Source organism: Enterobacter cloacae complex sp. HYC003_NIDB (genome assembly GCF_056673375.1).
In genome coordinates this window covers 921634-1150948 of the sequence record NZ_CP114220.1, presented here as the reverse complement: position 1 = coordinate 1150948, position 229315 = coordinate 921634, and the positions used below count along the sequence as shown (strand labels likewise).

Annotated in this window: 212 protein-coding genes, 9 tRNA genes and 4 pseudogenes (2 of these 225 running past the window's edge); 87 read left to right on the top strand and 138 right to left on the bottom strand. The window is 56.5% G+C overall.

Translation table 11 applies throughout. The annotated features are described in order from the left end of the window. The 4 genes from O1722_RS05515 to O1722_RS05500 all read left to right on the top strand — a co-directional run. Positions 1–1788: the 3' portion of a type I secretion system permease/ATPase gene (locus O1722_RS05515; RefSeq protein ID WP_017692801.1), read on the top strand. Its footprint begins 405 nt before the window's first position; the window shows 1788 of its 2193 coding nt (coding positions 406–2193); its start codon lies beyond the left edge, outside the window; its stop codon occupies positions 1786–1788. Continuing rightward, entirely contained in the window at positions 1769–2968 is a 1200-nt protein-coding gene (locus O1722_RS05510) for a beta-barrel domain-containing protein (protein ID WP_017382757.1), read from the top strand. Before O1722_RS05515 ends, O1722_RS05510 begins: the two co-directional genes overlap by 20 nt. Positions 2969–3218: 250 nt before the next feature. Further along, entirely contained in the window at positions 3219–3518 is a 300-nt protein-coding gene (locus tag O1722_RS05505; RefSeq protein WP_015571638.1) for a type II toxin-antitoxin system RelE/ParE family toxin, read from the top strand. Positions 3519–3528: 10 nt separating this feature from the next. After that, positions 3529–3894 (top strand): HigA family addiction module antitoxin, encoded by a 366-nt coding sequence (locus O1722_RS05500; protein ID WP_015571639.1) that lies wholly within the window; start codon positions 3529–3531, stop codon positions 3892–3894. Positions 3895–3920: 26 nt separating this feature from the next. Here O1722_RS05500 and O1722_RS05495 read toward each other — a convergent pair whose 3' ends face one another. Both O1722_RS05495 and O1722_RS05490 read right to left on the bottom strand, forming a co-directional pair. After that, positions 3921–5102 carry an aminotransferase-like domain-containing protein gene (locus O1722_RS05495; protein ID WP_017382758.1) on the bottom strand — a complete coding sequence of 394 codons (1182 nt, stop codon included), beginning with the start codon at positions 5100–5102 and terminating at the stop codon, positions 3921–3923. A 20-nt stretch (positions 5103–5122) separates the two neighbouring features. Then, on the bottom strand, positions 5123–6010 hold the full coding sequence (locus tag O1722_RS05490) for a LysR family transcriptional regulator (RefSeq protein WP_033487545.1): 888 nt from the start codon (positions 6008–6010) through the stop codon (positions 5123–5125). Between the two features lie 97 nt (positions 6011–6107). Here O1722_RS05490 and O1722_RS05485 point away from each other — a divergent pair, with 97 nt between their 5' ends. Further along, a complete protein-coding gene (locus O1722_RS05485; protein ID WP_033487546.1) occupies positions 6108–6710 on the top strand; it encodes a short chain dehydrogenase in 603 nt (200 codons plus the stop codon). On the opposite strand, the gene O1722_RS05480 is transcribed toward O1722_RS05485, so the two are convergent. The 7 genes from O1722_RS05480 to O1722_RS05450 all read right to left on the bottom strand — a co-directional run bounded on the left by O1722_RS05480 (position 6707) and on the right by O1722_RS05450 (position 15130). Then, positions 6707–7438, bottom strand: coding sequence for a class I SAM-dependent methyltransferase (locus tag O1722_RS05480; RefSeq protein ID WP_017382760.1), 732 nt, complete (start codon positions 7436–7438; stop codon positions 6707–6709). The genes O1722_RS05485 and O1722_RS05480 overlap by 4 nt on opposite strands. A 125-nt stretch (positions 7439–7563) precedes the next feature. Further along, positions 7564–8943, bottom strand: coding sequence for an amidohydrolase family protein (locus O1722_RS05475; protein ID WP_033487547.1), 1380 nt, complete (start codon positions 8941–8943; stop codon positions 7564–7566). 1 nt (position 8944) lies between these two features. Beyond that, positions 8945–9901 carry a carbamate kinase family protein gene (locus O1722_RS05470; RefSeq protein ID WP_017382762.1) on the bottom strand — a complete coding sequence of 319 codons (957 nt, stop codon included), beginning with the start codon at positions 9899–9901 and terminating at the stop codon, positions 8945–8947. Beyond that, the gene (locus O1722_RS05465; RefSeq protein ID WP_033487548.1) at positions 9898–11448 is read right to left on the bottom strand and encodes a hypothetical protein; all 1551 of its coding nucleotides are present in this window, start codon (positions 11446–11448) and stop codon (positions 9898–9900) included. The genes O1722_RS05470 and O1722_RS05465 overlap by 4 nt, the downstream gene beginning before the upstream one ends. Positions 11449–11459: 11 nt before the next feature. Further along, positions 11460–12875: a YlbE family protein gene (locus O1722_RS05460; RefSeq protein WP_032671911.1), complete on the bottom strand. Its 1416-nt coding sequence runs from the start codon at positions 12873–12875 to the stop codon at positions 11460–11462. Then, positions 12875–14416, bottom strand: a complete 1542-nt coding sequence (gene fdrA / locus O1722_RS05455) for an acyl-CoA synthetase FdrA (RefSeq protein WP_045344509.1) — start codon at positions 14414–14416, stop codon at positions 12875–12877. The genes O1722_RS05460 and fdrA overlap by 1 nt, the downstream gene beginning before the upstream one ends. 108 nt (positions 14417–14524) lie before the next feature. Continuing rightward, entirely contained in the window at positions 14525–15130 is a 606-nt protein-coding gene (locus O1722_RS05450) for an ankyrin repeat domain-containing protein (protein ID WP_015571649.1), read from the bottom strand. Positions 15131–15450: 320 nt separating this feature from the next. On the opposite strand from O1722_RS05450, the gene O1722_RS05445 reads away from it, so the two are divergent. Continuing rightward, positions 15451–16380: a LysR substrate-binding domain-containing protein gene (locus O1722_RS05445; protein ID WP_023295311.1), complete on the top strand. Its 930-nt coding sequence runs from the start codon at positions 15451–15453 to the stop codon at positions 16378–16380. On the opposite strand, the gene O1722_RS05440 is transcribed toward O1722_RS05445, so the two are convergent. Then, positions 16377–16535: a YqaE/Pmp3 family membrane protein gene (locus tag O1722_RS05440; RefSeq protein ID WP_003862203.1), complete on the bottom strand. Its 159-nt coding sequence runs from the start codon at positions 16533–16535 to the stop codon at positions 16377–16379. The genes O1722_RS05445 and O1722_RS05440 overlap by 4 nt on opposite strands. A gap of 342 nt (positions 16536–16877) precedes the next feature. Here O1722_RS05440 and O1722_RS05435 point away from each other — a divergent pair, with 342 nt between their 5' ends. Beyond that, entirely contained in the window at positions 16878–17057 is a 180-nt protein-coding gene (locus O1722_RS05435; protein WP_015571651.1) for a YodC family protein, read from the top strand. Positions 17058–17094: 37 nt separating this feature from the next. Here the strand turns inward: O1722_RS05435 and stpA are convergent, their stop codons facing one another. Beyond that, entirely contained in the window at positions 17095–17499 is a 405-nt protein-coding gene (gene stpA, locus O1722_RS05430) for a DNA-binding protein StpA (protein ID WP_022651717.1), read from the bottom strand. A 496-nt stretch (positions 17500–17995) separates the two neighbouring features. Between stpA and alaE the strand changes: the two genes are divergently transcribed. After that, positions 17996–18445: an L-alanine exporter AlaE gene (alaE, locus tag O1722_RS05425; protein ID WP_015571653.1), complete on the top strand. Its 450-nt coding sequence runs from the start codon at positions 17996–17998 to the stop codon at positions 18443–18445. A 32-nt stretch (positions 18446–18477) separates the two neighbouring features. Here alaE and O1722_RS05420 read toward each other — a convergent pair whose 3' ends face one another. Next, entirely contained in the window at positions 18478–18822 is a 345-nt protein-coding gene (locus O1722_RS05420) for a DUF2002 family protein (protein ID WP_006811693.1), read from the bottom strand. Positions 18823–18980: 158 nt separating this feature from the next. On the opposite strand from O1722_RS05420, the gene O1722_RS05415 reads away from it, so the two are divergent. The 13 genes and pseudogenes from O1722_RS05415 to leuA all read left to right on the top strand — a co-directional run bounded on the left by O1722_RS05415 (position 18981) and on the right by leuA (position 33824). Beyond that, on the top strand, positions 18981–19307 hold the full coding sequence (locus O1722_RS05415) for an ElaB/YgaM/YqjD family protein (protein WP_017382769.1): 327 nt from the start codon (positions 18981–18983) through the stop codon (positions 19305–19307). A 243-nt stretch (positions 19308–19550) separates the two neighbouring features. Further along, positions 19551–19790, top strand: a complete 240-nt coding sequence (nrdH, locus tag O1722_RS05410) for a glutaredoxin-like protein NrdH (protein WP_017382770.1) — start codon at positions 19551–19553, stop codon at positions 19788–19790. Next, positions 19787–20197 carry a class Ib ribonucleoside-diphosphate reductase assembly flavoprotein NrdI gene (gene nrdI / locus O1722_RS05405; protein ID WP_033487552.1) on the top strand — a complete coding sequence of 137 codons (411 nt, stop codon included), beginning with the start codon at positions 19787–19789 and terminating at the stop codon, positions 20195–20197. The genes nrdH and nrdI overlap by 4 nt, the downstream gene beginning before the upstream one ends. Further along, a complete protein-coding gene (nrdE, locus tag O1722_RS05400) occupies positions 20170–22314 on the top strand; it encodes a class 1b ribonucleoside-diphosphate reductase subunit alpha (protein ID WP_032669334.1) in 2145 nt (714 codons plus the stop codon). Before nrdI ends, nrdE begins: the two co-directional genes overlap by 28 nt. A gap of 9 nt (positions 22315–22323) precedes the next feature. Further along, on the top strand, positions 22324–23283 hold the full coding sequence (nrdF, locus tag O1722_RS05395; protein WP_017382773.1) for a class 1b ribonucleoside-diphosphate reductase subunit beta: 960 nt from the start codon (positions 22324–22326) through the stop codon (positions 23281–23283). A 333-nt stretch (positions 23284–23616) separates the two neighbouring features. Further along, complete coding sequence (proV, locus tag O1722_RS05390) at positions 23617–24819, top strand: glycine betaine/L-proline ABC transporter ATP-binding protein ProV (protein ID WP_015571658.1); 1203 nt, start codon at positions 23617–23619, stop codon at positions 24817–24819. Beyond that, positions 24812–25877 (top strand): annotated as a pseudogene (proW, locus tag O1722_RS05385) (glycine betaine/L-proline ABC transporter permease ProW). Before proV ends, proW begins: the two are co-directional and overlap by 8 nt. A 9-nt stretch (positions 25878–25886) precedes the next feature. After that, positions 25887–26882 (top strand): glycine betaine/L-proline ABC transporter substrate-binding protein ProX, encoded by a 996-nt coding sequence (gene proX / locus O1722_RS05380; RefSeq protein ID WP_017382774.1) that lies wholly within the window; start codon positions 25887–25889, stop codon positions 26880–26882. Between the two features lie 204 nt (positions 26883–27086). Further along, a complete protein-coding gene (locus O1722_RS05375; protein ID WP_033487554.1) occupies positions 27087–28271 on the top strand; it encodes an MFS transporter in 1185 nt (394 codons plus the stop codon). A gap of 314 nt (positions 28272–28585) precedes the next feature. Then, on the top strand, positions 28586–29116 hold the full coding sequence (gene emrR, locus O1722_RS05370) for a multidrug efflux transporter EmrAB transcriptional repressor EmrR (RefSeq protein WP_017694792.1): 531 nt from the start codon (positions 28586–28588) through the stop codon (positions 29114–29116). A 130-nt stretch (positions 29117–29246) separates the two neighbouring features. Continuing rightward, complete coding sequence (gene emrA / locus O1722_RS05365; RefSeq protein WP_017382776.1) at positions 29247–30419, top strand: multidrug efflux MFS transporter periplasmic adaptor subunit EmrA; 1173 nt, start codon at positions 29247–29249, stop codon at positions 30417–30419. Between the two features lie 16 nt (positions 30420–30435). Then, positions 30436–31983: a multidrug efflux MFS transporter permease subunit EmrB gene (gene emrB, locus O1722_RS05360; protein WP_006811709.1), complete on the top strand. Its 1548-nt coding sequence runs from the start codon at positions 30436–30438 to the stop codon at positions 31981–31983. A gap of 185 nt (positions 31984–32168) precedes the next feature. After that, positions 32169–33824, top strand: coding sequence for a 2-isopropylmalate synthase (gene leuA, locus O1722_RS05355; protein ID WP_032654746.1), 1656 nt, complete (start codon positions 32169–32171; stop codon positions 33822–33824). Here the strand turns inward: leuA and O1722_RS05350 are convergent. The 19 genes and pseudogenes from O1722_RS05350 to mltB all read right to left on the bottom strand — a co-directional run bounded on the left by O1722_RS05350 (position 33811) and on the right by mltB (position 48176). Then, entirely contained in the window at positions 33811–34575 is a 765-nt protein-coding gene (locus O1722_RS05350) for an AraC family transcriptional regulator (protein WP_003862181.1), read from the bottom strand. The genes leuA and O1722_RS05350 overlap by 14 nt on opposite strands. A gap of 53 nt (positions 34576–34628) precedes the next feature. Beyond that, the gene (gene luxS / locus O1722_RS05345) at positions 34629–35144 is read right to left on the bottom strand and encodes an S-ribosylhomocysteine lyase (protein ID WP_017382778.1); all 516 of its coding nucleotides are present in this window, start codon (positions 35142–35144) and stop codon (positions 34629–34631) included. A gap of 152 nt (positions 35145–35296) precedes the next feature. Continuing rightward, complete coding sequence (gene gshA, locus O1722_RS05340) at positions 35297–36841, bottom strand: glutamate--cysteine ligase (RefSeq protein WP_033487556.1); 1545 nt, start codon at positions 36839–36841, stop codon at positions 35297–35299. An 83-nt stretch (positions 36842–36924) separates the two neighbouring features. Continuing rightward, positions 36925–37353 (bottom strand): YqaA family protein, encoded by a 429-nt coding sequence (locus O1722_RS05335; RefSeq protein ID WP_017692791.1) that lies wholly within the window; start codon positions 37351–37353, stop codon positions 36925–36927. Continuing rightward, positions 37350–37916, bottom strand: a complete 567-nt coding sequence (gene yqaB / locus O1722_RS05330) for a fructose-1-phosphate/6-phosphogluconate phosphatase (RefSeq protein ID WP_015571665.1) — start codon at positions 37914–37916, stop codon at positions 37350–37352. The genes O1722_RS05335 and yqaB overlap by 4 nt, the downstream gene beginning before the upstream one ends. Before the next feature lie 117 nt (positions 37917–38033). After that, a tRNA-Arg gene (locus O1722_RS05325) sits at positions 38034–38110 on the bottom strand. 29 nt (positions 38111–38139) lie between these two features. Further along, positions 38140–38216, bottom strand: a tRNA-Arg gene (locus O1722_RS05320). A 29-nt stretch (positions 38217–38245) separates the two neighbouring features. After that, positions 38246–38322, bottom strand: a tRNA-Arg gene (locus O1722_RS05315). Positions 38323–38386: 64 nt separating this feature from the next. Next, positions 38387–38463, bottom strand: a tRNA-Arg gene (locus O1722_RS05310). Between the two features lie 4 nt (positions 38464–38467). Next, positions 38468–38560 (bottom strand) — tRNA-Ser (locus O1722_RS05305). Positions 38561–38902: 342 nt separating this feature from the next. Continuing rightward, on the bottom strand, positions 38903–39088 hold the full coding sequence (gene csrA / locus O1722_RS05300; RefSeq protein ID WP_000906486.1) for a carbon storage regulator CsrA: 186 nt from the start codon (positions 39086–39088) through the stop codon (positions 38903–38905). 241 nt (positions 39089–39329) lie between these two features. Further along, a pseudogene (gene alaS, locus O1722_RS05295) lies at positions 39330–41883 on the bottom strand (alanine--tRNA ligase). 131 nt (positions 41884–42014) lie between these two features. Then, positions 42015–42515, bottom strand: a complete 501-nt coding sequence (gene recX / locus O1722_RS05290) for a recombination regulator RecX (protein WP_017382782.1) — start codon at positions 42513–42515, stop codon at positions 42015–42017. 68 nt (positions 42516–42583) lie between these two features. Then, positions 42584–43642 carry a recombinase RecA gene (gene recA / locus O1722_RS05285; protein ID WP_015571667.1) on the bottom strand — a complete coding sequence of 353 codons (1059 nt, stop codon included), beginning with the start codon at positions 43640–43642 and terminating at the stop codon, positions 42584–42586. Positions 43643–43731: 89 nt separating this feature from the next. Further along, positions 43732–44229: a nicotinamide-nucleotide amidase gene (gene pncC, locus O1722_RS05280; RefSeq protein ID WP_003862172.1), complete on the bottom strand. Its 498-nt coding sequence runs from the start codon at positions 44227–44229 to the stop codon at positions 43732–43734. Positions 44230–44359: 130 nt separating this feature from the next. Next, a complete protein-coding gene (locus O1722_RS05275; protein ID WP_022649141.1) occupies positions 44360–45238 on the bottom strand; it encodes a metal ABC transporter substrate-binding protein in 879 nt (292 codons plus the stop codon). Between the two features lie 14 nt (positions 45239–45252). Continuing rightward, complete coding sequence (locus tag O1722_RS05270; RefSeq protein WP_015571669.1) at positions 45253–46113, bottom strand: metal ABC transporter permease; 861 nt, start codon at positions 46111–46113, stop codon at positions 45253–45255. Continuing rightward, positions 46110–46763 carry a metal ABC transporter ATP-binding protein gene (locus O1722_RS05265; RefSeq protein WP_033487571.1) on the bottom strand — a complete coding sequence of 218 codons (654 nt, stop codon included), beginning with the start codon at positions 46761–46763 and terminating at the stop codon, positions 46110–46112. Before O1722_RS05265 ends, O1722_RS05270 begins: the two co-directional genes overlap by 4 nt. A gap of 312 nt (positions 46764–47075) precedes the next feature. Continuing rightward, the gene (gene mltB, locus O1722_RS05260) at positions 47076–48176 is read right to left on the bottom strand and encodes a lytic murein transglycosylase B (protein WP_015571672.1); all 1101 of its coding nucleotides are present in this window, start codon (positions 48174–48176) and stop codon (positions 47076–47078) included. A 251-nt stretch (positions 48177–48427) separates the two neighbouring features. Here mltB and srlA point away from each other — a divergent pair, with 251 nt between their 5' ends. The 7 genes from srlA (at position 48428) to gutQ (ending at position 53362) form a co-directional block, all read left to right on the top strand. Beyond that, complete coding sequence (srlA, locus tag O1722_RS05255) at positions 48428–48991, top strand: PTS glucitol/sorbitol transporter subunit IIC (RefSeq protein WP_003862164.1); 564 nt, start codon at positions 48428–48430, stop codon at positions 48989–48991. Continuing rightward, entirely contained in the window at positions 48988–49947 is a 960-nt protein-coding gene (srlE, locus tag O1722_RS05250) for a PTS glucitol/sorbitol transporter subunit IIB (RefSeq protein ID WP_033487573.1), read from the top strand. The genes srlA and srlE overlap by 4 nt, the downstream gene beginning before the upstream one ends. A 12-nt stretch (positions 49948–49959) precedes the next feature. Next, the gene (gene srlB / locus O1722_RS05245; protein WP_017692786.1) at positions 49960–50322 is read left to right on the top strand and encodes a PTS glucitol/sorbitol transporter subunit IIA; all 363 of its coding nucleotides are present in this window, start codon (positions 49960–49962) and stop codon (positions 50320–50322) included. Between the two features lie 14 nt (positions 50323–50336). Beyond that, on the top strand, positions 50337–51116 hold the full coding sequence (gene srlD, locus O1722_RS05240; RefSeq protein ID WP_017382786.1) for a sorbitol-6-phosphate dehydrogenase: 780 nt from the start codon (positions 50337–50339) through the stop codon (positions 51114–51116). 91 nt (positions 51117–51207) lie between these two features. Continuing rightward, entirely contained in the window at positions 51208–51567 is a 360-nt protein-coding gene (gutM, locus tag O1722_RS05235; RefSeq protein WP_017692785.1) for a transcriptional regulator GutM, read from the top strand. Positions 51568–51630: 63 nt separating this feature from the next. Then, positions 51631–52404: a glucitol operon DNA-binding transcriptional repressor SrlR gene (srlR, locus tag O1722_RS05230; RefSeq protein WP_479954453.1), complete on the top strand. Its 774-nt coding sequence runs from the start codon at positions 51631–51633 to the stop codon at positions 52402–52404. Beyond that, positions 52397–53362, top strand: coding sequence for an arabinose-5-phosphate isomerase GutQ (gene gutQ, locus O1722_RS05225; protein ID WP_015571677.1), 966 nt, complete (start codon positions 52397–52399; stop codon positions 53360–53362). The genes srlR and gutQ overlap by 8 nt, the downstream gene beginning before the upstream one ends. Here the strand turns inward: gutQ and norR are convergent. Then, entirely contained in the window at positions 53359–54873 is a 1515-nt protein-coding gene (gene norR, locus O1722_RS05220; protein ID WP_017382788.1) for a nitric oxide reductase transcriptional regulator NorR, read from the bottom strand. The genes gutQ and norR overlap by 4 nt on opposite strands. Before the next feature lie 187 nt (positions 54874–55060). Between norR and norV the strand changes: the two genes are divergently transcribed. Next, positions 55061–56509 carry an anaerobic nitric oxide reductase flavorubredoxin gene (gene norV / locus O1722_RS05215; protein WP_017692783.1) on the top strand — a complete coding sequence of 483 codons (1449 nt, stop codon included), beginning with the start codon at positions 55061–55063 and terminating at the stop codon, positions 56507–56509. Beyond that, positions 56506–57639 (top strand): NADH:flavorubredoxin reductase NorW, encoded by a 1134-nt coding sequence (norW, locus tag O1722_RS05210; protein ID WP_015571680.1) that lies wholly within the window; start codon positions 56506–56508, stop codon positions 57637–57639. Before norV ends, norW begins: the two co-directional genes overlap by 4 nt. A 126-nt stretch (positions 57640–57765) precedes the next feature. On the opposite strand, the gene O1722_RS05205 is transcribed toward norW, so the two are convergent. The 4 genes from O1722_RS05205 to O1722_RS05190 all read right to left on the bottom strand — a co-directional run bounded on the left by O1722_RS05205 (position 57766) and on the right by O1722_RS05190 (position 62729). Beyond that, on the bottom strand, positions 57766–58788 hold the full coding sequence (locus tag O1722_RS05205) for a HoxN/HupN/NixA family nickel/cobalt transporter (RefSeq protein ID WP_033487574.1): 1023 nt from the start codon (positions 58786–58788) through the stop codon (positions 57766–57768). A gap of 1 nt (position 58789) precedes the next feature. Continuing rightward, on the bottom strand, positions 58790–61006 hold the full coding sequence (gene hypF, locus O1722_RS05200) for a carbamoyltransferase HypF (protein WP_033487576.1): 2217 nt from the start codon (positions 61004–61006) through the stop codon (positions 58790–58792). A 6-nt stretch (positions 61007–61012) separates the two neighbouring features. Further along, entirely contained in the window at positions 61013–61558 is a 546-nt protein-coding gene (gene hydN / locus O1722_RS05195; protein WP_017382793.1) for an electron transport protein HydN, read from the bottom strand. 133 nt (positions 61559–61691) lie between these two features. Next, positions 61692–62729 (bottom strand): LacI family DNA-binding transcriptional regulator, encoded by a 1038-nt coding sequence (locus O1722_RS05190; RefSeq protein WP_324253303.1) that lies wholly within the window; start codon positions 62727–62729, stop codon positions 61692–61694. 189 nt (positions 62730–62918) lie between these two features. Between O1722_RS05190 and ascF the strand changes: the two genes are divergently transcribed. Continuing rightward, a complete protein-coding gene (ascF, locus tag O1722_RS05185; RefSeq protein ID WP_017382795.1) occupies positions 62919–64370 on the top strand; it encodes a PTS cellobiose/arbutin/salicin transporter subunit IIBC in 1452 nt (483 codons plus the stop codon). A gap of 18 nt (positions 64371–64388) precedes the next feature. Then, complete coding sequence (locus O1722_RS05180) at positions 64389–65813, top strand: 6-phospho-beta-glucosidase (protein WP_017382796.1); 1425 nt, start codon at positions 64389–64391, stop codon at positions 65811–65813. Positions 65814–65901: 88 nt separating this feature from the next. Here the strand turns inward: O1722_RS05180 and hycI are convergent, their stop codons facing one another. The 9 genes from hycI to hycA form a co-directional block, all read right to left on the bottom strand. Beyond that, positions 65902–66357, bottom strand: coding sequence for a hydrogenase maturation peptidase HycI (gene hycI / locus O1722_RS05175; RefSeq protein WP_033487578.1), 456 nt, complete (start codon positions 66355–66357; stop codon positions 65902–65904). Beyond that, the gene (locus tag O1722_RS05170) at positions 66350–66760 is read right to left on the bottom strand and encodes a formate hydrogenlyase maturation HycH family protein (RefSeq protein ID WP_017382798.1); all 411 of its coding nucleotides are present in this window, start codon (positions 66758–66760) and stop codon (positions 66350–66352) included. Before O1722_RS05170 ends, hycI begins: the two co-directional genes overlap by 8 nt. Next, positions 66757–67524, bottom strand: a complete 768-nt coding sequence (locus tag O1722_RS05165) for an NADH-quinone oxidoreductase subunit B family protein (RefSeq protein WP_032669323.1) — start codon at positions 67522–67524, stop codon at positions 66757–66759. Before O1722_RS05165 ends, O1722_RS05170 begins: the two co-directional genes overlap by 4 nt. Then, the gene (locus O1722_RS05160) at positions 67524–68066 is read right to left on the bottom strand and encodes a formate hydrogenlyase complex iron-sulfur subunit (protein ID WP_033487580.1); all 543 of its coding nucleotides are present in this window, start codon (positions 68064–68066) and stop codon (positions 67524–67526) included. The genes O1722_RS05165 and O1722_RS05160 overlap by 1 nt, the downstream gene beginning before the upstream one ends. 9 nt (positions 68067–68075) lie before the next feature. Continuing rightward, the gene (gene hycE / locus O1722_RS05155; RefSeq protein WP_033487581.1) at positions 68076–69785 is read right to left on the bottom strand and encodes a formate hydrogenlyase subunit HycE; all 1710 of its coding nucleotides are present in this window, start codon (positions 69783–69785) and stop codon (positions 68076–68078) included. A gap of 15 nt (positions 69786–69800) precedes the next feature. Continuing rightward, positions 69801–70724, bottom strand: a complete 924-nt coding sequence (locus O1722_RS05150) for a respiratory chain complex I subunit 1 family protein (protein ID WP_017382801.1) — start codon at positions 70722–70724, stop codon at positions 69801–69803. 1 nt (position 70725) lies between these two features. Beyond that, positions 70726–72540, bottom strand: a complete 1815-nt coding sequence (hycC, locus tag O1722_RS05145; protein WP_032671924.1) for a formate hydrogenlyase subunit 3 — start codon at positions 72538–72540, stop codon at positions 70726–70728. After that, entirely contained in the window at positions 72537–73145 is a 609-nt protein-coding gene (locus O1722_RS05140; RefSeq protein ID WP_017692772.1) for a 4Fe-4S dicluster domain-containing protein, read from the bottom strand. Before O1722_RS05140 ends, hycC begins: the two co-directional genes overlap by 4 nt. Positions 73146–73217: 72 nt before the next feature. Beyond that, positions 73218–73682: a formate hydrogenlyase regulator HycA gene (hycA, locus tag O1722_RS05135; RefSeq protein WP_479954450.1), complete on the bottom strand. Its 465-nt coding sequence runs from the start codon at positions 73680–73682 to the stop codon at positions 73218–73220. Between the two features lie 210 nt (positions 73683–73892). Here hycA and hypA point away from each other — a divergent pair, with 210 nt between their 5' ends. The 6 genes from hypA (at position 73893) to flhA (ending at position 79640) form a co-directional block, all read left to right on the top strand. Next, positions 73893–74243: a hydrogenase maturation nickel metallochaperone HypA gene (gene hypA, locus O1722_RS05130; RefSeq protein ID WP_033487583.1), complete on the top strand. Its 351-nt coding sequence runs from the start codon at positions 73893–73895 to the stop codon at positions 74241–74243. Between the two features lie 3 nt (positions 74244–74246). Further along, entirely contained in the window at positions 74247–75110 is an 864-nt protein-coding gene (gene hypB, locus O1722_RS05125) for a hydrogenase nickel incorporation protein HypB (RefSeq protein WP_015571695.1), read from the top strand. Further along, the gene (locus O1722_RS05120; protein ID WP_015571696.1) at positions 75101–75373 is read left to right on the top strand and encodes a HypC/HybG/HupF family hydrogenase formation chaperone; all 273 of its coding nucleotides are present in this window, start codon (positions 75101–75103) and stop codon (positions 75371–75373) included. Before hypB ends, O1722_RS05120 begins: the two co-directional genes overlap by 10 nt. Positions 75374–75376: 3 nt before the next feature. Then, the gene (hypD, locus tag O1722_RS05115) at positions 75377–76498 is read left to right on the top strand and encodes a hydrogenase formation protein HypD (RefSeq protein ID WP_032671927.1); all 1122 of its coding nucleotides are present in this window, start codon (positions 75377–75379) and stop codon (positions 76496–76498) included. Continuing rightward, positions 76495–77505 carry a hydrogenase expression/formation protein HypE gene (gene hypE / locus O1722_RS05110; RefSeq protein ID WP_033487584.1) on the top strand — a complete coding sequence of 337 codons (1011 nt, stop codon included), beginning with the start codon at positions 76495–76497 and terminating at the stop codon, positions 77503–77505. The genes hypD and hypE overlap by 4 nt, the downstream gene beginning before the upstream one ends. A gap of 62 nt (positions 77506–77567) precedes the next feature. Further along, positions 77568–79640: a formate hydrogenlyase transcriptional activator FlhA gene (gene flhA / locus O1722_RS05105; RefSeq protein WP_032669319.1), complete on the top strand. Its 2073-nt coding sequence runs from the start codon at positions 77568–77570 to the stop codon at positions 79638–79640. Positions 79641–79701: 61 nt separating this feature from the next. Here the strand turns inward: flhA and O1722_RS05100 are convergent, their stop codons facing one another. Beyond that, positions 79702–80046 carry a nitrous oxide-stimulated promoter family protein gene (locus O1722_RS05100; protein WP_022649174.1) on the bottom strand — a complete coding sequence of 115 codons (345 nt, stop codon included), beginning with the start codon at positions 80044–80046 and terminating at the stop codon, positions 79702–79704. Positions 80047–80221: 175 nt separating this feature from the next. Here O1722_RS05100 and O1722_RS05095 point away from each other — a divergent pair, with 175 nt between their 5' ends. Beyond that, positions 80222–80452 carry a SymE family type I addiction module toxin gene (locus tag O1722_RS05095; protein WP_017692767.1) on the top strand — a complete coding sequence of 77 codons (231 nt, stop codon included), beginning with the start codon at positions 80222–80224 and terminating at the stop codon, positions 80450–80452. 113 nt (positions 80453–80565) lie between these two features. Beyond that, positions 80566–83127, top strand: coding sequence for a DNA mismatch repair protein MutS (mutS, locus tag O1722_RS05090; protein ID WP_033487585.1), 2562 nt, complete (start codon positions 80566–80568; stop codon positions 83125–83127). A gap of 140 nt (positions 83128–83267) precedes the next feature. Here mutS and O1722_RS05085 read toward each other — a convergent pair whose 3' ends face one another. The 3 genes from O1722_RS05085 to O1722_RS05075 are packed head-to-tail and all read right to left on the bottom strand — an operon-like array spanning position 83268 to position 85519. Then, on the bottom strand, positions 83268–83489 hold the full coding sequence (locus O1722_RS05085; RefSeq protein ID WP_003862116.1) for a non-oxidative hydroxyarylic acid decarboxylases subunit D: 222 nt from the start codon (positions 83487–83489) through the stop codon (positions 83268–83270). Positions 83490–83499: 10 nt separating this feature from the next. Further along, positions 83500–84927, bottom strand: coding sequence for a non-oxidative hydroxyarylic acid decarboxylases subunit C (locus O1722_RS05080; RefSeq protein ID WP_015571702.1), 1428 nt, complete (start codon positions 84925–84927; stop codon positions 83500–83502). Next, positions 84917–85519 carry a non-oxidative hydroxyarylic acid decarboxylases subunit B gene (locus O1722_RS05075; RefSeq protein WP_003862111.1) on the bottom strand — a complete coding sequence of 201 codons (603 nt, stop codon included), beginning with the start codon at positions 85517–85519 and terminating at the stop codon, positions 84917–84919. The genes O1722_RS05080 and O1722_RS05075 overlap by 11 nt, the downstream gene beginning before the upstream one ends. 173 nt (positions 85520–85692) lie before the next feature. Between O1722_RS05075 and O1722_RS05070 the strand changes: the two genes are divergently transcribed. Beyond that, positions 85693–86100 carry a MarR family winged helix-turn-helix transcriptional regulator gene (locus O1722_RS05070; RefSeq protein WP_015571704.1) on the top strand — a complete coding sequence of 136 codons (408 nt, stop codon included), beginning with the start codon at positions 85693–85695 and terminating at the stop codon, positions 86098–86100. Here O1722_RS05070 and O1722_RS05065 read toward each other — a convergent pair. After that, positions 86097–86983: pseudogene (locus O1722_RS05065) on the bottom strand (LysR family transcriptional regulator). The gene O1722_RS05070 and the pseudogene O1722_RS05065 sit on opposite strands and share 4 nt — an antisense overlap. A gap of 109 nt (positions 86984–87092) precedes the next feature. Here O1722_RS05065 and O1722_RS05060 point away from each other — a divergent pair. Together O1722_RS05060 and O1722_RS05055 are read left to right on the top strand one after the other, a co-directional pair. Further along, a pseudogene (locus O1722_RS05060) lies at positions 87093–87458 on the top strand (MFS transporter); the annotation flags it as partial. Positions 87459–87589: 131 nt separating this feature from the next. Further along, the gene (locus O1722_RS05055) at positions 87590–87967 is read left to right on the top strand and encodes a DUF4440 domain-containing protein (protein ID WP_015571707.1); all 378 of its coding nucleotides are present in this window, start codon (positions 87590–87592) and stop codon (positions 87965–87967) included. A gap of 50 nt (positions 87968–88017) precedes the next feature. On the opposite strand, the gene rpoS is transcribed toward O1722_RS05055, so the two are convergent. Next, the gene (rpoS, locus tag O1722_RS05050) at positions 88018–89010 is read right to left on the bottom strand and encodes an RNA polymerase sigma factor RpoS (protein WP_013098493.1); all 993 of its coding nucleotides are present in this window, start codon (positions 89008–89010) and stop codon (positions 88018–88020) included. A gap of 59 nt (positions 89011–89069) precedes the next feature. Beyond that, positions 89070–90143: a murein hydrolase activator NlpD gene (gene nlpD / locus O1722_RS05045; RefSeq protein ID WP_223230139.1), complete on the bottom strand. Its 1074-nt coding sequence runs from the start codon at positions 90141–90143 to the stop codon at positions 89070–89072. Here nlpD and O1722_RS05040 point away from each other — a divergent pair. Further along, the gene (locus O1722_RS05040) at positions 90076–90216 is read left to right on the top strand and encodes a peptidase (protein WP_223230135.1); all 141 of its coding nucleotides are present in this window, start codon (positions 90076–90078) and stop codon (positions 90214–90216) included. The genes nlpD and O1722_RS05040 overlap by 68 nt on opposite strands. A 94-nt stretch (positions 90217–90310) precedes the next feature. Here the strand turns inward: O1722_RS05040 and O1722_RS05035 are convergent, their stop codons facing one another. The 11 genes from O1722_RS05035 to cysG form a co-directional block, all read right to left on the bottom strand. Continuing rightward, a complete protein-coding gene (locus O1722_RS05035; RefSeq protein ID WP_015571709.1) occupies positions 90311–90937 on the bottom strand; it encodes a protein-L-isoaspartate(D-aspartate) O-methyltransferase in 627 nt (208 codons plus the stop codon). After that, positions 90931–91692 (bottom strand): 5'/3'-nucleotidase SurE, encoded by a 762-nt coding sequence (surE, locus tag O1722_RS05030; RefSeq protein ID WP_033487588.1) that lies wholly within the window; start codon positions 91690–91692, stop codon positions 90931–90933. The genes O1722_RS05035 and surE overlap by 7 nt, the downstream gene beginning before the upstream one ends. Continuing rightward, complete coding sequence (gene truD, locus O1722_RS05025; protein ID WP_033487589.1) at positions 91673–92722, bottom strand: tRNA pseudouridine(13) synthase TruD; 1050 nt, start codon at positions 92720–92722, stop codon at positions 91673–91675. Before truD ends, surE begins: the two co-directional genes overlap by 20 nt. Then, the gene (gene ispF / locus O1722_RS05020) at positions 92719–93198 is read right to left on the bottom strand and encodes a 2-C-methyl-D-erythritol 2,4-cyclodiphosphate synthase (protein ID WP_015571711.1); all 480 of its coding nucleotides are present in this window, start codon (positions 93196–93198) and stop codon (positions 92719–92721) included. Before ispF ends, truD begins: the two co-directional genes overlap by 4 nt. Further along, positions 93198–93908: a 2-C-methyl-D-erythritol 4-phosphate cytidylyltransferase gene (ispD, locus tag O1722_RS05015; RefSeq protein WP_017692759.1), complete on the bottom strand. Its 711-nt coding sequence runs from the start codon at positions 93906–93908 to the stop codon at positions 93198–93200. Before ispD ends, ispF begins: the two co-directional genes overlap by 1 nt. 19 nt (positions 93909–93927) lie before the next feature. Then, entirely contained in the window at positions 93928–94239 is a 312-nt protein-coding gene (ftsB, locus tag O1722_RS05010; protein ID WP_003862095.1) for a cell division protein FtsB, read from the bottom strand. A 79-nt stretch (positions 94240–94318) separates the two neighbouring features. Next, on the bottom strand, positions 94319–94645 hold the full coding sequence (locus O1722_RS05005; RefSeq protein ID WP_033487591.1) for a DUF3561 family protein: 327 nt from the start codon (positions 94643–94645) through the stop codon (positions 94319–94321). A 58-nt stretch (positions 94646–94703) separates the two neighbouring features. Further along, on the bottom strand, positions 94704–95309 hold the full coding sequence (cysC, locus tag O1722_RS05000) for an adenylyl-sulfate kinase (RefSeq protein WP_015571713.1): 606 nt from the start codon (positions 95307–95309) through the stop codon (positions 94704–94706). Continuing rightward, the gene (gene cysN, locus O1722_RS04995) at positions 95309–96733 is read right to left on the bottom strand and encodes a sulfate adenylyltransferase subunit CysN (RefSeq protein WP_015571714.1); all 1425 of its coding nucleotides are present in this window, start codon (positions 96731–96733) and stop codon (positions 95309–95311) included. The genes cysC and cysN overlap by 1 nt, the downstream gene beginning before the upstream one ends. 9 nt (positions 96734–96742) lie before the next feature. Further along, positions 96743–97651: a sulfate adenylyltransferase subunit CysD gene (gene cysD / locus O1722_RS04990; RefSeq protein ID WP_006811770.1), complete on the bottom strand. Its 909-nt coding sequence runs from the start codon at positions 97649–97651 to the stop codon at positions 96743–96745. A 9-nt stretch (positions 97652–97660) separates the two neighbouring features. Then, positions 97661–99019, bottom strand: coding sequence for a siroheme synthase CysG (gene cysG, locus O1722_RS04985; protein ID WP_023304331.1), 1359 nt, complete (start codon positions 99017–99019; stop codon positions 97661–97663). A 237-nt stretch (positions 99020–99256) separates the two neighbouring features. Here cysG and O1722_RS04980 point away from each other — a divergent pair, with 237 nt between their 5' ends. Then, positions 99257–100300 (top strand): aminopeptidase, encoded by a 1044-nt coding sequence (locus O1722_RS04980; RefSeq protein WP_015571715.1) that lies wholly within the window; start codon positions 99257–99259, stop codon positions 100298–100300. Positions 100301–100393: 93 nt separating this feature from the next. On the opposite strand, the gene cysH is transcribed toward O1722_RS04980, so the two are convergent. The 3 genes from cysH to cysJ form a co-directional block, all read right to left on the bottom strand. Continuing rightward, a complete protein-coding gene (cysH, locus tag O1722_RS04975) occupies positions 100394–101128 on the bottom strand; it encodes a phosphoadenosine phosphosulfate reductase (protein WP_017382820.1) in 735 nt (244 codons plus the stop codon). A 99-nt stretch (positions 101129–101227) separates the two neighbouring features. Further along, the gene (gene cysI, locus O1722_RS04970; RefSeq protein WP_015571717.1) at positions 101228–102940 is read right to left on the bottom strand and encodes an assimilatory sulfite reductase (NADPH) hemoprotein subunit; all 1713 of its coding nucleotides are present in this window, start codon (positions 102938–102940) and stop codon (positions 101228–101230) included. Beyond that, positions 102940–104745 carry an NADPH-dependent assimilatory sulfite reductase flavoprotein subunit gene (gene cysJ / locus O1722_RS04965; RefSeq protein ID WP_032669310.1) on the bottom strand — a complete coding sequence of 602 codons (1806 nt, stop codon included), beginning with the start codon at positions 104743–104745 and terminating at the stop codon, positions 102940–102942. Before cysJ ends, cysI begins: the two co-directional genes overlap by 1 nt. A gap of 303 nt (positions 104746–105048) precedes the next feature. On the opposite strand from cysJ, the gene queD reads away from it, so the two are divergent. Then, positions 105049–105414: a 6-carboxytetrahydropterin synthase QueD gene (queD, locus tag O1722_RS04960; protein WP_006811776.1), complete on the top strand. Its 366-nt coding sequence runs from the start codon at positions 105049–105051 to the stop codon at positions 105412–105414. Here queD and O1722_RS04955 read toward each other — a convergent pair. Continuing rightward, positions 105399–107753: a helix-turn-helix domain-containing protein gene (locus O1722_RS04955; RefSeq protein ID WP_017382822.1), complete on the bottom strand. Its 2355-nt coding sequence runs from the start codon at positions 107751–107753 to the stop codon at positions 105399–105401. The genes queD and O1722_RS04955 overlap by 16 nt on opposite strands. A 171-nt stretch (positions 107754–107924) precedes the next feature. Between O1722_RS04955 and O1722_RS04950 the strand changes: the two genes are divergently transcribed. Both O1722_RS04950 and O1722_RS04945 read left to right on the top strand, forming a co-directional pair. Continuing rightward, positions 107925–109094 (top strand): M20 aminoacylase family protein, encoded by a 1170-nt coding sequence (locus O1722_RS04950; RefSeq protein ID WP_015571720.1) that lies wholly within the window; start codon positions 107925–107927, stop codon positions 109092–109094. A gap of 27 nt (positions 109095–109121) precedes the next feature. Then, positions 109122–110519 carry an MFS transporter gene (locus tag O1722_RS04945; RefSeq protein WP_033487592.1) on the top strand — a complete coding sequence of 466 codons (1398 nt, stop codon included), beginning with the start codon at positions 109122–109124 and terminating at the stop codon, positions 110517–110519. Positions 110520–110536: 17 nt separating this feature from the next. On the opposite strand, the gene queE is transcribed toward O1722_RS04945, so the two are convergent. From queE to O1722_RS04930, 3 genes are read right to left on the bottom strand one after another with little or no spacing between them, the layout of a single operon-like run. Continuing rightward, positions 110537–111208: a 7-carboxy-7-deazaguanine synthase QueE gene (queE, locus tag O1722_RS04940; protein ID WP_006811780.1), complete on the bottom strand. Its 672-nt coding sequence runs from the start codon at positions 111206–111208 to the stop codon at positions 110537–110539. A 54-nt stretch (positions 111209–111262) separates the two neighbouring features. Beyond that, on the bottom strand, positions 111263–111970 hold the full coding sequence (locus O1722_RS04935) for an N-acetylmannosamine-6-phosphate 2-epimerase (protein ID WP_033487593.1): 708 nt from the start codon (positions 111968–111970) through the stop codon (positions 111263–111265). Continuing rightward, positions 111970–113529 carry a maltose/glucose-specific PTS transporter subunit IIC gene (locus O1722_RS04930; protein ID WP_023304337.1) on the bottom strand — a complete coding sequence of 520 codons (1560 nt, stop codon included), beginning with the start codon at positions 113527–113529 and terminating at the stop codon, positions 111970–111972. Before O1722_RS04930 ends, O1722_RS04935 begins: the two co-directional genes overlap by 1 nt. 166 nt (positions 113530–113695) lie before the next feature. Between O1722_RS04930 and O1722_RS04925 the strand changes: the two genes are divergently transcribed. Next, the gene (locus tag O1722_RS04925; RefSeq protein WP_015571725.1) at positions 113696–114520 is read left to right on the top strand and encodes a MurR/RpiR family transcriptional regulator; all 825 of its coding nucleotides are present in this window, start codon (positions 113696–113698) and stop codon (positions 114518–114520) included. A 52-nt stretch (positions 114521–114572) separates the two neighbouring features. Here O1722_RS04925 and eno read toward each other — a convergent pair whose 3' ends face one another. From eno to rlmD, 5 genes are all read right to left on the bottom strand, one after another. After that, positions 114573–115871, bottom strand: coding sequence for a phosphopyruvate hydratase (eno, locus tag O1722_RS04920; RefSeq protein WP_006811784.1), 1299 nt, complete (start codon positions 115869–115871; stop codon positions 114573–114575). A gap of 82 nt (positions 115872–115953) precedes the next feature. After that, positions 115954–117591, bottom strand: a complete 1638-nt coding sequence (gene pyrG, locus O1722_RS04915; protein ID WP_003862718.1) for a glutamine hydrolyzing CTP synthase — start codon at positions 117589–117591, stop codon at positions 115954–115956. Between the two features lie 223 nt (positions 117592–117814). Then, positions 117815–118606 carry a nucleoside triphosphate pyrophosphohydrolase gene (mazG, locus tag O1722_RS04910; protein ID WP_017382826.1) on the bottom strand — a complete coding sequence of 264 codons (792 nt, stop codon included), beginning with the start codon at positions 118604–118606 and terminating at the stop codon, positions 117815–117817. 67 nt (positions 118607–118673) lie between these two features. After that, on the bottom strand, positions 118674–120905 hold the full coding sequence (gene relA, locus O1722_RS04905) for a GTP diphosphokinase (RefSeq protein ID WP_003862722.1): 2232 nt from the start codon (positions 120903–120905) through the stop codon (positions 118674–118676). 51 nt (positions 120906–120956) lie between these two features. Next, positions 120957–122255 (bottom strand): 23S rRNA (uracil(1939)-C(5))-methyltransferase RlmD, encoded by a 1299-nt coding sequence (gene rlmD, locus O1722_RS04900; RefSeq protein ID WP_033487594.1) that lies wholly within the window; start codon positions 122253–122255, stop codon positions 120957–120959. 57 nt (positions 122256–122312) lie between these two features. Here rlmD and barA point away from each other — a divergent pair, with 57 nt between their 5' ends. Further along, complete coding sequence (gene barA / locus O1722_RS04895) at positions 122313–125072, top strand: two-component sensor histidine kinase BarA (protein WP_003862726.1); 2760 nt, start codon at positions 122313–122315, stop codon at positions 125070–125072. Positions 125073–125122: 50 nt separating this feature from the next. Here the strand turns inward: barA and O1722_RS04890 are convergent, their stop codons facing one another. The 8 genes from O1722_RS04890 to syd all read right to left on the bottom strand — a co-directional run bounded on the left by O1722_RS04890 (position 125123) and on the right by syd (position 133457). Then, entirely contained in the window at positions 125123–126268 is a 1146-nt protein-coding gene (locus O1722_RS04890) for a glycerate kinase (RefSeq protein ID WP_017382830.1), read from the bottom strand. A gap of 77 nt (positions 126269–126345) precedes the next feature. After that, positions 126346–127683 (bottom strand): glucarate dehydratase, encoded by a 1338-nt coding sequence (gene gudD, locus O1722_RS04885; RefSeq protein WP_032619132.1) that lies wholly within the window; start codon positions 127681–127683, stop codon positions 126346–126348. Positions 127684–127698: 15 nt separating this feature from the next. Further along, positions 127699–129039 (bottom strand): enolase C-terminal domain-like protein, encoded by a 1341-nt coding sequence (locus tag O1722_RS04880; RefSeq protein WP_033487667.1) that lies wholly within the window; start codon positions 129037–129039, stop codon positions 127699–127701. Continuing rightward, positions 129039–130394: a galactarate/glucarate/glycerate transporter GudP gene (gene gudP / locus O1722_RS04875; RefSeq protein ID WP_003862734.1), complete on the bottom strand. Its 1356-nt coding sequence runs from the start codon at positions 130392–130394 to the stop codon at positions 129039–129041. The genes O1722_RS04880 and gudP overlap by 1 nt, the downstream gene beginning before the upstream one ends. A gap of 308 nt (positions 130395–130702) precedes the next feature. After that, a complete protein-coding gene (locus O1722_RS04870) occupies positions 130703–131152 on the bottom strand; it encodes a flavodoxin (RefSeq protein WP_015571732.1) in 450 nt (149 codons plus the stop codon). A gap of 15 nt (positions 131153–131167) precedes the next feature. Then, complete coding sequence (truC, locus tag O1722_RS04865; protein WP_015571733.1) at positions 131168–131953, bottom strand: tRNA pseudouridine(65) synthase TruC; 786 nt, start codon at positions 131951–131953, stop codon at positions 131168–131170. Further along, positions 131950–132279, bottom strand: a complete 330-nt coding sequence (locus tag O1722_RS04860) for a YqcC family protein (RefSeq protein ID WP_017382834.1) — start codon at positions 132277–132279, stop codon at positions 131950–131952. Before O1722_RS04860 ends, truC begins: the two co-directional genes overlap by 4 nt. A 632-nt stretch (positions 132280–132911) precedes the next feature. Then, positions 132912–133457, bottom strand: coding sequence for a SecY-interacting protein (syd, locus tag O1722_RS04855; RefSeq protein WP_032669304.1), 546 nt, complete (start codon positions 133455–133457; stop codon positions 132912–132914). 69 nt (positions 133458–133526) lie between these two features. On the opposite strand from syd, the gene queF reads away from it, so the two are divergent. The 5 genes from queF (at position 133527) to xni (ending at position 139942) form a co-directional block, all read left to right on the top strand. Further along, on the top strand, positions 133527–134369 hold the full coding sequence (gene queF / locus O1722_RS04850) for an NADPH-dependent 7-cyano-7-deazaguanine reductase QueF (protein ID WP_032669303.1): 843 nt from the start codon (positions 133527–133529) through the stop codon (positions 134367–134369). A 116-nt stretch (positions 134370–134485) separates the two neighbouring features. Continuing rightward, positions 134486–135850, top strand: coding sequence for a nucleotide 5'-monophosphate nucleosidase PpnN (gene ppnN, locus O1722_RS04845; protein WP_003862748.1), 1365 nt, complete (start codon positions 134486–134488; stop codon positions 135848–135850). Positions 135851–136354: 504 nt separating this feature from the next. Beyond that, positions 136355–137644, top strand: a complete 1290-nt coding sequence (locus O1722_RS04840) for an HAAAP family serine/threonine permease (RefSeq protein WP_003862749.1) — start codon at positions 136355–136357, stop codon at positions 137642–137644. A gap of 62 nt (positions 137645–137706) precedes the next feature. After that, positions 137707–139074 (top strand): L-serine ammonia-lyase, encoded by a 1368-nt coding sequence (locus O1722_RS04835; RefSeq protein ID WP_015571736.1) that lies wholly within the window; start codon positions 137707–137709, stop codon positions 139072–139074. A gap of 112 nt (positions 139075–139186) precedes the next feature. After that, positions 139187–139942 carry a flap endonuclease Xni gene (gene xni / locus O1722_RS04830; RefSeq protein WP_023295348.1) on the top strand — a complete coding sequence of 252 codons (756 nt, stop codon included), beginning with the start codon at positions 139187–139189 and terminating at the stop codon, positions 139940–139942. Between the two features lie 57 nt (positions 139943–139999). Here the strand turns inward: xni and rlmM are convergent, their stop codons facing one another. From rlmM to O1722_RS04810, 4 genes are all read right to left on the bottom strand, one after another. Then, on the bottom strand, positions 140000–141100 hold the full coding sequence (rlmM, locus tag O1722_RS04825) for a 23S rRNA (cytidine(2498)-2'-O)-methyltransferase RlmM (RefSeq protein WP_003862754.1): 1101 nt from the start codon (positions 141098–141100) through the stop codon (positions 140000–140002). Continuing rightward, positions 141093–141488 (bottom strand): DUF423 domain-containing protein, encoded by a 396-nt coding sequence (locus tag O1722_RS04820; RefSeq protein ID WP_003862756.1) that lies wholly within the window; start codon positions 141486–141488, stop codon positions 141093–141095. Before O1722_RS04820 ends, rlmM begins: the two co-directional genes overlap by 8 nt. A 39-nt stretch (positions 141489–141527) precedes the next feature. Beyond that, on the bottom strand, positions 141528–142445 hold the full coding sequence (gene gcvA, locus O1722_RS04815; RefSeq protein ID WP_003862758.1) for a glycine cleavage system transcriptional regulator GcvA: 918 nt from the start codon (positions 142443–142445) through the stop codon (positions 141528–141530). A 350-nt stretch (positions 142446–142795) separates the two neighbouring features. Then, complete coding sequence (locus tag O1722_RS04810; RefSeq protein WP_015571738.1) at positions 142796–143023, bottom strand: YgdI/YgdR family lipoprotein; 228 nt, start codon at positions 143021–143023, stop codon at positions 142796–142798. A gap of 191 nt (positions 143024–143214) precedes the next feature. Between O1722_RS04810 and csdA the strand changes: the two genes are divergently transcribed. Next, positions 143215–144420 (top strand): cysteine desulfurase CsdA, encoded by a 1206-nt coding sequence (csdA, locus tag O1722_RS04805; protein ID WP_023295350.1) that lies wholly within the window; start codon positions 143215–143217, stop codon positions 144418–144420. Next, positions 144420–144866, top strand: coding sequence for a cysteine desulfurase sulfur acceptor subunit CsdE (csdE, locus tag O1722_RS04800; RefSeq protein WP_015571740.1), 447 nt, complete (start codon positions 144420–144422; stop codon positions 144864–144866). The genes csdA and csdE overlap by 1 nt, the downstream gene beginning before the upstream one ends. Here the strand turns inward: csdE and tcdA are convergent. Both tcdA and mltA read right to left on the bottom strand, forming a co-directional pair. After that, positions 144857–145663 (bottom strand): tRNA cyclic N6-threonylcarbamoyladenosine(37) synthase TcdA, encoded by an 807-nt coding sequence (gene tcdA / locus O1722_RS04795; protein ID WP_015571741.1) that lies wholly within the window; start codon positions 145661–145663, stop codon positions 144857–144859. The genes csdE and tcdA overlap by 10 nt on opposite strands. 75 nt (positions 145664–145738) lie before the next feature. Next, positions 145739–146836, bottom strand: coding sequence for a murein transglycosylase A (gene mltA, locus O1722_RS04790; RefSeq protein ID WP_015571742.1), 1098 nt, complete (start codon positions 146834–146836; stop codon positions 145739–145741). Positions 146837–147044: 208 nt separating this feature from the next. Here mltA and O1722_RS04785 point away from each other — a divergent pair. The 3 genes from O1722_RS04785 to O1722_RS04775 all read left to right on the top strand — a co-directional run bounded on the left by O1722_RS04785 (position 147045) and on the right by O1722_RS04775 (position 147363). Next, positions 147045–147121, top strand: a tRNA-Met gene (locus O1722_RS04785). A gap of 44 nt (positions 147122–147165) precedes the next feature. Further along, positions 147166–147242, top strand: a tRNA-Met gene (locus O1722_RS04780). A gap of 44 nt (positions 147243–147286) precedes the next feature. Continuing rightward, positions 147287–147363, top strand: a tRNA-Met gene (locus O1722_RS04775). An 89-nt stretch (positions 147364–147452) separates the two neighbouring features. On the opposite strand, the gene amiC is transcribed toward O1722_RS04775, so the two are convergent. Next, positions 147453–148706, bottom strand: coding sequence for an N-acetylmuramoyl-L-alanine amidase AmiC (gene amiC, locus O1722_RS04770; protein WP_017382840.1), 1254 nt, complete (start codon positions 148704–148706; stop codon positions 147453–147455). A 227-nt stretch (positions 148707–148933) separates the two neighbouring features. On the opposite strand from amiC, the gene argA reads away from it, so the two are divergent. Beyond that, positions 148934–150265 (top strand): amino-acid N-acetyltransferase, encoded by a 1332-nt coding sequence (argA, locus tag O1722_RS04765; protein WP_015571744.1) that lies wholly within the window; start codon positions 148934–148936, stop codon positions 150263–150265. Positions 150266–150298: 33 nt separating this feature from the next. Here argA and recD read toward each other — a convergent pair whose 3' ends face one another. From recD to rppH, 12 genes are all read right to left on the bottom strand, one after another. Next, entirely contained in the window at positions 150299–152119 is a 1821-nt protein-coding gene (gene recD, locus O1722_RS04760) for an exodeoxyribonuclease V subunit alpha (protein WP_033487595.1), read from the bottom strand. Next, complete coding sequence (recB, locus tag O1722_RS04755) at positions 152116–155658, bottom strand: exodeoxyribonuclease V subunit beta (RefSeq protein WP_033487596.1); 3543 nt, start codon at positions 155656–155658, stop codon at positions 152116–152118. Before recB ends, recD begins: the two co-directional genes overlap by 4 nt. After that, on the bottom strand, positions 155655–158537 hold the full coding sequence (gene ptrA / locus O1722_RS04750) for a pitrilysin (protein ID WP_033487597.1): 2883 nt from the start codon (positions 158535–158537) through the stop codon (positions 155655–155657). Before ptrA ends, recB begins: the two co-directional genes overlap by 4 nt. Positions 158538–158676: 139 nt before the next feature. Further along, on the bottom strand, positions 158677–162051 hold the full coding sequence (recC, locus tag O1722_RS04745) for an exodeoxyribonuclease V subunit gamma (RefSeq protein WP_033487599.1): 3375 nt from the start codon (positions 162049–162051) through the stop codon (positions 158677–158679). A 12-nt stretch (positions 162052–162063) separates the two neighbouring features. Further along, positions 162064–162387 carry a prepilin-type N-terminal cleavage/methylation domain-containing protein gene (locus O1722_RS04740; protein WP_023295356.1) on the bottom strand — a complete coding sequence of 108 codons (324 nt, stop codon included), beginning with the start codon at positions 162385–162387 and terminating at the stop codon, positions 162064–162066. Next, positions 162372–162770 carry a DUF2509 family protein gene (locus tag O1722_RS04735; protein WP_033487600.1) on the bottom strand — a complete coding sequence of 133 codons (399 nt, stop codon included), beginning with the start codon at positions 162768–162770 and terminating at the stop codon, positions 162372–162374. Before O1722_RS04735 ends, O1722_RS04740 begins: the two co-directional genes overlap by 16 nt. Then, a complete protein-coding gene (locus O1722_RS04730; RefSeq protein ID WP_032619109.1) occupies positions 162767–163327 on the bottom strand; it encodes a prepilin peptidase-dependent protein in 561 nt (186 codons plus the stop codon). Before O1722_RS04730 ends, O1722_RS04735 begins: the two co-directional genes overlap by 4 nt. Further along, positions 163318–163782: a prepilin peptidase-dependent protein gene (locus O1722_RS04725; RefSeq protein ID WP_033487601.1), complete on the bottom strand. Its 465-nt coding sequence runs from the start codon at positions 163780–163782 to the stop codon at positions 163318–163320. Before O1722_RS04725 ends, O1722_RS04730 begins: the two co-directional genes overlap by 10 nt. A 184-nt stretch (positions 163783–163966) precedes the next feature. Then, positions 163967–164761, bottom strand: coding sequence for a thymidylate synthase (gene thyA, locus O1722_RS04720; RefSeq protein ID WP_015571751.1), 795 nt, complete (start codon positions 164759–164761; stop codon positions 163967–163969). Positions 164762–164767: 6 nt separating this feature from the next. Next, the gene (lgt, locus tag O1722_RS04715) at positions 164768–165643 is read right to left on the bottom strand and encodes a prolipoprotein diacylglyceryl transferase (protein ID WP_003862787.1); all 876 of its coding nucleotides are present in this window, start codon (positions 165641–165643) and stop codon (positions 164768–164770) included. A 228-nt stretch (positions 165644–165871) separates the two neighbouring features. Then, positions 165872–168118 carry a phosphoenolpyruvate--protein phosphotransferase gene (ptsP, locus tag O1722_RS04710; protein WP_015571752.1) on the bottom strand — a complete coding sequence of 749 codons (2247 nt, stop codon included), beginning with the start codon at positions 168116–168118 and terminating at the stop codon, positions 165872–165874. Positions 168119–168130: 12 nt separating this feature from the next. Further along, positions 168131–168661, bottom strand: a complete 531-nt coding sequence (gene rppH, locus O1722_RS04705) for an RNA pyrophosphohydrolase (RefSeq protein ID WP_003862791.1) — start codon at positions 168659–168661, stop codon at positions 168131–168133. A 683-nt stretch (positions 168662–169344) separates the two neighbouring features. Here rppH and mutH point away from each other — a divergent pair. The 3 genes from mutH to O1722_RS04690 all read left to right on the top strand — a co-directional run bounded on the left by mutH (position 169345) and on the right by O1722_RS04690 (position 171557). Next, positions 169345–170037, top strand: a complete 693-nt coding sequence (gene mutH, locus O1722_RS04700) for a DNA mismatch repair endonuclease MutH (RefSeq protein WP_033487604.1) — start codon at positions 169345–169347, stop codon at positions 170035–170037. A 128-nt stretch (positions 170038–170165) separates the two neighbouring features. Next, positions 170166–170384, top strand: a complete 219-nt coding sequence (locus tag O1722_RS04695; RefSeq protein ID WP_003862794.1) for a YgdI/YgdR family lipoprotein — start codon at positions 170166–170168, stop codon at positions 170382–170384. A 132-nt stretch (positions 170385–170516) separates the two neighbouring features. Next, positions 170517–171557 carry an NADP(H)-dependent aldo-keto reductase gene (locus O1722_RS04690; protein ID WP_015571754.1) on the top strand — a complete coding sequence of 347 codons (1041 nt, stop codon included), beginning with the start codon at positions 170517–170519 and terminating at the stop codon, positions 171555–171557. A 105-nt stretch (positions 171558–171662) separates the two neighbouring features. Here O1722_RS04690 and lplT read toward each other — a convergent pair whose 3' ends face one another. Together lplT and aas are read right to left on the bottom strand one after the other, a co-directional pair. Next, entirely contained in the window at positions 171663–172856 is a 1194-nt protein-coding gene (gene lplT, locus O1722_RS04685; RefSeq protein ID WP_003862801.1) for a lysophospholipid transporter LplT, read from the bottom strand. Continuing rightward, positions 172849–175008: a bifunctional acyl-ACP--phospholipid O-acyltransferase/long-chain-fatty-acid--ACP ligase gene (gene aas, locus O1722_RS04680; protein WP_033487605.1), complete on the bottom strand. Its 2160-nt coding sequence runs from the start codon at positions 175006–175008 to the stop codon at positions 172849–172851. Before aas ends, lplT begins: the two co-directional genes overlap by 8 nt. A gap of 617 nt (positions 175009–175625) precedes the next feature. Between aas and galR the strand changes: the two genes are divergently transcribed. Further along, a complete protein-coding gene (galR, locus tag O1722_RS04675; protein WP_003862806.1) occupies positions 175626–176648 on the top strand; it encodes an HTH-type transcriptional regulator GalR in 1023 nt (340 codons plus the stop codon). Here galR and O1722_RS04670 read toward each other — a convergent pair. From O1722_RS04670 to O1722_RS04655, 4 genes are all read right to left on the bottom strand, one after another. Further along, entirely contained in the window at positions 176603–177079 is a 477-nt protein-coding gene (locus O1722_RS04670; RefSeq protein WP_058686561.1) for a GNAT family N-acetyltransferase, read from the bottom strand. The genes galR and O1722_RS04670 overlap by 46 nt on opposite strands. Continuing rightward, complete coding sequence (locus O1722_RS04665; protein WP_033487607.1) at positions 177076–177849, bottom strand: GntR family transcriptional regulator; 774 nt, start codon at positions 177847–177849, stop codon at positions 177076–177078. Before O1722_RS04665 ends, O1722_RS04670 begins: the two co-directional genes overlap by 4 nt. Positions 177850–177927: 78 nt before the next feature. Further along, entirely contained in the window at positions 177928–179355 is a 1428-nt protein-coding gene (locus O1722_RS04660) for a glycoside hydrolase family 1 protein (RefSeq protein WP_032654866.1), read from the bottom strand. A 7-nt stretch (positions 179356–179362) separates the two neighbouring features. Further along, positions 179363–180688: a PTS sugar transporter subunit IIC gene (locus O1722_RS04655; RefSeq protein WP_015571758.1), complete on the bottom strand. Its 1326-nt coding sequence runs from the start codon at positions 180686–180688 to the stop codon at positions 179363–179365. A 299-nt stretch (positions 180689–180987) separates the two neighbouring features. Between O1722_RS04655 and O1722_RS04650 the strand changes: the two genes are divergently transcribed. Beyond that, positions 180988–182025, top strand: a complete 1038-nt coding sequence (locus tag O1722_RS04650; RefSeq protein WP_003862814.1) for a LacI family DNA-binding transcriptional regulator — start codon at positions 180988–180990, stop codon at positions 182023–182025. On the opposite strand, the gene lysA is transcribed toward O1722_RS04650, so the two are convergent. Then, a complete protein-coding gene (gene lysA / locus O1722_RS04645) occupies positions 181995–183257 on the bottom strand; it encodes a diaminopimelate decarboxylase (protein ID WP_033487609.1) in 1263 nt (420 codons plus the stop codon). The genes O1722_RS04650 and lysA overlap by 31 nt on opposite strands. Before the next feature lie 120 nt (positions 183258–183377). Between lysA and O1722_RS04640 the strand changes: the two genes are divergently transcribed. Further along, the gene (locus O1722_RS04640) at positions 183378–184304 is read left to right on the top strand and encodes a LysR family transcriptional regulator (RefSeq protein ID WP_058686560.1); all 927 of its coding nucleotides are present in this window, start codon (positions 183378–183380) and stop codon (positions 184302–184304) included. Here the strand turns inward: O1722_RS04640 and O1722_RS04635 are convergent. Next, positions 184299–184991, bottom strand: coding sequence for an aspartate/glutamate racemase (locus tag O1722_RS04635; RefSeq protein WP_015571762.1), 693 nt, complete (start codon positions 184989–184991; stop codon positions 184299–184301). The genes O1722_RS04640 and O1722_RS04635 overlap by 6 nt on opposite strands. A 135-nt stretch (positions 184992–185126) precedes the next feature. Here O1722_RS04635 and O1722_RS04630 point away from each other — a divergent pair, with 135 nt between their 5' ends. Next, positions 185127–185450 carry a cupin domain-containing protein gene (locus tag O1722_RS04630; protein WP_015571763.1) on the top strand — a complete coding sequence of 108 codons (324 nt, stop codon included), beginning with the start codon at positions 185127–185129 and terminating at the stop codon, positions 185448–185450. A 33-nt stretch (positions 185451–185483) separates the two neighbouring features. On the opposite strand, the gene wzz(fepE) is transcribed toward O1722_RS04630, so the two are convergent. Then, positions 185484–186620 (bottom strand): LPS O-antigen length regulator Wzz(fepE), encoded by a 1137-nt coding sequence (gene wzz(fepE), locus O1722_RS04625; RefSeq protein WP_032669284.1) that lies wholly within the window; start codon positions 186618–186620, stop codon positions 185484–185486. Positions 186621–187164: 544 nt separating this feature from the next. Between wzz(fepE) and O1722_RS04620 the strand changes: the two genes are divergently transcribed. Genes O1722_RS04620 through O1722_RS04605 form a run of 4 tightly spaced genes read left to right on the top strand, consistent with a single transcriptional unit; the run spans position 187165 to position 191390 of the window. Further along, positions 187165–188055, top strand: coding sequence for a carbohydrate ABC transporter permease (locus tag O1722_RS04620; protein WP_006811834.1), 891 nt, complete (start codon positions 187165–187167; stop codon positions 188053–188055). Continuing rightward, positions 188048–188950 (top strand): carbohydrate ABC transporter permease, encoded by a 903-nt coding sequence (locus O1722_RS04615; protein WP_100151312.1) that lies wholly within the window; start codon positions 188048–188050, stop codon positions 188948–188950. The genes O1722_RS04620 and O1722_RS04615 overlap by 8 nt, the downstream gene beginning before the upstream one ends. A gap of 12 nt (positions 188951–188962) precedes the next feature. Next, the gene (locus O1722_RS04610) at positions 188963–190090 is read left to right on the top strand and encodes an ABC transporter ATP-binding protein (protein WP_023295369.1); all 1128 of its coding nucleotides are present in this window, start codon (positions 188963–188965) and stop codon (positions 190088–190090) included. Positions 190091–190103: 13 nt separating this feature from the next. Continuing rightward, the gene (locus O1722_RS04605; RefSeq protein WP_017382862.1) at positions 190104–191390 is read left to right on the top strand and encodes an ABC transporter substrate-binding protein; all 1287 of its coding nucleotides are present in this window, start codon (positions 190104–190106) and stop codon (positions 191388–191390) included. A gap of 82 nt (positions 191391–191472) precedes the next feature. Here O1722_RS04605 and araE read toward each other — a convergent pair whose 3' ends face one another. From araE to kduI, 3 genes are all read right to left on the bottom strand, one after another. Beyond that, a complete protein-coding gene (gene araE / locus O1722_RS04600; protein ID WP_023304357.1) occupies positions 191473–192888 on the bottom strand; it encodes an arabinose-proton symporter AraE in 1416 nt (471 codons plus the stop codon). 312 nt (positions 192889–193200) lie between these two features. Further along, positions 193201–193962, bottom strand: coding sequence for a 2-dehydro-3-deoxy-D-gluconate 5-dehydrogenase KduD (gene kduD, locus O1722_RS04595; RefSeq protein WP_003862835.1), 762 nt, complete (start codon positions 193960–193962; stop codon positions 193201–193203). Positions 193963–194025: 63 nt separating this feature from the next. Beyond that, positions 194026–194862 carry a 5-dehydro-4-deoxy-D-glucuronate isomerase gene (kduI, locus tag O1722_RS04590; protein WP_017382863.1) on the bottom strand — a complete coding sequence of 279 codons (837 nt, stop codon included), beginning with the start codon at positions 194860–194862 and terminating at the stop codon, positions 194026–194028. A gap of 300 nt (positions 194863–195162) precedes the next feature. On the opposite strand from kduI, the gene O1722_RS04585 reads away from it, so the two are divergent. Next, a complete protein-coding gene (locus O1722_RS04585; protein ID WP_033487612.1) occupies positions 195163–196338 on the top strand; it encodes an oligogalacturonate lyase family protein in 1176 nt (391 codons plus the stop codon). A gap of 153 nt (positions 196339–196491) precedes the next feature. On the opposite strand, the gene O1722_RS04580 is transcribed toward O1722_RS04585, so the two are convergent. From O1722_RS04580 to O1722_RS04570, 3 genes are all read right to left on the bottom strand, one after another. Further along, positions 196492–197175: an oligogalacturonate-specific porin KdgM family protein gene (locus O1722_RS04580; RefSeq protein WP_033487613.1), complete on the bottom strand. Its 684-nt coding sequence runs from the start codon at positions 197173–197175 to the stop codon at positions 196492–196494. A gap of 315 nt (positions 197176–197490) precedes the next feature. After that, positions 197491–198669 (bottom strand): acetyl-CoA C-acetyltransferase, encoded by a 1179-nt coding sequence (locus O1722_RS04575; RefSeq protein WP_032669281.1) that lies wholly within the window; start codon positions 198667–198669, stop codon positions 197491–197493. A gap of 92 nt (positions 198670–198761) precedes the next feature. Then, positions 198762–199628 carry a LysR family transcriptional regulator gene (locus O1722_RS04570; RefSeq protein WP_033487614.1) on the bottom strand — a complete coding sequence of 289 codons (867 nt, stop codon included), beginning with the start codon at positions 199626–199628 and terminating at the stop codon, positions 198762–198764. A 101-nt stretch (positions 199629–199729) separates the two neighbouring features. Here O1722_RS04570 and O1722_RS04565 point away from each other — a divergent pair, with 101 nt between their 5' ends. Beyond that, positions 199730–200194, top strand: coding sequence for a multidrug/biocide efflux PACE transporter (locus tag O1722_RS04565; RefSeq protein ID WP_032669280.1), 465 nt, complete (start codon positions 199730–199732; stop codon positions 200192–200194). Positions 200195–200310: 116 nt separating this feature from the next. Beyond that, positions 200311–201540, top strand: a complete 1230-nt coding sequence (locus O1722_RS04560; RefSeq protein ID WP_003862847.1) for an amino acid permease — start codon at positions 200311–200313, stop codon at positions 201538–201540. Between the two features lie 595 nt (positions 201541–202135). On the opposite strand, the gene O1722_RS04555 is transcribed toward O1722_RS04560, so the two are convergent. Both O1722_RS04555 and yjdI read right to left on the bottom strand, forming a co-directional pair. Continuing rightward, the gene (locus O1722_RS04555; protein ID WP_003862848.1) at positions 202136–202408 is read right to left on the bottom strand and encodes a GNAT family N-acetyltransferase; all 273 of its coding nucleotides are present in this window, start codon (positions 202406–202408) and stop codon (positions 202136–202138) included. A gap of 10 nt (positions 202409–202418) precedes the next feature. After that, on the bottom strand, positions 202419–202649 hold the full coding sequence (gene yjdI, locus O1722_RS04550) for a 4Fe-4S mono-cluster protein YjdI (protein WP_033487615.1): 231 nt from the start codon (positions 202647–202649) through the stop codon (positions 202419–202421). Between the two features lie 453 nt (positions 202650–203102). On the opposite strand from yjdI, the gene O1722_RS04545 reads away from it, so the two are divergent. The 7 genes from O1722_RS04545 to O1722_RS04515 all read left to right on the top strand — a co-directional run bounded on the left by O1722_RS04545 (position 203103) and on the right by O1722_RS04515 (position 209455). Continuing rightward, complete coding sequence (locus O1722_RS04545) at positions 203103–203291, top strand: con-10 family general stress protein (RefSeq protein WP_015571775.1); 189 nt, start codon at positions 203103–203105, stop codon at positions 203289–203291. A gap of 90 nt (positions 203292–203381) precedes the next feature. Beyond that, entirely contained in the window at positions 203382–203879 is a 498-nt protein-coding gene (locus O1722_RS04540) for a YciE/YciF ferroxidase family protein (protein ID WP_003862851.1), read from the top strand. 61 nt (positions 203880–203940) lie between these two features. Continuing rightward, on the top strand, positions 203941–204447 hold the full coding sequence (locus O1722_RS04535) for a ferritin-like domain-containing protein (protein ID WP_017382870.1): 507 nt from the start codon (positions 203941–203943) through the stop codon (positions 204445–204447). Between the two features lie 17 nt (positions 204448–204464). Next, on the top strand, positions 204465–205337 hold the full coding sequence (locus O1722_RS04530; RefSeq protein ID WP_033487616.1) for a manganese catalase family protein: 873 nt from the start codon (positions 204465–204467) through the stop codon (positions 205335–205337). 70 nt (positions 205338–205407) lie between these two features. Next, positions 205408–206811, top strand: a complete 1404-nt coding sequence (locus tag O1722_RS04525; protein ID WP_017382872.1) for a cytochrome ubiquinol oxidase subunit I — start codon at positions 205408–205410, stop codon at positions 206809–206811. Further along, positions 206811–207821 carry a cytochrome d ubiquinol oxidase subunit II gene (gene cydB, locus O1722_RS04520; RefSeq protein WP_015571779.1) on the top strand — a complete coding sequence of 337 codons (1011 nt, stop codon included), beginning with the start codon at positions 206811–206813 and terminating at the stop codon, positions 207819–207821. Before O1722_RS04525 ends, cydB begins: the two co-directional genes overlap by 1 nt. Positions 207822–207829: 8 nt before the next feature. After that, positions 207830–209455, top strand: coding sequence for an alpha-amylase family protein (locus tag O1722_RS04515; RefSeq protein WP_033487617.1), 1626 nt, complete (start codon positions 207830–207832; stop codon positions 209453–209455). Here O1722_RS04515 and O1722_RS04510 read toward each other — a convergent pair whose 3' ends face one another. The 4 genes from O1722_RS04510 to O1722_RS04495 are packed head-to-tail and all read right to left on the bottom strand — an operon-like array spanning position 209456 to position 211948. After that, positions 209456–210442, bottom strand: a complete 987-nt coding sequence (locus tag O1722_RS04510) for an SDR family oxidoreductase (RefSeq protein ID WP_033487618.1) — start codon at positions 210440–210442, stop codon at positions 209456–209458. It abuts the gene before it with no gap. Between the two features lie 16 nt (positions 210443–210458). Further along, a complete protein-coding gene (locus tag O1722_RS04505) occupies positions 210459–210977 on the bottom strand; it encodes a 2-oxo-tetronate isomerase (protein WP_003862863.1) in 519 nt (172 codons plus the stop codon). An 11-nt stretch (positions 210978–210988) separates the two neighbouring features. Next, a complete protein-coding gene (locus O1722_RS04500; protein ID WP_006811854.1) occupies positions 210989–211435 on the bottom strand; it encodes a DUF421 domain-containing protein in 447 nt (148 codons plus the stop codon). A 9-nt stretch (positions 211436–211444) separates the two neighbouring features. Continuing rightward, the gene (locus O1722_RS04495) at positions 211445–211948 is read right to left on the bottom strand and encodes a hypothetical protein (protein ID WP_015571782.1); all 504 of its coding nucleotides are present in this window, start codon (positions 211946–211948) and stop codon (positions 211445–211447) included. Positions 211949–212087: 139 nt separating this feature from the next. Here O1722_RS04495 and O1722_RS04490 point away from each other — a divergent pair, with 139 nt between their 5' ends. Continuing rightward, complete coding sequence (locus O1722_RS04490; RefSeq protein ID WP_032649404.1) at positions 212088–212477, top strand: YdeI family stress tolerance OB fold protein; 390 nt, start codon at positions 212088–212090, stop codon at positions 212475–212477. Between the two features lie 61 nt (positions 212478–212538). After that, on the top strand, positions 212539–213423 hold the full coding sequence (locus tag O1722_RS04485) for an SDR family oxidoreductase (protein WP_032649406.1): 885 nt from the start codon (positions 212539–212541) through the stop codon (positions 213421–213423). Between the two features lie 102 nt (positions 213424–213525). On the opposite strand, the gene O1722_RS04480 is transcribed toward O1722_RS04485, so the two are convergent. After that, positions 213526–215508, bottom strand: a complete 1983-nt coding sequence (locus O1722_RS04480) for an alkyl/aryl-sulfatase (RefSeq protein WP_033487621.1) — start codon at positions 215506–215508, stop codon at positions 213526–213528. A gap of 171 nt (positions 215509–215679) precedes the next feature. Between O1722_RS04480 and O1722_RS04475 the strand changes: the two genes are divergently transcribed. Then, on the top strand, positions 215680–216078 hold the full coding sequence (locus O1722_RS04475) for a hypothetical protein (protein WP_023295374.1): 399 nt from the start codon (positions 215680–215682) through the stop codon (positions 216076–216078). 60 nt (positions 216079–216138) lie between these two features. Here O1722_RS04475 and O1722_RS04470 read toward each other — a convergent pair whose 3' ends face one another. The 5 genes from O1722_RS04470 to O1722_RS04450 all read right to left on the bottom strand — a co-directional run bounded on the left by O1722_RS04470 (position 216139) and on the right by O1722_RS04450 (position 220013). After that, positions 216139–216750: an outer membrane beta-barrel protein gene (locus tag O1722_RS04470; RefSeq protein ID WP_023295375.1), complete on the bottom strand. Its 612-nt coding sequence runs from the start codon at positions 216748–216750 to the stop codon at positions 216139–216141. A 100-nt stretch (positions 216751–216850) separates the two neighbouring features. Then, positions 216851–217480, bottom strand: a complete 630-nt coding sequence (locus O1722_RS04465; RefSeq protein WP_015571785.1) for a winged helix-turn-helix transcriptional regulator — start codon at positions 217478–217480, stop codon at positions 216851–216853. Positions 217481–217543: 63 nt separating this feature from the next. Continuing rightward, positions 217544–218719: an OmpP1/FadL family transporter gene (locus O1722_RS04460; protein WP_033487622.1), complete on the bottom strand. Its 1176-nt coding sequence runs from the start codon at positions 218717–218719 to the stop codon at positions 217544–217546. Between the two features lie 222 nt (positions 218720–218941). Continuing rightward, positions 218942–219610, bottom strand: a complete 669-nt coding sequence (locus tag O1722_RS04455; protein ID WP_033487623.1) for an isochorismatase family protein — start codon at positions 219608–219610, stop codon at positions 218942–218944. 259 nt (positions 219611–219869) lie between these two features. Next, positions 219870–220013, bottom strand: a complete 144-nt coding sequence (locus tag O1722_RS04450; protein ID WP_032654893.1) for a hypothetical protein — start codon at positions 220011–220013, stop codon at positions 219870–219872. A 185-nt stretch (positions 220014–220198) separates the two neighbouring features. Here O1722_RS04450 and O1722_RS04445 point away from each other — a divergent pair, with 185 nt between their 5' ends. Continuing rightward, on the top strand, positions 220199–220843 hold the full coding sequence (locus O1722_RS04445) for a LysE family translocator (protein ID WP_033487624.1): 645 nt from the start codon (positions 220199–220201) through the stop codon (positions 220841–220843). 21 nt (positions 220844–220864) lie between these two features. Here O1722_RS04445 and O1722_RS04440 read toward each other — a convergent pair whose 3' ends face one another. The 4 genes from O1722_RS04440 to actS all read right to left on the bottom strand — a co-directional run bounded on the left by O1722_RS04440 (position 220865) and on the right by actS (position 223198). Further along, the gene (locus O1722_RS04440) at positions 220865–221221 is read right to left on the bottom strand and encodes a putative T6SS immunity periplasmic lipoprotein (RefSeq protein WP_033487625.1); all 357 of its coding nucleotides are present in this window, start codon (positions 221219–221221) and stop codon (positions 220865–220867) included. 2 nt (positions 221222–221223) lie between these two features. Continuing rightward, on the bottom strand, positions 221224–221766 hold the full coding sequence (locus tag O1722_RS04435) for a type IV secretion protein Rhs (protein ID WP_033487626.1): 543 nt from the start codon (positions 221764–221766) through the stop codon (positions 221224–221226). Positions 221767–222303: 537 nt separating this feature from the next. Then, positions 222304–222377 (bottom strand) — tRNA-Gly (locus O1722_RS04430). 80 nt (positions 222378–222457) lie between these two features. Beyond that, complete coding sequence (gene actS, locus O1722_RS04425; RefSeq protein WP_022651807.1) at positions 222458–223198, bottom strand: amidase activator ActS; 741 nt, start codon at positions 223196–223198, stop codon at positions 222458–222460. A gap of 163 nt (positions 223199–223361) precedes the next feature. Here actS and idi point away from each other — a divergent pair, with 163 nt between their 5' ends. After that, positions 223362–223904 (top strand): isopentenyl-diphosphate Delta-isomerase, encoded by a 543-nt coding sequence (gene idi, locus O1722_RS04420; protein ID WP_003863454.1) that lies wholly within the window; start codon positions 223362–223364, stop codon positions 223902–223904. A 48-nt stretch (positions 223905–223952) separates the two neighbouring features. Here the strand turns inward: idi and lysS are convergent, their stop codons facing one another. The 5 genes from lysS to xerD all read right to left on the bottom strand — a co-directional run. Beyond that, positions 223953–225470, bottom strand: a complete 1518-nt coding sequence (gene lysS / locus O1722_RS04415) for a lysine--tRNA ligase (protein WP_003863452.1) — start codon at positions 225468–225470, stop codon at positions 223953–223955. 9 nt (positions 225471–225479) lie between these two features. Beyond that, positions 225480–226578, bottom strand: a protein-coding gene (prfB, locus tag O1722_RS04410) for a peptide chain release factor 2 (protein ID WP_096147815.1) whose coding sequence is annotated in 2 segments (ribosomal slippage) — positions 225480–226502 and positions 226504–226578 — 1098 coding nt in all. Because the reading frame shifts where the segments join, the coding sequence is not laid out codon by codon here. A 90-nt stretch (positions 226579–226668) separates the two neighbouring features. After that, the gene (gene recJ / locus O1722_RS04405; protein WP_017382886.1) at positions 226669–228402 is read right to left on the bottom strand and encodes a single-stranded-DNA-specific exonuclease RecJ; all 1734 of its coding nucleotides are present in this window, start codon (positions 228400–228402) and stop codon (positions 226669–226671) included. A 5-nt stretch (positions 228403–228407) separates the two neighbouring features. Further along, a complete protein-coding gene (gene dsbC / locus O1722_RS04400; protein WP_033487627.1) occupies positions 228408–229121 on the bottom strand; it encodes a bifunctional protein-disulfide isomerase/oxidoreductase DsbC in 714 nt (237 codons plus the stop codon). 28 nt (positions 229122–229149) lie between these two features. Beyond that, a protein-coding gene (xerD, locus tag O1722_RS04395) for a site-specific tyrosine recombinase XerD (RefSeq protein ID WP_003863442.1) crosses the window boundary here: on the bottom strand, positions 229150–229315 show its 3' portion. The gene runs 731 nt beyond the window's last position; the window shows 166 of its 897 coding nt (coding positions 732–897); its start codon lies off the right edge, out of view; the stop codon is at positions 229150–229152.

The window sequence follows — 229315 nt, the reverse complement described above, 5'->3', positions numbered from 1 at the left end:
CCGCTGGCGGCGCTGAAGGACAGCCGCGTGGATGCCTATATCTCAAAATACCGCCCGGACTGGCTCTACCGGCTGGTGATGCGCGACCTTCGCCCTTACAGCTGGGTGATGCTGGCGGCACTGTTCATTAACGTGCTCTCCCTCTCGGGCATCGTCTTTTCCATGCAGGTGTATGACCGGGTGATCCCCGCCCAGTCCTATCCGACGCTCTATGTGCTGACCATCGGGGTGCTGATCGCCACGCTGTTTGGCTTTGTGCTGCGCGTGGCGCGCGGACACATTATGGATCTGCTGGGTAAACGCTCGGATCTGCGCGTCTCGGATCGGGTGTTCGGCCACGCGCTGCGGCTGCGCCACAGCGCCATTCCGCGATCCACCGGCAGCTTTATCTCCCAGCTGCGCGAGCTGGAGCAGATCCGCGAGATGGTCACCTCCTCCACCATCTCCACCATCGTCGATCTGCCGTTTTTTATCCTGTTTGTGATTGTGCTGGCGATCATCGCTCCGCAGCTGGCGTGGATCGCCCCGGTGGCGGCGGTGATCATGGTCCTGCCTGGCCTGCTGCTGCAAAAGAAGCTGGCGGAGCTGGCGAAGCAGTCGGCGCATGAATCAACCCTGCGCAACGCGGTGCTGGTGGAGAGCGTGCAGGGGCTGGAGGACATCAAGCTGATGCAGGCGGAGAACCGCTTTTTACAGCAGTGGAACAGCTATATCCAGATCACCGCTGAATCCGGCCTGCGCACCCGCGAGCTGACCCAGAACCTGATCAGCTGGGGGATGACCATTCAGAGCCTGGTGTATGCCGGGGTGATCGTGGTGGGCGCGCCGATGGTGATCGACGGCACCTTAACCACCGGTTCAGTGGTGGCCGCCTCAATGCTCGCCTCACGGATGATCGCCCCGATGGCGACGCTGTGCGGCGTGCTGGCCCGCTGGCAGCAGGTGAAGGCGGCCAAAGAGGGGCTGGACAGCATCATGCAGCTGCCCACCGAGAACCAGCGCGAAGAGACGCCGATTCGCCAGGACGTGCTGCGCGGGCATTACCTGTTCGAGCAGGCGCAGTTCCGCTATCACCCGGAAGATCCGCGTATGGCGCTGCGTATTAACCGTCTGGAGATCAAAGCGGGCGAGAAAGTGGCGATCCTCGGGCGCAACGGCGCGGGCAAATCAACCCTGTTGCAGGCGATGGCGGGCGGGATGGATCTGGCGGGCGGTGAACTGCGGCTCGACAACCTTAGCCTGCCGCATCTGGACGTGGCTGACGTGCGGCGAAACGTCGGCTTTATGACCCAGAACGCCCGGCTGTTTTACGGCACCCTGCGCGAGAACATCACGCTCGGCATGCCGCGCGCCACCGATAAAGAGATCTTCGAGGTGCTGGAGATGTGCGGCGCGGCCAGCTTTGTGCAGAAGCTGCCGAAGGGGCTGGATTACCCGATTATGGAGAACGGTGTCGGGCTGTCCGGCGGGCAGCGGCAGTCCATCCTGCTGGCACGGATGCTACTGCGCGATCCGAATATCGTGCTGATGGATGAACCGACCGCTTCCCTTGATGAGCATACCGAGCGGGAATTTATTCAGCGCCTCGGAGCGTGGCTTGGCAACCGCACGCTGATTGTCGCGACCCACCGCGTGCCGGTGCTGGAGCTGGTGGAGCGCGTGGTGGTACTCAAAGATGGCATGCTGGTGATGGACGCGCCAAAAGCCCAGGCGCTGAACAACAGCCGAATGCAGCAACAGCAGCAGGCAACCGGACGGGAGTGGAAAAATGAAAATCAGTCAGCGTGACGTTGCCGCAGTAGAAGATCTGGATAACGCGCTCGACTCAGAAAGCGGTTATACCGGTGCCCGGCGCATTGTTTTCTTCTCCCTGCTGATGTTTGTGGTGCTTGGCGTCTGGGCGTGGTTCGGGGTGCTGGACGAAGTCTCAACCGGCACCGGGAAAGTGATCCCCAGCTCACGCGAGCAGGTATTGCAGTCGCTGGATGGGGGGATCCTCACCGAGCTGAACGTGCACGAAGGGGATCAGGTGCAGGCCGGACAGGTGCTGGCGCGACTGGATCCTACCCGCTCGGAATCCAACGTCGGCGAAAGCGCGGCGCGTTACCGCGCGTCGCTGGCCTCCAGCGCGCGTCTGTATGCCGAGGTGAACGATCTGCCGCTCAAATTTCCGCCGTCCCTGGCGAAATGGACCGACCTGACCGCCGCTGAAACGCGGCTCTACAACTCGCGCCGCGCCCAGCTTGAGGATACCCAGCGGGAGTTGCGCGCCGCGTTAGATCTCGCGAACAAAGAGCTGGCGATCACCCAGCGGCTGGTGAAAACCGGGGCCGCCAGCCACGTGGAAGTGCTGCGCCTGCAACGGCAGAAAAGCGACCTGGAGCTGAAGCTCACCGACGTGCGTTCCCAGTATTACGTGCAGGCCCGTGAAGCGCTGTCGAAGGCCAACGCCGAGGTGGATATGGTGTCAGCGATCCTGAAAGGCCGCGAGGATTCCGTTACCCGTCTGACGGTGAAGTCTCCGGTGCGCGGGATCGTGAAAAACATCAAAGTGACAACGATTGGCGGTGTGATCCCGCCCAACGGTGAGCTGATGGAAATTGTGCCGGTGGACGATCACCTGCTGATTGAAACCCGCCTCTCGCCGCGGGATATCGCCTTTATCCACCCTAATCAGGAGGCGCTGGTGAAAATCACCGCCTACGATTACGCGATTTACGGTGGGCTACACGGGGTGGTGGAGACCATTTCGCCGGACACTATTCAGGACGAAGCGAAGCCGGAGGTGTTCTATTACCGGGTGTTTATCCGTACCAGCCAGGATTATCTGGTGAATAAGGCGGGCAGACACTTCTCGATCGTGCCAGGGATGATAGCGACGGTGGATATCAAGACCGGTGAGAAAACGGTGCTGGATTATATGATCAAACCGTTTAACCGGGCGAAGGAGGCGCTGAGGGAGCGGTAGTCAAACGCCGGGTGGCGGCTGCGCCTTACCCGGCCTACATTCTCGCAGGCCCGCGCAAGCGCAGCGCCGCCGGGCATTAATCCGCACGCAAGACGTGGAATCCGCCTCGAAGAATTAACCTTTAGTCATGCATCACACTTCCCTTCAGCCATGACCAGGGTAATATTACTCGCAGACAAAACGCACTTGCGCACAGTGCAGGAGTGCATTACTATCCACTCAGCTTCAAGGACTGGAGCTTACCAGCATTATGATTAATCATTTTCGGGATCAATGGCTTGAGGATTTTTTTCTCTACGGGAGATCGAGCAATGTTATTCCTTTGAATCTGGAAACAGCGCTTGCAAGAAAGCTCGACATCATCAATGCGGCCATGTCGCACCTGGATTTACGATCGCCACCGGGCAATATGTATGAAGCATTGAGTCCTCCGTTGAAGGGATATTCCTCTATCCGGGTAAACAGACAATACAGGCTTGTATTTCGCTGGTCAGAGGGAAAAGCAGACGATCTCTATCTCTCTCCACACAAGTACACGCAACACAAGTGAGGCATCACCTATGACACTTCAACAGGCACTCCGCAAACCCACCACGCCGGGCGAGGTGTTGCAGTATGAGTATCTTGAACCGCTCAATCTGAAAATCAACGATCTGGCAGAGATGCTAAATGTACACCGCAATACCGTAAGCGCATTGGTCAATAACAATCGCAAACTTACTGCCGATATGGCGATCAAACTGGCAAAAGCCTTTAATACCACTATTGAATTTTGGCTGAACTTACAGCTAAACGTTGATATCTGGGAAGCGCAATCTAACTCCCGCACGCAGGAGGAGTTAAGCCGGATAAAAACCGTTGCGGAAGTCATGGCGAAGCGAAAATCCGGCAAGCCAGACGTTACCCTGCACGGGAACAGCGCATAACGGCATCTGCCATTATGCGCATCCTGTTACAGGGAAATTTTGAGGCGTCGAACCGCTTCTTTAAGCTGCTCATCCGTTGGGGTAACGAAAGACATGCGCAGCGTGGTATGGTCCGGCTCGTTGCAGTAGAAGAACTCACCCGGCACAAACACGACGCCGTTGCTCAACGTTTTTTCCAGCCATTTCGTCGTATTGATGCCGTTGTTCATTTTCGCCCACAGGAACATGCCGCCCTTTGGCTTGTGGAACGACATCACATCGCCCAGCTCCGCTTCCAGTTCCGTTGCAAAGGTCTGGTATTTCTGGCGATAGGCTTCGCGGATCATTTTAATCTGATTCGCCAGACGACCGGTTTTCAGATACTCGTACGTCATCAGCTGCGACAGCGTGCTGGTGTGCAGATCGGTGGTTTGCTTGAGGTTCACCACCGCGCGCTTCAGCCACTCCGGCACCAGCACCCAGCCCACGCGGGTGCCCGGCGCGAGGATTTTAGAGAAGGTGGAGGTGTACACCACGTTATCCTCATTGCCGATATCTTTGGCATGAGCAATTAGCGGGCGGAACGCTTCGTCGGTGTAGTTGATCTCGCTGTACGGGTCGTCTTCGATAATCACGAAGTCATAGCGCTTCGATAATTCCACCAGCTGTTTACGACGCGCTTCGGAGAGCGTCACGCCGCCCGGGTTACCAAAGGTTGGCACGATATAAACCGCTTTGATGGTTTTGGTGGCTACCAGCGCTTCAAGTTCATCCACTTTCATGCCGTCGCCGTCGGTGCCAACGGATTCAAAATTCGCCTGCGCCAGGCCAAAGACCTGCAACGCGGCGAGGTAGGTAGGCCGCTCCACGACGACCGTATCGCCCGGGTTAATTAACGCCCGCGCCAGCACGTCAAGCGATTGTTGCGAGCCGGAAGTAATGACCACGTCATCGGCTTTACAGGCGATGCCGCGACCTTCACAGATGCGTTGGATCTCTTCGCGCAGCCCCGGGACGCCTTCCGTCAGGCCATACTGGAACGCTTCGCCAAAATGCTGAGACAGCACGGCATCAGCAGCGATTTTTAAACCCTCATGATCGAACAGGTCCGGATTTGGAATACCGCCACCCAGCGAAATCACGCCTGCCATTTTGCTATGTTTTAATAATTCACGGATGGCAGAGGATTGCAGGCCCTGCGCGCTGCTGGCGAGTTTGTTTGCAGACATTCTTTACTTACCTTCTTTTTTTATATTGTGCCCAATCTTAGCAGAATATGGGCAATAAATTCCGTTAGCTTAGGCAGCGGCCGCAAATCCTGACGCCACAGTAAATGCACCGGCCTCGGCGCGGGCGTAAACGATTCCAGAACCCGAACCAGCCTGCCGCTCGCCAGCTCTTCCGCCACCAGCACTTCCGGTTGCAGCAGGAGTCCCGCCCCGGCTCGCGCCGCCATGCGTAAGCCGTAGCCGTCATTGCATCGTAAGACGGCATCACGCTTCCAGCGCACTTCGCCTTCCACTCCCGGCAGCCGCCACTCGTTACGCGCCGTCCAGACCGTGTGCGACAGGCACAGGTGATCCACCAGATCGGCTGGAGTTTGCGGCGTACCGTGACGCGCCAGATAATCCGGCGCGGCGCAGATCACCATGTTGTAGGGACACAGGTATTTCGCCACCAGATCCTCATTACGGATCTCACCGATACGAATGGCCAGATCGACCCCTTCCTCTACCAGATCCACCATTCGGTTGGTGAGATCCAGTTCGATGCGCACTTCCGGGTAACGCTGCAAAAACGTGGCCGTCAGAGGCGCGATAACGCAGCCGCCAAACGAGGTAGGCGCCGTCACGCGCAGGGTGCCGGCGGGCGTGGCTCGCAGGCGCTCAACTGCGTTTTCAGCAATCGAGACCTGCTCCAGCACGCGCCTGGCCTCTTCGAAATAAACGCGTCCGGCATCCGTCAGGCTCTGGCGACGGGTGTTGCGCTCCAGCAGCCGCGTACCGAGCTGCGATTCCAGCTGCGCAATATACTTCCCGACCATTACCGCCGACATCTCCAGCCGGGCCGCCGCGCCGGTAAAGCTGCCGCTTTCCACCACCGCGATGAACGTCTCCATGCCGCGAAGCTTATCCATATTACGAACCTCTGGTTAGTAATCTTCTAACATCAGCCCAGTTTATCTGAATTTTTATTTATTTAAGAATGAAGGCTCACAACATAAGGAGTCTGCTATGAAAATCGTCATTATTGGTGCCAGCGGTACGGTCGGTCATGCTGTGACAGAAGAGCTAAGCCGTCGCCACGAGGTGATCCGCGTGGGTCGCACGCAGGGCGATCATCAGGTGGATATCACCTCGCAGGCGAGCGTGCAGGCGCTGTTCAAAAAGATCGGTCCGGTGGATGCGATTGTCTCCGCCAGCGGAGGGTTGCACTTCGGCCCGCTCTCAACCATGACCGACGGCGAGTTCAACCAGGGTTTGCAGGATAAGCTGCTGGGGCAGGTTCGTCTGGCGCTGACCGGCCAGCACTTCCTGAACGAAGGTGGCTCGATTACGCTGATAAGCGGGATTGTGGCGCACGAGCCGATTGCCCAGGGCGTGAATGCCACCACGGTTAACGCCGCGCTGGAAGGGTTTGTGCGCGCCGCGGCCTGTGAACTGCCGCGCGGTATTCGCATTAATCTGATCAGCCCGACGGTGCTGACCGAATCCGCCGAAGCGTACGACGGCTTCTTCCCGGGCTTTGAAAGCGTTCCCGCCGCGACCGTTGCGCAGGCTTACCGCCGCAGCGTCGAAGGGGTGCAGAGCGGGCGGGTGTATAAAGTCGGTTATTAAGCCTTACGGGCGGCGATCAGCACCAGCATCGGGCGCTCTGCCTCTTCTGCCAGCGCGGGCCAGGCGTCAATTTGCGCCTGCGTTGGTCCCCACTCATTGACTTCGCTTATTGTTAATCCGGCCTTGATCAGCGCGTTGAGCGTGGTGCCCAGCGTACGGTGGTATTTAATCACCCCGTCTGCCAGCCAGTTGCTGACGCGCTGGCTTTCGTCCTGATAATGGTTCACGCCCCAGAACCGCTCGCCGCTGTTGTCCGTCAGCCAGCCCTGACGGGAGGCGCAGGTGTAAATCGGGTGCTCCATAGAGAAGACCAGGCAACCGCCGGGTTTAAGCGCGCGCTGAACGTGGGCAAATAATGTGTTCAGTTCCGGCAGATAGTGCAGCGCCAGCGAGCTGTAGACCAGATCGAGGCTGTTCTCGTTGAGCTTGAGAGACTCCAGATCGCTACGCTGATAGTGAATCTGTGGATCGGCGGTGAGCTCCACTGCGCGAGCGAGCATCTTTTCGGAGATATCCACGCCCGTGACGTCAGACGCGCCCAGCTCACGCGCCGCGCGGCAGAACCAACCATAGCCGCAGCCGAGATCGATAACCGATTTGCCGGTTAAATCCGGCAGCATCGCCCTGAGCGCAGGCCACTCCGGCGCGCCGTCCAGCCCCTGCACCGAGCGCGGAAGCTGAGCGTAGCCTTCGAAAAACGCCGGATTGTCGTAGATGTTTTGTGCCATGGCTGATCCCTCTTTAAGAATGTGCATAGCAGTATACTGCATTGTCGGGTGGCGGTTTCGCCTTACCCGACCTACAAAATCTCCGAACCGTAGGCCGGGTAAGCGCAGCGCCACCCGGCACCACATTAACCCACAGAGCCCCAGACCAGACTCCCCTTATGGAACGTCGCGGTACGCGGAGAGATGCGTGCCACGGCCTCGGCGGAACAGGAGGCATCCACCAGCACAAAGCTGGCGTCATCCTGCGCTTTCGGCCACACGCGCTCACCTTTATCGTTTAGCGGCAGCACGTCGCCGGTGGCGATGCCCAGCGCGCGCGAAAGCGTCTGCTCATTCGGGCGAATATAGAGCTGCGCATAGAGGTTGGCTTTCTCCAGCATGTCCCCCAGACCGTACGGCGACCAGTGGTCGATCACGCTGTCGGTACCGGTCATGACAAACACGCCTTTATCACGCAGCTGCTTCAGCGGCATGTGCAGAGTGCCAATCGGCACGGTGGAGGCGATGGTCACCTGTTGTGCCGCCATGCGGGTGGCGATCTCATCCACCTCTTGCTCGTTAAGCGTCGCCAGGGCGAAGGCGTGGCTGATGGTCAGCTTCCCCTTCAGCGCCGGCGTTTTCTCCACGGTTTGTACCATGTAGTTCACCGCCGCCACGCCCGCCGGGCTGGTTTCATGCAGATGGATATCCACCCCTTTGTCATAATCCAGCGCAATCTGGAACATGGTGTCGAGGGATTTCTCCATCGCGCCGTCGACGTTGGTCGGGTCCAGCCCGCCCACGTAATGCGCCCCCGCCTGCATCGCCTCGCGCATCAGCTTTTCAGAATGAGACAGCAGCAGGCCGTGCTGCGGGAAGGCAACGATTTCGCAGTCAAAACCTGGGCTTCGGCGCGCCAGTACCGCCTGCAAATTTTCCAGGTTTTTCAGGCCGGAAACCGGCTCTATGTTGCAGTGGCTGCGGGCGATGGTGGACCCTTTGGACTGGAGCAGGTCGATCAGCTTTTCGGCGCGTTCTTGCGTGTAGGGCTGTAACTCCGGCAGCAGCTTCTGCTCCAGGCGGATCATGTCCTGAATGGTGGTGCCCGCCGGACGGTTCAGGGAGCGCCACGGGCCGCCGTAGAAGGTTTTATCCAGGTGAATGTGCTTGTCGCGCATCGCCGGAAGCATCAGCTTTTTGCCCGCGTCGAAGTGCGGCAGGGTCGCGTCCGCGTGGCTGTTGTTGTCGCGCAGGGCGACGATTTTCCCGTCTTTGATTTCCAGCGTTTTCAGCTCGGTGCGGGTACTTGTCGCCACGCTGGAGTCGAAGTTAAACCCGGCTTCCAGCAGCACGTTGTCGAGATAGTAATGTTTTGCGGTGATGTTCATCGGTTTACCCGTCTCGCAGGTTGCCTTTGCTGAATCGGCAGCATACGCGACGGAACCCGTGGCGCCAAACAGCGCGCAGGCGGTAACCATTTTGCCGCTCTGGCTGATAAACTCGCGGCGGCTTTTATTCTCACTCATCTTATCTTCCTTCATTAATAATGTGGGTACCCGTTTCACCGCGCAGCGCCGCGGGCAGGCAGTCCGGCGAGGTAATGATTACCCTCCTGCCGCCATGGCGTAAAAATTCCAGCGAGGCGACGATTTTCGGCAACATGCTGCCAGCCGGAAAATGCCCTTCTTCCATGTAGCGCGTCATCTGCGCCACGTTCACCGTGCTCAGCGCCTGCTGGTTTGGCTTGCCGAAGTGGATGCACACTTTCTCCACGCCGGTGGTGATCACCAGCACGTCGGCGCGGATCTCGCGCGCCAGCAGCGCGGTGGAGAGATCTTTATCTATCACCGCGTCCACGCTCTGGTAATCGCCCTGTTCACTGCGCACCACAGGAATGCCTCCGCCCCCCGCGCCGATCACCACAAATCCTTTCTGCGTCAGCGCCTTGATGGCATCCGACTCAACGATGCGCCGCGGCTGCGGTGAAGCCACCACGCGGCGATAGCCCCGGCCTGAATCCTCAACAAAATGCCAGTCCGGGTGCGCAAGTTGCAGTTCGTCGCGCTGCGCCTCGCTGAAGAACGCGCCGATGGGTTTCGTCGGGTGCGTAAAGCCAGGATCGTTTTTATCCACCTCCACCTGGGTGACGACCGTGACCGCTTTTTGTTCCCCGCGCGCCGCCAGGCGGTTGTTGAGCGCTTGCTGGATCAGGTAGCCGATCCCGCCCTGGGTATCCGCCACGCAGTTTGCCAGCGGGGTCAGCGGCAGCCCTTCCCGCTCGTGGGCGATTTCGGCGCGGCGCAGATCCAGCCCCACCTGCGGGCCATTGCCGTGGGTGAGCACGATGTCATAGTCCGAGGCCAGCATTTCGAGCACCGACTCAGCCACCGCTTTGACCGCCTGCGCCTGATGCTCAATCGACTGGCTGGCGTTGTCTTTGATAATGCTGTTGCCGCCGATGGCGACGACCATTAGCTCTTTCATACGTTTTCCTTCGCAACAGTAACTTCAGCGCTCGCAACTTCGCGGCTGTCGAGGAAATGCTTCACCACAAACATGCCGCACATCATCAGGTAGGCCGTGACGAACATCAGGGAACTGCCCTCGGCAAAGCCCACCACTGGCGCGTGGATCACGCCAAACAGCGCCAGCAGCGCTCCACCGGCCGCCGCGACGGCCCCGCGCAGCGGTTTGTTGATAATGGCGAAGATGGCGATACAGCCCCAGAGCATGCTGGCGAGCGGCGCGCCGTTGCCGAGATGCATCAGGCCTTCGTAGTAGATCCCCTTGCTGTGCAGCACGTCGGTGCCGATTTTCGCCGCGCTGGTCCCCGCCGCGCTCATCACGCTGTTCATCATGGTCAGCGCCCAGTTGGCGATCCACGGGAACAGGCAGATGAAGATGACGGGCACCTCCACTTTCGGGGTCTCCCTCACCACCTGGTTGGCGGTGACGACGCCGATAAACACCAGAATCGGCACGATGGCGGTCATCGGTATGATGGCGAGCATAAACGCCCCCAGCCCGAACAGCGGCACGATGAACATGGTCACGCCGGACGCCAGGGTGTAGCCGATGCTGGCGCCCATCGCTTTCCAGCCCGGATGGCCGACGTAGACCGTGACCGGGAACGGATTGCCCATCAGGCAGCCGAGCATCGAGGCCAGACCGTTCGCCAGCATTACCTTGCGGGTCGGGTATTCATCCCCTGCCGCGTGGGCGCTTTCGATGTTCTCCAGGTCAAAGATGTAGTTCGCCAGCCCCAGCGGTACGGCGGACGCCAGATACGGCAGCGCGTGCGGCAGCCCCTGCATAAAGCTGTCCACGTGCACCTCCGGCGGGTTAAAGCCGAAGGATGACATGGACGCTTTAATGGCATCCGGGCTTTGCAGGCCAGAGATCCACGCAAGCAGAGTACCGGCAATTAACAGCAGCAGGCCGGTCGGGATACGGGCGAAAATCGGCTTTTTACCGAACCAGTTAATGAAGATCAGCAGCAGGACGATAAACGACACGGTCGGCGCTTCGAACGCCTGCAACATCGGGTTCATCGCCAGCAGCAGCAGGCCAAGACCGGACAGGCACGACAGCAGCACGGTACGCGGGATCATCTTGCGGATGGTTTCCCCCAGGAAGGAACCGCCCGCGAGGATCATCGCTTCCACAAAGCACCACACCAGGCCAATCTGAATCGCGAAATCCGCATCGCCGGTTTGCTGGTAAACCGGCATTAAGACCAGGAAGGTCACGGTAAAAATCGACGGCGCGCTCGGGCCGGACGGCAGCGCGGTGACGTCCGTTCGTCCGGTGGCGCGCGCCATTTGCAGGCCAAACCACGTATAGCAAAGACTCGCCACCAGCACCGCCAGCCCGAAGGCTGGCGCGATGCGTCCATAAACAATCTCCTTCGGGATGCCGACGACAAAAATGAGCAGCCCCATCATGGTCAGCAAATTGGTCAGGTTGTTGGTCATCAACCCGAAATAAGCTGCCCAGTCACCTCTTTTCCACTCCAGTTTCATGTTTTTCATGGATGCATACCTTATAGAACGTAGCGATCGCGGAAGGTTAACAGCGCCTTTTCAAAACAGCTAAACGGCGGGTGAACGATGCCCGCCCCAATCATGCCGATCCCGGCGTCCTTGTGGGCAATGGCGGTATTAATGACCGGCAGAATGCCGCTGCCCGCGACCTTCATGATGTCGATGGCGGTCGGGATGCCCATAAACGACAGCAGCGGAATGGTGACGTTCGGGTTTTCGCCGAGGGTGATTTCGCGCATCTGGCGAGAAAAATCGATGGCTTCCTCCACCGTGCCGCCCACCAGCGCAACGATGGCCGGGGCCGTCGCCATTGCAAAGCCGCCGATGCCGTAGGTTTCGGTAATCGCGCTGTCGCCGATATCCAGCCCGGAGTCTTCCGGCTTATAGCCCGCGAACATCGGGCCGATCACCTGCTGCGCCGGGCCGGTGAACCACTGCCCCGGCAGGCCGGAAACGCGCAGGCCGAACTCGTAGCCGTTGCGCGCCATGGTGGTGACGACGGTGCTGTACTCAATGCCGTGAGCGGCATCCAGCGCGGCCTTACACATCGCCATCCACGTCGGACCGGAGAAGTAGTCGCTGCTGGCGACAAACTCGAACACTTCACGCTGCTGCGCCACCGGATAGCCCGCCTGGATCAGCCCCGGCGTCAGCGCCTGAATAAGCAGCGTGGTGCCCGCGTTGTTGCGGTTGTGGCACTCGTCGCCCATGTGCAGCGCCTGGGCCAGCATCAGGCGCAGGTCGATTTCGCCGATAATCTTCATCGCGTCGCGCAGCATCGGGCCGAGCACGTCGCGCATCCAGTTCAGGCGCTCGATCACGCTCTGGTCGTTAGCCCCCATGCGCAGGATCTTCGCCATCTGCTCGCTGAGGTTGGTGAAGGCGCGGTTGCCGTAGGTTTTGTTCTCAACGATGTGCATAAACATCGACGCGGAGGTGACGCCCGCCATCGAGCCCACGCAGTCATGCTCGTGGCAAGGCGAGAACGTAATATCTCCGGAGGCGGCGATCCTTGCCGCATCGTCCAGATCTTTCGCCAGCCCTTCAAACACCAGCGCCCCGGTGACCGCACCCTTCATTGCCCCGCACATGTTCTCCCAGGTAACAGGCGGACCGGCGTGCAGAATGGTCGTGCGGGTCATGCCCGGCACCACGTTGATGGCCTGGTCATAGCCCACCAGCACCGGATGGGACTGAATAATCCGCTCAAGGGCAATTTTGTTCGCGGCGGCAATTTTCTCCGCCAGCGGTTTTTCCGCCAGCCGATCCAGCGCGTCCACCACCTGCATATTGCCCTGCCCCGGCGGCGTCCAGTCGAGCTGGGTCACGGGAACGTGCTGTTTTTTGAGGTCGTCGCTGAACATCGCAATCCCGACGTTAATCACGTTCAGCGGCTGGTTGAATAAGGTCGTCATTATGCTCTCTCCCCTTTGCAGACAAATTCGCGTGCCAGTAATCCGGTATTGGTGCTGCTGCTGGCCCAGATGACGCCTGCGTCAGTCAGCAGCTGGCACTGCTGCGCCAACGACTGCGGATCCTGATCGGTGCCGAGCACGTAGCCGAGAATTTCCAGCGGACGGTTGTCGGCTTTCGCGATCGCCTGTGCCTCTTTGATCGCCTCGATCATCACCCCAACCGGATCGTCATGCGCGCCAAAGCCAAGCACGAAATCCATCACGATCACCCCCACCTGCGGATCGCGCGCCTCCTGTAGCAGGCGGCTGATGCGGTTGGTCGGGTCGATCATCGGGTGTGGCTTGCCGTTGGTGAAGTCGTCGTCACCGAAATCAAGGAAGGTGTGGGCCTGGCTGACGCTGATGTCTTTCAGACGCCTGGCCGGATCCGGCTGGATGTTGCTGTAAACATCGTCAAATTTCTCCAGCGCGGCAAACATCGCTTCGTCGCACAGGGTGCCGCCGCAGAACAGGCCGCGAATGTACTTCTGCTGCGGCGTCAGCCGGGCGCGTACTTCTTCGATCAGCGGCCAGTTGAGCGGATGTAAATCCAGGTCGTCTTTTTTAATGCCGGTAAGCAGCACCGCTTTCAGGGCCGCCTCTTTGGTGCCACGAGCAAACTGCAAACCGTCTTCATCGGCTGGCGGTTCGTTGCGGCCCAGGAAGCACACAACCACAGGCTTGCGGCAGGCGCGTGCCCGGGCCAGTACTTTCACAGCCACCGCGGGTGCAGGCGGTTTGGAGATGAGCGCTATCACCCGGGTCGCGTCGTCCGCCTCCAGCATGTCGATGGCATCGAGCATCATCAGGCCGCCGATCTTCTCGCTGAGATCGCGTCCGCCGGTGCCAATCAGCTGCGACACGCCGCCGCCGAACTCGTGAATGCGCACGCTCAGCTCCTGGCTGCCGGTGCCGGAGGCGCCAACGATGCCAATCTGCCCGCGACGCACCGCGTTGGCGAAGCACAGCCCCGCGCCGTTGATAATGGCGGTGCCGCAGTCTGGCCCCATCATCAGCAGACCCTTTTCATGCGCCAGCTGCTTCAGCGCCAGCTCGTCGTCGAGCGATACGTTATCGGAGAACAGCATCACGTTAAGATCGTTTTCCAGCGCCTGGCGCGCTTCCCGCGCGGCGAAGGTGCCGTTGACGGAAATCACCGCAAGGTTGCTGTCCGGACGATGGGTTTTGGCGCTGGCAATCGTCGCGTAGCGTGCATCATGGGAGCCAGTGCGCTCTTTACGCGTGAACAGCGCTTCAATGGCGGCCAGGGTTTCCTCATTCGCCGCGTCGCCTTTAATAACGATCATCAGGTCGCCGTTTTTCGCGTCCGCTAATTCCGGCGTTAATAGCCCGAGGTTTTTTAATACCCCTTTGTTCATTTCCGTCGCCATCGCCACAAACGCCTGCTCGACGCCCGGCAATTTATTGGCTTTGGTGGAAACCGACATTAAGGAAACCGAATCGAAATACGTATTCTTTTTTATGACGATTTTGGTTGGCATTATTTTCACCTGTTTAAGATAAAAGGGGGCCGCCGTCGTGCTAAATGCACGTCGGTAACAATGCGTTTATTGATTAACGGCCAGCCAGGGGAAGGCTGACCGAATGCACTATGCGCCTGCCGCCAGCAGCAGGTCTGCGATCGCGTTGAAGCCTTTTTCCCGCGCCAGCTCGAGCGGGGTTTTGCCGTATTTATCGGTCATGTGCGGGTTCGCGCCGTGATCGAGCAGCAGCTTCACAATTTCCTGCTGCTTTGCGCCGCCGTCGTTTAATACGATGGCCTCCAGCAGCGGCGTCCAGCCGACAAAATTGGTGTGGTTGACGTTGATGTCGGTTTTTTCCAGCAGCTCACGCACGATTTCAACGTGCCCTTTTTCACTGGCAGGGGTAATGCCCACGCCGCCAAAGCGCGTCAGACGATCGAGATCCGGATTTGCCGGAAGGACAATGCGCAGCAGGGTTAAATCATTGGTCAGGCAGCCGATCAGGAAGGGGTTAAAACAGGTCTGGTCCTGTTTATCAATATCCGCCCCGGCGGCAATTAAAAACTCCACACAGGCGTAATGCTTTTTCAGGCTGGCAATAATAATGGCGGTTCTTTTCTGGCGGTTGGTCGCGTTAATATCCACGCCTTTCTCCAGGCAGGCTTTTAGCGCGTCGATATTGCCCTCTTCTGCCGCCAGCAGAAATTCTGTAACCAGTGCAGTTGCAGACATATTCAGACTCCCTATGTTTCACTTCTGATGACCTGAGAATAGCAACAGCCTGGTCATAAAAGAATCCGCTTAAAAATGATTCATCGACACGCAATTCATTGTTGAGTTAAATTCAACGGTCCGGGAGAAATGTGCGTCTGTGCAACCTTTTTCTTATGTTTTACCGCTTTTACGCGCTTCAGGCTGCATTATCCTTATGGCTGAAAAAGCCTTACACAGCGCGGTTCTACGTAAAAATCCAGAACTGTGATCGACATCAACTATGATGTAACGCCGCTGTTAAAATATGTTCAAAACTGATGGTCACCAGGAGCCATAATATGAATTCCATCTTTACCGAAGAGAATTTGCTGGCCTTCACCACCGCGGCACGTTTTGGCAGTTTTAGCAAAGCGGCTGCCGAGCTGGGCGTGACCACCTCCGCCATCAGTTACACCATCAAACGCATGGAGACCGGACTGGACGTGGTGCTGTTTGTACGTAACACGCGCAGCATTGAGCTGACCGAATCCGGTTTTTATTTTTATCGTAAAGCGACCGACCTGCTGAATGACTTTCATGCCATCAAGCGCGGGATTGATACCATTTCTCAGGGCATTGAGACGCGGGTGCGCATCTGCATAAACCAGCTTTTGTATACGCCACGCCATACCGCGCGTTTGCTCCAGGTGCTGAAAAAACAGTTTCCCACCTGCCAGATCACGGTGACGACCGAGGTGTATAACGGCGTCTGGGATTCCATCATTAATAATCAGGCCAACATCGCCATTGGCGCGCCGGATACGCTGCTGGACGGCGGCGGCATTGATTACACCGAGATAGGGGCGATCCGCTGGGTATTTGCCATCGCGCCCACGCATCCGCTGGCGTTCGCCCCGGAGCCCATTTCCGAAAGTCAGCTGCGTCTGTATCCCAATATCATGGTCGAGGACACCGCGCATACCATCAACAAGAAGGTGGGCTGGCTGCTTCACGGTCAGGAGGCGATTCTGGTGCCGGACTTCAACACGAAATGCCAGTGTCAGATCCTGGGGGAAGGTATTGGCTTTTTACCGGAATATATGACGCGTGAGGCGGTGGAGGAAGGGCTGCTGGTAACGCGGCGGATCAATAATCCACGTCAGGATTCGCGCATGCTGCTCGCCACGCAGCATGCGGCGACCGGTCAGGTCACGCGCTGGATCAAACAGCAGTTTGGCCCGGAAGGCGTGCTGACCCGGATCTACAGTGACTTACTGTGGCGTACCTAGCTCTTCGTCTGAACCCAAAACGCGTGGATAAGACCGGGGAAGTAGCCCAGGATGGTCAGAAGGATATTCAAAATAAACGCCCAGCCCAGCCCCTTGCCAAGCAGCACGCCCAGCGGCGGGAGAATAATCGTAAAAACAACGCGCCAAAAACCCATAAAAAACTCCGTGCAAGCTAACCAATTGAAAATTATAAAAGACACTTCTCTAAGCGTAGCCAGTTTACGGTTAACTGCCATGCGTCTCTCGCGCTTTTACCTGCCTTTACCCTCTTTACACTGGCTTAAACCCCCGCCTTAAATGCTCTACTGTTCTGAAATTGACCGTAAGGAAACGCAATGTCTCTTCCTCTTATTTCGCCGCAGCAGGCAAACGCGCTGATTGCTGAAAGTGATGCCGTGGAACCGACGTACCTGATAAGGAGTATCTGAAAGATTAGACTGTACCCCGCCCCCGAACGTGGGCTATGGTGAAGATCATGACAATGATGAGGAGGTGCTATGTTTTCTGTCGGTGATTATGTACAACCGCGTCAGGGCGGTCCGAAACTGAAAGTGCTCGAAGTGAATGGTGAAAACATTGTGGCTGTGCAGGCCAGCAATGAGCAGGGCGAGAAATATCACCTGAAAGCGGCGGACGTGGTTCTGTACTCCGAAGACGGTGACTTTGGCGTCTGCTAAGTCAATAATCGGGCGGAATACACCGCCCGAATAATCATCAGATCAGGAAATCGTCCAGCGATTTACCGTTTGCCAGTGCGGTTGCAATTGGCTTTGGCGTACGCCCCTGGCCGGTCCAGGTTTTTTCTTCACCGTTCGCGTCAATAAAACGATATTTCGCCGCACGCGCTTTACGTTTTTTCGTCGGCTGACCCGCCTGCGCCAGATCACTGCCTAACAGATCGCTCGGAGAAATACCGTCAGCTTTCATCAGTTCCAGCAGAGCATTAATTTTATCCTGCTGTTCAGCGCGTTGACGCTCTAATTCAGCCTGCTCGCTGCGTTTTTCTTCAGTGACAATCCGGAATTTTTCCAGCACTTCTTCCAGAACATCCATGGATAATTCACGTGCCAGCGCCCGGAGGGTACGAATATTATTAAGATTCTGTAACGTTAAAGCCATAATAATGAAAAACCTTTCTTCGTGTGTATAACATAAATCAGGCAACAGAATAATTGATTTTTGTTCTGATATCTACCCACCCTGACGTTTTGACATTATTGTAAATGTTTTAGAATATCCCGTTAATATAACCCCGAAATATATGTCTGTTTTAATGCGTAATATACCGCCCTTCCCCAGGCCAAAAACCCCTTTTTAAAACAGTTCAAAAAACCGCCTCCACTCTCCCACACAACAGAGGTTTTACACGCGCACTGATAAACTAATCCATTGATTTATTTTAATAAAATATGGACAAGGAGAGAAAATAACGAAGCGCGCAAAAAACGCACAACTTTAGAGAATTTTATGGCTAAAGCGCCAGTAAATAAAAATTAATCACTACTTGTTAGTTAAAAGCCAGAGAGATACGCTATACACTCATAACAAACCAACCTAAAGCACTAAAGGCCGTAGGTAAAACGCCACTTTTTTGTCCTGTTCGAGGAGTTCAGACATGTTCTCACCGCAGTCTCGCCTGCGCCATGCGGTAGCGGATACGTTCGCGATGGTCGTTTACTGTTCCGTCGTGAATATGCTGATTGAAATTTTCCTGTCGGGAATGTCCTTTGAGCAATCCCTCTCGTCGCGCCTGGTGGCCATTCCGGTGAATATCATGATTGCCTGGCCGTACGGCCTGTATCGCGATGCAGTGATGCGTTTAGCCCGGCGTATTAGCCCGGCGGGTTGGGTAAAAAACCTGGCGGACGTGCTGGCTTACGTAACGTTCCAGTCCCCGGTGTATGTGGTTATTTTGCTGACGGTGGGCGCAGACTGGCATCAAATCGCCGCTGCGGTAAGTTCAAATATCGTGGTATCCATGCTGATGGGTGCGGTGTACGGTTACTTTCTTGACTACTGCCGCCGCCTGTTTAAAGTCAGCCCTTATAGCCAGGCAAAAGCGTAAGGTAAGGCGACTGGCTCAGGCCAGTCGCAGAGTTATTGTACGTCGCCAAACAGCCCTTTCAGGAACCGCTCCAGCGCCATACGCGAGCTGAAACCGTGCGGAATACCATAATGTTCATGCGTCTCGCCGCCTAAATAGAGCGGAAATTGCTGATAATGATCGCAGGTTTTAATATCCGAGGCGGGCTCAGCAAATGACAGGCTTCTGTCTTTGAGTGTCGGGTGAATAATGAGAGCAGTACGCCCCATTCTTGCTTCACGGTTGACGTAAACATAATTCTCACCACGGCGATATCCGTACGCTTTTGATGTTACCTCATCCATGGTGAACCCTTCTTTTTCAAGAACGCGCGCCACCTCATCGGGTCGTAAATACATATCTTTTCCTCATTATCATTCCTGCCCGGCAACCTTACAGTATTCAGCATTAGCAGGGCTTTCAGAATATTCCATAAACTGCCCGATAAGCCGTGACTCGCTTCAGATATTACATTTCTGGACTAAACTAAACGGGAACACAAATTATGGAGGATCGTATGTTTAACAGACCGAACCGAAACGATATTAATGACGACACACAGGATATTCGTAACGATGTCAGCCAATTAGCGGACACGCTGGAAGCCGTATTGAAATCCTGGGGCTCTGACGCGAAGGACGAAGCAGATGCCGCGAAACGTAAGGCTCAGTCTCTGCTGCGTGAAACGCGGGCAAGGATGAATGGTCGCTCACGTACCACTCAGGCGGCCTGCGACATGGCCAGCTGCGCCACCACCTTCGTACGTGAAAAACCACTTTGTACGCTGGGAACGGTCGCGGCGGTCGGAATTTTTGTCGGCGCCCTGCTTAGCCTGCGTAAGTAAGCGCGCGTTCTCAGCCCCGGTCGCCTCAGGCGCCGGGGCTTTTCTTTGCCTGACAGCCTGAAAAACCCGCACAGCCCGCCCTGCCCCGCCAGGCTCATCGTTGGGGCCTTATTAATCTGTATTTCCCATATCTTGTGTGGTTGAAACTTATCGCAACTACATCTAGTATTCCCTTTAGCAAGACACACACAACATGACGCGTTTACTCGCGCCGTTCTCTCATTCTAAATGGAAATACGAATCATGAGCATTATTATTTACACTCGTAACGATTGTGTTCAGTGCCACGCCACGAAACGGGCGATGGAGAGCCGCGGCGTGGCATTTGAGATGGTCAATATTGATCAGGTGCCCGACGCGGCAGACACCCTGCGGGCGCAGGGGTTTCGTCAGCTTCCGGTTGTCGTTGCCGGCGACACCAGCTGGTCTGGCTTCCGTCCGGACATGATCAACCGCCTTGCCGCTCAGGGCGTCAGTGCATGAGCACGCTGGTCTACTTTTCCAGCAGCTCGGAAAACACGCTTCGGTTTATGGAGCGTCTCGGGCTGCCCGCGATACGCATTCCGCTGAACGAGCGGGAGCGTATTCAGGTAGACGAACCCTACATTCTGGTGGTGCCCAGCTATGGAGGTGGCGGCACCGCAGGGGCTGTGCCTCGTCAGGTGATCCGCTTTCTGAACGATCCCCATAACCGGCAGCTGATTCGCGGCGTGATCGCCGCAGGCAATCGCAACTTCGGCGAGGCCTTTGCCCGCGCCGGGAATGTCATCTCTCAAAAATGCGGCGTGCCGTATCTCTATCGTTTTGAACTGATGGGGACACAGCAGGACGTAGAGAACGTGCGTAAAGGAGTGAACGAATTTTGGCAACGACAACCGCAGAACGCGTGATTCAGGCGACGCCGGATTACCACGCATTAAACGCCATGCTAAACCTCTATGACCGCGAGGGGCGCATTCAGTTTGGCAAAGATCATGAGGCGGTGGACGCCTTTTTTGCCGCTCATGTACGCCCGAACAGCGTCGTCTTTGGCAGCCAGCAGGAACGTCTCGACTGGCTGGTAAAAGAGGGTTATTACGAAGAGCGTGTCCTCACCCGCTACGACCGCGCCTTCGTGGTGGCATTGTTCGAACGGGCGCACGCCAGCGGTTTTCGCTTCCAGACGTTTCTCGGCGCGTGGAAGTATTACACCAGCTACACCCTGAAAACCTTTGACGGCAAACGCTATTTAGAAAGCTTTGAAGATCGGGTGGTGATGGTGGCGCTGACGCTGGCGCAGGGCGATGAAGCGCTGGCCGAAAGACTCACGGAGGAGATCCTCTCCGGTCGCTTCCAGCCCGCCACGCCAACGTTCCTTAACTGTGGGAAAGCCCAGCGCGGCGAACTGGTCTCCTGCTTCCTGCTGCGTATTGAAGACAATATGGAGTCGATTGGCCGTGCGGTGAATTCGGCGCTACAGCTTTCGAAACGCGGCGGCGGCGTGGCGTTTCTGCTTTCGAACCTGCGGGAAGCGGGCGCGCCGATTAAGCGCATCGAAAACCAGTCTTCCGGCGTCATCCCGGTGATGAAGATGCTGGAAGATGCCTTCTCATACGCCAACCAGCTTGGCGCACGTCAGGGCGCGGGTGCGGTTTATCTGCACGCGCACCACCCGGACATTCTGCGTTTTCTGGATACCAAACGTGAAAACGCCGACGAAAAGATCCGCATCAAAACCCTGTCGCTTGGCGTGGTGATCCCGGATATCACGTTTAAGCTGGCTAAAGAGAATGCCGACATGGCGCTCTTCTCACCGTATGACGTTGAGCGGATTTACGGCAAAGCCTTTGGCGACGTGGCGATAAGCGAGCTGTACGACGAGCTGGTGGCCGACGATCGCATTCGCAAAAAAACCATCAACGCCCGCGATTTCTTCCAGACGCTGGCTGAAATTCAGTTTGAGTCCGGCTATCCGTACATCATGTACGAGGACACGGTGAACCGCGCTAACCCGATTGCCGGGCGCATCAACATGAGCAATCTGTGCTCGGAGATTTTGCAGGTCAACAGCGCGTCCAGCTACGACGAGAACCTCGACTACGCGGACGTGGGCAAGGATATCTCCTGTAACCTCGGGTCGCTAAATATTGCCCATACCATGGATTCACCCGATTTTGGCCGCACGGTAGAGACCGCCATTCGCGGGCTGACGGCGGTATCGGACATGAGCCACATCCGCAGCGTACCGTCCATTGAGGCGGGCAACGCCGCGTCGCATGCCATCGGCCTTGGGCAGATGAACCTGCACGGCTATCTGGCGCGGGAGGGCATCGCCTACGGTAGCCCGGAAGGGCTGGATTTCACCAACCTTTATTTCTACACCATCACCTGGCATGCGCTGCATACCTCGATGATGCTGGCGCGCGAACGCCACCAGCGGTTCGCAGGCTTTGAGCAGTCCCGCTATGCCAGCGGAGAGTATTTCAGCCAGTATCTGGAAGGCGACTGGCAGCCGAAAACCGAAAAAGTACGCGCGCTGTTTGCCCGCGCTGGCATCACCCTGCCGACGCGTGAGATGTGGCAACAGCTGCGTGAAGAGGTGATGCGCTACGGCATTTATAACCAGAACCTTCAGGCGGTGCCGCCAACCGGCTCCATTTCCTATATCAATCACGCCACGTCGAGCATCCACCCCATCGTGTCGAAGATTGAAATCCGTAAGGAAGGCAAAACCGGGCGTGTCTACTACCCTGCCCCGTTTATGACCAACGAGAATCTGGCGCTGTACCAGGACGCCTATGAGATTGGCCCGGAAAAGATCATTGATACCTACGCCGAGGCGACTAAACATGTGGATCAGGGGCTGTCGCTGACGCTCTTCTTCCCGGACACCGCCACCACGCGGGATATCAACAAAGCGCAGATCTACGCGTGGAAGAAAGGCATCAAAACGCTGTACTACATTCGCCTGCGCCAGCTCGCGCTGGAAGGCACCGAAATTGAAGGCTGCGTGTCCTGCGCGCTGTAAGGAGAAAGGATGAAACTGTCACGCGTAAGTGCCGTTAACTGGAACAAAATTCAGGATGATAAAGACCTGGAGGTCTGGAACCGCCTGACCAGCAACTTCTGGCTGCCGGAAAAGGTCCCGCTCTCCAACGATATTCCGGCCTGGCAAACCCTGAGCCATGCCGAGCAGCAGCTGACAATCCGCGTCTTTACCGGCCTGACGCTGCTGGACACCATTCAGAATACCGTGGGTGCGCCCGCGCTGATGAGCGACGCGCTGACCCCGCACGAAGAGGCGGTAATGTCGAACATCAGCTTTATGGAGGCGGTCCATGCCCGCTCCTACAGCTCGATTTTCTCCACCCTGTGCCAGACCAGAGACGTGGACGCGGCCTACGCCTGGAGTGAAGAGAGCGCGTCATTGCAGCGCAAGGCAGATCTGGTGCTGGAATATTACCGGGCCGACGAGCCGCTGAAGAAGAAGATCGCCAGCGTGTTCCTGGAATCTTTCCTCTTCTATTCCGGCTTCTGGCTGCCTATGTACTGGTCGAGCCGGGGCAAGCTCACCAACACCGCCGATTTGATTCGCCTCATCATCCGCGATGAAGCGGTACACGGGTATTACATCGGCTATAAGTATCAGAAAGGGCTGGAGAAAGTCAGCGCGGAAAAACGCGAGGAACTCAAAGGTTTTGCCCTCGATTTACTGATGGATCTGTATGACAACGAGCTGAGCTATACCGAAGAGCTGTACGCCGGAACGGGCTGGGAAGAGGACGTAAAAGCCTTCCTCTGCTATAACGCCAACAAGGCGCTGATGAACCTGGGCTACGAAGCGTTATTCCCACCAGAAATGGCGGAGGTGAACCCGGCGATCCTCGCAGCGCTGTCGCCCAACGCCGATGAAAACCACGACTTCTTTTCCGGGTCCGGCTCGTCGTACGTGATGGGTAAAGCGGTGGAGACGCAAGACGAGGACTGGGATTTTTAATGAATGAATTAACGTTCATTAATTAACTCTGCATTTCATTATTTCCAGCCGAATATTCCACTACGTACTACACTGTAATTTCCCCGTCATATTCGCCTGAATCACACCAATTCAGGCGAAATTCTCCCATGCAGCAGCAAAAAATTGAGAAAAATTCAAACCGCCCTCAGCCCTTTATTCATGGGAAATTCAGCCGTTTCGCTTGCGGCAAAATTCCGCCCTCAGGCCGGTCCAGGGTTGTCTCAGATTCTGAGTATGTTAGGGTAATGCCAGTTAACTATTTACCATGGTAATCATATCGACATAAACAAATAACAGGACACTCTCTATTGCATGGCAATTAAATTAGAAGTGAAAAATCTTTATAAAGTATTTGGCGAGCACCCGCAGCGCGCATTCAAATATATTGAGAAAGGCCTTACGAAAGAGCAAATTCTGGAAAAAACCGGGCTATCGCTTGGCGTTAAAGACGCCAGTCTGGCCATTGAAGAAGGCGAGATTTTTGTCATCATGGGATTATCCGGTTCGGGTAAATCCACTATGGTTCGCCTTCTCAATCGCCTGATTGAACCCACCCGCGGACAGGTGCTGATAGACGGCGTGGATATCGCCAGAATATCAGACGCAGATCTCCGTGAGGTGCGCAGAAAGAAAATTGCGATGGTGTTTCAGTCATTTGCACTGATGCCGCACATGACGGTACTCGATAATACCGCCTTTGGCATGGAGTTAGCCGGCACGCCCGCTCAGGAACGTCAGGAAAAAGCCCTTGATGCACTGCGTCAGGTCGGGCTGGAAAATTATGCTCATGCGTATCCGGATGAACTCTCCGGCGGTATGCGTCAGCGTGTGGGATTAGCGCGCGCATTAGCGATTAATCCGGACATCTTATTAATGGACGAAGCCTTCTCAGCGCTCGATCCCTTAATTCGCACCGAGATGCAGGATGAGCTGGTAAAATTACAGGCCAAACATCAGCGCACCATTGTTTTTATTTCTCACGATCTGGATGAAGCCATGCGTATTGGCGACCGTATCGCCATTATGCAAAATGGTGAAGTGGTGCAGGTCGGCACACCGGATGAAATTCTCAATAATCCGGCGAATGATTATGTGCGCACCTTCTTCCGCGGCGTGGATATTAGCCACGTATTCAGTGCGAAAGATATTGCCCGTCGAACACCAAACGGCATTATTCGTAAAACGCCAGGTTTTGGCCCGCGCTCCGCGCTGAAGCTGTTGCAGGACGAAGACCGTGAATACGGTTATCTGGTTGAACGCGGCAATAAATTTGTCGGCGTGGTCTCCATCGACTCTCTGAAAACCGCCCTGAGCGAAAACCAGGGAATCGATGCGGCGTTGATTGACGCTCCGCTTGCCGTGGACGCCGAAACGCCGCTCAGCGAGTTGCTCTCTCACGTGGGTCAGGCGCCGTGCGCCGTGCCGGTCGTCGGTGAAGAACAACAGTACGTTGGCATCATCTCAAAACGGATGCTGCTACAGGCTTTAGATCGCGAGGGGACAAACAATGGCTGATCAATCAAACCCATGGGGCACCACTGAAGCAGCGGACAGCGCGGCGCAATCTGCCGATGCGTGGGGGTCGACGCCTGCGCCTGCCGATGGCGGCGGCGCGGCAGACTGGCTCAACAGCGCACCAGCGTCTGCCCCAGAGCATTTCAATATTATGGATCCGTTCCACAAGACGCTGATCCCGCTGGATAGCTGGGTAACGGAGGGGATCGACTGGGTCGTTACCCACTTCCGTCCGGTGTTCCAGGGGATCCGCATCCCGGTGGATTACATCCTGAACGGCTTCCAGCAGCTGATGCTGGGCATGCCCGCGCCGGTGGCGATTATCCTGTTCTCGCTGATCGCATGGCAGTTCGGCAGCGCGGGTATGGGGATCGCCACGCTGATCTCCCTGATTGCCATCGGCGCGATTGGCGCGTGGTCTCAGGCGATGATCACCCTGGCGCTGGTGCTGACCGCCCTGCTGTTCTGCGTGGTGATCGGCCTGCCGATGGGGATCTGGCTGGCGCGCAGCCCCCGGGCCGCGAAGATTATCCGCCCGCTGCTGGATGCGATGCAGACCACGCCAGCGTTCGTTTACCTGGTGCCTATCGTGATGCTGTTCGGCATCGGTAACGTACCGGGGGTGGTCGTGACCATTATCTTCGCCCTGCCACAGATTATTCGCCTGACCATTCTGGGCATTAACCAGGTGCCTGCGGATCTGATAGAGGCATCGCGCTCGTTCGGCGCCAGCCCGCGTCAGATGCTGTTTAAGGTTCAGCTTCCGCTGGCGATGCCGACCATTCATGGCAGGTGTTAACCAGACGCTGATGCTGGCGCTGTCGATGGTGGTGATCGCCTCGATGATTGCCGTTGGCGGGTTAGGTCAGATGGTACTGCGCGGCATTGGCCGTCTCGATATGGGGCTGGCGACCGTCGGCGGCGTCGGGATTGTGATCCTCGCCATCATTCTTGACCGCCTGACCCAGGCTGTCGGTCGTGATTCACGTAGTCGCGGCAACCGTCGCTGGTACACCACCGGCCCTGTCGGGTTACTCACCCGCCCATTTACAAAATAAGGAACAACGATGCGACATAACGTACTTTTTGCCACAGCGTTTGCGACCCTTGTCTCCACCAGCGCAGTTGCCGCTGACCTGCCGGGCAAAGGCATTACCGTGCAGCCGGTGCAGAGCACCATTTCGGAAGAGTCCTTCCAGACCCAGATTGTCAGCCGTGCGCTGGAGAAACTGGGCTATACGGTGAATACCGCCAGCGAAGTGGATTACAACGTGGGCTATACCTCCATTGCCTCCGGTGATGCCACCTTTACCGCCGTGAACTGGCAGCCGCTGCACGACGACATGTATGCCGCCGCAGGCGGTGACAAGAAATTCTACCGCGAAGGCACCTTTGTGACCGGCGCTGCGCAGGGATATCTGATCGACAAGAAAACCGCCGATAAATATCACATCACCAATATTGAACAGCTGAAAGATCCGAAGATCGCAAAACTGTTTGATACCAACGGTGACGGTAAAGCCGACATGATGGGCTGTTCGCCGGGCTGGGGCTGTGAAGCGGTGATTAACCACCAGAACAAAGCCTTCGATCTGGCGAAGACCGTCGACGTGAGCCACGGCAATTACTCTGCGATGATGGCCGACACCATCGCCCGCTTTAAAGAAGGCAAGCCGGTGATCTACTACACCTGGACGCCGTACTGGGTGAGCGACGTGCTGAAGCCGGGCAAAGACGTGGTGTGGTTGCAGGTGCCCTTCTCCTCCCTGCCGGGCGAGCAGAAAGATATCGACACCAAACTGCCAAACGGCATGAACTATGGCTTCCCGGTGAACACCATGCATATCGTGGCGAACAAAGCCTGGGCCGAGAAAAACCCGGCGGCGGCGAAGCTGTTCTCGGTGATGAAACTGCCGCTGGCAGACATTAACGCCCAGAACGCGATGATGCACGCGGGTAAATCATCCGAAGCTGATATCAAAGGCCACGTGGATGGCTGGATCAAAGCCCACCAGCAGCAGTTCGATGGCTGGGTGAAAGAGGCGCTTGAGGCGCAGAAGTAAAACATTTTCCCTCACCCTAACCTCTCCCAGGGGAAGAGGGAACGATGACCACCCTCTCCCCCTGGGAGAGGGTCGGGGTGAGGGGATCAAACCGCACCCAACCTTAACCGCACAATCCACCACGTAACAATTCCCCAACATTCACCATCATTGGTTATTATGTTTCCGGAAAAATAATCACTTAACTCACGATTCCTGAAACTAATGACAAAAACAACTCAAGGGCTTAGCCCCGCACTCATCCTTTTAATGTCCGTGGCAACGGGTCTGGCCGTCGCCAGCAACTATTACGCACAACCACTGCTCGACACCATCGCACGCGCCTTCGATCTTTCAGCCAGCTCCGCCGGGTTTATTGTCACCGCCGCACAGCTCGGCTATGCGGCCGGGCTGCTGTTCCTGGTGCCATTAGGCGATATGTTTGAGCGCCGGATGCTTATCGTCTCCATGACACTGCTGGCGGCGGGCGGGATGTTGATCACCGCCAGCAGCCAGTCGTTAACGATGATGATTATCGGCACCGCGCTGACGGGGCTGTTCTCGGTGGTGGCGCAAATTCTGGTTCCCCTCGCCGCGACGCTGGCTTCCCCGGAAAAACGCGGCAAAGTGGTCGGCACTATCATGAGCGGCCTGCTGCTGGGCATCCTGCTGGCGCGAACCGTTGCCGGGCTGCTGGCGAGCCTCGGCGGCTGGCGCACCGTTTACTGGGTGGCGAGCGTGCTGATGGTTATCATGGCGCTGGCTCTGTGGCGCGGCCTGCCAAGGGTGAAGCAGGAAAATCACCTGAACTATCCGCAACTCCTCGCCTCCGTTTTCAGCCTCTTCACCCGGGATAAACTCCTGCGCACGCGCGCCGTTCTGGGGTGTCTCACCTTCGCTAACTTCAGCATCTTATGGACGTCGATGGCGTTTCTGCTCGCCGCGCCGCCGTTTAACTACTCAGAAGGCGTGATTGGCCTGTTCGGGCTGGCAGGCGCGGCTGGCGCACTGGGCGCGCGCCCGGCGGGTGGGCTGGCCGACAAAGGCAAATCTCATATGACCACCTCCGCAGGGCTGGTTTTACTCCTGCTCTCCTGGGCGGCCATCTGGTACGGACACGTCTCCGTGCTGGCGCTGATTGTCGGTATTCTGGTGCTCGACCTCACCGTGCAGGGTGTACATATCACCAACCAGACCGTGATTTACCGCGTGAAGCCGGATGCCCGTAACCGTCTGACGGCCGGGTACATGACCAGCTACTTTATCGGCGGCGCGGCGGGCTCGCTCATCTCAGCCTCCGCCTGGCAGCACGCGGGCTGGACGGGCGTATGCGCCATCGGCGCCATCGTCGCGGCGATAAATCTGCTGGTATGGTGGCGCGGCTATCACCGTCAGGAAGCAATTCACTAAGTTTTACATTGCTTTGGGCCCCCTGGGGTGTAAAGGGGGCCTGCATCTGTTAAGGTAACGGTAATCATTTATCCCAGAAATTTTACTGTGGGTGACATATTTACTACCGGCATGAATAGTTCAGACCCCTGTCCTCACATCCCCTCTTTCGCGGGTACACACCCCACGCTCTCTGTGCTCACCGGGTCACGGATTTACCCGGCGCTTTCTGATGGTGACATACGTTTGGCGGATATAACCGCACAAATAATTCATTTACATTATTTGTCACTGTCGTTACTATATCGGCTGTAATTAATGAGGTTATGCCCAAAATGGATAGTTCGTTTACGCCCATTGAACAAATGCTTAAGTTCCGCGCCAGTCGTCATGAGGACTTCCCGTATCAGGAAATCCTGCTGACCCGCCTGTGCATGCACATGCAGGGTAAGCTGCTGGAAAATCGTAACAAGATGCTGAAAGCGCAGGGGATTAACGAGACGTTGTTTATGGCGTTGATTACGCTGGAGTCTCAGGAAAATCACAGCATTCAGCCGTCGGAACTGAGCTGTGCGCTGGGGTCATCCCGTACCAATGCGACGCGTATCGCGGATGAACTGGAAAAGCGCGGCTGGATTGAACGCCGTGAAAGCGATAACGATCGCCGCTGCCTGCATCTGCAACTGACCGAGAAAGGTCACGAATTCTTGCGCGAAGTGCTGCCACCGCAGCACAACTGCCTGCACCAGCTCTGGTCTGCCCTCAGCACCGCCGAGCGCGACCAGCTTGAGCACATTACTCGCAAGCTGCTCACCCGTCTGGACCAGATGGATGAAGACGGCGTCATCCTTGAGGCGCTGCGCTAACGCGACGATCCGCTCAACATTCCAGATTGCTAAAAAGAAAAACTGACAGGCCAGCACGTGAAACTGCTGGCCTTTCTGACAACAGGTCGGCTCAGCCGATGTGAAAATAAAAAGATCGTGGAGAACAACAATGAGCGCAAATGCGGAGAACACCCTCCCGCAGCAACCGGCCAACAAAAAGGGCAAACGTAAGAGCGCCCTTATTCTGCTGACCTTGCTCTTTATTATTATTGCCGTGGCATATGGGATCTATTGGTTTTTAGTCTTGCGTCATGTTGAAGAGACAGACGATGCATACGTGGCAGGGAATCAGGTTCAAATCATGGCCCAGGTGTCAGGCAGCGTGACGAAAGTCTGGGCTGATAACACCGACTTTGTGAAAAAAGGCGATGTGCTGGTCACGCTCGACCCGACCGACGCCCAACAGGCGTTTGAAAAAGCACAGACGGCGCTGGCCTCCAGCGTTCGCCAGACCCGCCAGCTGATGATCAACAGCAAGCAGCTTCAGGCCAATATCGACGTGCAGAAAACGGCCCTGGCTCAGGCGCAGAGCGACCTCAATCGTCGTGTTCCTCTCGGCACCGCCAACCTGATTGGCCGTGAAGAGTTGCAGCACGCCCGCGATGCGGTGGCCAGCGCACAGGCGCAGCTGGACGTGGCGATCCAACAGTACAACGCCAACCAGGCGATGGTGTTGGGCACCTCTCTGGAAAACCAGCCAGCGGTGAAACAGGCGGCGACCGAAGTGCGTAACGCATGGCTTGCCCTGCAACGTACCAAAATCGTCAGCCCGATGACCGGCTACGTTTCCCGTCGTTCCGTACAGCCTGGGGCGCAGATTAGCACCACCACGCCGCTGATGGCGGTCGTTCCGGCGAACAATCTGTGGGTCGATGCGAACTTCAAAGAGACCCAGCTGGCGCATATGCGTATCGGCCAGACCGCGACCGTGGTCAGCGATATTTACGGCGATGACGTCAAGTACACCGGAAAAGTGGTCGGTCTGGACATGGGGACCGGCAGCGCGTTCAGCCTGCTGCCTGCACAGAACGCCACCGGCAACTGGATCAAAGTGGTACAGCGCTTGCCTGTGCGTATCGAGCTGGATCCTAAGCAGCTGGCAGACCATCCGCTGCGAATTGGCCTTTCCACGCTGGTGACGGTCGATACCGCTAACCGCGACGGTCAGATCCTCGCAAGCCAGGTGCGCAGTACGCCAGCTTATGAAAGTAACGCCCGTGAAATTAGCCTCGATCCGGTCAATAAGCTGATCGATGACATCGTGAAGGCAAACGCCGGTTAAGCCGAAGGTGAGCGTTATGCAACAGCAAAAGCCGCAAAAACCGCTGGAGGGGGCGCAGCTGGTCATTATGACCATTGCGCTGTCGCTGGCGACATTCATGCAGGTGCTGGACTCCACCATCGCAAACGTGGCGATCCCTACGATCGCCGGGAACCTTGGCTCATCGCTGAGCCAGGGGACCTGGGTCATTACCTCGTTCGGGGTGGCGAACGCCATCTCCATTCCCATCACCGGCTGGCTGGCGAAGCGCGTCGGTGAAGTGAAGCTGTTCCTCTGGTCGACGATCCTGTTCGTGCTGGCCTCCTGGGCCTGCGGCATGTCCAGCAGCCTGACGATGCTGATTTTCTTCCGCGTCATCCAGGGGATTGTCGCCGGGCCGTTGATTCCGCTGTCGCAGAGTTTGCTGCTGAACAACTATCCGCCCGCCAAGCGCTCCATCGCGCTCGCGCTGTGGTCGATGACGGTGATCGTCGCCCCAATTTGCGGGCCAATCCTCGGCGGCTATATCAGCGATAACTATCACTGGGGCTGGATCTTCTTCATCAACGTGCCCATCGGTGCGCTGGTGGTGCTGATGACGCTACAGTCTCTGCGTGGTCGCGAAACGCGGACCGAACAGCGGCGGATCGACGGCATCGGGCTGGCTCTGCTGGTTGTCGGCATCGGCAGCCTGCAAATCATGCTCGACCGCGGCAAAGAGCTGGACTGGTTTGCCTCTACGGAAATCATTGTGCTGACGGTGGTCGCCGTGGTGGCCATCAGCTTCCTGATTGTCTGGGAGCTGACGGACGATAATCCGATAGTCGACCTCTCGCTGTTTAAATCGCGAAACTTCACCATCGGCTGCCTCTGTATCAGCCTCGCCTATATGCTCTACTTCGGCGCGATTGTTCTGCTGCCGCAGCTGTTGCAGGAGGTGTACGGCTATACCGCAACCTGGGCGGGGCTGGCCTCCGCGCCGGTGGGGTTAATTCCGGTTCTGCTGTCGCCGATTATTGGCCGTTTCGCCCATAAGCTCGACATGCGCAGGCTGGTGACGTTCAGCTTCATCATGTACGCCGTGTGCTTCTACTGGCGCGCGTATACGTTTGAACCGGGAATGGACTTTGGCGCCTCCGCGTGGCCGCAGTTTATTCAGGGCTTCGCCGTAGCGTGCTTCTTTATGCCGCTGACCACCATTACGCTTTCCGGCTTACCGCCTGAGCGGATGGCGGCGGCATCGAGCCTGTCGAACTTCACCCGTACGCTGGCGGGCTCCATCGGGACTTCGATCACCACCACGCTGTGGACCAACCGGGAATCGATGCACCATGCTCAACTCACCGAAGCGGTGAACCCGTTCAACCCTAACGCTCAGCAGATGTATAGCCAGCTTGAGGGGATGGGGATGACGGAGCAGCAGGCGTCCGGCTGGCTTGCCCAGCAGATCACCAACCAGGGGCTGATTATCTCGGCAAACGAGATTTTCTGGATATCGGCGGGGATCTTCATCGTCCTGCTGGGGCTGGTGTGGTTTGCCAAACCACCGTTTGGGGCCGGTAGCGGGGGCGGTGGGGCGCACTAGCCCTGTGCACGGGTTGCCGGGTGGCGGCTACGCCTTACCCGGCCTACGATCGTAGGCCCGGTAAGCGCAGCGCCACCGGGCAACAATCGCCCCCCTTGTCCAAAACGCGACAGCGATTGTCAGTTCCGATAAAGCAGCGCGCCTGAAATCGATTCACGATAGTGAAAAGACAACAGGAGCGCACCATGCTGAACACACCCGCCGACAAATACCAGCCTTACCCCACCCTTTCGTTGCCCGACCGCCGCTGGCCGGAGCAGATTATTACCCGCGCCCCGCGCTGGCTCTCGACCGACTTACGCGACGGTAACCAGGCGCTGGCCGAGCCGATGGACAGCGCGCGCAAGCTGCAATTCTGGGATCTGCTGCTGAGCTGCGGGTTTAAAGAAATCGAAGTCGCCTTCCCGTCCGCCTCGCAGACGGACTTCAATTTTGTGCGTCAGTTGATTGAGGAGAACCGCATCCCGGATGACGTCACCATTCAGGTGTTAACGCAGGCGCGGGACGATCTTATCCGTCGCACTTTCGACTCCCTGCGCGGCGCGAAGCAGGCCACCGTTCACCTGTATAACGCCACCGCCCCGCTGTTCCGCCGTCTGGTATTCGGCATGGAGAAAGCGCAAATCGTCGAGCTGGCGACGCGCGCGACGCGCCTGATTCGTCAGCTGTGTGAAGAGAACCCTGACACCTGCTGGCAGTACGAGTACTCCCCGGAAACCTTCTGCTTTACCGAACCGGAGTTTGCGCTGGAGATTTGTGAAGCCGTGGCGGAGATCTGGCAGCCGTGCGCGGCGCGTCCGATGATCGTCAACCTGCCCGCTACCGTCGAGGTGAGCACGCCGAACGTCTATGCCGACCAGATCGAGTATTTCTGCCGCCACTTCAGCCGCCGCAGTGACGTCTGTATCAGCGTGCACCCGCATAACGATCGCGGTACCGGCGTCGCCAGCGCAGAGCTGGCCGTCATGGCCGGGGCTGACCGCGTGGAGGGCTGCCTGTTTGGTAACGGTGAGCGCACGGGCAACGTCTGCCTGGTGACGCTGGCGATGAACCTCTACAGCCAGGGCATTAGCCCGAATCTGGATTTCAGTGATATGAATCGGGTGGTTGAAACGGTAGAAACCTGCAACCAGCTGCCCGTCCATCCGCGCCATCCGTGGGCGGGTCGTCTGGCTTACACCGCCTTCTCCGGCTCGCACCAGGATGCCATCAAGAAAGGTTTCGATGCCCGTAAGCCTGGCGAACGCTGGGAGATGCCCTATCTGCCCGTCGACCCGCAGGATATTGGCTGTACCTATGAAGCGGTGATCCGCGTGAACAGCCAGTCAGGAAAAAGCGGAAGCGCCTGGCTTATTGAGCAAAACCACGGCCTGAAATTGCCTCGCGCCCTGCAACAGGATTTTAGCCAGCACGTGCAGCAGGAAACGGATAACCATGGAAAAGAGATGACGCAGAATGCGCTCTGGCAGCTGTTCCGCGCCCGCTACGGCCTGGTGGCGAGCCCGCCATTAGCGCTGCAATCGTACCGCAGCGACAGCCAGCAGGACGGCCAGCTGCGGCTGACGGCAAGCGTCGCCACGCAAGGGGGCACCCGCCAGCTGGAAGGCCAGGGAAACGGTTTGCTCTCCGCCGCCGCTCACGGCTTAAGCCGCTGGATCAACGCACCGTTTGTGATCAAGGATTATCACGAACATACGTTAGGCGAACGCAGCGACAGCCGCTCGGTGGCCTATATCCGCTGCCTGTTCCAGGATGGGACCAGCCGCTGGGGCGTGGGCATCGACAGCGACGTGGCACGCGCGTCGATTCAGGCGCTTTTTAACGCAGTCAGTCGTTCCTGAAGTAATCGCTGGGTGAGAGACCCATTACCCGGCGAAACATTGCCGTAAAGGCGCTGTGGCTGCCATACCCCAAATCCAGCGCCACGCGTAATACCGGCTGGCCCTGCGCCAGCCGCACTAAGGCTTCCAGCAGTCGCGCCCTTCTCACCCACTCGCCGTAGCTCAGGCCTGTCTGCTGCTGAAAATGGCGGTTCAGCGTGCGTTCGCTCATCCCCACAATACCTGCGGCCTGGGCGCTGCTCCAGCTTTCTCCCGGGGCCATTCGAATCTGCTGGCAGAGGTGGCGCAGCGCTTCGCTTTCCGGCTCGGGCAGGTGAAACGGCAGTACCGGCATGAGGCGAATTTCATCGAGGATCAGCTCATAAACACGTTCATCGCGGCTTCCGGGTGCGTAAGATTCAGGAAGCGTAAGGGAGGTCAGGATCAGCTCGCGCAGCAGGGGCGAGATCTGCACGATCTGGCAGGTCGCCGGAAGATCGGCGCGCGCCAGCGGGTCGATAAACAGCGTGCGGGCAGCAACGTTGCCGGTGATGCGCAAGGCGTGCTGCGTACCCGCAGGTAGCCAGACGCCGCGACCGGGCGGCACCACCCAGCAGCCGGATGCGGTATCGACCCGCACGACGCCGGTGAGGCTGTGCAGGAGCTGCGCGCAGTCGTGCTGATGCCACGGTTCGCTGTCGCCATGAGCATAATCATGCGAAAACGGCACAAGCGGGCGATGGGTAAAGGAGAAGGTGGTGGTTGTCGTCATCAGGATTGTAGGCCCGGTCAGCGAAGCGCCACCGGGCATCCACAGGCACGATACTAAATGTGCAGTTCCTGAAGTTTTTCTTTTGGCAGGGCCAGCTCGTCATTGCTGTTTACACGAACATCACGTTCGATGATATGACGGGCAATCTCCTGAGCTTCTTCCAGAGAGTGCATCTGGTAAGTGCCGCACTGGTAAACGTTCAGCTCAGGGATCTGGTTCTGCTCTTTCACCTTCAGCACGTCTTCCATCGCCGCTTTCCACGCATCCGCGACGCGTTTCTCATCAGGCTGACCAATCAGGCTCATGTAGAAACCTGTGCGGCAGCCCATCGGAGAGATATCGATGATCTCCACGCCGTTGCCGTTCAGGTGGTCGCGCATGAATCCGGCGAACAGGTGTTCCAGCGTGTGAATGCCTTTCTCTGGCATCACTTCTTTATTGGGCACGCAGAAGCGCAGGTCGAAAACGGTGATCGTGTCGCCGTGCGGCGTGTTCATGGTCTTCGCCACGCGGACTGCTGGTGCTTCCATACGGGTATGGTCGACAGTAAAGCTATCTAATAACGGCATACGTCACCTCCGATAGTGATTTTTTTAAAATAAACTGAACTCTTCTACAGAATGCGCGTCTGAGTATATGAAAGACGCGCATTTGTTATCATCATCCCTGAATTCAGAGATGTATATTTTGGCCACAGCGATGTGGCCTTTTTCTTTTTGGTTCAGGCCTGCTTCGCCAGAAACGCCTCAAACGACTCCGTATCCGCCGCTTCGACCTCTTTCTGACGCACAACGGACGCATCACGCTCTGCCACAAAATCCGCTTCGCTCAGGATCTCTAACGGCTCCTGCATCAGCATCTCACGGTACGCCGCTGAGAGTGAACGCCCTGTGCCACCAATTCCCTGCTCAATCATAGAACGCAGAATACGTGCTGAGAATGTCAGTTCCGGGTTATCAAAGCTTTCAACCAGTTCGTCGCAGACCTTCTGGTAAGCTTCGCCGCCGTACACGCTGTCCAGCGTCTGGGCTACGCGCTTCAGGTCATGGAACAGATCCTTCCCTACCTTAGACAGTGGGAACTGAGCCGTTTCACAGCCAATACCTAACGTCAGACCCGGCTTGCGCCCTTCCAGAATCACGCGATTCCAGTTGGCACGGGTACACAGCAGTTCGTCGGAACTCATTTCCGGCGCATCCGCCAGTACGCACCAGACCATAAACAGGTCAAGGAAGCGAACCTGCTGTTCGTCAACGCCAATCGGTGAGAACGGGTTGATATCCAGCGAGCGCACTTCAATGTATTCGATCCCGCCGCGCTGTAGCGCATCCGACGGCGTTTCACCGCTGCGCGTTACGCGCTTCGGACGAATAGGCGCATACAGCTCGTTTTCAATCTGCAATACGTTGGTGTTAATTTGCAGGCGCTTACCGTCTTTTTCGAGGCCGATTTTTTCGTACTCTTCCGACGGGGTTTTTATCGCCCGCTTCAAGCCTGCCACATATTCGTGCAGATCGTTAAACGTAATTCCGAGATTACTTTGCGATTTATTGGTATAGCCAAGGTCGCTCAGGCGCAGGGAGGTCGCATACGGCAGGTAATACATGCCACATTCGGTCTTCTCGAACGGCAGCGTGGTCGGTTTCCCTTGCAGGAACGAAGAACAGACGGCCGGTGACGCGCCGAACAGATACGGAATAACCCAGCCAAAGCGGTAGTAGTTGCGGATCAGGCGGAAATAGCCCGCGGAGATCGCTTCTTTATCCGTTTCACCGCACTTCGCCTGCCAGAACGCCATCGGCAGAGAGAAATTGTAGTGCACGCCAGAGATCGTCTGCATCAGTGCGCCGTAGCGATTTTTCAGTCCTTCGCGATACAGTGTTTTCAGCCGACCAATATTCGAGGTGCCGTACTGCGCCAGCTCGATATCCTGCCCCTGCTCGATATAGCACGGCATGCTGAGCGGCCACATACGCTCGTCGCCGAGGTTGCGGGCGGTGAAGCGATGCACGTCGCGCATGATCGTCAGCATATGATCAATATCACCGTCTACTGGCGTGATGAACTCCAGCAGCGCTTCGGCGAAATCGGTTGTGATCCATTTATGTGTCAGCGCCGAGCCTAACGCCTTCGGGTGTCCCGTAGTCGCTAAGCTACCATCCGCATTTACGCGCAGCGTTTCGCGCTCAAGCCCACGCTGAATACCCTTCAGTGCCTGAGGGTGATTTTCCAGCCAGGCCAGCGCCTGTGATACGTCCGGGATCAATTTGACCTCCCGCCTGTCAAAAAATTGTCACTCAGCATAATTGTAATGGTTGACGATTGAAGGTCGCGAATTCATTCCACCAATTAGTGCCACCACGTCATACCCTGTAGTGTTACCCATGCCAGTAAAACATAGCGTAACGCCTTGCCAAGGCACAAAAAAAAGAGCACCGGTCCCCAGGAAATGCGCATCCATCCCGCCAGCAGACACAGTAAATCGCCTATTACAGGCATCCAGCTTAATAACAGCGTGGCAGCGCCATAGCGTTTTAGCCAGCCGACTGCCTTTTCCTGCCAGCGAGATTTTTCGCGTAGCGGAAAGAAACGTCCAAGAATAACGTTAGTCAGCCCTCCAAGGCTATTACCCATTGTTGCTATTAAGACCAGCAACCAGGGCTGACTTACGCCGGACAACAGCATCGCCACCAGCACCACTTCCGAATTCCCCGGTAAGAGGGTGGAGCTTAAAAAACTGCTGGCGAATAATGAAGCGAGTGACAGCGCGTCACTCACAGTAAGCGAACATCCACCGCCGCCATTCCGGCATCACGCGCGGCCTGAATGCCAAAATCAGCATCTTCAAACACCACGCATTTTGCAGGTGGAACACCCATTAATTCTGCACAGAGCAGGAAGGTATCCGGTGCGGGTTTGTGATGTTTAACATGATCGGCGGCAACGACGGCAGAAAAATAGTGGCGCAGGCCAAGGTGGTTGAGTAGCGCTTCAGCAATCGCGCTCTCGCTGCCCGTGCCGACAGACATAGGACGACGCCCGTGCCACTCCTTGACGACGTCAATGAGTGGTAAAGGCTGCACGGTGTCTAACAGTATGGCTTTTACCGCGTCGGTTTTTTCACGCGCGAGCTGATGCGGGTCGAGATCGGCCTGATTCAGCTCAATCACGGCCTGTGCGATACGCCAGGTGGGCGATCCATTGAGGGCAATCATCGCCTGTAAATCGAAACGCATACCGTAACGGCCCAGGACTTCGGTCCAGGCCTGACGATGCGTGGGTTCGGTATCCAGGAGGGTGCCGTCCATGTCGAAGATCAAACCGTCATACTGTGCGTACATCGTGCTCTCGCTAAACGATTAACAAAGCATTACTTTATCGTAAAAGGGGATTTTTGTCGCTGACAGAGAGAGTGATTGCTGACGAAACGTCGAAGGAATAAACAAAGGGGGAGAATATGGTGCATCCGGGAGGATTCGAACCTCCGACCGCTCGGTTCGTAGCCGAGTACTCTATCCAGCTGAGCTACGGATGCATCGGGGAAATGCTTTTAGAAACAGTAAATGGTGCATCCGGGAGGATTCGAACCTCCGACCGCTCGGTTCGTAGCCGAGTACTCTATCCAGCTGAGCTACGGATGCATCAGGGAACTGCTTTCAGAAATAGTAAATGGTGCATCCGGGAGGATTCGAACCTCCGACCGCTCGGTTCGTAGCCGAGTACTCTATCCAGCTGAGCTACGGATGCATCGGGATTTACTACTGTACTGCTCGATATTCATATCACTTCGAAAGCAATATGAAGTAATAGATGGTGCATCCGGGAGGATTCGAACCTCCGACCGCTCGGTTCGTAGCCGAGTACTCTATCCAGCTGAGCTACGGATGCAAAATGGCGGTGAGGCGGGGATTCGAACCCCGGATGCAGCTTTTGACCGCATACTCCCTTAGCAGGGGAGCGCCTTCAGCCTCTCGGCCACCTCACCACACAACGCCTCTTTCAAGTGCTTCGAGCAACTCGTTAAGAGCTTCTCGTCGCTGCGTGGCGCATATATTACTTTCTGGGACTTATAAGTCAAACAATTTTCCACATGCTTTTTTCGTTTGCACAATTCGCACCCAATTCGCATGTAAAAGCCGCAAAGAGAGTGTTTTATAAGCGGATTTTGCAGGCATCTTCACAGAATTGTGTTGAGAGAAGCGCGTCTTTTGGATGAGATAAGATTATGAGAGTGGTCAAAAACGAAGCGTTTGAAATAGAACGGTAACTTTATGCAGGAAAAATAGCAGGAGGGTTGCGTCTCGCCCGACAGCGAGACGCGACAATATCAGTAACTGGACTGCTGGGATTTTTCAGCCTGGATACGCTGGTAGATCTCTTCACGGTGGACAGATACTTCTTTAGGAGCGTTAACACCAATACGTACCTGGTTACCCTTTACCCCTAAAACTGTCACGGTGACCTCATCCCCAATCATGAGGGTCTCACCAACTCGACGAGTCAGAATCAGCATTCTTTGCTCCTTGAAAGATTAAAAGAGTCGGGTCTCTTGTATCCCGGCATTATCCATCATATAACGCCAAAAAGTAAGCGATGACAAACACGTAAAGTGTAAGCAGTCACGGCATCACATTCTGTTAAACGTAAGTTTAGCCGATATACACAAACTCAACCTGACTTTATCGTTATCGATAGCGCAGTGAGCAAGACGCCATAACGTTACCGCTATGGCGTCTGCTTGTGCTTTGTAGTTATTACAGTTTCGCGCTTACCCAGCTTTCAACGCTGGCTAATGCCGCGGGAAGTGCCGCCGCATCCGTACCACCGGCTTGCGCCATGTCCGGACGACCGCCACCTTTGCCACCCACCTGCTGGGCGACCATGCCAATCAGTTCCCCTGCTTTAACACGATCCGTCACATCCTTAGAGACGCCCGCAATCAGAGAAACCTTACCCTCTGCGACCGTTGCCAGCACAACCTTACCCTCTGCGACCGTTGCCAGCACGATAACCGTCGAACCAAGCTGGTTCTTCAGATCGTCGACCATGGTACGCAGCATCTTAGGCTCAACGCCCGCCAGATCGCTGACCAGCAGTTTGACGCCCTTAATGTCTACCGCTTTGCTGGAGAGGTTTGCGCTCTCCTGCGCCGCAGCCTGTTCTTTCAGCTGCTGGAGTTCTTTTTCCAGCTGACGGGTACGATCCAGCGCGACACGCACTTTTTCGCCCAGGTTCTGACTATCGCCTTTCAGCAGCTGCGCGATCTCGTGCAGCTGGTCGCTCTGCGCATGCAGGCTGGCAATCGCGCCTTCCCCGGTCACCGCCTCAATACGACGCACGCCTGCCGCCGTCCCCGACTCGGAAACGATGCGGAACAAGCCGATGTCACCGGTGCGGGATGCGTGAGTACCGCCACACAGTTCGGTAGAGAAGTCGCCCATGCTCAGCACGCGAACGCGGTCGTCATATTTCTCGCCAAACAGCGCCATCGCACCTTTCTTCTTCGCTGCCTCGAGATCCATGATGTGGGTTTCGATTGGCAGGTTACGGCGGATCTGGGCATTCACCAGGTCTTCCACCGCACGAATTTCAGACGGCTTCATCGCTTCAAAATGCGAGAAGTCGAAACGCAGCACTTTGTCATTAACCAGAGAACCTTTCTGTGCAACGTGCGTACCCAGCACTTCGCGCAGGGCTGCGTGCATCAGGTGGGTTGCCGAGTGGTTCAGACGAATGCGCGCGCGGCGAGCCTCGTCAACGTTGGCCTGAACGCCCTCGCCCACTTTCAGAGAGCCGGAAACCAGTTTGCCCTGGTGACCAATTGCCTGACCGTATTTCTGGGTATCGCTTACGCTGAAGCTGAAGCCATTGCCTTTCAGTTCGCCTTTATCGCCAACCTGGCCGCCCGATTCCGCATAGAACGGCGTTTTATCCAGGATAACAACCGCTTCCTGGCCCGCGCTAATGCTGTCTACGGCTTTACCGTCAACAAACAGCGCGGTCACGTTGCTGGTCAGGGCCAGCTCTTCGTAGCCTTTAAATTCAGACGCGCTATCAACGCGGATCATCGCGTTGTAGTCCGCGCCAAAACCGCTGGATTCACGCGCACGACGACGCTGTTCTTCCATTGCGGCTTCAAAGCCTGCTTCGTCAACTTTGATGTTGCGCTCGCGGCAAACGTCCGCGGTCAGGTCAACCGGGAAGCCGTAGGTGTCGTACAGGCGGAAAGCGGTTTCGCCATCCAGCGTGTCGCCCTTGAGTTTCGCCAGCTCGTCGTCCAGCAGCGCCAGACCGCGTTCCAGCGTACGGGCAAACTGCTCTTCTTCGGTTTTCAGAACCTGTTCAACCTGCGCCTGCTGGCGTTTCAGCTCGTCACCGGCAGAGCCCATCACGCCAATCAGTGGCCCAACGAGTTTATAGAAGAAGGTGTCCTTCGCGCCCAGCATGTTGCCATGGCGGATCGCACGACGAATGATACGACGCAGCACATAGCCACGGTTTTCATTCGACGGGATAACGCCGTCAGCAATCAGGAACGCACAGGAACGAATATGGTCTGCGATAACGCGCAGTGATTTGTTGCTCAGATCGGTTGCGCCCGTTACCTCAGCAACGGCTTTGATCAGGGTGCTGAACAGGTCAATCTCATAGTTGGAGTTAACGTGTTGCAGAACGGCCGCGATACGCTCAAGGCCCATACCGGTATCTACGGACGGTTTTGGCAGCGGCTCCATGGTGCCGTCGGCCTGACGGTTGAACTGCATGAAGACGATGTTCCAGATCTCAATGTAGCGATCGCCATCTTCTTCCGCGCTTCCCGGAGGGCCGCCCCAGATGTGGTCGCCATGATCGTAGAAGATCTCGGTGCACGGACCGCAAGGGCCGGTGTCGCCCTTCGTCATCGGTCTCATACACGGTCACCCACAGACGCTCTTTCGGCAGATTGAACCAGTTTTCACCGGTCAGCAGTTCCCACGCGTATTGAATGGCGTCGTGTTTGAAATAGTCGCCGAAGCTGAAGTTACCCAGCATTTCGAAGAAGGTGTGGTGGCGCGCGGTGTAACCGACGTTTTCCAGATCGTTGTGTTTACCGCCCGCACGCACGCAACGCTGTGAGGTTGTGGCGCGGGAATAATTACGCTTGTCGAGACCAAGGAACACATCCTTGAACTGGTTCATCCCGGCGTTGGTAAACAGCAGAGTCGGGTCATTGTTCGGTACCAGGGAGCTGCTGGCAACAACCTGGTGTCCCTTACTATGGAAAAAATCGAGAAACGCCTGACGGATCTCAGCGGTGCTCTTGCTCATAATTATCCTGAAATCAAGCTAACGAAATGTCGCAGCAGATCTGTATCTGTAAACAGTTGGACGGACCAGCTACTGGAAAAAGTGGGAATAAGATAAGTTTTCTTTAGTGGGAAGTAAAATCCCGCATGCGTTCAATCGGTAAAATTACGCCAGATATCCTGAATATCTTCCATCAGGAAGCCGCGGTAGAGCAAAAAGCGCTGGATTTTAACTTTTTCTGAAAATTCACGCGGCAGCGGCTCACCGTACTTTCGTACCGCCTGCTCACGCGCCAGTTCGCACCAGTCAATTTCACTTTCGCGCATGGCTTTTTCAATCGATTCACGGGCTACCCCTTTCTGGTTCAGCTCCTGGCGGATACGCGCTGGCCCATAGCCTTTACGACCACGGCTGGCAAGAAAGCGAGCGGCAAAACGGCCGTCATCCAGATAGTGATGCTCGTAGCACCAGGCAACCACGCGGTCATAATCTTCCGCGGTGGCATCAATGTCTTCCGGACCGTTTTTGCTCATGACGGGCGCTGACAGTTTCCGCCGCAGCTCCTGTTCGCTATGGTCACGCACGGCAAGAATACGCACGGCCCGATCCAGCAAGCGTGAGTAGGCTGGTCGGCGTGATGTCGGTTCACTCATAAAAAACCTGTCGATTCAGAAATGCAAAAAGGGCCGCATCAGCAGCCCTTCATTTTTATCCGAGAGGATTAAAAGTCTTCGTTGGTTTCTTCAGCATCCGCGCCGTCGACCACGAAATCAGGTTTAGAGTCCTGGTTGTTCAGCAGGAGTTCACGCACCTTCTTCTCAATCTCTTTCGCCGCCGCCGGGTTCTCTTTCAGCCATGAGATAGCATTCGCTTTACCCTGACCAATCTTGTCACCGTTGTAGCTGTACCATGCGCCCGCTTTTTCAATCAGCTTCTCTTTCACGCCCAGGTCAACCAGCTCGCCGAGGAAGTTGATACCTTCGCCGTAGAGGATCTGGAACTCAGCCTGTTTGAACGGTGCTGCGATTTTGTTCTTCACAACCTTCACGCGGGTTTCGCTACCGACTACGTTATCCCCCTCTTTCACCGCGCCGATACGGCGGATATCCAGACGGACAGAAGCGTAGAATTTCAGAGCGTTACCGCCGGTGGTAGTTTCCGGGTTACCGAACATTACACCAATTTTCATACGGATCTGGTTGATGAAGATCAGCAGCGTATTGGACTGCTTCAGGTTACCCGCCAGCTTACGCATCGCCTGGCTCATCATACGTGCCGCGAGGCCCATGTGAGAGTCACCGATTTCACCTTCAATTTCCGCTTTTGGCGTCAGCGCCGCAACGGAGTCGACGATGATCACGTCAACCGCGCCTGAGCGCGCCAGCGCGTCACAAATTTCCAGTGCCTGCTCGCCGGTGTCCGGCTGGGAGCACAGCAGGTTGTCGATATCAACGCCCAGTTTACGGGCATAGACCGGGTCCAGCGCGTGCTCGGCATCGATAAACGCACAGGTTTTACCTTCGCGCTGTGCCGCCGCAACAACCTGCAACGTCAGGGTAGTTTTACCCGAGGATTCCGGACCGTAGATTTCTACGATACGGCCCATCGGCAAACCGCCAGCGCCCAGTGCGATATCAAGAGAAAGCGAACCAGTGGAGATAGTTTCCACATCCATGGAACGGTCTTCACCCAGGCGCATGATGGAGCCTTTACCGAATTGCTTTTCGATCTGGCCCAGTGCTGCCGCCAACGCTTTCTGTTTGTTTTCGTCGATAGCCATTATTACTCCTGTCATGCCGGGAGAAGCAACTGCGCTTCACCATGGACTTCTGTTCTGTTGAGGCAATTATACTGTATAGTCATACAGTATCAAGTATTTTGTAGAAATTGTTGCCAGAGCGTTTTTAACGCGTATTCCGTTGCCTGACGACGCACGCTTTCGCGGTCGCCGCTGAAGCATTCCCGGCGGGTGATCCCTTCACCTTTTGAGGTGGCAAAGCCAAACCAGACGGTGCCGACAGGCTTCACGTCGCTGCCGCCGTCCGGCCCCGCGATACCGCTGATGGAGATAGCGTAATCTGCGCGCGCCTCTTTCAGCGCGCCAATCGCCATCTCGATCACCACCGGCTCGCTGACCGCGCCATGCTGCTCAAGCGTGGCTTCACGCACGCCGATCATCTGCGCTTTCGCCTCGTTACTGTAGGTCACAAAGCCGCGTTCAAACCAGGCGGAACTGCCAGCAATATCGGTAATTGCTTTCGCCACCCAGCCGCCGGTGCAGGATTCTGCGGTCGTGAGAGTCGCGCCGCGCTGTTTCAGCGCCAGCCCCACCACTTCGCTTAGCTGCATCAATTCATGGTCAGTCATTCTCGCTCCAGGCCTTAGAAAAACATGCAGCACAAGATAGCACTTTCTCATCAAATATGGGGATGCGCGTCGGGTTTTACGAGGGGGCTTCAGAAAAAAGCCGATGCGGACGCATCGGCCAGAGAGACGCTTATTTCATGCTGTTAGCGAGGGTGTCCACATTGTGGCGAAACGCCTTGACGTAGGTGTCCGCCACGCCGCCCTTCGCGGACAGCGCTTCCGGGTAAAGTTCACCACCCGGCTGGGCGCCCGTGGCGGTCGCAATCTGCTTCACCAGGCGTGGGTCAAGCTGGTTTTCCATAAACCAGGTTTTCACGCCGTCAGCTTTAATCTGATTGATGATCTCCGCTACCTGCGCCGCGCTGGCTTCACTCTCAGACGACAGCCCCTGCGGCGCCATAAACGTCACGCCGTAGGCGCGGCTGAAATAGCCGAAGGCGTCGTGGCTGGTCAGCACTTTGCGCTTCGCCTGTGGGATGTCGCTGAAACGCTTTTTAGCCCAACCGTCCAGCTGAGAGAGCTGCGCAATATAGGGTTTACCGGTAGCTTCAAGCGCCGCCGTATCTTCAGGATCGGCCTTCACCAGCCCTGAGAGAATATTTTGCGCATACAGCGCGCCGTTCGCCGCGCTGTTCCACGCGTGCGGATCGGTCACGGTTTTACCGTCCTCTTCCAGCGTGTGCGTTTTCACGCCGTCCGAAGCAACCACCAGCTGGCCTTTGAATCCGGAGGCTTTCACCAGACGGTCGAGCCAGCCCTCCAGCCCCAGCCCATTGACCACCACCACGTCAGCTTTACTCAGCGCCGCGCTGTCTTTGGGCGAGGGTTCGAAAGTATGGGGATCACCGTCCGGCCCCACCAGCGTCGTCACCTTCACACGATCGCCGCCAACCTGCTGCGTGATGTCTCCCAGGATGGAAAAGCTGGTCACCACATTAAGCGTTTTCGCCATTACGCCGTGCGTCATCATGCCGAGCGCGAGCGCCACGGCTAATCCTGTACGTTTCATCGTTTCCCCTTGCGTTAAAAAAGCGCCCGCAGGCTATCCGCCAGCCTGCTGCGCGTGCCAAATAAAACTGAAATAAAGAACAATGCGCTGGCGGTCAGCACAATGGAGGGCCCGGCGGGCAGACTCACTGCCCAGGAAAGGCTTAAGCCCAGCCACGCGCAAAAAATACCGCTGATACCCGCCATCAAAAGTAACCCTGGCAATGTGCGCACCCAGCAGCGTGCCGCCACGGCGGGTAACATCATCAGCCCGACGGCCATCAGCGTGCCGAGCACCTGAAAACCGGCTACCAGGTTGAGCACCAGCAGCGCCAGAAACAGACCGTGTAACATCCCGGGCAGCCAGCGCGCGTTCACCTGCAACCACGCGGTATCAAACGCTTCGCTGACCAGCCCCCGATAAAAAATCGCCAGCGTGAGGAGCGTGAACATGCAAACGCCCGTCACGAACAGGGCTGACGCGCTATCCACGGCGAGAATGGAGCCAAACAGAAGATGAAGCAGATCGACATTTGAACCGCGCAGCGACACCAGCGTGACGCCCAGCGCCAGCGAGCCCAGGTAAAACCCCGCGAAGCTGGCATCCTCTTTAAGCGGCGTGCGGCGGCTGACCAGCCCGGCCACCAGCGCAACGGCGATCCCGGCAATAAACCCGCCGACAGTCATTGCCAGCAGCGACATCCCGCTGAGCAGATAGCCCACCGCGACACCCGGCAAAATGGCGTGAGAAAGGGCGTCCCCCATCAGGCTCATCCGACGCAGTTGAAGAAATACGCCCAGCGCAGTGGTGCTGACGGAGAGCGCCAGGCAAACCACCAGCGCGCGCCGCATAAAGCCGTACTCAATAAACGGCTGGAAGAAGAGATGCCAGATCATGCCACCCTCACCCGCTCGGTTTTCCAGTGCGGCGTATCAGCATCCAGCCGCAGCGTTTGTGGGAAGTGGCGCGAGACGCGTTCGCTGTCGTGCAGTACCGCCAGCAGGGTCTGCCCCTGCATATACATCTCCAGCATCAGATCCATCAGCACGTTGCAGGTCGCTTCATCGACGCCGGTGAAAGGCTCATCCAGCATCACCAGCGGCGCCTGCTGCACCAAAACGCGGGCAAACAGCATGCGCTGAAACTGGCCGCCGGAAAGTTCATCAATGGTGGAGAGCGCCATGGACTCCAGCCCCACGCGCTCCAGCGCGCCAGCAATGCGCATGCGGGTATCCCGACGAAAACCGGCAAACAGAGAAATTGCTGGCCAGCAGCCCATACTCACCACGTCCTGCACGGTCAGAGGAAATTGCGCCTCCAGCGCGTGACGCTGCGCCAGCCAGCCCACCACCGGACGTCTCCCCTGCCAGCGAAACGTACCGCTGACGGGCGGAATAAAGCCGGCGAGCGTTTTCAGCAGCGTGGATTTGCCGCAGCCGTTGGCCCCGACGATAGCGGTCATGCTCCCGCGTTCAATCACGCCGGACAGCGCGCGCGTAACGGGCTGACGTTCGTAACCCGCCACCAGGTCGTTCATCACGATCATGGCAACGCCACCGCCCAGCGCACGGCCAGGCCGAGAAACAGAATGAGCACCAGCGCCAGCAGCAGCCGAACCGGGGATGAGAGCGAAAACAGGGACATGGATATCTCAATTCAAAAATAATGTTATAACATAACAATAATGAAAGTCGATTAAGATGTAAACGGTGGGAGTGAAATGGGAGTGTGGCGAAATGTTTCTGCAAAATTCCCCTCTCCCGTGGGAGAGGGTCAGGGTGAGGGCATCAGGCCGCACCGTGCATGCAGCCATGCCGGGTGGCGGCGTTGCCTTACCCGGCCTACCCGTCAGGGTAACTTACTGGCTAAACGGTGACGCTGCCGGCACACGCGCCTGAGACACCGCCAGCCCCAGCTGCCACACCGCCATCGCATAGTGCGTGCTGTGGTTGTAGCGGGTAATGGTGTAGAAGTTAGGCAGCCCGAACCAGTACTGATAACCGGTTCCGACATCCAGGCGCAGCAGGCTCACCTGGTCAACATTGCCCAGCGGCTGCGACGGCGTTAAGCCTGCCGCTGCCAGCTGCGCCACGCTGTATTTGGTTTTAAATCCGTTTTCCAGACCAAACGCCTCGCCGTTCGCCTGCACCGCCACCTGGCCGCCCGGCGTCCAGCCATGCGCTTTGAAGTAGTTGGCCACGCTGCCAATGGCGTCTTCGGGATCCCACAGGTTGATGTGACCATCCCCGTTAAAATCTACCGCGTACTGCTTATAGGAGGACGGCATAAACTGGCCGTAGCCCATTGCCCCGGCGAACGACCCTTTCAGATCGAGCGGATCGTCCTGTTCGTCTCGCGCCATCAGCAGGAAGGTTTCCAGCTCGGAAGAGAAATACTCGGCGCGGCGCGGGTAGTTGAAGGAGAGCGTCGCCAGCGCATCAAGGATGCGGGTTTTACCCATAATGCGTCCCCAGCGGGTCTCGACCCCAATAATACCGACGATGATCTCCGGCGGCACGCCATAGACCTGCCACGCACGGTTCAGGGCGTCTTCATACTGATTCCAGAACACCACGCCATTCTGCACGTTGTCCGGGGTAATAAACTGTTTGCGATAGCGCAGCCACGCGCCGTTTGGCCCGGTCGGCACCTGGGCTGTCGGCGCCTGCCTGTCCATCAGGCGCAGCACGTAGTCCAGACGCTTCGCCTGAGACAAAATGGCATGCAGCTGCTGGCGGTCAAAACCGTGCTTGCTCACCATTTTATCGATGAACTGTTCGGCCGCAGGGTTATTCGCGAAGTCGCCGCCCATCTGCATCATATTGTGCTGCGGCTCCAGCAGGAATCCTCCGGAAGGCGCGCCCGCCGTTGGCTGAGCGGCTTCGGTCTTGGGTTTGCTACTACAGGCGGACAGGAGAATAAGCGCAGGCAACAGCGCTGCATAACGACGCTTGAACATGTGGCATCCATTTAACGAGTTCGGTAAGAACCCAGTATGGTAAAGCATCCCCAACTCCTCAAGGAAGCGGTACGCACCTCCCCGACGCAAATCCGCGCTTTTTTCCACCAAAAATTATTCACCTCACCAATAAACTTTCAAAATAATACATTTTTCTTTCATTGTGAGATTTGATTAACACTTTAAAACCTTTCAAAGTGATTATTATTAGCCGCAGATAGACAAAAACAAACGCCCTACAGGAGAGAAGAATGATAGAAACCATCACCCACGGCGCCGAGTGGTTCATCGGGCTGTTTCAGAAAGGCGGCGAGGTATTCACCGGCATGGTGACCGGGATCCTGCCCCTGCTGATCAGCCTGCTGGTGATCATGAACGCCCTGATTAACTTTATCGGCCAGCAGCGTATTGAACGCTTCGCCCAGCGCTGTGCCGGCAATCCGCTGTCCCGCTACCTGATTCTGCCCTTCATCGGCACCTTTGTGTTCTGCAACCCGATGACCTTAAGCCTCGGCCGCTTTATGCCAGAGAAGTACAAGCCGAGTTATTACGCCGCCGCCTCCTACAGCTGCCATTCAATGAACGGCCTGTTCCCGCACATTAACCCCGGCGAGCTGTTTGTCTATCTCGGGATCGCCAGCGGTCTTACCACCCTTGGCCTGCCGCTCGGCCCGCTGGCGGTGAGCTATCTGCTGGTCGGCCTGGTGACCAACTTCTTCCGCGGCTGGGTGACGGACCTCACCACCGCCATTTTTGAGAAAAAAATGGGCATCCAGCTTGAACAGAAAGTCCATCTTTCAGGAGCCACAGCATGAACCGGATCCGCATTGAGAAAGGCACGGGCGGCTGGGGCGGCCCGCTGGAGTTCGACGCCACCGAAGGCAAAAAGATCGTCTACATCACCGCGGGCGCGCGCCCGGCGATCGTCGACACGCTGCGCGAGCTGACCGGCTGGGAAGCAGTCGACGGTTTCAAAGAGGGTGAGCCGCCGGAAGCGGAAATCGGCGTGGCGGTAATCGACTGCGGCGGCACCCTGCGCTGCGGCATCTACCCGAAGCGCCGCATTCCGACGGTGAATATTCACTCCACGGGCAAATCAGGCCCGCTGGCGCAGTACATCCTTGAGGACATTTATGTCTCGGGCGTGAAGGAGGACAACATCACGCTGGTAAATGGCACATCCGCACCGCAAAAAGCGGCCCCGCGCGAGTACGACACCAGCAAAAAAATCACCGAGCAGAGCGACGGCCTGCTGGCGAAGGTCGGGATGGGGATGGGGTCCGCCGTGGCGGTGCTGTTCCAGTCCGGGCGCGACACCATCGACACGGTGCTGAAAACCATTCTGCCGTTTATGGCGTTCGTCTCGGCGCTGATCGGCATCATCATGGCCTCCGGCCTCGGCGACTGGATTGCCCACGGCCTCGCCCCGCTCGCCAGCCACCCGCTCGGCCTGGTGACGCTGGCGCTGATCTGCTCCTTCCCGCTGCTGTCGCCGTTTCTTGGCCCGGGCGCGGTGATTGCCCAGGTCATCGGCGTGCTGATTGGCGTGCAGATTGGTCTGGGGAATATTCCCCCGCACCTCGCCCTGCCCGCCCTGTTTGCCATTAACGCTCAGGCGGCGTGCGACTTCATCCCCGTCGGGCTGTCGCTGGCGGAAGCGCGCCAGGAGACCGTGCGCGTGGGCGTCCCCTCCGTGCTGGTGAGCCGCTTCCTGACGGGCGCGCCAACGGTGCTAATTGCCTGGTTTGTCTCCGGCTTTATTTATCAATAAGAGGTTCCTGCCATGACCGTGATTTACCAGACCACCATTACCCGCATCGGCCAGAGCGCGGCCGATGCGCTGAGCGACCAGATGCTGATCACCTTCCGCGAAGGCGCCCCGGCAGATATCGAAGAGTTTTGCTTTATCCACTGCCACGGCGAGTTAAACGGCGAGCTGAAGGCCGGTGGCCAGCTGGAGCTGGGCAAGGCGCGCTATGCCGTAACCGCCGTCGGTGACGTCGCCGAGCAAAACCTGCGCGAGCTGGGGCACATCACCTTGCGTTTCGACGGCCAGCCGCGGGCGGAGTATCCCGGCACGGTTCACGTTGAGGGGCCGGTTCCGCAGGCTGTCACCCCAGGCTGCACGTTAAAATTTATTTCGTAATAAAGGAGAGACACATGAGTCAGGTTGCCGTTGTCATTGGTGGGGGACAAACCTTAGGCGAGTTCCTCTGCCATGGGCTTGCCGCAGAGGGCTACCGCGTGGCGGTCGTGGATATTCAGAGTGAGAAAGCCGCCCGCGTAGCGGACGCCATCAACACCGAATTTGGCGAAGGGATGGCGTATGGATTTGGCGCCGACGCCACCAGCGAGCAGAGCGTGATGGCGCTGGCCCGCGGCGTGGATGAGATTTTTGGTCGCACCGATCTGCTGGTCTACAGCGCGGGGATTGCGAAAGCGGCCTTTATCAGCGATTTCGAACTGGGGGATTTTGATCGCTCGTTGCAGGTGAATCTGGTGGGCTATTTCCTCTGCGCCCGCGAATTTTCCCGTCTGATGATCCGCGACGGTATTCAGGGTCGCATCATTCAGATCAACTCAAAATCGGGGAAAGTGGGCAGCAAGCACAACTCCGGCTACAGCGCGGCGAAGTTTGGCGGCGTCGGGCTGACGCAGTCTCTGGCGCTGGATCTGGCCGAATACGGCATAACCGTGCACGCGCTGATGCTGGGTAACCTGCTGAAATCCCCGATGTTCCAGTCCCTGCTGCCGCAGTATGCCGCCAAACTTGGCATCAAAGCAGAGGACGTCGAACAGTACTACATCGACAAAGTGCCGCTGAAGCGCGGGTGCGATTATCAGGACGTGCTGAACATGCTGCTGTTTTACGCCAGCCCGAAAGCCTCGTACTGCACCGGGCAGTCGATTAACGTCACCGGTGGGCAGGTGATGTTCTGAGTTCATTCCCCGGTGGCGCTGCGCTTACCTGGGCTACAATCCCCGTAGGCCGGGTAAGGCGCAGCCGCCACCCGGCAGTTAAGGAGCCGATATGGTCACCGCACTCATCACCGTCGCCGCCCTCGCCTGGCTTTGCCAGATGGCGTTTGGCGGCTGGCAAATCCATCAGTTTAACCGCGCCTTTGATGCCCTGTGCCAGAAAGGCCGCGTGGGCGTCGGGCGTTCCGGCGGCCGCTTTAAACCGCGGGTTGTCGTCGCTGTTGCGCTGGATGAAAACAATATGGTTTGCGATTCCCTCATCATGCGCGGCGTAACGGTGTTTGCCCGTCCGACCAAAATCCAGGCGATCGACGGCATTTCGCTGCATGAATTACAACCTGATGTGATCTTCCCCCATGATTCACTCTGTCAGAATGCACTATCATTAGCGCTTAATCTGAAACATGGATAATTTCGTTGTGAAAGTTATAAACTTGCGGAATTATCATTTCGCAACGTAAGGAACGAAGCGCCTATGAAACCACGTCAGCGGCAGGCGGCCATACTTGAGCATCTGCAAAAGCAGGGAAAGTGCTCGGTAGAGGATCTGGCCCACTACTTTGACACCACCGGCACGACAATACGCAAGGACCTGGTGTTGCTCGAAAACTCCGGCGCCGTCATTCGTACCTACGGCGGCGTGGTGCTCAATAAAGACGAAGCCGACCCGCCTATCGACCACAAAACGCTGATCAATACTCACCAGAAAGCGCTGATTGCCGAAGCCGCCGTCAAATTTATCCAGGACGGCGATTCCATTATCCTCGACGCAGGCAGTACCGTCCTACAGATGATCCCGCTGCTCAGCCGCTTTAATAACATCACCGTGATGACCAACAGCCTGCACATCGTCAATGCCCTGTCAGAGTTCGATAGCGAGCAGACCATCCTGATGCCCGGTGGCACCTTCCGTAAAAAATCCGCGTCGTTTCACGGGCAGCTGGCGGAGAATGCCTTCGACCACTTCAGCTTCGATAAGCTGTTTATGGGCACGGACGGCATCGACCTCAACGCGGGCGTGACCACCTTCAACGAGGTGTTCAGCGTCAGCAAAGCGATGTGCAACGCCGCGCGGGAAGTGATTTTGATGGCGGACTCGTCGAAATTTGGCCGTAAAAGCCCCAACATTGTCTGTAGCCTTGAAAGCGTCGATAAGCTGATTACCGACGCAGGTATCGATCCGGCATTTAAAAAAGCGCTGGAAGCGAAGGGCATCGACGTGATCGTAACCGTAGAGAAAAATGAGTGATTTTCTGTTAAACGCAGGCCGTCAGACCCTGCTGCTGGAGCTACAGGAAGCCAGCCGCCTGCCGGAACGTCTGGGTGAGGATTTTGTTCGTGCAGCCAACACCATTATCCACTGCGAGGGCAAAGTGATCGTGGCGGGTATCGGTAAATCCGGTCATATCGGCAAGAAGATTGCCGCGACGCTTGCCAGCACCGGCACCCCGGCGTTCTTCGTGCATCCTGCCGAAGCGCTGCACGGCGATCTGGGGATGATCGAAAGCCGCGACGTGATGCTGTTTATCTCCTACTCCGGTTCAGCCAAAGAGCTGGATCTCATCATCCCTCGCCTGCAAGAAAAATCGGTGGCCCTGTTAGCGATGACCGGCAAATCCCGTTCGCCGCTGGCGCTGGCCGCGAAAGCAACGCTGGATATTTCCGTTGAGCGCGAAGCCTGTCCGATGCACCTGGCACCGACCTCCAGCACCGTCAACACGCTGATGATGGGCGACGCCCTGGCGATGGCGGTGATGCAGGCGCGCGGTTTTAATGAGGAAGATTTCGCCCGCTCCCATCCTGCGGGCGCGCTTGGGGCTCGTCTGCTCAACAAAGTTCACCACCTGATGCGCACGGACGATGCCATTCCTCAGGTCAAACTCGACACCAGCGTGATGGACGCCATGCTGGAGCTGAGCCGCACCGGGCTGGGGCTGGTTGCGGTATGCGACAATGACCGCCAGGTGAAGGGCGTCTTCACCGACGGCGACCTGCGCCGCTGGCTGGTGGGCGGCGGCAAGCTGGAGGCGCGGGTATCCGAAGCAATGACCCAGGGCGGGCTGACGCTGAATGCCGACAGCCGCGCGATTGAAGCCAAAGAGGTGCTGATGAAGCGCAAAATCACCGCCGCGCCGGTGGTGGACGAGCACGGCAGGCTGTGCGGCGCGATCAACCTGCAAGACTTCTACCAGGCGGGGATTATTTAACCCTTCAGCCCCAGACGTTTCGCCAGCCTGTGAAGGTTGGCGACGTCCATCTCCAGCGCCCGCGCGCACGCCGCCCAGCTGCGGTTATTCTGCTCCAGCGCGCGGGCGATCATCTGACGCTGGAACGCATCCGTCGCCTCGCGCAGGTTTTCGTTCACGCTCTCAGGTATCACCGGCTTCACGGGCGGCATCGTTTCCTCATGCAGCGCGAAATGGCGCGCATGAATAACCACTTCATCCCCCGAACGCGTTGCCCGCGCCAGCACCACCGCGCGGTGGATCGCATGTTCCAGCTCACGCACGTTACCCGGCCAGCCGTAGCTCAGCAGGTGCGTCCTCGCGCCGGGACTTAGCACCACGCGGGAAAGCCCCATTTTGAGCCGACACTGTTCGCAGAAAAAGCCCGCCAGCAGAACCACATCCTCGCCCCGCTCGCGCAGCGGCGGCACCGTGAGCGGGAACACGCTCAGACGGTGGAACAGATCGGCGCGGAAATTCCCCGCCAGCACCTCTTCGCGCAGATCGCGGTTCGTCGCCGCCAGCACGCGCACATCCACGCGTAAGCTGCGATCGTCTCCCACGCGTTGAATATCGCCATACTGCAACACCCGCAGCAGTTTGGCCTGGAGCGAAAGGGAGAGTTCGCCAATTTCATCGAGGAACAGCGTGCCGTTATCAGCCATTTCGAACTTGCCGCTGCGGTTGCTGATCGCCCCGGTAAAGGCCCCTTTGACGTGTCCGAACAGCTCGCTTTCCGCCACGCTTTCCGGCAACGCCGCGCAGTTGAGATAGACCAGCGGATTCACCGCACGGGGCGAGGCTTCGTGGATCGCTTTTGCCACCAGCTCTTTACCGGTGCCGGTCTCCCCGAAGATCAGCACGTTCAAATCAGACGCGGCGACAATCTCAATCTCTTTTTTGAGCTGCGCCATGCCCGGCGAAAGGCCGATCATTTCGGTGTGCGCCACCTGCTCAAACGCCGTCGGGCTACCCGGAAGAATATTCTGGCTCTCCAGCTGTTCTATCAGCAGGGCGTTGTTCAGCGCCCCGGCCGCCAGCGCGGCAATCAGCCGTAGCTCTTCGTCGCTGAAGGTATCGAACTGATCAGGCGACATGCCGTCGAGGGTTAACGCGCCAATCAGGTTCTGCCCCGCAAACAGCGGCAGGCCGATACAGGCGTGCACCTTCAGGCTCTCCTGTCCGGGGATCAGGCCGTCGTAAGGATCGGGCAGATCGCTGTCTGCCGGGAAACGCACCACGTCACCCGCGCGGGCGATGGTTTCCAGACGCGGGTGGCCCTCCAGGGTAAAGCGCCGCCCGAGTACGTCCTTCGCCAGACCGTCGATAGCCAGCGGAATAAACTGCCGCCCTTCGTAACGCAGCAGCGCCGACGCATCGCAATCCAGCACGTGGCGCAACGTGGAGATCAGCCGCTGAAAGCGGTCCTGATGACCAATACCGGTTTGCAGTTCTATGGCGATCTTCGCCAGCACATCTACGGAAAAGCTCATCTCTGCCTCACTGTCATTTTGACAATACATAGTGTCATATTGACAACTTTTAAGATAGTCAAAATGACTACCCACTAAAGAGCATCGAAACGAAAACACATTATTTTCAATAAGTTAAAAAGTTGGCACGCAACTTGATATATGACAGTCATCTTATTTGAAAACGCCGTATTAAGTTGAGGTTGCTATGTCTATTCTGGTTAAAAATAACATTCATTGGGTGGGTCAACGTGACTGGGAAGTACGTGATTTTCACGGGACGGAATACAAAACGCTGCGCGGCAGCAGCTACAACAGCTATCTCATTCGTGAAGGTAAAAACGTCCTGATCGATACCGTCGATCACAAATTCAGCCGCGAGTTCGTGCAGAATCTGCGCAGCGAAATCGATCTGAATGAGATCGACTACATTATCATCAACCACGCGGAAGAGGATCATGCCGGGGCGCTGACCGAGCTGATGTCCCACATTCCGGATACCCCGATCTACTGCACCACCAACGCCATTGACTCCATCAACGGCCACCACCACCATCCGGAGTGGAACTTCCACACCGTGAAAACCGGCGACACGCTGGATATCGGCAATGGCAAACAGCTGATCTTCGTGGAAACCCCAATGCTGCACTGGCCGGACAGCATGATGACCTACATGACCGGTGACGCGGTGCTGTTCAGTAACGACGCCTTCGGCCAGCACTACTGTGACGAACGTCTGTTCAACGACGAAGTGGATCAGACCGAGCTGTTCGAACAGTGCCAGCGCTACTACGCCAACATCCTGACCCCGTTCAGCCGTCTGGTCACGCCAAAAATCACCGAGATCCTCGGCTTCAACCTGCCGGTGGATATGATTGCCACCTCCCACGGCGTGGTATGGCGTGAAAATCCAACCCAGATTGTCGAACTGTACCTGAAGTGGGCGGCGGACTATCAGGAAGATCGCATCACCATCTTCTACGACACCATGTCCAACAACACCCGCATGATGGCGGACGCCATTGCCCAGGGCATCAACGAAGTTGACCCGAACGTGGCGGTGAAAATCTTCAACGTGGCGCGCAGCGATAAGAATGAGGTATTGACCAACGTCTTCCGCTCCAAAGGCGTGCTGGTGGGTACCTCCACCATGAATAACGTGATGATGCCGAAAATTGCCGGACTGGTAGAAGAGATGACCGGCCTGCGCTTTCGTAACAAACGCGCCAGCGCCTTTGGTTCACACGGCTGGAGCGGCGGCGCGGTAGACCGTCTCTCCACCCGTTTACAGGATGCCGGTTTTGAGATGTCCCTGAGCCTGAAGGCGAAATGGCGTCCGGATCTCGACGCGCTGGAAATCTGTCGTCAGCACGGTCGCGACATTGCCCGCCAGTGGGCGCTTGCGCCGCTGCCGGAAACCGCACCCGCCGCGGCAGTTACGCCGAAAGCTGTAGCAGAAGCCGCTCCTGCCGCTGCCGACCTCGGCCCTTGCATGCAGTGCAGCGTCTGCCAGTGGATTTACGATCCTGAGCTGGGCGAGCCGTTGCAGGATGTCGCGCCGGGTACGCCGTGGAGCGAGGTGCCGGACAACTTCCTCTGCCCGGAATGTTCCCTCGGGAAAGACGTCTTTGATGAACTGGCAACGGAGGCAAAATGAGCCACGGCATCGTCATTATCGGCTCGGGCTTTGCCGCCCGCCAGCTGGTGAAAAATATCCGCAAACAGGATGCTAACGTGCCGTTGACGGTGATCGCCGCCGACAGCATGGATGAGTACAACAAGCCTGATTTAAGCCACGTCATTAGCCAGAATCAGCGCGCCGACGATCTCACCCGCCAGACGGCGGGGGAGTTCGCAGAACAGTTTAACCTGCGTCTGTTTCCGTACACCTGGGTCACCGATATCGACGCCGACGCCCACGTGGTGAACGCGAAAGATAAAACCTGGCAGTACGACAAACTGGTGCTGGCGACGGGGGCATCGGCGTTTGTGCCGCCGGTTGAGGGCCGCGAGCTGATGGTCACGCTCAACAGCCAGCAGGAGTATCAGGCCAGCGAGACCCTGTTACGCGACGCCACGCGGGTGATGATTGTCGGCGGCGGACTGATTGGCACCGAGCTGGCGATGGACTTCTGCCGGGCGGGAAAATCCGTCACCCTGGTTGACCACGCGGCCAGCATTCTGTCAGCGCTGATGCCAGCAGAAGTAAGCAGTCGCTTACAGCATCGTCTGACCGACATGGGCGTGCATCTGCTGCTGAAATCGCAGTTACAGAGCCTAAGCAAAACCGAAACCGGCATTTGTGCGACGCTCGACCGCAACCGCAGCGTGGAAGTGGATGTGGTTATTGCGGCGACGGGGTTGCGCCCGGAAACCGCGCTGGCGCACCGCGCGGGCGCAGAGATCAATCGCGGCGTGAAGGTGGACAGCTACCTGCAAACCACCCAGCCGGACATTTATGCCCTGGGCGACTGCGCGGAAATTAACGGCCAGGTGCTGCCGTTCCTGCAACCGATTCAGTTAAGCGCCATGTTCCTGGCGAAAAACCTGCTCGGCGGCAACGCCCCGGTGAAATTACCCGCCATGCTGGTGAAGGTAAAAACGCCGGAACTACCGCTGCATCTCGCAGGTGAAACGCAGCGTCAGGATCTGGACTGGGAGATTGTCCTTTCGCCTCAGGGCATGGTGGCGCGCGGCACCGATACCGACGGTCAGATGCGCGCCTTTGTCGTCAGCGAAGACAGAATGAAGGAGGCCTTCGCGCTGCTGAAATCGCTACCAGCTTAACCCTCGTCATGCCGGGTGGCGCTCCGCTTACCCGGCCTACAGTACTGCCACGCTTACTTAACCTTTGGATTTTGTTGTCCACCGCCCCGATGTCCCGGGGCTTTTTTTATCGCTACACTTTCAGCGTCAGGAGCGCACCACCAGCGCGTCATAACCGCGCCAGCGATAGTTCGCCATCGAGATCAGCCAGCAGGCGACAAACAGCCCGACCACCACAAATCCGGCATCGCCCAGGTTATCGTTCACCGCGCCAATCAGATCCCACACGCCGCCGCTGAGGGCGAACTTGTCCATCAGCAGACCCAGCGCTTCCAGGCCGCCGATAAACAGCGCCACCACCACCGAAGTGCCGGTGATGGTCATGTTGTAGTAGAGCTTGCGCTGCGGCTTGTTAAACGCCCAGCCGTAGGCACCCACCATCAGCAGGTTATCGAGCGTATCCACCAGCGCCATGCCGCTGGCGAAGAGCGCCGGGAAGATCATGATCGACCACACCGACATCCCGCTGGAGGCGCTGGCGGCGGAGATCCCCAACACGCCGATTTCGGTGGCGGTGTCGAACCCCAGGCCGAACAGGAAACCGACCAGGTACATCTGCCAGCTTTTATTGACGAGGCGGAAGGTTTTGCCGAACAGCCAGTTCATGACGCCGCCCTGTGCAGGCAGCGTGATGTCGCCCTGCACGGGATTGCCGTGTTTCAGCGCCTGAAAACTGCGCCAGACGCCGCGCAGGATCACCATATTCACCAGCGCCATCGCCAGCAGGAAGGTGGCGGAGACGGCGGTGCCAATCAGGCTGCCGGTTTCGTGGAACCATGCCATGTTTTTCTGAAACGCCGTGGCGGTCGCGGCGATAGCAATGGAGGCCAGCACCACGATGGTGGAGTGTCCGAGGGAAAACCATGCGCCCACGCCGGACGGGCGCTTGCCCTGCTGCATCATTTTACGCGTCACGGTATCAATCGCGGCGATATGGTCGGCATCCACCGCATGACGCAGTCCATAGCACCACGCCAGCAGGCTGGCGGCCATCAGCGCCGTACTGCCGCTAAAGGTGTGCCACGCCAGCCCCCAGGCCAGCAGGTTAGCCATCCCGAGAGCCAGCAGCAGGCACGCTGCACGAGGTTCATTGCGTAAAAGTCGTAACATTTTAAGTCCCTTGTGAACATGATCGGGCGGCAGCAACCACCGCCTGCCCGAAGGAGATCGCTCCGTCGCCTGCGGGCAGGCGCGAAGGAAAAAGAAGCGTGAAATCAGAAAGGTAATGACGAAGGCGCGCGCGCAGCAGGCGGTTGTGAAGGACGCCGCCGCTGAAGCACACCGTAGAGAGCGACCGTCGGCGGGCATGCGTTGCCGCCAGTTCGCTCAGCCCTTTTGCCAGCGCATCGTGAAAAGCCCAGGCACGCTCGCCGGGTTCCGCCCGCCAGGTAAGCCACTGTTGCCAGAACAGCGCAAGGTTATCCGTCTGGAGCGTCACCGGATGATCAACCCCTGCGCAGCGTTCGGCCAGCGCCTCCAGCCGGCACGCGGCTTCGCCCTCATAGCGTTGCGTTTCAATGCCCAGCGCACAGGCCACGGCGTCGAACAGACGACCACAGGAGGAGGCCCGCGGCGCATTGATACCGCGCGACACAGCCGTTGCCAGCAGCAGCCAGTTTTGACGCTGTACCACCTCAGTTTCCGGGTACTGCTGCCAGTCAGGTACGAACGCCAGACAGTGGGCGAGCAAATTGCGCCACGGCTGTTTTGCCGCCAGATCGCCCCCCGGCAGCGCAACGGCTGGCAGACCGCCCAGCCGTTCGCAGTCGCGATAGTTCACCCGCAGGCACTCGCCGCCCCACAGCGCGCCGTTCTCGCCTATGCCGATCCCGTCCAGGGTCAGGGCAATAACATTCCCGCCGTCGAGCGGCCAGCCATTCTCCGCCAGACACGCTGCCGCATGCGCATGATGATGCAGCACGGTCTCAACGGGCAGCGCCTGCGCCCGGGCCCACTGTCGGGCGTGATATCCCGGATGGGCATCGCACACCACGCGCTCAGGCTGAAAGGCGTAGATGTCCTGCATCGTCGAGAGCGCACTGCGCCACTGCGCCTCTACCCCCTCGTCGCTCAGATCGCCAAAATGCTGGCTCAGCACCGCCTGGTTGCCACGCACCAGGCTGAAGGTGTTTTTCATCTCCGCGCCGGTGCATAACATGGGCGGGATGTCGCGGAATCCGGCGGGCAATGTGATGGCATCCGGCACAAAACCGCGTGCGCGACGCAGCATCGTGCCCTCCTGGTCCATCACTGAATCATCCATCCGTTGCAGGATGTCGCGGTTGTGCAGCAGGAAGCCGTCAGCGATGTCACTGAGTTCTTCCAGCGCCTGCTGGTTGCTTATGGCGGGTGGATGGCCGCTGAGGTTGCCGGAGGTCATCACCAGCGGGCGCTGGCAGTCCAGCATCAGCAAATGCTGGAGCGGGTTCGCAGGCAGCATCACGCCGACCGTATCCAGCCCCGGCGCAATCTCCTCAGGAAACGCAGGAAGGCAGGCTTTTGGCGTCAGCACAATCGGCGCAACGGGTGAACGTAACAGCGTCTGGATGCCCTCCGGCAGATCGTCCGCATGCGGGATCATCACCGCCAGCGGCCTGGTCGGGCGCTGCTTGCGTGCCCGTAATTTCCGAACCGCCTGCGGGTTAAGCGCGTCGCAGACCAGGTGAAAACCGCCCAGCCCTTTGACCGCCACAATCCCGCCGACTTTCAGCATCGCCACCGCCGCGCTTAACGCCGATTCGCGGGTGGCAGCAGCCTCCCCGGCTCGCCACTCCAGCTGCGGTCCGCAATCCGGGCAGGCCACCGGCTGGGCGTGAAAACGCCGGTCAGCCGGGTTGCGGTACTCCGTTTCACAGGGCACACAGAGCGGGAATGGCGCCATTGACGTGGCCGGGCGGTCATAGGGCATGGCGCGGATAATGGTAAACCGCGGCCCGCAGTGGGTGCAGTTGATAAACGGGTAGCGGTAGCGACGTTCGCGGGGATCGCGCATCTCCGCCAGGCATGCGGGACAGGTGGCGGCATCCGGGACGATTTGCGTGTCCATCGCCCCGCTCTCGCTGTGGCGGATGACAAACTCGTCCGGCAGCGTCGTCCAGCTGAACGGCTGCGTTTCAATGCGATCGATGCGCGCCAGCGGTGGGCAGTCCTGGCGCAGTCTCGCGGTAAAGTCACCCCCACTGCCCGCGAGACGCACCAGGACACCCTCTCCGTCGTTGCAGACGTCGCCTGCCAGCCCCAGCTGGTGCGCAAGCTGCCAGACGAAGGGACGAAATCCTACCCCCTGCACCTTGCCGCGCACCCGAAGCTGTACGCCATTAACGCGCATTGCAGCTTAAAACAGCAGCGATGACGAGGTGTCGAACGCCGCGCGGCGGCGTTTTTCGGCACTCATCTGTTCGAGCTTGTCGCGATCGACGCAGACCAGCGCATGCGTCGGACAGGCTTCCATACACGCCGGACCGGCGTCGCGGTGGTAGCAGAGGTCACATTTATTGGCTTCGGCTTTCTCCGCGCGTACGCTCAGCCCGATACCGCTGTTGCGCACCACCGGGCGAACCACCACCTCCATCGCGCCATACGGACACGCCACCACACAGGTTTTGCACCCGATGCAGCGCTCCTGCATCACATGCACGAAGCCTTTCTCGCGCTTAATCGCCCCGTTCGGACAGACGTTGGCGCACGGCGCGTCTTCGCACTGGCGACAGATAGCGGCGGTAGAAATATTCACGCCTTTAATGACGTGGATGCGCGGCAGGAAGGTATCAGGGGTGAGAGAGGCGCAATCCTGCTCTGCCTGATGGGACACCACGCACGCCACTTCACAGGTACGGCAACCAATGCATTTGCTGGCATCGGCCATAATAAAACGGTTCATCTGCTTCTCCGGCATTACTGTTATGCGCGAAGCTATTCATAAACCGTGCCAATATTTAATGCATTGATTTTATAGGGAAATTTAAAAGAGAGGGATCTGTCATCGTCATTAGTGACGATGACAGATGTCGACGTCAGCGATGCGGGCCGTCAATGACGGAGTCGCGCAGGATAAGCTCGCCGGAGAAGGTTTGCTGAGGCTTAAACTCACCGCCGTCGAGCATGAAAATCATACGGCTGATGGTCTCCTGAATCATCTCCGTTACTGGAATACGCACGCTGGAGAGGGACGGCACGATATAGGGCGCGATTGCCACATCGTCAAAGCCGATGACGGACACTGCGCCCGGCGTGGCGACGCCGTTCTCGTGCAGCTGCCTGATGGCGCCAATCGCCATGTCGTCGTTACTCGCCACCAGCGCGGTAAACGTTTCGCCGCGGGTGAGCAACTGAGAGACCGCCGCCGCGCCGCTGGCCGGGTTCCACTTCCCTTCGGCGATCAGCGCGTCGCGAACTGCAATCCCGTGCTGCGCCAGCGCGTCCTTGTAGCCGGAAAGACGCTCCACCCCGGTGGGGGAATCCAGCGAACCGGTGATAAACGCAATCTCCCGGTGGCCTTTCTCAATCAGCTGCGATACCGCGTCCTGACACGACGCTTTATGATCGGACCAGACGCTGTGACTGCTGTTTTTCCGCAAACGGCGGTTGAGCACCATGATCGGCTGCTCGCATTTCTCAATGATCTCGTCCAGCGCTTCCACGCTCAGAAAACGCGGATAGATGATTACCGCGTCGCAGCGCATGTCGAGCAGGTACTGGATCGCCTCGCGCTCCTCTTCGGCGCTGTGCTTGCCGTCCGCCAGGATCAGCTGACGCCCCTTCTCTTCCGTCATCCGCGCGGCGTTAAACAGCAGCTCGCTAAAGTAGACCCCATGGTACAGGGTGTTCGTCACCACCAGCCCCAGAGTCTGGGTGCGTTTGGTCGCCAGGTTTCGCGCCAGCAGATTGGGGCGATACCCGCTCTCTTCGATGGCCTGAAACACGCGGTCTTTCGTCTCCTGGCTGACGTAACCGTTCCCCGACAGTACCCGGGAGACCGTCGCTTTTGATACGCCTGCCCGCTTCGCCACTTCCAGCATCGTGGTCATATTATTATTCCGTCTGAACCTGATGGGCGCAGTGTACTGCACCGCAGAAAAATTGTCGCAGCGGCGTTATCACGCTTTTTACGGCCACGAGTGATCGTCATCACGAAACGAAAAAATGCATAAAAAGTGGTCTTGCTTCATTAAAAGAAACTCATGATGATTGTGTGAAACCGGTTTCCTACACTTCTCACAACGATAACAGGATCACATCCGATGGCAAAAAATTACGCTGCGCTGGCGACCGACGTTGTCAGCGCGCTGGGCGGTAAAGAGAACATCGTCGCCGTCACCCACTGTATGACGCGACTGCGCTTCGTCCTGAAAGACGAAAGTCTCACCGACGCCGCACGCCTGAAAAGCATCAGCGGCGTGCTCGGCGTGGTGCGCAACGACAACCAGTGTCAGGTGATCATCGGCAACACCGTGTCCCAGGCATACCGTGAAGTGGTGAGCCTGCTGCCCGCTAACCTGCAACCTGCCGTAGCGGAAGGTCCACAGAAGCTCACGCTGCGCCGCATTGGTGCCGGGATCCTCGATGCGCTGATCGGCACCATGTCTCCGCTGATCCCGGCGATCATCGGCGGGTCAATGGTCAAGCTGCTGGCGATGATCCTTGAGATGACCGGCGTGCTGGGCAAAGGCGACCCGACGCTGACGATCCTGACCGTTATCGGCGATGGCGCGTTCTTCTTCCTGCCGCTGATGGTGGCGGCGTCCGCGGCGGTGAAGTTCAAAACCAACATGTCGCTGGCAATCGCCATCGCGGGCGTGTTGGTTCACCCGAGCTTTATCGAGCTGATGGCCAAGGCCGCGCAGGGCGAGCACGTTGAGTTCGCCTTCATTCCGGTGACGGCGGTGAAATACACCTACACGGTGATCCCCGCCCTGGTGATGACCTGGTGCCTGTCATACATCGAACGCTGGGTGGATCGCATTACCCCGGCGGTGACCAAAAACTTCCTCAAGCCGATGCTGATCGTGCTGATTGCCGCCCCGCTCGCCATCGTGCTGATTGGCCCGCTCGGGATCTGGATCGGCAGCGCCATCTCCGCGCTGGTCTACACCATTCACGGCTATCTGGGCTGGCTCTCCGTTGCCATTATGGGCGCGCTGTGGCCGCTGCTGGTGATGACCGGGATGCACCGCGTGTTTACGCCGACCATCATCCAGACCATTGCCGAAACGGGCAAAGAAGGGATGGTGATGCCGTCGGAGATCGGCGCCAACCTGTCGCTCGGCGGCTCGTCGCTGGCGGTGGCGTGGAAAACCAAAAACCCGGAGCTGCGCCAGACGGCGCTGGCCGCGGCGGCCTCCGCCATCATGGCGGGGATCTCTGAACCGGCCCTGTACGGCGTAGCGGTACGCCTGAAGCGTCCGCTGATTGCGAGCCTGATCAGCGGCTTTATCTGCGGCGCGGTGGCAGGCATGGCAGGCCTTGCCAGCCATTCGATGGCGGCGCCGGGGCTGTTTACCAGCGTGCAGTTCTTCGACCCGGCCAACCCGATGACCATCGTCTGGGTGTTTGGCGTGATGGGTCTGGCGGTAGTGCTGTCGTTTGTGCTAACCCTGCTGTTAGGGTTTGAGGATATCCCGGTAGAAGACGAAGCCGAAAAAGCACGCGCCCTGCAAACCGCACCGGTACAGAACAAAGCAGCAGAAGCATAAACTGAAAGCGAGGTAAGAATGTCTGTTTTTCCACAAGGATTTTTATGGGGCGGCGCGCTTGCCGCCAACCAGAGTGAAGGGGCTTACCGTGAAGGCGGCAAAGGACTGACGACGGTCGACATGATCCCCCACGGCGCAAACCGTCTGGCGGTAAAAGTCGGCAAGGAAAAACGGTTTTCGTTGCGGGACGACGAATTCTACCCGAGCCACGAGGCGATTGATTTTTACCATCGCTACAAAGAAGACATCGCCCTGATGGCGGAGATGGGCTTTACGGTGTTCCGCACCTCGATTGCCTGGAGCCGCCTCTACCCGAACGGCGACGAACCGCTGCCGAATCAGGAAGGCATTGCCTTCTACCGCGCGGTGTTCGAGGAGTGTAAAAAGTACAACATCGAGCCGCTGGTGACGCTCTGCCACTTCGACGTGCCGATGCACCTGGTGACGGAGTACGGCTCCTGGCGCAACCGTAAGATGGTGGATTTCTTCGCCCGCTACGCCCGCACCTGCTTTGAAGCGTTTAACGGGCTGGTGAAATACTGGCTGACCTTCAACGAAATCAACATCATGCTGCACAGTCCGTTCTCCGGCGCGGGGCTGGTGTTTGAGGAAGGTGAAAACGAAGACCAGGTGAAATACCAGGCCGCGCACCACGAGCTGGTGGCGAGCGCGCTGGCGACCAAAATCGCCCACGAGGTGAACCCGGAAAACCAGGTTGGCTGCATGCTGGCGGGCGGCAATTTCTACCCGTACTCCTGCAAGCCGGAAGACGTGTGGATGGCGCTGGAGAAAGACCGCGAGAACCTGTTCTTTATCGACGTGCAGGCGCGCGGCAGCTATCCGGCCTACTCCGCCCGCGTGTTCCGCGAGAAAGGCGTGGTGATTGTCAAAGACCCCGGCGACGATGAACTGCTGAAAAACACCGTCGACTTTGTCTCGTTCAGCTATTACGCCTCGCGCTGCGCGTCGGCGGACATGAACGCGGGCAACACCAGCGCGGCGAACATCGTGAAGTCCCTGCGTAACCCACACATTCAGGTGAGCGAGTGGGGCTGGGGCATCGACCCGCTCGGCCTGCGCATCACCATGAACATGATGTACGACCGCTACCAGAAGCCGCTGTTCCTGGTGGAAAACGGCCTTGGAGCGAAGGACGTCATTGATGAAAACGGCGAGATCAACGACGACTACCGAATCAGCTACCTGCGCGAGCATATTCGCGCGATGGCTGATGCGATTGAGGACGGCGTCCCGCTGCTGGGCTACACCACCTGGGGCTGTATTGACCTGGTATCGGCCTCAACGGGGGAAATGAGCAAGCGCTACGGGTTTGTGTACGTCGACCGGGACGACGCCGGCAACGGCACGCTGGACCGCAAGCGCAAGAAATCATTCTGGTGGTATAAGAAGGTGATTGCGAGTAACGGGGGGGATCTGGAGTAGCCTGTTGCCCTCACCCCAGCCCTCTCCCACAGGGAGAGGGGGATGGGTTTGGTAGGCCGGGTAAGGCGAAGCCGCCACCCGGCACTGCTCAGAGCAGAGAAAAACCTCCATCCCCAACCCACTCCGCTAGCCGTGAATACACCACGTCCACCGCCTCTTTCACCGGCGGCGTCATCGGGTAATAGAACCCGACAATGTCCGGCTGAATCCCCAAAAACAGCACCTCGCCCACGTCGTCTTTAATCTGATCGACCAGGTAGTTCAGCGGCATATTGTGCGTCGTCATCATAAACATTTCGGCGATGTCGTCCGGGTCAATCAGGCGGATCTCACCGGGGTTGAGCCCCATATCGGTGGCATCAACGATTAACAGCCTGTCCGGGCGCAGCTCGCGAATGGCCACCACGTCGTTTTCCGGCGCGCTGCCGCCGTCAATCACCACCCAACTGCCCGGCGGGTTTGCGGCGCACAGTTCCGCCAGCAGCGGACCCGCGCCGTCGTCGCCCATCATGCTGTTGCCGACACACAGTAAAACGTCAGTCACGTAATCTCCTCACCATCAGGTAGATGGCGCTCTCCTGATGAATATCGTGCAGCATGCTAAGCAGCGTTTTGCTCCACGCCTGCTGCTCGGGGGTTTGCCTGCTCAGCGCCTCGTCAAAGGCGTTGGCGAGCATCGCAATGTGGTTGGCATCGATGACGATCTCGCCGTATTTCGGCACGCCCTCCATCTTGCGCCGCGCCGTGCTGCCCTCCTCCAGCGTGGCGATCCACGCCAGGTAATCGGCCCACGGGCAGCTCAGCGCCGCCTCCAGGCAGTCGATCACCCCGAGGTGATGCCCAATCGCCAGGCTGTAATAGACCACCTGCTGCGCCGCAGCCGGCGTGGCATCGTTCTCATCAATAAACTTACGGCTCAGCTGGCTGAACACCACCGTTTCACTCATCGGATACGCGCCTCATCCACGATGCTGTTCAGGTTCGCCACGATCTCATTGAGTCGCGGATCGTTTTCCGCCTCCAGCCAGCGCGCCACCTGATGGTCGCCCTGGCTCAGCAGGCGCAGATAATCGTCGGCAATCTGGCGTCCGTAGCGGTAGCCCGCCAGCCTGCGCGCCGTGCGGTCGATCTTCACCCGCAGCGGCTGCACCATATCCGGGTGCAGGATAGTGGCTGGCTGGTTGTCCAGCTCGCCCGGCTCGCGGGCGTGGATTTTCTGCTCCAGCAGGCCGAGCGCCATGGCAAAACCGTACAGCGTCGCGGCGGGCGTCGGCGGGCAGCCCGGAATGTAGACGTCCACCGGCACGATTTTGTCGGTGCCGCCCCAGACGCAGTACAGGTCGTGGAAGATGCCGCCGCTGTTGCCGCAGGCACCGTACGAGATGCAGATTTTCGGGTCCGGCGCGGACTGCCAGGCGCGCAGCGCGGGGGATCGCATGGCGCGGGTGACGGCCCCGGTAAACAGCAGAATGTCCGCATGGCGCGGAGACGGCACCACTTTGATGCCGAAGCGCTCGGCGTCAAACAGCGGTGACAGCGTGGCGAAGATCTCAATCTCGCAGCCGTTGCAGCCGCCGCAGTCCACGCGGTAGACGTAGGCCGAGCGTTTGATTTTTTTCAGCAGCGACGCCTTCATGCTGGCGATGGATTCGTCCACCGTCATCGGCACCGGAATGCCGTTAGCGTCGCGCGGGCCGAGTAAGTTTTCCATCAGCTGGCCTCTCTCATATGGCGGGTTAAATCGATGCGGTCGGACGGCAGCAGGCATTTCTGACGCTTGCACTCCGGGCAGGTTTCGAAGTTTTCGCGGTGATGCTCCGCGCGGACGTCGCCGTTGTGCTTCAGCAGCGCGATGGCGTAGTCGATCTCTTTTTGCACGGCGAACGGACGCTTGCAGACGCGGCAGTTGCACAGCGCAAAGCGCGACTGCTGGAGGAAGTCCTCTTTTTTCCACACCGCCAGCTCGTACTCCTGAGACAGGCGAATGGCCACCGTCGGGCAGACCTCCTCGCAGCGGCCGCAGAAGATGCAGCGCCCGAGGTTAAACTGCCAGGCCAGCTCGCCGGTTTTCAGGTCCGTTTCCACCGTTAAGGCATTCGACGGGCAGGCGTTGACGCAGGCCGCGCAGCCGATGCACTGCTGCGGGTTGTGCTCCGGCTTGCCGCGAAAGTTTTTATCCACCGGGATCGGCTCCAGCGGATAACTGCTGGTCTGCGCGCCGGTTTTGATCACTTTTTTGATGAAGGTAAACATGGCGAATCCTTATTTCAGCGGCGAGTTCTTACGCTCGATGCTGTAGCGCTCAAGCTCTTTGTACGGCACCACCTGGCTTTTCTTCTTGCGCACGTCCACGACGGTCATGCGGTCGGTGCAGGAGTAGCACGGGTCGAGGCTGCCGATGATCAGCGGCGCGTCAGAGACCGTATTGCCGCGCAGCATGTAGCGCAGGGTGGGCCAGTTGGCGTAGGTCGCCGCACGGCAGCGCCAGCGGTAGAGCTTCTGGTTGTCGCCGGTCATGCTCCAGTGGATGTCGTCCCCGCGCGGCGCTTCGGCAAAGCCGAGGGCAAAGCGGTTTGGAATGTAGGTGAAGCCTTCCACCATCAGCGGGCCGCCCGGCAGATTATCGAGGCCGTAGTCGATCATGTTCAGCGCGGTGAATACCTCGTTGATGCGCACCTTCAGACGGGAGATGACGTCGCAGCCCTGCTCGCTGTGCACGCTCATCGGCAGCAGGCCGTAGCCGACGAACGGGTGATCGGCGCGGGTATCGCGGGCGTGGCCACTGGCGCGCACCATCGGACCAACGTTACTGAAGTCGCGGGCGATTTCCGGGTCAAGACGACCAATCCCGACGGTGCGCTGCTCAATGTTTGGCGTGCTGAGCAGCATGTCCACCAGCTCCTGCACGTCCCGCCGCATCTGCTGCGCCAGCTGGCGGGTCTGGATCATGTCGTCTTTCAGCAGGTCGCGGCGGATCCCGCCGATCAGGTTCAGGCCGTAGGTTTTACGCGCCCCGGTAAGGATCTCCGCCATCTTCATCGACGCCTCGCGCACGCGGAAGAACTGCATAAACCCGGAGTCAAAGCCGACGAAGTGGCAGGCCAGGCCGAGGTTGAGCAGGTGCGAGTGCAGGCGCTCCACCTCCAGCAGAATGGCGCGGATCATCTGCGCGCGTTCCGGCACCACGATCCCCATGCCGTTTTCCACAGAGGTGGTGTAGGCGGTGCTGTGGGCAAAGCCGCAGATGCCGCACACGCGGTCAGAGAGGAACGTGACTTCGTTGTAGCCCATGCGGGTCTCCGCCAGCTTCTCCATGCCGCGGTGGACGTAGAACAGGCGGTAGTCGGCGTCGATAATGTTCTCGCCGTCGACGAACAGGCGGAAGTGGCCCGGTTCGTCGGAGGTAACGTGCAGCGGGCCAATCGGCACCACGTTATTCTTCTTGCTGCCCAGCTCGTTGATGAACTCGTAGGTTTCGCTGTCGGTGGTCGGGGCCGGGCGCTGGCGGTAGTCCATGCTGTCCTTGCGCAGCGGATAGAGTTCATCCGGCCAGTCGTCCGGCAGCACCAGGCGGCGCTCGTCAGGCAGGCCAACCGGCACCAGACCATACATGTCGCGCACTTCGCGCTCGCCCCAGACGGCGGCAGGCACGCGCGGCGTGACGGAGGGGTATTCCGGTTTAGCCGGATCGACCTCTACGCGCACGGTGAGCCAGCACTTCTCCCCCTGCTCCATCGACATCACGTAGTACACCGCATAGTTGCCACACAGCTGACGCTCGTCGTTGCCGAACAGCACTGACAGCCAGCCGCCCTGCTGGTAATAGAGAAACTCCACCACTTCCGGCAGATAGTTCACCTTAATGGTGACGGTTACCTGGTCTTTGGTTTGCCAGGACTCCTCCAGCACCACGCCCGGGAAAGCCTGATGCAACGCGGCGAGATACTGCTGACCTTTCTTTTCTTCAGACATAAACACTCTCTTTAATCACGCCACCAGCAAGGAGACGAACGCTAAAAATGCAAAACCAAAACCGGCCCAGGTGATGCGTGACGTTTCGACAAAACGCAGGCGCGCCATGCTGTTTTCAAACAGGGCAATCACCAGCACGCCGATAAGCAGCTTGAGCACAGCCACCACCACGGCCAGCAGCAGGCCGCCCGCAGAGAAGTGCGTCATCTGCCCCCACGGGAAGAAAACGCCGACGAACATCTGCAACACCACCAGCTGCTTGAGGCTGATGCCCCACTTCAGCACCGCAAAGCCGTAGCCGCTGTATTCGGTGAGCGGCCCCTCCTGTAATTCCTGCTCCGCTTCCGCGAGATCGAACGGCAGCTTGCCCATCTCGATAAAGGTGGCGAACGCGCAGGCGCAGAGCGCCAGCACCAGCGGGAGAGAACGTGAAACCGGCCAGTGGTAAACGGTGTCGGTGATAAAACTGATATGGGTCGAGCCTGCAACCTGCGCGGCGACCCACAGCCCCAGCAGCAGAATTGGCTCAACCAGCACGCCGAGCATCGCTTCGCGGCTGGCGCCGATACCCGTAAACGGGCTGCCGGTATCCAGACCCGCAATCGCAAAGAAGAAACGCGCGATGGCGAAGAGGTAGATCAGCGTAATCAGATCGCCCAGCACCGGCAGCGGCGAGCCCACCGTCACCACCGGCAGCGCGGTGGCGATGGTCAGCATCACGCCCACCATCACAAACGGCGTCAGGCGGAACACCCAGCCTGCGGCGTCCGGCGCGACGCTCTGACGGGAAAGCAGTTTGAAGAGATCGCGGTACTCCTGGAGCACGCCAGGTCCGCGACGGTTGTGCAGCCGGGCGCGCGCCACGCGCGTGATGCCCGACAGCAGCGGCGCGGCGGCGAACAGCACCAGCGCCTGAAGAATTGCCAGTAACAGACTCATGTCAGGCTCCTCGTGAAATGACAATCACCACCAGCACCGCCAGTTCGATCAGCGCCAGGCGGCGGAACAGCACGGGCACGGCGGCACCCTGCCAGCCCGGCACCCAGCCCACCGGGTTCAGCCAGTGGCGCAGCTTCAGCACGGCGGCGAAGTTCTCCTTCACCGGCATAGCGAAACCGTGGGCGGTGATGACCATCGACTGCTCATGTTCGTAGCCGCAGGCCCACGCCGCGCCGCGCGAGCGGGAGGCGAGACGGTCGCGTCTGAAGAACAGCATCAGCACGAACGGCAGGAGCGGCGCGGCAATCAGCAGCAGCGCCATCATCGGCTGGGAAACGACGGTATGCGCCGTGACCAGCGGCAGCGGAATGGCGTGGCCCAGCTGCGGCAGCAACCACGGCGCGGCAACCCCGCCCGCGATGCAGCACAGCGCCAGTGCGACCACGCTTACGCCCATCAGTAGCGGTGCGCAGCAGGCGTTCTCAGCCTCACGCGTACGCGGTGCGCCCAGGAAGGTGACGCCGTAAACCTTCGCCATACACATCACCGCCAGCGCGCCGGTGATCGCCAGGCCCACCGCCAGCAGCGGGCCGAGTAAACGCCCGATAAACGCCTCGCTCTGGCCGAGGGCGAAGAAGGACTGATAGATAACCCACTCGCCGGCAAAGCCGTTCAGCGGCGGCAGCGCAGCCATCGCCATCAGCCCGACCAGCATCGCCAGCGAAATGACGGGCATTTTTTTGCCAATCCCGCCGAGCTTTTCAATATCGCGGTGCCCGGTGCGGAACCAGACGCTGCCCGCACCGAGGAACAGGGTGCTTTTAAACAGACTGTGGTTGATAAGGTGATACAGACCACCAATAAACCCGGCGGCAATCAGCGCCGGCTGGTTGAGCGCCAGCCCGGTGACGCCCGCGCCCATGCCGAGCAGGATAATCCCGATGTTCTCCAGGGTGTGGTACGCCAGCAGACGCTGGATGTTGTGCTCCATCAGCGCGTACAGCCCGCCGACGAACGCGGTGATCATCCCCGCAATCAGCAGCGCCACGCCCCACCACAGCGGCGGCTGACCGCCCGTCAGGGTTATCATCAGGATGCCGAACAGACCGACCTTCATCACCACGGTGGAGAACAGCGCAGCGGCCGGGGCTGAGGCATTGGCATGTGCCTGCGGCACCCAGCCGTGCAGCGGGATAATCCCGGCCAGCAGGCCAAAACCGACTACGCCCAACAGCCAGACGTCGTTGCCCAGCGGCTGACCGTTAAGCGCGGCAAAATCCAGCGTGCCGAAACGCTGCCACACCAGCCAGCAGGCCAGCGCCAGCAGCAGCGTACCGAGACGTCCGAGCGCAAACCACAGCTTGCCGGAGGCGCTGCATCCGGTCAGGAACACGCCGCACAGGGCCATGATTTCTGCCATCACCACCAGCGCGCCGAGGTTGCTGGCGATAACGGTACAGACCGCGGCGGCCATCAACAGGTTAACCAGCAGGCCGTTGGCTTTGGTGTGCTGATGTCGGTGCCAGTCGATATTAAACAGGCTGATAAACAGTCCGCACAGGCCAAAGGTTATCAGCCAGATGGCGTTCAGCGGCGTAAGCTCAACGGCGTGGTGAATCAGCGGGATGAGGGTGTCGACGGACTGGCCGTCGATCAGGACAACCCCGCCCGCCGCCAGCGTCATCAGGCTGCCGACCGCCCCGCCGATACCGGCGATCACGCCGCTCAGCGTTTTATGGAAGGAGAGGAGCAGCGCCAGGACAGCGGCGGCGGCAAACCAGGCCACACCGCTGGTCATCATAACTATCGCGTTCATTTCGCCCCCTCGTTAAGCGCCCGCAGCAGCGAAAGATCGCCGACGTCGGTATTGATGGTCAGCTCGCGCTTGCGTTTGCTGGTGCGAGCGATGTCGCGGATGTTGACCAGGACCAGCGCCCGGGTCGGGCAGGTCCGCACGCAGGCCGGACCCTGCTCATCGAAGCTGCACAGATCGCACTTCACCGCAACGGCGCGAATGCCCGGCACCCAGTCCAGCAGCGTACTCACGCGTGCCGGAGCTGGTGGCGCAGGCGGCGCTTTTGGGGTATTGGCATTCGCCGGAATATGCAGCGGACGGCTGCCGGAAAACTCAATAGCGCCGAACGGACAGGCGATGCCGCACAGCTTGCAGCTCACGCACAGGCTTTCGTTCAGCTGTACCGCGCCGTCAACGCGGGTGATGGCATTGACAGGACAGACGCCCGCGCACGGGGCGTCTTCACAGTGGTGACAGAGCTGCGGGGCAGACTCTTTCTCATTACGCATGACGCGCAGGCGCGGCATGGACTGTAGCCCGTGCAGGCGGTGCGTTTCTGAGCACGCCGCCTCACAGGTCCGACAGCCAATACAGACCGTCGAGTCAGCAATTACAAAACGGTTCACCGGGTCATCCTCTGGTGATGGTCATTTTTGACGAAAAAAACTGTCTTATCGACACTTCTCGACACTCGCTTTTCAGGCCACGTTCGCGGAGGATTTTCCGTCGATCAGCTGTTTCAGGTTGACTGGCCTGTCATGCTCAACGGCGGCGTAGAGGCCGTTATAAACCGGCGCGATTTTCTCCAGATAGTGCTCCAGCACCTGCTGGCGATCGCGGTTGCTGACGTGACCGTCCACCATGCCGTCCGCCATCAGCTGCGCCCGGGCGATGCAGTGTCTGTCGCCCTCTTTCGTCTCGACGTAGTACTCAATCGTGTGGCTGTTGAAGGTCTCCGCCAGGGTGACGTAAATCGTAAAGTGGCCGAACAGGACAAAACGCATATCCCCCTGCGCCGCACAGCTCATGGCGTGATGCAGATGGGCCTTCGACAGCGTGATCCCCTGGATCAGTGAATTGCAGTACAGGTGCCATTGCTCCTGGGGCTGCTGATGACGTTGCGCGATGTAATCCGCTTTTTCGCTAATTTCCCAAATAGTCATAAAAGGTATCCGGTTAATGGAGTTAGCGGCTATTAAGCATATTTCGTGCCAGTTTTTAATTTGTTGATTTAAATGGGTTTTAAAGAGATGCGCACTGTCACCGCCGCGGTGTCGACGTGTCATTTCGACAGCGTTGACATCGTCACGCCGTAACGCAAATCAAGCTGGCACCGTTATTGCATTGAAGGGGCAATTCATTAAGGAGGCGTCATGCACGAAATCACCCTCTGCCAGCGGGCACTGGAACTTATCGAACAGCAGGCATTGCAAAACCACGCGAAACGCGTCACCGGCGTCTGGCTGAAGGTCGGGGCGTTTTCCTGCGTCGAGACCAGCGCCCTCACCTTCTGTTTTGAGCTGGTGTGCCGCGGCACGCTGGCGGAAGGGTGCGAGCTGCATATCGACGAGCAGCAGGCGGAGTGCTGGTGCGAGCAGTGTCAGCAGTACGTCACGCTGCTGTCATCGAAGGTACAGCGCTGTCCGCAGTGCCAGAGCAGCGGGCTGCGCATCGTGGCGGATGACGGTATGCAGATCCAACGCCTCGAAATCGAGAAGGAGTAATGTATGTGTAGTACCTGCGGTTGCGCTGAAGGCAACCTGTATATAGAAGGGGATGAACACCGTCCCCACTCCGCGTTTCGCTCCGCGCCCTTTTCTCCTGCCCCGCGTCCCGCGGCGGCCCTGACCGGCATCACCTTTGCCCCGCAGCGTTCCGACGCGGGCGACCTCCATTACGGCCACGGCGAAGCGGGTACGCACGCGCCGGGCATCAGCCAGCGCCAGATGCTGGAGGTGGAGATCAACGTGCTGGACAAGAATAACCAGCTCGCCGCCCGCAATCGCGCCCGCTTTGCCGCGCGCGAACAGCTGGTGCTGAACCTGGTCTCCAGCCCCGGCTCCGGTAAAACCACGCTGCTGACCGAAACCCTCAAACGGCTGAATAAACGCGTCTCCTGCGCCGTGATCGAAGGTGACCAGCAAACGGTAAACGACGCGGCGCGCATCCGCGAAACCGGTACGCCTGCGATTCAGGTCAACACCGGGAAAGGGTGCCACCTGGACGCGCAGATGATTGCCGACGCCGCCCCGCGCCTGCCGCTGGCGGATAACGGTATCCTGTTTATTGAAAACGTCGGCAACCTGGTCTGCCCGGCAAGCTTCGACCTCGGCGAGCGGCATAAAGTGGCGGTGCTCTCCGTGACCGAAGGGGAAGACAAGCCGCTGAAATATCCGCATATGTTTGCCGCCGCCTCCCTCATGCTGCTGAACAAGGTCGACCTGCTGCCGTACCTGAATTTCGACGTGGATAAGTGCCTGGCTTACGCCCGGGAAGTGAACCCGGACATTGAGATCCTGCTGGTTTCCGCCACGCGCGGCGACGGGATGGACGCCTGGCTGAACTGGCTGGAGAACGAACGATGTGCATAGGCGTCCCCGGACAAATTCATTCCCTCGACGGCAATCAGGCCAAAGTGGAGGTCTGCGGCATCCTGCGCGATGTCGACCTGACGCTGGTAGGCAGCCACGATGAGACCGGCGCAACGCGTCTCGGCCAGTGGGTGCTGGTCCACGTGGGTTTTGCCATGAGCGTGATTAATGAGGAAGAAGCCCGCGACACGCTGGATGCGCTACAGAATATGTTTGACGTCGAGCCGGACGTGGGCGCCCTGCTGTATGGCGAGGAGCGATAACACATGCGTTACGTTGATGAATATCGCGCGCCGGAGCAGGTGTTGCAGCTTATCGATCGCCTGAAAACCCGCGCCTCGCTGCTGGACTACACGAAAGAAAAACCGCTGCGGATCATGGAGGTGTGCGGCGGACACACCCACGCCATCTTTAAATTTGGCCTCGACCAGCTGCTGCCGGAGAACATCGAGTTTATCCACGGCCCCGGCTGCCCGGTGTGCGTGCTGCCGATGGGGCGCATCGACAGCTGTATCGACATCGCCAGCCGCCCCGGTGTGATTTTTTGCACCTTTGGCGACGCCATGCGTGTACCGGGAAAAAATGGCTCGCTGCTCCAGGCGAAGGCGCGCGGCGCAGACGTGCGGATCGTCTACTCACCGATGGATGCCCTGACGCTGGCGATGGCTAATCCTGAGCGTAAGGTCGTCTTTTTCGGGCTGGGTTTTGAAACCACCATGCCCGCCACCGCCATTACCCTCCAGCAGGCGAAAGCCCGCAACGTCACTAACTTTTACTTTTTCTGCCAGCACATCACGCTTATTCCCACGCTGCGCAGCCTGCTTGAAGCGCCGGATAACGGTATCGACGCGTTTCTGGCGCCGGGCCACGTCAGCATGGTGATCGGCACAGAAGCCTACGGTTTTATCGCTGAACAGTACAATCGTCCGTTAGTGGTGGCTGGTTTCGAGCCACTTGATCTACTGCAAGGCGTGACCATGCTGGTTGAGCAGAAAATAGCGGCCCTGAGTGCGGTGGAAAATCAGTATCGTCGCGTGGTGCCCGATGCAGGTAACAGACGGGCACAGCAGGCCATAGCCGACGTGTTTAGCGTCGAAGGCGACAGCGAGTGGCGCGGACTGGGGTTGATTGCCGAATCCGGCGTGCACCTGACGCCCACGTATCGCGCCTTCGACGCCGAAGCGCATTTCCGCCCGCAGCCGCAGCAGGTGTGCGACGATCCCCGCGCCCGCTGTGGCGACGTACTCACCGGCAAATGCAAACCTCATCACTGCCCGTTATTTGGCAACGCCTGTAACCCGCAAACCGCGTTTGGCGCGCTGATGGTCTCTTCCGAAGGGGCATGCGCCGCGTGGTATCACTATCGCAACCAGGAGTGTGAAGCATGAACACGGTGGAAATGGCGCACGGAAGCGGTGGACAGGCGATGCAGCAGTTGATTAACCGGCTGTTTATGGAAGCCTTTAATAACCCCTGGCTCGCCGAGCAGGAAGATCAGGCGCGTATTGACCTCGCGGCCCTGACCGCCCACGGTGACAGGCTGGCGTTCTCTACCGACAGCTACGTGATTGACCCGCTGTTCTTCCCGGGCGGCGATATCGGCAAGCTCGCCGTCTGCGGCACGGCAAACGACGTCGCCGTCAGCGGCGCGATCCCCCGCTACCTCTCCTGCGGGTTTATCCTCGAAGAAGGGTTACCAATGGAGACGCTCACGGCGGTGGTCAACAGCATGGCGCACACCGCCCGCGAGGCGGGGATCGCCATCGTCACCGGGGATACCAAGGTGGTACAGCGCGGCGCGGCGGATAAGCTCTTCATCAACACCGCCGGGATGGGGGCGATCCCTGCCGACATTCACTGGAGCGCGCAGCAGCTTTGCGCAGGCGACGTGCTGATTGTCAGCGGCACGCTGGGCTGCCACGGGGCAACCATCCTGAACCTGCGCGAAGGCCTGGGGCTGGATGGCGAGCTGCGCAGTGACTGCGCGGTACTCACGCCGCTGATCCAGACGCTGCGCGACATGTCGGGCGTAAAAGCCCTGCGCGACGCCACGCGGGGCGGCGTGAATGCCGTCGTGCACGAGTTCGCGGCAAGCTGCGGCTGCGGGATTGAGCTGACCGAGCGCGGCCTGCCCGTTAAGCCCGCCGTGCGCGGGCTGTGCGAGCTATTAGGGCTAGACCCGCTTAACTTTGCCAATGAGGGCAAGCTGGTGATCGGCGTGGAACGCGCGGCGGCGGAAGCCGTACTTGCACAGCTGCGCGCACATCCTTTAGGGAAAGACGCGGCCATCATCGGCGACGTGGTTGAGCGCAAAGGGGTGCGCCTGACCGGGCTTTACGGCGTGAAGCGCACGCTGGATCTGCCGCACGCTGAACCGTTACCCCGAATTTGCTAGACCGCGCCAAAAGCGGTCAGCGCTGAATTTCTCTTTTTGCCAGTTTCTATTGGAAAGCAACAATGCCGTATACACCGATGAGCGATCTTGGACAGCAGGGCCTGTTTGACATCACGCGCACACTTTTACAACAGCCCGATCTCGGCGCGCTGAGCGATGCCCTGACGCGGCTGGTCAGGCAATCAGCGCTGGCGGACAGCGCCGCCATTGTGCTCTGGCATAGCGCAACCCACCGCGCGAGCTATTTCTCAACGCGTGATAACGGCAAAATCTTCGAATATGAAGATGAAACGTTTCTGGCCCACGGTCCGGTGCGGCGTATTCTCTCCCGCCCGGAAGCGCTGCACTGCAATTTTGACCAGTTTCGCCAGGCCTGGCCGAAGCTGGCAGAGAGCAATCTTTACCACCCGTTCGGCCACTACAGCATGCTGCCGCTGGCGGTGGAAGGGCAAATTTTTGGCGGCTGCGAGTTTATCCGCGATACCGACCAGCCCTGGAGCGAGGCGGAGTACGAACGCCTGCACACCTTTACCCAGATTGTGGCCGTTGTCGCGGAGCAGATCCAAAGCCGCGTCACCAATAACGTGGATTACGACCTGCTGAGCCGCGAGCGCGATAACTTCCGCATTCTGGTTGCCATCACCAACGCCGTGCTCTCCCGCCTGGACATGGATGAGTTGGTCAGCGAAGTGTCAAAAGAGATCCATCACTATTTTAAAATCGATGCCATCAGCATTGCGCTACGCGGCAACCGGAAAGGCAAGCTGAACATCTACTCCACCCACTACCTTGATGAAGCCAACCCGGCGCACGAGCAGAGCGAAGTGGACGAAGCGGGAACGCTGTCCGAGCGGGTATTTAAAAGCAAAGAGATCCTGCTGCTCAATCTCAATGAACAGGATCCGGTAGCCCCCTACGAGCGGATGTTGTTCAACACCTGGGGCAACAAGATCCAGACCCTGTGCCTGCTGCCGCTGATGTCCGGCAACACCATGCTCGGCGTGCTTAAACTGGCGCAGTGCGATGAGGCCGTATTTACCACCGCCAACCTGAAGCTGCTGCGCCAGATCGCCGAGCGTATCTCCATTGCGCTGGATAACGCCCTCGCCTATCAGGAGATCCACCGCCTGAAGGAGAGGCTGGTGGACGAAAACCTGGCGCTGACCGAGCAGCTCAACAACGTGGACAGCGAGTTTGGCGAAATCATCGGACGCAGCGATGCCATGTACAGCGTCCTTAAGCAGGTGGAAATGGTGGCGCAGAGCGACAGCACGGTGCTGATCCTCGGTGAAACCGGTACCGGGAAAGAGCTGATTGCCCGGGCGATCCACAACCTGAGCAACCGCAATAGCCGCCGGATGGTGAAGATGAACTGCGCGGCGATGCCTGCGGGCTTACTGGAAAGCGACCTGTTCGGCCACGAGCGTGGCGCCTTTACCGGCGCCAGCAGCCAGCGGCTGGGCCGTTTTGAACTGGCGGATAAAAGCTCGTTGTTCCTCGACGAAGTGGGCGATATGCCGCTGGAGCTTCAGCCCAAGCTGCTGCGCGTTTTGCAGGAGCAGGAGTTCGAGCGCCTCGGCAGCAACAAGCTGATCCAGACCGACGTGCGTCTGATTGCCGCCACCAATCGCGATCTGAAAAAAATGGTCGCCGACCGCGAGTTTCGCAGCGATCTTTACTATCGCCTGAACGTCTTCCCGATCTGCCTGCCGCCGCTGCGCGAGCGCCCGGAAGATATTCCGCTGCTGGTAAAAGCCTTTACCGCGAAGATTGCCCGCCGGATGGGGCGAAATATCGACAGTATTCCTGCCGAAACGCTACGCACACTCTCGGCGATGGAGTGGCCGGGGAACGTGCGCGAGCTGGAAAACGTCATTGAGCGCGCGGTCCTGCTGACCCGCGGGAACGTGCTCCAGCTCTCCCTGCCAGAGGTTACTCTCTCTGAAACGACCGTGACCGCAACCGAGCTTGCGAAAGAGGGAGAAGATGAATATCAGCTCATTATGCGAGTGCTGAAGGAGACCAACGGCGTGGTAGCCGGACCGAAAGGTGCGGCGCAACGGCTGGGGCTGAAGCGTACCACCCTGCTCTCGCGCATGAAGCGTCTGGGAATCGATAAAGAGAGCCTGAATTAACCCGTCATTCCGGCGACGTCGCCCTGCGCGTAATTTGTCGCCCACTGCGGCGCGGAGCCGGTTATTTTTTGGGCCGATACTTTTCGGGTAATTCCGGAACCGGACGGCGATCGTCGATCAGATGACGGATGGTCAGAATCGGATGGCGCCATAACATACGTGGCCCTGCCCAGCGCATCACCTGCTTCATCTCTTCCCGTCGGGCGGGCTGATAACAGTGCACAGGGCACTGTTTGCAGGCAGGTTTTTCCTCACCAAACACGCATTTATCCAGCCGCTTATCGGCATAAGCCTTGAGCGCCGAATAGTGCCCCTCTTCTTTTATGGCGTGCGGACACCTGTTTTCGTACAGGGCGATCATTCTGGCGATCGTCTTTTTTTCTCGTGAAATACGTTTACCGGACATAACGTCGTCCTCAACAATAAAGTGCATTTATAATACCCTTTTATCCGCACATTTTCAGTCATTGCATTCCATTTTCTGAAGCGCCCTTCCAGAATTACCCCGCCCCCCGCTGCGTTTTACTGGTATTTTATACAGGCATAAATAACCACCTTTGACCGCATTCACCGGAGAGCTTATGCAAGAGATCGCGATCGCCAAACCCTATCGTCACTTGAAAGTGGGTTACTTCAGAAAACGTCATGAAGACCGTAAAACGAAAATTCCAAAACGCTACAGCGTACACGCAGCGCTGAGCCTGAAAGGCGACTGGCTTGAGCAAGCGGGATTTACCACCAACTCGCAGGTTCGGGTGGGCGTCGAGCACGGGAAAATCATCATTGAATTAATGGTGGAAGATGCCTCGTAAAGTCGTGACTTTTTTCTGCGCCGCACCTTTTTTTCATGCGACAATAGAAGGAACAATCGGCCATTGAGCCGCTCAAAGCGTAATATTTTCAAAGAAATGGATATCATAACTCCATGAGCACAATCGACAATTTCGACGCGCATACGCCAATGATGCAGCAGTACCTGAAGCTGAAGGCACAGCATCCGGAAATTTTGCTGTTTTACCGTATGGGCGATTTTTACGAGCTTTTTTATGACGATGCGAAACGTGCGTCTCAGCTGCTCGACATTTCCCTGACGAAACGTGGCGCGTCGGCAGGCGAGCCCATCCCGATGGCAGGTATCCCGCATCACGCGGTTGAAAACTATCTGGCGAAGCTGGTGAACCAGGGTGAGTCTGTCGCTATCTGCGAACAAATTGGCGACCCGGCCACGTCGAAAGGCCCCGTTGAGCGCAAGGTCGTACGCATCGTGACGCCGGGAACCATCAGCGATGAGGCCCTGCTTCAGGAGCGCCAGGATAACCTGCTGGCGGCGATCTGGCAGGACGGTAAAGGGTTTGGCTACGCCACGCTGGATATCAGCTCCGGTCGTTTTCGCCTGAGTGAACCGGCTGACCGTGAAACCATGGCGGCTGAACTACAGCGCACCAATCCGGCAGAACTGCTTTATGCAGAGGATTTCGCCGAGACGGCGCTGATTGAAGGTCGCCGCGGCCTGCGTCGTCGTCCACTGTGGGAGTTCGAAATTGATACCGCGCGCCAGCAGCTGAACCTGCAATTTGGCACGCGAGATTTGATTGGCTTTGGCGTAGAAAACGCCCCGCGCGGGCTGTGTGCCGCAGGCTGCCTGTTGCAGTACGTTAAGGATACGCAGCGTACCGCCCTGCCCCATATCCGTTCCATTACCATGGAGCGTCAGCAGGACAGCATCATCATGGATGCCGCCACGCGCCGCAACCTGGAGATCACTCAGAACCTCGCTGGCGGCATGGAAAATACGCTGGCGTCGGTTCTCGACAGCACGGTTACCCCCATGGGCAGCCGTATGCTCAAACGCTGGCTGCATATGCCGATCCGCAATACCGACACGCTGATCGGTCGCCAGCAAACCATTGCCGCATTGCAGGATCGTTACACCGACTTGCAGCCGGTGCTGCGTCAGGTGGGTGATCTTGAGCGTATCCTGGCGCGCCTGGCACTGCGCACCGCGCGTCCACGCGATCTTGCCCGTATGCGTCACGCGTTCCAGCAGTTGCCGGAACTGCGTGCTCAGCTGGGAGAGATCGACAGCGCGCCAGTGCAGAAGCTGCGCGAAACCATGGGCGAATTTACCGAGCTTCGCGAACTGCTGGAACGCGCCATCATTGATGCGCCGCCTGTTCTGGTGCGGGATGGCGGGGTTATTGCTCCAGGTTATAACGAAGAGCTGGACGAATGGCGTGCGCTGGCCGATGGCGCGACGGATTATCTGGATAAGCTGGAAATCCGCGAGCGTGAACGTCTGGGGCTCGACACCCTGAAAGTCGGCTACAACGCGGTACACGGTTACTATATCCAGATCAGCCGTGGGCAGAGCCACCTGGCACCTATTCACTACGTTCGCCGCCAGACGCTGAAAAATGCCGAGCGCTACATTATTCCCGAGCTGAAAGAGTACGAAGACAAAGTGCTCACGTCGAAAGGTAAAGCGCTGGCGCTGGAGAAACAGCTGTATGACGAGCTGTTCGACATCCTGATGCCGCACCTGGCTGACCTGCAACTGAGCGCCGCTGCGCTGGCCGAGCTGGATGTCCTGGTAAACCTGGCCGAGCGCGCCGATACGCTGAATTACACCTGTCCGACCTTTACTGACAAACCCGGCATTCGCATTACCGAAGGCCGCCACCCGGTGGTTGAGCAGGTGCTGAACGAACCGTTTATTGCCAACCCGTTGAACCTGTCACCGCAGCGAAGAATGCTGATCATTACCGGCCCCAACATGGGCGGTAAAAGCACCTATATGCGCCAGACAGCCCTTATCGCGCTGCTCGCCTACATCGGCAGCTACGTTCCGGCGCAGAAGGTTGAGATTGGCCCTATCGACCGTATCTTCACCCGTGTGGGTGCGGCGGACGATCTGGCGAGCGGTCGCTCTACCTTTATGGTCGAGATGACCGAAACCGCCAACATTCTGCATAACGCGACAGAGAACAGTCTGGTGTTGATGGACGAAGTAGGACGCGGTACCTCCACCTATGACGGCCTGTCCCTGGCCTGGGCGTGCGCGGAAAGTCTGGCAAATAAAATCAAGGCGCTGACGCTGTTCGCAACGCACTATTTCGAACTGACACAGCTGCCAGAGAAAATGGAAGGCGTGTCTAACGTCCACCTTGATGCGCTTGAGCACGGCGACACCATCGCCTTTATGCACACGGTGCAGGACGGCGCGGCAAGCAAGAGTTATGGCCTGGCCGTCGCGGCGCTGGCGGGCGTGCCAAAAGAGGTGATCAAGCGCGCGCGTCAGAAACTGCGTGAGCTGGAAAGTTTGTCACCGAATGCGGCGGCGACGCAGATAGATGGTACGCAGATGTCACTGCTGGCGGTCCCGGAAGAGACCTCTCCGGCCGTGGAAGCGCTGGAAAATCTCGACCCGGATTCCCTGACGCCGCGACAGGCGCTGGAGTGGATTTATCAGTTGAAGAGTCTGGTTTAGTTCTCTGCGGTCTTTTTTGCCGGGTGGCGGCTTCGCCTTACCCGGCCTACAAAACCCGTAGGCCCGGTAAGCGTAGCGCCACCGGGCAAAGGACCGCACAATATTATCGCCCGGTAAGCGCAGCCGCCACCGGGCTTTTTTTACAGCAGCGGCGGGATCGTCGGCACCTGCGGCGCCTCATCAATATCCTTCTGCGTCATGCGGAACGCTTCCGGGTAATGCTCGCGGCTGGTACGGCGCAGCGGTTCGGTATCGCGCCAGGTATACAGACAGTGCTGACACTGGTATACCGTCCAGACACCTTTCACCGGTGATGTTGCCATCACTTCAATATGTTCATCGGCACAACGTGGACAAATCATTTTTTCCTCCTTATTGACGTGCCGCCAGCATCGCGGTCAGTTTTTCGGCCCAGGCTTTGGTTTCAGGGAGATCCTGTACCGGCTGGCTGTAGTGACCACGGTTGTCCGGGGCAACAGGGGTGGTGGCATCAATGATCAGCTTGTCAGTGATCCCCGCCGGGCTGGAGCCGGGGTCAAGCTCAAGCACAGACATATTCGGTAGCTGTACCAGATCGCCTGCCGGATTGACCTTCGATGACAGCGCCCACATCACCTGCGGCAGGTTAAACGGATCGACATCTTCATCCACCATAATCACCATCTTCACGTAACCCAGACCGTGTGGCGTAGTCATGGCGCGGAGCCCGACCGCACGGGCAAAACCGCCGTAACGCTTTTTAGTGGAGATAATCGCCAGCAGACCGTGGGTGTACATGGCGTTTACCGCCTGCACTTCCGGGAATTCCGCCTTCAGCTGCTGATAGAGCGGTACGCAGGTGGCGGGCCCCATCAGATAATCAATCTCGGTCCACGGCATGCCCAGGTAGAGAGATTCGAAAATCGGTTTAGTGCGGTAAGAAACTTTGTCGATACGCACAACCGTCATGTTGCGCCCGCCGGAGTAGTGACCGGTAAACTCACCGAAGGGCCCTTCAATTTCACGTTTCCGGCCTTCAATCACCCCTTCCAGGATCACTTCCGACCCCCACGGCACATCGAAACCGGTCAGCGGAGCCGTCGCAATCGGATACGGGCTTTCACGTAGCGCACCGGCCATCTCATACTCGGATTGATCGTATTTCAGCGGCGTGGCGCCCATCAGGGTGATGATCGGATCGTTACCCAGCGTAATGGCAATTGGCAGGTCTTCGCCGCGCTCTTCTGCCTTATGCAGATGCAACGCAATATCGTGCATCGGCACCGGTTGCAGGCCGAGCTTACGCTTGCCCTTCACTTCCATACGATAGATCCCGACGTTCTGCTTGCCGAAGTGATCGGGGTCGAGCGGATCGCGGGAGACAACGCATGCTTTATCGAGATAAAAGCCCCCGTCACCGTCGTTCAGGCGGAACAGCGGCAGAATGTCGAACAGGTTAATGTCTTCCCCGTCCACCGTGTTCTGCGCCCAGGCCGGGTTTGCACGACGCTCTGGCGCGACGGGAAATTTGTCCCAGCGACGAATAAACTCGTCGATCTGTTTTTTCACCGGTGTATTCGCCGGCAGCCCCATCGAAATAGCGTGGTTTTGCCACGAGCCGATAGTGTTCATCACCACACGAGCATCGGTGAAACCGCGAATATTATCGAACCACAGCGCAGGCGCGCCATCGCCAATGCGCCCGGTAGCGTTGGCGGCCGCCGCTAAATCCGGCTCAGCGTTTACCTCTTCCTCAATTTTCAGCAGCTGCCCTTGCTCATCGAGCGCCTGCAAGAAGCTTCTCAAATCATCAAATGCCATCTTTATTCTCCTGTGAAAAATGTTTCGCTGCCTGCAAACCTTCCCAGCGCCGGGCTTTTTTATGCTCCAGACCAAACTGGTCGAGAACGCGGGTCACGATATGCTGGGTAATGTCATCGGCGGTTTGCGGGTGGTTGTAGTACGCAGGCATAGGCGGCACCATCGCCACGCCCATGCGGGAAAGGGCAAGCATGTTCTCGAGATGGATGGTGCTGAGCGGCGTCTCACGGGGAACCAGCACCAGCTTGCGTCCCTCTTTCAGCACCACGTCTGCCGCACGCCCTACCAGCCCTTCGGCGTAGCCCGCGCGGATACCCGCCAGCGTTTTCATGCTGCACGGGATGACGATCATGCCGTCGGTGCGAAACGAGCCGGAGGAGATGGTGGCAGCCTGATCGGCCGGGCTATGGACGACATCCGCCAGGGCAGCAACGTCATGCGCAGTGAAGGGCGTTTCCAGCTCAATCGTGGTTTTTGCCCACTTCGACATCACCAGATGCGTTTCCACCTCCGGCATTTCCCGCAGCGCCTGCAACAACGCCACGCCTAATGGCGCACCCGTTGCGCCCGTCATTCCCACAATCAATCTCATTCAGCACCTCAATTAGTTTGTTCGTATACGAACATATTAATTAAACTACGCCTTGATCCTGCTGCTGACAAGATTGTTCGCATACGATCACACTAATCGCTAAAAAACTCTCGCGTTAAAATTCAGCCCGAGAGCGGCTATCATAGAGGGAGTATTTTTCCGTCGGAGTGTCCATGGAGTTAAGACAAGAAGCTTTCCACCTGCTACGTCAGCTTTTTCAACAGCATACCGCCCAGTGGCAGCACGCATTGCCCGAACTGACAAAGCCACAGTATGCGGTGATGCGGTCAATTGCTGAAAATCCTGGCATTGAGCAGGTTGCCCTGACTGAAGTCGCGGTGAGCACCAAAGCGACGCTGGCAGAAATGCTGAGCCGCATGGAAGCACGCGGCCTGGTCAGGCGCGAGCACGATCCGGCGGACAAGCGCCGTCGGTTTGTCTTTCTGACGGCCGAAGGTGAGGCCCTGCTTGAGAGCAGTAAACCGATTGGAAATGAGGTGGATGAGGCGTTTTTAGGGCGCCTTAACGGCGCGGAACGAGAGCAATTTTCAGCGCTCATTAAAAAGATGATGCAGGATTAAGTAACCCTGACGCGCATAAAATCAATAAATGTTCGCACTTTCGCGGGCACATGCCGGGCATCAGGATAAACGGCATAGATGCCCTGCTGAGCGAACGTGTACGCCGGTAACAGCGAGACCAGTTCCCCTGCATCCAGTGCGTTTCGCACCAGCCACTCCGGCAGCAGCGCCACTCCACATCCCGCGAGGACAAAAGCCATCAGCGCCTGGGCGCTGTCTGCATACAGGCGCGGCGCTTTCTTGATCTCAAAGGAAACCGGATGCCGATCAACGCCTCTCACCTGCCAGCGCAGCGGCGAGGTTAAACGCTCGTGAATGATCCAGTCCGCTTCCGCCAGCTGCTCCAGCGAGTTAACCGGATGGTTTGCCAGCCAGCCTGGCGTTGCCACGGGCAGGATGGTGAAGGAGGTCATCAACGCGGCGTGGTAGCGCGAATCTGCAAGCGTGCCGAGCCGGATAGCGACATCGAAGCGCTCGGCGATAAGATCGGCATGCAAAGAGGACGAGACATGCCGCACGCGAAGGTCCGGGTGCAGCTGGCTAAATTCAGCCAGCAAAGGCACCACCACCTGCGAGCCATATTCGGGCGTGGTGGTGATCCGCAGTTCTCCCGTCAGCCCGGCGTGGTTGGCGCGAACATCATCCTGCAATCGCTCTGCATCCCGTAACAGCATCACGCTTCGTTGATGAAAGAGCTTCCCCGCCTCGGTCAGCGTCAGGCGTCGGGTGGTTCGCAGCAACAGGGTGACGCCAGCTCCTCTTCAAGCTGACGAATATGAAAGCTGACCACCGCTTTTGTCAGCCCCATCGCCTCCGCTGCGGCGGTGAAACTGCCGGTGTCCGCTACGGCGATAAACATCGCCGTACGCTGTAAATTAAGCATCGCTTGCCTGGTTAACTGTCAAAATAATGTTGACAGTATATCGTGCTTTGTCGCGTTTATCCGTAACGCGCGGGCCGATACGATACGCCACCTCACCGGAGGAACTTCCATGACGTATCGCAGCAAAATCGCCGTCGTCTTTCTGCTCGGCTTTTTCCTTGATTTGATAAACATGTTTATTGCCAGTATCGCCTTTCCGGCGATGGCTCGTGCTTTCAATACCACACCTTCCGCGCTTGCCTGGGTAAGTAACGGATACATTGCCGGGCTGACGCTAGTCATCCCTTTCAGCAGTATCCTGACGCGCCGCGTCGGGCCGAAGCGCGTTATCCTGCTCTCACTGCTTCTCTTTAGCGCGGCCTCCGTTGCGGCGGGTCTCTCATCTTCGCTGGAAAGTCTGATTGCCTGGCGAGTCGTACAGGGCGCCGGAGGGGGGTTACTGATCCCGGTTGGTCAGGCGCTGAGCTTCATGCAGGATTATGTCGCGCCGCTGGCCGCCTGGCACGGGATGTTTGTTTTTGCCGCAGTCATCACCCTACTGCCCGTACTGTACGTCTACCGTCTTAACAACACGCAGTTACTTGCGCAACTGCAACAGGAGCAACCATGACCCATTTCGAACAAGAGATCCTCGACATTCACGTCGCCCTTGAAAACTGGTTAGGTGCAGGCGAAGGCGATCGGGACGCCCTGCTCGCCCGTTTCCGTCCGGATTTTCTGATGGTTCCACCGAGTGGCAACCCTTTAGATCATCACGCGCTTGCCCAATTTTTATATGCGCAGCGGGGAACCCGACCGGGGCTCAGGATCGACATTGATGCGTTAACAACGCTTCAGACATGGGACAACGGCGCAGTGCTCCATTACCGGGAGACGCAAACCCGGCCAGGCCAGCCCGTCAACGTGCGCTGGTCAACCGCAGTGCTTAATCAGGAAGGGGATAACATCACCTGGCGTTTGCTGCACGAAACGGCGCAGCCGTAAGGCATAAAAAAGGCCCGTCTCACGACGGGCCTTTTCTGACGAATGGTTGCTTACTCGCGGAACAGCGCTTCGATATTCAGACCTTGCCCTTGCAGGATTTCACGCAGGCGACGTAGTCCTTCAACCTGAATCTGACGAACACGTTCACGGGTCAGGCCAATCTCACGACCGACGTCTTCCAGTGTCGCAGCTTCATACCCCAGTAAACCGAAACGACGTGCCAGCACTTCACGCTGTTTGGCGTTCAGTTCGAACAGCCATTTGACGATGCTCTGTTTCATGTCATCGTCCTGCGTGGTGTCTTCCGGGCCGTTGTCTTTTTCATCGGCCAGGATGTCCAGCAGCGCTTTTTCGGAGTCGCCACCCAGCGGGGTGTCAACCGAGGTAATGCGCTCGTTGAGACGCAGCATACGGCTTACGTCATCAACCGGTTTGTCAAGTTGCTCTGCAATCTCTTCCGCACTTGGCTCGTGGTCCAGTTTATGGGACAACTCGCGCGCGGTACGCAGATAAACATTCAACTCTTTGACGATGTGGATCGGCAGTCGAATCGTACGGGTCTGGTTCATAATAGCCCGTTCGATGGTCTGACGAATCCACCAGGTCGCGTAGGTTGAGAAACGGAACCCGCGTTCCGGGTCAAACTTCTCAACTGCGCGGATGAGACCTAAGTTGCCCTCTTCAATCAGATCCAGCAGAGCCAGACCACGATTGCCGTAACGGCGGGCAATTTTCACGACCAGTCGCAGGTTACTTTCGATCATGCGACGACGCGAGGCAACATCACCACGCAAAGCACGACGTGCGAAATAGACTTCTTCTTCGGCCGTTAGCAGTGGGGAGTAACCAATCTCCCCAAGGTAAAGCTGAGTCGCGTCCAGCACACGCTGTGTGGCACCCTGCGATAACAGCTCTTCTTCAGCCAAATCGTTATCACTGGGTTCCTCTTCTACTAAGGCTTTTTCGTCAAAAGCCTCTGCTCCGTTCTCATCAAATTCCGCGTCTTCATTTAAATCATGAACTTTCAGCGTATTCTGACTCATAAGGTGGCTCCTACCCGTGATCCCTGGACGAGACACCCTGGCTGGCATGTCCCATCAATTTATCGCTGCGGTAAATATTGCAGCGGGTTTACGGATTTCCCCTTGTAACGAATTTCAAAATGCAAGCGTGTAGAACTGGTTCCGGTGCTACCCATGGTAGCGATTTTTTGCCCCGCCTTAACTTCTTGTTGTTCCCGGACCAGCATAGTGTCGTTATGGGCGTAGGCACTCAGGTAATCATCATTATGTTTGATGATAATAAGATTACCGTAACCGCGCAGTGCGTTACCGGCATAGACAACGCGCCCGTCTGCGGTCGCGATGATTGCCTGTCCTTTACTGCCTGCGATATCGATCCCTTTGTTGCCCCCCTCAGAGGTAGCGAAGTTCTCGATAATCTTGCCGTCAGTTGGCCAGCGCCAGGTGGTGATTGACGAGCTGGCATTCTGACTGCTTGCAGTCGGTACAGTAGAGCTAACCACAGGTGCCGTAGTCGGTGCTGTGACAACAGTCGCAGTACCTTTATTATTCGGCAACATTTTGTTAGCACTCTGATCACCTGAATCCTCAGAATACGTAATTACAGGTTGTGAAGCAACCACCGTGGTGGATTTTTGTGCAGGCTTAACGCTGTTATTTTGAGCCGTCACATCGGCCGCTGAAACCGTGTTGCCAGGCGTCAGTGGGGTACCCGTTGCATTGCCTACCTGGAGCGTTTGCCCGACTTCCAGACCATACGGGGCCTGGACGTTGTTTCGCTGTGCCAGATCGCGGAAATCGTTCCCGGTGATCCAGGCAATATAGAACAGCGTATCGCCGCGCTTCACGGTATAGGTGCTGCCGCCGGTATAGCTACCTTTCGGAATGTTCCCATACTTACGGTTATACACTATGCGGCCATTTTCGGTCTGAACAGGCTGATCTACTGGCTGAATCTGCGAAGGCTGCGTAACTGGACGCTGAACCGGCTGGATCTGCGGAGTTTGCTGCGCCGTGGACGTGCCCATTTTAGGCGGAGGGGTAATCAACATTCCGCTGGACGTGTTACCCGAGCCGCTGGTTCCATTGACGGAACTGACGGGCGCAGGTGCATTGTCAGAACTTGTACAGCCTGCCAGCCAGAGCGAAACCAGTGATAATGCCGCAACACGGCTGATGGTGAATTTTGGGCTTCCCGCGCTCATTTATCCCCCAGGAATGTGTTAACTACCAGTGACTTAAAAATAACCGTGATGGCACGAACCTATCGCGCCACACCATACGCTGAATTTGCCTCAATAACCCTGGAAAAATCCGAGTCTCAGGCCAGCTCGCCCTTAACCAGGGGCACAAAGCGCACGGCTTCCACGGTATCGATAATAAACTCGCCGCCGCGTCGACGAACGCGCTTTAAAAGCTGCTGCTCATCGCCGACGGGCAAAACTAGAATGCCGCCCTCGTCCAGCTGCGAGAGAAGTGCAGCGGGAATTTCAGGTGGCGCGGCCGTGACTATTATGGCGTCAAACGGGGCGCGAGCCTGCCAACCCTGCCATCCATCGCCGTGGCGTGTCGATACATTATGTAAATCAAGCTGTTTCAGGCGACGGCGCGCCTGCCACTGCAAGCCTTTAATCCGTTCCACGGAACAGACATGGTGCACAAGGTGGGCCAGGATCGCGGTCTGATACCCTGAACCGGTGCCAATTTCCAGCACCCGAGAGTCTGGCGTTAACTCCAGAAGCTCCGTCATACGCGCCACCATGTAAGGCTGCGAAATCGTCTGGCCTTGCCCGATGGGCAGCGCCACGTTTTCCCACGCTTTGTGTTCAAACGCCTCATCTACAAACTTCTCACGGGGAACCTGGGCAAGCGCATCCAGCACCTGCTCGTTGGCAATCCCCTGTGCGCGTAATTGTTCCAGAAGAGTTTGTACACGTTTACTTACCATTGCGCGTTCACTCCGACCCGATCTAACCAGTCCGACACCACATCATGCGCGCTATAAGCGGTTAAATCTACGTGCAACGGCGTAACGGAAACGTAACCCTCATCCACCGCAGCGAAGTCGGTGTCTGGCCCGGCATCGCATTTATCTCCCGGCGGGCCGATCCAGTACAGGGTATTGCCGCGCGGATCCTGCTGGGGAATAACCTGATCGGCCGGATGGCGACTGCCGCAGCGCGTCACGCGGATCCCTTTGATCTCGTCCAGCGGGAGATCCGGCACGTTAATATTGAGGATACGTCCGGTACGCAGCGGCTCGCGGCCAAGCGCACGGAGAATAGAGCAGGTTACCGTGGCGGCAGTGTCATAGTGGGTGTGGCCGTTTAACGAGACCGCCAGCGCCGGGAACCCCAGGTGACGCCCCTCCATCGCCGCGGCCACGGTGCCGGAGTAAATCACATCATCGCCAAGATTCGGCCCGGCATTGATGCCGGAGACCACAACATCCGGCCGCGGGCGCATCAGCGCATTTACGCCCAGAAACACGCAGTCGGTCGGCGTCCCCATCTGGACGGCAATATCGCCATTCTCAAAGGTAAAGGTGCGAAGTGAAGACTCCAGCGTCAATGAGTTAGACGCGCCACTGCGGTTACGATCGGGAGCCACGACCTGCACATCCGCAAATTCGCGGAGGTGTTTCGCCAGCGTCTGAATACCTGGCGCATGGATCCCGTCATCGTTACTCAGCAATATTCGCATAATCACCCGACGTGTTGATAAGTTCCCTGACAACACTGGTGGCAAAGCTACCTGCCGGCAGCCAGAAGCGTAACTCGACGGTTACGTCATCCCACCAGTTCCAGCTCAGCTGTTGCGGGTAGAGGAGCATCGCACGGCGCGCCGCCTCGACTTTTTCCCGCACCAGCAATGATTGTAATTCTGGCGCATCCGCCACCGCTGACTGCTCAGCGGCCAGCGCCTCGCCCTGAGTTCCCCAGTCGCCTGAGCCCGGCAAGGCGGCGGTAATCATCAGCGCTTTAGCGTCCACGCGCGACTGGGCATCGGCCATCTCATCGGCCGTTGCCATAAACCAGCTTCCGCGTCCCGCTAATTGTAGCGCATCGCCGACAACAACTTGATTCGCGTCCGGTTTTTTCAGCCGTTCGCTCACAATCTGATTAAACAACGCACTGCGGGCTGCCGACAACCAAAAACTGCGTTTATTCCTGTCGCGCACCGGCGCGCTGCTTTGCGCCCAGCGCAGCGCGCCAAGCAGGTTGCTGCCACCAATGCCAAAGCGCTGTGCGCCAAAATAGTTTGGCACGCCGCGTTCGGTAATGGCCTTCAGGCGTTTTTCAACGTCATCGCGGTCGGTCACTTCACGCAGCACCAGCGTGAAATCGTTGCCTTTCAACGCTCCCGGACGCAATTTGCGTTTGTGGCGGGCATACTCCAGTACCTTACAGCCCTCAAGCTCAAATTTGCTTAAATCGGGCATGGCATTGCCGGGCACGCGGGCGCAAAGCCACTGTTCGGTCACGGCATGCTTATCTTTTTGACCGGCAAAGCTCACCTCGCGGGCGTGAATGTTGAGGTATTTTGCCAGCGCGTCCGCCACGAAGCGGGTGTTGCAGCCGTTTTTCAGAATGCGCACCAGGATGTGCTCGCCTTCGCCATCCGGCTCAAAACCCAGATCTTCCACTACCACGAAATCTTCAGGGTTGGCTTTCAGCAGACCCTTGCCCTGCGGTTTACCGTGCAGATACGTCAGGTTGTCGAAATCCGTCATTTGACCGCCTTCACCAGCAGCGCCACGGCTTCACAGGCAATGCCTTCGCCACGACCGGTAAAGCCCAGCTTCTCCGTGGTGGTCGCTTTGACGTTGACGTCGTCCATATGGCAGCCCAGATCTTCAGCGATAAACACGCGCATCTGAGGGATGTGCGGCAGCATCTTCGGTGCCTGAGCAATAATCGTCACATCAACGTTGCCGAGGGTGTAGCCTTTGGCCTGAATACGACGCCAGGCTTCGCGCAGCAGTTCGCGGCTGTCTGCGCCTTTAAAAGCAGGATCGGTGTCCGGGAACAGTTTGCCAATGTCGCCCAACGCGGCGGCACCCAGCAGCGCGTCGGTCAGCGCATGCAGCGCCACGTCGCCATCAGAATGCGCCAGCAAACCTTTTTCGTATGGAATACGCACGCCGCCAATGATAATTGGGCCAACGCCGCCAAAGGCGTGTACATCAAAACCGTGTCCAATACGCATTATGCCTTCTCCTGAGGGGTCGTACGGGTAAGATAAAATTCCGCGAGCTGTAAGTCTTCCGGGCGCGTCACTTTTATATTATCAGCGCGCCCTTCAACAAGCGTTGGGTGAAAACCGCAATACTCCAGCGCCGAGGCTTCGTCCGTAATGGTCGCACCTTCTTTAAGCGCACGCGTTAAGCAGTCGTGGAGTAATTCGCGGGGAAAAAATTGTGGCGTCAGCGCGTGCCAGAGATCGACGCGCTCGACGGTGTGGGCAATCGCCGGTTTACCCGGTTCGGCACGCTTCATGGTGTCACGCACCGGGGCGGCCAGAATGCCGCCCACGTTACTGGTTTCACTCAGGGCCAGCAGACGTGACAGATCGTCGTGATGCAGACAGGGACGCGCGGCATCGTGCACCAGCACCCACTGCGCGTTCCCGGCAGCCTGAATGCCCGCCAGAACAGAGTCGGCCCGCTCGGCGCCGCCGTCAACAACGGTAATCTGAGGATGATTTGCCAGCGGGAGCTGTGCAAAACGCGCATCGCCGGGGCTGATGGCAATAACCACGCGTTTCACCCGGGCATGCGCCAGCAGCGCTGCCACGGCGTGCTCGAGGATCGTTTTATCGCCAATTGAGAGGTACTGCTTAGGACATTCTGTCTGCATGCGCCGGCCAAAACCTGCGGCCGGCACCACGGCACAGACGTCCGAAAAAGTTGCTGCCATGTCGTAATCCTGGGCCTGATTATCGATTGTTTTGTGCGGAGCCCTGATTGCGTTTAGACGCATCCGGAACCAGGCGATAAAACGTTTCGCCCGGCTTAGTCATACTGAGTTCATTGCGTGCGCGTTCCTCAATCGCCTCCTGGCCGCCATTGAGGTCATCAATTTCAGCAAAAAGTTGATCGTTACGCGCTTTAAGTTTGGCGTTTGTCGCCTGCTGTGCCGCGACGTCATCGCTCACCCGGCTGTAGTCGTGCAGTCCGTTTTTGCCGAACCACAGCGAATATTGCAGCCAGACCAGCAAAGCCAGCAACAGCAGCGTTAGTTTACCCATCCTGCCCCCTGAAAAAACGGCATCATCATCCCATAACTTTCCGCTGGACTCTACTGCGGGGTTTTAATTATGCCGTAAGTTAGCCCATCAGCCATAAAAACAGCAGGCCAAAGATGACCACAACGGTGGCGATAGTGATGAACGTACTATACAGGAGCTTGCCGTTGAAAAGGGAGTGCAGCGCCACGCCCACAACCACCGCAACGGGCAACAGCGCCAGAAAGAAAGGCCAGGTATAGAGGAAAAAAAAGAGGGTGTTACCACCGTAGATCAAAAACGGGATACCCAGCGCCAGTAGCCACGACACGAAGCCGACTATCGCCCCAGGGAAGGACCAGGTCGTCTCGTCGTCGGTCGTTAACGGTTCCGACCCGGTGGTAATCATGTAGTTTTCACTGTTGCGCATAGCTAATCCTGTGACCGTGACTCATCGCTCGGGAAGACAGCTCCCGAACGATACCGTCTCAGGATCTGATAATATCGTCCCGTCTGAGCAGGTCTAATAATTGGCTTACTAAATTTGTTACCAATTGTTGGCCTTCCAGATGAATCTCAGGGGATTCAGGCGCTTCGTAAACCGAGTCAATGCCGGTGAAGTTTCGCAGCTCTCCCGCGCGGGCTTTTTTGTACAGCCCTTTTGGATCGCGCGCTTCGCAGATTGCCAGCGGGGTATCCACAAACACTTCAATAAAGCGATTCTGCCCAACGCGCTCACGCACCATCTGACGTTCGGCGCGGTGCGGTGAGATAAACGCCGTTAGCACCACCAGCCCGGCATCCGCCATCAGGCTGGCGACTTCCCCTACCCGACGAATGTTCTCTTTACGGTCTTCATCGCTGAACCCTAAATCGCTGCACAGGCCGTGACGCACGTTGTCGCCGTCCAGCAGGTAGGTGCTCACCCCCTGCTGATGCAGCGCCTCTTCCAGTGCGCCTGCCACCGTGGATTTACCGGAGCCAGACAGCCCGGTAAACCACAGCACAACCCCACGGTGACCGTGGAGCTGTTCGCGCTGGGCGACGGTGACCGGATGAGGATGCCAGACGACGTTCTCATCATGGGCGGCCATCACTTGCCTCCCAGCAGATCGCGTGCGCCCCAGTGCGGGAAGTGCTTACGCACCAGCGCGTTCAGTTCCAGCTCGAAGGCGCTGAACTCAGACGTCACGCTCGCCTGTGCGTCAGGCTCGCGGACCATGCCGGCACCGACGGTGACGTTGGTCAGGCGGTCAATGAAGATCAGCCCGCCCGTCACCGGATTCTGCTGATACGGATCCAGCACCAGCGGCTCGTCGAAGGTCATATCCACCAGACCGATGCCGTTCAGCGGCAGCTCGCTCACGTCACGGTGGGTCAGGTTGTTGATGTCCACCTGGAACTGAATGCCGTCCACGCGGGCGCGGGTTTTCTTGCCGGCGATTTTAATGTCATAGCTCTGGCCTGCGGTCAGCGGCTGTTCGGCCATCCACACTACATCCACGGATGCGCCCTGCACCGCCGCCAGCGTTTCCTGCGCGTCGACCAGCAGGTCGCCGCGGCTGATATCAATTTCGTCTTTCAGTACCAGGGTTACCGCTTCACCTGCCCCGGCTTCGTCCAGATCGCCATCAAAGGTGACGATACGGGCGATGGTCGATTCCACGCCGGATGGCAGCACCTTGACGCGCTGACCCACCTTCACGGAGCCTGAAGCGAGAGTACCGGAGAAGCCGCGGAAATCGAGGTTCGGACGGTTCACGTACTGCACCGGGAAGCGCATCGGCTGGGTATCGACCACGCGCTGAATTTCAACGGTTTCCAGCACTTCCAGCAGCGTCGGGCCGCTGTACCACGGCATGTTCGCGCTCTGAGAGGCGACGTTATCCCCTTCCAGCGCCGACAGCGGCACAAAGCGAATATCGAGGTTGCCCGGCAGCTGTTCAGCAAAGGTCAGGTAGCTCTGGCGGATCTCGTCGAAACGCGCTTCGCTGTAGTCCACCAGATCCATTTTGTTCACTGCCACCACCAGGTGTTTGATCCCCAGCAGCGTAGAGATAAAGCTGTGACGACGTGTCTGATCCAGCACGCCTTTACGGGCGTCGATCAGCAGGATCGCCAGGTCACAGGTGGACGCGCCGGTCGCCATGTTACGGGTGTACTGCTCGTGCCCCGGGGTGTCGGCGATAATAAATTTGCGCTTTTCGGTAGAGAAGTAGCGATAGGCGACGTCAATGGTAATGCCCTGCTCGCGCTCCGCCTGCAAGCCGTCCACCAGCAGCGCCAGATCGAGTTTTTCGCCCTGGGTGCCGTGGCGTTTGCTGTCGTTGTGCAGGGAAGAGAGCTGATCTTCGTAGATCTGGCGCGTGTCGTGCAGCAGACGACCAATCAGGGTACTTTTCCCGTCATCCACGCTGCCGCAGGTCAGGAAACGCAGCAGGCTTTTGTACTGTTGGGCGTGCAGATAAGCTTCTACGCCGCCTTCATCGGCAATTTGTTGGGCAATAGTCGTATTCATGGCGGCTCCTTAGAAATAACCCTGACGTTTCTTCAGCTCCATGGAGCCTGCCTGGTCGCGGTCAATCACGCGGCCCTGTCGCTCACTGGTGGTCGACACCAGCATCTCCTCTATGATCTCGGGCAGCGTCTGCGCACTGGATTCCACCGCGCCGGTCAACGGCCAGCAGCCGAGAGTACGGAAACGGACCATCTGTTTTTTGATCACTTCGCCCGGCTGTAAATCAATGCGATCGTCGTCGATCATCATCAGCATGCCGTCGCGCTCCAGCACCGGGCGCTCGGCCGCCAGATACAGCGGAACGATCTCAATATTTTCCAGATAGATGTACTGCCAGATATCCAGCTCGGTCCAGTTGGAGAGCGGGAAGACGCGAATGCTTTCGCCCTTGTTGATCTGGCCGTTGTAGTTGTGCCACAGCTCCGGACGCTGGTTTTTCGGGTCCCAGCGGTGGAAGCGGTCGCGGAAAGAGTAGATACGCTCTTTGGCGCGGGATTTCTCTTCGTCACGTCGCGCGCCGCCGAAGGCCGCATCAAAACCGTATTTATTCAGCGCCTGCTTCAGCCCTTCGGTTTTCATGATGTCGGTATGCTTGGCGCTGCCGTGCACGAACGGGTTGATGCCCATCGCCACCCCTTCCGGGTTTTTGTGCACCAGCAGCTCGCAGCCGTAGGCTTTGGCGGTACGGTCACGAAACTCGTACATCTCGCGGAATTTCCAGCCGGTATCCACGTGTAACAGCGGGAACGGCAGCGTACCCGGATAAAACGCTTTACGCGCCAGGTGCAGCATGACGCTGGAATCTTTACCGATGGAGTACATCATCACCGGGTTAGAAAACTCGGCGGCCACTTCGCGGATAATGTGGATACTTTCCGCTTCGAGCTGCCGCAGGTGAGTAAGTCGTTTTTGGTCCATAACCGTTCCTTAAGCCAAATTTATAACAGAAGCGCCAAAGCCTTCTGTGTCGGTTGTGTGTTGGAACCAGGCGAGCGTGCTGTGCAGCTGCACCACTTCTCCCACCACGATCAGGGCGGGCATTGGGGCGTCTTTCGCCAGGGTTGCAAGGTCTTGTAAGGTGCCGATGGCGACATGCTGATCGACGCGTGTCCCGCGGGAGATCACCGCTACCGGCGTCGTCGCATCGCGACCGTGCTGAATAAGCTGTTCGCTGATGTCAGCCGCTTTCATCGTGCCCATATAAATCGCCAGCGTTTGTCGGCTCTGGGCGAGATGCGACCAGTCAAACGGCGTGCTGTCGGCTTTATAGTGCCCGGTCACAAAGGTCACGCTCTGGGCGTAATCGCGATGGGTCAGCGGAATACCGGCGTAGGCCGTGACGGCAGACGCCGCCGTAATGCCGGGAACCACCTGGAACGGGACGCCCGCTTCGGCTGCCGCCTGCAACTCCTCGCCACCACGACCGAAGATAAACGGGTCGCCCCCTTTCAGGCGCACCACGGTCTTGCCCGCTTTCGCGGCGGCAATCAGCATCTGGTTGGTGTCGTGCTGGGGCACGGAGTGCTCGCCGGCACGTTTGCCGACGCAAATTTGCTCCGCGTCACGGCGGATCAGCTCGCGAATACCGTCGGTGACCAGGTGGTCATAGAACACGACATCCGCATCCTGAAGAACCTGGAGGCCGCGCAGCGTGAGCAGCCCGGCATCGCCCGGCCCGGCGCCCACCAGAATGATCTCTCCGCCCGTACTGCCGGGGTTATCCAGTTCGTCTTCGAGAATTTGTTGCGCTGCCGTCTCGTTACCGGCCTGCATCAGGCTGGCAAAGCGGCCGCGAAACACACGCTCCCAGAAGCGACGGCGTTCCGTCACGCTGGTCAGACGCGTTTTCAAATGGTTGCGCCAGTAGCTGGCCTTCTCCGCCATGCGTCCGAGGCTGGTCGGCAGCAGCGCTTCGATTTTTTCTCTCAGCACGCGCGCCAGCACCGGGGCGGTGCCGCCGGAGGAGATCGCTACCAGCAGCGGCGAGCGGTCGACAATCGACGGGAAGATAAATGAACATAACGGCTGGTCGTCTACCACGTTCACCAGACGGTGACGGGCCTGAGCTGCGTCGGAAATGCGGCGGTTGAGCGCCCGATCTTCGGTTGCCGCAATCACCAGCACCACGCTGTCGATCTGAGACTCTTCAAAATCCGCCTCTGCAACGATCTGCACCTGCGCCCCGGCGCGTTGCAGGAAGGCGATTTTGCGATCGGCAATTTCACCCGTCCCGACAACCAGTACCGGTCGGTCTTTTAAGGCAGCAAAAAGGGGGAGATAGTCCACAGACAACAACTCACTAACAACCACGAATAAAGGGACTATAGGGGGCGGCTTAGATCGAATGAAATTACGAATTGGAATGAGTAGTTACTCAATGGAATAACGCCGTGGAAAAGCAAATATCAAAAAGTGCTTAACACGCGAAATTTCGGGCATTTAGGAGCAATTCAAATTGTGTCTACCCGATCACAGTTTCATACTATGCGGGTTAAAATTTTGCTCTGTTTTTAAGGACTCACTATGTTTTCCGCAATGCGCCACCGATTCGTTGCCCTGGCGCTCGGCGTTTGCTTTATCCTTCCGGCTCAGGCAAAAAATCAATCTTACGGTGAAATAGCCAGTATGCAGGCGCGGCATATTGCGACGGTCTTTCCGGGCCGTATGACCGGAACCCCAGCCGAGATGCTCTCGGCAGACTATATCCGTCAGCAATTTGCGGATATGGGCTATGAGAGCGACATTCGCGCTTTCCATAGCCGCTACATCTATACCACACGCAATAAAACGCAGAACTGGCATAACGTAACCGGCAGCACGGTCATTGCGGCGCACGAAGGAAAGGCGGCTGAACAGATTATTATTATGGCGCACCTTGATACCTACACGCCGTTGAGCGACGCCGATGTCGATAATAACCTCGGCGGGCTGACGCTTCAGGGACTGGATGACAATGCGGCGGGTCTGGGCGTGATGCTTGAGCTGGCCGAACGCCTGAAGAATATTCCGACGAAATACAGCATTCGCTTTGTTGCGACCAGCGGCGAAGAAGAAGGAAAACTCGGCGCTGAGAATCTCCTTAAGCGCATGAGCGCTGAGGAGAAGAAAAATACGTTGCTGGTGATTAACCTCGATAATCTGATCGTGGGGGATAAGCTCTATTTTAATAGCGGACAGAGCACGCCGAGCAGCGTACGTAAACTCACCCGCGACCGCGCGCTGGCGCTTGCCCGCACGCATGGCGTCTATGCCGCGACAAATCCGGGCGGTAACCCGCAGTATCCTAAAGGCACAGGCTGCTGTAATGACGGTGAAGTGTTTGATAAGGCGGGCATTCCGGTGCTTTACGTCGAGGCGACGAACTGGGCGCTGGGCAAAAAAGATGGCTATCAGCAGCGCAGCAAATCGAAAGCCTTTCCGGACGGGACCAGCTGGCATGATGTGCGGCTGGATAATCAGCAGCACATTGATAAAGCGCTGCCGCAGCGGATTGAGCACCGCAGCCGGGATGTCGTGAAAGTGATGCTGCCGCTGGTGAAGGAGCTGGCGAAAGCGGGGAAAGCCTGATGTCGTTAAGCCCGGTGGCGGCTACGCCTTACCGGGCCTACGTTTCGTGCCGTTGTAGGCCCGGTAAGCGCAGCGCCACCGGGCGAAAAAACATTACCCTTCGTGCAGCCCGCACTCGCGCTTCAGCCCAAAGAATCGCGTCTCTTCTTCCGCCATTCCCGGTTCCCATTTACGCGTGGTATGGGTGTCGCCTACCGACAGGTAGCCTTGATCCCACAGCGGATGGTACTTCAGCCCGTGCTTTTGCAGATACTGGTACACCGTGCGGTTATCCCAGTCGATGATCGGCAGCACTTTGAACACGCCGCGCTGCACCGCCAGCACCGGCAGCGTTGCCCGGCTCCCGGACTGCTCGCGGCGCAGGCCCGCGAACCAGGTCTGAGCGTTCAGCTCTTTCAGCGCCCGGTTCATCGGCTCGACCTTGTTGATCTCATTGTATTTCTCAATGCCCTCAACGCCCTGTTCCCACAGCTTGCCGTAGCGCGCCTCCTGCCAGGCCGCGCTTTCCGTCGCGCGGTAAACTTTGAGGTTCAGCTTGAGCTTGTCCGTCAGCTCGTCAATAAACTGGTAGGTCTCCGGGAACAGATAGCCGGTATCGGTGAGGATCACCGGAATGTCCGGGCGGATCCGATTCACCAGGTGCAGGCTGACCGCCGCCTGGATGCCAAAGCTTGACGACAGCACATAGTCACCCGGCAGGTTTTCCAGCGCCCACGCCACGCGCCCTTCGGCGTCGAGTTTTTCCAGCTGGGCGTTGGTTTCTGCCAGGGCCAGAATGCGTTCGACTTTTGGCAGGTCATTAAGGGCGTTTAGATCGAGTACGGACATAAGAACCTCGTTTGCCTGTTTTGCCGGGCGGCACTGCGTTTGCCCGGCCTACAAAACCCGTAGGCCCGGTAAGCGAAGCGCCACCGGGCAAAGGATGCGTTACTCCCAGAAATCCCTTGCGGGATCGAGCACCGGGCGAATGATGCCCGCACGCACCGTAAAGTCGCCGAAGCCTTCACCCGCTTCACGCTCTTTCGCCCAGCGCCCGACAAGCTCGTCGATGGAATCAAGAATTTCCGGTTCCGTAATATTTTCACGGTACATACGCGGAATGCGCGTCCCCATACGGTTGCCGCCAAGGTGCACGTTGTAACGACCCGGCGCTTTGCCCACCAGACCCAGCTCGGCCAGCATCGCGCGACCGCAGCCGTTCGGGCAGCCGGTGACGCGCATAACAATATGCTCGTCCGGAATACCGTGCTTTTCCAGAATCGCTTCCACTTTATCAGTGAAGGACGGCAGGAAACGTTCCGCTTCGGCCATCGCCAGCGGGCAGGTCGGGAACGACACGCAGGCCATCGAGTTTTCACGCTGCGGTTTAACCGCATTCATCAACCCATGATCGCGCGCCAGCTTCTCGATCTTCGCCTTCTGGCTTTCCGGCACGCCGGCAATAATCAGGTTCTGGTTGGCGGTAATGCGGAACTCGCCTTTATGGATCTTAGCAATTTCCAGCAGACCGGTTTTCAGCGGGCGGCCCGGATAATCCAGAATACGACCGTTTTCAATAAACAGCGTCAGGTGCCATTTATTATCGATACCTTTCACCCAGCCAATGCGATCGCCGCGACCGGTGAATTCGTAAGGGCGGATCGGCTCAAACTTGATCCCCGCGCGACGCTCCACTTCTTCTTTGAACGTCTCGACGCCCACGCGCTCCAGGGTGTATTTGGTTTTCGCGTTTTTACGGTCGGTACGGTTGCCCCAGTCGCGCTGGGTAGTAACCACCGCCTCAGCCACGGCCAGCGTGTGCTCCAGCGGCAGGAAGCCGAACTCGCTCGCGGTGCGGGCATAGGTTTTCTTGTTCCCATGCTCGATGGACAAACCGCCGCCCACCAGCAGGTTAAAGCCGACCAGCTTGCCATTTTCGGCAATCGCCACGAAGTTCATGTCGTTGGCGTGCAGGTCGATATCGTTCTGCGGCGGGATAACCACCGTGGTCTTGAATTTGCGCGGCAGGTAGGTCTGACCGAGGATCGGCTCTTCGTCCGTGGTCGCGACTTTCTCCTGATCGAGCCAGATCTCCGCATAGGCACGCGTGCGTGGCAGCAGGTGCTCGGAGATCTTCTTCGCCCACTCGTACGCTTCGGCGTGCAGCTCGGACTCATACGGGTTCGAGGTGCAAAGCACGTTACGGTTCATGTCGTTGGCGGTCGCCAGCGCGTCCAGCCCCACGGAGTGCAGCATCTGGTGCACCGGCTTGACGTTCTTCTTCAGAATGCCGTGGAACTGGAAGGTCTGACGGTTAGTCAGACGGATGCTGCCGTAAATCGTGTTTTCACCGGCAAACTTGTCGATCGCCTGCCACTGTTTGGTGGTGATGATGCCACCCGGCAGGCGGCAGCGCAGCAGCATCGCATGACGCGGCTCCAGCTTCTGTTCGGCACGTTCGGCGCGGATATCGCGGTCGTCCTGCTGGTACATACCGTGGAAGCGGATCAGCAGGAAGTTGTCGCCTTTGAAACCGCCGGTCAGGCCGTCATTTAAATCTTCGGCAATGGTACCGCGCAGGTAGTTGCTCTCTACCTTCATGCGCTCGGCATCAGACAGTTTGCCTTCGACCACCAGTGGGCCAGGATGTTTTTCGCTCATTAGTAGACATCTCGCTGATAACGGCGCTCTACGCGCAGCTCACTTAAAAATTCATCCGCCGTTTCGGCATCCATACCGCCGAATTCGGCAATCACTTCCAGCAGTGCCTGCTCAACGTCTTTCGCCATGCGATTGGCGTCGCCGCAGACATAAATGTGGGCGCCGTCATTGATCCAGCGCCACAGCTCTGCGCCCTGTTCGCGCAGTTTGTCTTGTACGTATACTTTTTCTTTCTGATCGCGGGACCAGGCCAGATCGATGCGGGTCAGCACGCCCTCTTTGACGTAGCGCTGCCATTCAACCTGGTAGAGGAAATCTTCAGTAAAATGCGGGTTGCCGAAGAACAGCCAGTTTTTACCCGGCGCCTCGTCCGCTGCACGCTGCTGCATAAAGGCGCGGAACGGTGCGATGCCGGTGCCCGGGCCAATCATGATCACCGGCGTTTCCGGGTTTGCCGGCAGGCGGAAGTTGTCGTTGTGTTCGATAAAGACGCGCACCTCGCCCTCTTCTTCCACGCGGTCGGCCAGGAAGCCCGACGCCCCGCCCGCCCGCGCGCGGCCTTCGATGTCGTAACGCACCACGCCAACGGTGATGTGGACTTCGTTTTCCACTTCCGCCTGTGAAGAGGCGATGGAGTAAAGACGCGGCGTCAGCGGACGCAGCAGGCCGATCAGCGCGTCGGCATCCAGCTGTGCCGGGGAGAAACGCACCATGTCGACAATCGGCGTCGTCGCGGCGTAATGCTGTAACTTCACTTTGTCCCCCACCAGCGGCAGAAGGGACTCGCTGCGCGTTAAGGTGGCGTAGTTTTCAACGATATTGGCGGTGTTCACCGTCAGCTCGAAATGCCACTGAAGCGCCTCAGAGAGCGGTAAGGTTTTACCTTCCACCTGGACCGGCTCCGTGCCTTTCAGCCACAGCAGCTCGACCAGCTCTTTCACCAGCGCCGGATCGTTCTGATACCAGACGCCCAGCGCATCGCCAGGCTGATAACGCAGGCCGGAGTCACCGAGGTCGATTTCGATATGGCGCACGTCTTTTTCCGAATCACGGCCCGTGATTTTCTGGTTTACCGACAGGCTCGCCGTCAGCGGCGCCTCTTTCGTGTAAGGGCTGGTGTGGATTTCGTTGACGGTGCCCGCTGCGGTAACGGCGGCCTGCGCTGGCGTCTCTTTCGGGACGCGGGCCTTCAGCACCTCAACGATGCGCGTCCGCCATTCGGCGGCGGCGGCCTGGTATTCGACATCAGCGTCTACGCGATCCAGCAGGCGCTCTGCACCCAGCTCCGCCAGCTTGCTGTCGAAGTCTTTACCGGACTGGCAGAAAAATTCATAGGACGTATCACCGAGGCCGAAGACGGCAAAGGCGGTGCCGTCCAGCTTCGGCGCTTTTTTCGAGAACAGGAACTTATGCAGCGCGACGGCTTCTTCCGCAGGCTCACCTTCCCCCTGCGTTGACGCCACCACCACCAGCAGTTTTTCTGACGCGATCTGTTTGAATTTATAATCCCCGGCGTTGACCAGGTTGACGTTCAGCTTCGCGGCGAGCAGGTCATCACGCAGCGCTTCGGCCACACGACGGGCATTACCCGTTTGCGAAGCGGAGATAAGCGTGATGGCAGGAATTTCAACGGCTGTTGGCGGGACGCCAGCCACAGCACCCGGCTGCTGATTGAGCATTCCCCAGAAATAGCCGGAGACCCAGGCGAGCTGGGTGGGTGAAAAATCGGAAGTCGCGGCCTGGAGGCGCGCCAGTTGCTCCGGGTTAAGGGGAAGCAAATTTGAAGGTGGGGCCTGTGTTGTCATGCGTCGTTATGTTCCAGTAGCAAAGCGGACTTTAAGCGAATAAATCCAAACTGAAGATAAGGTTAACGGCGGGGATAATAACAATTAAAGAAGGGATGGAAATAATAAATAACCAAATGGACTAACCTGTTTTAGTTATCGTTCTTAACGATAAAAGCGATTAAATAACTATCTGAAATAAAACAATAAAGGCCGATAAACACCATGAATACGAGGCGGTGACCGTTCAGAGCCGTTTTAGTTAATGATAAAAATTGTGCTTTCCGGTACTATGCGGCGGTTTTTTCCGCATTCCTGAGAGCTATGATGTCCACCACACTGTTTAAAGATTTCACCTTCGAAGCCGCACACCACCTTCCACACGTTCCTGCCGGGCACAAATGTGGCCGCCTGCATGGACACTCGTTTATGGTGCGTCTTGAAATCACCGGTGAAGTCGATCCCCATACGGGCTGGATCATGGACTTTGCCGAACTGAAGGCTGCGTTTAAGCCGACCTACGATCGTCTCGATCACTACTATCTGAATGATATTCCGGGCCTTGAAAACCCGACCAGCGAAGTGCTGGCGAAATGGATTTGGGATCAGATGAAACCGCTGGTCCCGCTGCTGAGCGCAGTGATGATCAAAGAGACCTGCACGGCAGGCTGCGTCTACCGCGGGGAGTGAATCTCCTCCGTTGCGGCCTCACGAGGCACGAGCGGCGTAAACTCGTAGAGCACCAGCGCATTACTCTCCAGTGATTCACTCAGTTGCCAGCCGTCATAAAGGCGTTCATCGCGTACGGAAAGCGTTGGACGCGCTTTATGCGCTATCCAGCGCCACATCTCTTCATCAGGGCCGCTTTCGCTGCCAACCCCTTCAAGTAACGGATAGAGCGCGCCGTTGTGCTGATCAAACAGATGACATTTAATTCGCCATTTACCGCGCATTCCCTTCAGGTGTAAATGATACTGCTGGCGAAAACGCTGGATGAATGCTTCTTCACTGGAAAGGAGCGGATTAAAAACCACCACATTACGCAGCAACAGCTGATAACCATTGCGATGGCGCGTAAGCAGGACACGCTTATCATTGACCAGCACCTCGCCCCGCAGACGTTGCCAGAGCCAGAGTACCCAATAAACCGGACGCGGCAGACCATGGTTATACTGTAGCGCCAGGCTTGATGTATCGATGGTGTTGTTCGCACGAGCTTCTCCCTGAAGGCCTGAATTGAGCCAGAATCCCGCCAGCCAGACCTGCTCCGAAAGCCCGAGCAGGTTCTGCATCAGCAGCGCCCCACGAAAAAACCAGCCGTTTGTCGCCCGCGTGTTGCCGGTGAGGGTATTCCAGGAGAGAAGCCAGACGGGAAGCGAACTTTTTCGCAGGCGAAGGGCGGCGAGGATCTGGCGGACCTTCAGTATCGGATAATTTTCCGTTGAGGAGAGAGGGGTTGCCTCCAGCTGCGCGGGATCGAGAAGCTCATTGGCATCGGCCGAACAGGCAAGAAAATCGGCCTGCATCAGGATGGCTGAACTGAACAGGGTATCCTCACTTACGCCCGCGCTGACGGGGGCAAATCGGTGCCATAAACCAAACTTTGCCTGCGGAAGATAAGTTCGTATTGCCTTTTGCTGGGCCAGCCAGACCTGCTCCCGGGTCTCCTCACTTGCCTGTGTTGACCAGTGCATGACGAAGTGCCAGCCCGCGGTGATCTCTGGCGAAAAATGATTAACCGACTGTTGTAAAAAACGGGTAAGAAGATCGCGACGGGTCGTTACGCCGGTGTGCAGTAGCACCGTCCACTGCTTTTTTGCCAGCCAGGTGAAGAGCTGATGCAGATTGTACCAGCAGGCGTAGCCCGCCATCTGGGGGTCATCCCACCCGGTGGCAAACAGACGACTGCTGAGAAAAGGTTCGGCGATATCAATTCCCTCAATGGGAATGGCCTCATTTATCGCCTCCAGATTTTGTCGGACGTCCTCACGCAGCAAATCGTCGAGCTCACGCAGGGTAATGACCACCCGCATACGGCGCAGCGAGGCAGAAAGAGGATTGAGCTGCTCAAGATCCAGGCTCTGCTCCTGCTGCGGATGAACGATGAGCGGCGAGGCTCCCCAACCGCGCGCCACCGGTTCATTGAGCAGGCTAAACAGCTTGTCCACGGCGACCGGATAGCGCTGCTCACGCCTGTCCGTCCGAATACGTGCCGCCTCCGGGTGCTGGCGCCGGGCCTTACGAAACTCACCCGGAGACATATTGTGAACACGCCTGAACCGATCGCTCATCATACGCGTGCTGGCGAAACCCTGCTCAAGCGCAATCTGATGCAGCGGTCGGTTCGTCAGCCGGAGAGCGTCGGCCGCCTTTTCCAGCCGCAGGTGGGTGATGTACTGCATGAAACTGATCCCCACCTCCTTGCGAAAGAGACGAGAGAGCCAGGCTTCAGAGACATATTCACTCGCGGCGATTTCCGCAAGCGTAATACGGCGGGAATAACTGGCATTGATCCGCTCTATCACCCGGGCGATGCGTTTGCTGTGCGCTGAGGAAAGTTCCCGGGACAGCATACGGGCGGGCTGTTGAAAGCGGCTGGTCAGCAACAGCAATATCTCGCTCAGCCAGCGGTACGCCTCCAGCCGGTAGCGGTGCGGGTCGTTGATGAGGGTGACCACAAGAAGCTGGCGCAGCAGATCGCGAAGCGCATCGCATTGGGGCCAGACGCCTCCGGCTTCTGCCGGTACAGCATAATCATGGGCAAAAAAATCATTGCAGAGCTGGACGACCCAGCGCCCGGAAAGGGTTACGCGCAGGGTGACATTTGCCGTTTCGCTCGTGAACTGCCAGCGCCGATGACGGTTGATGATAGCAAGGGTATTGGCCTCCAGGATGTCACGTCCCACATCGGTGTTCAGCTCTGCCCGCCCTTCCAGCACCCAGAGCAACGTTAGCGTATCGCCTTCATCCTCCACGCAGTGGCGAATGTCCTGAATCTCTATCCAAAACTCATCTCCCCGTTGCGCCATCTTACCCCTCACCAAAGACAAAAAATGACCTGATCTTTTTTGTCATAACTGAATTGTATGAAAAACAATCAAAATAAAGCCGTCGCTTTACAACAAAAAAATGCATTTTCAGGCGGGACGATCGTCATAGACTCGAAATTATCATCGTTTGGCAGAAAAAGGATAACAAAAATGACACATCCAATTATCGAAGCTCTGCGTGGCAACGAAGCCCGGTTCACTGAATTACGTCACTATTTTCATCAGCATCCTGAAATTGGTTTTGAGGAGCACAACACGAGCGATCGCGTTGCAGCTCTGCTTCAGGAATGGGGATATGAGGTTCATCGCGGCCTGGCGAAAACCGGTGTGGTCGGCACACTGAAGGTGGGTAACGGGCATAAGCGCCTGGGCCTGCGCGCCGATATGGATGCGCTGCCAATGCAGGAAAACAACGGCAAGGCGTGGAGCAGTACCGTTGAGGGTAAATTCCACGGCTGCGGTCATGACGGCCACACCACAACGCTCCTGTATGCAGCGGAGTACCTGGCACGCACCCGTAATTTTAACGGCACGCTGCACCTTATTTTTCAGCCCGCGGAAGAACTTCTGTATGGCGGACGCGTTATGGTAGAGGACGGTTTGTTTGACCTGTTCCCCTGCGACCACATCTTTGGTCTACACAATATGCCGTCACAGCCCCTCGGAAAAATTGGTCTGCGCGATGGCGCCATGATGGCCTCTTCCGACACCCTTCATATTGAGGTTAACGGCGTGGGTGGTCACGGCGCGGTGCCAGAACATACCGTTGACGCCACCCTGGTTGCCTGTCATATCACTATCGCGTTGCAGTCGATTGTTTCGCGCAACATTACCCCCTTCCAGCCAGCCGTCGTTACCGTAGGCAGCATTCAGGCCGGGCACGCCCCTAACATTATCAACGACAAAGTGTTGATGAAACTTACCGTACGCACGCTGGATGAACGCGTGCGGCAAACCGTGCTACAGCGTATCCATGATATCGCCGTTGCACAGGCGGAAAGTTTCAATGCGACGGCCACCATTCGACACATTAACGGCAGCCCGGTGCTGAAAAACAATCCGCAAGCCAACGAGATGGTGCGCAGCGTCGCCACCGATCTGTTCGGTCAGGATGCCGTCGCGGAGGTCAATGCGTTTATGGGCAGCGAGGACTTTGCTTTCATGCTCGAGAAAAATCCCAATGGATGCTATTTCACGCTTGGCGCCGGGGATGAGCCTGACCGCTGCATGGTACATAACCCGGGCTACGACTTTAACGACAACATTCTCCTCACCGGCGCGGCGCTGTGGGCCGCACTGACCGAACACTATCTGCGCTGATTCGCACCTTCCCGGGAGGGCTGCACTATGAGTACCGTTTCCCTGACAGACGCATCCGCCTACGCCGGTAACGATCGGCTGCTGGCGGGTATCGTCATGAGCGTTCTGACATTCTGGCTGTTTGCCCAGTCGGTTATCAACGTGGTTCCGGCCATGCAGAATAGCCTCGATATTGCCCTCGAAACCCTTACGCTGGCCGTCAGCCTGAGCGCGTTGTTCAGCGGCTGTTTTGTCGTCGCCTGCGGTGGGTTTGCCGATAAGTATGGGCGCATGCGCCTGACCATGATTGGCCTGATCCTGAGCATGATCGGGAGTGGTCTGCTGTTCATTTCATGGGAGCCCGTCCTGTTTTTGTTGGGAAGAGCGATACAGGGGCTATCAGCGGCCTGCATCATGCCCGCCACGCTGGCGCTGATTAAAACCTGGTATGAAGGTAAAGCACGCCAGCGCGCAATCAGTTTCTGGGTTATCGGTTCATGGGGCGGGAGTGGCCTGAGCTCGTTTGTGGGAGGCGCCATCGCCACCACGCTGGGCTGGCGCTGGATTTTTATTCTGTCGATGGTGGTGGCTCTGGTCGCGCTATTGCTTATCCGCGCCACGCCGGAAAGCCGCAGCCCTGATGCGTGTCGACACAAACTGGATATCAGCGGCCTGGTGAGTTTTGTCCTTATGCTGGTGCTGTTCAATCTGTTTATCAGCAAAGGACACAGCTGGGGCTGGAGCAGCAGTTTATCGCTTCTTGTATTGTGTGGAGCCGTGATTGCACTGATGTGCTTTATCGTTACCGGGCGGCGGAAAGGCGATGCGGCGCTGATCGATTTCGCCCTGTTTAAAAACCGGGCCTATAGCGCCTCGGTATTCTCAAATTTCCTGCTCAACGGCTGCATTGGCACCATGATGATCGCCAGCATCTGGTTGCAGCAGGGCCATCATCTGTCACCGCTACAGACCGGCATGATGACGCTGGGGTATCTGGTTACCGTACTGGCGATGATCCGGGTGGGTGAAAAACTGCTTCAGCGCTATGGCGCCAGGCTGCCGATGATGACCGGCCCGCTGCTGACCGCAACAGGTATTTCGCTGATTTCATGCACCTTCTTAAGCAAAGAGGTCTACATTGTTACCGTTTTTCTGAGCAATATTTTATTCGGGCTGGGGCTCGGATGTTACGCTACGCCCTCAACGGACACGGCGGTAATGAATGCCCCTGAAAACAAAGTGGGGGTGGCTTCTGGGATCTATAAGATGGGCAGTTCCCTGGGCGGCGCAATGGGTATCGCGGTCACCGCATCGCTGTACGCGCTATGGCTGCCGATGGGAACGGCCAGTGCCGCGCAGTATGCCTTGCTTTTCAACAGTGCGATTTGCCTTGGGTCGGCAGTCGTGACCTGGGCTTTACTGCCAACAACAAAAGCCCCGCGTTAAGCGGGGCCACAAAAGTATCAGGCAATGTTCAGATATTTGTGCGTCTGCATCGACAGCCGCCAGTTGCGGGCGATACAGGTTTCAATGCACAGACGGGTCGCATCGTCTTTCTGGCTGATAGGCTGTAGCGCGATCACGCGCTGCTTTTCGTCCGTCAGCGTCGCCAGCAGTTCATCCAGCGCTTCGATGTCACGCACGCGCCCCACCGGATGTTTGATCTCATCAGCACGCTCAAGCGCCTGCGACAGTACGTCATACCCGCCGCGCATATTCACTTTCGGTGAAACCGTGACCCACGTTGAATGGGAGCAGCGCACTTCATGGGTGCCGCTGGTTTCGATCTGACAGCTATAGCCGTTCTTCTCGAGCAGTTCGGTGAGCGGCATCAGATCGTGAATGCAGGGTTCCCCGCCGGTGATCACCACATGCCGCGCCGTCCAGCCCTGACGACCAATAATGGCAAGCAGATCTTCCGCGCTGCCCGCGCCCCATTTATCGCTCTCTTTGGTTTTCGCCAGAATGCTGAACAGCGACACTTCCCGATCTGCGAGCTTATCCCACGTATGTTTGGTATCACACCAGGCGCAGCCAACCGGGCATCCCTGTAAACGAATAAAGATAGCGGGAACGCCGGTAAAGTAACCCTCGCCTTGCAGGGTCTGGAACATCTCGTTAATCGGGTACTGCATAGTCAACTCTGTTAAGGGGATAAACGATAAGTATCGCAGATCCCCGTCAGATGATCATGCTCCATCGGTGCTTTGCGCGCCAATTGCCGCCATAAACCGTTCCGTAATTTGCTGTGGTCGGGTGATCGCCCCGCCGACGACAACCGTGTGCGCCCCCAGCGCCAGACACCTGGCCGCGCGTTCAGGCGTATCCACGTTACCTTCAGCAATCACGGGGATCGTGACGGCAGACAGCACCTCTTTCAAAAACGCGCAGTCATTTTCCGGTAGCGAATGGCCCGCAGTCTCCGCCGTATAACCGTAAAGGGTGGTTCCGACGCAATCAAACCCCAGCACCTGCGCGGCCACGGCCTCCTGCACGGTGGCAATATCCGCCATCAGCAGCAGCGAAGGGTAACGGGTGCGGATCTGCGCGATCAGCATGTCCAGCGATCCGCCACCGGGCCGTTTCCGGGCGGTCGCATCCAGCGCAACGATCTCCGGGCCGACCGCCATCAACTCATCCACTTCTTTGAGCGTTGCGGTGATGAACACCTCGCTGTCCGGATAGTCTCGTTTGATGATGCCGATTACCGGCAGTGAGACCAGCCCTTTGATAGCCTCAATATCCACCACGCTATTGGCGCGGATCGCAGCGGCACCGCCCTGGGCCGCCGCCAGCGCCATTCGCGACATAATAAACGGGCTGTGCAGCGGTTCGTTTTCCAGCGCCTGGCAGGAGACGACCAGTTTTCCTTTCAGGTTATCCAGTACAGTTTTCATTACGATAAGATCTCTTCTACTTCGTTTTTGATAATGGTGACGTGCGGTCCATAGATGACCTGGACACCGTTGCCGCGGACGATTACGCCGCGGGCGCCGGTCGCTTTCAGTGCAGATTCATTGACTTTGCTACCGTCTTTCACCGTGACGCGAAGGCGCGTGGCGCAGCAGTCAACGTCATCCAGATTGTCTTTTCCTCCCAGCCCGGCGATCACCGCCGCGGCGCGCTCGCTTTGCGGCAGGGTAGCCTCGTCAGCCAACGCCTCCTTTTCACGGCCCGGCGTGGCAAAATCAAAACGTTTGATCAGATAGCGGAAGGTACAGTAGTAAAGGAAGAACCACGGTACGCCCACCAGCGGGACGAACATCCAGTTAGTTTTCGCTTCCCCCTGCAAAATGCCGAACAGCACGAAATCAATAAACCCGCCGGAGAATGTTTGTCCGATGGTGATGTGCAGCATGTGCGCGAGCATAAACGCCAGCCCGTCAAACAGCGCATGAATGACGTACAGCACCGGGGCAATAAACAGGAATGAGAACTCTATGGGCTCGGTAATTCCCGTCAGGAATGAGGTTAACGCCGCAGAGAGCAGCAGCCCGGCAACCCGCTTTTTGTTCTCCGGCCTGGCCGTGTGGTACATCGCAAGGCAGGCGCCGAGCAGACCAAACATCATGGTAATAAAGCGCCCGGACATGAAGCGCGACGTGCCCTCATAGAAATGCTGCGTGTTCGGGTCGGCGAGCTGGGCGAAGAAGATCCGCTGCGTGCCCTCAACCAGGTGACCGTTAACAATTTCACTGCCGCCAAGCGCGGTGGTCCAGAACGGAAGATAGAAGATGTGGTGCAAACCAAACGGGCCAAGCATGCGCAGGATGAAGCCGTACAGCAAAGTCCCCAGATAGCCGGTGGCATCCACCAGCCCGCCGAGGCCAAAGATCAGCTTCTGAAAATGCGGCCAGACCACGGTCATCAGCGCGCCGACGAGTATCGCCGCCAGTGAGCTGATAATGGGAACGAAGCGTGAGCCGCCAAAAAAGCCCAGGAATTGCGGAAGCGCGATTTTATTAAACCGATGATGCAGTGCGCAGGTCACCAGCCCAATAACTACCCCACCAAACACGCCCGTTTCAAGCGTCTGAATACCCAGCGTCATGCCCTGCCCTACGGCGCCCGGGTTGTCATGCGCCAGTTTTCCGGTCAGGATCAGCAGCGCATTGATAGTGGCATTCATCACCAGATAAGCGAGCAACGCCGCCAGCCCTGCCGTGCCTTTATCATTTTTCGCCAGCCCAACGGCGACCCCAACAGCAAACAGTACCGACAGGTTTGCAAACACAATCGAGCCTGCGCTGCTCATGATGGTAAAGATGGCCTGTAGCCAGCCAACGTCTAAAAATGGATACGCAGTAAGCGTATTTGGATTCGATAGCGCCCCGCCGATCCCCAGCAACAGACCTGCTGCGGGCAGTATGGCGATGGGTAACATAAAGGATTTGCCGAAGCGCTGCGCTTTTTCAAACCATCCGCCGGAAGACGCTCCGCTGAACATTTGCATCATTTTTTTATCCCCCTGGTTATTGATGAAAATTTTTACCATATATATTTTTAATTGTGAAAATTACCACCAAAAACCAGGACACCGATCATACTTTTTCGAAATGACTGGCATCTCTCCCCCGCTTTCCGCCACACTAGTTGGCAGAGAAACGCATTAAGGATCTAGCATGTCGGACCATGAAAACCTGCTGCTGAAGCTACGCCAGGAGGCTTCCGGGTACAGCCCAACGCAACAAAAACTGGGGGAGTTTGTCCTCAACGATCCTGCCAGGGTGCTCTACCTGACGATCACCGAGCTGGCGCGTGAAAGCGGCACCAGCGAGGCCAGCGTCACACGCCTTTGCCGCACGCTGGGCTGTAAGGGATATAACGAATTTAAAATGGCGCTTGCGCTGGATATTCAGCAGGGTTTGCCGGAGCGTCAGGCAGGAGATGCAATAGATAACGTGGTGGATGAGTCTGTCCAGGCGCTGCAAGATACCGCAAAACTCCTCGACCGGGCCCAGCTTGAACAGGCGACACTGGCCCTGCATCAGGCGCAGTCAGTGCAAATTTACGGGGTGGCGGCCAGCGCAATTCTGGGGGAGTATTTGCATTACAAGCTGCTGCGACTCGGCAAACCTGCACAGCTGTTTAGCGATATGCATCGCGCCGCCATGAATGCGACGACGCTCTCGAAAGAGACGCTGGTGGTGGCCATCTCAAGTTCCGGCTCTACACGGGATCTGCTTCACGTGGTGAAACTCGCCCGCAAGCGCGGCGTTAAGGTACTGGCGCTCAGCAATACGCCCCGCAGCCCGCTGGCCTCCCTGAGCGATTTACAGCTGGTTGCAGCCAAGCCAGAGGGACCGCTGAGCGCGGGTGCGCTCAACGCCAAGGTTGGCGTGATGCTGCTGGTTGAACTGCTAACCACTTCCCTTATTGCAGTAGACAGCCATTACGGTGACGTTAGCCAGCAAACGGCAAGCGCCACGTTGCCGCTTCTGCTATAGAAAACAAAAAACCCGCCGAAGCGGGTTTTTTCATAAGAACGAAGGTTCAGGCTTATGCCTGGCCTTTGATCTCTTTACGACCGTTGTAAGGTGCTTTTTCGCCCAGCGCTTCTTCGATACGAATCAGCTGGTTGTATTTAGCAACACGGTCAGAACGGCTCATAGAACCGGTTTTGATCTGGCCAGCAGCGGTACCAACAGCCAGGTCAGCGATGGTAGCATCTTCAGTTTCGCCAGAACGGTGAGAGATAACCGCGGTGTAGCCAGCGTCTTTCGCCATTTTGATCGCAGCCAGCGTTTCGGTCAGAGAACCGATCTGGTTGAATTTGATCAGGATGGAGTTAACGATGCCTTTCTCGATACCTTCTTTCAGGATCTTGGTGTTGGTTACGAACAGATCGTCACCAACCAGCTGGATTTTGTCGCCCAGTACTTTGGTCTGGTATGCGAAACCATCCCAGTCAGACTCGTCCAGACCGTCTTCGATAGAAACGATTGGGTACTGTTTGGTCAGGTCTTCCAGGAAGTGGGTGAACTCTTCAGAGGTGAACGCTTTGTTGCCTTCGCCGGCCAGAACGTATTTACCGTCTTTGTAGAATTCAGATGCTGCGCAGTCCATCGCCAGGGTGATGTCTTTGCCCAGCTCGTAGCCTGCTGCTTTAACTGCTTCAGCGATAACAGCCAGTGCTTCTGCGTTAGAACCCAGGTTTGGCGCGTAGCCGCCTTCATCACCAACAGCCGTGTTCATGCCTTTAGCTTTCAGAACTTTAGCCAGGTTGTGGAACACTTCAGAACCCATACGTACCGCTTCTTTCAGGGTTTTCGCGCCAACTGGCTGAATCATGAATTCCTGAATATCAACGTTGTTGTCTGCGTGCTCACCACCGTTGATGATGTTCATCATTGGTACAGGCATGGAGTATTTGCCTGGGGTGCCGTTCAGTTCAGCGATGTGCTCGAACAATGGCATGCCTTTAGCTGCCGCTGCCGCTTTGGCGTTCGCCAGGGAAACGGCCAGGATTGCGTTCGCACCGAAGTTAGATTTGTTTTCAGTACCGTCCAGATCGATCATGATCTTGTCGATGCCAGCCTGATCTTTAGCATCTTTGCCAACGATAGCCTGAGCAATAGGACCGTTAACAGCGCCAACCGCTTTCAGTACGCCTTTGCCCATGAAACGGGATTTGTCGCCATCACGCAGTTCCAGCGCTTCGCGGGAACCTGTAGAAGCACCTGATGGAGCCGCTGCCATACCGACGAAACCACCTTCCAGATGAACTTCAGCTTCAACGGTCGGGTTACCACGGGAGTCGATGATTTCACGACCGATGACTTTAACGATTTTGGACATTAGATTTTCCTCAGTACAAGTTAAACTAAAACTCCAGACAAACAACGCGTACCAAAGGTACGCGTTGCCGTTCTAACTTTTTTTACTTCGCCTGACGCTTCTGGTACTCGCTGGCGGCTTTCACGAAGCCTGCAAACAGCGGATGCCCGTCACGCGGCGTTGAAGTAAATTCCGGGTGGAATTGGCAGGCCACGAACCACGGATGGTTAGGCACTTCGATGATCTCGACTAACTGATCATCCCCGGAACGGCCCGCAACACGCAGACCCGCAGCTTCAATTTGTTTCAACAACATGTTGTTGACTTCATAGCGGTGACGATGGCGCTCGGTGATGACCGGCTCGCCGTACAGCTTGCGTACCACGCTATCGTCGGACAGCTGGCAGGCCTGTGCGCCAAGACGCATGGTGCCACCCAGATCGCTCTTCTCGGTACGGACTTCGACGTTACCGTCTTCGTCGCGCCATTCCGTAATCAGCGCCACAACAGGGTACTTACAGTCTGGCACAAATTCCGTAGAGTTCGCGTTTTCCATTCCCGCTACGTTGCGCGCAAATTCAATCAGCGCAACCTGCATACCCAGGCAGATACCGAGGTATGGAATATTGTTTTCACGCGCATAGCGTGCAGTGGCGATCTTGCCTTCAACACCACGGTAGCCGAAGCCGCCAGGGATGAGGATAGCATCCAGATCTTTAAGAATTTCAACGCCGCGCGTCTCCACATCCTGTGAATCAATCAGCTTGATGTTCACAGAGACGCGATTCTTCAGACCACCGTGTTTCAGCGCTTCGATAACTGACTTATAGGCATCCGGCAGTTCGATGTACTTGCCGACCATACCGATAGTCACTTCGCCGCCCGGATTGGCTTCTTCGTAAATCACCTGCTCCCATTCAGACAGGTTAGCTTCCGGACAGTTCAAGCTGAATCGTTTACAAATATAATCGTCCAGACCCTGTGATTTCAACAGGCCCGGGATTTTATAAATGGAATCGACATCTTTCATTGAAATAACGGCTTTTTCAGGCACGTTACAGAACAATGCAATTTTCGCGCGTTCGTTCGCCGGAATCGCGCGATCGGAACGGCAAACCAGGATGTCAGGCTGAATACCGATGGAGAGCAGCTCTTTAACAGAGTGCTGAGTCGGTTTGGTTTTCACTTCACCTGCTGCTGCCATGTAAGGCACCAGCGTCAGGTGCATGAACAGCGCGTGCTCACGACCAATATCTACCGCCAGCTGACGAATCGCTTCGAGGAACGGCAGGGATTCGATATCCCCTACGGTACCGCCGATTTCAACCAGCACAACGTCATGCCCTTCGCCACCGGCAAGGACACGTTCTTTGATGGCGTTAGTGATGTGTGGGATGACCTGCACGGTCGCGCCCAGGTAGTCACCACGGCGCTCTTTACGCAGAACGTCAGAGTAGATACGGCCAGTCGTAAAGTTGTTACGACGGGTCATTTTGGTACGGATGAAACGCTCGTAGTGGCCAAGATCCAGATCGGTTTCAGCGCCGTCTTCAGTAACGAACACTTCCCCGTGTTGGGTTGGGCTCATGGTGCCAGGATCGACGTTGATGTACGGATCCAGTTTCATCATGGTCACATTGAGGCCACGGGCTTCAAGAATGGCTGCGAGGGAGGCTGCGGCAATGCCTTTACCCAGAGAGGATACGACCCCGCCGGTCACAAAAATATAGTTCGTTGTCATGCTGAACCTGAGAAGTTAGGGTGAAACGATGGAATAACCAGGACGGGAAAGTAGTATACCCGAACACGACGAGCGCCACAAACTTTCATTCTCCGTCTCCACTCCAGGCCATGACAAACATAAGGAGTGAGAAAATAGCCCCTTTTGGGTAAATGTTTTTGACGCAAATCAAGCGCTTGTCATTTAAAAAATCACACAAATTGCGCTTGATCGCAAAATCTCGTTAGAGATCATGTTCCTGGCGTTTTACTTCCTGCCAGACTTCTTCCATCGCGTCGAGGTCAATCCCGCTCATTTCCAGGCCGCGCGAGGCCACAATCCGCTCAACTTCGCGAAAGCGTCGCTCGAATTTAATGTTCGCTTTTTGCAGGGCGGTTTCCGCTTTTACACCGAGGTGGCGCGAAAGGTTGACGGTCGCAAACAGCAGATCGCCCATCTCCTCTTCCAGCTTTGCTTCATCCACAACGGCCTGCTGCGCTTCATGCATCACTTCGTCGATCTCTTCGTGCACTTTTTCCAGCACCGGGCCGAGAGAGTTCCAGTCAAACCCTACCGCCGAGCAGCGCTTTTGAATTTTGTGCGCGCGCATCAGCGCGGGAAGGTTCAGGGGAATGTCGTCCAGCGCCGAGTGCTGGGATTTTTCAGCGCGTTCGGCGCTTTTTATCTGCTCCCAGCGCGCCAGCACTTCCGCACTGTTGCCTGCGGAGGCATCGCCAAAAATATGCGGATGACGACGCTCCAGCTTGTCGCTGATAGCGGCGCAGATATCGTCAAAGTTAAAGCGCCCCTCTTCCTGCGCCATCTGCGCGTAGAACACAACCTGGAACAGCAGGTCGCCCAGCTCACCGCGCAGGTCGTCGAAATCTTCGCGCGAAATCGCGTCCAGCACTTCGTAGGTCTCTTCCAGCGTGTAAGGCGCAATGGTGGCGAAAGTCTGCTCTTTATCCCACGGGCAGCCGTTTTCCGGGTCGCGCAGGCGTTTCATGATGCCAAGCAGGCGGTCGATTTGAGTCATAACAGATTCCATTAAATGCCTGAGCCGGGTGGCGGCGTTGCCTTACCCGGCCTACAGAAGAGGATGTTTAGCCGCCGTGCAGACGACGCGCGTCAATCACATCCGGCACCTGATTCAGTTTGCCGAGTACGCGGCCCAGCACCTGAAGGTTATAGATTTCGATAGTCATATCGATGGTGGCAAGCTGCTCGCGGGTATCGCTGCGGCTGGCAACGCCCAGCACGTTGACCTTCTCGTTGGCGAGAATGGTGGTGATGTCGCGCAGCAGGCCGCTGCGGTCGTTGGCAGTGACGCGCACCACCAGCGAGTAACCCGCCGAGTAGCTCTCCCCCCAGACGGCTTCCACGATACGTTCCGGCGCATGCGATTGCAGCTCTGCAAGCTGATCGCAGTCGGAGCGGTGAATCGAGATCCCACGCCCCTGGGTGATAAAGCCGACAATATCGTCTCCCGGGATCGGCTGGCAGCAGCGGGCAATATGGTGCATGAGGTTACCCACCCCTTCAACCACCACGCGGCCATTGTCCTTGCTGCGCTGCTGCGGAGCGTAGGTTTTCTGCTGGAGTTGTTTCAGCGCTGCCGCATCCTGCTCCGCTGCGCTTGGCTTGTTGAACTGCGCTTGCAGGAAGTTCACCATCTGGTTCAGGCGGATATCGCCGCCACCAATCGCCGCTAACAGTTCGTCGAGCTCGTTGAAGTTGTAGCGCGGCAGCAGGAACTTCTCCGCCTCTTTCAGGCTTATCCCGATATGTTCCAGCTCGTCGTCCAGGATCTGACGACCGGCAAGGATGTTCTTGTCACGATCCTGCTTGCGGAACCAGGCGTGGATTTTAGAGCGCCCACGGCTGGTGGTAACGTAACCGAGGTTCGGATTCAGCCAGTCGCGGCTTGGGTTTGGCTGCTTCTGGGTGATGATTTCAATCTGATCGCCCATCTGGAGCTGGTAGGTAAACGGTACGATACGTCCGCCGATCTTCGCCCCGATGCAACGGTGCCCCACATCGCTGTGGATGTGGTAGGCGAAATCGAGCGGCGTGGAGCCTGCCGGCAAATCAACAACATCCCCTTTCGGGGTAAAGACGTAGACGCGATCGTCGAAGACCTGACTGCGCACTTCGTCGAGCATTTCGCCGGAGTCGGCCATCTCTTCCTGCCACGCAATCAGCTTACGCAGCCAGGCGATACGGTCCTCGTGACCGGAGCGACCGCCGCCGGAGGTACCCTCTTTGTATTTCCAGTGCGCCGCCACGCCCAGCTCGGCGTCTTCGTGCATCTGTTTGGTACGGATCTGAATTTCCACCGTTTTGCCGCCAGGGCCGAGCACCACGGTATGAATAGACTGATAGCCGTTTGGTTTGGGGTTGGCGACGTAGTCATCGAACTCATCCGGCAGATGGCGGAAGTGAGTATGCACTATCCCCAGCGCGGCATAGCAGTCCTGGAGACGCTCCGCCACGATACGTACGGCGCGCACGTCAAACAGCTCGTCAAAGGCGAGATGTTTCTTCTGCATTTTGCGCCAGATGCTGTAGATGTGCTTCGGACGCCCGTAGACCTCGGCGCGCACATTCTCCTCTTTCATCGACTGGCGCAGCCCGCTGACAAATTCCTCGATATAGTGCTCGCGGTCAATGCGGCGTTCGTGCAGCAATTTTGCAATGCGTTTGTATTCCGCCGGATGCAGATAGCGGAAGCAGTAATCTTCCAGCTCCCACTTCAGTTGCCCGATACCGAGACGGTTCGCCAGCGGCGCATAGATATTCGTACACTCTTTAGCGGCCAGGACGCGCTCGTCTTCCGGCGCATCCTTCACTTCACGCAGATGGGCAACCCGTTCGGCCAGCTTGATCACCACGCAGCGGAAATCATCTACCATCGCCAGCAGCATGCGACGGACGTTATCCACCTGCTCGGAAGAGACAGAGTCCGTTTGCGCGGCTTTAAGCTGACGAATGGCTGCCATGTCACGCACGCCGTGGATAAGCGCCACGACGGACTGGCCGACGCTTTCACGCAGGACGTCTTCCGTCACCACGTCGGCGTCCGCCAGGGGGAACAGCAGTGCGGCCTGTAGCGTTTCGATATCCATGTTCAGCATGGAGAGAATTTCAACCATCTCCACGCCGCGCCACAACAGCAGTTCAGCGTCCGGATGCCCCTGCGTTGTGCGTAAACAATAGGCCCAGGTTTCGGTTAAGCGTTCACACGACTGCTGGCTGGAAATCCCCAGACTTGCGATCCATTTTTGAGGGTCAAACTCACCAGCTTTATTTAAATGTGCACTTCTTACCGCAACCATCGTCCTCTCCTTTAGGGACAAGGGCCTGTCGAAGTCGACAAGCCAAACTCATTAGATGTGCTCGAACAACACCATCGATTCCAGATGACCAGTGTGCGGGAACATGTCCAGCATTGCCAGACGTCGAATCTGGTAACCCCCGCTCAATAATGCTTCGCTGTCACGGGCAAGCGTCGCCGGGTTACAGGAAACATAGACCACGCGTTCAGGCGCGAGTTTAATTATATGCTGCATCACGCCCGGCGCACCTGCGCGCGCCGGGTCGAGCAGGATCTTATCAAAGCCCTGCTTAGCCCACGGTTGCTGAGTAACATCATCCTCAAGATTTTGATGAAAGAATGTCACATTTTGCAAGCCGTTCTGTTGGGCGTTTTCCTGGCCTTTCACCACCAGCGCCTCAACGCCTTCCACCCCGACCACGCTTGCTGCTTTGCGGGCCAGCGGCAGGGTAAAGTTCCCCATACCGCAGAACAGATCGAGCACCCGATCGGTGGGCTGTACGTCCAGCCACGCCAGCGCGTTCGCTACCATCTGCTGGTTCACGCCGTCGTTGACCTGGATAAAATCCCGCGGGCTGAACGTTAAGCGTAGCCCGTCTGACGCATACCAGGGCGCTTCTCCGCTGACCTGCTCAAGTATCTCGCTTTGCGGCGCGAGGAAAAGCGCAAGCTCATGAGAATGCGAAAAGCGTTCCAGTTTTTCGCGATCTGCCTTTGACAGCGGCGCGGTGTGGCGCAGTACCATCAGCGGGCCACTGTTGACCAGCACCAGTTCGACATGGCCCAGCGAACGCACGCCATCCAGCGATGCAAGACAGTGGTGCACGTCCGGGAGCAACGCCTCAAGATGGGGCACCAAAACAGGGCACTGCGTGACAGAGACGATATCGCTGGAGCCGGCTTTGCGAAAACCCATCTCCAGCCGCTCGGTTTTGGACTGGTAGCTGAGGCTCAGGCGAGCGCGGCGACGGTAGCCCCAGGGCCGATCGGCAATGATGTCATTCACGTCGTGTCCGACCAGGCGGGCCAGCGCGCTGCTTTTACTTTTTTGCTGTAATTCTGTGCTGGCATGCTGTTGTTGGCAGCCACCGCAGACGCCAAAATGGGGGCAGCGAGGCATCACGCGCTCCGGGCTATCATTAAGACGGCGCTTGACCTGACCGCGCGCATACTGACGTTTTTCTTCCGTCAGCGTAATATCTGCGCGTTCTCCTGGCAGCAAACCTGTGATAAACAGTGTCTTACCCTTATGACGCGCCACCCCCTGTCCAAAAGGATCGAGGTCCGTGGCTTCAACAGTTATGATCTGACGCGTCGTCACGCGTCGTTTTGCAGAGTAGAATTGCGCCATCGCCGAGATTGTTCTCAAATAAACATAATTAGCCTGATTGTCCCATAACGAAACTCCATGACCAACTACAGCCTGCGCGCGCGCATGATGATTTTGATCCTCGCTCCTACCGTTCTCATCGGTTTGCTGCTGAGCATTTTCTTTGTGGTGCATCGCTATAACGATTTGCAGAGACAGCTTGAAGATGCCGGGGCCAGCATTATCGAACCGCTGGCCGTCTCCAGCGAGTACGGTATGAACCTGCAAAACCGTGAATCCATTGGTCAGTTAATCAGCGTGCTGCACCGCCGTCATTCAGAGATTGTGCGCGCTATTTCCGTTTACGATGAGCATAACCGTCTGTTCGTCACCTCGAATTTCCATCTGGATCCCACGTCGCTGAAAATCCCGGATGGTACCCCCTTCCCGCGTCATCTTACGGTGTTGCGGCGCGGCGATATCATGATCCTGCGCACGCCGATTATCTCCGAAAGTTATTCACCCGACGAATCCGCCCAGTCCGATGCGAAGTCCAGCAATAATATGCTGGGATATGTGGCGCTGGAGCTGGATCTCAAGTCGGTGCGGCTCCAGCAGTACAAAGAAATTTTCATCTCCGGCGTGATGATGCTGTTCTGCATCGGCATCGCGCTGATCTTCGGCTGGCGACTGATGCGCGACGTCACGGGGCCTATCCGCAACATGGTGAATACCGTTGACCGGATCCGCCGGGGTCAGCTCGACAGCCGCGTGGAAGGCTTTATGCTCGGCGAGCTGGATATGCTGAAAAATGGCATCAACTCAATGGCGATGTCGCTGGCGGCTTATCACGAAGAAATGCAGCACAACGTTGACCAGGCCACCTCTGACCTGCGCGAAACGCTGGAGCAGATGGAGATCCAGAACGTGGAGCTGGATCTGGCGAAAAAACGTGCGCAGGAGGCGGCACGAATTAAGTCTGAGTTCCTGGCGAACATGTCGCACGAGCTGCGCACGCCGCTGAACGGGGTGATTGGCTTCACCCGTCTGACGCTCAAAAGCGAGTTGAACCCGACCCAGCGTGACCATCTGCATACCATTGAACGCTCAGCCAACAACCTGCTGACCATTATTAACGACGTACTGGACTTCTCGAAGCTGGAAGCGGGCAAGCTGATTCTGGAGAGTATTCCCTTCCCGCTGCGCAGCACGCTGGATGACGTGGTCACGCTTCTTGCCCACTCATCGCATGATAAGGGTCTGGAACTGACGCTCAATATTAAAAATGATGTGCCGGATAACGTCATTGGCGACCCGCTGCGCCTGCAACAGGTCATTACCAATCTGGTGGGCAACGCGATTAAGTTCACCGAGAGCGGCAACATCGATATTCTGGTCGAAAAAAGGGCGCTCAGTAATAACAAAGTCCAGATTGAAGTGCAGATCCGGGATACCGGCATTGGTATTCCGGAGCGCGATCAGACGCGTCTGTTCCAGGCTTTCCGCCAGGCCGATGCGAGCATTTCCCGTCGTCACGGCGGAACGGGCCTGGGGCTGGTGATCACCCAAAAGCTGGTGAAAGAGATGGGAGGCGATATCTCCTTCCACAGCCAGCCTAACCGGGGCTCAACCTTCTGGTTCCATATCAACCTTGATCTTAACCCGAACGTGCAGACCGACGGCCCGGTCACCGGCTGCCTGAAAGGGATGCGTCTGGCCTATGTGGAACCGAACGCCGCGGCGGCGCAGTGTACGCTGGATGTATTAAGCAGCACGCCGCTGGAGGTCATCTACAGCCCGACCTTCTCCGCGCTGGCTAACGATCATTACGATATCCTGTTGTTGGGGATTCCGGTGACGTTTACCGGAGAACTGACCATGCAGCAGGAACGCCTGGCGAAGGCGGCCTCAATGACGGACTACCTGCTGCTGGCGCTGCCGTGCCACGCCCAAATCAACGCCGAAGAGCTGAAAAACGACGGAGCGGCGGCGTGTCTGCTGAAACCCCTCACCGCCACACGGCTGTTACCTGCGCTGACCGAATATTGCCGTCTGACGCATCAGTCCCTGCCGCTGGAAAACGACGAACATAAGCTGCCGATGACGGTGATGGCCGTGGACGATAACCCGGCGAACCTGAAGCTGATTGGCGTGCTGCTTGAGGATCAGGTTCAGCATGTTGAGCTGTGTACCAGCGGCGCCGAAGCCGTGGAACAAGCCAAACAGATGCAGTTCGACCTGATCCTGATGGATATTCAGATGCCGGGCATGGATGGCATCCGCGCCTGCGAGTTGATTCGCCAGCTTCCGCACCAGCAGCAGACGCCGGTGATTGCCGTGACGGCGCACGCGATGGCGGGGCAAAAGGAGAAACTGCTGGGTGCGGGCATGAACGATTATCTGGCGAAACCGATCGACGAAGAGAAGCTGCACAGCCTGCTGCTGCGCTACAAGCCGGGGCACATTGGCGGGACATACACCATTACAGCTGAATCGCCGGAGATCAGCGTTAACCAGAATGCCACGTTTGACTGGCAACTGGCGCTGCGCCAGGCGGCGGGCAAACCCGATCTGGCCCGCGATATGCTGCAAATGCTGGTGGACTTCCTGCCTGAGATCCGTAACAAGGTTGAAGAACAGCTGGTGGGTGAAAACCCCGAAGGACTGCTGGAAGCCATTCATAAACTGCATGGCAGCTGCGGCTACAGCGGCGTACCGCGGTTGAAAAATCTCTGCCAGTTGCTTGAACAGCAGCTCCGCGCGGGTACGCCAGAATCCGATCTCGAACCGGAGTTCCTGGAGCTGCTGGACGAGATGGACAACGTGACGCGGGAAGCAATGAAGGTGTTGGGGAGCTAAGACCAAAGCCCGGTGGCGCTTCGCTTACCGGGCCTACAGGAGCACGAACGTTAACGCGACATCCCCTGCCCCATCTTTATCACCGCCGCAATATTCCTTGCGGCCATCTGTACATTCTGTTGCGCATTTTCCAGCGCATCCTCCAGCGAGCAGATGGTGTAGATCACGCTGAATACGGCATCCAGTCCATGCTCATGCACCACGCCAACATCCGCCGTCAGGCTGCCGGCAATGCCGATAACCGGCTTGTTATAGCGTTTCGCGACTCTCGCCACGCCAACGGGCACTTTGCCGTGGATCGTCTGGCTGTCGATACGCCCTTCGCCCGTGATCACCAGATCGGCGTCCGCGACCTGTTCATCAAGATGCAGGGCATCGGTGACAATCTCAATCCCCTGACGGAGCTGTGCGCCGCAAAATGCATACAGCGCCGCCCCCATTCCGCCAGCCGCACCGCCGCCCGCCAGGTTTAAGACGTCAATATCCAGATCCCGGGCGATAATTTTTGCGTAATGCGCCAGCGCGTTGTCCAGCGTCCTGACCATCTCCGGCGTCGCCCCTTTCTGCGGACCAAATACCGCAGAAGCGCCAGCTTCGCCGATCAGGGGGTTGGTCACATCGCAGGCCACTTCAATTCGACAGTCTGCCAGCCGCTTATCCAGCCCGCTAAGATCGATATGCGCAAGGCTTGCCAGTTCGCCGCCGCCCGGCCCTACGGGCTGCGCTTTCGCATCCAGCAGTTTTACGCCCAGCGCCTGCACCATGCCTGCGCCACCGTCATTGGTCGCGCTGCCTCCAATGCCAATAATGATATGCTTTACGCCCGCATCCAGCGCATGACGGATCAGTTCCCCGGTTCCCCAGGAGGTGGTGATTAACGGGTTACGCTTTGCGGGAGCAACAAGCTCCAGACCGCTCGCTGCCGCCATCTCGATAAAGGCGCTTTTCCCGTCTCCGGATAACCCGAAAAACCCTTCCACGCGTTCACCCAAAGGCCCGGTAACGGGAACATGGACAAGACGCCCATGCGTGGCTGCCACCATCGCTTCCACCGTCCCTTCGCCACCATCGGCAACCGGTAATTTGACATAGTCCGCTGACGGGAAAATGTCGCGAAAACCGACCTCTATCGCTGTCGCCACCTCCAGCGCGCTCAAGCTTTCCTTATACGAGTCCGGAGCGATAACAATTTTCATAAGCCATCCTTACGCATGTTAGTTACGTTAAGCATACACCACGTAAGGGACCACTCATGGGAGCGGTCCCAATGCGCTTATCGTACCATGCACGGACGTTTATTGTCGAATGTCCACTCTGGGATCAGGTATTGCATCGCCAGCGCGTCATCACGCGCCCCCAGGCCGTGTTTCTGGTACAGCTCATGCGCTTTCATGACCTGGTCCATATCCAGTTCTACGCCCAGACCCGGCGTAGCAGGAACCTGTACCATACCGCCTTTGATTTCAAACGGCTGTTTGGTCAGGCGCTGGTTGCCCTCCTGCCAGATCCAGTGGGTGTCGATGGCGGTAATGTTGCCCGGCGCGGCAGCCGCCACGTGGGTGAACATCGCCAGCGAGATGTCGAAGTGGTTGTTGGAGTGCGAGCCCCAGGTCAGGCCGAACTCATGGCACATCTGCGCCACGCGAACCGAGCCCTGCATCGTCCAGAAGTGCGGGTCTGCCAGCGGAATGTCCACCGATTGCAGCGAGAGCGTGTGCCCCATCTGACGCCAGTCGGTCGCGATCATGTTGGTGGCGGTTGGCAGCCCGGTGGCGCGACGGAACTCCGCCATCACTTCACGTCCGGAGAACCCCTGCTCTGCACCGCACGGATCTTCCGCATAGGCCAGCACGCCTTTAAGCTGCTTACCGATTTTTATCGCCTCATCAAGCGACCAGGCACCGTTCGGATCCAGCGTGACGCGCGCCTGCGGGAAGCGCTTCGCCAGCGCGGCGATCGCCTCTGCTTCTTCTTCACCCGCCAGTACACCGCCTTTAAGCTTGAAGTCATTAAAACCATATTTTTCATACGCGGCTTCCGCCAGGCGCACTACCGCGTCCGGGGTCATCGCTTCATCGTGACGCACACGATACCAGTCGCATTTTTCGTCCGGCTGGCTCTGGTACGGCAGCGGGGTGAGTTTGCGGTTGCCGATAAAGAACAGGTAGCCGAGCATTTCCACTTCGCTGCGCTGTTGGCCGTCGCCCAGCAGGGAGGCGACATTGACGCCAAGATGCTGGCCCAGCAGATCCAGCATCGCGGCTTCAATGCCCGTGACCACATGGATAGTGGTGCGCAGATCAAACGTTTGCAGACCACGGCCACCCGCATCACGATCGGCAAAGGTCGTACGCACGCGAGTCAGCACATTTTTGTACTCGCCCAGCGTTTTACCCACCACCAGCGGAATGGCGTCCTCCAGCGTTTTACGGATCTTCTCCCCGCCCGGGATTTCACCGACACCGGTATGCCCTGAGTTGTCCTTGATCACCACAATATTACGGGTGAAGAACGGCGCATGGGCGCCGCTCAGGTTCATCAGCATGCTGTCATGTCCCGCGACAGGAATGATCTGCATGGAGGTGACTACAGGGGTAGAAAATGTGCTCATCGTTCGATCCTTTTATCAGTGACGTCCAAATACAGGGCGCTTACGGTCAAATGTCCAGCCGGGGATAAGGTACTGCATCGGGCCTGCGTCGTTGCGCGCGCCGCCCGGCAGTTTTTTATACGCTTCATGCGCCTTGTGGATCTGATCCCAGTCAAGCTCCACGCCCAGCCCCGGCGCATCCGGTACGGCAATTGTGCCGTTTTTGATTTCAAGTGGATTTTTGGTCAGGCGCGCTTCGCCTTCCTGCCAGATCCAGTGCGTATCGATGGCGGTCGGGTTGCCCGGCGCCGCCGCGCCAACGTGGGTAAACATCGCCAGCGAAATGTCGAAATGGTTATTGGAGTGGCAGCCCCAGGTGAGCCCCCAGTCATCGCACAGCTGCGCCACGCGCACCGCGCCGGAAAGGGTCCAGAAGTGCGGGTCCGCCAGCGGTATGTCCACCGCATTCAGCATCACCGCATGGCCCATTTCACGCCAGTTGGTGGCGATCATGTTGGTCGCAACCGGCAGCCCGGTAGCGCGGCGGAATTCGGCCATCACCTCGCGGCCAGAAAATCCCTGCTCGGTGCCGCACGGATCTTCCGCGTAGGTCAGCACGTCGCCCAGCCCTTTGCACAGCGTGATAGCTTCATCCAGCAGCCAGGCGCCGTTCGGATCGACGGTGATGCGTGCCTCCGGGAAGCGTTTTTTCAACGCGCGCACGCTGTCAATCTCCTGCTCGCCGGGCAGAACGCCGCCTTTCAGCTTGAAGTCTTTGAAGCCGTAGCGATCCTGCGCCGCCTCTGCAAGGCGTACCACCGCCTCGCCAGAGAGCGCCTCCTGATGACGCAGGTGATACCACTCGTGGCTGCCCGGCGAGCGTTCCAGATACGGCAGATCGGTTTTCGTCCGGTCGCCAACGTAGAACAGATAGCCCAGCACCGTTACCGCATTACGCTGTTTGCCTGGCCCCAGCAGTTCGCAGACTGGCACGTTCAGCGCCTTGCCCAGTAAATCGAGGAGGGCCGCCTCCAGCGCCGCCACCGCGTTAACGCGCAGTTCAAACGTCCAGGCGCCTTTGCCGAAGGTATCAAAATCCGCCGACTGGTTACCCTTATGCACCCGCTGAACCACCTTGTTCAGGCGGGCGACCTCCTGCCCAACCACCTGCGGGATGGCGTCGACCAGCGTCTGGTAAATCACCTCTCCGCCAGGCGCTTCCCCGACGCCGGTATTCCCTGCGCTGTCGGTCAGCACCACAATGTTGCGGGTGAACCAGGCGTTATGCGCGCCACCAATGTTGAGCAGCATGCTGTCCTGCCCCGCCACCGGAATGACCTTCATCTCCGTCACGATCGGGCTTGATTGCGTTGTCATCATCCGCGCTCCCCAACAGGTTTCAGTTCGATTCGTTTGATGTCACCCACCAGCACCAGATAACTGAGTACCGCCACCAGCGCATGGACGCCTACATAAATCAGCGCGCCGTTGAAGGAGCCAGTGGTGCCGACGATGTAACCGATAGCGATTGGGGTGACAATGCCGGAAATGTTGCCAAACATGTTGAACAGACCGCCGCTCAGGCCGCTGATCTCTTTCGGCGCGGTATCTGCCATCACCGCCCAGCCCAGTGCGCCAATGCCTTTACCGAAGAAGGCCATCGCCATAAAGCCGATAATCATCCACTCCGCGCTGACGTAGTTACAGAACACCATGGTCATGGAGAGCAGCATGCCGAGTACGATTGGCGTTTTACGCGCAATATTCAGCGAACCGGTACGACGCATCAGCCAGTCGGAGATGACCCCGCCAAGCACCCCGCCCACGAAGCCACAGATGGCCGGCACGGAGGCGACAAACCCCGCCTTCAGAATCGACATCCCGCGCGCCTGCACCAGGTAAACCGGGAACCAGGTGATAAAGAAGTAGGTTAAGGCGTTAATGCAGTACTGGCCGAGATAGATACCGATCATCATTCGTGAGCCGACGAGCTGTTTGATCTGCCCCCATTTCTGGCTGAACGGAACTTTAGCTTTCTGGGTTTTCTGATCCATGTTGATCAGCGCCCCACCTTCAGCAATGTAGTCCAGCTCTTTCTTGTTCACGCCCGGATGCTGGTTTGGTTCGTGGATCACTTTCAGCCAGATGAAGCTGATGACGATCCCCAGCCCGCCCATGAAGAAGAAGACGTGCGACCAGCCCACTTCGTGCGTCAGCCAGCCCATGATTGGCGCGAAAATAACCGTCGCAAAGTATTGCGCCGAGTTAAAGATGGCTACCGCCGTTCCCCTCTCCTGCGCCGGGAACCAGGCGGCCACAATACGGCTGTTGCCAGGGAATGATGGCGCTTCCGCTAAGCCCACCAGGAAGCGGAGGGTAAAGAGCGCAATGATAATGCCGAAGCCGCTGAAGATATCCACGAAGCCCTGTAACAGGGTAAACATCGACCAGATGAAAATGGACCAGAAATAGACCCGTTTTGAACCAAAGCGGTCCAGCAGCCAGCCGCCAGGGATTTGGCCGATTACGTAGGCCCATGAAAATGCGGAGAAAACATAACCCATACCTACCGGATCAAGTCCGATGTCCTTTGCCATCTCAGAGCCGGCAATGGATAACGTGGCACGGTCGCCGTAGTTGAAAGAGGTGACGATAAACAGCATCACCACTATCCAGTAGCGGGCGTTGGTGCGCTTCTCAGCGCTGCTCGCCGCGTGGCTTAATGTACTCATTGTTGCACTCCTGAAACATAGCTTTCGCCTGGTTCATTCTGTACAGCACCTGTAGGGTAATCAGAATGAGAGATTTGTGTTTGGTTTTGGTACGGCCAGAAGCCGTTTTATAGTGACGGGAAAAGTATATGAAGGAGTGCCTCTTCACCTCACCGTGCAAAAACACAGTATTGAAGGGCGTGAGGGAGGTTGTTTAGGGCATAAGCCCAGAGGAGTGGAAGGTGGTTCACGGAAATGGCGTTTGGGGCGGGGTGTAATGCCGGGTGGCGGCTACGCCTGACCCGGCCTGGCATTGGTATAGCGCAGGGTTATTTAAGCAGCGTTGCCCAGTGTTCAACCCAGGGATTTGACTCGCTTTCTGGCTCAGGGTGTTCACCCGCATCAATCAGCAACATCTCTCCGACGCGCTGAGCGCTCTGTTCCTGCAACAGCGCGTCGAACTGTTTACCGCCGCCGCAGAAATTAGCGTAAGAGCTATCGCCGAGGGCGATGATGCCATAGTGAACATCTGGCTGATAGCCGAGCTGGTCTTTAATGCCCTGGAAAAGCGGGACGATGCTGTCCGGCAGATCGCCCTGCCCGGTGGTGGAGGTCACCACCAGGATGTATTTATCTTTATACTTTTCCCAGTCCGCCAGCTCCGGATCTTCATAGACCGTTGCTTTATGGCCCTGGTTTACAAGGATTGCTTCCGCTTCCTCCGCCACCAGCAGCGAGTTGCCGTACATCGTGCCGACAAAAATGCCTACTTCAGCCATGCTTTGCTCCCGTAATTATTGCGCTTGCTGTTCATCCTGAACGTTGCCTGCGGCAAACTCAACCCTTTCATTTTCGGGGAGTTGTCCCAGCCAGCCAAACTGTGACAGCGCCTGCATCCAGACCTCGTCCAGCCCTGCGCGAATAGTCAGCGGTTCGCCGGTAAACGGGTGCGTCAGGCGTAGCTCGCTGGCGTGCAGCATCAGCCGGTTACAGCCAAAGTGCTCGGCCGCGCTGCGGTTCTGGCGCAGATCGCCGTGCTTGCTGTCGCCGATAATCGGGTGGCGCAGATGTGCAAGGTGGCGGCGAAGCTGGTGCTTGCGCCCGGTTTTGGGCAAAAGCTCAACCAGACTGTATCGCGTGGTCGGAAATTTGCTGGTCGCCACCGGCAGTTCTGTGGTCGCCATACCGCGATAGTCGGTCACCGCAGGCTGCGGGCCTTTATCTTCGCGGGCAAATTTATCGGCAATTTTATCCAGTTCCTCCACCAGCGGATAATCAAGCGTGGCGGAATCCGTCAGCCAGCCACGCACGATGGCGTGGTAGCGCTTTTGCATCTGGTGCTGCTCAAACTGCTGCGAAAGCAGTCGACCCGCCTCACTGGAAAGCCCCATCAGCAGAACGCCAGAGGTTGGCCGATCCAGACGATGAGCAGTAAAGACGTGCTGACCGATCTGATCGCGCACGGTTTGCATGACCACGACTTTCTCATCGCGATCGAGCCAGCTACGGTGCACCAGCCAGCCGGACGGTTTATTCACCGCCACTAACCACTCATCCTGATAAAGGATCTCAAGCGTCATGCATCGTCACCGGCGAAAAGCGCATCGAGCTTTTCCAGCTCCACCAGCATCATGGCACGCGCCGGGTGGGTCGCTTCCAGCGCCATTTCGTAATAGGGAGAGACGGCAAAAGACGCGGGCAACGCGTGACCACCTTCCAGTAGCGCGTGCATACGCGGAATTAAGACCCACTGGAGCCACTCGAACGGGGCCAGCGTATCCAGACAAAACGGTTGGGTGCTGGCGAACGCGTCTGGCTGCGGCGCGTTATCCTGCCACAGCTGATGCTGGCGCATAAGGGCTTCGATGGCGTGCAACTGCGCACGAACGTTGTCATGATGCGACATATATACCTCAACTGAAAAACGGAATGGCGCGAAGCATAGCATTGCGGACGACAGAAATAAAAAAAGGGAGCACTGTAAAAACAGTGCTCCCGGTTCGTTTCGCAGCATTCCAGCTACAATACGTGCTCCCTGCTCATCCGTGACAACTTTTCCTGATGCCCGAAGGCCTGGTCATCCCTTTACCTTTTGCTTCCTGCTCACATCGTCCTGATGTGTAGGTTTCATCCTGAAACGTCCTGGCCATCCTGACCCACCGACCATCCTGACCGGCTCTCGTTCTCCTTCCTGGAGGTGTCCCTTACGCATCCTGCGTGATCCACTTTGCTTCATCCTGAAGCCTTCCTGCGGCGTCATCCTGACGTGTCCCTGGTAAGAAACGCCATCATCCTGATGTTCGTTTCTCGTGTCGGCATCCTGTCGACACAGATAGATTCCGCTATTCTGCTTCGTCTTACAACCCACCTTGTAAGCAATGTAAGCCAGGCGAAACGGGGGATTCCCTTTCAGAAAACCACTAACCTGTTGAAAGAAAAGTTAATATTAATCTGAAATTCCTAAGGCAACGCTAACTGTTTCGGCGATGTCTCACAGAGCGTGTAAGAGATCTCTCACACGTCCAGTAGCATCATGGATTACAGAAGCGGCTCAATTTGGGTAAGAAAATCCGCAAGTGAAGGCGCGAGAACGTCGCGATTGCGGGTGCCGAGCGTCTCTTTGATGACCTCGCCAGACAGGTTGCAGACAGAAATGACGTCCAGTTCACTGTCGAGCGTCGCAATAAAAAGAGTCGGAGAGAGCTTAAGGCGTTTTTGCGTGACCAGGTGACCAATGAGGTTTTCCTGAACGCGTTGCAGATCGTCTTCGCTCCAGGTTTGCAGCAGCGTCAACGGCTGTCCTGCAAAACATGCAGTCATATCCCCGGCAAACTGCGTGGTATAAAATGCATGAAGCGCAGGTTGTATCACAATGTCCATCGCGCGTTCAACCGCATTTACATTCTGCTCGCCCGTGAACGGTTTCGGTTGCCAGATAACGTAATCATCCTGCGAAGCGATAATGCACGGTGACGGCACGCCATATAAGTCAGTACTTTGCGGCCACGTCCCCCGCTTTTCATGCCAGGCATCGCAATAGCGGGTCGTGAAGGACGTCAGGGCATTTGCAGTTTCGATATCCACCGATTTCTCTCTTCTTGTAAGACAGGATAAACTCAGCCCATAAGTGTACCTGTAAAGTGGCTATGAAACATGTCTTACGAAAATCATCAGGCGTTAACGGGCTTAACGCTGGGTAAATCGACCGATTACCGCGACACCTACGATGCAAGCCTGTTGCAGGGCGTGCCGCGCAGTCTGAACCGCGATCCGCTCGGGCTGCACGCTGACGCGCTGCCGTTTGTCGGCGGCGACATCTGGACGCTGTACGAACTCTCCTGGCTGAATGCGCGCGGTCTGCCGCAGGTGGCCGTGGGCCACGTCGAGCTGGATTACGCCAGCGTAAACCTGGTCGAATCCAAGAGCTTTAAGCTCTATCTCAACAGCTTTAACCAGACCAAATTCAACAGCTGGGACGAGGTACAACAGACGCTTGAACGTGATTTAAGCGCGTGCGCGCAGGGCAACGTAACCGTCTCGTTATACCGTCTGCATGAGCTGGAAGGACAGCCCATTGCCCATTTCCACGGCACCTGCATCGACGATCAGGACATTGAGGTGGAAAGCTATGAATTTAGCACCGACTACCTGGAAAACGCGGCGGGCGGAAAAGTGGTCAGCGAGACGCTGGTCAGCCATCTGCTGAAATCCAACTGCCTTATCACCCATCAGCCGGACTGGGGCTCGGTACAGATCCAGTACCGCGGCCCGCAGATTGACCGTGAAAAGCTGCTGCGTTACCTGGTGTCATTCCGTCATCACAACGAATTTCACGAGCAGTGCGTGGAGCGCATCTTCAACGACATCCAGCGTTTCTGCCAGCCCGAAAAGCTGAGCGTTTATGCCCGCTACACCCGTCGCGGCGGTTTGGATATCAATCCGTGGCGCACCAATACCGATTTTGTGCCTGCCACCGGACGGCTGGTGCGCCAGTAAGATAAATATTTTCACAATATGCGGGCGGTATTCCGCCCGAAGTGTTGTGAAACGTCATAAGCCAGGGCTATTGTAATCAACAGGGAAAGACGATAATCGTCCCATAAGGAGCTCACTTGATTACACATATTAGCCCGCTTGGCTCTATGGATATGTTGTCGCAGCTGGAAGTGGACATGCTTAAACGCACCGCCAGTAGCGACCTTTATCAACTGTTTCGTAACTGTTCACTTGCCGTACTGAACTCCGGAAGCCTGACCGACAACAGTAAAGAGCTGCTGTCCCGCTTCGAAAGTTTTGATATCAACGTGCTGCGCCGCGAGCGCGGGGTGAAGCTGGAAGTGATCAACCCGCCGGAAGACGCTTTTGTCGACGGGCGTATTATTCGCTCACTTCAGGCCAACCTGTTTGCCGTGCTGCGCGACATTCTGTTTGTTAACGGACAGATCAGCAACGCCGGACGTTTCCAGCATCTTGACCTGGAAAGTTCCGTTCATATCACTAACCTGGTCTTCTCTATTCTGCGTAACGCCCGCGCCCTGCACGTGGGCGAAGCGCCGAACATGGTCGTCTGCTGGGGTGGTCACTCTATTAACGAAACCGAATACCTGTATGCCCGCCGCGTGGGGACGCAGCTCGGCCTGCGCGAACTGAATATCTGTACCGGTTGCGGTCCTGGCGCGATGGAAGCACCAATGAAAGGCGCGGCAGTAGGTCACGCGCAGCAACGCTATAAAGAAGGCCGTTTTATCGGCATGACCGAGCCGTCGATCATCGCCGCTGAGCCGCCTAACCCGCTGGTTAACGAACTGATTATTATGCCGGATATCGAAAAACGTCTTGAGGCGTTTGTCCGTATCGCGCACGGCATTATTATCTTCCCGGGCGGCGTAGGTACGGCGGAAGAGCTGCTTTATCTGCTCGGGATCCTGATGAACCCGGCCAACAAAGATCAGGTTCTGCCGCTGATCCTGACCGGCCCGAAAGAGAGCGCCGACTACTTCCGCGTGCTGGACGAGTTTATCGTGCATACGCTGGGCGAAGACGCGCGCCGTCACTACCGCATTATTATTGACGATGCCGCAGAAGTGGCCCGTCAGATGAAAAAAGCAATGCCGCTGGTGAAAGAGAATCGTCGTGATACCGGGGATGCCTACAGCTTTAACTGGTCCATCCGTATCGCACCGGATCTTCAGATCCCCTTCGAGCCGTCGCATGAGAACATGGCGAACCTCAAACTCTATCCGGATCAGCCGGTGGAAGTGCTGGCTGCCGACCTGCGTCGCGCCTTCTCTGGCATCGTGGCGGGGAACGTGAAAGAGGTGGGGATACGCGCAATTGAAGAGTTTGGCCCGTATAAGATCCACGGTGATCCGGAGATGATGCGCCGCATGGATGATATGTTGCAGGGCTTTGTCGCTCAGCACCGCATGAAGCTTCCAGGCTCTGCCTATATTCCGTGTTACGAAATCATCAAGTAAAGCGACATTCCTCTCCTCTCAAGCCGGATCGTCATCCGGCTTTTTTATTCGTGTTGTAATTCATAGCGATCTTCAATGTTATTAACAAATCTGACGTCTGCGCAAACGATTACCTCGTTTTTGAAACCATAAATAATCAGCCTTAATCGAAATTACCCGCCAGAAAATCCTAAAATCCCATTTCTTTACAGCGAAAGACACCTATCTCGCGGGTCGACCTTTTCGAAAACATGTCGTTAATGGTAGCCTTCGCGCCCGTAAATTCTCTTTGATGTTTTTTTAACAGATAAATGGTCTAAATATACCCACATCACAAGTGGATTATTGCATTTGGGATCGCGATCACTGATAGATTCATAACTAGAATGTATCTTTCCGCCCGCCAATAGTTACGGGCAAAAATTATTAAAAAACCGTCACTGAACGAATTTCATATTACCGTCAGGCGCTTTTTCATCGGATTTGACTAAAAACCTGACAATTTGCTTCCTCCAGGAGATACAGATGGAAACCACTCAAACCAGCACCGTTGCTTCGATTGAATCCCGAAGCGGTTGGCGCAAAACGGATACCATGTGGATGCTTGGCCTGTACGGCACAGCAATCGGCGCTGGTGTACTGTTCCTTCCTATCAACGCAGGTGTCGGCGGTATGATCCCGCTGATCATCATGGCTCTCATCGCCTTCCCGATGACCTTCTTTGCGCACCGAGGCCTGACCCGCTTCGTGCTGTCCGGTAAAAACCCGGGCGAAGATATCACTGAAGTCGTTGAAGAACACTTCGGCGTCGGCGCAGGTAAGCTGATTACCCTGCTCTACTTCTTCGCGATTTACCCGATTCTGCTGGTGTACAGCGTTGCTATCACCAACACCGTAGAAAGCTTTATGATGCACCAGCTTCAGATGACCCCGCCGCCGCGTGCGATTCTGTCCCTGATCCTGATCGTTGGTATGATGACCATCGTGCGCTTCGGCGAGCAGATGATTGTGAAAGCGATGAGCGTGCTGGTGTTCCCGTTTGTTGCGGCTCTGATGGTGCTGGCTCTGTACCTGATCCCACAGTGGAACGGCGCTGCGCTGGAAACCCTGTCTCTGAGCAGCGCATCCACGACCGGCAACGGTCTGCTGCTGACCCTGTGGCTGGCGATCCCGGTGATGGTGTTCTCCTTCAACCACTCGCCAATCATCTCTTCCTTCGCAGTAGCGAAGCGTGAAGAGTACGGCAATGGCGCAGAGAAGAAGTGCTCCAGCATCCTGGCTCGCGCGCACATCATGATGGTACTGACCGTAATGTTCTTCGTGTTCAGCTGCGTGCTGAGCCTCTCCCCGGCGGATCTGGCGGCGGCGAAAGAGCAGAACATCTCTATTCTGTCTTACCTGGCAAACCACTTTAACGCACCGCTGATTGCGTGGATGGCGCCGATCATCGCAATTATCGCCATCACCAAATCCTTCCTGGGCCACTACCTGGGCGCACGTGAAGGCTTCAACGGCATGGTGATTAAATCTCTGCGTGGTAAAGGCAAGACCATTGAAATCAACCGTCTGAACAAAATCACTGCGCTGTTCATGCTGGTGACCACCTGGGCGGTAGCCACCCTGAACCCAAGCATTCTGGGCATGATTGAAACCCTGGGCGGCCCAATTATCGCGATGATCCTGTTCCTGATGCCGATGTACGCGATTCAGAAAGTGCCTGCGATGCGTAAATACAGCGGCCATATCAGCAACGTGTTCGTTGTTGTGATGGGCCTGATTGCCATCTCCGCTATTTTCTACTCGCTGTTCAGCTAATACCTCCTGCGCCGTCTGCGGACGGCGCACTTCTCCCCTCTGACTGAAGCAATGGACGCATCATGATTAGCGTATTCGATATCTTCAAAATCGGTATTGGTCCTTCCAGCTCTCACACCGTCGGACCAATGAAAGCCGGTAAACAATTCACGGATGACTTGATTGCACGCGGCATTTTGCACGACATCACCCGCGTGGTTGTCGATGTATATGGTTCCCTTTCCCTGACCGGTAAAGGCCACCATACCGATATTGCCATTATCATGGGGCTGGCGGGTAATCTGCCGGATACCGTTGATATTGATGCAATACCTGGCTTTATCCAGGACGTGAACACCCACGGTCGTTTGCTGCTGGCGAACGGCGAGCATGAGGTTGAATTCCCGGTTGATCACTGCATGAATTTCCATGCGGATAACCTGTCGCTTCACGAAAACGGCATGCGCATTACCGCGCTGGCCGGCGACAAAGCGGTTTACAGCCAGACGTATTACTCCATCGGCGGCGGGTTTATCGTCGACGAGGACCATTTTGGTCAAAGCACCAATTCTGCCGTTGATGTGCCGTACCCTTACAAAAACGCGGCCGACTTGCAGCGTCACTGCCAGGAGACAGGGCTTTCTCTCTCCGGCCTGATGATGAAAAACGAGCTGGCCCTGCACAGCAAAGAGGAGCTGGAACAGCACTTCGCTAACGTCTGGGAAGTGATGCGCAGCGGCATTGAGCGCGGGATCACCACCGAAGGCGTGCTGCCGGGTAAACTGCGTGTTCCGCGTCGTGCGGCTGCGCTGCGCCGCATGCTGGTCAGCACCGACAAAACCACCACCGACCCGATGGCCGTCGTCGACTGGATCAACATGTTCGCGCTGGCGGTGAACGAAGAGAACGCCGCGGGTGGCCGCGTCGTCACCGCGCCAACCAACGGGGCGTGCGGAATTGTTCCGGCGGTTCTGGCGTATTACGACAAGTTTATCCGTGAAGTGAATGCAAACTCACTCGCGCGGTATATGCTGGTCGCCAGTGCGATTGGCTCACTGTACAAGATGAACGCCTCGATTTCCGGCGCGGAAGTGGGCTGTCAGGGTGAAGTGGGCGTCGCCTGCTCTATGGCGGCGGCGGGTCTGGCCGAACTACTGGGCGCAAGTCCTGCGCAGGTTTGTATTGCGGCGGAAATCGGCATGGAACATAACCTGGGGCTGACCTGCGATCCGGTCGGCGGACAGGTCCAGGTGCCATGCATCGAGCGTAACGCCATCGCCTCTGTGAAAGCGGTGAACGCGGCCCGTATGGCGCTGCGTCGTACCAGCGAACCGCGCGTCTGCCTCGACAAGGTTATCGAAACCATGTACGAAACCGGTAAAGATATGAACGCCAAATACCGCGAAACCTCCCGCGGTGGCCTGGCGATGAAGATCGTCACCTGCGATTAAGCCTCTCAGGAAGCCTCGTTTTGCGAGGCTTCTTCCTGTTTTCCCCACCATTCATAGTTTCATGCTGCGCTCAGTGTTACCCTTCACCTATCAGACAGAAGGGAGATTATCTGTGGCCGTTCATTTGCTTATCGTCGATGCACTTAACCTGATTCGCCGTATTCATGCAGTACAGGGCACCCCCTGCAAGGACACCTGTTTACACGCGCTGGAGCAGCTCATTCGCCATAGCGAACCCACCCACGCTGTTGCCGTATTCGACGATGAAGCACGCAATACCGGCTGGCGGCACCAGCGCCTGCCGGACTACAAAGCCGGACGTGCGCCAATGCCGGACGATCTGCACGCAGAAATGCCCGCTATCCGCGCGGCCTTTGAGCAGCGCGGCGTTCCGTGCTGGGGCGCCCACGGTAATGAGGCTGACGATTTAGCCGCAACGCTGGCGGTTAAAGTCGCGAGCGCCGGGCATCAGGCAACTATCGTTTCAACCGACAAAGGCTACTGCCAGCTGCTCTCACCAACGATCCGCATCCGGGACTACTTTCAAAAACGCTGGCTGGACGCGCCATTCATTGCCAGCGAGTTTGGGGTATCGCCTGAGCAACTGCCGGATTACTGGGGGCTGGCGGGGATCAGCAGCTCTAAAGTGCCGGGTGTCGCCGGTATTGGACCCAAAAGCGCCGCACAGCTGCTGACGGAGTTTCAGAGTCTGGAAGGAATTTACGCCAGGCTTGATGAAGTGCCGGAAAAATGGCGCAAAAAGCTGGAGGCGCATAAAGAGATGGCGTTTATCTGCCGGGAGGTGGCGACGCTACAGACGGATTTACAGCTGGACGGGAATTTACAGCAGTTAAGGTTAGAACGTTAAAACAACTACACGATTTTGTAGGCCCGGTAAGCGCAGCGCCACCGGGCGTTACAAACGTTATCGCTCGTCGCGACGCCCACCCACTGCCGCCCACCAGCGACGAATATGGACCGTCACTTCTTCGCGGTCGTGATAAAGCTGACGCGCCTGGATTTCTGCGTTAATCCCGTGTTCGTCCAGCTGCTGCTGAATATAGGCCAGGTTCTGCGACACCTCTTCGTAGCGCTTTTTCATCGGCAGCTTGAGGTTGAAAATCGTCTCACGACACCAGCCGTTCACCAGCCAGGAGGCCATCAGCGCCGCGACTTTCGCCGGTTTTTCTACCATGTCGCACACCATCCAGGAGATGTTGTTGCGGTTCGGGCGATAGCGGAAGCCGTCCTCACGCAGCCAGGTGACCTGCCCGGTATCCATCAGGCTTTGCGCCATCGGGCCGTTATCCACAGACGAAACCCACATATTGCGTTTCACCAGCTGATAGGTCCAGCCGCCCGGGCACGCGCCAAGGTCGACGGCATACATGCCGTTTGCCAGACGTTCGTCCCACTCGTCCGCCGGGATAAAGACGTGAAACGCCTCTTCCAGCTTCAGGGTTGAACGGCTCGGCGCATCTGCCGGGAAGCGCAGACGCGGGATCCCCATAAAGAACGGCGAATTATTGGTGGTATACGAGTAGCCGGCGTAGCAACATCCTGGCGCAATAAAGAAGATATGCACGACCGGGCGCTTTGGCGTTTCGTAGTTTGTCAGCACACCCGCATCACGCAGCGCCGCGCGCAGCGGCACGGTGAACTTACGGCAGAACTTCATCAGCTCTTTGCTTTCGTTGGTGTCGGCCACTTCCACGCGCAAATCGCCGCCCTTCTCCACCACACCCTGCAACAGGCCAACAATCGGCGTGATGCGATCTTCCGGCGGAAGATCTTTCAGCAGTTCGCCCGCGACAAACATCTGACGGGCGAAAATCAATGAGCTGAACGGCAGTTCGCGCGCCAGCTTGTCGGCATCATCAGGCTGATAGCATTCAAATACCACATAGCCCGCGTTCTCTTTGACGCGAGCGAATCCGAAGACTTCACGCTTCGCCGCTTTATCGGTGATTTCCGCGGCGCACTCTTTCTCAAACCCCGGGCGACAATATAAAACAACCTTATTCATGAACAACGCCCTTGCGTTTCAGACGGATAGCTCCGATAAACATTAACACCCAACCCGCCAGGAAGCTGACGCCGCCGACAGGTGTAACAAACGCCCACAGGCGTAAATGCGACAGCGCCAGACAGTAAAGACTGCCGCTGAACAGTACGGTACCCAGCGCCAGAAAGACGCTGCTCCAGTAAAACCAGATGCTGATGCGGCGCTGCATCGCCACCGCCAGCCCAAAAATTGCCAGCGTGTGGAACGCCTGATATTCAAGGCCGGTCTGGATCCAACCCATCTCCACAACGCCCAGAGATTTGCTTAAGACATGCGCGCCAAACGCGCCCAGAGCTACAAAAATAAAGCCACTCACCGCGGCGAAAATCAGCATGAATCGGCTGGTCATGTTTAAGTCCTGAATTGATGCGTGCCCGGCACACAAACGTTATTGTTCATACCTGAAGCGGAATTTTTCTTGCTCGCTTGCCGCTTTCGCCAGTATCCACTGCCGGAAAGCGGCTATTTTACCCAGTTCTGCCTGACTGTCATGACAAACCAGATAAAATGCATTCTTGCTGACCAGTACATCGTTAAATGGGCAAACCAGACGGCCTGCCTCAATTTCGGACTGCGCCATAACGTTGTTTGCCAACGCCACGCCCTGCCCGTGAATGGCAGCCTGTAGCACCATCGCGCTGTGGCTAAAAATGGGCCCCTGCTGCACGTTTATATGATTAAGACCTAACTGGCGGGTATAAGTTTGCCAGTCGCGACGCGACGCATCGTGCAAAAGCGTATGTTGCGCCAGATCGGCGGGCGTTTTGAGCGCTTTATCCCCCGTCAGCAGCAGCGGTGAACAGACCGGCAACAGATATTCTGCGTATAATTTTTCCACACGCAAGCCCGGCCAGTTACCGCGACCGTAAAAAATCGCCACGTCCACATCATCTGCCAGCTTGTCTTCCTGACGGTCCACCGCCTGGATTCGGACATCGATTCCCGGATAAGTTGAGTTAAAGCTTGAGAGTCGCGGCACCAGCCACTGAATGGCAAAACTGGGCAATAAACTCACAGTCAGGGCGCCTTTTGCGCTCCGGGCCTGAAGCTTGCGAGTGGCTTCCGTCAGCTGGGAAAAAATCTCTTTAATATCCTGAAAATAGCTCTGCCCCTCTTCGGTCAACAGCAACGAACGGTTGCGTCGACGGAACAGCTTAAGCCCCAGAAAATCCTCCAGAGACTTGATTTGATGACTTACTGCGGCCTGTGTCACAAAAAGCTCATCGGCTGCGCGGGTGAAGCTGAGGTGGCGTGCTGCTGCATCAAAAACACGTAATGCATTTAGGGGTGGCAATCGCTTGGACATGGTTATCTGGCTTAGATGTTAACGAGATTTAACATATAGGAAACAACGTTTAACCTATTAGTTTTTTTTATCTGAGCCATTATAATTTGTCCGTTGAGGAACTACCAGCAAATACCTATAGTGGCGGCACTTCCTGAGCCGGAACGAAAAGCTTTTTTTGGAATGCGTGTTCTGAAGGGCTTTTGGCTTACGGTTGTGATGTTGTGTTGTTGTGTTTGCAATTGGTCTGCGATTCAGACCACGGTAGCAACGCTACCAATTTTTCACTTCCTGTACATTTACCCTGTCTGTCCATAGTGATTAATGTAGCACCGCCAACTTGCGGTGCTTTTTTTTCGCTTATCTAACTGTTAATGCTCGATTTCCTTCATCTCTTTCACGTCACTGCGGTTGATCTGCTGTTTGTTCCCGTTAGCATCTTTGTATGAAATCATCCCGGTATCATTATCGGTTGTCGGTTTCCCTTCAGAGACGATAGATCGACCATCGTTGGTATGCATTACGTAGTTATTACCAGAACAGGCGCTCAGGGCAAAGGTCAACGCACAGGCAGAAATGATTGCAGCTGTCTTTTTCATGATTATCTCCTTTAGCAATTAATGCTATTCAAACCTCGATTTATAACAGGCTAAAACATCCGCCTAACACTATTTAGCATAACCTGCTTTTTCAGACTCGCCAGGATAAGCAGACAAATCTGATAGATATCAACTTCCTTGCCCTGCCGATGAATTTGCGCGACGATCGTAGAATCGATATGAGGAATTCCATGAACGCTTTCAGTCCTGCGCAGTTTCGCGCACAGTTTCCTGCGCTGGCCGATGCCGGCATTTATCTTGATAGCGCCGCCACGGCCCTTAAACCGCAGGCGGTGATTGAGGCAACCCGCCAGTTTTACAGCCTGAGCGCCGGGAACGTGCACCGCAGCCAGTATGCCGACGCGCAGCGCTTAACGGCGCAATACGAAGCCGCACGGGATCAGGTCGCGCGCCTGATCAATGCTGACAGCGGTAAGAACATCGTCTGGACGCGGGGCACCACAGAGGCCATTAACATGGTGGCGCAATGTTACGCGCGTCCGCTGTTGCAGCCCGGGGATGAGATCATCGTCAGCGAGGCGGAACACCACGCCAACCTGGTACCCTGGCTGATGGTGGCCGAACAAACTGGGGCACGGGTTGTAAAGCTCCCGTTGGGTGCGGACTTCCTGCCTGACGTGGCGCGTCTGCCTGAGCTGATTACGCCGCGCAGCCGTATTCTGGCGCTGGGGCAGATGTCCAACGTCACCGGCGGCTGCCCGGATCTGGCGCGTGCCATTGAGATTGCCCATGCCAGCGGCGTGGTGGTGATGGTCGACGGTGCGCAGGGTGTGGTGCATTTTCCGGCTGACGTTCAGGCGCTGGATATCGACTTCTATGCCTTCTCAGGACACAAATTGTACGGGCCAACCGGTATCGGCGCGCTGTACGGCAAAGCTGAACTGCTGGCCCGGATGACGCCGTGGCTCGGCGGCGGCAAGATGATTACCGAAGTCACCTTCGACGGTTTTAAAACGCAGGATGTACCCTACCGCCTGGAAGCCGGTACCCCAAACGTGGCCGGGGTTATCGGTCTGAGCGCAGCGCTCGAATGGCTGGCAGAAACGGACGTGGTTCAGGCTGAAAGCTGGAGCCGGGGTCTGGCGACGCTGGCGGAAGAAGAACTGAAAAAACGTCCGGGTTTTCGTTCGTTCCGCGTCCAGGACTCCAGCCTGCTCGCCTTTGATTTCGCGGGCGTGCACCATAGCGACATGGTGACGTTGCTTGCCGGATACGGCATTGCCCTGCGTGCCGGACAGCACTGCGCCCAGCCGCTGCTGGCGGCCATTGGCGTGAGCGGTACCCTGCGCGCCTCGTTTGCACCGTACAATACAAAAAGCGACGTCGATGCGCTGGTTTCCGCCGTCGACCGCGCCCTGGAATTACTGGTGGATTAATGACAAGTTCAGCTTTAGCCGGGCACCCGTTCGGCACCGTTATTACTGAAGAGACGTTAAAACAGACCTTCGTCCCGCTCACGCAGTGGGAAGATAAATATCGTCAGCTGATCCTGCTGGGTAAACAGTTGCCCACGCTGTCAGACGAGCTGAAATCACAGGCGAAGGAGATCGCAGGCTGCGAGAACCGCGTCTGGCTTGGGTTTAGCGTATCCGGTGAGAAACTGCATTTCTTCGGCGACAGCGAGGGACGCATTGTTCGCGGTCTGCTGGCGGTGCTGTTGACCGCAATCGAAGGGAAAAGCGCCGCAGAGCTGCTGGCGCATTCTCCGCTGGCGCTGTTTGATGAGCTGGGACTTCGCGCGCAGCTTAGCGCCTCGCGCGGTCAGGGACTGATTGCGCTAAACGACGCGGTACTGGATGCCGCCCATCAGGCTCAGGCCTGACGTTCCGCCTTCGCCATCATCTTCTTCAGGGCGTGAGAGACCGCCACAAAGCCGAAGGAGGCGGTCACCATGGTGGCCGCTCCAAACCCTGAGGCACAATCCATCCGCTTTGGCCCTTCCGCCGTGCTTTTCATTGCACAGACCGAACCATCCGCCTGCGGATAAACCAGCGCTTCTGTCGAGAACACACAGTCCACGCCCAGCTTGCCTTTGCTATTTTTCACCACGTTGAAGTCGCTTTTTAAGCGCTCGCGTAGCTTAGCGGCCAGCGGATCCTGAATGGTCTTCGCCAGATCCGCCACCTGGATCTGCGTCGGATCAATTTGTCCACCCGCGCCGCCCGTTGTCACCAGCGGCACCTTGTAACGACGACAGTAAGCGATCAGCGCCGCTTTTGGCCGCACGCTGTCGATGGCATCAATCACATAGCTGTAGCCTTTGCTCATGTACTCCGCGACGTTATCTGCCGTCACAAAGTCGTCGATCACCGTCACACTACACTCCGGGTTGATGAGACGAATACGCTCCGCCATCACCTCGGACTTCGCCAGACCGACGTTATCACGCAGGGCGTGGATCTGACGGTTAGTGTTAGTGACGCAGACGTCATCCATATCAATCAACGTAATTGCGCCAATGCCGGTTCTCGCCAGCGCTTCTGCCGCCCACGAACCCACACCACCAATGCCCACCACGCAGACATGCGCATCCGCGAACAGTTGCAGGGCTTTTTCACCATATAAACGTGCCGTGCCGCCGAAACGCTGGCGCCAGGCATCGCTGATTACCACAGACATAAAACCTCAGATGTAAAAAGGGTGAGGTATTCCTCACCCTGAACCGTAATCCGTCTTGCCCTCAGAATACCACAATCAGCCGCTGAATACGTTTCCGGTACCCGGCGCTGCCTTCAGCACCCACACGCGTCCGTAGTGGTTATACCAGCCTGCACGATGGCCGGCATCCGGGCCGATGCCCTGATAAATGTCGAAGTGCTGGCCTTTGATCGCCCCACCCACGTCCAGCGCCACCATCAGGCGTAATTCATACTTGCCGTTGAATTTGCCGTTGTTGTCGAGGAGTGGAACTTCCGCCAGCAGCGTAGTACCTGCCGGGATAATCGAACGATCCGATGCCACAGAAGCGCGGCCAATCAGCGGGACGGCGCTCGCCCCTTTCACCGGCGCAAAGTTCTGCGGTTTGAAGAAGACAAACGATGGGTTCTGCTCAAGCAGCTCACGCACTTCCGCTTCGCTGTGTTTTTCGCCCCACTCGCGGATCGCCTGCATCGACATATCTTCTCGTTTCACTTCGCCACGGTCGATGAGCACCTTACCGATGCTGCGATAGGCATGGCCATTTTTCCCGGCGTAGCTAAAGAAGTTCAGCGGCGAGCCGTCGCCAAAATCAATATAGCCGCTGCCCTGCACGTCCATAATGAAGTTGTCCATCAGGGAGTTGCTGTAGGCCAGCACGTAATTTTCGCTCAGCGCGCCAGCGTAGATCTCGGCGCGGGACGGCAGACGACCGCGTTTCGGCGGCATACGGTAAATGGGATACTGGAACTCGCCCTGGCGTGTGTGTCGCGCCTGGACAACCGGGGTGTAGTAACCGGTAAACTGGACGTTACCGTAGTTATCCGCCCCCTCCATCTGCCAGGCATCGATACCAAACTGGCGCATATTGCGGGTATCACCGCCTGCACGCAGCCAGTCCTGCACGGCGCTATAGACGTTGTTCTGCGAACCGTATAAACGCGGAGAAGCAGTGCGGATCTGGTAGACCTGCTCGGAGAAGTCTCCGGCATTGATCGGAGCGCCCACGGCGTCTGGCTGGTTAACTAAAGAGAAAGGCTGGGATAACTTCCCGTCTTTATACTGTTGACCGCGATCGGTCGGTTTGGAAGAGCAGGCCGCAAGAATCGCCACCATTGCGCCTGTCATCAGATACTTCGCCCAACGTCCTTTCATTATATCTCGTCTTTTAGTTGCCCAATTCCGCGAGATGAAGATAACAAACCCACCGTGTTAATGAAATGCAATCGCCTTCCCTTTGGCAAATTCTGCACAAAAAATAGTCCAAAGTGGCTTTTGCCGTTCATTTTGCATACAAAATAATGAATTATGTGAAAAAGGGGTTGCATCACAAACCTATCCGAGTATAGTGCGCTTCCACGGACGCGGGGTGGAGCAGCCTGGTAGCTCGTCGGGCTCATAACCCGAAGGTCGTCGGTTCAAATCCGGCCCCCGCAACCAATTAAAATTTGATGAAGTATCTTCTACGACTGTAGAAAGACGGACGCGGGGTGGAGCAGCCTGGTAGCTCGTCGGGCTCATAACCCGAAGGTCGTCGGTTCAAATCCGGCCCCCGCAACCAATCAAATTTGAAGAAGTAAGTTTCTACAAGTGTAGAAAGACGGACGCGGGGTGGAGCAGCCTGGTAGCTCGTCGGGCTCATAACCCGAAGGTCGTCGGTTCAAATCCGGCCCCCGCAACCAACACTTCTTAAAACAATAAACACCCTGAAGGGTGTTTTTTTGTATCTGGCGTTTGTGAAAATGCCGGGCATGATACCCGGCTTAATGCCCTACCCCCGCCGCGCCAGCGTTTCCCCGTCTGAGAAGTAGGCCCGGATCCCCGCCAGAATCGACTCCGCCACTTCCTGCTGGAATTTAGCCGTCTTGAGCTTACGTTCCTCTTCCACGTTACTGATAAACGCGGTTTCGACCAGAATGGATGGAATATCTGGCGCTTTCAGGACCGCAAATCCGGCCTGCTCGACGCTGTTTTTGTGCAGCTTGTTGACCCGGCCCAGCTTGCCCAGCACCGCTTTACCAAACTTCAGGCTGTCGGTAATGGTCAGCGACTGCACCATATCAAACATCGTATGGTCGACGTAACGGTCGCCACTTTTGCTCACGCCACCGATTAAATCCGAGGCGTTCTGCGTGTCCGCCAGGTATCTCGCGGCGGTACTGGTCGCCCCTTTCGTTGACAGGGCAAACACTGAAGATCCACTCGGCTGGCGGCTGGTGAAGGCATCCGCGTGAATAGAGACAAACAGATCCGCGCGCTGCTTTTGCGCTTTTGCCACGCGGACCTTCAGCGGGATAAAGACATCTTCGTTGCGCGTCATGTAGGCGCGCATATTGCCCTCTTTGTCGATCAAGGCCTTCAGACGACGGGCAATTTGCAGCACCACATCTTTTTCGCGGGTGCGATATTTCCCGACGGCGCCGGAATCTTCTCCGCCGTGGCCAGGATCGAGCATGATCACAATCGGGCGATCGCGCCCCGCCTTACCCGGCTGTGGGCCACTTTGCGCTGGCGGAACCTGGCTGTCGAGATCGCCTTTGTTGTAATCCTCAAGTAATGCCAGGAGCGGATCCTGAATATCCGTCGCATTCGCCGGATAGAGATCCATCACCAGACGCTCCTTAAAGGCGGCTACAGGCGCAAGGGCAAAGAGCTGAGGTTTCACGTTCTGCTTCAGCTCAAACACCATACGCACGGTTTGCGGATCGAACTGCCCGACGCGCGCCGATTTGATAAACGGATCGTCGCCACGGATCTGAGCTGCCATGCCTTTAAGCACGGAGTTGAGGTTTACACCTTCGAGATCAACCACCACACGTTCAGGATTGCTGAGGGCAAATTGCTTGTATTTCAGCACGCGATTGGACTCGACCGTCACGCGCGTATAGGTCGACGACGGCCAGACGCGCACCGCGACTACCTGGCTTGTGGCGGCAAGACCCACCTGGCTGACGCTAAGCAACCACATCGCCCCGGCCCCTTTTAACAGGCGGCGGCGGCTTATTGCTGAATTGGATCCCGACATGCTTCTCCCGAGCAAGAAATCTGATTGATGAACAAAACGCCCAAATTGACCGAAAACTTTAACGAATGACGCATAAACTGTCATCTATAAAAGGGTAAACAATCATACGTTAACGCACGGATTACTTATTATTTTCTGTGGGTCGCAGAAAATTTAGGCTTGCACACGCGGCCACAATCGAATAAAAATACAGAAATTACGAATAAACATTCACTAAGGGTTGTGTCATGGTTAAGGAACGCAGAACCGAACTGGTCCAGGGATTCCGCCATTCTGTTCCCTATATCAACACCCATCGGGGAAAAACGTTTGTCATCATGCTTGGCGGCGAAGCCATTGAGCATGAAAACTTTTCCAGCATCGTCAATGATATCGGCCTGCTGCACAGCCTCGGCATCCGTCTGGTGGTGGTGTATGGCGCACGTCCGCAAATTGAAGCCAACCTGGCCGCCCATCACCATGAGCCGATCTACCACAAACACACGCGCGTGACGGATGCGAAAACCCTCGAGCTGGTCAAACAGGCGGCGGGTCTGTTGCAGCTCGATATCACCGCCCGCCTGTCGATGAGCCTGAATAATACGCCGTTGCAGGGCGCGCACATCAACGTGGTGAGCGGCAACTTTATCATCGCTCAGCCGCTCGGCGTGGACGATGGCGTGGATTACTGCCACAGCGGCCGCATCCGCCGTATTGATGAAGAAGCCATTCACCGCCAGTTAGACAATGGCGCGATCGTTCTGATGGGCCCTGTTGCCGTCTCCGTAACGGGTGAAAGTTTTAATCTGACCTCAGAAGAGATTGCCACCCAGCTGGCCATCAAGCTGAAAGCGGAAAAAATGATCGGCTTTTGCTCCTCACAGGGTGTCGTGAACGATGAGGGCGTGATTGTGCCAGAACTTTTTCCGAATGAAGCCCAGGCGCGCGTCGAAGCGCTGGAAGCAGAAGGCGATTACTATTCCGGTACCGTGCGTTTTCTGCGCGGCGCCGTTAAAGCGTGCCGTAGCGGGGTGCGCCGCAGCCACCTGATCAGCTATCAGGAAGACGGCGCGCTGTTGCAGGAGCTGTTCTCCCGTGACGGGATCGGTACGCAGATCGTCATGGAGAGCGCCGAGCAGATCCGCCGTGCCACCATCAACGATATCGGCGGCATTCTGGAGCTGATCCGTCCGCTGGAACAACAGGGAATTCTGGTTCGCCGATCCCGCGAGCAGCTGGAGATGGAGATCGACAAGTTCACCATCATTCAGCGGGATAACCTGACCATTGCCTGTGCGGCGCTTTATCCGTTCCCGGAAGAGCAGATTGGCGAAATGGCGTGCGTCGCCGTGCATCCTGATTACCGTAGCTCCTCACGGGGGGAACTGCTGCTTGAACGCGTGGCGGCACAGGCGCGCCAGATGGGTCTGAGCAAGCTGTTCGTGCTTACCACGCGCAGCATTCACTGGTTCCAGGAGCGCGGCTTCACGCCGGTGGATATTGATTCCCTGCCGGAAAGTAAGAAAGAGATGTACAACTACCAGCGCCGCTCGAAGGTGTTAATGGCGGACCTGGGATAACAGTCACCCTCTCCTGCTGGAGAGGGCGTTCACTCAGACAGATTCAAATATCGCGCTTAATCCGCTTCTGCGCTCGGTACGGGTGGCAATCGCCTGACTCAACACGCGCTCATCCGCATACAGCGACAGAAGCTGGCGCGCACGGGTAATGGCGGTGTAGACCAGCTCGCGGGTCACAACCGGCGACAGCTGGGTAGGCAGGATCAGCGCCGCATGGTTGAACTCGGAGCCCTGAGATTTGTGTACCGTCATCGCCCATGCCGTTTCATGCTCTGGCAGGCGGCTGGGCTGGACGGACTTCACGCTGCCGTCCGGCAGCTGGAACCAGACGCGCAGTCCGTTACCGCGATCGAGCGCAATGCCGATATCGCCGTTGAACAGCCCCAGCGCACTGTCGTTGCGGGAGATCATCACTGGCCGGCCTTCATACCATCGCGAATGCTGTTGACGGTTAATTTTGCGTTTCTGCACCAGCAGTTGCTCCAGCCTGTCGTTCAGGCCCGTGACGCCAAACGGCCCTTCCCGCAATGCGCACAGAAGCTGGTATTCGCCAAATGCGGCGATGACCTGCCCGGGCTGACTGCGCTGCTGCACGCAGCTCAGAAAATGCTGGTATCCCTGAAGAGCCTCCTCAAGCATAGCCTGATACTCTTCCCCGCTTTGCAGCGATTTCTTTTCAATGTCAGTGAAGGAACCGTCAAACACCGTGCGCGTGGCGTGCCTGTCGCCACGGTTGACCGCCGCAGCCAGCTGGCCGATGCCGGAGTCGCTACCGAAACGGTAGCTTTTTTGCAGCAGGCACAGGCTGTCACGCAGTGCGCCCGCGATCGGCGTGTGATCGGGTTCAAGCGAGCAACCGGTCAGACGGGCGAGCTCCTGCGCCCGCGCGGGGGTATAACCGTAACTGGCGTAGGTACAGATATCCCCCAGCACCGCCCCGGCTTCTACAGAGGCGAGCTGATCGCGATCGCCCAGGAAAACCACGCGCGCATGGGGTGGCAGCGCATCGATCAGGCGCGACATCATGGTCAGGTCGATCATGGAGGCTTCATCCACCACCAGCACGTCCAGATGCAGCGGATTGCCCGCATGGTAGCGCAGCCGCTGGCTACCCGGCTGCGCGCCGAGCAGACGGTGCAGAGTACTTGCTTCACCCGGGAAAAGCGCAAGCTGCTCCTGGGTGAGCGGCAGCCGTTGCATCGCACCGCCCAGTGATTCGGTCAGACGCGCCGCGGCCTTCCCGGTGGGCGCCGCCAGACGAATACGGCATCGCTGCTCGCCTGAACGCTGTATCAGGGCTGCCAGCAGCTTTGCGACGGTCGTTGTTTTCCCGGTTCCCGGGCCGCCGGATATCACCGAGATCCGCCGCGTAAGGGCGACGGCTGCCGCCACTTTCTGCCAGTCTGTGGCCTCACCGGAGTCAAACAGCCTGTCCAGCGTCTGGCGAAGCTGTGCTTCGTCGCAGGGAAGCGGCGCATTGGTCTCACTAAAGAAACGCGCTACCGTCAGTTCGTTTCGCCACAGGCGGTTCAGGTATAAGCGCTCCCCCGTAAGGATCAGCGGTGCCTGGTTGTCTCCCGGCCCGACGGCTGACGATTCACGCAAGATTTTCTGCCAGTCCACCTTATCTCCCAGCAGCGCAAAGCAGGACTGGAGGACAGGCGGCATTTTCTCGTCAACCACCAGACGCGAGAGCGGCAGACACACATGCCCCTCTCCGGCATCTTTACTCAACAGGGCAGCGGCAAGCATCACGGCGGGCTGGTCAGCGGCAATCATCATGGCAAACTGCACGTCCAGCTGACGCAGCACGCGTTGCTCTACCGCATCCAGCAATAAGTCCTGCATCGTCATGCCATCTCCTCCGTGTTTGCTGCAAACAGGTTATCCATTTTATTAATCAATTCCGCATCCGGACGAGTGCTGAAGATCCCGGAGCGCGGATCGGCAGCATCAACCCCGCGCAGGAACAGATAGATGACACCGCCAAAATGATCGTCGTAGCGATAATCAGCAATACGGTGGCGCAAATAGCGGTGCAGCGCCAGGGTATAGAGCTGATATTGCAGATCGTAGCGATGCATTTGCATGGCGGCCGCCATCGCCTGCTGGGTATAGGCTTCGCTGTTCTCGCCCAGCCAGTTCGATTTGTAATCCAGCAGGTAGTACCGTCCTTCGTGACGGAAGACCAGGTCGATAAACCCTTTCAGCATGCCCTGCACCTGACGGAAGTTCAGCGGCGGGCAACCGGCTGACAGCGGATCGTACTGACGGATGAGCGCATCGAGCGCGTCGGCCTTAAGCGGGCCTGCGACGGGCAGATAAAACTCCATCTCAACCTGCTTATTTTTGGCCGTTAACTGGCGAAGAGAGAAGCCCTGCGTCGTCAGCGGCGCCTGCAAAATGGCGTTGATCCAGTCAGTGAGAACGGGCTGCCAGTGCGCGTCATAGCCTCCGCTCTGCAACATCTTCAGCACCCACTCCTCACTGACAGGCTGGGTGAAATCAAGCTCTTCAAAGAGGCTGTGCAAAAAGGTGCCCGGCGACGCGCCGCGTGGGAACTGATGTGGAGTTAACGTCGGTTCAACCGGAACATCGCCCACCCCTGCGGCATCCACGTCCAGCTTCGGCATGAGATCCTGCGCAATACTTTGCCCGTGCTGTTGCAGGCCAGAATAGCTGGTGACGCGCCAGTCGTCGGCAAGCACCCGTGTAATCTGGCGCGCGTTAAGATCGGTCGCGGGCTCTTGCGCCATTTCCCAGCGGCTGTTGTCTGGCAGAGAAGGGATATGCAGGGCGATATCGTCTCCGCAAAGCGACTCAATACAGAGGCGCAACCCCGCCGCATCTTTCGGCTCACCACGCTGAACAAGCCGCCCTAAGGCGCTTAAATGGAAATCGCTCTCCCCTGTTTTCTCCCCGCGACGGCGGAAAACCGGCGCGACGCCCAGGCTGCAATGCCAGACAGAACGGGTCAGCGCCACGTAAAGCAGGCGCAAATCCTCCGCCAGACGCTCCGCTTCCGCCAGCTCAACGCTGGTTTCCGCCTTGCTGAGATCGAGCACCGCATCGAAAGTCTCGCGGTCATGATAATAGGCCTGATCCTGAACGCGGTAGTTGGCGATAAAGGGCAGCCAGACCAGCGGATACTCGAGACCTTTCGATTTGTGAATGGTGACGATTTGCACCAGATGCTTATCGCTCTCAAGACGCATCTGCTGGCTTGAGGCGTTACTGTTTGGATCCGCGATTTGCTGCGCCAGCCAGCGCACGAGGGCATGTTCACTTTCAAGCTGGGTGCCGGCTTCCTGCAACAGTTCGCTGATGTGTAAAATATCGGTAAGACGCCTTTCACCGCCCGATGACGCCAGCATATTTTCGGCAATCTGGCGCCGCGTCATCAATTCGCGCAGCATCGCCATGACGCCGCGTTTTTGCCAGCGTTCACGGTAATGGACAAACTCTTCCACCACCGCATCCCATGCGTTTTCGTCATGGTTGAGCTCATCTATATCGCGCGCGTTCAACCCCAGCATAGAGCAGGCCAGCGCGCTTCGAAGCGTATTTTCGCGCTCCGGGGCCAGCACCGCCTGAAGCAGCCAGAGCATTTCCTGGGCTTCCAGCGTGTCGAACACGCTGTCGCGGTTAGAGAGATACACTGACGGAATATCCAGCAGCGTTAGCGCATCGCGGATTAGCGCCGCTTCCTGACGACTGCGCACCAGCACGGTAATATCAGAGGCTTTAACAGGATTCGCCTGTTCCCCCTTCCACAGCAGCGCCTCGCCGCGCGCGCCTGCGCTCAGCCAGTCACGGATTTGCGCGGCGCAGTGCTGGGCCATCGCCGCCTGATAGTCGGCAACCCCATAGCCTTCCCCTTCCAGCAGCCAGAAGGTCATGGCGGGTTGTACCGCGCTACTGACTTCGAAGCGCAGGGATGCGTTTTTTGGGGCGGATTTCACCGGCAGGAAAGGGATTTCATTGAACATGAACGCCGTCTCCATACGGCTGAACAGCGCATTGACGCTCTCAACCATCCCCGGCGCGGAACGCCAGTTAGTTTCTAACGTGTAATGCGCGACAACCTCACTACGGGCTTTCATATAGGTGAAGATATCTGCCCCACGGAAGGCGTAAATCGCCTGTTTAGGGTCGCCTATCAACAACAGGGCAGTGTCGGGCTGCTGTCGCCAGATGCGGCGAAAAATGCGGTACTGCTGAGGGTCGGTGTCCTGAAATTCGTCAATCATCGCCACAGGAAAACGGGTACGGATCGCGCTGGCGAGCGCTTCACTATTCTCGCTGGACAGCGCCTCGTCCAGGCGGCTCAGCATGTCATCAAACCCCAGCTCGCCCCGGCGACGTTTTTCGCGCGCGACGGCCTGGCGGATCTCCGTCATAGCGCGGGTGATCATCAGGTCATTGAGCGTTAATGGCTCCGCAAGCAGCGCATCAATCGCCACAAACAGGGAATGCTCAGGCACAATGCCGTCGGCTTTGGTTCGCTCGGTCAAAAAGCGCTGCGAAAATTTTTCCAGCGCGTCCGGAAGCTGGTAGCCCCGCGTCTCCTCCTGGGCCCAGACGCTGATCTTTTCGATCCACTTCCCCTGGTTCCCACGGTTGAACTTGCGTCTGTCGATGCCTGAGTTTTCGATGATTGCATCAATTTCACCAACCGACTCATTCCACTTATGCTTAAGCGCCGCAATTTTGGCGACGATCTTTTCATGGCGCGAGGCCAGCGTTTCATCGGCAGGCGGCGGAGATTTAATGACCGGCGCTTCGCCTTGCAGGTAACGGTCGATGGCGCGAAGAAGCTCTTCCGGACCTTTCCACAGGGCGTGAACCGCTTCGGCAATGTCGCGCTGCAATGGATAACAGTGACGACGCCAGAAATCCGCACAGGCCTGATAGCGAAGCTCGGATTCATCTTCAATAAGCTGCTGCTCAAAGAGCATGCCGGATTCAAACGCATTCAGGCTTAACATGCGCTGACAAAAACCGTGAATGGTGAAGACGGACGCTTCATCCATTTGCCGCTCGGCCAGCAGCAGCCATTGCGCAGCCTGTTGCTTATCCGCAATCTCGTCCAGCAGGCTCGCGTAGAGGGGGTTATCCGTTGTCTGACGCAAACAGGCGATGCGCAGCTCATGAATGTTGCTGCGAATACGGCCACGCAGCTCGGCAGTGGCCGCTTCGGTGAAGGTTACCACCAGCAGCTCTTCCACGCTTAACGGGCGCGAAAAAGCGGCGTTGCCGCCGAGCCCCAACAGCAGACGCAGATAGAGCGCGGCGATGGTATAGGTTTTTCCCGTTCCCGCTGAGGCTTCAATCAGTCTCTCACCCTGTAGAGGTAAACTTAGGGGATCAAGCGGCTCAGCGGTATGGGTCATTCTTTCTTACTCCAGGGCATAGTTTGTTGCAGCGCGCTGACGCTCTTCCAGACGGTCCACTCTTTTGATTTTACGTAGTCCATTTTCCCGTTCTGGCTGCCAGAAACCTGAGACAGGATGGCCATACCCTGCGGTTTTACTACCGCCTGGTGGAAGAAATCGGCAACCTTTTGTGGCGTCAGCTGTTTTATTTCGGCCACTATTTTATCACGCGAATCAAATTTCATATTACCGCGATCAAAATCTTTGCTCAGCTGCGAGGCCTCTTCACCCAGCGTCTGCGGCGGCTGCATCACCTGGGCGATAACCGCCTGCTGGATCTGGGCAAACTCTTCCGGCTTCATGGCGCGCAGTTTTGCTTCCGCCTGCGGGAAGAACGCCTGATAACGCTGCCACAGGTAAGCGGGTTGCTTGTCGCTGCTTTGCAGAAGGAAGCCCAGCCCCCACTGACGGCCCACATTCATAGAGAAAGCGAATACCGCATAGCCCAGCTGCTCTTCGGTGCGCAGCTGGTTGTAAAACCACGGCTGAATAATTTGACCGAGAACCGCACTCTGGGCAGAGCTGGTAAATTCGTCATAACCGACAGGGACAAACACCGCGGCCAGCGCGGAATCCGTGCTGCTTCCCGCTTTTTCGAAGATCACGTTCTGCTTTTTCTCTACCAGCACATCCTGGTTACGGCACCACTCATCGCCTTTTGAACCCAGTTGCGCACGGACGTTTTGCGCCAGCGTTTTAGCCTGTTCTTCGCTCATATTCCCTACAACCAGGAACTCCGGACGGGTATTGGTTTTCAGCGCATCACGGTAAGCCAGCACCTCTTTTAAGGTGACTGAGGGCAATAACGCGCGGCGATCTTCGCGCTGGAAGTACGGAATTTGCGACAGCATCTGTGCTGGCATAATCGCCTGATCGTAGGCTTTACCCTTCTCGGCAGAATCCATCATCTGGGCATACCAGGACTTAGCCTGCTCGAGCTGTTCTTCCGTAGGCGTATAGCTGAAATAACCGTCCAGCAGCGCCTGGAACAGCTGCGGCAAACGCTGGGTATAGCCGTTGGCATTCACCATCAGACCGTTATTGGCATTGGTGGAGAAACTGATACCACCAACGGCAGCCTGGTTGCTGAGCTGATCGAGAGCAATACCGGCCAGATAATCGTTAAGCGCAAACAGCACCTGGTTTCTGGCGCTGTCCATTGCTTTGGGGTTACGCAGCACCACGCTAACATCCGCTTTTGGCTCGTCGGCGAAATAGCGGCTTGGGGTGTAGACCACGCGCAGCGTCGGCTCATCAACAATCAGCTCCGGGTGCGGATACGCCTTTGCGGGTTTGATCAGCGAGAAATCGTCCGGGATGTAGGGGTTAAGTTCCGGTAACGCCAGCGCAATTTCCCCCGCCTTTTTCTGCCAGCCCGCGAAGGTCTGTTCGCTGATTTTTTCAACCTGATACGGGGCATCAACGAAGTAGGCCATTTCGTTATGCGGTTCGTTCGGGCTGATATACCAGACGCGGGCATTCTGCGGAGTCATCATCGCCAGACGCGCTTTGAGCGCTCCGGCGTCATACTGGTCGGCAATATTTACCGCATCCAGCGTATGTTCCACCGGCACGCGGATCATGGTATCTGCCAGCCACTCAACGTAGTCCATATCACGCGTGATAGAGGGATAGCGGAAATCGAGATCCAGCACGTGCGCCAGCTCGTCAAAGTAGCGTTTATCGACCCCTTTGTCGCGCAGCTGAGAGAGGTAACTGAAAATGGCCGCAACGACGTCGTCCCGGTGAGCCAGCCCTTTATCGGTCAGCGTCGCGGAGATGGCCAGCACGCCGCTATTCCCATTTACAACGGGATCGGAGTCAGCGCGAATACCTTCCACCAGCCCCTGCTTTTGCAGCCAGTCGGAGAGCGTACCCGGGCTGCGGTTGCCGATAAGATACGTCACCAGCTCGTCGGTTTTGCTGCGGAACTGCGCCGTGTTGTTATCAATACGGAATTCAACGCGTAACACCTTGCGCGGCAAGGCCGGCACATAGTGAATAACAATGCCTTTTTGCGCGTCCGTGACAACCGGCACGTTAATCTGCGGCAGATCGATATTTTTATTTGGCACCCTGCCGTAGGTCTGCGCGGCCATGTTTGCCAGCGTCGGCAACGGTTTATTGCTGTAGATAACCGCTTTCATCAGATTGGCGGAATAGTATTTTTCACGAAACGCATGCAGCGCATCGAGCACCGGGCTACCGGGCTTGTCGCTCAGTGTTTCAAGGTTGCCGCCTGAGAAGCGCGAACCCGGGTGCGCCGGATTGATGGTTTCAGCGCTAACCTGCGCCATGCGCATACCGTCTCGCGTGCGCGCCATCGTCAGTTCGGCGTTCACGGCATTACGTTCACGGTCAGCGTATTTTTTATCCAGCAGCGGTGCGGCGATGGCATCCGCCAGACGGTCCACCGCCCCATCAAGCGCATCATTTTCCACTTCCAGGTAAAACGCGGTGCGATACGGCGCGGTACTGGCGTTGTGGCTGCCGCCATGCATTTTCAGAAATTCGGACAGGCTGTCAGGCTGTGGGTATTTTTTAGAGCCCATCAGCGTCATGTGCTCAAGGTAGTGCGCCAGTCCAGGATGGGCATCAGGATCTTCCAGCGAACCCACCGGCACAACCAGCGCGGAGAGCGATTTCACCGCCTGAGGATCGGAAACCAGCAGCACGGTCATCCCGTTATCAAGACGAATCGCCTGATACTCACGGGTGTCCTTATCGCTCTTACGGATTGTTTCCTTGACAGGTTGCCAACCGGAATCGGCCTGAGTGACGGGAGCCCAAAGGGCGACAAACAAAACAAACGCTTTGAACAAGGTGCTGCCTGGCATTACGACCTCTTTATCACGGCTACATCATTAACAACGTGCGTGCTGGACACGCCAGCATCTCTTTCTTTGGGTACATCAGTCCGTGATAAGAGGTGCATCATAAATGAACACCTCATACTGCGCAATTTTTATACAGCACTCAGGACTGATTAAATTTGAACAACGGTAACAGGTAGCGTTGCGCCTCCAGGGTGATAATGTCGAAATATTCTGGCTCCAGCGTGCGCCATAAACGTTGATACCAGACATCGTCACCTTCGCCACGTACCATCATGTTCCCTTCGTAGGCCTGCAAAAACTTGCTGCGCGCTTTCTGGAGCGAAGCCTCATCCGTTAACATGGCATCATTCTGCGCGTCGTAACAGGCTTTTATCCACGCCCCCCCACTTTCAGGCAGCAAAAGCAGAGGTTTGTTCATGCCCTGACGGTAACCTTCAATATAAAGCGACAGATACGTCAACGCCTGCTCAGGCTCCATCGGCGGGAAACGCCATTCGCCGTCCTTACGTACAAACAACCGGCTTTCACCTTCGTGACCACTCGCACTGTAGACAAGATGTTCGAGCCAGAGTTGCAGGCCATGTGAAACGCTGAGCATGGATGGCCGCCAGCGCAGCAGCCCGTCAGACTGCACGTGCGTGAGCCAGCCGCTGAGGTGCATACCGTTACAATCGAGATCGATTTCAATGCTGCTCGCCGGCTGCCGACACGCGATAACGCGGTCAGCAAGCGCTCGCATCTCCTCGCACTGGGCATCCCAGACGATTTCGCCGAATGCACCATACGGAAGTAATCCCGACGCCCTGTAACGTCGGAACAGTTTACTGGCGTCTTCTTCGTCAACCAGCGCATTCAGAAGCTGGGAATTAAGCTTAAAACGCTCCAGCCCATCAAGAATAAATGGTTCCGCATCGGGGATTTCGCTCTCTTCAGAGCGGAAATTCACCTGCAAGCGTTGCTGGAAAAAAGCCCGGACCGGGTGCGCCCAAAAACGCTGTAGCTGCTCAAACGACAGGGTATCTATGACGCGCGGCTCGAGCGTCTGAATAAAATCGGTTTGCGGCGTCCCCGCTTTCTTCGCGGCGGGAAGCCACTCGCGGGCGTAGCTTTGCAGTTCATCAGGAACGTAATTGACAGGATCAAACGGCATACGGCTATGGTGACAGGTGATATGCGCTATCACCCGACGTTCGCTTTCGTCGCAGTTGCAGGCTTCATCGCCCGGCAGATAGTGACTCTGTCCGATGTAATCCACCAGCTCCTGCACCAGCACAGACGGGAAACGCTCGCTGTTGTCCTGAATTGAACGACCGATATAGCTGATATACAGCCTGCTTTGCGCAGACATCAGCGCCTCAAGAAAGAGATAACGGTCATCATCGCGGCGGCTGCGGTCGCCCCGCTTCGGTTGTGCGCTCATGAGATCAAAACCCAGAGGTGGAAGCGCACGCGGATAAATACCGTCGTTCATGCCAAGCAGACAGACCACTTTGAACGGGATTGAACGCATTGGCATCAGGGTACAAATATTCACCGGCCCCGCAAGGAAGCGCTGGCTGATGCGCTCCTGATCGAGACGTTGCGTCAGCTCATCACGCAGAAGCGAAAGAGGAACCGCCTCGTGATAGTGCGAATTAACCCCCTCATCAACGATGGCCTGCCACTGCTTCTCGATAAGCGCCATGGCCGCTTCAGTTTCGCTGTCCGGCAGGAAGAAATCACTCAGCATTTCGCGGCAAATCGGCAGCCACTCTTCGAGCGGGCGGGGCTGCATCAACGCACGGCGCCAGCGGTTGAGCTGCATAAGCAGCGAGGCTAAGTGACCAACCAGTTCCGCGATCAACCCACTGGACTCATCGTACGGCAGCACGTCATTCCATTCGCCGTGGATGCTTTCCATCGCATACCCCAGCAGCATGCGCGTCAGGCCAAACTGCCAGGTATGCTGGCCGGTCGCAGGCAGTTCGAACTCCTGGACGTTATCATCGTCGATACCCCAGCGGACACCAGATTCGTTGACCCACTGGCGCAGATAGCGCAACCCCTCTTCGTTAATGTTGAAACGTGCGGCCAGAACAGGCACATCCAGCAGTGCCAGCACATCCTCAGAGATAAACCGGCTATCAGGCAGCGAAAGCAGGCTGATAAAGGCCTGTAGCGCCGGGTGTGACTGACGAGCGCGACGGTCAGAGATTGCGTAGGGCAGATAGCGGTCGCCCGTTGCGCTGCCAAATACCGCCTGAATAAACGGGCTGTAGCTGTCGATATCCGCCACCATCACCACGATATCGCGCGGTGTCAGGGTTGGATCGTCCTGTAACATGGCCAGCAGGCGGTCATGAAGAATTTCAACTTCACGCTGTGGGCTGTGGCAAACGTGGATCGCGATACTGCGATCGTCAGGATCCAGTTTTCGCTTCTTGTCGCTTCGCGCAAACTCTTCGGCAGTGATCCCGGCAACGGCACGGTTTTCCAAATCCAGAATATCAAGCTGAATATTGTGCAGCAGGCTGTCCGGCGTAATATCCGCAAACGCATCCACATCCCCTTCTCCCGAAGAGGTGATATCTGAAAGCAGATAAATATAGTCGCGTCCGAGCTTGCCCCACGAGGCAAGCAGCGGGTTCGGCAGGTTCTGAATCCCCTCTTCATCAAAAAGCTGCGCCGCATTTTCACTGTCTTTAAACAGCGGCACGGCGCGCTCTTCAAAGAGGCGCTTTCTCTGGCGGGTGACCAGCCGTGAAAGCCAGCGCGGATCCTGAATATCCCCCCAATAGTGTCGGCACGGGTTGGTAAAGAGGATATGGATATCAGTGTGCTTACCGAGCGCTTTTAGCGCGTTCAGGTAGACAGGCGGCAGCGCGGAGATACCGCAAATGAACACGCGTGACGGCAAACGGGCTGGCCGTTCTGCGCTGTTCTCAAGTATTGAGATAAAGCGATCGTACAGGTTAGCACGGTGCCACTTAGGCTGACCGAGTTTCCCGGTATGCTCGACCAGCGCTTTCCAGAGCGGCGCCTGCCAGATTTGCGCTTCCGGTAACCCATCGACTAATTCTCCCGCTTCCCAGCGAATCAGCCATTCTGCACGGTAAACCAGATACTGGTCATAAAGGTCGGCAGTACGTGAGGCAAGCTGGAAAAGTTTACGCTTGTCGGTGTCGTCATTCAGGTAGTGGCGCAGCATGGCAAACTCATCATGTGCCAGCATGTCCGGCAGCAGCGTCATCAGTTTCCAGGCCATACTTTGTTTGTTGAAGGCGCTCTGCTCAGGAATATCCGGCAGGACGCGAACAAACATCTCCCAGATAAAGCTCGCGGGCAGCGGAAAATCGATGTTGGCCGCAATGCCAAATTTCTGCGAGAGGGACATTTGCAGCCACTGCGCCATACCGGTGCTCTGCACCAGCACCATTTCTGGCTCAAACGGATCGTCAAGACGCTCTTGCTCAACGATATACTCCATCAGTGCTTCCAGCACATCCAGACGATTTGAGTGGTAAACCCTTAGCATAAACGCTCCCGACTAGCGGCTAACCGGGCAATGCAGACGCGTCAACGCGCCCTGCCGCCCCATAGGAGAAATAAGTGTGACCGTGATGCTGACACATCCGGACTGTGTTGTCTGCCCCCGACTGACCTGCCAGCCCGGCGGGAGCGTTAATGTTGAGATCTGCGACTGATTCCACGCATGATGCCATAGCTGACGATACTGGCTAAGCGCCGCATACCGGGCTGCCAGCGCGCGATGATAGCCGGATAACGCCATCACAACCACAACCAGCAACATCATTGCCAGCAAAACCTCAACCATGCTAAATCCTTTTTGTCTGCTCAGGGTAACTGACATAGCGTACTTTCCTTAAGGGGGCAGAAATCACTCCAGCCGTGGGCGGAAAAGCGTATCTGCCCCTCCGAGATGTCCCCGCCTCGCCATAGCAATAGATTGTCATTGCCGGCAATAAGCAACACACGCGCCCCAAACAGCCTTATACAGACCCGCAAACGTTGTGTCTGTTTGCACTGAACTTCTGGCTGTAAAACCCATTCCTGAACGCGCCCCCACTCCAGTGCAGATTGCACGGCAGCCTGCTGGCGAACAGACAAACTCTCGCCACTTACCAGCGTGCTAAAGGTTTGCAGCTGCTGATTTAATCCGGTGAGGATCAGCGTGCCGAGCACCAGCAACAGCAGGACCAGCGCCAGCGATGACATGCCCCGCTGACGATTCACAGATTAAACCCCGTTACGGTATGGCGAGCCGAAAAGGGTGCGGTCAGTTCACCTTTACGGCGGGCACGCAGCTCGATACTGATGACCGGCGCAAAGCCATCATGATCGGTTTTAGTGACCATAAATTGCTCTATCAGGACCCGATCCGGGTCGGTGAGCTTATCCCATCCCTTACCGTCACAGGATGTGGCGCCCCGCAGCGTTTCAAGCGATCCGGACTCAAGCCGGAATCCCGTACTGTCGTTTTCTGACGCGGTGCTATCCCACTGGCCGTTGCTGTTCGCATCCCATAGCACAATCGCACATCGTCCTTGCCTGCCGATGATCATCCCCTGCCCCTGGCAATGCCCTGCACAATATCCTGCCCTCTGAAACTGTTTACCGATCGCGAACAGACGTTGCCAGACCTCATCCTCCAGCTCCTGCTGTCCGGATTGCAGTAAAACACCCCGCTGTAGCCCCGGTAAAAAACGTGACGTGCTGAGTAACAGAATGCTGCTTATCGTCATCGCAATAAGCACTTCCAGCAGGGAAAACCCTTTTCGATTTACTGGCATGCACCTTCTCCTGCGGCATTACACAGCCTGATACGTCCGCCATTTGAGACAATAACCCACCACCCACCAGCGCGGCTCTGCACGCGGATATGTCCGGCCCATGCGGTATCCCTTAAACCGTAAAATCCCAGCGCAGGGGTTATGTCGCTTATCGTGACCTCGGGCCACATCGGCTTCATCACGAACGGTCCGCCGCTGTCACAACCGGTCACCGCTGAACTGGCCAGACAGTTCTTTTCACCGTCGTTATGCAGCGCGATCCTGTGCTCGCTGTTGTGACGGTTGGCGTCATTGCGCAAAAACACCAGGTAATCCCGCACCTGGCAGGCGGTTTGCCAAAGCCGCTGCCGCTGCTGCCAGCTGTCCCAGCCATAGAGCCCTGTGGCGCTGAGGATCACTGTCAGCGAAACGGCGATAAGGGTTTCGATAAGCGTAAAGCCTTGTTCGTTTTTCATGGCGGGAGTGTGGCGGAATAGCAAAAACGGTGCGAGCGTTAAACCAGAACTTTACGAGCCGCTTTCAGGAGATTTTCACCCGTTGCAACGCGTTGCATTATCTCTGGAAACAGGCTCGAAAAACAAAACGGGCGTGAAAAAAAACCGGCGCTAAAGAGCACCGGTTGTGTCAGGATTTGCCGTATCAGATGGCGACAGGAGCTTTAATGCCGGGATGCGGGTCGTAACCCTCAATCTCGAAATCATCAAAACGGTAATCGAAGATCGATTCCGGTTTACGTTTGATCACCAGCTTCGGCAATGCACGCGGTTCGCGCGTCAGCTGGAGATGCGTCTGTTCCATATGATTGCTGTAGAGGTGGGTATCACCGCCCGTCCAGACAAAATCGCCCACTTCAAGATCGCACTGCTGCGCCATCATGTGCACCAACAGCGCGTAGCTGGCGATGTTAAACGGCAAGCCGAGGAACACGTCGCAGGAGCGTTGATAGAGCTGGCAGGAGAGCTTGCCGTCCGCCACATAGAACTGGAAAAACGCGTGGCAAGGCGCCAGCGCCATTTTATCCAGTTCCCCCACGTTCCAGGCAGAGACAATGATACGGCGCGAGTCCGGGTCATTTTTCAGCTGGTTCATGACGGTCGTGATCTGGTCAATATGGCGGCCGTCCGGGGTAGGCCACGCGCGCCATTGCTTGCCGTAGACCGGCCCCAGGTCGCCGTTCTCATCTGCCCACTCGTCCCAGATGGAGACATTGTTTTCATGCAGATAAGCAACGTTGGTATCGCCTTGCAGGAACCAGAGCAGTTCATGAATGATCGAGCGCAGATGGCAGCGCTTCGTTGTCACCAGAGGAAAGCCTTCTTGCAGATTGAAGCGCATCTGGTGGCCAAAAATGGAGAGCGTACCGGTGCCGGTACGGTCGTTTTTCGGCGTGCCCTCGTCGAGCACTTTTTTCATCAATTCAAGATACTGTTTCATGATTCCTCAGGAAAGTTGTTGCTGTGGACGACGACGATACGCCCAAATCATCATAATGGCACCCGCGACAATCATCGGGATGGAGAGGATCTGCCCCATGCTGATGTACTGTACCCATTCCCCGGTAAACTGCGCATCCGGCTGGCGGAAGAACTCGACGATGATACGAAACGCGCCGTAGCCAATCAGGAACAGACCGGAGACAGCCCCCATTGGGCGCGGTTTGCGGATATACAGATTCAGGATGATGAACAGCACCACGCCTTCCAGCGCCAGCTCATAGAGCTGTGACATATGGCGCGGCAGAACGCCGTAGGTATCGAAAATGGACTGCCACTCAGGATGCGAAGGCAGCAGCGCGATGTCCTCCGCGCGGGAACCCGGGAACAGCATGGTAAACGGCACGCTCGGATCGACACGCCCCCACAGTTCACCGTTGATGAAGTTGCCAAGACGCCCTGCGCCCAGCCCAAACGGGATTAACGGCGCAATAAAATCAGCCACCTGGAAGAAGTTGCGTTTGGTGCGTCTGGCGAAGATCACCATGACCAGGATCACACCAATCAGCCCGCCGTGGAAGGACATGCCGCCGTCCCAGACGCGGAACAGATAGAGCGGGTCGTTCAGGAATACCGGGAAATTATAGAACAGGACATAACCGATGCGACCGCCCAGGAACACGCCGAGGAAGCCGGCATAAAGCAGGTTTTCCACTTCGTTCTTCGTCCAGCCGCTGCCTGGACGACTGGCGCGACGGCCAGCAAGCCACATGGCAAAGACGAAGCCCACCAGGTACATCAGACCGTACCAGTGCAGCGCTACAGGTCCTATTGAGAAAATAACCGGATCGAATTCCGGAAAATGCAGATAACCACTGTTCATCTGTCACCACAAGATGTTGTTATTCCGCTGAAAGTGGACAGCGGGTGAATTGCATTCCCGCCGTTGGCAGGTGCTCCAAAGTTGCGAATCATAGCATAAGGCAGGCGCGGAGGATGCGCCTGAGATGTAAAAGATGTGTATAGGGTTTCATGCGCGCTGTTCCCCCTCACCCCATCCCTCTCCCTCAAGGGAGAGGGGGGCGTCCGAGCCGTCATTATTTTGTGGGGATCAGCGGCCGCCCCGGATCAAACCGCCCATGCCGCGTCGCTCCATAAACGCAGCCACCTGATGGCGCACTTCGGCTGCCAGCTGTGCTTCCAGGCTACGCGCGGCCAGTTCGCGCGCCTCATCTTGTTCGATGTGACGTAACAGGTATTTCACACGCGCAACGGAACGTCCGTTCATTGACAGGTGACGGAAACCGAGACCAATCAGGATCGCCACGCACATCGGATCGCCGGCCATTTCACCGCACAGGCGCAGGTCGATATTATGCTGCTCGGCTTCGCGGGCGATCATCGCCAGGGCACGAAGCATCGCCGGATGCAGGCTATCGTAGATGCTGGCAACGCGCGTATTGTTGCGATCGACCGCCAGAATGTATTGCGTTAAGTCGTTGGTGCCAACGGAGATAAAATCAACGCGGGTCGCCAGCTGCGGCAACATAAAGACCATCGAAGGCACTTCAAGCATCACGCCAATACGGGGTTTAGGGATCGCATAGCCGATCATCTCTTCCACTTCGCGCCCTGCACGTTCTATCAACCGCCGCGCTTCGTCGATCTCGTCAATACTGGTGACCATCGGCAGCAAAATGCTGAGATTCCCCGTGGCCGCGTTGGCACGCAGCATCGCACGAACCTGGATAAGGAAGATTTCCGGCTGATCGAGGGTTATGCGGATCCCACGCCAGCCGAGGCAGGGATTCTCTTCACTGATGGGCATATAGGGCAGTTGCTTATCCGCGCCGACGTCCAGGGTGCGCAACGTGACGGGTTTGTCGTTAAACATCTGCAACATGCCCTGATACTGCGCCACCTGCTCCTCTTCTGACGGGAAGCCGCTTTGCAGCATAAACGGTATTTCGGTGCGGTAGAGGCCGATGCCATCGATGCGGCTGCCGAGCTTCTCTTCATGCTCGGGGCTTAAGCCAGCATTGAGCATCACCTTCACCCGCTCACCGCTCTTGAGCTGCGCGGGCAGGTTGACGTCATCTTCCGCCAGCTTGCTTAATTCATTCTCTTCGCTGATAAGACGCTGGTACTCCTGAAGGAGAACCGGCTCAGGATCCACCAGCAACTCACCGCGGTATCCGTCCACCACCAGCGTACGGCGATGCAGTACGGAGGGCTGAATATCCGCCCCCATCACGGTCGGAATACCGAGCGCGCGCACCATAATGGCGGCATGGGAGTTAGCTGCGCCATCGCGCACCACTACGCCCGCCAGCCTGTCCTGCGGTAATTCCGCCAGCGTCGTCGCTGAGAGTTCATCGGCCACCAGTACAAACCGGCTCGGCCAGGCATTCGCCCCCTGAATAGTATCATCAAGGTGGAACAGCAGACGTTGCCCAAGCGCGCGTAAATCGCCGGCGCGCTCTTTCAGATAACCGTCAGTCAGCACCGCAAACTGCTCGGCAAATTTTTCAATGACCTTTTTAACCGCCCACTCTGCCACCGAACCTTTATCGACCTCGGCAAATAACTCACGACGCAAACGCGCATCGGAAAGCAGGTGTGAGTAGAGGTCGAAAATGGCCGCCGTCTCTTTTTGAGCGCCAGCGGCAAAGCGTTTGCTGTAGCGACGAAACTCATTCGCCGCCTCTTCCAGCGCAGCGGTAAGCCGTTCGCGCTCAAGCGCTTCATCCAGCGTCGAGGCTTCATAGACCTGCTCCATCAGGGGGAGCGTGGCATCCATCCAGCCTTCGGCAATCGCGACGCCCGGCGAGGCCGGAAGCGCGCGGATGCGGGTATGACGATACTGCCCAAAAAGGGCTGCCAGCTGAGACTGGGAGAGGATCGCAGCCATCTGCGTTGCCAGCGTGACGAGGAAAGACTCCTCGCTTTCATCGTACTGCCGCAACTCTCGTTGCTGGACAACAAGCACGCCAAGCAGTTGACGGCGCTGAATAATCGGCACGCCAAGGAAAGCGCGGAACCGCTCCTCTTTGACGGAAGGGATATATTTGAAGCTGGGATGTTTTTGCGCATCGGCAAGGTTGATTGGCTCCGCCAGTCGCCCGACCAGGCCAACAATACCTTCATCAAACGCGAGCGTGACGGTACGTCCCCGTGGTTTTTTTAAACCGCGGGTTGCCATCAGGTAGTAGCAACGTCGGTCATGGTCGGCCAGGTAGACCGAACAGACCTCGGTTTCCATCGCAAGACAGATGTCCGTCACCAGAATATTCAGCGCCTCGTTGAGGCGAGGCGCACTGGCAACCTTTTCAACTATTTCTCGCAAGCGGGTGAGCATGATTTGCGTAGCTTAACCTCTTTTACGTCGCCAGGCAGGTGCGCTCTGTGGCTTCGGAGGCGTCTCCTGAAGCTGCATCACGACACTTGCGAACTCTTTCATCACCCTACGATATACATCGCGCTTAAATGACACGACCTGACGAACCGGATACCAGTAGCTTACCCAGCGCCAGCCATCAAACTCTGGCGTGCTGCTGGTTTGCATATTGATATCTGAATCGTTGCCCACCAACTGCAAAAGAAACCACTTCTGTTTCTGGCCGATACAAACCGGCTTTGTGTCCCAACGCACCAAACGTTTCGGTAACTTGTAACGCAACCAGTTGCGGGTCGAAGCCAGGATGCGAACATCTTTTCGGCTTAAACCAACCTCTTCAAACAGCTCCCGGTACATCGCTTGTTCTGGGGACTCTCCGGGATTGATCCCGCCTTGCGGGAACTGCCAGGAGTGCTGACCATATCGCCGGGCCCACATCACCTGGCCCTGACGATTACAAATTACTATTCCTACGTTTGGGCGGTAGCCATCGTCATCAATCACCGGACTACCCCAAACTAAATCTGATATATGAATGATTGTTTCACACTACAGGGAGGCGGTAAACCACTCTCTTACAGGCCTGCAACCTAATAACATTTGAATAACTCACAATTTAGTGCGGAGTTATAAACAGATGCGGGCGACAGAGACCATTTTTATTCACCTTTTCTGTGGATATAGTTGTGAAGAAGTGCGGAATTACCGATGAACAACCTTGTAGCCCGACGAGCCGCCAATTTACCCCGCTTATAACAAATCATTTAAATTCATATGATTATATTGAAATTAAGGGTATCCAGGGCGATAAACGTGACGATCATCACATCAAAGATCCTCCTGCTGATGAAAGATCGAACAGCGTCGGTTTTATCCACAGTTTGTGCCAATAAGTTAGGCACAATTTGTGTGAAAATTCGATTTTCATCGCACGTCAAGGCTGTAAATTGAAACAGTAGTGGCAGTTATTCCCAGTTATCCCATTTTTCTGTGGATAACATGGTGTAAGATCCTGTTTATTGTCAGTGACCAGAATTGCACAACCTGTTTTTTAGCCGCCGCGGGACGGATTGTATTCTTAAAAAGATGATATAAATCATCCACATGGAATAGGTGCACAGAAAAAGGTAAACTCTGTCCACAAGGGATAAAATATCAGCTCATTTTTTAATCAAAAGGTCGTTAGCATGCAATCTCTCGCCCCACTGCTCTCTCCTCCCGTCAGTGAAGCCCAGTTGCTCCAGCAGGCACAACGCCTGGCAGGCTATTCACTGGGCGAGCTGGCCGTGATGGCGGGGTTGACGATACCTAACGATCTAAAGCGTGATAAGGGCTGGATCGGCGTGTTGCTGGAACGCTGGCTGGGCGCAAGCGCGGGCAGTAAACCCGAGCAAGATTTTGCGGCGCTGGGGGTGGAACTGAAGACGATCCCCATCGATAGCCAGGGGCGGCCGCTGGAAACCACCTTTGTCTGCGTTGCGCCGCTCACGGGTAACAGCGGAGTGACATGGGAAACCAGCCACGTCAGGCATAAGCTGAAGCGGGTGTTGTGGGTACCCGTTGAGGGCGACAGGCAGATCCCGCTGGCTGAGCGTCGCGTTGGCGCCCCGCTGCTCTGGAGCCCGAATGAAGAAGAGGAGAGACAGCTTTCCCAGGACTGGGAAGAGCTGATGGACATGATTGTGCTGGGACAGGTTGAGCGTATCACCGCCCGGCATGGCGAAGTGCTGCAACTTCGTCCCAAAGCCGCCAACAGCAAAGCGCTCACTGAAGCGGTAGGCGCACAGGGCGAACCGATCCTGACGCTGCCGCGCGGTTTCTATCTTAAAAAGAATTTCACCGGGGCGCTGCTGGCACGCCACTTCCTGTTGAAAACATAGTTTTTTACCAATTTTGCGCTCCGGCTAACATAATCTCCTCCTTTTTAAGATTTCCCCCCTTTCACCTGTCGTAATATCAGGTTATTACTACACTATGATTTGATACGAGCCAGGTGAGGATGAGAACGATGAAAAAATGGGCAGTAATTATCTCAGCAGTCGGTTTAGCGTTTGCGGTATCGGGTTGCAGCAGCGACTATGTCATGTCAACGAAAGATGGTCGTATGATCCTGACCGATGGCAAACCCGAAGTCGACGACGATACCGGTCTGGTGAGTTACCGCGATCGCGAAGGCAATCAAATGCAGATTAATCGCGACGAAGTCTCCCAGATCATCGAGCGTTAAACAGATAAAGGTCAGTAGCTTGCTGGCCTTTTTGATTTTTTCCTTCCCCTTTTGCCTTCCCTCTGCCATGTTTATATTCCTTTGTCGGGAGGTTCCTGACGCAGTCTGTATGTCAAAAAAAGGAAACCGGCTATGCATTATCACCGTATCCCCCACAGCGCTCTGGAGATCAGCCAACTGGGGTTGGGCACCATGACATTTGGTGAACAAAACAGCGAAGCCGATGCCCATGCACAACTCGATTACGCCGTCAGCCAGGGCATTAACCTGATTGACGTGGCGGAGATGTACCCCGTTCCTCCCCGCCCGGAAACACAAGGTCTTACTGAAACGTATGTCGGCAACTGGCTGGCGAAACGCGGCAATCGCGAAAAGCTGGTCATCGCCTCCAAAGTCAGCGGCCCTTCCCGTAATAACGATGCCGGGATCCGCCCTAACCAGATCCTTGATCGCAAGAATATCCGTGCCGCGCTGGATGCCAGCCTCAAGCGCCTGCAAACCGACTATCTCGATCTTTATCAGGTGCACTGGCCGCAGCGTCCGACGAACTGCTTCGGTAAGCTTGGCTACACCTGGAACGAAAGTGCTCCGGCAGTTACCCTGCTGGAAACGCTGGAAGCGCTCACGGAGTGCCAGCGGGCGGGTAAGATCCGCTACATTGGCGTTTCCAACGAGACGGCGTTTGGCGTGATGCGCTATCTGCATCTGGCCGATAAACACGACCTGCCGCGCATCGTGACCATTCAGAACCCGTACAGCCTGCTGAACCGCAGTTATGAAGTGGGTCTGGCGGAGGTGACGCAGTACGAAGAGGTGGAACTGCTCGCCTACTCTTGCCTGGGCTTCGGTACCCTGACGGGCAAATACCTGAACGGCGCGAAACCGGCTGGTGCGCGTAACACGCTTTTCAGCCGCTTCACCCGCTATAGCGGCGAGCAGACGCAAAAAGCCGTTGCGGCCTACGTGGATATCGCGAAACGCCACGGACTCGATCCGGCGCAGATGGCGCTGGCCTTCGTGCGTCGTCAGCCGTTTGTGGCGAGTACCCTGCTCGGCGCAACGACGATGGATCAGTTGAAAACCAATATTGAGAGTTTCCATCTGAACCTGAGTGAAGAGGTATTAGCGGAGATTGAAGCGGTGCATCAGGTTTATACCTACCCGGCACCGTAAGTGGACGCCTTGCCGGGTGGCGGCTTCGCCTGACCCGGCCTACGTTTCGTGATGTTGGTGGATTTTGTAGGCCCGGTAAGGCAACGCCGCCACCGGGCAGTGAGATCAACGACGACGCTGCCAGACCCACAGACCGCTAATCGCCAGCGCGAACAGCGCGCCGAATCCTACCCCGATTGCCACGACCGGCGCACCTGCTTTTACCGCCAGCGAGTAAATCCCCAGCATCAGTAACATCGCCATGTTTTCACCAAGGTTTTGCACCGCAATGGCGTTACCCGCCCCAACGGTCTGCTTGCCGCGCTCCTGCAACAGCGCGTTTAGCGGCACCACAAAGAAACCGCCTAACATGCCGATCAGCAACAGCAGGGCATAGGCAGGCAATAGGGCATGTTGCAGGGAGAAGAACAGAACGCCGACGCCAATCAGGATCCCCGCAGGCATGCAGCGCGCGACGGTTTCCAGCGTCACCAGTTTTGCCGCAGCCCCGGCCCCGACAACAATCCCGACGGCGACCATGGCATTCAGATAAGTCGGCGTGGCGTTGTCAGTAATGCCCAGCGCCACCGGCACCCACAGCACCAGCAGGAAACGCAGCGTAACGCCGGCCCCCCAGAACATGCTGGTGCCCATCAGCGAGAAGCGTGTTTCACCGTTACGCCACAGTACGCGGCAGGCGTTGAAGAAGCTGCCGGTCATTGGCCCGAAGCGCCAGGATTGCCCCGGACGCGCCACGGCCAGTTTGGGGATAAACAGGTTGGCGATCACCGCGCCACCGTACATCAGGGCGCAGATGCCAAGCGCGGCGAGCACATGCCAGTCTGCCAGTACGCCACCCGCCACCGAACCCAGCAGAATAGCCGCAATGGTGGAGGACTCCATCAGGCCGTTGGCCTTCACCAGCTTATCACCGGTGGTGAGCTCACCCAGAATACCGTACTTCGCCGGGGAGTAGGCTGCCGCACCAATGCCCACCAGCGTGTAGCCGACAAACGGGTTGATACCAAAGCAGATACTTGCCGCGCCCAGAAGCTTAAGGCTGTTGGCAAACATCATGACCCGACCTTTCGGGAAGCTGTCCGCCACCTGGCCGACAAACGGCGCAAATACGATGTAAGCACCCACAAACACCATCTGTAGGATCGGCTGGCTCCAGTCGGGGTAAAACTCAGCTTTCAGCAATGCCAGCGTGGCAAACAGCAACGCGTTATCGCCGAACGCGGAAAGAAACTGGGCGGCGATAACCGCCATCATGCCTTTCGACCAGATTGAAGTGTTAGTGTGCACTGACTCACGCATTTTGCTGTTCTGCCTCTTCAACCATGCCCTTCAGGGTCACGAAATCGGGTTTACCGCTGCCCAGCACCGGTAACTGTTTGAGGTAACGAATATCGCGGGGGACCGCTAGCTCGGGGATACCGTGTTCGCGTGCATACCTGAGCAGCGCATCACGCTTCAGTTCACCGTCTGTCGTGAAGAGCACCAGCGCCTCGCCTTTACTGGCATCACTTTTCACCACGGTCGCATGCATTTTCTCCGCCGAGACTGCGGTCGCCAGCGTTTCGACCATTTCAAGAGAGACCATTTCCCCGGCGATTTTGGCGAAGCGTTTTGCACGTCCCTGGATCTGCACGAAGCCCTGATCGTCGAAGCGCACGATATCGCCCGTGTCGTACCAGCCCGTTTCAACCTCGCCATTGACGTTCTCGGCCGTCGGCGCCTCAAGCACGCCCGGGTTTTCCACACGCAGATAGCCGTTCATGACGTTCGGCCCTTTCAGCTGAAGACGTCCGCCGTCTTCAATACCCGGCACCGCCAGCAGACGTGCGTCCAGCCCCGGCAGAATGCGGCCAACCGTTCCCGGTTTTGCCGCCATCGGAACGTTGATGGAGACCACCGGCGCGCACTCCGTCACGCCATAGCCTTCCAGAATGCGCAGGCCAAACTTGTCCTGCCAGATCTGGCGCGTGCTGTCCTGGAGTTTTTCCGCGCCCGCCACCACGTAGCGTACGCGGAAGAAATCATACGGGTTGGCGAAGCGCGCGTAGTTACCGAGGAAGGTGGACGTCCCGAACAGCACCGTGCAGTTACGGTCATAAACCAGTTCCGGCACAATGCGGTAGTGCAGCGGGCTTGGGTAGAGGAACACCTCGGCACCGGTCAGCAGCGGCGTAAAGAGACCCACGGTCAGACCAAATGAGTGGAACAGCGGCAGCGCCGACATAAAGCGATCGTTGGCGGTAAAGTCAGCAATAGTTTTAATCTGTTCGACGTTCGCCAGAATGCTTTTGTGGCTGTGAACCACACCTTTCGGGTTACCTTCAGAGCCAGAGGTAAAGAGGATAATGGCATCATCTTCCGGCTGCTGCTTAACCTGCGCCAGACGCGGCATCAGCAGGTGCGCGAAAATCCACAGCTTGTCGGCGGTCGTGACGTCTGCTTTCAGATCTTCCAGGAACACCCAGCGCACCTGCGTCAGCTGTTCCGGCAGGTGCCACAGCTTGCCTTTATCCAGGAACTGGCGGGAGGTAAAGATGGTGTTGATTTGTGCTGCGGTAATCGCGCTGGAGAGCCCTTTCACGCCCGCCGTGTAGTTCATCATCGCCGGAATGCGGCCCCGGGAGACGGCACCAAAGATTACCGCCGCGCTGATACCCGCGTTTGGCAGCATCAGGCCGATCTTTTCGCCCTGTTTGCTGTACTTTTCCAGAATACGCCCGACAAACAGCGTTTTGGTCAACAGCTTACGGTAGGTATCCGGCGTAAAACTGATGTCTTCGATGCAGTTTTTCTTCGCACCGTAGCGATACTGCGCCGACAGCAACGATTCATACAGCGTTTCGCGCGGGCGAACGGCCATGCGCGCTTCCATCATAATCTGGTGCAGCATTTCCCCGGCGATTTTACGGCGGTCGCGCGCGCGCGGCGCCTCGGGCATCGGCAGTGACGTCGGCGGTAATATATGCAGGGTAATTTTCGGGAACAGACGCTGCTTCACCAGCCCTTTCAGACGGCTGAAAAAGGTCAGCTCAGCCCCGTCGATGCGTAGCGGCACGACGGTGGCCTGAGACTTCGCCGCGACAAAACCGGCCCCGTCGTAAATTTTCATCAGGGAGCCCGTCACTGAAATACGCCCTTCCGGGAAGATAACCACCGGGCGCCCCTGCCCAACCAGACGCACCAGATGTTTAATCATCATCGGTTTGGTTGGATCGAGCGGGACAAAATCAATCAGCGGTTTGAGCCAGCGCATGTACCATTTTTCACTGATGGAGCTGTAAACCGCGAAGACGGGGCGCACGGGCAAAAACAGCGCCAGCAATACGCCATCAAGAAAAGAGACGTGATTCGGTGTGATAAGCACACGCTCGCCATAGAGTGCCTGCGTATCGCCAGTCACGCGGATGCGAAACAGGACACGAAACAGTGTGCGGAAGAACCCAAAAAGCATTTCAACTCCCTTTGCCAGCCAGTGTGAAAGGTATAAATGGTGGCAGATTACACGAGAAGTAGTGAGGGAGCGATAGCAAAAACAGAGGCGAAAAAAAACCTGCGCATCCGCGCAGGTTGGTGCAAGAGAAGAGTACGAAAACGTACCAGGAATTCTCACCAATCAATACCTCTGGGATCTTGATTGTGGCCTCCGGCGACAGGCTTCGCCAGCGGGAAAACGCAAGGGAATGAGCCGAAGTGCAACCAGGTGTGAATATTCTCTTTTGCTGTTACAGGTTGAACTTACAGGCAAAAAAAAACCTGCGTAAAACGCAGGTTGGTGTAAATCGTGTTAATCAACCGAAGTTGATTCCACCTATCAATACCTCTGGGATCTCGACTCTAGCAATTCACTACGCATCGTTGCTAACGGACAATCGCAACAGCCTGAGGCAAAGTGTAACTAAAGGTTCAGATTGACATTATTCAGACATGACTGGCCGTGTAACGATTACACCGTGAGGGATGTTCTGCTTCACGTTTGCAGAGGACGCCCACCCGCTCCCCTTGAATGCGCGCTGCTTTTCCGCAACACTAGTTAGTGTGTAAACGCTTACCCCTATAAGAAGGTATTGAATGGCGACAATTAAGGATGTGGCTCGTCTGGCCGGTGTTTCCGTCGCGACCGTCTCCCGCGTGATCAACAACTCCCCTAAAGCGAGTGATGCATCGCGCCAGGCCGTGCAGGACGCCATGGAAAACCTGAATTATCACCCTAACGCCAACGCGCGCGCCCTTGCCCAGCAGTCGACAGAAACCATCGGGCTGGTGGTCGGAGATGTATCCGATCCGTTTTTCGGTGCGATGGTCAAAGCCGTAGAACAAGTCTCTTATCACACCGGAAATTTCCTGCTGATTGGTAATGGCTACCACAATGAACAGAAAGAGCGCCAGGCCATTGAGCAGCTGATCCGTCATCGCTGTGCGGCGCTGGTGGTCCATGCAAAAATGATCCCCGACGCCGAGCTGATCCATCTGATGAAACAGATGCCGGGGATGGTGATTATCAACCGTATTATTCCCGGTTTTGAAACCCGCTGCGTGGCGCTCGACGACCGTTACGGCGCATGGCTCGCAACCCGTCATCTGATCCAGCAGGGCCATACCCGAATTGGTTATCTGTGCTCCAACCACCCAATTTCCGATGCGGAAGATCGCCTTCAGGGCTATTACGACGCGCTGCGCGAAGCCGGTCTGCCGTGCAACGATCGTCTTGTGGCGTACGGAGAACCGGATGAGAGTGGCGGCGAGCAGGCGATGACGGAGCTGCTGGGCCGCGGGCGGAATTTCACCGCCGTGGCCAGCTATAACGACTCCATGGCCGCCGGCGCAATGGGCGTGCTGAATGATAACGGGATTGACGTCCCGGCAGAAATTTCGCTGATTGGCTTTGATGATGTGCTGGTGTCGCGCTACGTGCGCCCTCGCCTGACCACCGTGCGCTACCCGATTGTGACCATGGCAACGCAGGCGGCAGAACTGGCGTTAGCGCTGGCCGAGCATCGCCCGCCACCGGAAATTACCCACCTGTTCAGCCCAACCTTAGTGCGCCGTCACTCGGTGGTATCGCCCGCGGAAGCCGTGAGCGAACAGCGATAGAGATGGACGGTTTTATCCGGGTATTCCAGCGCATCGCCAATGTAGTGCCAGCCGTAACGTTCGTAGAAGTCGCGGCAGGCAGACCAGAGATGAAGCTCGTGATATCCGGCGCGTCGCGCGTAGCCGATAACATGCCGCTGAAGTTTTCCCGCCAGCCCGTTTCCCCGGGCGGCTTCATCGACATACAGCGCAGCCAGCCAGGGGTGGAGATCCTGTCGGGAAATTAAATCGCAACGCCACAACCCAACGGTGCCCAGCAGCTGGTCATCCTCAACGGCAATAAAGGTGAGCGGTAACTTGCCCGGCGTCAGGCTGTGCTCAACAATGCTCTGGAAAAAGGCACGCGGCATACCTTCACCAAACGCGTTCCAGATCCAGTCGATCACCCGCTGTGTAAACTGCGGCGCAGCGTGAAGCGAGAGTATATTCACACCAGCTTCCCCTGGAAAAGGGGGACCGATTCAAAGAGATAGCCGTCAAAATCGGGCGCGTCTTCGTCTGACAGCTCAAGCAGGCTCTTTTTGACGTTTTCAAGATGCTGGAACATCGCCTGCCACGCCCCCATCACGTCGCGGCGGCGGAGCGCAGCGAGAATGGTTTGCCTGTCGCCGAGCCATTTCAGCCGCCATGCGCGGCTGGCGATGTGGCCATTAAACTGCTGCCACAGCGGGCTGCTGTCCATGTGATGCCAGACGCTTTCAACGGTCGCCAGCAGCATCTGGTTTTGTGTGGCTCCCGCCAGCACCAGGTGGAACATTTTGTTGTTGTCCTGGCTGCGATCGTCGGCGGCAATAGCCCGTTGCTCCTGCTCGATGATGCGGCGCAGGTTGTCGATATCCGCCCGCGTCGCCATTTTTGCGGCAAAGGCGGCAATGTTGCTTTCAAGCAGCTGACGCGCCTGGAGAATTTCAAACGGACCCACGTCACAGTTCAGAAAACGCTCTTCCTCATTTTCATGCTCCTCCGGAATGCGCATCACGTACACGCCAGACCCCTGGCGAATATCCACCGTCCCCTGTAGCTCAAGCATCAGCAGCGCCTCGCGCACGATAGTGCGGCTCACGCCATACGTCTCGGCAATGTTGCGCTCCGGCGGCAGACGCGATCCCACGGGATAATGCCCCTGGATAATCTGCGCCCGTAAATCCTCGCCAATCTCCTGGTACTGTTTTTTTTCCGGCAGGATGACAGCCTTATCCACGTTTTCACCTGTGTTTATCAGTTAATGCGCGGGCCGGACGTCCTCCCGGCCAGTTTGTGCGCTATTTTACCAGAAGGCTTACTTCCATTCATCGTCAACCCTGAGCGTCAGCACACGCTCATCGCGCAGCTGGCGAAACCAGGATGCCGATTTCTTTGCCCGCCGTGCGCGATGGTTTTCAAGGTCGATCTCAATAAGCCCGTAGCGGTTTTTAAACGCGTTCATCGGGGAGACGTTGTCGGTGAAGGCCCACAGCATATAGCCGTGGCAGTTAGCCCCCGCCTCCCGCGCCAGCAGCGTGTAATAAAGATGTTCGCTGAGAAACGCAATGCGGTACGCGTCATCGATAATGCCGTCGCGATTGCGAAACTGCGCTTCGTTCTCCACGCCCATCCCGCTTTCCGCCACAAACCAGTCAATGTTGCGATACTCGTTTTTAATCCGCATCGCCATGTCGTAAATAATGCGCGGGAAGATCTCCCAGCCGCGGGAGGTGTTCATCCTCCGCCCCGGCAGCTCGAACGGCTCGTAGTAGTACGCCGGGTGGAACGGCGTCTCCGGGTGCCAGGCGCGGGACGGGGCTTTGACGCGATGCGGGTAATAGAGGTTAATGCCCAGCTCGTCGACGGTGTTGTCGGCAATCAGCGCCAGCTCGTCAGCCGTGTAATCCCACTGCACCTGATGCTGCGCCAGCAGGGTAAAAAGCGCCTGCGGATAGCGCCCGTGCACCAGCGGGTCAAGAAAGACGCGGTTATAGAACAGATCGTACATCTCTGCCGCCCGCACGTCATGCGGCGCGCGCGAGCGCGGGTAGGTCACCTCCGGGTTGAGAATACAACCCACCGTGCCGTCATACCCTTTCTCGCGAAACAGCTTCACCACTTTCGCCGTCGCCAGCACCTTATGGTGGTTCCACTGCATCCAGGTGCTGGTGTTCTGCTCATAGGGCCAGCGCAGCGCGTCGAGGTAGACGCGCGTCTGGACCACAATCGGCTCGTTGAAGGTAAACCAGCGGGTGACTTTGCCGTGAAAGCGCTCAAACACCTTTTCCGCATAGCGAACGAACAGCTCGACGACGTGCTTCGACGCCCAGCCGCCGTAGGTCTCCAGCAGCACGCCCGGCAATTCGTAGTGTTCCAGGCAGATCATCGGCTCAATGCCCTGACGGTGCATTTCATCGAACAGCGCGTCGTAATAGGCGGCGTACTCTTCATCTACGGTGGCGTTTTCATAGTCGGTCAAAAAGCGCGACCAGTTGATCGAGGTGCGATAGTGCGTCAGTCCCGCCTGCTTCATCAGCGCCACGTCTTCGCGAAAGCGATTGATAAAGTCGGTTGCCACCGCCGGGCCGTAGCCGTTGTGCCAGACGTGACGATCGTTCTTGTACCAGAGATCGATCCACGAATCCTGCCCCGGCTTTTTGCCGCTCCAGCCCTCGGTCTGCCAGGCCGATGCCGCCGCGCCCAGCATAAAATCTGGCGGTATGGTTATCTGTTTTATGCTCATCCTGCCCTCATGCGTTATCGGTGGCTTGTTGCAGTGCGGCCTGATCTGCGCGGCGTGAGGCAATTTTCACAAACGGCAGATAGATAATCACCGCGGTCACGATGCAGATAAACTGGGTGATCACCGCCCCCATGGAGCCCGCGGTTGACAGCCAGGCGTTGATCAGCGGCGGCGTGGTCCAGGGCACCATCACCACGGCTTTCCCGGCAAATCCGGTCACGGTGGCAAAGTAGCCAATCGAGCCCGTCACCAGCGGCGTGATGATGAACGGGATAGCCAGGATCGGGTTGAGCATGACTGGCATCCCGAAGATCACCGGCTCGTTGATGTTAAAAATACCCGGGCCGATGGAGAGCTTAGCGATCTCCTTCATCTCTTTACGTTTGGTGGCAATCATGACGGCTATCAGCAGGCCGATGGTCAGGCCGGAGCCGCCGATGCTCATATAGACGTCCCAGAACGGCATGGTGATGATGTTTGGCACCTCTTTGCCCTGCTCGAACGCGCTCATGTTAACGGTGATTGCCCCCAGCAGCAGCGGCTCGCGGATCGGCTTGATCATCTGGTTGCCGTGAATACCAATCACCCAGAACAGCTGGGCGACAAACATCAGCAGCAGGATCCCCGGCAGGCTTTGCACCACGCGCTCCAGCGGCTGTTGCACCACCTGGTAAACCGCGTCGTAGAGATACATTCCGGTAACCTGATGAAACACGAAGCCAAAGGTGGCGATGGCGGTGGTGGTGATAATGGCCGGGATCAGCGCAGAGAACGACGCGGCGACGTTCGGCGGCACCGTGTCTGGCATCCTGATTTTCAGCCCCTTGCGGTTTTCCAGCCAGCAGTAAATCTCCACTGACAGGATGGCGATAAACATGCCGAGGAACAGGCTGCGGGTATCCGAGAACTGGCGCAGCAGCACGTCTTTCACCACGTGCATCTCGCCGTCCACCAGCATTTCCACCGTGGTCGGCGTCACGCAGATAAAGCAGATCACCGCCAGCAGGCCGGGGAACAGGGACTTAATGCCGTTAATACGCCCCAGCTCAATGCCGATTAAAAACACCGCGCCGATGTTGAGAAAGTTGAGCGTGGCATAGTTCAGCGCACTGGTGATCGGCTTTAACGCCGCCAGAAACGACAGCGACTGAAAGCTCGCCAGGCCGTTTTTCGGATCCAGCACCATATTGGAGATCAGTACCGAGAACGCCCCCACAATGATGACCGGCATTAAGGTAATAAACGCAGACTTGATCGCCTGGATGTAGCGATAGCTGTTGAAGGTGGTGGCAAAACTGCCCAGAGCGTCGATCAGTTTTTCCTGAAATGCCATAGGGTAATACCTCAGTAAAAGGGCTTTTATTGAATAAGATGGACAGCCGGATACTATTGGTATGCCAAAAATAGCGTCCACAGGCGCTTTGTTCTGTGATTAAGCTCTCAATGAGGTAAGAGGTATTCCAGATTGCGATTTATCACCATTTTGGCATGCCAATGACAGGCATTTATCCCGCGGGCGAGGATCGTTACCGAAAAGCGTGATCGTTATGGGGTTTTGCCCTTCCCACGTCGCTTATGCGCCGGATGGTCTGTGTTAAACTGCAAACCATTACGTGGAAACAGGAATTTCGAATGGCAACAATGCTGGATGTCTCACTGCGTGCGGGCGTGTCGAAGGCCACCGTTTCGCGCGTGCTGAACGGCACAGGTCAGGTTAAAGAGAGCACGCGTCAGCAGGTATTTCGCGCGATGGAGGAGCTGGGCTATCGTCCGAACTTTCTCGCGCGTTCGCTGGCTAACCAGACCAGCAACAGCATTGGTCTGGTCGTCTCGACGTTCGACGGTTTTTACTTTGGTCGTTTGCTACAGCAGGCGTCACGGCAGACCGAAAAGCACGGAAAACAGCTGATTGTTACCGACGGTCACGACGCCCCTGAGCAGGAAGAACAGGCGGTCCAGATGCTCGCCGATCGCAAGTGCGACGCCATCGTGCTGTATACGCGTTACATGAGCGAAAAGACGATCCTGAAGCTGATCAACAGCGTGCAGACGCCGCTGGTGATCATTAACCGTGAAGTGAGCCAGGCGGCGGATCGCTGCGTGTTCTTTGAACAGCAGGACGCAGCCTTCAAAGCGGTGGATTACCTGATAAGCCAGGGCCACCGGGAGATCGCCTGTATCACCGTCCCGATCCACACGCCAACGGGTAAAGCGCGACTGATGGGCTACCGTAAGGCGCTGGAGAAGCACGGTATTCGTCTCGACGAGCGGCGGATTAAATACGGCGATGCAGGCATGACGCGGGGTTACGAGCTGTGCAAGGAGCTGATTGCGGAAAAGACATCGTTCAGCGCCCTGTTTGCCTGTAACGATGATATGGCCCTGGGCGCCTCCAAAGCATTACACCAGGCCGGGCTGAAGATCCCGCAGGATATTTCGCTGTTTGGTTTTGACGATGCCCCCAGCGCAAAGTGGCTGGAGCCTGCCCTGTCGTCGGTGTATCTGCCGATCGACAACATGATCGTCACGGCGATCGACCAGGCGATCCGGCTGGCAAAAAACCAGCCGGTTGAAGCGATCCCGCCGTTCACCGGCACGCTGGTGTTACGCGATTCGGTGACGACGGGGCCCTGGTTTAATCAGACCAGCTCTAACGCCAGCAGCTCCTGAATGGTCTGGCGACGGCGAATCAGCTGCGCCACGCCGTTATCAAACAATACTTCCGGCAGCAGCGGGCGGCTATTGTAGTTGGAAGACATAGACGCCCCGTACGCGCCAGTATCATGCAGCACCAGATAATCTCCCGGTTTTACCTCTGGCAGCGAACGGGTTTCGACTTTCCCGCCTTCCTGCTGAGTAAAGACGTCACCGGATTCACACAGCGGGCCGGCAACAACGGTCTCGATGCGCGGGGCGTTGACCAGATCGCGGCCATCGGCGGCAAGCGCGGTGATGTGATGATAACTGCCGTACATGGACGGGCGCATCAGATCGTTGAAGCCAGCATCAATCAGCACAAAGTGACGGCTTCCCATCTCCTTCACGCTCCGCACCTGCGCCACCAGCACGCCGGCCTCGGCAACCAGGAAACGACCCGGCTCAATCTCCAGCTTCACCGCATGGCCCAGATGGGCGGCGATGCTGTCACGCGCGGCGCTCCACAGGCCGTAATAGTGATCCGTGTCGATCGCCTCTTCCCCTTCGCGGTAAGGAATCGAAAGCCCTCCCCCGGCGGAGATCGCCTCCAGATCCTGACCAAAATCGATAACCTGACGCACCATGGCGCCACAGACCTGCTCAAGATGGCCGTAATCCACGCCGGACCCGATATGCATGTGAATGCCCACCAGCTTGAGGTTGTAGCGTTGTAAAACCTCCAGCGCCGCAGGCATATCGGCATACCAGATCCCGTGCTTGCTGTTTTCGCCCCCGGTGTTGGTTTTCTGACTGTGACCGTGACCAAAGCCCGGGTTGATGCGCAGCCAGACGCGATGGCCAGGAGAGACCTGCCCAAGCTGTTCCAGCATATCCACCGAACCGGCATTGACCGGGATTTGCAGCTCGTGCACGCGCGCCAGCGTGGCGTCGTCAATCAGGTCAGCGGTGAAGACGATCGCGTCGCTGTCGGCTTTCGGATCAAACCCGGCCGCCAGCGCACGTTCGATTTCACCCAGCGATACGGAGTCAACCTTCACGCCCTGCTCGCGCATCAGGCGCAGAATATGAATATTGGAGCAGGCCTTCTGCGCAAAACGCACCACGTCAAACTGATGCAGCGCGGCGATCTTCTCGCGGACAATCTGCGCATCGTAGACCCACACCGGGCAGCCGAATTCGGCAGGCAAGCGCAGCAGGTTATCGGCGTTTAAATCGGTCTCAGTCTGGTTGAGTGGGCGTGGCATGGTCGTCTCCGGAAATCTGTTTTTTATCATTACGCCATAGCCTGAAGAGAATAAAAAATATCGTTTTATCTTGAGTCTATGCAAAAATGATATGGACTACGCTCAGCCATCAGGTGCCCTATGCCCGCCGTTAACCTACGCCATATCGAGATTTTTCATGCGGTAATGACCACCGGCAATCTCACTGAAGCCGCGCACATGCTGCACACCTCGCAGCCGACGGTCAGCCGCGAGCTGGCGCGTTTTGAGAAAGTGCTGGGGCTGAAGCTGTTTGAACGCACCCGCGGCCGGCTACATCCAACGGTGCAGGGTTTACGCCTGTTTGAGGAGGTTCAGCGCTCCTGGTACGGGCTGGACAGGATCGTGAGCGCGGCAGAGAGCCTGAGGGAGTTCCGCCAGGGCGAGCTGTCCATCGTCTGCCTGCCGGTCTTTTCCCAGTCATTCCTGCCGGTACTGTTACAGCCGTTTCTGGCCCGCTATCCGGAGGTCAGCCTGACCATCGTGCCGCAGGAGTCGCCGCTGCTGGAGGAGTGGCTTTCGGCCCAGCGCCACGATCTGGGTCTGACCGAAACCCTCGTCACGCCAGCGGGAACGGAACGCACGGAGCTGCTGTCGCTGGATGAGGTCTGCGTGCTACCTGCCAGCCACCCGCTTGCCCACAAAGCGGAGCTGACGCCGGCGGATTTTCACGGTGAGAACTATATCAGCCTGTCGCAGACCGACAGCTACCGGCAGCTTCTGGATGGCCTGTTTGCCGAACATCAGGTGAAGCGGCGGGTGGTGATGGAAACGCACAGTGCGGCGTCTATTTGCGCGATGGTGCGCGCGGGCGTGGGTATTTCGGTGGTGAACCCGCTCACGGCCATGGACTACGCCAGCAGCGGCGTGGTTCTGCGCCGTTTTAGCGTTTCCGTTCCCTTTACTGTTAGCCTGATCCGCCCGCTGCACCGGCCCGCCTCAGCGCTGGTTGATGCCTTTAGTGAACACCTGATTGCGCACGCGCGTCAGGTGGCGCTTCGCTTACCTGACCTGCAAAAACCACTATGACAGCATGAACTCCACCGCATCCGCGGCATGGATGGCGGCGGTATCGAAGACCGTTATCGGGCTTTGGTCTGCCGGCACCAGCAGGCCAATTTCGGTACAGCCGAAGATAACCCCTTCCGCCCCCTGCTGCGCCAGTTTCTCAATCACGCTGACGTACCATGCGCGCGACGTTTCGCTGAAGGTGCCCAGACACAGCTCATCAAAAATAATCTGGTTAATGCGCGCCCGGTCAGCCTCTTCAGGGATCAGGCTTTCAATCCCGAACTGGCTGTTCAGCCGCCCGCGGTAAAAATCCTGCTCCATGGTGTAGCGCGTCCCCAGCAGCGCCACGCGCGTCATGCCGGCGGCACGTATGGCACGCCCGGTGGCATCCGCGATATGTAAGAATGGCAGCGAACAGCGGTCTTCAATATGCGATGCCACCTTATGCATGGTATTGGTACACAGCAGAATACCCTGCGCGCCCGCACGCTCCAGCCCGAGCGCGGCGTCCGCCAGCATCTGCCCGGCTTTGTCCCACTCCCCGCTCGACTGGCAGGCTTCTATTTCATGGAAATCCACGCTGTGCAGCAGCAGGCTGGCCGAATGCAGACCGCCCAGACGCTGTTTGACACCTTCATTAATCAGGCGGTAATACGGGATCGTTGATTCCCAGCTCATGCCCCCTAACAGACCGATCGTTTTCATCTTTCCTCCTGTGCGTTTCACCCAGTGAAGCAAACTTGTGATCGCCTTTCCAGTTATTTGGCTAAACGTTTCCTTTTCGCCGCGGGTGAGATAAATTAATTGAAACAATGTTTCATTACATAACAGGGCGAAAATATGTTTATTTTCCATAAAGAGACCACGCTTGAGGATCTGGGCAACGGCGTGACGCGTCGTATTCTGGCGCACGACGGCAGGATGATGGCGGTGGAAGTGAATTTCGAGCAAGGCGCGATTGGCCCGATGCATAACCATCCGCATGAGCAGCTCACCTACGTTCTCTCGGGGGAATTTGAGTTCACCATTGGCGAGGAGAAGCATGTGGTGATGGCGGGCGACACCCTCTATAAAGCGCCGCACGTGATGCACGGCTGCGTTTGCCTGAAACCCGGCACCCTGCTGGATACCTTTACGCCGGTTCGCGAAGATTTCCTGAAATAAAAAAAGGCGCTCAGTTGAGCGCCTTTTTTGATGTTATTCCGTAACCGGCTCAGGAAGTTGTTCCGGCAGCGGGTTGCGGGTGCTCATTGCCTCGCGCAGCAGCACGCTGCCACAGGCGAACAGTCCACCCAGAATACACGCCAGCAGCACGATCAGGGCTTTGCCCGGGCCATCTTTTTTCACCGGCATAGAAGGTGAAAGCTGGTATTTGAACGGCTCCAGGCTCACATCTTCGAAGGAAAGTTTTTGCAGCTGTGCCAGATAGTATTCGCGGTTCTGGAAATCGGCGTTCAGCTCAGAAACGTCCTTCAGATTTTTTTCAATCTGCAATTTCTGCGCAATCCCGTCCGCACCGAGGGCGACGGAATAATCCGGATCGTCTTTCACCGCCTGTCCATTGCTGTAGACCGGCTTTTTGATCCCTGCCGCGTTCGCCACTTCCAGCGAGTAGTTCAGGCGTTGCAGGTTGGTATTATGGATATTTGTCAGACGGACCCGATCCAGCTCCAGCTGCTGCTGAACCGTTTTGGTTCTCAGGATCAGCTGATCGCGAATGTTTTGCATGGTCTCCTGCTCGACGATGCGGGAGATGTACTGAATGTAACCATTCAACACTTTCTGCGCGTCCTCTGCCGTTGGGGCAGTGAAGCTTAACGTCCAGGAGAGGTACGGTGCTTTATCGGCATTTTTTTCCTGCGTGTTATCAACGGCTTTCATCTTTTCGGCAATATTGACCACCGCGCGGTGCAGCTCCAGCGGGTCAACCTGAGCGCCATCGAGCTGAGCCATCACGTAAGGTGAGCTCTTCATGTACTCTTCAAGCAGAGACTGGGACTGAAACTTTTTAACAAACAGATTAAACACATCCGCACGGGTAATTTTCACGTCGACATCAAGCACCTGGAGCGCCACCATCATCTGGCGCAGCGAACTCCACTGCGTCTGTTCCGCGGGCGTAATGACCGCTTTACTGGTCCATTTTTGCGGTATCAGAAAGGCGATTGCCAGGCCGACCAGTGCAAATGCAAAGACAATGGTGATGATGCGTTTTTTTGCTGCCAGCAGGACGTCCAGCAGACCCAGAAGATCTATTTCTTTAGCGCTGACCGCCGGGGGAGCATAGTGAGGAAAGTTGAGATCCGTATGTTTTTTGAAATCCATCGCTGACATAACTGTTCTTCTTTTAAGGATGCAGTGAAATTCTGCCTGACTGGTTCCGGTGTAACAAATCATACAAGAATGTAAGAATTATCTGAATGACGAATTGGTACATCTGTAGACCTGCTATCAGATCTGGTAGTTAGCCACGCTGCGTGACTATTCTTATTCCCGCTCCCTTTTTGCTTCGTTATCTCTTACTCATGGCCGGCGGCAAAGCTTCGTGAAAAGTCAAAAATGCCACCTCCCTCACTATATTGAAACAGCGTTTCGACGCCGATCACATTTCCACCATTAAGCGAATGACGCAGAAATAAATCGCAATAATATAAAATAAAACGATGTTTTAGTATCCAAGAACGCCGGTTCAGCTCTTTTGAAACCAGAAGCGCTTACAGCACAAAGAAAGACAAAAAAGCGTTAAAAAACAAACGTAGATTTCGCCGTTGCCAGACGTTGCACCCTGAATTTCAGCTCTCATGCCGCGCATCGCAGGCCTGGGAAAATGTAACAAAGCAGATTTCGTATTAAACCATTGATTGCCAGGTAGGTATGTATGAATGAAAACAAGCTGCTGGGGCTCGCATGGATATCACCCTACATCATCGGGCTGATACTCTTTACGGCATTCCCCTTCGTCTCATCGTTTTTCCTCAGCTTTACGGATTACGATTTGATGAGTCCGCCGGTGTTTAACGGCATTGAAAACTATCGCTACATGTTTACCGAAGACACGCTCTTCTGGAAATCCATGGGCGTGACCTTTGCCTATGTATTTTTAACCATCCCGTTAAAGCTCGCCTTTGCATTAGGAATTGCCTTTGTCCTGAACTTTAAATTACGCGGCATCGGCTTTTTCCGAACGGCCTACTATATTCCGTCGATCCTCGGCAGCTCCGTCGCCATTGCCGTATTGTGGCGCGCCTTATTTGCCATTGATGGTCTGCTGAACAGCTTTATCGGTGTATTTGGCTTTGATCCGGTGAACTGGCTGGGCGAACCGTCGCTGGCGCTGATGTCCGTTACCCTGCTGCGCGTCTGGCAGTTCGGTTCCGCGATGGTCATCTTCCTGGCCGCGCTGCAAAACGTACCGCAGTCCCAGTATGAAGCGGCAATGATCGATGGCGCATCGAAATGGCAGATGTTCATGAAGGTGACCGTGCCGCTGATTACGCCGGTGATCTTCTTCAACTTCATCATGCAGACCACGCAGGCGTTCCAGGAATTTACCGGGCCGTACGTGATTACCGGCGGCGGGCCAACCTATTCGACCTATCTGTTCTCGCTCTACATCTACGACACCGCGTTTAAGTATTTCGATATGGGCTATGGCGCGGCGCTGGCGTGGGTCCTGTTCCTGGTGGTGGCCGTCTTCGCCGGTATCGCCTTTAAGTCGTCGAAATACTGGGTGTTCTACTCCGCCGATAAAGGAGGCAAAAATGGCTGATATTCAACAACTCTCCACGGCAAGAAGCGTCGCCGAACGCGAAGTGGCCCGCACGCTGCGCAGAGAGAAAATCAACGCCTCCGTTCGCTATGTGATCCTGCTGGTTGTCGGCCTGCTGATGCTTTACCCGCTGGTGTGGATGTTCTCCGCGTCGTTCAAACCGAACCACGAGATCTTCACCACCCTGAGCCTGTGGCCTGCCCACGCCACCTGGGATGGTTTCGTGAACGGCTGGAAAACCGGCACCGAGTACAACTTCGGCCATTACATGCTGAATACCTTTAAGTATGTGATCCCGAAAGTGATCCTGACCATTATCTCCTCCACCATCGTGGCGTACGGCTTTGCCCGCTTCGAGATCCCGTGGAAGAAGTTCTGGTTCGCCACGCTCATCACCACCATGCTGCTGCCCAGCACCGTGCTGCTGATCCCGCAGTACCTCATGTTCCGTGAAATGGGCATGCTCAACAGCTATATGCCGCTGTATCTGCCGATGGCCTTCGCCACTCAGGGGTTCTTCGTCTTCATGCTGATCCAGTTCCTGCGCGGCGTCCCGCGAGACATGGAAGAGGCGGCGCAGATTGACGGCTGTAACTCCATTCAGGTGCTGTGGTACGTGGTGGTGCCGATCCTGAAACCGGCCATTATCTCCGTCGCCCTGTTCCAGTTCATGTGGTCCATGAACGACTTTATCGGGCCGCTGATTTACGTCTACAGCGTGGATAAATACCCCATCGCACTGGCGCTGAAAATGTCCATCGACGTCACCGAAGGCGCGCCGTGGAACGAAATTCTGGCAATGGCGAGCATCTCCATTCTGCCATCCATCATTGTCTTCTTCCTGGCACAGCGCTACTTCGTACAGGGCGTCACCAGCAGCGGAATTAAAGGTTAAGAGGGAAATACCATGGCTGAAGTTATTTTCAACAAGCTGGAAAAGGTCTACTCCAACGGCTTTAAAGCGGTACACGCTATCGATCTTAAAATTGCTGAAGGGGAATTCATGGTGATCGTCGGCCCATCCGGCTGCGCCAAATCCACGACCCTGCGCATGCTGGCGGGGCTGGAAACCATCAGCGGCGGCGAGGTGCGCATCGGCGACAAGATCGTGAACAACCTCGCGCCGAAAGAGCGCGGTATTGCAATGGTGTTCCAGAACTACGCCCTCTATCCGCACATGACGGTGCGCGAGAATCTGGCCTTTGGTCTCAAGCTGAGCAAACTGCCGAAAGATCAGATTGAGTCTCAGGTGAATGAAGCCGCCAAAATTCTTGAGCTGGAAGAGCTGCTCGACCGCCTGCCGCGCCAGCTTTCCGGCGGCCAGGCGCAGCGCGTGGCGGTAGGCCGTGCGATTGTGAAAAAGCCGGATGTGTTCCTGTTCGATGAGCCGCTTTCAAACCTCGACGCCAAACTGCGCGCTTCGATGCGTATCCGTATTTCTGACCTGCACAAGCAGCTGAAGAAATCGGGAAAACCGGCGACCACCGTTTACGTGACCCACGACCAGACCGAAGCGATGACCATGGGCGACCGCATCTGCGTGATGAAGCTCGGCCATATCATGCAGGTGGACACGCCGGACAACCTCTACCACAAGCCGAAGAACATGTTCGTGGCGGGCTTTATCGGCGCGCCGGAGATGAATATACGCAAAAGCGTGCTGGTCGAAAAAGCGGGCCAGCTGCACATCGCCATTGGCGATGAAACCATGCCGCTGAACGCGGAGAAGCAGGAGAAAGTCGCGGCTTACGCGGGTCAGGAGATCTTCTACGGCGTGCGCCCGGAATTTGTGTCGCTCTCTGATGAGCCCTTCCCGAATGGCGGCTGTAGCGGGGAGATGGTGCGCGTGGAGAACATGGGCCACGAATTCTTTGTGTACCTGAAGGTCGCGGACTACGAACTGACCGCCCGAATCCCGTCCGATGAAGCTAAGCCAATGATTGATAAGGGGCTTCATCGTAAGGTGTATTTCACGTTTGAGATGAACAAGTGTCATATTTTTGACGCAAAAACTGAACAGAACCTCTCTCTCTGATGGAGTGATAAAAATGAAAAAAGTGCTTTTAAGCGCAGCAATCTCCGCGACCCTGGGCCTTACCGCTTTGCCATCGATGGCGCAGAATGTGGATTTACGGATGTCCTGGTGGGGCGGCAATGGCCGTCACCAGGTCACTCTGAAAGCGCTGGAAGAGTTCCATAAGCAGAACCCGGACATCAACGTAAAAGCGGAATACACCGGCTGGGACGGTCACCTCTCCCGTCTGACCACCCAGATTGCGGGCGGCACCGAGCCGGACGTGATGCAGACCAACTGGAACTGGCTGCCGATCTTCTCCAAAACCGGTGACGGCTTCTACGATCTGAACAAGATGAAGGACGTGATCGACCTGTCGCAGTTCGATCCCAAAGAGCTGCAAACCACCACCGTGGACGGCAAGCTGAACGGCATTCCGATCTCGGTGACGGCGCGCGTGTTCTACTTCAATGACGAAACCTGGAAAAAAGCGGGTATTGCGTACCCGAAAACCTGGGACGAGCTGATGGCGGCCGGTAAAACCTTCGAGAGCAAGCTCGGCAAGCAATACTATCCGGTGATCCTGGAGCACCAGGATACGCTGGCGCTGCTGAATTCGTACATGATCCAGAAGTACAACATTCCTGCGGTGGATGAGAAAACCAAAAAGTTCAGCTACACAAAGGAACAGTGGGTGGAGTTTTTCCAGACCTACAAAAAGCTGATCGACAGCCACGTCATGCCGGACACCAAATACTATGCCTCGTTCGGTAAGAGCAACATGTATGAGATGAAGCCGTGGATCCAGGGTGAATGGGGCGGCACCTACATGTGGAACTCCACCATCAACAAATATTCCGACAACCTGAAGCCACCGGCGAAACTGGAGCTGGGCAGCTACCCAATGCTGCCGGGCGCCACCGACGCGGGTCTGTTCTTCAAACCGGCGCAGATGCTGTCGATTGGTAAGACGACCAAAAACCCGGAAGCGGCAGCGAAGCTGATTAACTTCCTGCTCAACAGCAAAGAAGGGGTTGATACGCTGGGTCTTGAGCGCGGCGTGCCGTTGAGCAAAGTGGCGGTGCAGTATCTGACCGAAGACGGCACCATTAAAGAGGACGATCCATCCGTGGCGGGCCTGCGCCTGGCGCAGTCGCTGCCGGCGAAACTCACCGTCTCGCCATACTTTGACGACCCACAGATTGTGGCGCAGTTCGGTACCTCTTTGCAGTATATCGACTACGGGCAGAAAACCGTGGAAGAGACGGCCGCTGACTTCCAGCGTCAGGCGGAGCGTATTTTGAGACGTGCGATGCGGTAAACACAAAGCCGGGTGGCGCTTCGCTTACCCGGCCTACAGGCTATCGTAGGCCCGGTAAGCGAAGCGCCACCGGGCAATGACATTACACGCCGATATTACGTAGTTTCTCCCCTCTCATCAGCTTGCGTTCAATATGCTCCAGGGTCACGCCTTTGGTTTCCGGGATCAGCCAGAAGGTCACGCCGATAAACGCCACGTTCAGCACCGTATAGAGCCAGAAGGTGCCTGCCGCGCCAATCGCATCCAGCAGCGTCAGGAAGGTCGCGCCAATGATCATGTTCGACACCCAGTTGGTGGTGGTGGAACAGGTGATACCAAAGTCACGGCATTTCAGCGGCTGAATTTCAGAGCACAGGATCCACACCACCGGCGCGGCGCTCATCGCGTAACCGGCGATGCACATCATGGTCATGCCGACGGAGAGCCAGGAGAGGCCGCTGGACGCCGTGCCGTTATCGAACTGCATCAGGCAGTAGCCGAGTATTAAGGTGCCGAGCGCCATCACGCTAAAGCCAATTTTCAGGGCGGGTTTACGTCCGGCCTTATCAACGGTGAACACCGCGATAAAGGTGGCGAACATAAAGGTCAGCCCTACCACCAGCGTGGCGATCATCTGCTGTTCGGTGGTGGTAAAACCGGCCATTTTAAAGATGCGTGGGGCGTAATACATGATGATGTTCATCCCCGTGAACTGCTGCATCGCCTGTAACAGCATGCCGAGGAACACCGCGCGGCGCACGTTGCGGTTTGCCTTAAACAGCGACCAGCCGCCCTGCTTCAGCTTCAGGCTCTCGCGGATTTCGTTCAGCTCTTCACGCGCTTTTTCAGACGTGTCGCGCAGCATGCGCAGCACCTCTTCCGCCTCCACGTGACGCCCTTTTTGCGCCAGCCAGCGCGGGCTGTTCGGCAGGAAAATGACTAACACAATCAGCAGCACCGCAGGCAGCGCCAACACGCCAAGCATTGCCCGCCAGTTGCCGCTGTAGCTGAAGTATGTATCCGACAGGAACGCCAGCACGATACCGAGCGTCACCATCAGCTGGTACATGCTGATCATCTTCCCGCGCACGTTTTCACTCGCCATTTCGGAGAGGTAAAGCGGCGCGGTGTAGGACGCGATACCCACCGCCACGCCCAGCAGCACGCGGGAGAGCAGCAGCACTTCAACGTTGGTTGCAAACGCTGAACCAAGAGAGCCGGCAACAAACAGGATCGCCCCGACCATCAGGCTGTATTTGCGCCCGAGACGGAACGACAGCCAGCCGTTAAAGAGCGCGCCGATGGCCGCGCCGAGCATCATGCTGCTCACCACCCACTCTTGCAGGCGGTTGCTTAACGTAAAGTGGTCGGTAATAAAGGGCAGTGCGCCAGCGATAACGCCGATATCCAGACCAAACAGTAAACCGGCTACGGCGGCCGCAACAGAAACAAACTGGTTCATGCGTCGGGTATCGCGCAGCGCAGCGGGCATAAGGGTAGAGTCATTTACAGATGTCATAGTTTCCTGCCTCAACAGCGAAATTCGTTAAGTGAAATTACGAGATACCGGAAGAAAGTGTCAGGCCGGAACTGGTGAAGATATGGATTATTTCGCTACGACATACCGATCTGTGATGGACATTACAATTTCAAATCAGGGTGGTTTAACCTTATTTTTTATTAATTAGTTAATATTTAAGCAATAAATGTGTGACACCCGTCATTCATTCCTTTTCAGTATGGATTTTTCATCTTTAAGGATATGGATAAAGCCAATTTTGGCGCAAAAAAAACCTCCACCCGAGGGCAGAGGTTCTTTATTCGGGGTGAATTATCGTGCCAGCCAGCCGCCGTCAACGGCAACGGTGTAGCCGTTAATATAATCCGAAGCCGGGGACGCCAGGAACACAACCGGGCCCATCAGATCGCTCGGCAGACCCCAGCGACCCGCTGGAATACGCTCCAGGATTGCCGCGCTGCGCTCTTCATCCGCACGCAGCTGCTGGGTATTGTTGGTGGCCATGTAGCCCGGCGCAATCGCGTTGACGTTGATGTTGTGCTGCGCCCACTCGTTCGCCAGCAGACGGGTCACGCCCATCACGGCACTCTTCGATGCGGTGTAAGACGGCACGCGGATGCCGCCCTGGAAAGAGAGCATGGAGGCAATATTGATGATCTTGCCCCCTTTCCCCTGGGCGATGAAGTGCTTCGCAGCCGCCTGGGACATAAAGAACACGCTCTTGATGTTCAGATTCATCACGTCGTCCCAGTCCGTTTCGCTGAAGTTAATCGCGTCTTCACGACGGATCAGGCCGGCGTTGTTGACCAGAATATCGATATGCCCAAACTCCGCCACCGCGCGATCCAGCAGCTCAGGGATCGCATCGATTTTGCGCAGGTCCGCGGTCAGGCTCAGGAAACGGCGGCCCAGTGCGGTGACGCGCTCGATGGTTTCCGTTGGCTCAACGATGTTAATCCCGACGATATCGCAGCCCGCTTCCGCCAGACCTAACGCCATACCCTGCCCCAGCCCGGTGTCACAACCGGAAACCACAGCCACTTTACCTTGCAGAGAAAATGCATCCAGAATCATGTTTATTCCTTAATCGTTCAGCGCCTGTCAGCAACAGGCAGATATATACTTAACTGCCTGCGACTAGCGCAGATCCTTAACAGCGACGTGGTCCATGTCATCGAAGACCTGGTTTTCACCGACCATACCCCAGATAAAGGTATAGGCTTTCGTTCCCACGCCAGAGTGGATAGACCAGCTCGGCGAAATGACCGCCTGCTCGTTGTGCATAACGATATGGCGCGTCTCCTGCGGCTGTCCCATCATGTGGAACACGCAGGCGTCTTCATCCATGTTGAAATAGAAGTAGACCTCCATGCGGCGCTCGTGGGTATGGCACGGCATGGTGTTCCACAGGTTGCCCGGCGCAAGCTCGGTCAGCCCCATGCTGAGCTGACAGGTTTCCAGCACATCCGGAACAAAGTATTTGTTGATGGTGCGACGGTTGCTTGTGAGGTTATCGCCAAGGGTCACCGGGGCAACATCCGCTGGCGTGACTTTTTTGGTGGGGTAAGTCGTATGAGCCGGGGCGCAGTTGTAGTAAAACTTCGCCGGTTTGCTGCCATCAATGCTGGCGAACACCACTTCTTTCGCCCCTTTGCCGACGTACAGCGCGTCGCGGTGACCAATTTCGTAGCACTGGCCATCAACGGTAATGGTGCCCGGCCCGCCGATGTTAATCACGCCCAGTTCACGGCGTTCGAGGAAGTAGCTCACGCCCAGCTGTTTGCCCACTTCACCGCCCACGGAGACGGTTTTCGCCACCGGCATAATCCCGCCCACAATAATGCGGTCAATATGGCTGTAGACCATGGTGTACTTGTCGGCTTCGAACACTTGCTCAACTAAAAACTCACTGCGCAGCCCCTGAGTATCCAGCGTTTTAGCGTGCGCACTGTGGATGCTTTGTCTGACGTCCACGTAAACCTCCAGAATTGATCGTGCCCGAAGGCAAAGATAATTAACGAAACAACGTTCCGTTTTCGTGATGAACACATATTATCCCCTGACCACGGGGTTTTCAATTGCATTTAAAACAACGTTTCATTTTTTCTGCTTGTTTATGCCAGAAATGGTGTTTCGATCACGATAAATTTTTAAGACCCTCAATCTGGTTAATCAAACTGAGAAAGTGCGCTGTCAGTCACACATAATGAAACAACGTTTTGATAATTTATCACCTAGTTTTCAACCTACATTACGCGTTCAAAGGAGTGCATTATGGCTAAAGGTATGCGGGTCAAGCTGAACTATGAGGTCAGCCGCGATCCGGATACAGGCGTGGAAGTCACCCGCCTGACCCCACCGGAAGTAACCTGTCATCGCAACTACTTTTACCAGAAGTGCTTCTTTAACGATGGCAGCCACCTGCTGTTCGCCGGGGAGTTCGACGGTCACTGGAACTATTACCTGTTGGATCTGAAAAACGCCGAAGCGGTACAGTTGACCGAAGGCGCGGGCGATAACACCTTTGGCGGGTTCCTCTCTCCGGACGATAAATCCCTCTACTATGTGAAGAACGATCGCACCCTGCTGGAGGTGGATTTACAGACGCTGGCAGAGCGCGAAGTGTACCGCGTCCCGGAAGAGTGGGTCGGCTACGGCACCTGGGTCGCGAACAGCGACTGCACCAAACTGGTGGGTATTGAGATTGCCAGACGTGACTGGACGCCACTCAACGACTGGAAAATTTTCCACGACTTCTTCCACAAAGGGCCGCACTGCCGCCTGCTGCGCGTTGATCTGAAAACGGGTGAAAGCACCACCATTCATGACGAGAAGATCTGGCTGGGACATCCAATATATCGCCCGTTCGATGACAATACCGTGGCCTTCTGTCATGAAGGGCCGCACGACCTGGTCGACGCCCGCATGTGGCTGGTGAACGAAGATGGCAGCAATGTGCGGAAAGTGAAAACGCACGCGGAAGGTGAAAGCTGTACACATGAATTTTGGGTGCCGGACGGGTCCGCGCTGATCTACGTTTCTTACCTGAAAGGTCAGCAAGGGCGCACCATCTCCCGCTTCAACCCGGACACCGGCGTGAATGAAGCGGTAATGAATATGCCCGCCTGTTCGCACCTGATGAGCAACGTCGACGGCACCCTGTTGGTTGGCGACGGCTCCGGTACGCCTGTCGATGTGAAAGACACCGGCGGCTACACCATTGATAACGATCCTTATCTGTATGCCTTTGACGTGGCGAAAAAAGCCTGTTACCGCATCGCCCGTCATGACACCTCATGGGCTACGGTGGCGAACAGCCGCCAGGTAACCCACCCGCATCCGTCCTTCACGCCGGACGAAAAAGCGGTGCTGTACAGTTCCGATAAAGACGGCAAACCGGCCCTCTATATCGCGAAACTCCCTGAGCAACCTGAAATGTTGCATGCCTGACTTGAGTTAGTGTTTCTGTAACTGGCCTTGCCCTCCGATTCGGAGGGCTTTTTTTTGAGTGATTGCGCGACATACGAAACGACGGAGTGGAAGGAAGGTGTAGGCCGGGTAAGCGAAGCGCCACCCGGCAGTTTTAGCGAAGAAGATAAATTATCAGAAGGAGTACGCCACGCCTAAACGGAAACGGGTCTGGCGTTCGTCCGTGTCTTTAACCCCCACGTTGCCCACCTCCACATACGGCGCCCAATTTTTATCCCATTTGTAGGCCAGCTTGGCGTTATATTCGTTGGAATAATCTTTATTGTTATTTCGGGCCACGCCTTCAGAACTTTTCGCGTAAACATAGTTCAGCTCGGTACGCCAGTCACCTAATACCCAACCGACCCACGCATCGCCACGGTTAACTTTATCATCGTCCTTATTTGAGCTTGACGGGTAGCGGGTATATTCGTAACGGTAACGCACAGCCACGTAGAAGCCATTATCGAAGCTATATTGCACATGCAGATTCGGTTTATAAATGGTGCGACTGTCTGTGCTTTCAATCGTAAACGCAGGGGTCAGGGCGATATTGTCTGTCGCTTTCCAGCGCCAGCTAATCTGATCTTCGTGACCGTTCCCCACTACATCCGCGAATGGCTGATCTGCCTTGTCCCCGCCTGATTTCCACTTCGCCTCGACTGAAAAACCGAAGCCATTATCAAAGCGGTGCGAGACGGCAACACGGTCGGCATTCGAGCCGCTGTCAATATATTCGTGACGCAGATCGACGGTAACGGCGCTAGCCGCAAAAGAGGCACTAATAAGGGAAGCAAGGAGCAGAGATTTCTTAAACATGAAAAAACCCTCAATTAAAATAACGTTTCGTTTTATGAAACTTGAGTTTATTTTTTATGCACCGTTATTTTAGTGACAAGGATCGAAATTATTTGTTTCATTTTTTTTGGCAAAGATCGACGTGAACCCCATCAACAAAAAAAGGGTATCAACCGTAAATTTCAGGCGTGAGATCACATTAAGCACTTCACAAAGCAAATAATTAACCGCGCAATAATTATTGCGGGCTTCAGAAAGAACGCATAAGTGTTAAAAAAGGATTCTGCGGACACAAAAAAACCTCCCGTGGGAGGTTTCTGTGCGCAGAGGGAGAAATTACCGTTCGATAGCCAGGGCCACCCCCTGCCCCCCGCCAATACATAGCGTTGCGATCCCTTTTCGGGCGTTACGCTTTTTCATTTCGTGGACCAGCGACACCAGAATGCGGCAGCCGGAGGCGCCAATGGGATGGCCCAGCGCGATGGCTCCGCCGTTGACGTTGACCCGCAGCGGATCCCATTCCAGCATTTTCCCGACCGAAATCGCCTGTGCAGCAAAAGCTTCGTTGACCTCAATCAGATCCACATCGTTCAGCTCCCAGCCCGCCCGCTCCAGGCAGCGGCGCGTGGCATAGACCGGGGCGATCCCCATTAACGCGGGATCAACGCCCACGCTGGCAAACGCTTTGATCCGCGCCAGCACCGGCAGCGCCAGCTCCTGGGCTTTGCTTTCACTCATCATCATCACCGCCGCCGCACCGTCGTTAATGGATGAGGCGTTGCCTGCCGTTACGGAACCGAGCGTTTCAAAGGCCGGATCGAGTTTTGCCAGCCCTTCTGCGCTGGCATCGGTGCGCGGCTGCTCGTCGGTATCGACGATGAGCGCTTCGCCGTTCTGGCGCTGGGTACTGACCGGGACAATTTCATCGCGAAAACGCCCGGAGTCGATCGCTGCACGCGCTTTTTGCTGTGAGCTGAGGGCATATGCATCCTGAAGCTCGCGGCTGATACCGTATTCCCGCGCCAGGTTTTCCGCCGTTACGCCCATATGGTAGTCGTTGAAGGCGTCCCACAGCCCGTCGTGAACCAGGCTGTCAAGCAGCTGACTGTTCCCGAGCTGCGCGCCGGTCCGGCTGTCGGTCAGGACATGCGGGGCGCGGCTCATATTCTCCTGCCCGCCGGCAATGACCACATCCGCTTCACCACACTGGATGGCCTGCGTTGCAAGATGGAGCGCTTTCAAACCTGAACCACAGACGTCGTTAATGGTAATTGCCGAAACGGTATTAGGCAGGCCGCCCTTCAGCGCCGCCTGGCGCGCAGGGTTTTGTCCCGCGCCAGCGGTCAGCACCTGGCCCAGGATCACCTCATCAATTTCATGTGCGGCAATCCCGCAGCGTTCCACCAGCGCTCTTACCACCACGCTGCCAAGATCAACCGCAGAGTGACGCGCAAGCGCTCCCTGAAAACAGCCGATAGCCGTACGTAACGCACCCACTATAACGACATCTTTCATCACGACCTCTGTGCAAAATGACATGACGATAGTAGAGGATTGTTATCAACAATTGACGCAAATGTTTAAAATTAGTGAGTTTAGTCACAGGATTATCGTGCGTCCTGCAAGTACTGGCGCAGCCAGCTTCCGGCGACGCCGGGCGGGGTTCGTTTGTTCCATACCAGATCGATGGCAATCGACCTCGGCCAGCCCGGCACGTTCAGCTGCACCAGCGATTTCGACGCGGCAAATTCGTCGACCAGCGCGCAGGGTAACGCGCACCAGCCAAAGCCCTGTACCGCCATGCTCAGCAGTAACAGATAATTCGGCGCAGACCAGACCGGCCCGCGCGAAAGGGGCGCTTCCCGTTCAAGATAGGTGCTCAACCGCAGCTCGCGCCAGCCATGCAGCTCGTCCGCCTGCGTCTCATGTTGCCCTGCCAGAGGATGTCCGGCAGAAACGTAGATGGCCATCCGCGTCTGCATAGGCAGACGGGTCGCGCCAATATCGGTCGGGTAGCTGTCGCGCGCTTCCGTCAGGCCAATTTGCGCCCGCTCCTTTTGCAGCAGATCGATCACGTCCTCCTCTTCTCCAATCAGGCACTCAAATTCCGTGTGCGGAAAACGCTGGTCGAACTGGCTCATCATCTCTTCCAGCACGGCCGGGTTAAGCGTATCGGAGAGAACAAAGGTAAAACGCGCCTCCGTTTGCGCGGTTAACGATACGGCCAGCTCATCCAGGCGCGCGCTGGCGGCGAGTATCGACTGGACATAGCCCAGCATCTGTTCACCCTGGGCGGTTAATACCGGGTGACGCGCCGAGCGATCGAACAGCTCAAAGCCAAGGTCAGCTTCAAGGTTGGCGATGGAGGTGCTGATGGTGGACTGGCTTTTACGCAGCCGCCGTGCCGCAGCAGAAAACGAACCTGCGGCGACAGTTTCAACAAACGCGGTCAGTGCTTCGGGAGAGTAACGCATGATGTATCTACTTTATCGATGGATACCATCTTTTATATATCACCTTAAACGATAAGAATAGGCCGCATCAACGCCCATACTGGCGTCAATATGAGGTAAATATGCAACATCAGGATGCACTCCAACGTAAATTGCCGGAGCGGATCTTCCATGCCGTCTGTTTTGAAGGCATTGCCACGGCGATCCTCGCCCCGACGGCCGCGTGGCTAATGCAGCGCTCGGTGGTTGAAATGGGGGGTCTTACCATTATTCTGGCGACCACGGCAATGCTCTGGAACATTATCTATAACTTTGGCTTCGACCGTTTCTGGCCCGTCCAGCGGGTGAAGCGCACGGCGAAAGTGCGCGCCCTGCATGCCCTGGGTTTTGAATGCGGCTTTATTGTGATTGGCGTAACCATCGTTGCCGCCGTGCTGGGCGTGACGCTGCTCCAGGCTTTTACCCTGGAAATTGGTTTCTTCCTGTTCTTCCTGCCGTACACCATGCTCTACAACTGGGCGTACGACACCCTGCGGGATAAAATCATCAAGCGCCGCCAGCAACGACGCGCCCTGGCAAGCGAATAACCTTCCGGCCGGAGACCTGCTCCGGCCCGCCCCCTGCGAAGCAACGGCGACCTCAACGCATAATTATGGTAAATTGCACTCCTTTTTGTTCGTTTTATAGTTGATACGTTGCTCTAATGTCGAAAATTTGGTCAAAAGAAGAGACTCTCTGGAGTTTCGCCCTCTACGGCACTGCCGTGGGCGCAGGAACCCTGTTCTTGCCCATTCAGCTCGGCTCTGCTGGCGCGATTGTCCTGCTGATCACCGCCCTTGTGGCGTATCCCTTAACCTACTGGCCGCATAAAGCGCTGGCGCAATTTATTCTGTCGTCGAAGACGAAAGGCAACGAAGGGATCACCGGTGCCGTTTCGCATTACTACGGCAAAAAGATCGGCAACCTGATCACCACACTCTATTTTGTGGCCTTCTTTGTGGTAGTTCTGATTTACGCGGTGGCGATAACCAACTCACTCACTGAACAGCTGGCGAAACGGATGACGGTGGATACCGGCATGCGGATGCTGGTGAGCTTTGGCGTAGTGCTGATTTTGAATCTGATCTTCCTGATGGGGCGGCACATCACCATTAAGGTGATGGGTTTCCTTGTCTTTCCGCTGATCGCCTATTTCCTGTTTGTCTCGCTGTATCTGACGGGCAGCTGGCAGCCGTCGCTGCTGACCAGCCAGATGGCCTTCGACCAGCATACGCTGCACCAGGTGTGGATTTCGATCCCGGTGATGGTTTTCGCTTTTAGCCATACTCCGATCATCTCGACCTTCGCCGTAGACCGTCGCGAGAAATACGGTGAAGAGGCGATGGGTAAATGCAAAAAAATCATGAAAGTGGCGTACCTGATCATCTGCCTCAGCGTGCTGTTCTTTGTGTTCAGTTGCCTGCTTTCGATTCCACCGTCGTATATCGTGGCGGCAAAAGAGGAAGGGGTGACGATCCTGTCCGCGCTGTCAATGATGCCATCGTCCCCAGCATGGCTGGGCATTTCCGGCATTATCGTGGCGATTATTGCGATGTCGAAATCGTTCCTCGGCACCTATTTTGGCGTGATTGAAGGGGCAACGGAAATTGTGAAATCGTCGCTGAATCAGGTGGGTGTGAAGAAAAGTCGCGCCTTTAACCGCGCGGTTTCGATTCTCGGCGTGTCGCTGATTACCTTTGCGGTCTGCTGCATCAACCCGAATGCCATCTCAATGATTTACGCCATCAGCGGTCCGCTTATCGCCATGATCCTGTTCATCATGCCGACGCTGTCGACGTACCTGATCCCGTCGTTAAAACCGTACCGCTCCATCGGTAACCTGCTGACGCTGATTGTGGGTGTGCTGTGTGTGTCGGTGATGTTTGTGGGTTGAGTGTGTCGTTTTTCCGTTCACCTTACGATTGGTTGTTAATCTTACCCCTGAACCTGTGAACGGGATAAGGGGGCCACCGCGGCCCCCTTATCAATCCCCGCGGCCCCGCGGAAAATCGGTGCTTCGCACTGCGCTCACCTCCCGACCGTCTGCCTGCGGTCGGCTCAACTCGACATCCTGTCTCGATTCGCCTCTGGTCGCCATCCATGGCGCCCAGCCCTTGTCATCCGGTCTCCGGCTCGCCGATTTTAGCGGGGACTCAACACCCGTGCCCCATTCAGGCAATGAAGAAGCTGGAGCAGGGATGAGTCCGGCTGAAAATCGCCGAATCGTTTCCTGGAGGCCGGGGCGACGCGCATGGATGCGCGTCGAGGGCGGCTTTACACGGACGTTACCTCCGCCCGTCCCCGATAAGCCGTAAGGAATAAGATGAGGGCACCGCGAAGCGGCGATTTTCCTGCCGGGAGCCGGGATTGTTAAGGGGGCGGCGATAGCCCCCTTAACACGTTCACCGCAGCGGGCGTTTCAGATAGCAAAGATGCTGTAGTGAACGGAACAATTCTACGGTCCTGGCAAAGAAGGCTTTATCAGAAAGTCACGCCCGAATATCGTCATACTCCCGCGTATTATCAAACTCATGCTTCGCAAATGGACACAGCGGGATAATTTTACGATTCTCACCGCGCATCTTCTCTACCACCTTCGCCACCAGCTGTTTACCCACACCCTGCCCTTTCAGGCTCGGATCCACATCGGTGTGCTCAATGATGCTCAGATGCTCGCCGGTCGGGACAAAGACGATCTCCGCTACCTGATTGCCTTCGGCGTCGTTGACGTAAAACTTGTTATGGCCTTCAAGAATTTCCATGGTTCCTCACTTATTTTTGGCGGTACTTCAGCGCGCCGCTCGGGCAGGTATCAATTACGCGCATAGCCGTTTCTGCATCTACTTCATCCGGCGCGATCCACGGTTTACGCTTCAGATCGAACAGCTTCGCGCTGCCGCGCACGCAGTTGCCCGAGTGTTTGCAGATCCCGGTGTTGAAGTAGACATCGATTTTCTCACCGGTATAGGCCCGGTACCCCGCATCCAGTAGCTCCTGATCCATGACATTGCCTCTGTAATTATTGTGGTGACAAAAGAAGCATACCCTCACCCGATCCACCTGACCACGTCAAAAACGAGGTTTAGCCACACTCTTTTCAGCGCATGACTTCGTCACGTTCATAGGATTATTCCGAATACAAGAACACCCGTTGCGAAGATATATTTTTGCGCTGTGTCAATTCTTGTAATAATTCCCGCCACGTTCACATTAGGATTATTAGCTAAGCGCAATCTTAACCTCCGGTTTTATTTTCATCTAACTGATGGATTTCCCATTCGTTTTTAAAACTCGTAACGAAGCGGTATTTCTTCATTCCCTGCAAAATTACCGTAAAACAACCCAAACAAGAAATTTGACTCTTCTCACATAACGACTAATGTTAATTTCTGAACGACAACTGATACGAATTACTTATCGTATCTCCTGACATAAACGCAACATGAGGGTTGATATATGGCAGAGCAACATCGTGGTGGTTCCGGTAATTTCGCTGAAGACCGTGAAAAGGCATCAGAAGCTGGACGTAAAGGCGGCCAGCACAGCGGCGGTAATTTCAAAAACGATCCGCAACGCGCATCTGAAGCGGGTAAGAAAGGGGGACAGAGCAGTCACGGCGGAGGCCGTAAATCTGATAACTCCTGATCTTATTTAAAGCTCTTATAAATATACCGAGAGCATACTGCGGGCCCGTCGGCTCGCAGTACCTTCCCTTTATTTCACTGGAGCGAAAATATGAATATGAAAACTGTTGAAGATGTATTTATTCACCTGTTATCCGACACCTACAGCGCTGAGAAGCAGCTGACCCGCGCGCTAAGCAAATTAGCTCGCGCCGCATCCAGCGAGAAGCTGAGTGCCGCGTTCACGGCTCACCTCGAAGAGACGCAGGGACAGATCGAACGTATCGATCAGATTATTGAGCAGGAATCCGGCCTCAAACTGAAGCGCATGAAATGCGTTGCGATGGAAGGCTTAATTGAAGAAGCCAACGAAGTTATTGAGAGCACTGAGAAAAATGAAGTACGTGACGCTGCATTAATTGCTGCCGCACAGAAAGTTGAACACTACGAAATTGCCAGCTACGGCACCCTGGCCACCCTGGCTGAACAATTAGGCTATAAAAAAGCCGTTAAACTTCTTGCCGAAACGCTGGAAGAAGAAAAAGAAACCGATCTTAAATTAACCGATCTGGCTGTCGGTAATATTAATCAAAAAGCCCAGAAAGGATAATTAATATCTGATGAGCATCAGCACCAAAAATTAACCAGAAAATAAATCACAGGAGTTAATTATGAATCATGTAGAACACTACCATGATTGGCTACGCGATGCCCATGCGATGGAAAAGCAAGCCGAATCCATGCTGGAATCAATGGCCAGCCGTATTGATAATTATCCCGACTTACGTGCACGAATTGAACAACACGTTAATGAAACTAAACACCAAATTACCGTGCTGGAAGAAATTCTCGACCGCAATGATATTTCCCGTTCGGTCATAAAAGATTCCATGAGCAAAATGGCGGCGCTCGGCCAGTCCATTGGCGGCATGTTCCCTTCCGACGAAATTGTTAAAGGCTCCATCAGCGGCTACGTTTTTGAGCAGTTTGAAATTGCCTGCTACACCTCTCTGCTGGCTGCGGCCAAACAAGCAGGCGATACCGCCTCCATTCCAGCCCTTGAATCCATTCTGGAAGAAGAGCGCCAGATGGCAGACTGGCTGCTCCAGCATATTCCACAGACGACGGAACAGTTCCTGCTGCGCTCCGACGCGGACGGCGTTGAAGCGAAAAAATAACGAAATAAGGAGAATGTATGTTTCGACACGTAAAACAGCTGCAATACACGGTACGCGTAGCCGAACCGAATCCGGGCCTGGCCAATCTTCTGCTTGAGCAGTTTGGCGGGCCACAGGGCGAACTTGCCGCGGCATGTCGTTACTTTACGCAAGGATTAAGCGACGACGATCCCGGTCGTAAAGATATGTTGATGGATATCGCGACCGAGGAGTTAAGTCACCTGGAAATTATCGGCACCCTGGTGGGTATGCTCAATAAGGGTGCGAAAGGCGAACTGGCGGAAGGCGTTGAAAATGAAGCGGAACTGTACCGCTCCATGACCGAGAACGGCAACGACAGTCATATCACCTCCCTGCTCTACGGCGGCGGTACTCCGCTTACTAACTCCGCAGGCGTACCGTGGACGGCGGCGTACGTGGATACCATTGGCGAACCGACCGCGGATCTGCGCTCTAACATAGCGGCCGAGGCGCGCGCCAAAATTATCTACGAACGGCTTATTAACGTAACGGACGATCCGGGTGTTAAAGATGCGCTGGCGTTTTTAATGACGCGTGAGGCAGCACACCAGCTCTCGTTTGAGAAGGCGCTCCAGTCGATCCGTAACAATTTCCCACCAGGTAAATTGCCGCCAATCGAAGAGTACACCAACAAGTACTACAATATGTCTGAGGGGGGAGAAGTTCGCGGCAGCTGGAACAGCGATAAGCACTTCGACTACGTGGAATCTCCTCAGCCAGCGGTCGATGGCGGTGGCGGCGGCGCAAGCGTAACGCTCACTACAGAGCAGGAAACGCTGGTCAAAGCGATGTGCGCACGCACGAAATCCGACCCCAATGCCGATCCGCTTACCGGTGCCGAGCTTGGCGCAGGTAAGAAAAAACCGTAACCGGTTTTGCCAGGCAGCCTGAGGCTGTCTGGCAATGCCTTGTGCGTTATCAGTTCCAGAGGTACGGAGCATGTTCGAGCTTGATGCGTTTCATCTGGCCAGGATACAGTTCGCCTTTACCGTCTCTTTTCATATTCTCTTCCCGGCGATCACCATCGGGCTTGCGAGCTATCTGGTGGTTCTCGAAGGCATGTGGCTTCGCACCAAAAATGATGTCTGGCGCTCGCTATACCATTTCTGGCTGAAAATTTTCGCCGTCAACTTTGGTATGGGCGTGGTTTCCGGGCTGGTCATGGCTTACCAGTTTGGGACTAACTGGAGCGGCTTTTCCCAGTTCGCAGGCAGCATAACCGGCCCTCTGCTCACCTATGAAGTACTAACCGCCTTCTTCCTGGAAGCTGGTTTCTTAGGCGTAATGCTGTTCGGCTGGAATAAGGTCGGCCCCGGCCTGCACTTCTTTGCCACCTGCATGGTGGCGCTGGGCACGCTGATGTCCACCTTCTGGATCCTCGCCTCCAACAGCTGGATGCACACCCCGCAGGGCTTCAGTATTCAGAACGGTCAGGTCATTCCCGAAGACTGGCTGGCCATTATCTTTAACCCCTCATTCCCTTACCGCCTGATCCATATGTCCATCGCCGCCTTCCTGTGCAGCGCCTTGTTTGTGGGCGCATCCGGGGCATGGCATCTGCTGCGCGGTAACGATACGCCCGCTATTCGCACAATGTTCTCCATGGCCATGTGGATGGCGCTGCTGGTCGCGCCCATTCAGGCCGTGGTTGGGGATATGCACGGCCTGAATACGCTTGAGCACCAGCCTGCCAAAATCGCCGCGATTGAAGGCCACTGGGAAAACCCGCCCGGCGAGGCCACCCCGCTGCTGTTGTTTGGCGTACCGGATATGGAAGAGGAGCGCACCAAATACGGGCTTGAAATTCCCGCGCTCGGCAGCCTGATCCTGACGCACAGCCTGGATAAACAGGTCCCGGCGCTGAAGGATTTCCCGAAAGAGGACCGCCCTAACTCGCTCATCGTCTTCTGGTCCTTCCGCATTATGGTCGGCATGGGGCTGCTGATGATTACCCTTGGCGTGCTGAGCGTCTGGCTGCGCTATCGCCGTCGACTCTATCACTCGCGGCCATTCCACTGGTTTGCCCTCTGTATGGGGCCTGCCGGACTGCTCGCGCTGCTCGCCGGGTGGGTCACCACCGAAGTGGGCCGCCAGCCGTGGGTCGTTTACGGCTATCTGCGCACGATAGATGCGGTGTCTCTGCACAGCACGTTGCAGATGAGCATCAGCCTGCTGGCCTTTATCGTGGTCTACTGTTCGGTGTTTGGCGTGGGTTATGTGTATCTCGCCCGGTTGATTAAGAAAGGTCCGCAGCCTGTGGGCACGCTAACGTCTAATACGTCGGGCACCCCTGCCCGTCCGCTGTCCGCCGCCGAGTCCGTTCCGGAAGAGGAGAAGATCTGATGGGCGTCGATATCCCGGTCATCTGGTTTGCCATTATTGTCTTCGCCACGCTGATGTACATCATCATGGACGGTTTCGATCTCGGTATCGGCATGCTGTTCAGCTTTGTGGGCGATGCCAAAGAGCGCGACGTGATGGTGAACAGCGTCGCCCCTGTCTGGGACGGAAATGAAACCTGGCTGGTTCTCGGCGGTGCAGGGTTGTTCGGCGCGTTTCCGCTGGCCTACGCAGTGATTATCGATGCCCTGACCATCCCGCTGACGGCCATGCTGATCGGGCTTATTTTCCGCGGGGTGGCGTTTGAGTTTCGCTTCAAGGCTACCCCTTCACACCGCAAATTCTGGGACTACTCCTTTGCCGGCGGTTCCCTGCTGGCAACCTTCAGCCAGGGGATCGTGGTTGGCGCGATGATCAACGGCTTTGACGTGGAAGGGCGTCGCTTTGTGGGCTCCTCGCTGGACTGGTTCACCCCGTTTAATCTGTTCTGCGGGCTGGGCTTAATTGTCGCCTATACCCTGCTGGCTACCACGTGGCTGATCATGAAAAGTGAAGGCGCGCTGCAAAACCGGATGCGCGAGCTGACCCGCCATGTGCTGCTGGCGCTGATCGCCGTTATTGCGGTGGTAAGTATCTGGACCCCGCTCGGCTGGCAGTTTGTCGCCGAGCGCTGGTTTACTCTGCCTAACTTCTTCTGGTTCCTGCCGGTTCCGGTTCTGGTCGCGGTATTCAGCCTGTGGATCTGGCGGCTGACGCGCAATCCCGACAGCCATGCCCGTCCGTTCCTGTTAACGCTGGGCCTGATCTTCCTCGGCTTTAGCGGCCTGGGCATCAGCCTGTGGCCACACATTATTCCGCCGCACATCACCCTGTGGGAAGCCGCCGCGCCGCCTGCCAGCCAGCTGTTTATGCTGATTGGTACGCTGTTAATCATCCCGGTGATCCTGGTTTATACCGCCTGGAGCTATTACGTCTTCCGGGGCAAAGTGTCTGATACCGAAGGTTATCATTAAGGATTGCTATGGCAGGCTGGCATACACGCGCCATTATTTACCAGATTGATACCGCCCTGTTTTACGATCTTAACGGCGATGGCTGTGGCGACATCGCCGGAATCACCGCGAAGCTGCGCTACATCCGTCGGATGGGCGCGACGGTTATCTGGATCACCCCGTTTTACCTCACGCCTTTTCTCGATGAAGGCTATGACGTGAGCGACCATTTGCAGGTCGATCCCCGCTTCGGCAAGCTCAACGATATCATCGCCTTTATTGAACAGGCGCGGGAGCTGGGGATGCAGGTCATTATTGAGCTGCTGATCCAGCATACCTCGGATGCGCATCCCTGGTTTCAACAGGCCCGCCGCAACCCCCAGTCACCCTACCGTGACTATTACCTGTGGTCCGACACGGACGACGACGATACGCCACCGATGTTCCCCGGCGTGGAGAAGAGCATCTGGACATGGGACGACGAGGCGGGGCAATACTACCGGCATATGTTTTATCACCACGAGCCGGATCTCAATCTGGCCTCCCCTGCGGTGCTAAAGGAGATTGAGAACATCATCATCTTCTGGCTAAAGCTCGGGGTGTCGGGCTTTCGCCTGGATGCGGCATCGCACCTGACAAAACAGGCCGGACGTGGGGATGAAAAACGCGGCCTGTGGATCCTGGAGCATCTGCGCCGTCTTATCGGGCAGCGTAACCCGGACGCGATCCTGCTCGGCGAAGTCGACGTGGAGGTCGAGGCCTACAAAGATTATTTTGGTCAGAACGACCGGCTCAACCTGGTGCTGAATTTCTGGCTCAATAAGTACTTTTACGTCAGCCTGGCAGAGAAGAGCGCACGACCGCTGCGCAACGCGGTGAAGAAGATGATTGTGCCGCCGGACTCCTGCTGCTTCGCCAACTGGCTGCGCAATCATGATGAGCTGGATCTGGAAGGGATAGGAAAAAAAGCGAAGCAGACCGTCATCGATACCTTTGCCCCTGACGAAGAGATGAGTGTGTATCAGCGAGGTATCCGCCGCCGTCTGGCGCCGATGCTTAATGGCGATCGAAAGCGGCTGGCCTTTTGCCATGCGGTCTTGTTTTCGCTACCGGGCGTACCGGTCATGCGCTACGGGGATGAGATTGGCATGGGGGATGATTTGGATCTGGAGGAGCGTTACGCCGTACGCACCCCGATGCAGTGGGCCGGATCGCAAGGCGGCGGTTTCTCAGACGCCGACCCGGAAACCTTTATCGCCCCGATGATTGACCGCGGCCCGTACCGCTATCAAAAAATCAACGTGGCGGATTCGCTGTTGCACCGCAACTCACTCCTGCACTGCATTATCGATATCGCCAATACGCGCTCGGAGTTCCCTGAGATCGGCGTCGCACCGTTTCGTCTTATTAATATCGACAGCGATGCGGTGCTGGGGATCTATTACGAAACCGACACGCGCAGCATTCTGACCTTCGTTAACTTCAGCGATAAGCCCGTTAATTTTACCGCCAGAGGGATCCGGCATGCGACCTGGACCGCCTGCCTGGCGGACAAACGCTACGACGACGCGCTGGTGTGCGGTAAAACCGTCGCGCTTAACCTCAGCGGCTATGGCTACCGCTGGTTCTGGACCGATCGTACCGCACTGCGCTGATTATCGTCTCCGCGAGAGCAGCAGACGGGCCACGATCGCGCCCGTGACGGCAAGGGAGCCGAGCAGCACTTTCCCCGGCATGCCGGAGGTGACGCTGGTGGCGCGCTCTTTTGCTTCGTCGGTGAAGTGACCGTGGATTTTATGCAGGTCGTTAACCGGCTGATCCAGATAGTCCTGACGGTCATCCGCATTTAACGTATCGGTCATCTGCCCTTCCCAGGCCTTTTTAACCATCAGCCGATCCAGAAAGCCGGGGAAAAGAAATTGCCCGACAATCGACTGGACGGTGCTGCTGCCCACCCACAGTTCCCGCACCGGTTTCTGCGCCACCTTAAAAATAGCGCTGGCCGCCACTTCCGGCTGAAACACGGGAGGAACCGGGCGCATCGCCCAGGCAAATTTATTCCTCGCCCACTCAAACTGCGGCGTATTGAGGCCCGGCATCTGTACCATTGCGATCTGCACCCGACTGTTTTCATGCATCAGTTCGGTGCGCACAGCATCGGTAAATCCGCGGATTGCGGCTTTCGCCCCGCAGTAGGCTGACTGCAAGGGAATGGAACGGTAGGCCAGCGCGGAGCCAACCTGAATAATCGTTCCGCGATCGCGTGGGGTCATTAACTCCAGCGCGGCGCGGGTGCCGTTAACATAGCCCAGATAGGTCACCTCGGTGACGCGGCGAAACTCCTCCGGGGACATGGTGCGAAACGGCGCCAGCATCCCGCCCATAGCGTTATTCACCCAGACATCGATGGCCCCAAGCCGGTATTCAATCTCGTTAGCAGCATCGGTCACCGCCTTGCTGTCCGCCACGTCGGCCTGAACGGCACGGGCGTTGATCCCAAAACGGCGCAACTCCTCTTCTGTGGAGCGCAGGCTCTGCTCGTCGCGGGCAATGATGCCCACATCGTAGCCCGCTTTGGCAAAGTGCAGCGCCGTGGCTTTCCCCACGCCCGCCGTACCGCCGGTAATAACGATCACAGCCATAGCCTTTCCCCTTGTTTCAGACGTTATCCCAGCCGGAGAGTATTTCGATCAGTTCAGACAGGGAATAACGCACCGCTTTATCCACCACATCCTGACATTCACCGGAAAACAGCACGGTGCGGGTTTCCGTCTGTCCGCGAATATTCCAGCCGAAGCAGACCGTACCGGCTGCGGTGCCATCGTCGCCGCCTTCCGGTCCCGCATAGCCGCTGATGGCAAGGCCGATATCCGCCTCGGCAATTTCGCGAATTTTAGCGGCCATCTCGGTCACCGTTTGTTCACTGACGGCGGTGAAGCGCTCAATGGTTTCGTGCCGCACGCCGAGGATCCTCTCCTTCGCCGCATCGCTGAACACCACCATGCCAACGTCATAAAATTCCGCCGTGTTCTCTTCGGCACAAAGCGCAACCGCGAGATTGCCGCCGGTACAGGACTCTGCGGTGGTTAACCGCAAACCTCTGTCCGTAAGCTGAGTGGCGAGCTTTTTCGTCAGCTCGCTGATGGTGCTGTTGCTGTCGTGAATAAGGTTGCTCATCGCGTTGCCCCTTAATTTTCGTCAGGAATAATAGAAATATGACCATTACGCTCAAGAATAGCGTATTTAATCTCCTTCAATTCTGTAATACCGTGATTCTGGCGGGCTGATACCAATATATCATCACAGGATACATCGACCTTTTTCAGTTTATCGGCAAGGGGAACACCGTTCTCCACCAATATCACCGGCGTGCCATCAAGAATATTCTCGACAGTGGAAAAATATTTTTTCAGCAGGCCAAAAATAATATCCACAACCACCAGCGTCGTTATTGTAATCATCGCGCCGGTGACGGAGAAATCTTCGCCAAGCAGCGCCTGTTGTGTCGCCTCACTGATAATTAAGAGCAAAATAAGGTCAAAACTGGTCATTTGTAGCAGAGCGCGTCGCCCGGCAACTTTAAACACAATGACCAGAAACAGGTAAATTGCCAGGGCACGAAAAACCATGTCCATATTCGACTCCTAGGGGTAAATAAACTGCCAGAAATGGATATCTGGCTCGTTGTTTACGCGGATGCTGTTTGTCCACTTCCCTGCTTTTGACGGCGTGATAAATAACAAAACGGTAAATTTATCGGTCTGTTGTAAACGATCGTAGACGAGAAACAGGGTATTCCCCCGGCTGTACATGCTGTCCGGCTGTGGCCAAACGCTGCCTGGCTCATACGCGTCGCTGCTTTCGCTGGTCATGCTGAGGGTATATTTCCCCTCAGACGTCACCGGAAACGTCAGTGCCATCCGCGATTCGGTCTGGCGGCGACCGAAGCGCTCATAGCTCAGGGTCAGGGATTTTGCTTCGTTTGTTTTCTCCACGTCGCTGACCGCGCCGCTGGAAAACAGGCCGGCTATCGCGGCCACGATAATAGCTAACAGCACAATAAAACCCACCTGGCGAAATGCATACTCAAACGTCAGTAAACGGCTACTCTCTTTTATCCCAGGCACTTTTTCATTTTTTGGTTCCATGGCTGTGGTCACCGTTTCGCTTAATTGCCGAAATTTTTGATTTTTCTGTGCAAATGCTTTTAAGACTTATCACATTTGCCACATAAAGGAATAGCAACAATACTTAATAAGTCAAGACATCCAAAATGAAGGGTATCAGATGAAATTATCAGTGATTTCAGCCTTGTTTATATTAATTATCCCTACTGCATGGGCAGATAATAACGGCGGGTTACAAAAGGGTGATGCGCCGCCACCGCCGCATGCGCTGGACAGCGGTTATCGTGGTACCGATGATGCGCGCATTATGACTATTACTCAGGCGAAAGAGATGCATGATGGTGCCTCTATTTCATTGCGCGGCAATCTTATTGATGGCAATGGCGATAAATACGTATTCCAGGATAAAACCGGGAAAATCGACGTTATTATCCCGAAAGCCGTATTTGACGACAGAACCGTGGAACCTGACAACATGATCAGTATTAGCGGCTCGCTCGATAAAAAATCATCCCCACCCGTAGTGCGGGTCAGCCACTTGCAAAAATAATTCAGCGAAGCGTTAACGCTGTAACTATCCATCAAATCTCACCCCTAACAAGGAGTTAGCTATGAGTGATAATGAACAACGTACGAACGCTTACCCAACGCCACCTTTCCCGGAGCAGCCCCAGACGCCACCGGGCCTGGCCTCAGAGATGGAACCCGTACCCGACCACGGCGAGAAGAGCTACAAAGGGCATGGTCGTCTTGCCGGTAAGAAGGCGCTAATTACTGGGGGCGATTCCGGCATTGGACGCGCGGTAGCCATTGCCTATGCCCGCGAAGGGGCAGATGTCGCGATTAACTATTTGCCGGAAGAGGAAGAAGACGCAGCGGAAGTCATCGCCCTGATTAAAGCGGAAGGGCGGAATGCCGTCGCGCTTCCTGGCGATGTGCGGGACGAAACTTTTTGTCAGAACCTGGTGGAGCAGGCCGTCTCAAAACTGGGCGGGCTGGATATCCTGGTGAATAACGCAGGCCGCCAGCAGTACCGTGAGTCGCTGGAAGAACTGACCACGGAAGATTTTGACGCGACCTTTAAGACCAACGTCTATGCGCCTTTCTGGATCACAAAGGCGGCGTTGCGCCATATGAAAGCCCCTGCTTCCATCATTAACACCTCCTCCGTTCAGGCGGTTAAACCGAGCGCCGTACTGCTTGACTATGCGCAGACCAAAGCCTGTCTCGCGGTGTTCACCAAAGCGCTGGCGAAACAGCTGGGACCGAAGGGGATCCGCGTGAACGCGGTAGCGCCGGGCCCTTACTGGACCGTGCTTCAGCCCAGCGGTGGGCAGCCACAGGAAAAAGTGAAACATTTTGGCGAGAGTACCCCTCTGGGACGCCCGGGACAGCCCGTGGAGATCGCACCGCTGTATGTCACCCTGGCCTCGGATGAGTGTTCATACACCTCCGGGCAGGTGTGGTGTTCAGACGGCGGGGATGGCGTCATCTAGCGCTCAAGGCTCGCAGAGTGTAGGCCGGGTAAGGCGAAGCTGCCACCCGGCAAATTGTTGCAGGCGAAAGCTAAAGGGCTGCGAAAGCAGCCTTTTTTACGTTTAAGGGTTGACGACAGGAAACCAGAAGCTGAAGCTCTCCATGCAGCGCAGCATTTCGTTTACCTTCGCGGCATTGCCGACGATCGTCACCTCTCCTGCCTGTTGCGCCTTTTTCAACGTGGTCTCTTTGAGGATGATTTTATTCAGCGTTTCGCGGCTGAGCGTAATGGTTGCATCCGGATCTTCTGCCTGAGCGTTGGCGCTATGGTTCAGCACGCCATTCTCCAGCTCCAGCTTGTACCTGCCGCCCTCGCGACCCAGATCAACGTTAAAAATCCCTCTGGCATTCGCGGCTCTGACGCCGTTAAGGTGAACGCCGAAGTAGTCAAAAATCATCTCAGTCGACATGGCACGAACCGCATCCGGGCTGGCGGTATTGGGCGTCGGCATCCTCTCCACGCCGTTACGCAACTCCTGCGCACCGGTGAGGTAGGCGTTACGCCAGGGTCCTGACTCGGCCTGGTATCCCAGCTGTTCAACCGCGTCCGCTTCCAGTTCGCGCGCCGCCTTATTATTTGGATCGGCAAAAACGACTTTACTCACTACCTGCGCCACCCAGCGGTAATTTCCCCGGGCATAATCAACCCGGGCTTTTTCAAGGATCGCGCGGGCTCCGCCCATGTAATCGACATATTTTTTCGCTGCCTCGACCGGAGGCAGTTCATTGAGCGTCGCCGGATTTCCGTCGAACCAGCCAAGATAGTAGACATAGGTGGCTTTGACATTGTTACTTACCGAGCCGTAATAGCCACGGCCTGCCCAGGATTTTGCCAGCCCGTAAGGCAGGGCGAAATTAGCGGCTATCTCATCCCTCGTCAGCCCTTTATTCGCCAACCTCAGCGTCTGGTCGTTGATATAGCGGTAGATATCACGCTGGCTTTTCATCAGCTTCACCACTTTCTTATTACCCCATGTGGGCCAGTGGTGCTGCGCGATAATAATTTCCGCTTTATCCCCCCAACGATCGAGGGCGTTATTGATGTATTTTGACCATGCCAGCGGATCGTGTATCTTCGCCCCGCGCAGCGAGTAAGTATTGTGCAGGGTGTGAGTGACGTTCTCTGCTGCTTCAATCAGCTTTTTCTCTTCCACATACCAGAGCATTTCAGACGGCGCTTCCGACCCCGGCGCCAGCATAAAATCATAGGTGAGACCGTCGATGATCTCTTTCTGCCCGTCTTCGGTAATGGCGTGAGTGGGCGCGATAAGCGTGACCGTCCCGGCTGAGGTGGTCGTCCCCAGACCCGCCCCTACCTGACCTTTTACATTGGCCTTTAACAGGTTTCCGTAGATATAACTGGCACGGCGGCTCATGGCATTTCCGGCCATGATATTTTCCGATACCGCCTCTTCCATAAAACCTGCTGGAGCATAGACTTTCACTTTGCCGGTTATCACTCCCGCTTCATCGACTACGCCACGCACGCCGCCATAATGATCGACATGACTATGGGTATAAATAACGGCAACAACCGGGCGTTTGCCACGATGTTGAACGTAAAGATCCATGCCCGCTTTGGCCGTTTCCGCAGACACCAGCGGATCGATAACCGTGATCCCCTCTTTGCCCTCTATAATCGTCATATTCGACAGATCGAGGTTACGGATCTGGTAGACGCCTTCCGTGACCTCAAACAAACCGCCAATATTATTCAGCTGCGCCTGACGCCACAGGCTCGGGTTGACGGTATCCGGCGCTTTTTGCCCTTCTTTGATAAAAGCGTATTTCTGGGGGTTCCAGATAACGGCGCCTTTTTCGCCTTTAATCACCGCGGGTGGCAGCGGGGCAATAAAGCCTTTGTGCGCATTTCGGAAATCCGTCTTATCAAAGAAGGGCAGTTGACCATAAAGTGCATCATTCATCTCTTTCGTATGGACAGTGGCTCCCTTCCCTTCCTTTTGTGCCAGGACAGGCAATGAGGTCAACGACACTAATAGCAGACCAGCAACGGCTATCGCACTAACGAGAGTTTTAAATTTCATACTTCCTCGAGGAGTTATATTCACGCTGGCGGTACATGGGGGGAAAGGAGGCTATCACCAGGCTTATCTTTAACCTATGGAAATAACGTTTATAAATAAATTAGTTTATTCTTTCGTCGCTGCGTCCTTAAGGGATAATGCTGAGTCCAGTTATTTCCCCGGAGTGATTCGATGAAGAGCCTGCCGTTCTTTTTCGCTGTATTAACCCTCAGCACATTAACAGCCTGTAGTTCTCCCCAACCAGACAATGTTGAAAAAATTAATCATCTGCAAATTCCACTGGTGTTGCCGGGGGAAAAACCGCCGCAGGCACAGATATCGCATATCGCGTCTCTTTATCAGGAAAATAAACAGCAGATCGAGACCTTAACGCGCAGCGTAAAATCTCAGTATCTACAGGACACCACCGCAAAAGAAATTTTTGTTGCGGACAGTGCCGTTCAACGCGTCTATGCCTCGCTGACCAAACTGGAACAGTTAGATATGGTTAATCAGCAATACCTGAAAGATAATAATGTCACGGGCCTGCAAAATATTCATATCATTCTTGAACCGTTATTTACCAGCTGAAAACGAAAAACCCGGCAATATAAGCAGCCGGGTTTTTTATTAATGGGCATATCACGGGCATCAGTCGTACTGACCAAAGCGATAGCTAAGCCCTGCGGTGACGGAACTCAGGTCGCTGCTCACGCCGATCTGGTTAACATTGCCCACGTTGCTTACCCACTGATACTCCAGGCGGCCCGCCCAGTTTTTATTGAAAGCGTATTCAGTACCCACGGCTGCAAGCGGGCGCACACCGGTTTCAAAACGATTGTGACCACTTACATCGGATTCAGCGCGATAGCCCATTGCGCCGGCACGGCCGTAAATATCCCAGTCACTGGTCAGGGCATAACTGGCCTTCAGAGACATTTGCAGCCCCTGCGTCTTCATTTGCGCCCCGGCGCCATGCTGACCTTTAATCTGCATGTTGCCTAAATAATCATAACCACCTTCTACCGCAAGCCATGGGGTAATCTGATAACCCGTATAAACACCCCCGCCGACATTATCATGGTTAAAATCGAAGTGATCGGAATGTGTGTTCTCAAACGCTTTTGAACCCATATTGGTATCAAAATAGTGAGACCAGCCGAATTTAGCCCCGCTATACCAGGTGCCCGCATCAGCGGCGGCGAACGCGGAAGTGGCGGTAAATGCATTAGCCATAATCAATGCGATAACTGTCTTTTTCATAAATATACCGTTTACTTGATAATGTTAAATCTGAGAAAGCAAACGATATAGAAAATTAACGGTAGCGTTAATTGCATTTCTGTTTAATTTTAAACTTCCGCTAGAATGACTCGGGTAAATGTCTGACCTCAAGCAGATATCCACCGCGCTTAAAGGCGATATATTCCCCCTGCTTAAGGGCAGATAATACATTGAGTATACTGCTGCGAGAGAGCAGCGTACGATCCTGGATATATTCCAGAATCGTGGTACGCAAACGCGTCTCTTCCGGGAGCAAAATCATTTCCTGAAGGTGGTTACGAATAACGGAATAGGTACGCTGCTGGAGTACCTGGGCATCACGGAATATTAAATAGGCCGTATGGTATGAGAGCAGCGCGGCGACATCCTCCCAGACGCCCTCGGCACGAAACAACTCAGCCGCCTTGTCCGCATCGAGACGTAAAATAGTCGACTCTCTTTCAGCACGGAGAAGGTGCCCCTGCGTAGGCTGGATCATCTCTGCAATACCAAACAAATGCGGCTCGTAAACGGTCACTACCACCAGTCCATCCGAAGCCCGCAGCAGGGACAGCTCTCCTTCCAGAAAGAGGTACATCTGCTGTTTCCCCTTCCGTAACCAGGTGAGTCGCTTACGCGGAACAACGTGCACTTTCTCCGCTATCGGCTCAAGGATGGCGGTCAGTCTTTCGATGGATTTTTCGGGTCGAACAGGCGGTAAAATATGCATGGTACAACCTTCTGACATTCAATATCTGCCATTATAGACCATATATTTTAAGCGGTTAGCCGATCAAAACTGATAGCTGTAGTTGACGCTGGCAAACCAAAGATAAGGATGATCGTAACTTCCGGCAAACGCCGTCGGGGATTTCACATGCGACGACTGCATATGAAGATACGACACGGCAATACCAATATTGCTGGCCGGGGTGATCTGATACTGGGCTCCCGTGCCAAATCGCCACTCATCCCCGGTGGGTAAAGTTAAGGCCACATCACTCTGACTCTCATACGGCGAGCTGTCGAACGCCACACCGATATTCAGTCGCCACTGAGGTGTTGGACGATACTGCACGCCCACCGCGCCGTGCCACGTATCCTTCAGGCGGCTGACGTTGTTCAGTTGCCGATCCCCAACGACGATTTGCGGGGCACCGAACTGGCTCCAGTCCTGCCAGCCGAGATCGCCCATAACCGACCACCGCGGGTTAATATCATGCACAAGACTGAGCATGATTTGCTGCGGCGCGCTGATTTGTGCCGACACCGGGAGGTCGTAGGCACCATTCTGTACTCGAGCTTTGCCGTTAACAGAGTAGCGATAGTTCGTCTCGCTGCTCCATGTAATACCGGCTCGCGTCTGGTCGGTCAGTTGCATGAGTAACCCAAGCCGATAGCTCATGGCCCAGTCCTCATCATGCTGCCGATAGTCATTATCATTAACGTTGCGGGTCAGCGAGAAATAACCGTAATTGACGTTGGCGGACGCCCCTATTGAGAGTCGGTCGTTGAGCTTGTATGCCAGTGACGGACTGAGCGTCATTGCAACCAGGGTACTCTTTTTAATCAGCCTGTCGCCCGCCCAGCTACCGTAATCGATCCCCAGACCGTAATTACCGTAAAGCCCGATCCCGGCATAAAGATCGTCGTTTATCTTCTGGCTATAAAAGGCGCTGGCATTCGGGATGGTTTTCATCACGTCGCCGGGGCTTTGATGGGCATCGTTATCCAGATGGTTGTCGATGGAGCCATCCATAACCTGTAACCCGCCAGTGAACATATGATCCGGCAGGCGCGTCATGCCAGCAGGGTTGGTCATGATTGTCGAGGCATCCTGCGCACGAGCCGCCTGCCCTGCTCCGGCAAGCGCGGTATCTTCGGTGCCGGCTTCATAAAAATAGAGGGCGCTGGCATGGGCACTGGAGGCGGCAAATAAGCCCGCGCACAGGAGGAGTCGTGTTTTCATCTGCGATCCGGGAAATAAAAAATTGGCCGACAGATATAACAGGGGCGCCTGATGACGTAAAAAGGAAGAGGGTTTAATTTTAAATTATGCGCGGTTCAGCCCCTCTTAATATCTCTGACAATTCAGCGACGTCCGGAATAAGGCGCCGCTACGTCCTGCACCTGTAATACGTTCAGGTACAGGACGATAAAATCCAGGAATTTTGTTCAGGTTTATCCGGCCTTACTTATAATGCTCCAGATTGGTTTCCGGGCCCGTTCTGGCAATTTCCTGAGCTTTGCCGAAACTTTCAATCAGGCACTTATATTCCGGACAGACATGCTCTGCCAGGATCTCAGCAAAGCGAGAACCTTCCGCGCGGTTCCAGGTTCTCATTAATTCAGCGACAATGGCAAACGTATCGGTAGGGATCGCCCCCGCCTGAGCCACGCGCGCGATGGTGGTATCGTTCGCGATTTTGGACCAGTTCCCCGAGGCATCCACAACACAGTAAACCTTATACCCCTCCTGGACAGCGCTAACCGCAGGGAACGCCATGCAGACGCTGGTGAGCGTGCCGGCAATAATCAGGGTCTTTCTGCCCGTCTTTTCCACTTCCTTCACAAACGCCGGATTATCCCAGGTATTAATCTGCCCGGTGCGTGGAACATACACGGCATGGGGTGCATATTTGTGAATTTCCGGGATGAGCGGGCCATTGGGACCGTCAGGAACAGAGGCCGTGGTGATCACCGGGATATTTAAAAGCGTGGCAACTTTGGCTATCGCTGTCACATAATTACGAAGGTCTGGTACAGGCACATCACGTACCGTGTTGAATAAGCCACTCTGATGGTCGATGAGTAAAATTACAGCGTCATCAGTATCAATCATACCGTTTGTAGCAGCCATATTTCTTTCCTCATGATTTCTTTTACATTGCCGTCAACTCTCCCGGCTCCGCGATTTTACATGCACATGGTCAGGGTATAATGCATTGATAAATCATAATGAATAGTAGTCCGATCCGGTCTGAATACCGCATCATTTCAGGACAATTTCTGGCACGGTACGCTGAGCCATCGACGCTGACGGAAAGCCCTCGTGAGGAGAAAAGATCTTTACAATGCCGTTATGCGGCCATTCGTATTCGTTCGGCTGAAGGCAAGCGTTACTCACTACTGGGATCGCCCTTATCCTCCCGCATGGATTCGATAAACTCCCGTTGCTCCTCTGTGAGTTCAAGCTCATTCAGCAAGCGATCTAACTCTTCTTCAGGTGATTCCTTTTGGTTCTTTCTCTTCCCGGTAGCCATACTCACCCTTGAGTTATTAGGATTAATCTCAGGGTATCCAGGGTACAGGAAATGTGCAACTTAGCGTGTTATGCCATGGGTGATTCGTCGTTTAGCAGAAGAAGATTAAAAGCATAGCAAATCACCCTTTACGCATAAAAATTCAGTGTTAGCATGGAGGTGCTTAATTTTTTCCGGAAATAGCTATGCTGGACATAACTCATTTTGGGCTTTTCGCCCTGTCTGTATTTCTCCTTTCCGTTACACCTGGGCCTGATATAGCCTACGTGGTAGGTCAAAGCGTGGTTAATGGAAGACGAGCGGGAATTATCTCTGCCGCTGGAGTAGCATTAGGTAGTTGCACACATGCAATTGCAAGCGCTGTGGGATTAACCGCGTTGATAACAGCATCTCCGATGATGTTCACCATCATTAAGTCTCTCGGTGCGGCTTATCTGATGTATCTCGGTAGTAAGATGATTTGGGGAACGCTGACAAAGCAAACCACTAATCACAACGAAGCTGAAAGCGTTAAGGCAAAAGCGACTCTGACGAGTCTACTTACTAAAGGTTTCATAACTACCTTAACCAACCCGAAGGTACTGTTATTCTTCATCTCCTTTTTCCCTCAATTCGTTGCGCCTGGAAGCGAGCACCAGACAGCTTCTTTTCTACTCCTGGGTATGACCTACGCATTGATCGCTTTTATGACTGATTTAACGTTCGCCGTACTTGCAGGTAGTGCAGCTGGAACCGTTTCGCAAAACAGAAGGTTGCAGAAAATACTGGATAGAATTGTTGGTGTAACATTCATTGGATTAGGGCTCAGGTTGGCGTTTACACGCCGTTAAGAATATGGGGCGTTCAGCCCCTTATTCTTTGGGATAAGAAAATTCAGCAGTGACTAAATGTGACCCTGATTTATCAGATTGGACGTCATACGCGAAGTTATACCGCTCTCCAGGTGTAAACTTAAATCCGAACACAGGAAGACACCCGCCCTTTTGAACATACACGGGCTTGTCATCAAAAATCTTGTGAAGAGAGTCGCTATTATCACTGTTGATTTGGATAGCAGTGATCCGTTCCTGTGGCTCCAGTGGTGACACCACACAAACTTGATTATCTTTGATAAATGCCGTTGTAGATTCACGATCTACCATTCGATCACCAGGCCCAGGGCATCCCGTCAAGAGGAATACAACACCCAGCAACATTTTGTTCTTCATGTTTAACACCCCTTCCCTGTTACGATTTTTTGGTAAAGCGAAGGGACATCCTGCAACTTATCTACGCCTCTGTACATCCCCATGCGCCCAGGCCTTTGATAATAAGACCACTTACTAATCCCATAAACCAGCAGTAACCAGTAATCAGCTAAAATAGAGGCTTGCTGCTCAAGAGAGTAATCAGTGAGCTTTTCTTTATCCAGCCTGTAGGTATATTCAGCAGCCCAGCTAAACGCACCCCGCATTCTCACCCATTGCCCGTGTTGGTGTTGCCAGACATGCCCCAATTCATGGATGAAAACATATTTATCTTCAACAAAAACCGAGTTTGCGGAAAAGTCTTCCCTGTACATCTGTTTTCTGTACCACAACTCCCCGTTGGGAGTCATCGCGTAGTTCTGTTTCTGGAGGCCGAACGGTAAATAGCTGTCGCAATGAATCCAGACACGGCTATACACTATCGAATCACCGAACACTCTGCGAGCCATTGCAATCTCGCCTAAGGTCATCCGGCGCAATGTTCCTTCCTCTGCATATGCGCTCATAAACTATCCTCCTTGTATGATTTATCTACATCGTAAAAACATAAGTCGAAATAGTCTATACGCGAACATTAGCCATTTATTAAACACAGTGACGGTGCAAACACTACTCCCCGTTGGTGATACAGCAACAAGCGGAGCCGTTAAGCGACAACATCAGACCGTCAGAGGGATCACACCTTATCAGGATAACCGTGTACCCTTGCGGGAGCGTGGCTGAAACGTTGATAAAGCCTACAGGTCGTTTGTAGTTATGGTTATTACGTGGCTCATAAGGCCGCACATCGGGCTTAAATGCGTCTGAGCAGTCTGTCGATGACATAACAATACCAGTGTGGCTTTTTCTTCACGTTTTGCTATCGCGGTGTGAGGATGCAACTGACACCAACGCTGAGTTATCTTGTCTTCTCACCATGTAACTTAGCGTGACAGTTACCAAGGGCGGATCACGATGGCATAACTCATAGGCGGCTAAAACAGATAATTATTTAAGCTGCTGATAGAGAATGATTTTAAGGCGTTCGTACGAGGTGAGAGATCTGGAGCGGGCGAAGGGAATCGAACCCTCGTATAGAGCTTGGGAAGCTCTCGTTCTACCATTGAACTACGCCCGCTTTGAGGTGCGTAAGGCATTATAGACCTTACGCCTCTTCATACAAGCCTTTACCCCACTAAGTGGCGATTAAATAATCACTTAGCACTTCGGCTTACTGCCCTGCGCCGGAAGATAACGCTGCGGATCGATGGCCGTGGCCTTATAGCGGATCTGGAAGTGCAGCTTCACCGTATCCGTCCCGGTACTGCCCATGGTCGCAATCTTCTGCCCCGCCTTCACGTTCTGCCCGTTATTGACCAACATCGTGTCGTTATGCGCATACGCCGTAATGTAGTCCTCACCATGCTTAATCATGATCAGGTTACCGTATCCACGAAGCTGGTTACCGACATAGACCACCTTCCCGGCCCCTGAAGCGTAAACCGGTGTGCCGCGTGCGGCAGCGATATCAATACCTTTATTGCCACCTTCCGAGAGCGAGTACGGCGCAACCACTTTTCCGCTTGCAGGCCAGATCCAGCAGCGCTGACCGACCGGCGGCCAGGATGATTTAGGCACCTGATAGGATGGCGTGACTTTGGCTGTTTTACGCGTTGAGGACTTTTTCCCTGAGGAGGAACCGCCGTTAACCTTGAGCTTCTGCCCTACCTCAATAGTATACGGTGGAGAGATATTATTCAGGCGCGCCAGCTCCTTCACGCTGGTTCCCGTGGCGCGTGAGATGCGGTAGAGCGTGTCCCCGCGCTTAACGGTATAGACTGCACCGGAATAACTGCCCATATCCGAAGATTTACTCCCCGAGCATCCTGCTACAAGTAGCGTCAGCGTCAGGCAGAAAACGGCAATGATCGGGTTTCTCGTCAGGCTTCCTGCAAACAAAACAGCTCCTCGGTCAGCGTGAATGGCGCACTATGATAGCAGCCCAAACTGATGCCGGTCATGCCCTTTTCCGCTCTGTGGGCCAAACCGTTCGCATAAGAATGCAGTATAATAATTCCGCTGATGGTGCTGAACCATTAAGCATTTTGGCACTGGAGCATCAATGAGTATTCAAGAACACGTTATTTTGGTAAATGACCAGGGAAAGGTGATTGGCACTCAGGAGAAGTACGCCGCGCACACGTCACACACCCCGCTACACCTGGCCTTCTCTTCATGGCTGTTTAACGCTAATGGAGAATGTCTGATCACCCGGCGCGCATTAAGTAAAAAAGCCTGGCCCGGCGTATGGACCAACTCCGTTTGCGGCCATCCACAGGCCGACGAAGCGACAGAGCAGGCGATTATCCGCCGCTGCCGCTTTGAAGTCGGCGCCGAAATCACAGACATCACCCCCATTGCCCCGGAGTTCCGCTACCGTGAAGCCGACCCGTCAGGGATCGTTGAAAACGAAATCTGCCCGGTCTATGCCGCCCGCGTAACGAATACCCTCGCAATCAATGACGATGAAGTAATGGAGTATCAGTGGGTGGAGCTGGACGCGCTATTCCGCGCGCTGGACGCCACACCGTGGGCATTTAGCCCGTGGATGGTGCAGGAAGCGAACACCGCGCGTGAAAAACTCAGCGCCTTCGCGGCGCAATAAAAAAGCCCCGGCGATAAACGCACGGGGCTTTTTTTACGTCTTAAAGGCTTATTTCACCGGACGCATCGCCGGGAACAGGATCACGTCGCGGATGGTGTGGCTGTTGGTGAACAGCATCACCATACGGTCGATACCAATACCCAGGCCAGCCGTCGGCGGCAGGCCGTGCTCCAGCGCGGTCACGTAGTCTTCGTCGAAGAACATCGCTTCGTCGTCGCCTGCCGCTTTCGCGTTAACCTGATCCTGGAAGCGCTGCGCCTGATCTTCTGCATCGTTCAGCTCGCTAAAGCCGTTACCGATTTCGCGGCCACCGATGAAGAATTCGAAGCGGTCAGTGATTTCCGGGTTCTCGTCATTACGACGCGCCAGGGGAGACACCTCCGCCGGGTATTCGGTGATGAAGGTCGGCTGAATCAGGTGCGCTTCGGCCACTTCTTCGAAGATTTCGGTCACGATACGACCCAGGCCCCAGCTCTTCTCAACCTTGATACCGATGCTTTCAGCGATCGCTTTCGCAGAGTCGAAGTTATCCAGATCCGCCATGTTGGTTTCCGGACGGTATTTCTTGATCGCTTCGCGCATGGTCAGTTTTTCGAACGGCTTGCCGAAGTCGAACACCTCTTCACCGTAAGGCACCTGGGTGGTGCCCAGAATGTCCTGCGCCAGGGTGCGGAACAGGGATTCGGTCAGCTCGATCAGATCTTTGTAATCCGCATACGCCATATAGAGTTCCATCATGGTGAACTCTGGGTTATGACGTACGGAGATACCTTCGTTACGGAAGTTACGGTTGATCTCAAACACACGGTCGAAACCGCCGACCACCAGACGCTTCAGATACAGTTCCGGCGCGATACGCAGGTACATGTCCAGGTCCAGGGCGTTGTGATGGGTGATGAACGGACGGGCAGAGGCACCGCCTGGGATCACCTGCATCATCGGGGTTTCTACTTCCATAAAGTCGCGGTTAACCATGAACTGGCGAATACCGGCCATGATCTGGGAGCGAATTTTGAAGGTCTTACGGGATTCATCGTTAGAGATGAGATCCAGGTAACGCTGACGATAGCGCGCTTCCTGATCCTGTAAACCGTGGAACTTGTCCGGCAGCGGGCGCAGGGCTTTGGTCAGCAGACGCAGTTCGGTGCAGTGGATAGACAGTTCACCGGTCTTGGTTTTGAACAGTTTACCTTTAGCGCCCAGGATATCGCCGAGGTCCCACTTTTTGAACTGCTCGTTGTAGATGCCTTCCGGCAGGTCGTCACGAGAGACGTACAGCTGAATGCGGCCGCCAACGTCCTGTAAGGTCACGAAGGACGCTTTACCCATGATACGACGGGTCATCATGCGGCCCGCCACGGACACTTCAACGTTCAGCGCTTCCAGCTCTTCGTTCTCTTTACCGTCGAAGTCTGCGTGCAGTTGGTCTGAGGTGTGGTCACGACGAAAATCGTTCGGGAACGGCACGCCCTGCTCGCGCAGCGCTGCCAGCTTCTCGCGGCGGGTTTTCAGTTCGTTGTTAAGATCGACTACCGCGTCAGCGCCCTGTGCTTGTTGTTCAGACATGTTGGTTCCTCATAACCCTGCTTTCAAACTTGCTTCGATAAATTGGTCCAGGCTGCCGTCCAGCACCGCCTGCGTGTTGCGGGTTTCAACCCCGGTACGCAGGTCTTTGATGCGGGAGTCATCAAGGACGTAAGAACGGATCTGGCTGCCCCAGCCGATATCGGACTTGTTGTCTTCCATCGCCTGCTTCTCAGCATTTTTCTTCTGCATCTCCAGCTCATAAAGCTTCGCTTTCATCTGCTTCATGGCCTGGTCTTTGTTCTTATGCTGGGAACGGTCGTTCTGGCACTGTGTTACCAGCCCGGTTGGAATGTGGGTAATACGCACCGCAGATTCCGTACGGTTAACGTGCTGACCACCCGCGCCGGATGCGCGGTAAACGTCGATACGCAGGTCCGCCGGGTTGATGTCGATATCGATATCTTCATCCACTTCCGGGTAGACAAACGCGGAGCTGAAGGAGGTGTGACGACGGCCGCCGGAATCGAACGGGCTCTTACGCACCAGGCGGTGAACGCCGGTTTCAGTACGCAGCCAGCCGTAGGCGTAATCGCCAATAATCTTGATGGTGACGGATTTGATACCCGCCACTTCACCTTCGGACTCTTCGATAATCTCGGTTTTGAAACCGCGCGCTTCCGCCCAGCGCAGGTACATGCGCATCAGCATGCTCGCCCAGTCCTGCGCTTCGGTACCGCCAGAACCTGCCTGAATATCGAGATAGCAGTCAGCGCTATCGTATTCGCCGGAGAACATGCGACGGAATTCCAGCTGCGCCAGCTTCTCTTCCAGCACGTCGAGCTCTGCCACGGCTTCGTTAAAGGTTTCTTCGTCGTCGGCTTCGACAGCCAGCTCCAGCAGCCCAGAAACATCTTCCAGACCCTGCGCCATTTGATCCAGCGTATCTACGATGGCTTCGAGGGAGGAACGCTCTTTACCCAGCGCCTGAGCGCGCTCAGGTTCGTTCCAGACATCCGGCTGTTCCAGCTCGGCGTTTACTTCTTCGAGACGCTCTTTCTTGGCATCGTAGTCAAAGATACCCCCTAAGAACGTCAGAGCGCTCCGTGAGGTCCTGAATGCGGTTTTTTACCGGATTAATTTCAAACATGGTCTGTTTTCTTTTATGAGCTTGTCAAAATGCGGTGATAAGAGCGGGATTGTACCGAATCCACGCCCTTTTTTATAGAGATTACTGACGCTAAATTGGCCAGATATTGTCGATGATGATCTGAAGGGAGCGGTTACCGCGGAACTCGTTAATATCCAGCTTATAGGCCAGCTCAACCTCGCGCACGCCGTTGTCCGGCCAGATGGAGGTATCAACGTTAAAGGCGATGCCATCGAGCAGCGGTCCGCCGCCGACCGGTTCCACCATCACTTTGAGATGGCGTTCGCCCACGATGCGCTGTTGCAGCAAACGAAAACGTCCGTCGAAAAGCGGCTCCGGGAACATCTGCCCCCACGGGCCAGCATCGCGCAGCATCTGCGCCACTTCCATGGTCATTTCAGCCGGTGAAAGCTCACCGTCAGAAACCACTTCACCCTGCAACAGAGCCGGATCGATCCACTCGGTGACCAGTTCGCCAAACAGACGCTGGAATTCGTCGAACTTCGCCTCTTCCAGCGACAGGCCTGCCGCCATCGCGTGACCGCCGAACTTAATCATCAGGTTCGGATGCAGCGTATCCAGACGCTCCAGCGCATCGCGCATATGCAGACCCTGAATGGAACGACCGGAGCCTTTCAGCGTGCCGTCCCCGGCGGGGGCGAACGCGATCACCGGGCGGTGGAAACGCTCTTTAATGCGCGACGCCAGAATGCCCACCACGCCCTGGTGCCATTCGGGGTGATACATCGCCAGCCCGCCCGGCAGGGTATCGCCGCTGCGCTCCAGCTTTTCGCACAGGGTCAGCGCTTCGGCCTGCATGCCCTGCTCAATCTCTTTACGGGTCTGGTTGAGTGCGTCCAGCTCACTGGCCAGCACGCGCGCTTCGCCGATGTTGTCGCACAGCAGCAGCGCAACGCCAACCGACATATCATCCAGCCGCCCCGCCGCGTTCAGGCGCGGGCCGAGGGCAAAGCCTAAATCGCTTGCCGCAAGCTTCAGCGGATCGCGGTTGGCAATTTCCAGCAGCGCCTTAATCCCCGGACGGCATTTACCTGCCCGAATGCGGCTTAAGCCCTGCCAGGTGAGAATACGGTTATTGGTATCGAGCGGCACCACGTCCGCCACGGTTCCCAGCGCCACCAGATCGAGATACTCCGCGAGGTTCGGCACGGCAATCCCGCGCGATTCGAACCAGCCCTTATCTCGCAGCAGCGTGCGTAACGCCAGCATCAGATAAAACGCCACCCCTACTCCGGCCAGCGATTTCGACGGGAAATCGCAGTCGCGCAGGTTCGGGTTAATGATGGCTTCGGCGGCAGGCAGAGTTTCGCCTGGCAGGTGGTGATCGGTGACCAGTACCGGGATCCCCAGCGCATGGGCATGATCGACCCCCGCATGAGAAGAGATCCCGTTATCCACGGTCATGATCATCTGTGCGCCACGGGCGTGGGCCTGATCGACCACTTCCGGGCTGAGGCCGTAGCCGTCTTCAAACCGGTTCGGCACCAGGTAAGTCACATTATCGCAGCCCAGCGCACGCAGGCTGAGCACGCTCAGCGCGGTACTGGTTGCGCCGTCGGCATCGAAATCGCCCACCACGACAATCCGCGTGCCTTCCCGGAACGCGTCGTAGAGCATTTCAGTCGCTTTTTCGATGCCACTCAGCGCTTGCCAGGGCAGCATGCCTTTGACGCTGCGCTCAAGATCGCTTGCCGTACGCACGCCACGGCTGGCGTACAGCCGCTTTAACAGCAGCGGAAGCGTGTCTGGTAAATCCGCGGTTTCACCCGCATCGCGGCGGCGCAGTTTTATCGGGGCTTTCACGCGAATTATTTACCACCCATCTGTTTCTGGTGCTCGTCGAGGAACGCTTTCATCTCTTTTGGCCCCTGGTAGCCCGGTACCACGTAGCCGTTACTCAGCACAATGGCTGGCGTACCGCTCACGCCAAACTGTACGCCCAGCGCGTAGTGGTTAGCGATGTCGATATCGCAGGACGCGGGCTTCACGCCTTTGCCGTTCATCGCGTCATCAAAGGCCTTGTTGCGGTCTTTCGCACACCAGATCGCTTTCATATCCTGCTCAGGCTGGCTCTGCACGCCGGCGCGTGGGAAAGCCAGGTAACGCACGGTAATGCCCAGCGCGTTGTAGTCTTTCATCTCTTCATGCAGCTTGTGGCAGTAGCCGCAGGTGATGTCGGTGAAGACGGTAATAACGTGCTTTTCCTGCGCCGCTTTGTAGACAATCATCTCTTTTTCGAGCGCGTTCAGGTTTTTCATCAGCAGCTGGTTAGTGACGTTCACCGGCTGCGCGCCGCTCACGTCGTACATAGGCCCCTGAATGATGTGCTTGCCGTCTTCGGTCACGTACAGCACGCCGCTGTTGGTCAGCACCGTTTTCATGCCAGCCACCGGCGCTGGCTGGATCTCGCTGCTGGCGACGCCGAGTTTCGTCAGAGACTGTTTAATGGCGGCATCGTCCGCATGGGCAATACCGGAAATCGAAGCTGCCAGCAGGGTGAACAGCGCTAAAGACTTTTTCATATTTGTTCCTGTAACAATTCGTCGGCACTCACGCGCGAGGGTGGTGCTGTTGGTGTAGCTGCCGCAGGCGTTCCGTCGCGACATGGGTGTATATTTGCGTCGTTGAAAGATCGCTGTGTCCAAGCAACATCTGCACCACGCGTAAATCAGCGCCGTGGTTTAATAGATGCGTCGCGAAGGCGTGACGCAAAACG

What these genes read in the sequence shown, in the direction of transcription:
- O1722_RS04495 (WP_015571782.1), bottom strand. Translation starts at nt 211,948, where the DNA reads ATGGAACCAAAAAATGAAAAAGTGCCTGGGATAAAAGAGAGTAGCCGT.
- yqaB (WP_015571665.1), bottom strand. Translation starts at nt 37,916, where the DNA reads ATGTACGCACAGTATGACGGTTTGATCTTCGACATGGACGGCACCCTC.
- eno (WP_006811784.1), bottom strand. Translation starts at nt 115,871, where the DNA reads ATGTCCAAAATCGTTAAAGTCATCGGTCGTGAAATCATCGACTCCCGT.
- amiC (WP_017382840.1), bottom strand. Translation starts at nt 148,706, where the DNA reads ATGTCGGGATCCAATTCAGCAATAAGCCGCCGCCGCCTGTTAAAAGGG.
- mutS (WP_033487585.1), top strand. Translation starts at nt 80,566, where the DNA reads ATGAGCACAATCGACAATTTCGACGCGCATACGCCAATGATGCAGCAG.
- O1722_RS04870 (WP_015571732.1), bottom strand. Translation starts at nt 131,152, where the DNA reads ATGGCTGAAGTAGGCATTTTTGTCGGCACGATGTACGGCAACTCGCTG.
- gudP (WP_003862734.1), bottom strand. Translation starts at nt 130,394, where the DNA reads ATGAGTACATTAAGCCACGCGGCGAGCAGCGCTGAGAAGCGCACCAAC.
- nrdH (WP_017382770.1), top strand. Translation starts at nt 19,551, where the DNA reads ATGAGCATTATTATTTACACTCGTAACGATTGTGTTCAGTGCCACGCC.
- O1722_RS04890 (WP_017382830.1), bottom strand. Translation starts at nt 126,268, where the DNA reads ATGAAAATTGTTATCGCTCCGGACTCGTATAAGGAAAGCTTGAGCGCG.
- O1722_RS04930 (WP_023304337.1), bottom strand. Translation starts at nt 113,529, where the DNA reads ATGATGCAAATGTTCAGCGGAGCGTCTTCCGGCGGATGGTTTGAAAAA.
- O1722_RS04545 (WP_015571775.1), top strand. Translation starts at nt 203,103, where the DNA reads ATGGCAGAGCAACATCGTGGTGGTTCCGGTAATTTCGCTGAAGACCGT.
- recD (WP_033487595.1), bottom strand. Translation starts at nt 152,119, where the DNA reads ATGACGATGCAGGACTTATTGCTGGATGCGGTAGAGCAACGCGTGCTG.
- O1722_RS05445 (WP_023295311.1), top strand. Translation starts at nt 15,451, where the DNA reads ATGAATTCCATCTTTACCGAAGAGAATTTGCTGGCCTTCACCACCGCG.
- O1722_RS05435 (WP_015571651.1), top strand. Translation starts at nt 16,878, where the DNA reads ATGTTTTCTGTCGGTGATTATGTACAACCGCGTCAGGGCGGTCCGAAA.
- O1722_RS04470 (WP_023295375.1), bottom strand. Translation starts at nt 216,750, where the DNA reads ATGAAAAAGACAGTTATCGCATTGATTATGGCTAATGCATTTACCGCC.
- O1722_RS05180 (WP_017382796.1), top strand. Translation starts at nt 64,389, where the DNA reads ATGTCTGTTTTTCCACAAGGATTTTTATGGGGCGGCGCGCTTGCCGCC.
- O1722_RS05460 (WP_032671911.1), bottom strand. Translation starts at nt 12,875, where the DNA reads ATGACGACCTTATTCAACCAGCCGCTGAACGTGATTAACGTCGGGATT.
- O1722_RS04555 (WP_003862848.1), bottom strand. Translation starts at nt 202,408, where the DNA reads ATGGAAATTCTTGAAGGCCATAACAAGTTTTACGTCAACGACGCCGAA.
- cydB (WP_015571779.1), top strand. Translation starts at nt 206,811, where the DNA reads ATGGGCGTCGATATCCCGGTCATCTGGTTTGCCATTATTGTCTTCGCC.
- O1722_RS05270 (WP_015571669.1), bottom strand. Translation starts at nt 46,113, where the DNA reads ATGATCTGGCATCTCTTCTTCCAGCCGTTTATTGAGTACGGCTTTATG.
- recB (WP_033487596.1), bottom strand. Translation starts at nt 155,658, where the DNA reads ATGACCCATACCGCTGAGCCGCTTGATCCCCTAAGTTTACCTCTACAG.
- ftsB (WP_003862095.1), bottom strand. Translation starts at nt 94,239, where the DNA reads ATGGGTAAACTAACGCTGCTGTTGCTGGCTTTGCTGGTCTGGCTGCAA.
- alaE (WP_015571653.1), top strand. Translation starts at nt 17,996, where the DNA reads ATGTTCTCACCGCAGTCTCGCCTGCGCCATGCGGTAGCGGATACGTTC.
- O1722_RS04580 (WP_033487613.1), bottom strand. Translation starts at nt 197,175, where the DNA reads ATGTTTAAGAAATCTCTGCTCCTTGCTTCCCTTATTAGTGCCTCTTTT.
- O1722_RS04605 (WP_017382862.1), top strand. Translation starts at nt 190,104, where the DNA reads ATGAAAAAAGTGCTTTTAAGCGCAGCAATCTCCGCGACCCTGGGCCTT.
- emrA (WP_017382776.1), top strand. Translation starts at nt 29,247, where the DNA reads ATGAGCGCAAATGCGGAGAACACCCTCCCGCAGCAACCGGCCAACAAA.
- lplT (WP_003862801.1), bottom strand. Translation starts at nt 172,856, where the DNA reads ATGCGTGAGTCAGTGCACACTAACACTTCAATCTGGTCGAAAGGCATG.
- stpA (WP_022651717.1), bottom strand. Translation starts at nt 17,499, where the DNA reads ATGGCTTTAACGTTACAGAATCTTAATAATATTCGTACCCTCCGGGCG.
- O1722_RS04650 (WP_003862814.1), top strand. Translation starts at nt 180,988, where the DNA reads ATGGCAACAATGCTGGATGTCTCACTGCGTGCGGGCGTGTCGAAGGCC.
- emrR (WP_017694792.1), top strand. Translation starts at nt 28,586, where the DNA reads ATGGATAGTTCGTTTACGCCCATTGAACAAATGCTTAAGTTCCGCGCC.
- csdE (WP_015571740.1), top strand. Translation starts at nt 144,420, where the DNA reads ATGACAAGTTCAGCTTTAGCCGGGCACCCGTTCGGCACCGTTATTACT.
- nrdF (WP_017382773.1), top strand. Translation starts at nt 22,324, where the DNA reads ATGAAACTGTCACGCGTAAGTGCCGTTAACTGGAACAAAATTCAGGAT.
- norR (WP_017382788.1), bottom strand. Translation starts at nt 54,873, where the DNA reads ATGAGCTTTTCCGTAGATGTGCTGGCGAAGATCGCCATAGAACTGCAA.
- O1722_RS04445 (WP_033487624.1), top strand. Translation starts at nt 220,199, where the DNA reads ATGCTGGACATAACTCATTTTGGGCTTTTCGCCCTGTCTGTATTTCTC.
- O1722_RS04460 (WP_033487622.1), bottom strand. Translation starts at nt 218,719, where the DNA reads ATGAAAACACGACTCCTCCTGTGCGCGGGCTTATTTGCCGCCTCCAGT.
- kduD (WP_003862835.1), bottom strand. Translation starts at nt 193,962, where the DNA reads ATGATTCTGGATGCATTTTCTCTGCAAGGTAAAGTGGCTGTGGTTTCC.
- O1722_RS05500 (WP_015571639.1), top strand. Translation starts at nt 3,529, where the DNA reads ATGACACTTCAACAGGCACTCCGCAAACCCACCACGCCGGGCGAGGTG.
- rpoS (WP_013098493.1), bottom strand. Translation starts at nt 89,010, where the DNA reads ATGAGTCAGAATACGCTGAAAGTTCATGATTTAAATGAAGACGCGGAA.
- O1722_RS04575 (WP_032669281.1), bottom strand. Translation starts at nt 198,669, where the DNA reads ATGAAAGATGTCGTTATAGTGGGTGCGTTACGTACGGCTATCGGCTGT.
- O1722_RS05170 (WP_017382798.1), bottom strand. Translation starts at nt 66,760, where the DNA reads ATGAGTGAAACGGTGGTGTTCAGCCAGCTGAGCCGTAAGTTTATTGAT.
- queD (WP_006811776.1), top strand. Translation starts at nt 105,049, where the DNA reads ATGATGTCCACCACACTGTTTAAAGATTTCACCTTCGAAGCCGCACAC.
- O1722_RS04480 (WP_033487621.1), bottom strand. Translation starts at nt 215,508, where the DNA reads ATGAAATTTAAAACTCTCGTTAGTGCGATAGCCGTTGCTGGTCTGCTA.
- srlE (WP_033487573.1), top strand. Translation starts at nt 48,988, where the DNA reads ATGAACCGGATCCGCATTGAGAAAGGCACGGGCGGCTGGGGCGGCCCG.
- O1722_RS05480 (WP_017382760.1), bottom strand. Translation starts at nt 7,438, where the DNA reads ATGGCACAAAACATCTACGACAATCCGGCGTTTTTCGAAGGCTACGCT.
- lgt (WP_003862787.1), bottom strand. Translation starts at nt 165,643, where the DNA reads ATGAACAGTGGTTATCTGCATTTTCCGGAATTCGATCCGGTTATTTTC.
- thyA (WP_015571751.1), bottom strand. Translation starts at nt 164,761, where the DNA reads ATGAAACAGTATCTTGAATTGATGAAAAAAGTGCTCGACGAGGGCACG.
- O1722_RS04500 (WP_006811854.1), bottom strand. Translation starts at nt 211,435, where the DNA reads ATGGACATGGTTTTTCGTGCCCTGGCAATTTACCTGTTTCTGGTCATT.
- ispD (WP_017692759.1), bottom strand. Translation starts at nt 93,908, where the DNA reads ATGGCAGCAACTTTTTCGGACGTCTGTGCCGTGGTGCCGGCCGCAGGT.
- O1722_RS04695 (WP_003862794.1), top strand. Translation starts at nt 170,166, where the DNA reads ATGAAAAAATGGGCAGTAATTATCTCAGCAGTCGGTTTAGCGTTTGCG.
- O1722_RS05265 (WP_033487571.1), bottom strand. Translation starts at nt 46,763, where the DNA reads ATGATCGTGATGAACGACCTGGTGGCGGGTTACGAACGTCAGCCCGTT.
- O1722_RS05490 (WP_033487545.1), bottom strand. Translation starts at nt 6,010, where the DNA reads ATGGATAAGCTTCGCGGCATGGAGACGTTCATCGCGGTGGTGGAAAGC.
- ispF (WP_015571711.1), bottom strand. Translation starts at nt 93,198, where the DNA reads ATGCGTATTGGACACGGTTTTGATGTACACGCCTTTGGCGGCGTTGGC.
- dsbC (WP_033487627.1), bottom strand. Translation starts at nt 229,121, where the DNA reads ATGAAAAAGTCTTTAGCGCTGTTCACCCTGCTGGCAGCTTCGATTTCC.
- recX (WP_017382782.1), bottom strand. Translation starts at nt 42,515, where the DNA reads ATGAGTGAACCGACATCACGCCGACCAGCCTACTCACGCTTGCTGGAT.
- O1722_RS05375 (WP_033487554.1), top strand. Translation starts at nt 27,087, where the DNA reads ATGACAAAAACAACTCAAGGGCTTAGCCCCGCACTCATCCTTTTAATG.
- O1722_RS04455 (WP_033487623.1), bottom strand. Translation starts at nt 219,610, where the DNA reads ATGGCTGCTACAAACGGTATGATTGATACTGATGACGCTGTAATTTTA.
- O1722_RS04490 (WP_032649404.1), top strand. Translation starts at nt 212,088, where the DNA reads ATGAAATTATCAGTGATTTCAGCCTTGTTTATATTAATTATCCCTACT.
- csdA (WP_023295350.1), top strand. Translation starts at nt 143,215, where the DNA reads ATGAACGCTTTCAGTCCTGCGCAGTTTCGCGCACAGTTTCCTGCGCTG.
- hypF (WP_033487576.1), bottom strand. Translation starts at nt 61,006, where the DNA reads ATGCGCGTTAATGGCGTACAGCTTCGGGTGCGCGGCAAGGTGCAGGGG.
- araE (WP_023304357.1), bottom strand. Translation starts at nt 192,888, where the DNA reads ATGACATCTGTAAATGACTCTACCCTTATGCCCGCTGCGCTGCGCGAT.
- mutH (WP_033487604.1), top strand. Translation starts at nt 169,345, where the DNA reads ATGCAATCTCTCGCCCCACTGCTCTCTCCTCCCGTCAGTGAAGCCCAG.
- O1722_RS05475 (WP_033487547.1), bottom strand. Translation starts at nt 8,943, where the DNA reads ATGAGTGAGAATAAAAGCCGCCGCGAGTTTATCAGCCAGAGCGGCAAA.
- nrdI (WP_033487552.1), top strand. Translation starts at nt 19,787, where the DNA reads ATGAGCACGCTGGTCTACTTTTCCAGCAGCTCGGAAAACACGCTTCGG.
- emrB (WP_006811709.1), top strand. Translation starts at nt 30,436, where the DNA reads ATGCAACAGCAAAAGCCGCAAAAACCGCTGGAGGGGGCGCAGCTGGTC.
- O1722_RS05450 (WP_015571649.1), bottom strand. Translation starts at nt 15,130, where the DNA reads ATGTCTGCAACTGCACTGGTTACAGAATTTCTGCTGGCGGCAGAAGAG.
- O1722_RS05095 (WP_017692767.1), top strand. Translation starts at nt 80,222, where the DNA reads ATGCAAGAGATCGCGATCGCCAAACCCTATCGTCACTTGAAAGTGGGT.
- O1722_RS04585 (WP_033487612.1), top strand. Translation starts at nt 195,163, where the DNA reads ATGGCTAAAGGTATGCGGGTCAAGCTGAACTATGAGGTCAGCCGCGAT.
- hypB (WP_015571695.1), top strand. Translation starts at nt 74,247, where the DNA reads ATGTGTAGTACCTGCGGTTGCGCTGAAGGCAACCTGTATATAGAAGGG.
- srlA (WP_003862164.1), top strand. Translation starts at nt 48,428, where the DNA reads ATGATAGAAACCATCACCCACGGCGCCGAGTGGTTCATCGGGCTGTTT.
- hypA (WP_033487583.1), top strand. Translation starts at nt 73,893, where the DNA reads ATGCACGAAATCACCCTCTGCCAGCGGGCACTGGAACTTATCGAACAG.
- lysA (WP_033487609.1), bottom strand. Translation starts at nt 183,257, where the DNA reads ATGCCACGCCCACTCAACCAGACTGAGACCGATTTAAACGCCGATAAC.
- rlmM (WP_003862754.1), bottom strand. Translation starts at nt 141,100, where the DNA reads ATGAATAAGGTTGTTTTATATTGTCGCCCGGGGTTTGAGAAAGAGTGC.
- queF (WP_032669303.1), top strand. Translation starts at nt 133,527, where the DNA reads ATGTCTTACGAAAATCATCAGGCGTTAACGGGCTTAACGCTGGGTAAA.
- O1722_RS04980 (WP_015571715.1), top strand. Translation starts at nt 99,257, where the DNA reads ATGTTTTCCGCAATGCGCCACCGATTCGTTGCCCTGGCGCTCGGCGTT.
- hycE (WP_033487581.1), bottom strand. Translation starts at nt 69,785, where the DNA reads ATGTCTGAAGAAAAGAAAGGTCAGCAGTATCTCGCCGCGTTGCATCAG.
- tcdA (WP_015571741.1), bottom strand. Translation starts at nt 145,663, where the DNA reads ATGTCTGTGGTAATCAGCGATGCCTGGCGCCAGCGTTTCGGCGGCACG.
- O1722_RS04860 (WP_017382834.1), bottom strand. Translation starts at nt 132,279, where the DNA reads ATGTCGCATCATGACAACGTTCGTGCGCAGTTGCACGCCATCGAAGCC.
- O1722_RS05120 (WP_015571696.1), top strand. Translation starts at nt 75,101, where the DNA reads ATGTGCATAGGCGTCCCCGGACAAATTCATTCCCTCGACGGCAATCAG.
- O1722_RS04690 (WP_015571754.1), top strand. Translation starts at nt 170,517, where the DNA reads ATGCATTATCACCGTATCCCCCACAGCGCTCTGGAGATCAGCCAACTG.
- O1722_RS04530 (WP_033487616.1), top strand. Translation starts at nt 204,465, where the DNA reads ATGTTTCGACACGTAAAACAGCTGCAATACACGGTACGCGTAGCCGAA.
- recC (WP_033487599.1), bottom strand. Translation starts at nt 162,051, where the DNA reads ATGCTAAGGGTTTACCACTCAAATCGTCTGGATGTGCTGGAAGCACTG.
- truD (WP_033487589.1), bottom strand. Translation starts at nt 92,722, where the DNA reads ATGACGGATTTCGACAACCTGACGTATCTGCACGGTAAACCGCAGGGC.
- O1722_RS04820 (WP_003862756.1), bottom strand. Translation starts at nt 141,488, where the DNA reads ATGACCAGCCGATTCATGCTGATTTTCGCCGCGGTGAGTGGCTTTATT.
- hypE (WP_033487584.1), top strand. Translation starts at nt 76,495, where the DNA reads ATGAACACGGTGGAAATGGCGCACGGAAGCGGTGGACAGGCGATGCAG.
- srlB (WP_017692786.1), top strand. Translation starts at nt 49,960, where the DNA reads ATGACCGTGATTTACCAGACCACCATTACCCGCATCGGCCAGAGCGCG.
- O1722_RS04510 (WP_033487618.1), bottom strand. Translation starts at nt 210,442, where the DNA reads ATGGCTGTGATCGTTATTACCGGCGGTACGGCGGGCGTGGGGAAAGCC.
- mltB (WP_015571672.1), bottom strand. Translation starts at nt 48,176, where the DNA reads ATGTTCAAGCGTCGTTATGCAGCGCTGTTGCCTGCGCTTATTCTCCTG.
- mltA (WP_015571742.1), bottom strand. Translation starts at nt 146,836, where the DNA reads ATGAAAGGACGTTGGGCGAAGTATCTGATGACAGGCGCAATGGTGGCG.
- O1722_RS05505 (WP_015571638.1), top strand. Translation starts at nt 3,219, where the DNA reads ATGATTAATCATTTTCGGGATCAATGGCTTGAGGATTTTTTTCTCTAC.
- O1722_RS04640 (WP_058686560.1), top strand. Translation starts at nt 183,378, where the DNA reads ATGCCCGCCGTTAACCTACGCCATATCGAGATTTTTCATGCGGTAATG.
- gutM (WP_017692785.1), top strand. Translation starts at nt 51,208, where the DNA reads ATGGTCACCGCACTCATCACCGTCGCCGCCCTCGCCTGGCTTTGCCAG.
- O1722_RS05495 (WP_017382758.1), bottom strand. Translation starts at nt 5,102, where the DNA reads ATGTCTGCAAACAAACTCGCCAGCAGCGCGCAGGGCCTGCAATCCTCT.
- O1722_RS04515 (WP_033487617.1), top strand. Translation starts at nt 207,830, where the DNA reads ATGGCAGGCTGGCATACACGCGCCATTATTTACCAGATTGATACCGCC.
- O1722_RS04565 (WP_032669280.1), top strand. Translation starts at nt 199,730, where the DNA reads ATGCAACATCAGGATGCACTCCAACGTAAATTGCCGGAGCGGATCTTC.
- O1722_RS05085 (WP_003862116.1), bottom strand. Translation starts at nt 83,489, where the DNA reads ATGATTTGTCCACGTTGTGCCGATGAACATATTGAAGTGATGGCAACA.
- O1722_RS04450 (WP_032654893.1), bottom strand. Translation starts at nt 220,013, where the DNA reads ATGGCTACCGGGAAGAGAAAGAACCAAAAGGAATCACCTGAAGAAGAG.
- O1722_RS04740 (WP_023295356.1), bottom strand. Translation starts at nt 162,387, where the DNA reads ATGTCAGTTACCCTGAGCAGACAAAAAGGATTTAGCATGGTTGAGGTT.
- O1722_RS04630 (WP_015571763.1), top strand. Translation starts at nt 185,127, where the DNA reads ATGTTTATTTTCCATAAAGAGACCACGCTTGAGGATCTGGGCAACGGC.
- O1722_RS05485 (WP_033487546.1), top strand. Translation starts at nt 6,108, where the DNA reads ATGAAAATCGTCATTATTGGTGCCAGCGGTACGGTCGGTCATGCTGTG.
- csrA (WP_000906486.1), bottom strand. Translation starts at nt 39,088, where the DNA reads ATGCTGATTCTGACTCGTCGAGTTGGTGAGACCCTCATGATTGGGGAT.
- O1722_RS04440 (WP_033487625.1), bottom strand. Translation starts at nt 221,221, where the DNA reads ATGAAGAACAAAATGTTGCTGGGTGTTGTATTCCTCTTGACGGGATGC.
- O1722_RS05165 (WP_032669323.1), bottom strand. Translation starts at nt 67,524, where the DNA reads ATGGAAAACTTACTCGGCCCGCGCGACGCTAACGGCATTCCGGTGCCG.
- O1722_RS04615 (WP_100151312.1), top strand. Translation starts at nt 188,048, where the DNA reads ATGGCTGATATTCAACAACTCTCCACGGCAAGAAGCGTCGCCGAACGC.
- O1722_RS05055 (WP_015571707.1), top strand. Translation starts at nt 87,590, where the DNA reads ATGACCCATTTCGAACAAGAGATCCTCGACATTCACGTCGCCCTTGAA.
- O1722_RS04620 (WP_006811834.1), top strand. Translation starts at nt 187,165, where the DNA reads ATGAATGAAAACAAGCTGCTGGGGCTCGCATGGATATCACCCTACATC.
- O1722_RS04730 (WP_032619109.1), bottom strand. Translation starts at nt 163,327, where the DNA reads ATGCCAGTAAATCGAAAAGGGTTTTCCCTGCTGGAAGTGCTTATTGCG.
- gcvA (WP_003862758.1), bottom strand. Translation starts at nt 142,445, where the DNA reads ATGTCCAAGCGATTGCCACCCCTAAATGCATTACGTGTTTTTGATGCA.
- O1722_RS05510 (WP_017382757.1), top strand. Translation starts at nt 1,769, where the DNA reads ATGAAAATCAGTCAGCGTGACGTTGCCGCAGTAGAAGATCTGGATAAC.
- O1722_RS04725 (WP_033487601.1), bottom strand. Translation starts at nt 163,782, where the DNA reads ATGAAAAACGAACAAGGCTTTACGCTTATCGAAACCCTTATCGCCGTT.
- cysN (WP_015571714.1), bottom strand. Translation starts at nt 96,733, where the DNA reads ATGAATACGACTATTGCCCAACAAATTGCCGATGAAGGCGGCGTAGAA.
- O1722_RS04660 (WP_032654866.1), bottom strand. Translation starts at nt 179,355, where the DNA reads ATGAGCATAAAACAGATAACCATACCGCCAGATTTTATGCTGGGCGCG.
- O1722_RS05100 (WP_022649174.1), bottom strand. Translation starts at nt 80,046, where the DNA reads ATGTCCGGTAAACGTATTTCACGAGAAAAAAAGACGATCGCCAGAATG.
- leuA (WP_032654746.1), top strand. Translation starts at nt 32,169, where the DNA reads ATGCTGAACACACCCGCCGACAAATACCAGCCTTACCCCACCCTTTCG.
- proV (WP_015571658.1), top strand. Translation starts at nt 23,617, where the DNA reads ATGGCAATTAAATTAGAAGTGAAAAATCTTTATAAAGTATTTGGCGAG.
- O1722_RS04880 (WP_033487667.1), bottom strand. Translation starts at nt 129,039, where the DNA reads ATGACAACGCAATCAAGCCCGATCGTGACGGAGATGAAGGTCATTCCG.
- cysC (WP_015571713.1), bottom strand. Translation starts at nt 95,309, where the DNA reads ATGGCCGCCCATGATGAGAACGTCGTCTGGCATCCTCATCCGGTCACC.
- O1722_RS05465 (WP_033487548.1), bottom strand. Translation starts at nt 11,448, where the DNA reads ATGAAAAACATGAAACTGGAGTGGAAAAGAGGTGACTGGGCAGCTTAT.
- surE (WP_033487588.1), bottom strand. Translation starts at nt 91,692, where the DNA reads ATGCGAATATTGCTGAGTAACGATGACGGGATCCATGCGCCAGGTATT.
- aas (WP_033487605.1), bottom strand. Translation starts at nt 175,008, where the DNA reads ATGCTTTTTGGGTTCTTCCGCACACTGTTTCGTGTCCTGTTTCGCATC.
- hycC (WP_032671924.1), bottom strand. Translation starts at nt 72,540, where the DNA reads ATGAACGCGATAGTTATGATGACCAGCGGTGTGGCCTGGTTTGCCGCC.
- gudD (WP_032619132.1), bottom strand. Translation starts at nt 127,683, where the DNA reads ATGAGCACATTTTCTACCCCTGTAGTCACCTCCATGCAGATCATTCCT.
- O1722_RS04925 (WP_015571725.1), top strand. Translation starts at nt 113,696, where the DNA reads ATGTCGGACCATGAAAACCTGCTGCTGAAGCTACGCCAGGAGGCTTCC.
- O1722_RS05080 (WP_015571702.1), bottom strand. Translation starts at nt 84,927, where the DNA reads ATGGCATTTGATGATTTGAGAAGCTTCTTGCAGGCGCTCGATGAGCAA.
- norV (WP_017692783.1), top strand. Translation starts at nt 55,061, where the DNA reads ATGTCTATTCTGGTTAAAAATAACATTCATTGGGTGGGTCAACGTGAC.
- O1722_RS04835 (WP_015571736.1), top strand. Translation starts at nt 137,707, where the DNA reads ATGATTAGCGTATTCGATATCTTCAAAATCGGTATTGGTCCTTCCAGC.
- pncC (WP_003862172.1), bottom strand. Translation starts at nt 44,229, where the DNA reads ATGACTGACCATGAATTGATGCAGCTAAGCGAAGTGGTGGGGCTGGCG.
- O1722_RS04525 (WP_017382872.1), top strand. Translation starts at nt 205,408, where the DNA reads ATGTTCGAGCTTGATGCGTTTCATCTGGCCAGGATACAGTTCGCCTTT.
- O1722_RS04570 (WP_033487614.1), bottom strand. Translation starts at nt 199,628, where the DNA reads ATGCGTTACTCTCCCGAAGCACTGACCGCGTTTGTTGAAACTGTCGCC.
- cysD (WP_006811770.1), bottom strand. Translation starts at nt 97,651, where the DNA reads ATGGACCAAAAACGACTTACTCACCTGCGGCAGCTCGAAGCGGAAAGT.
- proX (WP_017382774.1), top strand. Translation starts at nt 25,887, where the DNA reads ATGCGACATAACGTACTTTTTGCCACAGCGTTTGCGACCCTTGTCTCC.
- flhA (WP_032669319.1), top strand. Translation starts at nt 77,568, where the DNA reads ATGCCGTATACACCGATGAGCGATCTTGGACAGCAGGGCCTGTTTGAC.
- O1722_RS04475 (WP_023295374.1), top strand. Translation starts at nt 215,680, where the DNA reads ATGAAGAGCCTGCCGTTCTTTTTCGCTGTATTAACCCTCAGCACATTA.
- recA (WP_015571667.1), bottom strand. Translation starts at nt 43,642, where the DNA reads ATGGCTATCGACGAAAACAAACAGAAAGCGTTGGCGGCAGCACTGGGC.
- idi (WP_003863454.1), top strand. Translation starts at nt 223,362, where the DNA reads ATGAGTATTCAAGAACACGTTATTTTGGTAAATGACCAGGGAAAGGTG.
- O1722_RS04560 (WP_003862847.1), top strand. Translation starts at nt 200,311, where the DNA reads ATGTCGAAAATTTGGTCAAAAGAAGAGACTCTCTGGAGTTTCGCCCTC.
- O1722_RS05275 (WP_022649141.1), bottom strand. Translation starts at nt 45,238, where the DNA reads ATGAAACGTACAGGATTAGCCGTGGCGCTCGCGCTCGGCATGATGACG.
- luxS (WP_017382778.1), bottom strand. Translation starts at nt 35,144, where the DNA reads ATGCCGTTATTAGATAGCTTTACTGTCGACCATACCCGTATGGAAGCA.
- cysH (WP_017382820.1), bottom strand. Translation starts at nt 101,128, where the DNA reads ATGTCCGTACTCGATCTAAACGCCCTTAATGACCTGCCAAAAGTCGAA.
- fdrA (WP_045344509.1), bottom strand. Translation starts at nt 14,416, where the DNA reads ATGCCAACCAAAATCGTCATAAAAAAGAATACGTATTTCGATTCGGTT.
- O1722_RS04655 (WP_015571758.1), bottom strand. Translation starts at nt 180,688, where the DNA reads ATGGCATTTCAGGAAAAACTGATCGACGCTCTGGGCAGTTTTGCCACC.
- O1722_RS04610 (WP_023295369.1), top strand. Translation starts at nt 188,963, where the DNA reads ATGGCTGAAGTTATTTTCAACAAGCTGGAAAAGGTCTACTCCAACGGC.
- galR (WP_003862806.1), top strand. Translation starts at nt 175,626, where the DNA reads ATGGCGACAATTAAGGATGTGGCTCGTCTGGCCGGTGTTTCCGTCGCG.
- O1722_RS04540 (WP_003862851.1), top strand. Translation starts at nt 203,382, where the DNA reads ATGAATATGAAAACTGTTGAAGATGTATTTATTCACCTGTTATCCGAC.
- relA (WP_003862722.1), bottom strand. Translation starts at nt 120,905, where the DNA reads ATGGTTGCGGTAAGAAGTGCACATTTAAATAAAGCTGGTGAGTTTGAC.
- O1722_RS05150 (WP_017382801.1), bottom strand. Translation starts at nt 70,724, where the DNA reads ATGAGTCTGTTACTGGCAATTCTTCAGGCGCTGGTGCTGTTCGCCGCC.
- O1722_RS04635 (WP_015571762.1), bottom strand. Translation starts at nt 184,991, where the DNA reads ATGAAAACGATCGGTCTGTTAGGGGGCATGAGCTGGGAATCAACGATC.
- barA (WP_003862726.1), top strand. Translation starts at nt 122,313, where the DNA reads ATGACCAACTACAGCCTGCGCGCGCGCATGATGATTTTGATCCTCGCT.
- ascF (WP_017382795.1), top strand. Translation starts at nt 62,919, where the DNA reads ATGGCAAAAAATTACGCTGCGCTGGCGACCGACGTTGTCAGCGCGCTG.
- O1722_RS05075 (WP_003862111.1), bottom strand. Translation starts at nt 85,519, where the DNA reads ATGAGATTGATTGTGGGAATGACGGGCGCAACGGGTGCGCCATTAGGC.
- hycA (WP_479954450.1), bottom strand. Translation starts at nt 73,682, where the DNA reads ATGACTATTTGGGAAATTAGCGAAAAAGCGGATTACATCGCGCAACGT.
- O1722_RS05070 (WP_015571704.1), top strand. Translation starts at nt 85,693, where the DNA reads ATGGAGTTAAGACAAGAAGCTTTCCACCTGCTACGTCAGCTTTTTCAA.
- ptrA (WP_033487597.1), bottom strand. Translation starts at nt 158,537, where the DNA reads ATGCCAGGCAGCACCTTGTTCAAAGCGTTTGTTTTGTTTGTCGCCCTT.
- cysI (WP_015571717.1), bottom strand. Translation starts at nt 102,940, where the DNA reads ATGAGCGAAAAACATCCTGGCCCACTGGTGGTCGAAGGCAAACTGTCT.
- O1722_RS04945 (WP_033487592.1), top strand. Translation starts at nt 109,122, where the DNA reads ATGAGTACCGTTTCCCTGACAGACGCATCCGCCTACGCCGGTAACGAT.
- O1722_RS04435 (WP_033487626.1), bottom strand. Translation starts at nt 221,766, where the DNA reads ATGAGCGCATATGCAGAGGAAGGAACATTGCGCCGGATGACCTTAGGC.
- O1722_RS04840 (WP_003862749.1), top strand. Translation starts at nt 136,355, where the DNA reads ATGGAAACCACTCAAACCAGCACCGTTGCTTCGATTGAATCCCGAAGC.
- O1722_RS04955 (WP_017382822.1), bottom strand. Translation starts at nt 107,753, where the DNA reads ATGGCGCAACGGGGAGATGAGTTTTGGATAGAGATTCAGGACATTCGC.
- yjdI (WP_033487615.1), bottom strand. Translation starts at nt 202,649, where the DNA reads ATGGATCAGGAGCTACTGGATGCGGGGTACCGGGCCTATACCGGTGAG.
- O1722_RS04535 (WP_017382870.1), top strand. Translation starts at nt 203,941, where the DNA reads ATGAATCATGTAGAACACTACCATGATTGGCTACGCGATGCCCATGCG.
- rlmD (WP_033487594.1), bottom strand. Translation starts at nt 122,255, where the DNA reads ATGGCGCAATTCTACTCTGCAAAACGACGCGTGACGACGCGTCAGATC.
- O1722_RS05205 (WP_033487574.1), bottom strand. Translation starts at nt 58,788, where the DNA reads ATGTTACGACTTTTACGCAATGAACCTCGTGCAGCGTGCCTGCTGCTG.
- cysJ (WP_032669310.1), bottom strand. Translation starts at nt 104,745, where the DNA reads ATGACAACACAGGCCCCACCTTCAAATTTGCTTCCCCTTAACCCGGAG.
- O1722_RS05415 (WP_017382769.1), top strand. Translation starts at nt 18,981, where the DNA reads ATGTTTAACAGACCGAACCGAAACGATATTAATGACGACACACAGGAT.
- ptsP (WP_015571752.1), bottom strand. Translation starts at nt 168,118, where the DNA reads ATGCTCACCCGCTTGCGAGAAATAGTTGAAAAGGTTGCCAGTGCGCCT.
- hydN (WP_017382793.1), bottom strand. Translation starts at nt 61,558, where the DNA reads ATGAACCGTTTTATTATGGCCGATGCCAGCAAATGCATTGGTTGCCGT.
- O1722_RS05440 (WP_003862203.1), bottom strand. Translation starts at nt 16,535, where the DNA reads ATGGGTTTTTGGCGCGTTGTTTTTACGATTATTCTCCCGCCGCTGGGC.
- O1722_RS04810 (WP_015571738.1), bottom strand. Translation starts at nt 143,023, where the DNA reads ATGAAAAAGACAGCTGCAATCATTTCTGCCTGTGCGTTGACCTTTGCC.
- norW (WP_015571680.1), top strand. Translation starts at nt 56,506, where the DNA reads ATGAGCCACGGCATCGTCATTATCGGCTCGGGCTTTGCCGCCCGCCAG.
- argA (WP_015571744.1), top strand. Translation starts at nt 148,934, where the DNA reads ATGGTTAAGGAACGCAGAACCGAACTGGTCCAGGGATTCCGCCATTCT.
- O1722_RS04505 (WP_003862863.1), bottom strand. Translation starts at nt 210,977, where the DNA reads ATGAGCAACCTTATTCACGACAGCAACAGCACCATCAGCGAGCTGACG.
- pyrG (WP_003862718.1), bottom strand. Translation starts at nt 117,591, where the DNA reads ATGACAACGAACTATATTTTTGTGACCGGCGGGGTCGTATCCTCTCTG.
- O1722_RS05350 (WP_003862181.1), bottom strand. Translation starts at nt 34,575, where the DNA reads ATGACGACAACCACCACCTTCTCCTTTACCCATCGCCCGCTTGTGCCG.
- O1722_RS05160 (WP_033487580.1), bottom strand. Translation starts at nt 68,066, where the DNA reads ATGTTTACCTTCATCAAAAAAGTGATCAAAACCGGCGCGCAGACCAGC.
- O1722_RS05470 (WP_017382762.1), bottom strand. Translation starts at nt 9,901, where the DNA reads ATGAAAGAGCTAATGGTCGTCGCCATCGGCGGCAACAGCATTATCAAA.
- truC (WP_015571733.1), bottom strand. Translation starts at nt 131,953, where the DNA reads ATGACGCTTGAGATCCTTTATCAGGATGAGTGGTTAGTGGCGGTGAAT.
- srlR (WP_479954453.1), top strand. Translation starts at nt 51,631, where the DNA reads ATGAAACCACGTCAGCGGCAGGCGGCCATACTTGAGCATCTGCAAAAG.
- O1722_RS05035 (WP_015571709.1), bottom strand. Translation starts at nt 90,937, where the DNA reads ATGGTAAGTAAACGTGTACAAACTCTTCTGGAACAATTACGCGCACAG.
- lysS (WP_003863452.1), bottom strand. Translation starts at nt 225,470, where the DNA reads ATGTCTGAACAACAAGCACAGGGCGCTGACGCGGTAGTCGATCTTAAC.
- O1722_RS04465 (WP_015571785.1), bottom strand. Translation starts at nt 217,480, where the DNA reads ATGCATATTTTACCGCCTGTTCGACCCGAAAAATCCATCGAAAGACTG.
- O1722_RS04950 (WP_015571720.1), top strand. Translation starts at nt 107,925, where the DNA reads ATGACACATCCAATTATCGAAGCTCTGCGTGGCAACGAAGCCCGGTTC.
- gutQ (WP_015571677.1), top strand. Translation starts at nt 52,397, where the DNA reads ATGAGTGATTTTCTGTTAAACGCAGGCCGTCAGACCCTGCTGCTGGAG.
- hypD (WP_032671927.1), top strand. Translation starts at nt 75,377, where the DNA reads ATGCGTTACGTTGATGAATATCGCGCGCCGGAGCAGGTGTTGCAGCTT.
- mazG (WP_017382826.1), bottom strand. Translation starts at nt 118,606, where the DNA reads ATGACTCAAATCGACCGCCTGCTTGGCATCATGAAACGCCTGCGCGAC.
- queE (WP_006811780.1), bottom strand. Translation starts at nt 111,208, where the DNA reads ATGCAGTACCCGATTAACGAGATGTTCCAGACCCTGCAAGGCGAGGGT.
- srlD (WP_017382786.1), top strand. Translation starts at nt 50,337, where the DNA reads ATGAGTCAGGTTGCCGTTGTCATTGGTGGGGGACAAACCTTAGGCGAG.
- O1722_RS04935 (WP_033487593.1), bottom strand. Translation starts at nt 111,970, where the DNA reads ATGAAAACTGTACTGGATAACCTGAAAGGAAAACTGGTCGTCTCCTGC.
- O1722_RS04485 (WP_032649406.1), top strand. Translation starts at nt 212,539, where the DNA reads ATGAGTGATAATGAACAACGTACGAACGCTTACCCAACGCCACCTTTC.
- O1722_RS05005 (WP_033487591.1), bottom strand. Translation starts at nt 94,645, where the DNA reads ATGCGCAACAGTGAAAACTACATGATTACCACCGGGTCGGAACCGTTA.
- O1722_RS05420 (WP_006811693.1), bottom strand. Translation starts at nt 18,822, where the DNA reads ATGTATTTACGACCCGATGAGGTGGCGCGCGTTCTTGAAAAAGAAGGG.